At 43.6% G+C, this 230,686-nt stretch carries 200 protein-coding genes, 5 tRNA genes and 2 pseudogenes (1 of these 207 cut by a window edge); 80 read left to right on the top strand and 127 right to left on the bottom strand.

Translation table 11 applies throughout. From position 1 onward, the window contains the following. The 16 genes from VQ048_RS02590 to VQ048_RS02515 form a co-directional block, all read right to left on the bottom strand. Positions 1–487, bottom strand: the start of a protein-coding gene (locus tag VQ048_RS02590; protein ID WP_327610118.1) for a glycosyltransferase family 2 protein. Its footprint begins 530 nt before the window's first position; 487 of the gene's 1,017 nt are visible here — the first part of the coding sequence; it begins with the start codon at positions 485–487; its stop codon lies off the left edge, out of view. 12 nt (positions 488–499) lie between these two features. Then, complete coding sequence (locus VQ048_RS02585; protein WP_161531350.1) at positions 500–1,471, bottom strand: glycosyltransferase family 2 protein; 972 nt, start codon at positions 1,469–1,471, stop codon at positions 500–502. Positions 1,472–1,476: 5 nt separating this feature from the next. Beyond that, positions 1,477–2,043, bottom strand: coding sequence for an acyltransferase (locus VQ048_RS02580; protein ID WP_327610117.1), 567 nt, complete (start codon positions 2,041–2,043; stop codon positions 1,477–1,479). Positions 2,044–2,072: 29 nt separating this feature from the next. Next, positions 2,073–2,771 (bottom strand): NAD-dependent epimerase/dehydratase family protein, encoded by a 699-nt coding sequence (locus VQ048_RS02575; protein ID WP_327610116.1) that lies wholly within the window; start codon positions 2,769–2,771, stop codon positions 2,073–2,075. Positions 2,772–2,837: 66 nt separating this feature from the next. Then, positions 2,838–3,995 carry a glycosyltransferase family 4 protein gene (locus VQ048_RS02570; RefSeq protein WP_327610115.1) on the bottom strand — a complete coding sequence of 386 codons (1,158 nt, stop codon included), beginning with the start codon at positions 3,993–3,995 and terminating at the stop codon, positions 2,838–2,840. Positions 3,996–3,997: 2 nt separating this feature from the next. Then, positions 3,998–4,906, bottom strand: a complete 909-nt coding sequence (locus VQ048_RS02565) for a glycosyltransferase (RefSeq protein WP_327610114.1) — start codon at positions 4,904–4,906, stop codon at positions 3,998–4,000. A 3-nt stretch (positions 4,907–4,909) separates the two neighbouring features. Beyond that, a complete protein-coding gene (locus tag VQ048_RS02560) occupies positions 4,910–6,010 on the bottom strand; it encodes a DegT/DnrJ/EryC1/StrS family aminotransferase (protein WP_327610113.1) in 1,101 nt (366 codons plus the stop codon). Positions 6,011–6,067: 57 nt separating this feature from the next. Continuing rightward, on the bottom strand, positions 6,068–7,024 hold the full coding sequence (locus VQ048_RS02555; RefSeq protein ID WP_327610112.1) for a GNAT family N-acetyltransferase: 957 nt from the start codon (positions 7,022–7,024) through the stop codon (positions 6,068–6,070). 1 nt (position 7,025) lies between these two features. Beyond that, positions 7,026–7,487 carry a GNAT family N-acetyltransferase gene (locus tag VQ048_RS02550; protein ID WP_327610111.1) on the bottom strand — a complete coding sequence of 154 codons (462 nt, stop codon included), beginning with the start codon at positions 7,485–7,487 and terminating at the stop codon, positions 7,026–7,028. After that, positions 7,474–7,878: a sugar 3,4-ketoisomerase gene (locus tag VQ048_RS02545; RefSeq protein ID WP_327610110.1), complete on the bottom strand. Its 405-nt coding sequence runs from the start codon at positions 7,876–7,878 to the stop codon at positions 7,474–7,476. The genes VQ048_RS02550 and VQ048_RS02545 overlap by 14 nt, the downstream gene beginning before the upstream one ends. Continuing rightward, positions 7,850–8,260, bottom strand: coding sequence for a glycerol-3-phosphate cytidylyltransferase (gene tagD / locus VQ048_RS02540; RefSeq protein ID WP_327610109.1), 411 nt, complete (start codon positions 8,258–8,260; stop codon positions 7,850–7,852). The genes VQ048_RS02545 and tagD overlap by 29 nt, the downstream gene beginning before the upstream one ends. Continuing rightward, on the bottom strand, positions 8,260–9,537 hold the full coding sequence (locus tag VQ048_RS02535; protein WP_327610108.1) for a CDP-glycerol glycerophosphotransferase family protein: 1,278 nt from the start codon (positions 9,535–9,537) through the stop codon (positions 8,260–8,262). Before VQ048_RS02535 ends, tagD begins: the two co-directional genes overlap by 1 nt. A gap of 29 nt (positions 9,538–9,566) precedes the next feature. Next, positions 9,567–10,547, bottom strand: coding sequence for a glycosyltransferase family 2 protein (locus VQ048_RS02530; RefSeq protein ID WP_327610107.1), 981 nt, complete (start codon positions 10,545–10,547; stop codon positions 9,567–9,569). Between the two features lie 11 nt (positions 10,548–10,558). After that, the gene (gene glf, locus VQ048_RS02525; protein ID WP_327610106.1) at positions 10,559–11,662 is read right to left on the bottom strand and encodes a UDP-galactopyranose mutase; all 1,104 of its coding nucleotides are present in this window, start codon (positions 11,660–11,662) and stop codon (positions 10,559–10,561) included. A gap of 9 nt (positions 11,663–11,671) precedes the next feature. Beyond that, the gene (locus tag VQ048_RS02520) at positions 11,672–13,462 is read right to left on the bottom strand and encodes an ABC transporter ATP-binding protein (RefSeq protein WP_327610105.1); all 1,791 of its coding nucleotides are present in this window, start codon (positions 13,460–13,462) and stop codon (positions 11,672–11,674) included. Positions 13,463–13,484: 22 nt separating this feature from the next. Beyond that, the gene (locus VQ048_RS02515) at positions 13,485–14,795 is read right to left on the bottom strand and encodes a UDP-glucose dehydrogenase family protein (RefSeq protein ID WP_327610104.1); all 1,311 of its coding nucleotides are present in this window, start codon (positions 14,793–14,795) and stop codon (positions 13,485–13,487) included. Between the two features lie 158 nt (positions 14,796–14,953). Between VQ048_RS02515 and VQ048_RS02510 the strand changes: the two genes are divergently transcribed. The 8 genes from VQ048_RS02510 (at position 14,954) to VQ048_RS02475 (ending at position 21,994) form a co-directional block, all read left to right on the top strand. Then, positions 14,954–16,117, top strand: coding sequence for a glycosyltransferase (locus VQ048_RS02510; RefSeq protein WP_327610103.1), 1,164 nt, complete (start codon positions 14,954–14,956; stop codon positions 16,115–16,117). Positions 16,118–16,139: 22 nt separating this feature from the next. After that, a complete protein-coding gene (locus VQ048_RS02505) occupies positions 16,140–16,715 on the top strand; it encodes a serine O-acetyltransferase (protein ID WP_327610102.1) in 576 nt (191 codons plus the stop codon). Between the two features lie 16 nt (positions 16,716–16,731). Continuing rightward, positions 16,732–17,406 carry a carbonic anhydrase gene (locus tag VQ048_RS02500; RefSeq protein ID WP_327610101.1) on the top strand — a complete coding sequence of 225 codons (675 nt, stop codon included), beginning with the start codon at positions 16,732–16,734 and terminating at the stop codon, positions 17,404–17,406. 123 nt (positions 17,407–17,529) lie between these two features. Beyond that, positions 17,530–17,841 (top strand): hypothetical protein, encoded by a 312-nt coding sequence (locus VQ048_RS02495; protein WP_327610100.1) that lies wholly within the window; start codon positions 17,530–17,532, stop codon positions 17,839–17,841. 150 nt (positions 17,842–17,991) lie between these two features. After that, the gene (locus VQ048_RS02490) at positions 17,992–19,599 is read left to right on the top strand and encodes a SulP family inorganic anion transporter (RefSeq protein ID WP_327610099.1); all 1,608 of its coding nucleotides are present in this window, start codon (positions 17,992–17,994) and stop codon (positions 19,597–19,599) included. A 163-nt stretch (positions 19,600–19,762) separates the two neighbouring features. Next, complete coding sequence (locus VQ048_RS02485; RefSeq protein ID WP_327610098.1) at positions 19,763–20,398, top strand: carbonic anhydrase; 636 nt, start codon at positions 19,763–19,765, stop codon at positions 20,396–20,398. Positions 20,399–20,450: 52 nt separating this feature from the next. Continuing rightward, the gene (locus VQ048_RS02480; RefSeq protein ID WP_327610097.1) at positions 20,451–21,143 is read left to right on the top strand and encodes a DUF2490 domain-containing protein; all 693 of its coding nucleotides are present in this window, start codon (positions 20,451–20,453) and stop codon (positions 21,141–21,143) included. Then, positions 21,140–21,994: an HAEPLYID family protein gene (locus VQ048_RS02475; RefSeq protein WP_327610096.1), complete on the top strand. Its 855-nt coding sequence runs from the start codon at positions 21,140–21,142 to the stop codon at positions 21,992–21,994. Before VQ048_RS02480 ends, VQ048_RS02475 begins: the two co-directional genes overlap by 4 nt. Positions 21,995–22,062: 68 nt before the next feature. Here the strand turns inward: VQ048_RS02475 and pth are convergent, their stop codons facing one another. The 5 genes from pth to VQ048_RS02450 all read right to left on the bottom strand — a co-directional run bounded on the left by pth (position 22,063) and on the right by VQ048_RS02450 (position 31,250). Beyond that, on the bottom strand, positions 22,063–22,626 hold the full coding sequence (gene pth, locus VQ048_RS02470) for an aminoacyl-tRNA hydrolase (RefSeq protein ID WP_327610095.1): 564 nt from the start codon (positions 22,624–22,626) through the stop codon (positions 22,063–22,065). 168 nt (positions 22,627–22,794) lie between these two features. Next, on the bottom strand, positions 22,795–23,721 hold the full coding sequence (locus tag VQ048_RS02465) for a YihY/virulence factor BrkB family protein (RefSeq protein WP_327610094.1): 927 nt from the start codon (positions 23,719–23,721) through the stop codon (positions 22,795–22,797). A 12-nt stretch (positions 23,722–23,733) separates the two neighbouring features. Beyond that, positions 23,734–26,070, bottom strand: a complete 2,337-nt coding sequence (gene tamL / locus VQ048_RS02460; protein WP_327610093.1) for a translocation and assembly module lipoprotein TamL — start codon at positions 26,068–26,070, stop codon at positions 23,734–23,736. A 2-nt stretch (positions 26,071–26,072) separates the two neighbouring features. Further along, positions 26,073–31,055: a translocation/assembly module TamB domain-containing protein gene (locus VQ048_RS02455; RefSeq protein WP_327610092.1), complete on the bottom strand. Its 4,983-nt coding sequence runs from the start codon at positions 31,053–31,055 to the stop codon at positions 26,073–26,075. 18 nt (positions 31,056–31,073) lie between these two features. After that, complete coding sequence (locus VQ048_RS02450) at positions 31,074–31,250, bottom strand: hypothetical protein (RefSeq protein WP_327610091.1); 177 nt, start codon at positions 31,248–31,250, stop codon at positions 31,074–31,076. A 116-nt stretch (positions 31,251–31,366) separates the two neighbouring features. Here VQ048_RS02450 and VQ048_RS02445 point away from each other — a divergent pair, with 116 nt between their 5' ends. Continuing rightward, the gene (locus VQ048_RS02445; RefSeq protein ID WP_327610090.1) at positions 31,367–32,248 is read left to right on the top strand and encodes a cupin-like domain-containing protein; all 882 of its coding nucleotides are present in this window, start codon (positions 31,367–31,369) and stop codon (positions 32,246–32,248) included. 59 nt (positions 32,249–32,307) lie between these two features. On the opposite strand, the gene VQ048_RS02440 is transcribed toward VQ048_RS02445, so the two are convergent. From VQ048_RS02440 to VQ048_RS02430, 3 genes are all read right to left on the bottom strand, one after another. Further along, a complete protein-coding gene (locus tag VQ048_RS02440) occupies positions 32,308–33,330 on the bottom strand; it encodes a quinone-dependent dihydroorotate dehydrogenase (RefSeq protein ID WP_327610089.1) in 1,023 nt (340 codons plus the stop codon). 93 nt (positions 33,331–33,423) lie between these two features. Further along, complete coding sequence (locus tag VQ048_RS02435; protein WP_327610088.1) at positions 33,424–33,804, bottom strand: hypothetical protein; 381 nt, start codon at positions 33,802–33,804, stop codon at positions 33,424–33,426. A 19-nt stretch (positions 33,805–33,823) separates the two neighbouring features. Then, positions 33,824–35,227: a spore maturation protein gene (locus tag VQ048_RS02430; protein WP_327610087.1), complete on the bottom strand. Its 1,404-nt coding sequence runs from the start codon at positions 35,225–35,227 to the stop codon at positions 33,824–33,826. Positions 35,228–35,457: 230 nt separating this feature from the next. On the opposite strand from VQ048_RS02430, the gene VQ048_RS02425 reads away from it, so the two are divergent. Continuing rightward, positions 35,458–37,584, top strand: a complete 2,127-nt coding sequence (locus tag VQ048_RS02425) for an elongation factor G (protein WP_327610086.1) — start codon at positions 35,458–35,460, stop codon at positions 37,582–37,584. 74 nt (positions 37,585–37,658) lie between these two features. Here the strand turns inward: VQ048_RS02425 and VQ048_RS02420 are convergent, their stop codons facing one another. The 6 genes from VQ048_RS02420 to mfd form a co-directional block, all read right to left on the bottom strand. Then, entirely contained in the window at positions 37,659–38,114 is a 456-nt protein-coding gene (locus VQ048_RS02420; RefSeq protein WP_327610085.1) for a DUF6973 domain-containing protein, read from the bottom strand. Between the two features lie 114 nt (positions 38,115–38,228). Next, positions 38,229–39,080 (bottom strand): acetyl-CoA carboxylase, carboxyltransferase subunit beta, encoded by an 852-nt coding sequence (gene accD / locus VQ048_RS02415; RefSeq protein ID WP_327610084.1) that lies wholly within the window; start codon positions 39,078–39,080, stop codon positions 38,229–38,231. A 97-nt stretch (positions 39,081–39,177) separates the two neighbouring features. Next, positions 39,178–40,248 (bottom strand): class II fructose-bisphosphate aldolase, encoded by a 1,071-nt coding sequence (gene fbaA / locus VQ048_RS02410; RefSeq protein WP_327610083.1) that lies wholly within the window; start codon positions 40,246–40,248, stop codon positions 39,178–39,180. A 79-nt stretch (positions 40,249–40,327) separates the two neighbouring features. Next, on the bottom strand, positions 40,328–41,194 hold the full coding sequence (locus VQ048_RS02405; protein ID WP_327610082.1) for an NAD kinase: 867 nt from the start codon (positions 41,192–41,194) through the stop codon (positions 40,328–40,330). A 5-nt stretch (positions 41,195–41,199) separates the two neighbouring features. Beyond that, the gene (locus VQ048_RS02400; protein ID WP_327610081.1) at positions 41,200–41,853 is read right to left on the bottom strand and encodes a CBS domain-containing protein; all 654 of its coding nucleotides are present in this window, start codon (positions 41,851–41,853) and stop codon (positions 41,200–41,202) included. Between the two features lie 67 nt (positions 41,854–41,920). Then, positions 41,921–45,298 carry a transcription-repair coupling factor gene (gene mfd, locus VQ048_RS02395; protein ID WP_327610080.1) on the bottom strand — a complete coding sequence of 1,126 codons (3,378 nt, stop codon included), beginning with the start codon at positions 45,296–45,298 and terminating at the stop codon, positions 41,921–41,923. 176 nt (positions 45,299–45,474) lie between these two features. On the opposite strand from mfd, the gene VQ048_RS02390 reads away from it, so the two are divergent. The 9 genes from VQ048_RS02390 to VQ048_RS02350 all read left to right on the top strand — a co-directional run bounded on the left by VQ048_RS02390 (position 45,475) and on the right by VQ048_RS02350 (position 57,635). Then, positions 45,475–46,974: a GH3 auxin-responsive promoter family protein gene (locus VQ048_RS02390; protein WP_327610079.1), complete on the top strand. Its 1,500-nt coding sequence runs from the start codon at positions 45,475–45,477 to the stop codon at positions 46,972–46,974. Positions 46,975–46,995: 21 nt separating this feature from the next. Next, the gene (locus VQ048_RS02385; protein ID WP_327610078.1) at positions 46,996–48,231 is read left to right on the top strand and encodes an MFS transporter; all 1,236 of its coding nucleotides are present in this window, start codon (positions 46,996–46,998) and stop codon (positions 48,229–48,231) included. A gap of 130 nt (positions 48,232–48,361) precedes the next feature. Continuing rightward, complete coding sequence (gene dnaB / locus VQ048_RS02380; RefSeq protein ID WP_327610077.1) at positions 48,362–49,957, top strand: replicative DNA helicase; 1,596 nt, start codon at positions 48,362–48,364, stop codon at positions 49,955–49,957. Between the two features lie 15 nt (positions 49,958–49,972). Beyond that, entirely contained in the window at positions 49,973–50,449 is a 477-nt protein-coding gene (gene rnhA, locus VQ048_RS02375) for a ribonuclease HI (RefSeq protein WP_327610076.1), read from the top strand. Between the two features lie 164 nt (positions 50,450–50,613). Further along, complete coding sequence (gene nadC / locus VQ048_RS02370; RefSeq protein ID WP_327610075.1) at positions 50,614–51,474, top strand: carboxylating nicotinate-nucleotide diphosphorylase; 861 nt, start codon at positions 50,614–50,616, stop codon at positions 51,472–51,474. A 221-nt stretch (positions 51,475–51,695) separates the two neighbouring features. Then, positions 51,696–55,007 carry a TonB-dependent receptor gene (locus VQ048_RS02365; RefSeq protein ID WP_327610074.1) on the top strand — a complete coding sequence of 1,104 codons (3,312 nt, stop codon included), beginning with the start codon at positions 51,696–51,698 and terminating at the stop codon, positions 55,005–55,007. 86 nt (positions 55,008–55,093) lie between these two features. Next, positions 55,094–55,540, top strand: coding sequence for a hypothetical protein (locus VQ048_RS02360; protein WP_327610073.1), 447 nt, complete (start codon positions 55,094–55,096; stop codon positions 55,538–55,540). A gap of 23 nt (positions 55,541–55,563) precedes the next feature. Then, the gene (locus tag VQ048_RS02355; protein ID WP_327610072.1) at positions 55,564–56,571 is read left to right on the top strand and encodes an aspartate-semialdehyde dehydrogenase; all 1,008 of its coding nucleotides are present in this window, start codon (positions 55,564–55,566) and stop codon (positions 56,569–56,571) included. Between the two features lie 62 nt (positions 56,572–56,633). After that, positions 56,634–57,635, top strand: a complete 1,002-nt coding sequence (locus tag VQ048_RS02350) for a cation diffusion facilitator family transporter (RefSeq protein WP_327610071.1) — start codon at positions 56,634–56,636, stop codon at positions 57,633–57,635. Here VQ048_RS02350 and VQ048_RS02345 read toward each other — a convergent pair. After that, complete coding sequence (locus VQ048_RS02345) at positions 57,632–58,072, bottom strand: exosortase F system-associated membrane protein (protein ID WP_327610070.1); 441 nt, start codon at positions 58,070–58,072, stop codon at positions 57,632–57,634. The two genes, VQ048_RS02350 and VQ048_RS02345, sit on opposite strands and share 4 nt — an antisense overlap. Further along, entirely contained in the window at positions 58,056–58,592 is a 537-nt protein-coding gene (gene xrtF, locus VQ048_RS02340; protein WP_327610069.1) for an exosortase family protein XrtF, read from the bottom strand. Before xrtF ends, VQ048_RS02345 begins: the two co-directional genes overlap by 17 nt. Positions 58,593–58,632: 40 nt before the next feature. Between xrtF and VQ048_RS02335 the strand changes: the two genes are divergently transcribed. From VQ048_RS02335 to VQ048_RS02315, 5 genes are all read left to right on the top strand, one after another. Further along, entirely contained in the window at positions 58,633–59,667 is a 1,035-nt protein-coding gene (locus VQ048_RS02335; protein ID WP_327610068.1) for an aminoglycoside phosphotransferase family protein, read from the top strand. Between the two features lie 12 nt (positions 59,668–59,679). After that, positions 59,680–60,102 carry a RapZ C-terminal domain-containing protein gene (locus VQ048_RS02330; RefSeq protein WP_327610067.1) on the top strand — a complete coding sequence of 141 codons (423 nt, stop codon included), beginning with the start codon at positions 59,680–59,682 and terminating at the stop codon, positions 60,100–60,102. Between the two features lie 15 nt (positions 60,103–60,117). Next, positions 60,118–60,831 (top strand): nucleotidyltransferase family protein, encoded by a 714-nt coding sequence (locus tag VQ048_RS02325; RefSeq protein ID WP_327610066.1) that lies wholly within the window; start codon positions 60,118–60,120, stop codon positions 60,829–60,831. 14 nt (positions 60,832–60,845) lie between these two features. Further along, positions 60,846–61,604: an LOG family protein gene (locus tag VQ048_RS02320; protein WP_327610065.1), complete on the top strand. Its 759-nt coding sequence runs from the start codon at positions 60,846–60,848 to the stop codon at positions 61,602–61,604. A gap of 68 nt (positions 61,605–61,672) precedes the next feature. Beyond that, positions 61,673–62,143: a DUF6702 family protein gene (locus tag VQ048_RS02315; RefSeq protein WP_327610064.1), complete on the top strand. Its 471-nt coding sequence runs from the start codon at positions 61,673–61,675 to the stop codon at positions 62,141–62,143. 58 nt (positions 62,144–62,201) lie between these two features. Here the strand turns inward: VQ048_RS02315 and porW are convergent, their stop codons facing one another. The 5 genes from porW to VQ048_RS02290 form a co-directional block, all read right to left on the bottom strand. Continuing rightward, a complete protein-coding gene (gene porW / locus VQ048_RS02310; protein WP_327610063.1) occupies positions 62,202–64,670 on the bottom strand; it encodes a type IX secretion system periplasmic lipoprotein PorW/SprE in 2,469 nt (822 codons plus the stop codon). A gap of 176 nt (positions 64,671–64,846) precedes the next feature. Further along, entirely contained in the window at positions 64,847–65,410 is a 564-nt protein-coding gene (locus VQ048_RS02305) for a Maf family protein (RefSeq protein WP_327610062.1), read from the bottom strand. A 15-nt stretch (positions 65,411–65,425) separates the two neighbouring features. Next, positions 65,426–65,944, bottom strand: coding sequence for a KdsC family phosphatase (locus VQ048_RS02300; RefSeq protein WP_327610061.1), 519 nt, complete (start codon positions 65,942–65,944; stop codon positions 65,426–65,428). Positions 65,945–66,031: 87 nt separating this feature from the next. Next, positions 66,032–68,707 (bottom strand): carboxypeptidase-like regulatory domain-containing protein, encoded by a 2,676-nt coding sequence (locus VQ048_RS02295; RefSeq protein WP_327610060.1) that lies wholly within the window; start codon positions 68,705–68,707, stop codon positions 66,032–66,034. Positions 68,708–68,805: 98 nt separating this feature from the next. Then, positions 68,806–70,887 (bottom strand): outer membrane beta-barrel protein, encoded by a 2,082-nt coding sequence (locus tag VQ048_RS02290; RefSeq protein WP_327610059.1) that lies wholly within the window; start codon positions 70,885–70,887, stop codon positions 68,806–68,808. Positions 70,888–71,237: 350 nt separating this feature from the next. Here VQ048_RS02290 and VQ048_RS02285 point away from each other — a divergent pair, with 350 nt between their 5' ends. Beyond that, complete coding sequence (locus tag VQ048_RS02285) at positions 71,238–72,947, top strand: helix-turn-helix domain-containing protein (protein WP_327610058.1); 1,710 nt, start codon at positions 71,238–71,240, stop codon at positions 72,945–72,947. 134 nt (positions 72,948–73,081) lie between these two features. Here VQ048_RS02285 and VQ048_RS02280 read toward each other — a convergent pair whose 3' ends face one another. The 5 genes from VQ048_RS02280 to VQ048_RS02260 all read right to left on the bottom strand — a co-directional run bounded on the left by VQ048_RS02280 (position 73,082) and on the right by VQ048_RS02260 (position 77,087). After that, complete coding sequence (locus VQ048_RS02280) at positions 73,082–75,724, bottom strand: hypothetical protein (protein ID WP_327610057.1); 2,643 nt, start codon at positions 75,722–75,724, stop codon at positions 73,082–73,084. Between the two features lie 9 nt (positions 75,725–75,733). Continuing rightward, positions 75,734–76,480, bottom strand: a complete 747-nt coding sequence (locus VQ048_RS02275; RefSeq protein WP_327610056.1) for a GLPGLI family protein — start codon at positions 76,478–76,480, stop codon at positions 75,734–75,736. 322 nt (positions 76,481–76,802) lie between these two features. Next, a tRNA-Leu gene (locus VQ048_RS02270) sits at positions 76,803–76,886 on the bottom strand. Between the two features lie 13 nt (positions 76,887–76,899). Then, positions 76,900–76,972: transfer RNA gene (locus tag VQ048_RS02265), tRNA-Gly, on the bottom strand. A gap of 33 nt (positions 76,973–77,005) precedes the next feature. Further along, positions 77,006–77,087: transfer RNA gene (locus tag VQ048_RS02260), tRNA-Leu, on the bottom strand. A 163-nt stretch (positions 77,088–77,250) separates the two neighbouring features. Here VQ048_RS02260 and VQ048_RS02255 point away from each other — a divergent pair. Beyond that, positions 77,251–77,634, top strand: a complete 384-nt coding sequence (locus VQ048_RS02255) for a DUF3127 domain-containing protein (protein ID WP_327610055.1) — start codon at positions 77,251–77,253, stop codon at positions 77,632–77,634. A gap of 54 nt (positions 77,635–77,688) precedes the next feature. Continuing rightward, positions 77,689–78,333 carry a leucyl/phenylalanyl-tRNA--protein transferase gene (gene aat, locus VQ048_RS02250; RefSeq protein WP_327610054.1) on the top strand — a complete coding sequence of 215 codons (645 nt, stop codon included), beginning with the start codon at positions 77,689–77,691 and terminating at the stop codon, positions 78,331–78,333. 62 nt (positions 78,334–78,395) lie between these two features. Here the strand turns inward: aat and VQ048_RS02245 are convergent, their stop codons facing one another. Beyond that, positions 78,396–80,447: a DUF5689 domain-containing protein gene (locus VQ048_RS02245; RefSeq protein WP_327610053.1), complete on the bottom strand. Its 2,052-nt coding sequence runs from the start codon at positions 80,445–80,447 to the stop codon at positions 78,396–78,398. An 18-nt stretch (positions 80,448–80,465) separates the two neighbouring features. Then, on the bottom strand, positions 80,466–83,225 hold the full coding sequence (locus VQ048_RS02240) for a carboxypeptidase regulatory-like domain-containing protein (RefSeq protein WP_327610052.1): 2,760 nt from the start codon (positions 83,223–83,225) through the stop codon (positions 80,466–80,468). A 197-nt stretch (positions 83,226–83,422) separates the two neighbouring features. Here VQ048_RS02240 and VQ048_RS02235 point away from each other — a divergent pair, with 197 nt between their 5' ends. Next, positions 83,423–84,625 (top strand): endonuclease/exonuclease/phosphatase family protein, encoded by a 1,203-nt coding sequence (locus VQ048_RS02235; RefSeq protein WP_327610051.1) that lies wholly within the window; start codon positions 83,423–83,425, stop codon positions 84,623–84,625. Positions 84,626–84,773: 148 nt separating this feature from the next. Here VQ048_RS02235 and VQ048_RS02230 read toward each other — a convergent pair whose 3' ends face one another. The 4 genes from VQ048_RS02230 to VQ048_RS02215 form a co-directional block, all read right to left on the bottom strand. Then, positions 84,774–85,994, bottom strand: a complete 1,221-nt coding sequence (locus tag VQ048_RS02230; protein WP_327610050.1) for an aminotransferase class V-fold PLP-dependent enzyme — start codon at positions 85,992–85,994, stop codon at positions 84,774–84,776. A gap of 109 nt (positions 85,995–86,103) precedes the next feature. Continuing rightward, positions 86,104–86,178: transfer RNA gene (locus tag VQ048_RS02225), tRNA-Val, on the bottom strand. A 42-nt stretch (positions 86,179–86,220) separates the two neighbouring features. After that, positions 86,221–86,295: transfer RNA gene (locus VQ048_RS02220), tRNA-Val, on the bottom strand. 33 nt (positions 86,296–86,328) lie between these two features. After that, complete coding sequence (locus VQ048_RS02215; protein WP_327610049.1) at positions 86,329–87,567, bottom strand: bifunctional folylpolyglutamate synthase/dihydrofolate synthase; 1,239 nt, start codon at positions 87,565–87,567, stop codon at positions 86,329–86,331. A gap of 228 nt (positions 87,568–87,795) precedes the next feature. Between VQ048_RS02215 and VQ048_RS02210 the strand changes: the two genes are divergently transcribed. Further along, positions 87,796–88,299, top strand: a complete 504-nt coding sequence (locus VQ048_RS02210; RefSeq protein WP_327610048.1) for a superoxide dismutase family protein — start codon at positions 87,796–87,798, stop codon at positions 88,297–88,299. A gap of 93 nt (positions 88,300–88,392) precedes the next feature. Here VQ048_RS02210 and VQ048_RS02205 read toward each other — a convergent pair whose 3' ends face one another. From VQ048_RS02205 to VQ048_RS02185, 5 genes are all read right to left on the bottom strand, one after another. Further along, positions 88,393–88,767 carry a YraN family protein gene (locus VQ048_RS02205; protein ID WP_327610047.1) on the bottom strand — a complete coding sequence of 125 codons (375 nt, stop codon included), beginning with the start codon at positions 88,765–88,767 and terminating at the stop codon, positions 88,393–88,395. Positions 88,768–88,772: 5 nt separating this feature from the next. Further along, complete coding sequence (locus VQ048_RS02200) at positions 88,773–89,711, bottom strand: S66 peptidase family protein (RefSeq protein WP_327610046.1); 939 nt, start codon at positions 89,709–89,711, stop codon at positions 88,773–88,775. After that, positions 89,708–90,400, bottom strand: a complete 693-nt coding sequence (locus VQ048_RS02195) for a LysE family translocator (protein ID WP_327610045.1) — start codon at positions 90,398–90,400, stop codon at positions 89,708–89,710. Before VQ048_RS02195 ends, VQ048_RS02200 begins: the two co-directional genes overlap by 4 nt. Before the next feature lie 44 nt (positions 90,401–90,444). Further along, positions 90,445–92,598: a ribonuclease R gene (gene rnr, locus VQ048_RS02190; protein WP_327610044.1), complete on the bottom strand. Its 2,154-nt coding sequence runs from the start codon at positions 92,596–92,598 to the stop codon at positions 90,445–90,447. Positions 92,599–92,707: 109 nt separating this feature from the next. Next, the gene (locus tag VQ048_RS02185; protein ID WP_327610043.1) at positions 92,708–93,139 is read right to left on the bottom strand and encodes an RpiB/LacA/LacB family sugar-phosphate isomerase; all 432 of its coding nucleotides are present in this window, start codon (positions 93,137–93,139) and stop codon (positions 92,708–92,710) included. 655 nt (positions 93,140–93,794) lie between these two features. Here VQ048_RS02185 and VQ048_RS02180 point away from each other — a divergent pair. Further along, on the top strand, positions 93,795–94,985 hold the full coding sequence (locus VQ048_RS02180) for a phosphoglycerate kinase (protein ID WP_327610042.1): 1,191 nt from the start codon (positions 93,795–93,797) through the stop codon (positions 94,983–94,985). A gap of 156 nt (positions 94,986–95,141) precedes the next feature. On the opposite strand, the gene VQ048_RS02175 is transcribed toward VQ048_RS02180, so the two are convergent. From VQ048_RS02175 to VQ048_RS02150, 6 genes are all read right to left on the bottom strand, one after another. After that, positions 95,142–95,960, bottom strand: coding sequence for a class I SAM-dependent methyltransferase (locus VQ048_RS02175; RefSeq protein ID WP_327610041.1), 819 nt, complete (start codon positions 95,958–95,960; stop codon positions 95,142–95,144). A 48-nt stretch (positions 95,961–96,008) separates the two neighbouring features. Next, complete coding sequence (gene mnmG / locus VQ048_RS02170; protein WP_327610040.1) at positions 96,009–97,871, bottom strand: tRNA uridine-5-carboxymethylaminomethyl(34) synthesis enzyme MnmG; 1,863 nt, start codon at positions 97,869–97,871, stop codon at positions 96,009–96,011. 152 nt (positions 97,872–98,023) lie between these two features. After that, positions 98,024–98,434: an rRNA maturation RNase YbeY gene (gene ybeY, locus VQ048_RS02165; RefSeq protein ID WP_327610039.1), complete on the bottom strand. Its 411-nt coding sequence runs from the start codon at positions 98,432–98,434 to the stop codon at positions 98,024–98,026. Positions 98,435–98,455: 21 nt separating this feature from the next. Then, on the bottom strand, positions 98,456–100,615 hold the full coding sequence (locus tag VQ048_RS02160; RefSeq protein ID WP_327610038.1) for a patatin-like phospholipase family protein: 2,160 nt from the start codon (positions 100,613–100,615) through the stop codon (positions 98,456–98,458). 121 nt (positions 100,616–100,736) lie between these two features. Continuing rightward, positions 100,737–103,187, bottom strand: coding sequence for a bifunctional UDP-N-acetylmuramoyl-tripeptide:D-alanyl-D-alanine ligase/alanine racemase (locus tag VQ048_RS02155; RefSeq protein ID WP_327610037.1), 2,451 nt, complete (start codon positions 103,185–103,187; stop codon positions 100,737–100,739). Between the two features lie 18 nt (positions 103,188–103,205). Beyond that, on the bottom strand, positions 103,206–103,793 hold the full coding sequence (locus VQ048_RS02150; protein ID WP_327610036.1) for a thymidine kinase: 588 nt from the start codon (positions 103,791–103,793) through the stop codon (positions 103,206–103,208). Positions 103,794–103,853: 60 nt separating this feature from the next. Here VQ048_RS02150 and VQ048_RS02145 point away from each other — a divergent pair, with 60 nt between their 5' ends. The 5 genes from VQ048_RS02145 to VQ048_RS02125 all read left to right on the top strand — a co-directional run bounded on the left by VQ048_RS02145 (position 103,854) and on the right by VQ048_RS02125 (position 112,459). Further along, positions 103,854–104,816, top strand: a complete 963-nt coding sequence (locus VQ048_RS02145; RefSeq protein WP_327610035.1) for a DUF8457 domain-containing protein — start codon at positions 103,854–103,856, stop codon at positions 104,814–104,816. Positions 104,817–104,870: 54 nt separating this feature from the next. Then, on the top strand, positions 104,871–106,247 hold the full coding sequence (locus VQ048_RS02140; RefSeq protein ID WP_327610034.1) for a UDP-N-acetylmuramate--L-alanine ligase: 1,377 nt from the start codon (positions 104,871–104,873) through the stop codon (positions 106,245–106,247). Next, positions 106,247–106,921 (top strand): 16S rRNA (cytidine(1402)-2'-O)-methyltransferase, encoded by a 675-nt coding sequence (gene rsmI, locus VQ048_RS02135; RefSeq protein WP_327610033.1) that lies wholly within the window; start codon positions 106,247–106,249, stop codon positions 106,919–106,921. The genes VQ048_RS02140 and rsmI overlap by 1 nt, the downstream gene beginning before the upstream one ends. 16 nt (positions 106,922–106,937) lie before the next feature. Next, a complete protein-coding gene (fabG, locus tag VQ048_RS02130; RefSeq protein ID WP_327610032.1) occupies positions 106,938–107,681 on the top strand; it encodes a 3-oxoacyl-[acyl-carrier-protein] reductase in 744 nt (247 codons plus the stop codon). 428 nt (positions 107,682–108,109) lie between these two features. Beyond that, positions 108,110–112,459, top strand: a complete 4,350-nt coding sequence (locus tag VQ048_RS02125) for a S8 family serine peptidase (protein ID WP_327610031.1) — start codon at positions 108,110–108,112, stop codon at positions 112,457–112,459. Positions 112,460–112,539: 80 nt separating this feature from the next. On the opposite strand, the gene VQ048_RS02120 is transcribed toward VQ048_RS02125, so the two are convergent. Together VQ048_RS02120 and VQ048_RS02115 are read right to left on the bottom strand one after the other, a co-directional pair. Then, positions 112,540–113,163 carry an aminotransferase class IV gene (locus VQ048_RS02120; protein WP_327610030.1) on the bottom strand — a complete coding sequence of 208 codons (624 nt, stop codon included), beginning with the start codon at positions 113,161–113,163 and terminating at the stop codon, positions 112,540–112,542. Beyond that, a complete protein-coding gene (locus VQ048_RS02115; RefSeq protein ID WP_327610150.1) occupies positions 113,147–114,094 on the bottom strand; it encodes an aminodeoxychorismate synthase component I in 948 nt (315 codons plus the stop codon). The genes VQ048_RS02120 and VQ048_RS02115 overlap by 17 nt, the downstream gene beginning before the upstream one ends. 85 nt (positions 114,095–114,179) lie before the next feature. Between VQ048_RS02115 and VQ048_RS02110 the strand changes: the two genes are divergently transcribed. From VQ048_RS02110 to VQ048_RS02100, 3 genes are all read left to right on the top strand, one after another. Beyond that, a complete protein-coding gene (locus VQ048_RS02110; protein WP_327610029.1) occupies positions 114,180–114,899 on the top strand; it encodes a hypothetical protein in 720 nt (239 codons plus the stop codon). Positions 114,900–114,999: 100 nt separating this feature from the next. Next, entirely contained in the window at positions 115,000–116,085 is a 1,086-nt protein-coding gene (locus tag VQ048_RS02105) for an AI-2E family transporter (protein WP_327610028.1), read from the top strand. 8 nt (positions 116,086–116,093) lie between these two features. Beyond that, the gene (locus tag VQ048_RS02100; protein WP_327610149.1) at positions 116,094–116,330 is read left to right on the top strand and encodes a DUF3820 family protein; all 237 of its coding nucleotides are present in this window, start codon (positions 116,094–116,096) and stop codon (positions 116,328–116,330) included. A 41-nt stretch (positions 116,331–116,371) separates the two neighbouring features. Here the strand turns inward: VQ048_RS02100 and uvrB are convergent, their stop codons facing one another. From uvrB to VQ048_RS02080, 4 genes are all read right to left on the bottom strand, one after another. Continuing rightward, positions 116,372–118,363, bottom strand: coding sequence for an excinuclease ABC subunit UvrB (gene uvrB, locus VQ048_RS02095; RefSeq protein WP_327610027.1), 1,992 nt, complete (start codon positions 118,361–118,363; stop codon positions 116,372–116,374). A gap of 75 nt (positions 118,364–118,438) precedes the next feature. Further along, entirely contained in the window at positions 118,439–118,897 is a 459-nt protein-coding gene (locus VQ048_RS02090; protein WP_327610026.1) for a GNAT family N-acetyltransferase, read from the bottom strand. After that, positions 118,890–119,513: a ribosome biogenesis GTP-binding protein YihA/YsxC gene (gene yihA / locus VQ048_RS02085; protein ID WP_327610025.1), complete on the bottom strand. Its 624-nt coding sequence runs from the start codon at positions 119,511–119,513 to the stop codon at positions 118,890–118,892. Before yihA ends, VQ048_RS02090 begins: the two co-directional genes overlap by 8 nt. A gap of 64 nt (positions 119,514–119,577) precedes the next feature. Beyond that, on the bottom strand, positions 119,578–120,348 hold the full coding sequence (locus tag VQ048_RS02080; RefSeq protein WP_327610024.1) for an alpha/beta fold hydrolase: 771 nt from the start codon (positions 120,346–120,348) through the stop codon (positions 119,578–119,580). A 249-nt stretch (positions 120,349–120,597) separates the two neighbouring features. On the opposite strand from VQ048_RS02080, the gene VQ048_RS02075 reads away from it, so the two are divergent. Further along, positions 120,598–122,118 carry a GH3 auxin-responsive promoter family protein gene (locus VQ048_RS02075; RefSeq protein WP_327610023.1) on the top strand — a complete coding sequence of 507 codons (1,521 nt, stop codon included), beginning with the start codon at positions 120,598–120,600 and terminating at the stop codon, positions 122,116–122,118. A 63-nt stretch (positions 122,119–122,181) separates the two neighbouring features. On the opposite strand, the gene VQ048_RS02070 is transcribed toward VQ048_RS02075, so the two are convergent. Both VQ048_RS02070 and rho read right to left on the bottom strand, forming a co-directional pair. Then, positions 122,182–122,778 (bottom strand): superoxide dismutase, encoded by a 597-nt coding sequence (locus tag VQ048_RS02070; RefSeq protein ID WP_327610022.1) that lies wholly within the window; start codon positions 122,776–122,778, stop codon positions 122,182–122,184. A gap of 139 nt (positions 122,779–122,917) precedes the next feature. Continuing rightward, entirely contained in the window at positions 122,918–124,654 is a 1,737-nt protein-coding gene (rho, locus tag VQ048_RS02065; RefSeq protein WP_327610021.1) for a transcription termination factor Rho, read from the bottom strand. A gap of 145 nt (positions 124,655–124,799) precedes the next feature. Between rho and VQ048_RS02060 the strand changes: the two genes are divergently transcribed. Continuing rightward, the gene (locus VQ048_RS02060) at positions 124,800–125,189 is read left to right on the top strand and encodes a DUF4293 domain-containing protein (protein WP_327610020.1); all 390 of its coding nucleotides are present in this window, start codon (positions 124,800–124,802) and stop codon (positions 125,187–125,189) included. Positions 125,190–125,324: 135 nt separating this feature from the next. Then, a complete protein-coding gene (locus tag VQ048_RS02055; protein ID WP_327610019.1) occupies positions 125,325–127,163 on the top strand; it encodes an ABC transporter ATP-binding protein in 1,839 nt (612 codons plus the stop codon). Positions 127,164–127,223: 60 nt separating this feature from the next. On the opposite strand, the gene VQ048_RS02050 is transcribed toward VQ048_RS02055, so the two are convergent. The 7 genes from VQ048_RS02050 to rsfS all read right to left on the bottom strand — a co-directional run bounded on the left by VQ048_RS02050 (position 127,224) and on the right by rsfS (position 134,733). Then, positions 127,224–129,362 carry a cation:proton antiporter gene (locus VQ048_RS02050; RefSeq protein WP_327610018.1) on the bottom strand — a complete coding sequence of 713 codons (2,139 nt, stop codon included), beginning with the start codon at positions 129,360–129,362 and terminating at the stop codon, positions 127,224–127,226. A gap of 6 nt (positions 129,363–129,368) precedes the next feature. Then, entirely contained in the window at positions 129,369–129,935 is a 567-nt protein-coding gene (locus VQ048_RS02045) for a hypothetical protein (protein ID WP_327610017.1), read from the bottom strand. Between the two features lie 112 nt (positions 129,936–130,047). After that, positions 130,048–130,704: a phosphatidylserine decarboxylase family protein gene (locus VQ048_RS02040; protein WP_327610016.1), complete on the bottom strand. Its 657-nt coding sequence runs from the start codon at positions 130,702–130,704 to the stop codon at positions 130,048–130,050. A gap of 1 nt (position 130,705) precedes the next feature. Beyond that, the gene (locus VQ048_RS02035; protein WP_327610015.1) at positions 130,706–131,572 is read right to left on the bottom strand and encodes a phosphatidate cytidylyltransferase; all 867 of its coding nucleotides are present in this window, start codon (positions 131,570–131,572) and stop codon (positions 130,706–130,708) included. A 42-nt stretch (positions 131,573–131,614) separates the two neighbouring features. Next, entirely contained in the window at positions 131,615–132,196 is a 582-nt protein-coding gene (locus VQ048_RS02030) for an LUD domain-containing protein (RefSeq protein WP_327610014.1), read from the bottom strand. Positions 132,197–132,313: 117 nt separating this feature from the next. Beyond that, on the bottom strand, positions 132,314–134,335 hold the full coding sequence (gene ftsH / locus VQ048_RS02025; protein ID WP_327610013.1) for an ATP-dependent zinc metalloprotease FtsH: 2,022 nt from the start codon (positions 134,333–134,335) through the stop codon (positions 132,314–132,316). A gap of 38 nt (positions 134,336–134,373) precedes the next feature. Further along, positions 134,374–134,733, bottom strand: a complete 360-nt coding sequence (rsfS, locus tag VQ048_RS02020; RefSeq protein WP_327610012.1) for a ribosome silencing factor — start codon at positions 134,731–134,733, stop codon at positions 134,374–134,376. Positions 134,734–134,824: 91 nt separating this feature from the next. On the opposite strand from rsfS, the gene VQ048_RS02015 reads away from it, so the two are divergent. Continuing rightward, positions 134,825–135,541, top strand: a complete 717-nt coding sequence (locus VQ048_RS02015) for a biotin--[acetyl-CoA-carboxylase] ligase (RefSeq protein WP_327610011.1) — start codon at positions 134,825–134,827, stop codon at positions 135,539–135,541. Here the strand turns inward: VQ048_RS02015 and VQ048_RS02010 are convergent. From VQ048_RS02010 to VQ048_RS01990, 5 genes are all read right to left on the bottom strand, one after another. Further along, positions 135,535–136,629 (bottom strand): LptF/LptG family permease, encoded by a 1,095-nt coding sequence (locus tag VQ048_RS02010; RefSeq protein WP_327610148.1) that lies wholly within the window; start codon positions 136,627–136,629, stop codon positions 135,535–135,537. The two genes, VQ048_RS02015 and VQ048_RS02010, sit on opposite strands and share 7 nt — an antisense overlap. 11 nt (positions 136,630–136,640) lie before the next feature. Next, complete coding sequence (gene tgt, locus VQ048_RS02005) at positions 136,641–137,780, bottom strand: tRNA guanosine(34) transglycosylase Tgt (protein ID WP_327610010.1); 1,140 nt, start codon at positions 137,778–137,780, stop codon at positions 136,641–136,643. An 82-nt stretch (positions 137,781–137,862) separates the two neighbouring features. After that, complete coding sequence (gene msrA / locus VQ048_RS02000) at positions 137,863–138,525, bottom strand: peptide-methionine (S)-S-oxide reductase MsrA (protein ID WP_327610009.1); 663 nt, start codon at positions 138,523–138,525, stop codon at positions 137,863–137,865. Positions 138,526–138,617: 92 nt separating this feature from the next. Beyond that, complete coding sequence (locus tag VQ048_RS01995; protein WP_327610008.1) at positions 138,618–139,556, bottom strand: DUF3078 domain-containing protein; 939 nt, start codon at positions 139,554–139,556, stop codon at positions 138,618–138,620. 29 nt (positions 139,557–139,585) lie between these two features. After that, positions 139,586–140,701: a DUF3078 domain-containing protein gene (locus VQ048_RS01990; RefSeq protein WP_327610007.1), complete on the bottom strand. Its 1,116-nt coding sequence runs from the start codon at positions 140,699–140,701 to the stop codon at positions 139,586–139,588. Positions 140,702–140,863: 162 nt separating this feature from the next. Between VQ048_RS01990 and VQ048_RS01985 the strand changes: the two genes are divergently transcribed. From VQ048_RS01985 to gdhA, 3 genes are all read left to right on the top strand, one after another. After that, positions 140,864–141,640: a rhomboid family intramembrane serine protease gene (locus VQ048_RS01985; protein WP_327610147.1), complete on the top strand. Its 777-nt coding sequence runs from the start codon at positions 140,864–140,866 to the stop codon at positions 141,638–141,640. 29 nt (positions 141,641–141,669) lie between these two features. After that, positions 141,670–142,782: a DNA-processing protein DprA gene (gene dprA / locus VQ048_RS01980; RefSeq protein ID WP_327610006.1), complete on the top strand. Its 1,113-nt coding sequence runs from the start codon at positions 141,670–141,672 to the stop codon at positions 142,780–142,782. Between the two features lie 185 nt (positions 142,783–142,967). Then, complete coding sequence (gene gdhA / locus VQ048_RS01975; protein WP_327610005.1) at positions 142,968–144,326, top strand: NADP-specific glutamate dehydrogenase; 1,359 nt, start codon at positions 142,968–142,970, stop codon at positions 144,324–144,326. 98 nt (positions 144,327–144,424) lie between these two features. Here gdhA and VQ048_RS01970 read toward each other — a convergent pair whose 3' ends face one another. Then, the gene (locus tag VQ048_RS01970; RefSeq protein WP_327610004.1) at positions 144,425–144,913 is read right to left on the bottom strand and encodes a YkgJ family cysteine cluster protein; all 489 of its coding nucleotides are present in this window, start codon (positions 144,911–144,913) and stop codon (positions 144,425–144,427) included. 86 nt (positions 144,914–144,999) lie between these two features. Between VQ048_RS01970 and VQ048_RS01965 the strand changes: the two genes are divergently transcribed. Genes VQ048_RS01965 through VQ048_RS01955 form a run of 3 tightly spaced genes read left to right on the top strand, consistent with a single transcriptional unit; the run spans position 145,000 to position 149,025 of the window. Then, positions 145,000–145,380, top strand: a complete 381-nt coding sequence (locus VQ048_RS01965) for a group III truncated hemoglobin (RefSeq protein ID WP_327610003.1) — start codon at positions 145,000–145,002, stop codon at positions 145,378–145,380. 21 nt (positions 145,381–145,401) lie between these two features. Continuing rightward, positions 145,402–146,385 carry a hypothetical protein gene (locus VQ048_RS01960; RefSeq protein ID WP_327610002.1) on the top strand — a complete coding sequence of 328 codons (984 nt, stop codon included), beginning with the start codon at positions 145,402–145,404 and terminating at the stop codon, positions 146,383–146,385. Positions 146,386–146,388: 3 nt separating this feature from the next. Beyond that, complete coding sequence (locus tag VQ048_RS01955) at positions 146,389–149,025, top strand: hypothetical protein (RefSeq protein ID WP_327610001.1); 2,637 nt, start codon at positions 146,389–146,391, stop codon at positions 149,023–149,025. 70 nt (positions 149,026–149,095) lie between these two features. Here VQ048_RS01955 and VQ048_RS01950 read toward each other — a convergent pair whose 3' ends face one another. The 18 genes and pseudogenes from VQ048_RS01950 to mutS form a co-directional block, all read right to left on the bottom strand. Next, positions 149,096–149,506, bottom strand: a complete 411-nt coding sequence (locus VQ048_RS01950; RefSeq protein WP_327610000.1) for a BrxA/BrxB family bacilliredoxin — start codon at positions 149,504–149,506, stop codon at positions 149,096–149,098. 222 nt (positions 149,507–149,728) lie between these two features. Continuing rightward, positions 149,729–150,176, bottom strand: a pseudogene (locus VQ048_RS01945) (GatB/YqeY domain-containing protein). A gap of 11 nt (positions 150,177–150,187) precedes the next feature. Then, positions 150,188–152,041, bottom strand: a complete 1,854-nt coding sequence (gene ftsZ, locus VQ048_RS01940; protein WP_327609999.1) for a cell division protein FtsZ — start codon at positions 152,039–152,041, stop codon at positions 150,188–150,190. Between the two features lie 15 nt (positions 152,042–152,056). Further along, a complete protein-coding gene (ftsA, locus tag VQ048_RS01935) occupies positions 152,057–153,433 on the bottom strand; it encodes a cell division protein FtsA (protein WP_327609998.1) in 1,377 nt (458 codons plus the stop codon). 53 nt (positions 153,434–153,486) lie between these two features. Further along, the gene (locus VQ048_RS01930) at positions 153,487–154,224 is read right to left on the bottom strand and encodes a cell division protein FtsQ/DivIB (RefSeq protein ID WP_327609997.1); all 738 of its coding nucleotides are present in this window, start codon (positions 154,222–154,224) and stop codon (positions 153,487–153,489) included. A 121-nt stretch (positions 154,225–154,345) separates the two neighbouring features. Continuing rightward, a complete protein-coding gene (murC, locus tag VQ048_RS01925; RefSeq protein WP_327609996.1) occupies positions 154,346–155,707 on the bottom strand; it encodes a UDP-N-acetylmuramate--L-alanine ligase in 1,362 nt (453 codons plus the stop codon). Further along, positions 155,704–156,849: an undecaprenyldiphospho-muramoylpentapeptide beta-N-acetylglucosaminyltransferase gene (gene murG / locus VQ048_RS01920; RefSeq protein WP_327609995.1), complete on the bottom strand. Its 1,146-nt coding sequence runs from the start codon at positions 156,847–156,849 to the stop codon at positions 155,704–155,706. Before murG ends, murC begins: the two co-directional genes overlap by 4 nt. Before the next feature lie 14 nt (positions 156,850–156,863). Beyond that, positions 156,864–158,102: an FtsW/RodA/SpoVE family cell cycle protein gene (locus VQ048_RS01915; protein WP_327609994.1), complete on the bottom strand. Its 1,239-nt coding sequence runs from the start codon at positions 158,100–158,102 to the stop codon at positions 156,864–156,866. 22 nt (positions 158,103–158,124) lie between these two features. Beyond that, complete coding sequence (gene murD / locus VQ048_RS01910) at positions 158,125–159,459, bottom strand: UDP-N-acetylmuramoyl-L-alanine--D-glutamate ligase (protein WP_327609993.1); 1,335 nt, start codon at positions 159,457–159,459, stop codon at positions 158,125–158,127. 33 nt (positions 159,460–159,492) lie between these two features. Next, complete coding sequence (mraY, locus tag VQ048_RS01905; RefSeq protein WP_327609992.1) at positions 159,493–160,734, bottom strand: phospho-N-acetylmuramoyl-pentapeptide-transferase; 1,242 nt, start codon at positions 160,732–160,734, stop codon at positions 159,493–159,495. Between the two features lies 1 nt (position 160,735). Beyond that, positions 160,736–162,196, bottom strand: a complete 1,461-nt coding sequence (locus VQ048_RS01900; protein WP_327609991.1) for a UDP-N-acetylmuramoyl-L-alanyl-D-glutamate--2,6-diaminopimelate ligase — start codon at positions 162,194–162,196, stop codon at positions 160,736–160,738. Between the two features lie 29 nt (positions 162,197–162,225). Beyond that, positions 162,226–164,217 carry a penicillin-binding transpeptidase domain-containing protein gene (locus VQ048_RS01895; protein ID WP_327609990.1) on the bottom strand — a complete coding sequence of 664 codons (1,992 nt, stop codon included), beginning with the start codon at positions 164,215–164,217 and terminating at the stop codon, positions 162,226–162,228. Continuing rightward, positions 164,201–164,569, bottom strand: coding sequence for an FtsL-like putative cell division protein (locus VQ048_RS01890; RefSeq protein ID WP_327609989.1), 369 nt, complete (start codon positions 164,567–164,569; stop codon positions 164,201–164,203). The genes VQ048_RS01895 and VQ048_RS01890 overlap by 17 nt, the downstream gene beginning before the upstream one ends. A 45-nt stretch (positions 164,570–164,614) precedes the next feature. Further along, positions 164,615–165,568 (bottom strand): 16S rRNA (cytosine(1402)-N(4))-methyltransferase RsmH, encoded by a 954-nt coding sequence (gene rsmH / locus VQ048_RS01885; RefSeq protein WP_327609988.1) that lies wholly within the window; start codon positions 165,566–165,568, stop codon positions 164,615–164,617. 15 nt (positions 165,569–165,583) lie between these two features. Further along, positions 165,584–166,069, bottom strand: coding sequence for a division/cell wall cluster transcriptional repressor MraZ (gene mraZ, locus VQ048_RS01880; RefSeq protein WP_327609987.1), 486 nt, complete (start codon positions 166,067–166,069; stop codon positions 165,584–165,586). 272 nt (positions 166,070–166,341) lie between these two features. Further along, complete coding sequence (locus tag VQ048_RS01875) at positions 166,342–166,977, bottom strand: MliC family protein (protein ID WP_327609986.1); 636 nt, start codon at positions 166,975–166,977, stop codon at positions 166,342–166,344. 77 nt (positions 166,978–167,054) lie between these two features. Next, the gene (locus tag VQ048_RS01870) at positions 167,055–167,429 is read right to left on the bottom strand and encodes a ribosomal maturation YjgA family protein (RefSeq protein ID WP_327609985.1); all 375 of its coding nucleotides are present in this window, start codon (positions 167,427–167,429) and stop codon (positions 167,055–167,057) included. Positions 167,430–167,439: 10 nt separating this feature from the next. Beyond that, positions 167,440–170,025 carry a DNA mismatch repair protein MutS gene (gene mutS, locus VQ048_RS01865; RefSeq protein WP_327609984.1) on the bottom strand — a complete coding sequence of 862 codons (2,586 nt, stop codon included), beginning with the start codon at positions 170,023–170,025 and terminating at the stop codon, positions 167,440–167,442. A gap of 199 nt (positions 170,026–170,224) precedes the next feature. Between mutS and VQ048_RS01860 the strand changes: the two genes are divergently transcribed. Both VQ048_RS01860 and VQ048_RS01855 read left to right on the top strand, forming a co-directional pair. Then, a complete protein-coding gene (locus VQ048_RS01860; RefSeq protein ID WP_327609983.1) occupies positions 170,225–172,360 on the top strand; it encodes a S46 family peptidase in 2,136 nt (711 codons plus the stop codon). 248 nt (positions 172,361–172,608) lie between these two features. Next, the gene (locus tag VQ048_RS01855; protein ID WP_327609982.1) at positions 172,609–173,082 is read left to right on the top strand and encodes a YdeI/OmpD-associated family protein; all 474 of its coding nucleotides are present in this window, start codon (positions 172,609–172,611) and stop codon (positions 173,080–173,082) included. 4 nt (positions 173,083–173,086) lie between these two features. Here the strand turns inward: VQ048_RS01855 and bcp are convergent, their stop codons facing one another. Next, positions 173,087–173,536, bottom strand: coding sequence for a thioredoxin-dependent thiol peroxidase (gene bcp, locus VQ048_RS01850; RefSeq protein ID WP_327609981.1), 450 nt, complete (start codon positions 173,534–173,536; stop codon positions 173,087–173,089). A gap of 33 nt (positions 173,537–173,569) precedes the next feature. Between bcp and nth the strand changes: the two genes are divergently transcribed. Then, positions 173,570–174,199: an endonuclease III gene (nth, locus tag VQ048_RS01845; protein ID WP_327609980.1), complete on the top strand. Its 630-nt coding sequence runs from the start codon at positions 173,570–173,572 to the stop codon at positions 174,197–174,199. Here nth and VQ048_RS01840 read toward each other — a convergent pair. The 3 genes and pseudogenes from VQ048_RS01840 to VQ048_RS01830 form a co-directional block, all read right to left on the bottom strand. Then, the gene (locus VQ048_RS01840) at positions 174,165–174,542 is read right to left on the bottom strand and encodes a response regulator (RefSeq protein WP_327609979.1); all 378 of its coding nucleotides are present in this window, start codon (positions 174,540–174,542) and stop codon (positions 174,165–174,167) included. The genes nth and VQ048_RS01840 overlap by 35 nt on opposite strands. 144 nt (positions 174,543–174,686) lie before the next feature. Further along, positions 174,687–176,480, bottom strand: a complete 1,794-nt coding sequence (locus tag VQ048_RS01835; RefSeq protein WP_327609978.1) for a DUF885 domain-containing protein — start codon at positions 176,478–176,480, stop codon at positions 174,687–174,689. 53 nt (positions 176,481–176,533) lie between these two features. Continuing rightward, a pseudogene (locus VQ048_RS01830) lies at positions 176,534–177,214 on the bottom strand (IS1 family transposase). Positions 177,215–177,400: 186 nt separating this feature from the next. On the opposite strand from VQ048_RS01830, the gene VQ048_RS01825 reads away from it, so the two are divergent. The 4 genes from VQ048_RS01825 (at position 177,401) to VQ048_RS01810 (ending at position 179,880) form a co-directional block, all read left to right on the top strand. Further along, entirely contained in the window at positions 177,401–177,862 is a 462-nt protein-coding gene (locus VQ048_RS01825) for a hypothetical protein (protein ID WP_327609977.1), read from the top strand. A gap of 69 nt (positions 177,863–177,931) precedes the next feature. After that, on the top strand, positions 177,932–178,627 hold the full coding sequence (locus tag VQ048_RS01820) for a MotA/TolQ/ExbB proton channel family protein (RefSeq protein WP_327609976.1): 696 nt from the start codon (positions 177,932–177,934) through the stop codon (positions 178,625–178,627). Positions 178,628–178,633: 6 nt separating this feature from the next. Further along, on the top strand, positions 178,634–179,032 hold the full coding sequence (locus VQ048_RS01815; protein WP_327609975.1) for an ExbD/TolR family protein: 399 nt from the start codon (positions 178,634–178,636) through the stop codon (positions 179,030–179,032). 5 nt (positions 179,033–179,037) lie between these two features. Further along, a complete protein-coding gene (locus VQ048_RS01810; RefSeq protein WP_327609974.1) occupies positions 179,038–179,880 on the top strand; it encodes a ferric siderophore ABC transporter substrate-binding protein in 843 nt (280 codons plus the stop codon). Between the two features lie 72 nt (positions 179,881–179,952). On the opposite strand, the gene VQ048_RS01805 is transcribed toward VQ048_RS01810, so the two are convergent. Continuing rightward, a complete protein-coding gene (locus VQ048_RS01805) occupies positions 179,953–181,494 on the bottom strand; it encodes a glycine--tRNA ligase (RefSeq protein WP_327609973.1) in 1,542 nt (513 codons plus the stop codon). Positions 181,495–181,694: 200 nt separating this feature from the next. Here VQ048_RS01805 and VQ048_RS01800 point away from each other — a divergent pair, with 200 nt between their 5' ends. The 6 genes from VQ048_RS01800 to VQ048_RS01775 all read left to right on the top strand — a co-directional run bounded on the left by VQ048_RS01800 (position 181,695) and on the right by VQ048_RS01775 (position 186,537). Continuing rightward, positions 181,695–182,600 carry a bestrophin family protein gene (locus tag VQ048_RS01800; protein ID WP_327609972.1) on the top strand — a complete coding sequence of 302 codons (906 nt, stop codon included), beginning with the start codon at positions 181,695–181,697 and terminating at the stop codon, positions 182,598–182,600. Then, entirely contained in the window at positions 182,578–183,114 is a 537-nt protein-coding gene (locus tag VQ048_RS01795) for an RNA methyltransferase (protein WP_327609971.1), read from the top strand. The genes VQ048_RS01800 and VQ048_RS01795 overlap by 23 nt, the downstream gene beginning before the upstream one ends. A 6-nt stretch (positions 183,115–183,120) precedes the next feature. Further along, complete coding sequence (locus VQ048_RS01790; protein ID WP_327609970.1) at positions 183,121–183,951, top strand: mechanosensitive ion channel family protein; 831 nt, start codon at positions 183,121–183,123, stop codon at positions 183,949–183,951. Positions 183,952–184,234: 283 nt separating this feature from the next. Next, a complete protein-coding gene (gene hflX / locus VQ048_RS01785; protein WP_327609969.1) occupies positions 184,235–185,446 on the top strand; it encodes a GTPase HflX in 1,212 nt (403 codons plus the stop codon). 58 nt (positions 185,447–185,504) lie between these two features. Next, entirely contained in the window at positions 185,505–186,215 is a 711-nt protein-coding gene (locus VQ048_RS01780) for a DNA alkylation repair protein (protein WP_327609968.1), read from the top strand. A 1-nt stretch (position 186,216) separates the two neighbouring features. Beyond that, positions 186,217–186,537, top strand: a complete 321-nt coding sequence (locus VQ048_RS01775; RefSeq protein ID WP_327609967.1) for a DUF6122 family protein — start codon at positions 186,217–186,219, stop codon at positions 186,535–186,537. A 290-nt stretch (positions 186,538–186,827) separates the two neighbouring features. Here VQ048_RS01775 and VQ048_RS01770 read toward each other — a convergent pair whose 3' ends face one another. After that, positions 186,828–188,348, bottom strand: coding sequence for a S41 family peptidase (locus VQ048_RS01770; RefSeq protein WP_327609966.1), 1,521 nt, complete (start codon positions 188,346–188,348; stop codon positions 186,828–186,830). Between the two features lie 191 nt (positions 188,349–188,539). On the opposite strand from VQ048_RS01770, the gene VQ048_RS01765 reads away from it, so the two are divergent. Further along, entirely contained in the window at positions 188,540–189,046 is a 507-nt protein-coding gene (locus tag VQ048_RS01765) for a DUF6646 family protein (protein ID WP_327609965.1), read from the top strand. Positions 189,047–189,100: 54 nt separating this feature from the next. Here VQ048_RS01765 and tsaB read toward each other — a convergent pair whose 3' ends face one another. The 3 genes from tsaB to VQ048_RS01750 form a co-directional block, all read right to left on the bottom strand. After that, positions 189,101–189,766, bottom strand: a complete 666-nt coding sequence (gene tsaB, locus VQ048_RS01760) for a tRNA (adenosine(37)-N6)-threonylcarbamoyltransferase complex dimerization subunit type 1 TsaB (RefSeq protein ID WP_327609964.1) — start codon at positions 189,764–189,766, stop codon at positions 189,101–189,103. A gap of 10 nt (positions 189,767–189,776) precedes the next feature. Then, positions 189,777–190,529: an SDR family NAD(P)-dependent oxidoreductase gene (locus tag VQ048_RS01755; RefSeq protein ID WP_327609963.1), complete on the bottom strand. Its 753-nt coding sequence runs from the start codon at positions 190,527–190,529 to the stop codon at positions 189,777–189,779. Between the two features lie 94 nt (positions 190,530–190,623). Next, a complete protein-coding gene (locus VQ048_RS01750; RefSeq protein WP_327609962.1) occupies positions 190,624–192,747 on the bottom strand; it encodes a carboxy terminal-processing peptidase in 2,124 nt (707 codons plus the stop codon). Positions 192,748–192,892: 145 nt separating this feature from the next. Here VQ048_RS01750 and surE point away from each other — a divergent pair, with 145 nt between their 5' ends. Further along, positions 192,893–193,663 (top strand): 5'/3'-nucleotidase SurE, encoded by a 771-nt coding sequence (surE, locus tag VQ048_RS01745; protein ID WP_327609961.1) that lies wholly within the window; start codon positions 192,893–192,895, stop codon positions 193,661–193,663. Here surE and menD read toward each other — a convergent pair whose 3' ends face one another. The 4 genes from menD to VQ048_RS01725 all read right to left on the bottom strand — a co-directional run bounded on the left by menD (position 193,664) and on the right by VQ048_RS01725 (position 199,990). Further along, entirely contained in the window at positions 193,664–195,337 is a 1,674-nt protein-coding gene (gene menD, locus VQ048_RS01740) for a 2-succinyl-5-enolpyruvyl-6-hydroxy-3-cyclohexene-1-carboxylic-acid synthase (protein WP_327609960.1), read from the bottom strand. Between the two features lie 60 nt (positions 195,338–195,397). Next, a complete protein-coding gene (locus tag VQ048_RS01735; protein WP_327609959.1) occupies positions 195,398–196,441 on the bottom strand; it encodes a PA0069 family radical SAM protein in 1,044 nt (347 codons plus the stop codon). Positions 196,442–196,513: 72 nt separating this feature from the next. Continuing rightward, the gene (locus VQ048_RS01730; RefSeq protein WP_327609958.1) at positions 196,514–197,479 is read right to left on the bottom strand and encodes a Gfo/Idh/MocA family protein; all 966 of its coding nucleotides are present in this window, start codon (positions 197,477–197,479) and stop codon (positions 196,514–196,516) included. Positions 197,480–197,497: 18 nt separating this feature from the next. After that, the gene (locus VQ048_RS01725; RefSeq protein ID WP_327609957.1) at positions 197,498–199,990 is read right to left on the bottom strand and encodes an ATP-dependent Clp protease ATP-binding subunit; all 2,493 of its coding nucleotides are present in this window, start codon (positions 199,988–199,990) and stop codon (positions 197,498–197,500) included. A 137-nt stretch (positions 199,991–200,127) separates the two neighbouring features. Here VQ048_RS01725 and VQ048_RS01720 point away from each other — a divergent pair, with 137 nt between their 5' ends. From VQ048_RS01720 to VQ048_RS01705, 4 genes are read left to right on the top strand one after another with little or no spacing between them, the layout of a single operon-like run. Beyond that, on the top strand, positions 200,128–200,370 hold the full coding sequence (locus VQ048_RS01720; RefSeq protein WP_327609956.1) for a uroporphyrinogen decarboxylase: 243 nt from the start codon (positions 200,128–200,130) through the stop codon (positions 200,368–200,370). A gap of 1 nt (position 200,371) precedes the next feature. Beyond that, entirely contained in the window at positions 200,372–201,496 is a 1,125-nt protein-coding gene (locus tag VQ048_RS01715; protein ID WP_327609955.1) for a glycosyltransferase, read from the top strand. Between the two features lie 19 nt (positions 201,497–201,515). After that, positions 201,516–201,935, top strand: a complete 420-nt coding sequence (locus tag VQ048_RS01710; protein WP_327609954.1) for a SufE family protein — start codon at positions 201,516–201,518, stop codon at positions 201,933–201,935. 44 nt (positions 201,936–201,979) lie between these two features. Next, on the top strand, positions 201,980–202,897 hold the full coding sequence (locus VQ048_RS01705) for a glycosyltransferase family 9 protein (RefSeq protein ID WP_327610146.1): 918 nt from the start codon (positions 201,980–201,982) through the stop codon (positions 202,895–202,897). A 29-nt stretch (positions 202,898–202,926) separates the two neighbouring features. Here the strand turns inward: VQ048_RS01705 and VQ048_RS01700 are convergent, their stop codons facing one another. Then, positions 202,927–203,127 (bottom strand): hypothetical protein, encoded by a 201-nt coding sequence (locus VQ048_RS01700; protein ID WP_327609953.1) that lies wholly within the window; start codon positions 203,125–203,127, stop codon positions 202,927–202,929. A 54-nt stretch (positions 203,128–203,181) separates the two neighbouring features. Here VQ048_RS01700 and mutL point away from each other — a divergent pair, with 54 nt between their 5' ends. Genes mutL through VQ048_RS01680 form a run of 4 tightly spaced genes read left to right on the top strand, consistent with a single transcriptional unit; the run spans position 203,182 to position 207,003 of the window. Further along, positions 203,182–204,975, top strand: coding sequence for a DNA mismatch repair endonuclease MutL (gene mutL, locus VQ048_RS01695; protein ID WP_327609952.1), 1,794 nt, complete (start codon positions 203,182–203,184; stop codon positions 204,973–204,975). A 5-nt stretch (positions 204,976–204,980) separates the two neighbouring features. Next, positions 204,981–205,739, top strand: a complete 759-nt coding sequence (locus VQ048_RS01690) for a rhomboid family intramembrane serine protease (protein WP_327609951.1) — start codon at positions 204,981–204,983, stop codon at positions 205,737–205,739. Next, on the top strand, positions 205,740–206,723 hold the full coding sequence (locus VQ048_RS01685; protein ID WP_327609950.1) for an endonuclease/exonuclease/phosphatase family protein: 984 nt from the start codon (positions 205,740–205,742) through the stop codon (positions 206,721–206,723). 4 nt (positions 206,724–206,727) lie between these two features. After that, entirely contained in the window at positions 206,728–207,003 is a 276-nt protein-coding gene (locus VQ048_RS01680; protein ID WP_327609949.1) for a hypothetical protein, read from the top strand. Positions 207,004–207,007: 4 nt separating this feature from the next. Here the strand turns inward: VQ048_RS01680 and hemE are convergent, their stop codons facing one another. From hemE to hemA, 4 genes are read right to left on the bottom strand one after another with little or no spacing between them, the layout of a single operon-like run. Next, a complete protein-coding gene (hemE, locus tag VQ048_RS01675; protein WP_327609948.1) occupies positions 207,008–208,036 on the bottom strand; it encodes a uroporphyrinogen decarboxylase in 1,029 nt (342 codons plus the stop codon). A gap of 24 nt (positions 208,037–208,060) precedes the next feature. Beyond that, positions 208,061–208,738 (bottom strand): uroporphyrinogen-III synthase, encoded by a 678-nt coding sequence (locus tag VQ048_RS01670; protein WP_327609947.1) that lies wholly within the window; start codon positions 208,736–208,738, stop codon positions 208,061–208,063. A 9-nt stretch (positions 208,739–208,747) separates the two neighbouring features. Further along, positions 208,748–209,659, bottom strand: a complete 912-nt coding sequence (gene hemC, locus VQ048_RS01665; RefSeq protein WP_327609946.1) for a hydroxymethylbilane synthase — start codon at positions 209,657–209,659, stop codon at positions 208,748–208,750. After that, on the bottom strand, positions 209,646–210,923 hold the full coding sequence (gene hemA, locus VQ048_RS01660; RefSeq protein ID WP_327609945.1) for a glutamyl-tRNA reductase: 1,278 nt from the start codon (positions 210,921–210,923) through the stop codon (positions 209,646–209,648). The genes hemC and hemA overlap by 14 nt, the downstream gene beginning before the upstream one ends. Positions 210,924–211,132: 209 nt before the next feature. Here hemA and VQ048_RS01655 point away from each other — a divergent pair, with 209 nt between their 5' ends. Genes VQ048_RS01655 through rodA form a run of 5 tightly spaced genes read left to right on the top strand, consistent with a single transcriptional unit; the run spans position 211,133 to position 216,773 of the window. Continuing rightward, positions 211,133–212,158, top strand: a complete 1,026-nt coding sequence (locus VQ048_RS01655) for a rod shape-determining protein (protein WP_327609944.1) — start codon at positions 211,133–211,135, stop codon at positions 212,156–212,158. Between the two features lie 29 nt (positions 212,159–212,187). Further along, positions 212,188–213,039, top strand: a complete 852-nt coding sequence (mreC, locus tag VQ048_RS01650) for a rod shape-determining protein MreC (RefSeq protein ID WP_327609943.1) — start codon at positions 212,188–212,190, stop codon at positions 213,037–213,039. Continuing rightward, a complete protein-coding gene (gene mreD, locus VQ048_RS01645) occupies positions 213,032–213,538 on the top strand; it encodes a rod shape-determining protein MreD (RefSeq protein WP_327609942.1) in 507 nt (168 codons plus the stop codon). Before mreC ends, mreD begins: the two co-directional genes overlap by 8 nt. Then, positions 213,535–215,544: a peptidoglycan D,D-transpeptidase FtsI family protein gene (locus VQ048_RS01640; protein ID WP_327609941.1), complete on the top strand. Its 2,010-nt coding sequence runs from the start codon at positions 213,535–213,537 to the stop codon at positions 215,542–215,544. Before mreD ends, VQ048_RS01640 begins: the two co-directional genes overlap by 4 nt. Next, positions 215,544–216,773 carry a rod shape-determining protein RodA gene (gene rodA / locus VQ048_RS01635; protein ID WP_327609940.1) on the top strand — a complete coding sequence of 410 codons (1,230 nt, stop codon included), beginning with the start codon at positions 215,544–215,546 and terminating at the stop codon, positions 216,771–216,773. Before VQ048_RS01640 ends, rodA begins: the two co-directional genes overlap by 1 nt. Positions 216,774–216,811: 38 nt before the next feature. Here the strand turns inward: rodA and VQ048_RS01630 are convergent, their stop codons facing one another. From VQ048_RS01630 to VQ048_RS01605, 6 genes are all read right to left on the bottom strand, one after another. Then, the gene (locus tag VQ048_RS01630) at positions 216,812–217,504 is read right to left on the bottom strand and encodes a response regulator transcription factor (protein WP_327609939.1); all 693 of its coding nucleotides are present in this window, start codon (positions 217,502–217,504) and stop codon (positions 216,812–216,814) included. Positions 217,505–217,548: 44 nt separating this feature from the next. Then, on the bottom strand, positions 217,549–219,099 hold the full coding sequence (locus VQ048_RS01625) for a sensor histidine kinase (RefSeq protein ID WP_327609938.1): 1,551 nt from the start codon (positions 219,097–219,099) through the stop codon (positions 217,549–217,551). A gap of 116 nt (positions 219,100–219,215) precedes the next feature. After that, positions 219,216–219,593, bottom strand: a complete 378-nt coding sequence (locus VQ048_RS01620) for a hypothetical protein (RefSeq protein WP_327609937.1) — start codon at positions 219,591–219,593, stop codon at positions 219,216–219,218. After that, positions 219,568–221,634 carry a S9 family peptidase gene (locus VQ048_RS01615; protein ID WP_327609936.1) on the bottom strand — a complete coding sequence of 689 codons (2,067 nt, stop codon included), beginning with the start codon at positions 221,632–221,634 and terminating at the stop codon, positions 219,568–219,570. The genes VQ048_RS01620 and VQ048_RS01615 overlap by 26 nt, the downstream gene beginning before the upstream one ends. A 93-nt stretch (positions 221,635–221,727) precedes the next feature. Then, complete coding sequence (locus VQ048_RS01610; RefSeq protein ID WP_327610145.1) at positions 221,728–222,465, bottom strand: uroporphyrinogen-III synthase; 738 nt, start codon at positions 222,463–222,465, stop codon at positions 221,728–221,730. A 13-nt stretch (positions 222,466–222,478) separates the two neighbouring features. Beyond that, positions 222,479–223,120: a DUF4271 domain-containing protein gene (locus VQ048_RS01605; RefSeq protein ID WP_327609935.1), complete on the bottom strand. Its 642-nt coding sequence runs from the start codon at positions 223,118–223,120 to the stop codon at positions 222,479–222,481. A 78-nt stretch (positions 223,121–223,198) separates the two neighbouring features. On the opposite strand from VQ048_RS01605, the gene VQ048_RS01600 reads away from it, so the two are divergent. Together VQ048_RS01600 and VQ048_RS01595 are read left to right on the top strand one after the other, a co-directional pair. Next, positions 223,199–223,915 (top strand): polyprenol monophosphomannose synthase, encoded by a 717-nt coding sequence (locus VQ048_RS01600; protein ID WP_327609934.1) that lies wholly within the window; start codon positions 223,199–223,201, stop codon positions 223,913–223,915. Further along, positions 223,912–224,295, top strand: a complete 384-nt coding sequence (locus tag VQ048_RS01595) for a DUF4296 domain-containing protein (protein ID WP_327609933.1) — start codon at positions 223,912–223,914, stop codon at positions 224,293–224,295. Before VQ048_RS01600 ends, VQ048_RS01595 begins: the two co-directional genes overlap by 4 nt. 83 nt (positions 224,296–224,378) lie before the next feature. Here VQ048_RS01595 and VQ048_RS01590 read toward each other — a convergent pair whose 3' ends face one another. From VQ048_RS01590 to VQ048_RS01570, 5 genes are all read right to left on the bottom strand, one after another. Next, positions 224,379–225,842 (bottom strand): DUF8458 domain-containing protein, encoded by a 1,464-nt coding sequence (locus VQ048_RS01590; protein ID WP_327609932.1) that lies wholly within the window; start codon positions 225,840–225,842, stop codon positions 224,379–224,381. Next, positions 225,842–226,390 (bottom strand): LPS assembly lipoprotein LptE, encoded by a 549-nt coding sequence (lptE, locus tag VQ048_RS01585; RefSeq protein ID WP_327609931.1) that lies wholly within the window; start codon positions 226,388–226,390, stop codon positions 225,842–225,844. The genes VQ048_RS01590 and lptE overlap by 1 nt, the downstream gene beginning before the upstream one ends. Before the next feature lie 3 nt (positions 226,391–226,393). Beyond that, complete coding sequence (locus VQ048_RS01580; protein WP_327609930.1) at positions 226,394–227,674, bottom strand: sigma-54 interaction domain-containing protein; 1,281 nt, start codon at positions 227,672–227,674, stop codon at positions 226,394–226,396. A 17-nt stretch (positions 227,675–227,691) separates the two neighbouring features. After that, a complete protein-coding gene (miaB, locus tag VQ048_RS01575; protein ID WP_327609929.1) occupies positions 227,692–229,125 on the bottom strand; it encodes a tRNA (N6-isopentenyl adenosine(37)-C2)-methylthiotransferase MiaB in 1,434 nt (477 codons plus the stop codon). 461 nt (positions 229,126–229,586) lie between these two features. Next, positions 229,587–229,742, bottom strand: coding sequence for a hypothetical protein (locus VQ048_RS01570; protein ID WP_327609928.1), 156 nt, complete (start codon positions 229,740–229,742; stop codon positions 229,587–229,589). 262 nt (positions 229,743–230,004) lie between these two features. Here VQ048_RS01570 and VQ048_RS01565 point away from each other — a divergent pair, with 262 nt between their 5' ends. Together VQ048_RS01565 and VQ048_RS01560 are read left to right on the top strand one after the other, a co-directional pair. Beyond that, a complete protein-coding gene (locus VQ048_RS01565) occupies positions 230,005–230,247 on the top strand; it encodes a hypothetical protein (RefSeq protein ID WP_327609927.1) in 243 nt (80 codons plus the stop codon). A 41-nt stretch (positions 230,248–230,288) separates the two neighbouring features. Continuing rightward, on the top strand, positions 230,289–230,686 hold a 398-nt coding region (locus VQ048_RS01560), incomplete at its 3' end, for a phage tail-like protein (protein WP_503619819.1).

Here is a 230,686-nt window from a genome sequence, read left to right as displayed (position 1 = left end):
CTAAAAACAAATCTTTAGGCCTATTAAAATTGATATTCTCATTAATTTTAACTATTTGGAGATATTCATCCTCTTTAAAGTTACTTAGCCAACCTAATTTTAAAAGATTGATGTTATTTTTCTCTGCTTCTGTTAGTAAATTTTCTACATCAATTGTTTCTGTAAACCACACATCATCTTCTGTAACGATACAGTAATCCGCTCCGTTTTCAACTGCTTCTATCCATAAGTCGGTAGGAATACTAAAACCGTCTATATCCTTCCCCAATAAAATATTATCTTCTACCGCCTTTACTTTTTGAGAATAAGATTTTGAAGTTCTAACATTGATATAAGGATACTTCTCTTTTATTTTATCCAAATATTTTGGAAGAGTACCGTCATCTAGAACCGTAATAGAATAAGTTCCCTTCACATTTCTTGCAATAGACGCTAGACAACGATCTAGATAGTATGCTCTATTGAATGATTTTATATATATATCCATTTTTATTCTATGTTATATCCGATTTAAGATTCTACAACAGAGATTAAATAAATTCGATGGCAGCTTACTTACCAAAGAATAAAATCCAAACTTCTCATTAGGATAAAACTTTTTTTGTTTCTTCACTAGATCTACCAATTCTTCTCTGAATTTATATTTTAAACAAGCTCTCGCAGCTTGTTCCATTTCTTGCATGGAGTTTTTATAATCTATATTATGTATATTCACATAAGCGTGAGGATTAATTTGTTCGTAAGTATCTTTTCCTGTTTTTTGTCTTTCATAATACATTTCAAAGGCTTTAGATAGAAACATGTATTTAATAAACTTACTCCCTTTTCTTGATATAGAACCACCTAAAACCCTATATTTCAATAATTTAATTGGCAAATTAGCCATCTTTTTTTGTTTCGACATCAAACGAAGATACAGCTCATAATCCTCACAATACCAAACCTTGTCCCTATACCTTAAACCTTCATTTCTGAACATAATAACAGGATGAAATAGCTGTATTGTTTTAAGCATTCGCTCTTGAATTTCCTCATTGTAAGTGCTAGCTAACTTTTCTCCTATTATTTCATTTTTCTCGTTTATTAAATCTAATTGAGCGCCTATAATAAAAACATTTGGATTATTATCTAAAAAATCCACTTGCTTTTCAAATCTAGTAGGATGGCTAATATCATCCGCATCCATCCTTGCAATATATTTACCTCTAGCTTCCTCAAGTCCCCAATTCAAATTTTCAATAAATCCCTGAGTCCCCTTATTTTCTTTCTTTTGCAATAATTTTATCCTTGAATCTTTAGCGGCATACTTTTTTAATATAGCAAAAGAGGAGTCTGTAGAACAATCATCAATGATAATAAATTCAAAATCACTATATGTCTGATTAAGAACCGAGTCTATTGCTTCTGCCAAATATTTTTCTGCGTTATACACCGACATTATAACCGATACCATAGGAAATCCCAAACTCATACTGATTACACCGATTTTAGTATTAACTCTTGTTTATTAATCACTATACTATTCGAAGGAATATCTTTATATATGGTACACCCTGCTCCCAAAATCACATTATCTCCTATCGTCACGCCTTTCAATATAATGCAATTCGCTCCTGTCCAAACATTATTACCAATTTTTATAGGTGCTGTATTAAATTCTGTTTTAGATACAGAAAAAGGCTCCTGAGTATAACTGTGATTATGATCAAAAATTTTCAACCCTTCTCCCAAAATACAGTTTTCTCCAATGGTTATCTCTTCCAAACAAGAAATAGTAGCCCTAGTAATGTAAGTCTCTTTTCCTATACTCAATTGAGCCTCTTTCTTTACTGTGATAAAATTATTTTGATTTATCATCACATTTTCTGCTATATTGAAAACAGCCTTAGAATGAATATCCAACGTATTATAGCCCCCCAATCTAAAAGAGGCATGAACCTGGGATTTAGAGTTCGCAAAAAATTTCTTTCTTAGAAAAAAAGTTTCCGAATATTTAAACAAATTAAAAAGTTTATTAACTAAAAACAATATAAATCCTTTCATTTTTATCAAACTAAAACACAAATGTAACTTTAATCCGCTCTACAAGCCAAATAATACTTAGACAAAATCGCTCTGAGATAGTTTTCTTTATCTAGAAAATTGTTTTGTATGTAATAACGATTCACTTCCGCCGAAATGCTAATAGGATAGCCGGACCCTGCTTTGATAAGGTTAAGATTAAGTTTGGTTTTAAAAAAAGACTCCAATACCTCCACTATTTCAACAATCGTATAATTTTCCAAATAAGCCAGATTGATAATGGTGTTTTTATTTGGGGTTTCGAGCAAACTCAATACAATGGCTCTCACATCATCGGCATCTATCAAGTTTCTAGTTGCTTTGGTGTGTACATTTATGACGTCCCCATTCACCACCGATCGCACCAAATAATTCATCAGCAAATTGGGATTCCCCCCTTTGCCTACCACATTGCTTAACCTTAAAATTAAATAGCTGCTACTATTATTCGAGACAATAGTCTCCATTTTCAATTTGTGACGCACATAAGGGCTATCTACCTTAGAAGAATCGTATATGCTACAAGTAGAAAAATATACCATTACCTTATCCGGATGGTTGCTAATGGTCTCTCTAAGAAGTTTTTCCTCGCGCATAAACTCCTCCTCCCTAACTTCTAGCGAATTAGAAACCCCCGAAGCAAAAAAAATGATATCTTCTCTATCTGCATTCGTAAATAATGATGCTATAAGCCCGCTCCCAATAACCATAGTATAGTAATTACAAGTATATCAAATATTTATTAAAATCTTCCATAAGTATATTCATAATAATGTCTATTTCTTCACTAAATTTCTAAACAATCCTTCCCATTTTTTCATAATATTAGGCATTTCGTAGCGTTTTGATACTCTCAATGCCTCTTCTGACATTTCCTTTCTTAAAACCTCGCTTTCCATTAATTCGCTTAATTTTTCTGCAAAAGTTTCTACATTATTGGGCTCTACTAAAAAGTTTTCCAATTTACTCTCTCCCATCATATCTTTAGGTCCATTTTTACAAGCGAAGGCTACAGGAGACAAACCGCAAGATAAAGCTTCACATAAAACTAGACCAAAACCTTCAAATCTAGAACTTAGAGCGTAGACAGAGTGAGAAGCATAGACCTTATTAATTTCTTTATTAGGGGGAAATAGAGTAACTGAATCTACTAAATCTAACTTTTCTATTTGCCGCTGAAGGTCATGTTTTAAATCTCCCCAACCGTATATATATAGACTCCACTTTGGATGTTTTTTTGCTATAATTGCCCAAGCATCAATAAGATAGTCGAATCCCTTTTGTTCAACAAATCTTCCCACCGCAAGCACTCTTTTAGTCTTATAATCTGTGGTAATAGGTTCTATCGTGATCGGATTGGGAATATTGGTTACATTATCAAAATAGTGACTCCACGCTTTTTCGTCTTCTTCCGTAAGCACTACAATTTTATCAAACTTGTTAAGCGTTCTTTGGAACAATTTGGTTAAAATTTTAGCCTTTAAATTTTGCAAAGACCAACCGGATTTTAAAATTTTACTAAACGGTGTAATATCAAAATGAAAATGGTATTCCATTACTTTTTTACTCCCGTCTTTTATCAAGGGTAAAAACTTGTGTTCCGCACCAAAATACATCGAAATCGCAATATCCGTAGGATTATGGTACAGATAATCCTCCACTTTTTTTCGGTAAGTTGCCATAAAGTTTTTATACAACTTTCTTCTCTCTGCACTGGGAAAGTTTTTCAGGTCTCGTGTAGGATCCGGAATATCAAAATGAATCATTTTTATTTTCTCACTAAACTTAAAGAAAATAGGATCATCATACTGCCTATAAGTAATTATCGTTACGTTGTACCCCAGCACATCCGCCAAATAATTTGCTTTAATATTTAGCATTCTTTCGGTGCCCGCAGCATCCTTCAAGTTTGGAAAAAAATAAACAATATTCATTCTTAGTTTTTGATACTTAATTTTTGTTTAACTATTCTATATACTTTAAGGGCAAATTGCATATCATTCTTTATAAAAAAATAGGAAAAATCATCGCAATATTTATATTTTTTATAAACATCAAAAAACTCTCTACTATATCGGTGAGAAGTTCTTAAATAGATATTTTCAATTTCAGTATTTAGAAATAGTTTTCTTGTAGAGTATTTGAAGTTGAGCATAAAAACCTCTTCTTGTAATTTTCCATTGCTTTTAGAAGAAATATTCTCTCCATGAGAACGATAATAGGCTAGCTTTTCTATGACAACACCGAATTCATACCCCATAGTTATTATCCTTAGCCATCTGTCATAATCTTCTACTATTTTGGTAGGATTATATTTACCAGCTTCTGTCCACGCTTTACAAGAGATTAATATAGTAGGTCCACAAATAAAGCATTTATTCATCAATTCATCTTTTAATTGCTCGTAAGGGAGAGAATACAATTCTCTAGAAAATAGATTTCTATCCAATAGATTGGAGTGCTTATCTACAAAATAAGTATCTGAAAACACAAATCCAAGTTTATCGTTTTCATTAAATTTAGCTAAACATTTTTCTATGGATTGTGGATGCAAATAATCATCAGCAGCAATAAGTTTTATATATTTTCCAGTCACCATTTCCATACATTCATTAAGAGTGGTGGCAAGTCCGGTATTTTCTTTATGGAAATTTTTCTTTGCAAAGTAATTATTTTCCGAAAGCCAGTTTTCAAAAATTTCAACAGAATTGTCTTTAGAGGCATCATCTGCTACTATGAGCTCAATATTAGTATGAGTTTGAGATTTTATACTATCTAGACACTCCTTAATATACAGGGAGTGATTGTAGGATACCACGATGATACTAACTAATGCTTGTTCCATTGTCTAAAATTTATTTACAATATCAATGATTTTACTTATTTCTTCATCTGTTAATATAGAAGAAATAGGTAGACTTAATACCTTCTGGCTCATTCGCTCTGTAATGGGGAAAGAGAGGTGGTTGTATTCTTTATAGGCTTCTTGTTTGTGTGGTGGAATAGGATAGTGGATGATGGTCTGTACACCATTCTCTGTGAGGTAATTTTGTAGTTTATCTCTTTGCTGACATTCTATAACGAAAACATGCCATACCATTTCTTTTTCCTCTGTTGGATATTCTGGTAAGATAATCTTAGGGTTTTTTATCTCAGAGATGAAGCGTTTTGCCACTCTTCTTCTCGCTTCATTTTCTTGGTCAATGTATTTTAGTTTTACATCTAATACCGCCGCTTGTAGTTCGTCCAAACGAGAGTTTAAACCTTGGTAAATATTCACATACTTTACGTTAGAACCATAATTGGCTAAAGCTCTGATGGTTTTTGCTAAATCATTGTCTTTTGTCGTTACAGCTCCAGCATCGCCTAAGGCTCCAAGGTTTTTACCAGGATAAAAACTAAACCCTGCTGCATCTCCGAGATGACCTGTTTTGATGTTGTTCCATCTTGCCCCAATAGCTTGTGCATTGTCTTCAATGATTTTTAACTGATGTTTTCTGGCAATGCTTTCCAACTGTTCAGACCAAACGACTCTCCCGTAAAGATGTACGATCATAATGGCTTTGGTCTTTGGTGTGATATGCTCTTCTATTTTATCTATATCAATGTTGAAAGTTTTGGGATTAGGTTCCACTAAAACGGGTTTCAATCCATTGTCGGAAATGGCTAAAATGGAGGCAATATAGGTGTTGGCAGGTACAATTACTTCATCACCCGGTTGCATTATCCCCATGGAGATATAGGCCTTTAAGATGAGGCGGAGGGCATCTAATCCATTAGCAACTCCAATAGCATTGGGTGAACCGATATATTGTGCCAAATGTTGCTCAAAGGTTTTCACTTCGCTACCTAGCAAATACCAACCACTACGGAATGTTTGCAAAAGTCGTTCTTCCATTTCTTGCTGGTATAGTAGGTTAATTTTTTGTAAGTCTAAGAATTTAATCATTTTAATAATAAGGTGATTATTTTTTATCGGATATATTTTTTGTACTACTTTCGGGGATCATTTTTCTTTAGAAGGATAGTTACTTCTTAGAATAAACTGATATTTCAATGAAGTATCACAGCCAATATTGGATTTAAAGTTGCATAGTCCATAACTTGGGATGCTATTCTCGGAGGAAGGACCAATATCTATAACGTTAATCCCAAAATCAGCATAATATTTTAAGATTTTATATGCAAGGACATTCATTGGCCTTAATGTTTCAAAATGAGGAAGGTCTCCCCAATATATGACTTGTACAACACCCTCTGCTACATGAAAAACTTGGGCAGCAGCTACAGCTTCATTATCAACCTTTAGGATGAAAAAATCTGCCTTGATGATTTCTATTGTATTCAAAATTTGCTCTAAAGTCATTCTTAAAGGATAGCCTTTAAAATCTCTATTAGTCTTGATAATAGAATATACTTTTTCTATAAAATCTTTATCATTAGAGGATAAAAGTTCTATTTTTGGGGATTTTAGTCCATTATTCAAGTTTTTTCTTCCTGCACGAGGAATAAGATTCTTATAGTCTTTTTGTAGTTTTTTTACATCTAAATGAAAATTTAAATCCACATTTTTTGCTTGGAACTCTGAGCGAAAAAACGCACTTATACAATGATTATAAAAATCGTTATCATAAATAATAGGTGGTAGTGTAATGCTTATATCTAAAGTTTGTTCCTTAGCATAGTCTTGTAGCAAGGGTAATATTTTGTCTAAACTTTCTAAAGAAGTATCATTGATTTTGTTAAAACCAGAAAAAGGAGCTTTTGTGGGGGCATATAGAGTTGAATCTTTTTTTCCTAAAATAAGTCCAGCTTTGTATTTACCATTTTCAACAAATGCTAAATATCGAATTTCTTCGAAAAAGTGTGCATTTAAATCAGCAAAATCTATACTACAAAAAACATTTGTAAAAGTCTTAAAGATACTTTTGTATGTATTTTTATTAAGGCTTACAATTTCCATTTCAAATCTCGTTTATCATCTCTATTATATTATTATCTCTTCTAAATTCTCTGAATCCCATTTTTTCATAAGCCTTTATTGCTCTTGTATTATCTAAAATAACTTTTAAATATAAAGAATTAAGTCCTAATTTTTCTTTTGCATATTCTTTTATGAAGTTCATCATTTCTTTCCCAATGCCTTTTCCCCAGTATTTTTTCTCTCCAATATAACCAAAATATTCAGCCGTTTTTTCGTCAAGATTTATTTTTTTCAATCCAACTACTCCTATAATCTGCTTTTGAAATAAAACTCCTTTAACAAAGTAATGAGAATTATTATTTAACTGGTTAAACCAAGAAAGTTGTTCTTCTTTAGTAAAATCAGGCGTCATGGTTAAATACTTTACTTCGGGATCATTCAGCCACTCCCAAGATTTCTCTAAAACCTCACGATTGTATACAATAAAACTAATCTCCTTCATATTCTAAAAATTCTCGATAATCCCTAAAATAATCATCTTCTGTATAATATTCTGAAGCAAGACATAGCAAAACTGCATTATGTGTAAAATGTATATCTCTCCAAATAAGTTTTGGAATATAAAGCCCTTTGGAAGGATGGTCTAATACAAAGGTTTCTTTATTCCCTTCTTTATCCTCGGTATTAAATGTAATGGCACCAGAAACAGCAAATATAATTTGCTCTAATGCTTTATGTGCATGCCCACCTCTTACTACATCTTGGGGGGTGTGATAGGTCCAATATACTCGCTTTACCTCAAAAGGTACATTCTTTTGACCTTCTACAATAGTAATGTACCCTAATTGTGAAGAACCTATTTTATTAAAATTGATGATGTGTGGCTTTATCATTTTTTAAATCCCTTTTTATTTTGGTTGTAGAAATGTTTTCTGTACGCGGTAAATATACTATTTCACATAGATCTTTTAAATCGTCAAACTTTCCTTCCCAGTCATTACCCATAACGAAAACATCTATTTCGTGCTCTTTTATATCATTTTTTTTCTGCGCCCAAGAATCTTCTTTTATTACTAAATCTACATAACTGATAGCCTCTAATATATATTTTCTTTCTTCAAAGGTATAATAACTTTTTTTACCTTTCAGGTCATTAAACTCATCCGAAGATAGCCCCACGATGAGATAGTCCCCTAATGCTTTGGCTCTTTTTAATATATTGATATGCCCTCTATGAATCAAATCAAATGTGCCATAAGTCAAAACTTTTTTCATTATTCCAATTGAGATTTAATAAAATTATATATGTTTTCACTTGCAGTTTTGCCGTTTGGAGGAAGGAGAAACTGCTGTTTAAATTCTTTTCTTTTTTCTTTCAAGGTATCTTCTGAGCTATTGATAATCATTCCAATAAACTGTTCAATATCATTTAAGTTTTTCGCTATATAATGAACATTATATGCCATTTTTCCAAAAGAATTAAGCCTATCACAAATACTATCATCTCTGTCTGTTCTTAATACAGGCTTTTCTGTGTATAAATACTCTATTAAAAATGAACCAGAATCGTGTATCATAGCATCAGAGGATAAAAATAAATCTTCATATCTACCCAAACTTAAACCTCCATATGGATGTGTTTCCCAACGAGAAAAATAAGTATCAGTTTTTTCTTTTCCCCAATCAGGGTCATCATAAAGTTTTAACTTTAATAGAGGATGAGGTTTAAATATAATTTCAAGTTTTCCTTTGTATTTTTCTAATAAAGAGAATATCTCTTCGTGGTATGTATTAAATGAAGAGAAACTTATAAAATCCTTATTATCGTCTATCGTGTGGTGAGGAGACCAAAGAATTTTTTTGGTATGAGGATGCTTCCATAAATTTTCAAATGATTTATTTTGTGTTTCTAAAAATACATCAGTACCAGGAAACCCTGTTACAACAACATTATCACCTTTATTCCTTGCTGTTTTTACAGAATATTGTTTATGAATTTCGGTCTCTGCAAAAAGTTTCCAAAGTAGATTATGAAAATCTTGATTATGGAACATATTCAACATATGAGAGTTCCCAAAATTATAAGGGACATAACAACTTAATATATTTTTTAAATAATAGATATAATAATGAGGCTTTGTAATAAAGTGAGGGTTACCAAAAAATATAATATCAGACTGCAATTCTTCCTTTACATCTACCCAAGTGTTATCTTCTTTTAGAGCCTTTTTTACGTTATATCCTTCCTTTTTAAATATTTCATAAGCATTATTCATATCCTTATGCATTACATCACTACTATACATCATATATGGACATACTAAAATAGAAGGGGCAAAACGAGGGTCATTTTCAAATAAATGATATAATTTTTCGTATTTCCATACAGCATGATGTATAAGAAAAAATACTACATTAATTTTTTCTTTTTTTCTTATTCTCTTCAATTCTTTCTGATGAATATATTTTAATTTAATAAGTTTAAGTCTGAAAAAATTGTCCTTTCCTATTATTTTTTCGGAAATATTAATAACAGTTTTAATTAGATTCATATTTATATAAATAATTTAATTATAATTGTCTAATTTCTCCAAAGAAATGAGGAATATCTAAATACAAAATAAGGTAATACACTATAGTACTTCACTAATTTGACATCCGAAAACACCTTATATTCTGGTGTTTTTTTTACAAAAGAATGCCACTCCGCCAATTCTTTTTTTGCACTAGAAAAATCTAAATGAACTAAAATTTTATAGTACATTTGGAAGAAGGTCTTAATAGAAGACAAAATAAATTTCCTCTTTTCTTCAGTCATTTGAGATTTATGCTGCGTATATCTTTGGTAATAATACCTAATAACCGTTTCCACTCCTTTTCTATTTTTTCTTATGGTAGCAGGAGCTACGGTTTGTCCATCTCTTCCTATCAGGTATCTGTATAGAGGACTATCTATGTAATATAAATCTTTAGCGAAAAAAAGGGGTAAAGAAGCAAAAAGAGTATCCGTATAAAATATTTTTTCTGGAAAATCTATCTGTGCCTGTCTCACCACATCTGTTTTATACGCTAATCTATGCATCACAAACGCTCCTTCTAATTCACTAATCTCTTTATCTAAACCATAAACTTTATTAGGTTTTACTTTTGGTAAACTATATAATTCTGACCGATTTTCAAAAACATATTCCCTTACAAAGTCTGTAACCACAACATCTGTATCAATAATTTTTAGTTGCTCTACAAATTTTTCAAATGAGTGATTATCATACCAATCGTCAGAGTCTAGAACTTTACAATACTTGCCTTTTCCCTCCACTATTCCTCTTTTTAATACGGAACCATAGCCTCCATTTTCCTTGTTGATTACCCTAAAAGTTTGAGGGTATTTTTCCTCATACTCTCGCGCTATTTCCAGTGCATTATCCGGGCTTCCGTCTATAATCAGAAGCACTTCCAAAAGCGGCATTAAATTTTCTCTAATTATCAGCGAGTCCAAGCATTTAGGTAAATACTCTTCCGTATTATATATAGGGACTATAAGGGTTAGTAGTTTTTCCATCTTTTATTTTGTTAAATAGATGCGATCATCTCTAGTGCCTTTGCGACCACTTGATGCATATCATAGTATTTATACTCAGCCAACCTTCCGCCAAAAATTACATTTTCACATCCGTCTGCCAAAGCTTTATATTTCTGATAGACTGCTTGATTTCTCTCATCATTGATTGGATAATATGCTTCCTCTCCTTCAGCCATGTCTTGCGGATATTCTCTCGTAATAATGGTTTTAGGCTGTGTGCCAAATTCAAAATGTTTATGTTCTATAATTCTAGTAAATGGTATTTCTCTCTCAGTATAATTTACCACTGCATTCCCCTGATAATTGGCTTCATCTAAAATTTCCGTTTCAAATCTCAAACTACGATAGTCAAGCGCTCCGTATTGAAAATCAAAAAACTCATCTATCTTACCAGTATAAACAATGGTTTCAGCAATGGAATCCCAATGTTCCCGATTGCTAAAATAATCGGTATTGAGCCTTACTTCTATCCCCTCTAACATTTTTTCTACCAGCAATGTATATCCTCCGTTAGGTACTCCTTGGTAAGTATCATTAAAATAATTATTATCAAATGTAAATCTAAAAGGAAGCCTCCTAATAATAAAAGCGGGTATCTCCGTAGCAGGTCTGCCCCATTGCTTCTCAGTATAACCTTTTATTAGTTTTTCATAGATATCTTTCCCTCCCAGCACCAAGGCTTGTTCTTCAAGGTTTTTAGGCTCAACAATATGCTTATATTCTGCTCTTTGTTCCTCTATTTTTGCTTGAGCTTCAGCAGGGGTTTTAACTCCCCATAGCTGATAGAAAGTATTCATGTTAAAGGGAAGATTATACAAATTTCCCTTGTAGTTAGCGATGGGAGAATTAGTGTATCGGTTAAATTCCACAAAAGAATTTACATAATCCCAAACTTCTTTATTACTTGTATGAAAAATATGAGCGCCATATTTATGAACATTAATGCCCTCTATATTTTCTGTATAGATATTTCCCGCAATATGCTCACGACGTTCTATAACAAGGCATTTCTTGCCTTTTTTTGTCATTTCGCAAGCGAATATTGCTCCAAATAAACCACTCCCTACTATTAGATAGTCATATTGTTTGCTCATACTTTGGTTTTAAACTTCTTGCAATTCTACCATTTTTTTAAATCTTTCAGATTTATTCAATAACTCACCAAAAGTCCCATGATTAATAATCTCCCCTTTTTCCATCAGATATACTTGGTCTACATTTTTGACAGTGGATAATCTATGAGCAATAATAATCATTGTAAACTTACCTTGTAGCATATCTATACTTTCCTTAATATGTTTTTCCGTTTCAGAATCCAAGGCAGAGGTCGCCTCATCCATCACCAATAACTCAACCTCTTTATAAAGTTCTCTGGCAATAGAAATCCTCTGTTTTTGTCCTCCTGAGACTAAAATACCATTATTACCCAATCTTGCATTTTCTTTGTTTTCTACACCCTCCACAAAAGTCTTCATAGAAACCATTTCCATGGTATTCCAAAACCGCCCTATGTTCTCAGGTGTTTTCTCTGCCCAAAAAGTTACATTATTAAAAATACTATCATCAAATATCACAGGTTCTTGAGTGATGTAGCCTACCTTATCTCTAAAACTATTTAGATTGCTCTTATATAAAGAAATACCGTCCATAAAAACCTCTCCTTTGTGAGGTGGTAACAGACCACAAAGCACATTAGCTAGAGTTGTTTTACCTGCACCACTCTCTCCCACCAAAGCTATAGACGACTTTGGACTAATACTGATATTAATATTTCTCAAAATAGGAGTTCGCCCATATGTAATGCTAATATCCTTTGTATCAATAGTACTAATATTTTGAATTTCGCCTTGCAATTTTGGCTCTTGATAACGTTTAAATTCAGAAAGAATAAACTCTACCGATTCTAAACCTGCAGAAGTTCGCATAAAATTATTCCAAGAGTTTTGCATACTCACCAAGTGAGCTAAAGCTCTATAAAACAGAAGCAAACTCACTAAAATAGAACCAAAGCTTCCTCCCATAACATTTACCTGAACCAAAATAACCATTGCAATGATAATGATAATCATAGGTTCTCTTAAACTCTCTGCTATCGCTCCTATTTTCCCCATTCTAAAGTTAAGATCTTCCGATACCCAAATATTATCTTTCAATTTTCTCTCGTAAGTTTTAAAATAATTTGTGGCTTTTAAATACTTAAAGTTATTTATTGCCTGAATAAGATTACCATTAAAGTCATGCCCTACAAAAGACTGCTTTCTTGAATATTCTTTGGTTTTCTTGTTGATATATTTATAGAAAATATTGGTTAATCCCCCTCCTATACCTACCATAATAGCAAATTGCCAATTGGATAAAAAGGCTAAAACCACATAGGTAAGTAGCATGACCACATGCTGAATACTTACAAAATAGGTAACCATAGCATTAACCAGTTTATCAACCTCCCCTATCATATTATTTTGAATCCTTCCTGCATCCAGCTTGGTAAACCCCTCATAAGATAAATCCTTAAAGCCTGACAGTAAATTCCATCTTATTTTCCGTATGGCTACTAGGCGTATTTTGGTAAAATAAATTGTCCTTATGTAAAAAAAAATGCCTTTCAGAACGAATAAACTTATCATCAACCCAAGAGCTGTGGCAAGATTAAGTTCAATTCCTAATTGTTTGATTCCTGTAACCAAAAACTCTAATTCTCCTAGAGACTCATTATTAGTCGTACTTCCTGTGGCAATAGACAACAAAGGAACAAACATGGCTAGACCCAAACCGTCAAGCAATCCGACTAAAAAATTAATGATGAGGTAGCCATAAATATGGATTCCCACAATATTCTGAAAATACCTGAAATAGCCTAATGTCGAAATTTTAGCAGCCTCCTTTTTTTCCATGCGTTCCAAATAGTCTTTACCCTTAATTTATCGTTTTTCTTCCGATACTCTTGTAGAAAAAACCGTGTTGCTGAGGGATTTCCAACGGAAACATATTACGCCCGTCAAAGACCACTTTATTTTTCAGTTTTTCGGCCATTTTTTCAAAATTCGGGTTTTTGAACTCGGGCCACTCCGTGGCAATCAAAAGTGCGTCCGCCCCTTCCAATGCGGTATACATATCTGGAGCATAAGTAATCTTATCCCCAATGAGCCGTCGCACATTTTCCTCCGCAATCGCATCATAAGCCACCACGGTCGCTCCCTTTTCCGTAAGCAAACGGATATTATCCAAAGAAGAAGCTTCACGAATATCGTCTGTATTAGCCTTGAAGGCCAGTCCCCAAAGTGCAATTTTTTTCCCTTTCAAATCGCCTCCGAAGTACTGCTCAATCGCCTCCACCAAAACAATTTTCTGCTTTTGGTTAACCTCCTCTGTAGCCTGCAATATCTTAAAATCAAAATCCTCCTGCTTTCCAGATTTAATCAACGCTTTCACATCTTTGGGAAAACAGCTTCCACCATAGCCGATGCCCGGAAAAAGAAACCGATGCCCGATCCGGTCGTCACTTCCCATTCCCAAACGCACCTTGTCCACATCCGCTCCTACCTTCTCGCAATAATTGGCAATTTCGTTCATGAAGGTAATCTTTACCGCGAGGAAAGAATTGGCCGCATATTTCGTAAGTTCCGAAGACTTTTCATCCATGAAGATGATTGGCACACCGGTATTGGTAAACGGTTGGTATATCGTAGCCATGATAGCCTTAGCCTGCTCCGAACGCGTACCCACAACCACTCGGGCAGGATTCATAGAATCCTCCACAGCAAAACCCTCTCTCAAAAACTCGGGATTGGATACCACATCGAAAGGAATTGTCGTCCGGGAGGCAATCACCTCCGTAACCCGTTCGGCCGTCCCTACCGGAACCGTCGATTTGTTTACAATCACTTTATATTCCGTCATAAGGGCTCCAATCTGCGAAGCCACCCCCAAGACGTAAGACAAATCTGCCGAACCGTCTTCTCCCGGCGGCGTAGGTAACGCCAAATAAACCACTTCGCTTTTGTCCAAAGCCTCCTTTAGATCTGTCGTAAAAAACAAACGACCGGCTTGGATGTTGCGCAGAAACATCTCCTCCAAATTCGGCTCATAAATAGGAACTATGCCGTTTTTCATCTTTTCCACTTTTGCGGCATCCACATCCACGCAGTACACCGAGTTTCCAAGTTCCGCCAAAGTTGTTCCTGTTACGAGCCCCACATAGCCCGTTCCTACAATCGTGATATTCATTCGTGTTTTCTTTGTATTTACTCGGTACAAAAGTACTAAAATATCCCCAATACCTACTGATTTATCGCCGTTTTCCTCTTTTTCCGTGCTTACCCTATCCCTCTTTCATTCCTATTGGTTAACTTTGCAACCGATCCTCACGCGGAACCCGAAAAACAATGAATTCTTCCAAAAAGAAAATCCTGATCCGAATAGGCTCTCTTCGGCACGGCGGAGCCGAAAAAGTATTGGTCACATTTCTGAAAAACCTCCCGAAAGACAAATATGAAATCGACCTTTTACTCAACCTTTATTCCGGGAAATACCTCCCCGAGGTTCCTTCATGGATTAACGTGCTATACCTCAACAAAGGGGAAATGATTACCACCAACCGCATTCAGGATCTTCCCATAAAAGCCTTCCGGGTGGTCTACCAAAAAATCCTGAAGCGATTCCCCAAGCTTCTGTACCGCTTTATCCTGAAAAACAAAGTTTACGATATTGAGTTCGCCGCCATTCATGGTCTTCGGGACGACATTCTCCACTCGCCCCTGCATTCTTCGAAAAAAATCGTTTGGATTCATAACGATCTTCGAAAAACCGAATTCCACCACTACACCGATGAGGAAATTCGAAAATTTTTCGGTTTCGACAAAATCATGGTCATTTCGGAACACCTCCGAAGCGACTTCGAAAACCTCGCCAGAACCGATTCCGAGCGCAGCAAAATCGTCCGCATCCACAACCCATTGGATACCGAGGAAATTTTATCCAAAAGCACGGCCTTCAATGCCATTTCCTCGGAAAACGACGCCAACCCCCCAACATTTGTCTCGGTGGGCACCGTCTTTCCCCAAAAGGGATTCGACCGCCTGCTCAAAGTCCATAAAAGACTCTTGGACGACGGCTTCCCGCACCGTGTCAAAATTATAGGCGACGGCTACGATTTCGACCATATCAACCGTCTAAGAAAAGAGCTAAACCTTGAGGACACCACGGAAATGACCGGTTTCACAGAAAACCCCTATCCACATTTCAAAGCCGCAGACTTCTATGTTTTAAGCTCCCGCTACGAGGGCTTTCCGACCGTTCTGTTCGAAGCCCTAACCTTAAAGAAAAATATCATTGCCACCGACGTCTCCGGTGTTAGGGAAATGCTCGAAAACGGGCAACTGGGCCTCATTGTGGAAAACTCGGAAGAAGGCCTCTACCAAGGGATGAAGCAAGCGCTCTCCGCCCCAGAAACCTTTTACCAATACGCCCAAAACCTCCACGGATACACCATGCCCTTCACGCTAAAAAATTCCGTCCAAACCATCATGAACGTTTTGGACCACTTATAATTTTTCTCGCTATCTTTGCGGTATGGCGACAAACTCACCGACCATTATCCAAAAAGATTTTTACCGCGAAAGCGGCCAATGGCTCTCTCCCTTGGGCGTGCTGAAAAAATGCATCAACCCCAATCTGCATTACCTGTACCTGCTACGAAAATGCCAGCAGTCATCCAAACGCTCCATCAGAGGTTTATTTTGGCGGCTTCTCTTACGCCGGTACCAAATCCGCTATGGTTTTCAAATTTATCCCGAAACCCAAATTGGCGAGGGGTTCTACTTAGGCCATTGGGGAGCGGTGGTCATCAATCCCAAAACCAAAATTGGAGCTAACTGCAATGTCGCTCAAGGCGTAACCATTGCCCAAGCCAACCGGGGAAAAAACAAAGGCGTTCCGACCATCGGAAACGAGGTATGGATCGGCCCCAATGCCGTAATCGTAGGTAACATCAAAATAGGCAACGACGTTCTTATCGCGCCTAATGCCTACGTCAATACCGACGTCCCTTCCCATAGCATTGCCATGGGAAACCCTGCTCAAATTATCCCGAAAGAAAACGCCACCCTCGACTACATCAATCACAAAATAAAACCATTAAAACATTAACCAAATTTTTTCACTCATGCCAAAATCCTACGAAACCATCTTTCAAAACAACGAACAGTGGGTACTCCAAAAGCTAAATGAAGACCAAGATTTTTTCAAAAAGTTGGCCGAAGGGCAGTCCCCCGAATTTTTGTACATCGGTTGTAGCGATTCCCGCGTAACCGCCGAAGAACTAATGGGGTTGCAACCCGGTGAAGTTTTCGTCCACCGAAACATTGCCAACGTCGTCAATACTTTGGACATGAGTTCCACCGCCGTCATCCAATACGCCGTGGAACACCTGAGAGTAAAACACATCATCGTATGCGGCCACTACGGCTGCGGAGGGGTAAAAGCCGCCATGACCCCGGAAGACCTCGGCCTTCTGAACCCTTGGCTAAGAACCATTCGGGACGTCTACCGCCTGCACCAAAAAGAACTGGACGACATCAACGATATCAACCAGCGCTACCGAAGGCTAACCGAACTTAACGTACAGGAACAGTGCATCAACGTCATCAAAATGGCGGCCGTCCAAGAGCGTTATATCATCGACCAATTCCCCATCGTGCACGGCTGGGTTTTTGATATCGAAACCGGAAAACTAAAAGACCTCGAAATCGATTATCTAACCATCCTGAAAGACATCCAAAAAATTTACGACCTGACAAACTCCGACTGGCTGCACCTCCACCGGAAAAACCAAAAGTGATTTTTGTCACAATTATAGATTTTCGGTATTAAATTTTGTTAAAATTTAGATTTCATCTATTTTTAGGCTTGGTTTTTGCCAAGCCTTTTTCTATATTTGTGTTTCTTAAACCTTGCGTTTTTTGTGAATCGGATTCTTAACATATTGGTTTTGATGCTATTCTTAAACTCCTTGGCTCTCCCTTCGTTGGCCGGGGTTTTGGATATGGATCTTCGACAAACCAATACCACGGTTTCCGAAGAAGAGATTCATCACGGCTCCTGTGCGGCTTTTTCCGAAAAAACCCTACCGAAAACACTATACATCAAAGATTTTATCGGGTTTTGGGCTATGCTCAGCGTATCTTCCGTCTTTGTTTCCTTAGACGAAAAAATCTTTCATAATCCGTTCTATTTTATCCTCTCCCCTCCTCCGGAGTGGAAAGCTCTTGCTTAAATTTTCAGCTAAGTCTTTAATCATGCTTCTCCCCTCTTTGGGAGAGCGTCCCATACGGGCCTTATCCCTAAAAAGGGTTAGGCAAGTTTCAACACCTTTCCTTTTAGATTGAAAGTCAATATTTTATAGAAACTATTTATAATTACCATAATGAAAAAAGCAACAAATTTAATTGGAGGAATTAAAGAAAATTTTCCTTCCGGTTTAGTCGTATTTTTGGTCGCTCTTCCCCTATGTTTGGGAATTGCACTAGCTTCTGGCGCCCCACCTTTGTCTGGTGTTGTGGCGGGAATCATCGGAGGGATTATCGTTGGATACCTCAGTAACTCCCACATTTCCGTATCGGGTCCCGCAGCCGGATTAACCGCTATTATTTTCGGTGCCATAACCAAACTGGGCTCTTTCGAACTTTTCCTTTGTGCCGGAGTAATTGCCGGAATCATCCAGTTGGTTTTAGGCTTCGTACGAGCCGGTAGTATTTCGAACTATTTTCCCAATAACGTAATCGAAGGAATGTTGGCCGGTATCGGAATCATCATCGTGCTAAAACAAATCCCACACGCTTTGGGCTACGACTCCGATTTTGAAGGCAGCGAAACCCTCTTCAACAACGGTTACAGCATAGAAGCCGTTTCCACCTATCTGAGCAATATTGCCTCCTCCATCCAGCCCGGCGTGGTCATCGTAACCTTAGTCTCCATGGCCATCCTATTGGCTTGGGATCATATTCCGGCATTAAAAAAGCTAAAACTGCTCCCCGGAGCATTAGTGGCCGTTATTGTAGGTATTCTATTGAACGCCTTCTTCATCAGCAGCGGTAGCAGCTTGGCCATCGGGGAAGACCATTTGGTCAAACTCCCTGTACCTACCTCCCTGAATGACCTCGGAGCCATGGTAACGTTTCCTGCTTTTGAAGGATTCTTAAATCCACAAGTGTGGATCGTAGGGGCTACCATCGCTATTGTGGCCTCTATCGAAACGCTACTTTGTATTGAAGCCGCCGACCGCATGGACACCCGCAGAAGAATCACCGACACCAACCTCGAACTTCGCGCGCAGGGCATCGGAAACTTGGTAAGTTCATTTATCGGCGGACTGCCAATGACCTCGGTGGTCGTTCGTTCCTCGGCCAACGCCAACGCCGGAGCCACCAGCAAAGTATCCGCCATCATCCACGGGGTTTTGCTCTTAATCTGTGCCCTAACCATCCCGTTCTTACTCAACAAAATACCACTGGCAACCTTAGCTGCCGTTCTTATTTTGGTAGGTTACAAATTGGCCAAGCCGGCAACCATCATGCACTTCTGGCACAAAGGAAAATACCAGTTTATTCCTTTCATCGCCACCGTGGTCGCCGTAGTCGCTACCGACTTGCTTAAAGGCGTGGGTATCGGTATGGCCATCGCCATCTTCTACATCCTTCAAGGTAATATGAAACGGGCTTACTATTTCAGCCGAGAAGAACTAAAAGAAGCCGACGAGGTCAAACTCAGATTGGCCGAAGAAGTCTCTTTCTTGAATAAAGCAGCCATCAAAAAGACCTTAAAAAACATCAAACCCGACTCCAAAGTCATCATCGATGCCCGCAGCACCTCCTATATCACTTCGGATGTGATTGAACTAATCGAGGACTTTGCCAACATTCGGGCAAAAGAAGAGAACATTACCGTAGAACTCTTGGGCTTCCGAACGTCTTACAAAGACTACGAAAAAGACCAACACTCCCACGTCGTCATCAACCACCGAAGAGCGATGTAAGACCGTGAGGACTGATTAATAAAAATCAAATCTAAATTTTTCAAACAATTCTTCACTTTGCCGGGAATCCTATTGGGTTTCCGGCAAAGTGAGAGTCAAAAAATGAAAAAAGAGAACTAAAAACTTACTTAGGTATCAAAATCACTAAATAATAAAAGAAAACATGAAAGCACACACTTCAGAAACCCAGGCCACCATTACACCGGAAAAAGCCATTCAATTTCTTAAAGAAGGGAATGACCGATTCGTTAACAATCTGAAAATCAACCGAAACCTTTTGGAACAAGTCAACGACACCACGGAAGGTCAATGGCCCTTTGCCGTTATTCTGAGTTGCATCGACAGCCGTACTTCCGCAGAGCTGATTTTCGACCAAGGGTTGGGGGATATTTTCAGCATCCGTATTGCCGGAAACTTTGTCAACCAAGATATTTTGGGCTCCATGGAGTTCGGATGTAATGTAGCAGGCTCCAAACTAATCGTCGTATTGGGACACAGCAAATGCGGGGCCCTGAAAGGAGGATTGGATGCTGCCAAAATTGAGGACTTAGGAATGGATAACCTCAACCACCTCATTTATCATTTCGACCCGTTAATTGAAGACATCCTAAAGGAAGACGAGGAAAGAACCTCCCTAAACGCCGATTTGTTGGAAAGACTCAATGTGCACAACGTGAAAAAAACCATTGAAGATATCCGCCACCAAAGTTCCACCTTAAGAAAATTGGAAAAAGAAGGAAAAATCAAAATCGTAGGCGCAAACTACGATGTGGAAACCGGAGTGGTTACCTGGCTTTAATCTCATCATTCAAAAGGCCGGTAATTGCCGGCCTATTTCAGACTATATAAAAATGAAAAAATTAGCACTGCTTTTGGTTTTTGTCGGAGGCCTTTTTTCTGCCCAGAAAGAAAATTTCGATAACGCTTGGTTTATGTATTTCGGCAATCAGGCTCTCTCTCCGAAATGGAACTGGTGGACGGAAGCCCAATTCCGTAACGAAAATCCCCAAGCCTCCCCCCAACAAATCCTACTAAGAACCGGTGTCGGCCTTAACCTTTCCGAAAACAACGATAACCTGCTTTTGGGCTACGGCTACATTACCAATTACGGAGACGGTGACCTTCGCCGGCAAACCTCTTCCGAACACCGCATCTACCAGCAGTTCATCCATAAATCGAAATGGGGAAAAGCATTAATCCAACACCGCTTCCGTACCGAACAGCGGTTTCTCGACACCAATGACTTCAGACTAAGAGGCCGGTATTTTTTAGCCGCAAACCTCCCCTTGTCCAAACAAGGCATGGAAGCCAAATCCACCTACCTTTCGGCCTATAACGAAATCTTTATCGTACCCGAAAGCCGAGTGTTCGATCGAAATCGGATTTACCTCGCCCTAGGTTACGTCCTTAACAAAAACACCCGGTTTGAAATCGGCTACATGGACCAAACCGTCATCACCAAGGGGCAAAGCCCTTTCTCGCCGAAACAAAACCAAGGTCAAATCCAAATCGCTATATTCAACACCTTGAATCTATCCCGATGAGAACGTTTTTTGTCCTGATTTTTTCTTTTTCCGTACTTTGCCACGCGCAAGAGAAAGACAGTCTTTCCCATGAACGGAAACTGGATTTGGAATACATCCACCAAGTCGAAAACCCCAAAAATCATCCCCCAAAAGTCCTACACGCCGAACCACTTTACATCGACCTGATCCGCGATTTGGGCGCCAGAAAAGGAGAGAAAGAATGGAACGCCGGTTTCGGCATCACCGATAAAAACAATTACGACAAATACGAAGGCCTCGTCGAATACGAATGGGCGCCTATCGACCGTTTGGGTCTGGAGGTGGAAATTCCCTTCTCCATTTACTCCAAAAACAACGATGGCTTCAAACCAGATAACGCCATCAACAGTTTAAAAATGGCCGCTCAATACACTTTCCTGGTAAACGAAGAAAAATCGACTTCGCTGGCGTTGGGCTACATCCACGAATTCGAGCTCAATACCTTTAACAACATGAAGAATGAACGTTTTTTTACGGGAAACGTCTTCAATCCTTTTTTCGTGGCCGCCAAACGCTGGGGAAACAATTTCCACACCCTGCTCTACACCGGACCGGTCATCGAGCAACATTTCTCGGACCAAAGCTGGCATCATACCCTGCAGGTAAACAGCAACGTTCACTACATGATTTCGGGCACCAGAAACTTTATTGGTGTGGAGTTTAACAAAGAATTTTACCGCAATAATTTCGACATGGTCATCCGACCTCAAATGAGATTGGTCGTCAATAACGAAATCATGCTGGGTATTGTCACGGGAATTCCCGTAAGCAAACACAACGAGCGCTTCAGCTCGTTCCTTAGGCTCATTTACGAGCCGCCACACCGTTAGGCTTTTTTCTATTTTTATAAATAGATTCCCGCCGGGGCTTTTCTGTGAAGCCTCGGCTTTTTTTATCTCTATTTTCCGTTGAATCCCGTCATGGCATTCTGAATCCCAGCAAACACAAACGCCAAAGAAGCCTTCGAAAATTGCTCGATTCTCTCTCCCAACTTCTCCTTCTCTTCGTCGGTCCATTCGCCAATCACATAATCCACCTGCCGTCCCTGAGCAAAATTAGCCGAAATGCCAAAACGAAGCCTAGGGTAGTTTTGAGTCTGAAGCTCCCCCTGAACACTCTTCAGTCCGTTATGCCCTGCATCCGAACCTTTCATTTTCATCCTCAACGTCCCGAACGGCAAAGCCAAATCATCCGTAATAACCAAAAGATTTTCCAAAGGAATGTTTTCTTTCTGCATCCAAAATTTAATGGCTTTCCCCGAGAGGTTCATATAAGTATCCGGTTTCAAAAGCAAAACTTTCCGCCCCTTGTATTTGCCCTCCGCCAGCCAACCGAAATTAGCCGTTTTAAAAGGAGCCTCTATCGTTTCCGCCAGCTTTTCCACTACCTTAAAACCAATATTATGACGAGTGTTTTCGTATTCTGCCCCTTTATTTCCTAGTCCTACAATAAGATATTTCACGTGTATGTATTTTCTTTGAGTTTTGGGTTCTAATTCGCTTTCCGTCCGAGAAAACACCGCAAAAGTACTGAAGTTTTCGTAATCTATCCTTCAGAAAATCGTCCGTCGAAATTACTTCCATCGGACGACCAATTCCAATAACAAATTCCTGCCCTTCAAAAAAAAGCGTTATTCTTCCTCCTCGGTTCCTACTTTTGCTTCCAACTGCTTCAGCCTGTTCCAACTGGCAAAACGCGAAGGTTTAATGGCCTGCCCCGATTTAGCGGCAAACACCCGAGTGAACTCCGCACCGAAAAAAACCAACATGCAAGAATAATTAATCCACATCATCACCAAAACAATCGTACCCGCCGTCCCAAATGTAGAAGTAGGCTGAAACGAAGTAAAATAATAACTCAATATAAACTTACCCGCCGTGAAAAGTAAAGAAGTAAGCAACGCTCCTGGCCAAACCAAACGCCACCCCAACTGCACATCCGGCAAAACCTTAAACATAAACGCAAATACCAACGTCGTCAAAATAAACCCCGCCGAAAAGTTAACAATCTGCATGAGATTATACGTTTCAAACCCCAGACTATGAGTAATATACCCATTGAGAAAACTAACAACCGAAGAAAAAATCATGGTAATGGTCATCAGAAACCCGATAATCAGGATCATCCCAAGAGAGTTGGCTCGGCTGAGCACAAAATTAATTAACGCTTTCTTTGGAGCCGGCTCAATGCTCCAAAGGTCATTCAACGATTTCTGCAACTGAAAAAAAAGCGTCGTCGCCCCAAAAACCAATGAAAAAACCCCTACGGTTTTCATCAAAACATTATCTTTATCAATAAGCGACCCGGCCACCATCTGCTCAATACTCTGAGCCGCCTCGTAGCCCACCGCTTCGCTAATTTGATGACTGATTTCCCCACGAATGGCTTCTTCGCCGAAGAAATACCCCGCCAACCAAATAATAATAATCAATAAACCCGGAATCGAAAAAATCGCATAATAAGCAATACTCGCCGAATTACGCATGGCATTGGACGATGCCCAGTCCTGAGCCGCTTTCAATAAAACCTCCCACAAAAATTTCACTCGTTTAGTCATCTGTTTAATTTATTAGAATGGATAGCCTATGGCTATATTTAACATTAAATTATCTCTTCTCCAAGCGGCATTGCCGAAATCAATTTTATCAAACATCCAGCGGTCTTTTTCTTCATAATAAGGAACCCTAAGCGGCACAGCCAAATCCAGCCGAAGAATAAGAATAGAAAAATCCAGTCGGAGCCCCAGCCCTGCCCCCACAGCGATTTCTTTCATAAATCGCCCGGAAAACTTCCCTCCGGGGCGGTTAGGATCTTCATTCACCAGCCAAATATTCCCTGCATCCACAAAAGCAGCAGCATTAAGAAAGCGATACAGATTAGCCCGATATTCGGCATTGATTTCCAGCTTAAGGTCTCCCGCCTGATCAAAAAAGAACGAAGTGGTCTGCGTTCGGGGGTCATAACTTCCTGGCCCCAAGGTTCTGGCACGGAAAGCCCGAACACTATTGCTTCCCCCTACAAAAAACTGTCGGGAAAAAGGCATATACTCAGAATTACCATAAGGCAGAGCGATTCCTAAAACCGTCCTTGCAGCGATGCTTTGCTTCTCCGACAAACGGTGGTAAAGACGCAAGTCGTGTTCCATTTTCGCATATTGACTGAAAGGCAGGCGGAAAATCTCTTTCTGCTTCCCGTTTTTGGCATCGGCTCCCATTAAAAGCCCTGTAAGGTTTCCTGCCAAATCCAACATCCCGCGATAGTAAAGCGTTGTCTTTTTCGGAAGCATGGTGTTGGTGTACGTGTAAGCGTACGTCGGCCCGAAAATAAACTGCTCTTCCACCACCCTGCGCAAAGTCGGATAAACCGCCATTTGCACCTCGTATTCGGGGGTGATCTTTTCCGGATAAACCAAAGTCGCCTGCATCACTTTTAAATCGTGCTCCTTCCTCACGTTTTCTTTCCATAAATACCCAAAGGAAGCATTAAAGTTATGCAGTGAGTAAAGTCTTGTGCGACTGTTGTATTCATACCCCAACGAGGCATTGGTTCTCGGAACAAACCCACTGGAAGAAGAAAATCGAAACGGCGCCACCAAACGCGGAATGGATAGTTGGGCATTAGCACCGGCCCGAAAGATATTGTTCCCGTCCCTCTGTCCACCCATCTGCATATCAAATGCGCCATAAAGTGAAGTTTTGAGCTGCTCGGCTCCTCGGAAAATATTTCGATGCGTCCAATTGAGGTTAAGTTCTCCACCGCCATAATTGGCAGAGTTGGTGCGCCCCGTAGTTTCCACCCGCAAAGATTGAAACTCCCGCGGAGTAAGCATATAATAAACATCGAAACGGTTACGCAAGGAATCCGAAATAACAAATTCGTTTTTTACAAACTTGAAAACCCCCAAACTGATCAAGCGGTTAAGCGTCAGGTTATGGTCGCCCCTATTGTAAATGTCCCCTTTGTTAAAGTAAAGTGCACGATCGAAAATCCTCGGTTTGAATTTGTGCTCCGGATCGGCAATATAAAAATCTTTATAAACCTCCAGCGAATCGATATTTGCCGGTACGCGGTACTTTCCTTCGCTCACATGGCGAATATTATAATCGGGAAAAACAATAACATTACCGATGGTAAATTGACGTTTGGCCAACGAAGGCACATTGTCCTTCAGCTTGACGGTAAGTTCCACCTCAGGGCGTTGGTTAACCGTACTATCCGCCTGCACGATGAGGTTATCGGGATGAAAATAATAAAACCCGTTTTCCTTCAGACGGCTGTCGATTCGTTCCCTTTCGGCAATCACCACGTCCAAATCGAAAGGTTTTCCTTTTTTAAGCAAAGACTTGGAAGCCAGTTTTTGGATTTCAGCATTGATTTTGGTCGAGTCTTTGGGAAAATCCACCTCGGCAATACGGTAACGAGGTCCCGTTTTCACCCGATAGACCACTTTTGCCTTTTTGCCCCGGACAAGCGTATCGTAAGACGCCCGAACATTAAAATAACCTTTGTTCTCGGAGTAATTTTCGATAATTGAAGTATTGAATTCCCGATCCACGGAAGACAAAAGCACCGGTTCTTCTCCGACTTTGTTTTTCAGCCAGTGGCTCAATCCTTTTTCTTTTTTGGTGTCTTTCGTGAGGTTCCAAACATACAATTTGGGACGAAGCCCCAGAAAAGAAGCATTGGGTTTCGGGGTTAGATTTTCCTCCAAACGGCTCTTTAATCCGGCACGCTCGGATTTCCCCATCGTGTCATTCTCAATACGGATTTCGGCGCCCGTGTAAAGCAGCTCGCCATCGTTAAGATAGCGGGTGTTACAAGAAGAAACGAGCGATAGAAGAACCAAAGAAAGTCCTCCAGCACATCCCGAAAAAAAAGATTTATTCCCTATTTTCTGCGTTCGCATAATTATTTTTTTTGTAATCCGGTTTTAAGTTTACTTTTCCGAAAAATCGTTTTGAAATCATCATAATCCAAAGTGATGACGAAACTCAACCCCGTTTCTATGATTTGCCCCTGAAGAGCCACTTGGTATTCGTTCTTACGGTAAGCCCTCAGCAGGTAACGCCCGTCTTTGGAAAGACTATAATCCACCGCAATATCCCCCGCAATGTTCGTCATATTTTCGTTCTGTCTGGCCCCACCTTCCAAGCCGAAACTGCTGCCAATCGACACTTTTAAACGGTCATCCAAAAGCCGCTTGCTCAAAGCCACATTCATGTCCGTTCTTTGATTTCGCGAGCCGGTAGAATACTCTTCATAAGAATCGAAATCAAATGTCAAATCCACACCAGCAATCAGGTCGGAAGCAATATTATTAAGCTGCTGAGAAAGAATTTGGCTGACACTTTGTCTGGCCATGGTCCCCGCCGAAACCCCCGATTCGCTCTGGAAAGGGTTTTCGCCAATAAAACGATTGAGCATCAACAAAGCAAAAACCTGTTTATTCATCTCGTTTTCGTTGGTACGGAGCTGCTCCAATTTCATCTTGGTGTCCTCCATAACAAAAGTAGCCACCGAAGGATTTTCATCGTCCGTGGTAATATCAAAAGTAATGACCGGTTTCAGAAGCTCGCCGTCAAGATGGAGAAGCGTATTGAAAGGGATGCGCTGTTTGTACATATTCATCTCCGCAGAGGAGCGTCCCGTAATCTGCTGCTGAACCAAGTCAATCGGTGCCGCATTGGTTTTGTAAACAGCCGTGATATCCAAATTCGCCGCCGTAGGCTCGCCCGTCCAAGTAATGGTGCTCCCTTTCTGTATTTCAAATTTCCTTTTGACCAAACTGAACGACATTTCATAATCTCCTTTTTCCACCTGGAATACCCCTACCAAAGTGGTTTTCCCCGAAGGATCAATCCCTCCCGTAAGATCGGCCTCCCCCTGAATTTTCACAAAATCACCACTGGCTTTATCAATAATCAGAGAGAATTTAGCCTCCTTGTCCAAGCCGATATTCACACTCACGTCCATCCCTTTTATACGGCTTTGGGTATCCAAACTATCCGTTTTTAAGGTTTGGTTCAGGGCCACCTTGTCCTTATCCACAAATTCAAGAATACCTTCCCTGGTCTGTTTGGCCGGAGTGCTTTGTGGCATAACCAATGTGAAATCCGTTTTGTCGGTTACCGCCAAACGACCATCAACCTCCGGAAGCGCCAAGTCGCCACCGATATGCAACGCCGCATCCAAAACCAACACCCCGTACATCATACGATCGTTATCCTCTTCGGAATCCACCAAACGGAAACCGTCCGCATTAACCCCAAGGTCAAAACGGAAGTCCCTATAGTCTTTCGTGTGGATTTTACCGTCCAATACCAAGCGGTTTCCTTCATTGTCATTAAGTGCAAAACGATCGAAAACCATCCCCTCTCCCGTAAAACGGATTTCATCGTTTATATCGGAAAACACACTCCCCGTTTGGGTAATTTCCAAACCGGCATTATTGAATCCCAATGCCCCTCTAAGATTCGGTTCGTTCGCCGTTCCCGTAATGTTAATTTTCCCGGAAAGATGCCCCGTGGCCTTCTGAATAGCGTTTCCGCTAAGCCCCTGCAATGTTTTCATCTGCAAACGATTAATCTTGAGCTGCAAATCGAAAGCATTGTCGGCCAAAAGGTAATCCCCGTTAATTCTCACGTCATTATCAAAACCACTAAGCACTACATCGGCATAAAGCACCTCGGGCGTTTTGGTTTTTACATCCACTTTAAGATTGCCTACGGGACTTCCGAAGACTTTCAAATCCGTCACATCAAGGTTCGTAGTCAGAGCCAACGGTTTTCCAAAATGCTCCACACGAAGGGTACCGTCAATACCGCCTTGGGCCAAAAGAGAATCTTTTCGGATGATGTCCGTAATGGTTTCGATTCGGAAGTTTTGCACCTCCACCGTTAAAGGGCTGTTGAATTTCTGCGATTCGGAATTTACCGCAATGCGGCTTCCATCATGGCTCAAAGTGAAATTTTGGGCAAAAAAGCCTTTTTCTCCAAAATGGATTGCATTGTCTTCGGCAACCTTCCAGTGATCATAATTAAGCTGCAGTCCGTCCGGATTAAGCGAGAGTTTCATCCCTTCTCCCAAAGATTGCAAACGGCCGGCTACAAGAAATTGACGAACCTGTTTTTCATCTTCTGTCGAAAGAGTATACCTCAGGGTATTATCGGATACATCCCCCTTTAGTGCCAAACGATGAACCGCCATGGAAGCGGTTTCCACCTTCGCAATTTCTAAATCGTAAACCAATGCGTTGTCGTTATTGGCCACGTTAAAAGAGCCGCCGCTAATCGTGTTATCCGCATAAGTCACCGAAGGCACGGCTCCGTTGAAATGAAGCCTCTGCCGATCCGCATCGTAACGCCCCTCAAGCCTAATCTCCTCAAAGCGGGTAAGCTCTGGAACAAAACGCCTTAACAAATCATCGTCTTTAAGCACAGCCTCGAAGGTAAAATACTGATTAGGCGCAATTGGAGTAGAACCATCCGTTTTCTGAAAACGGTAATACCGATGGATTGTATTCTGCAAAGCCCCAAAAATCTGAGTAAGTTTATAATTCCCGTCCAAATCGACATCCGCCACTTGCGAACGAAGACTCAAACGGTTGGCGTATTCTTGCGCTTCCGCCGTAATATGAATATCCTGAACGGGATAAACTTCTTTACCATTCGACAAAGCAAAATGGCTTAGGCTTAATTTTCCGTTGAGAGCATCGGGATCAAGACTGCTAAACGCGCCATCAATAGACCCTGCCAAAAGAAGAGGCTCCTGGTAAAAGCCCAAACGATGCAAATCCAATTTTATGATTTGACCTTCAAGAGCAACCGTGGGGCGGTTGTTCTGGTAACGTCCCGATGCAGTCAAATTAAGGTTTGCATTAGGATCATCCGAATTTACCTTAGCCCAATATTGACCCCGATTGACCTTTGCGGACAAAGCCACATTGCGGTAACGGTAACGGTTATAATCGAAAGCCTCAAGTGTTCCTCTGACTTCCGAAACGCCGTTCATCACATCGAAATTCTGCCCATTGGCAAAAATCCTTCCACTAACCATGCCCAAATCTTTGTTTTGAAGAATCGTCCCCAATTGAAAATTTTGAAAACGCCCTTTCACCGTGTAGAGCTCCCTTCCCTTTTCTGCCATATCCACACGAGCATCCAAAACCGCATTACCCAAATTGCTCAGCAATTTAAGCTGCGTATCCACAAACGAAAGCGAACCCTTCGCCCGTCCCGACAAAACCATTTTGGAAGGTAAAGTAAGGGTAGAAGGCAAAGTATTAGCCGGAAGAAGCCCCCGTAAAGTGGCCGAAGAAGTGGAAATATTGCGAAGATTAAGATCGTAGCGGAGTTTTTCCGGATTCATGGCATTTTTAACCGTTCCCGAAACCGCCACATTCAAATCGCCAAGCCCCGAAACCTGAAACGCAGAAATATTGAGGTCGTTAATCTTTCCCTTAAGCCTCGCATCGATATTAAGAATAGCGTTAGGGTACTTATCGAAAGGAGAGGTATGACGCAAATCCGGCGCAAAATAAAGCAAGTCCCTAAAACCAACCCTCGAATCCCGAACCGAAGCCAAAACCCCAACCGCTCCGGGATTGGAAACCAATTGCTCCACCGAATCGTATGTCAAAGTAACTTCATCCCGCAGAACCGTGTAAGGGGTTTCCAAATATAGCTTTTTGAGATAAGCCTTTCGGTCGGCATAGGCAAATTCCGTCTGCAAACGACGGAGATCCAAACCGCCTCCCTCTTTCACCCGAGCCGAACGGATTTCCCCGGTTACCGCACCCTCCTGCATTTGAAAATCGCGAAGGTCAAGATGAAGGTTCGAAAAATTAAGACGGTTAAAATCCATGCCCCTCGTAGCAGGTTTGGCAGCCGTATTTCGGTAAGAAGCCCTGACATTATCAATAATCATCTCGCCCAAAAGCAACTGCAAAGCATTTTCCTCCTCGGCCATGCTTTTTTTCTCTCCGTCGGAAGATGGTTTTTCAACCAAATGAAGACGGGCGTCAATAACGGCCTCTTTCAGCATCACACGGTCTATGTCGTAACGGTTACGGGGTAAATCCATCCCATTAATCCGCGTACTGAGCTCCCCAAAAACAATTTTAGCAAACGTCTTGGTGTTTTCATCACCATAATCGATATTAAAGTCGGTTAACTTTATCTCGCCCAGCGACAGATTCATCGGGTTTTTACGGTTTAGAGAATCCACCTTTTCTTCCACTTTCTTACCGGCTTCTTCCAATAAATCTTGATGGAGCTTCAGGCGAAGACCATCCATGGCAATCGTATTAAGGGCGTACGAATTCTTATCCAAATCAAACGTTTTGACCCTCGTGTCGAAATGCTTGAAATAAACCCTGGTATGATTTCCGGCCTGACGGTCGACAAAAGAAATCCCGATGTCTTTCAGCCGAATCTTATCCAAGGAAATGACAAAAGGTTTGGATTCCGAAGCTTCTTCCTCCTTGGTGGCAAAAGCGTCAAGAATGTAATCAAAGTTAAATCGCCCGTCCGGATGACGAACAATATTGGCCCGAATCCCCTCCAGTTCAATCGAAGTCAAATCCACCGTGTTACTCAAAAGCTTGGGAATATCAAGCCCCACATCGAATTTTTTGGCATAAAGCAACGTGTCCTCCGACTTTCCCTGAAGGTAGAGATTCTCCATTACCAAACTATTGGGAAAGCCCACATAAAACCGTTGTAATTCTACCTTGGTTTGGATTTTGTCTTCCAAATAAACCACCAAACGGTCTTTTATGGCATTCTGCACCGCAGGCAGCCGGAGACTAAGAACCAAAACCACCAAAAGCACAACAAAAGACAATAAGGCAACCGCGCCGTATTTCAGTATTTTTCTAGCGTTTACTTTCAAAAGTGTTTTTTTCTTTGGTTATACATTTTTGCCCCCATACCGAATACTCGCAACAAAGGCAATATAATCTGCAAAAATAATTTTTTTATGCCCAGTATCGAGGAAAAGATTAAGATTTTGTAACATAAAAACAATATCCATAAACAAACTTTCAGCTTCATTGGCAAAAGCCCCTTTAATCCCTTCGCTTTTCAACACAATTATTTTTCAACAAAAAAGGAACTTTTACCAAAAAATTTACTCAAAAAACCACGAAAAATAAAACCCGATTGCAGTAAATGATTAATTTTGCGGCTTAATATCTAATTCATATGGGTCTCATTCTAAAACCGATTGATATTGTAGAGGATATCACCAAAGAAGAATTTGTCGAAAAATACCTGAAACCAAGAAAACCCGTTGTCATCCGAAATATGGCCCGAAAGTGGCCGGCCTATCAAAAATGGAATTTGGATTATATGAAACAAGCAGTCGGTGATGTGGAGGTTCCGTTGTACGATTCTTCTAAAGCCGATCCCGCGGCCCCAATCAATGCTTCGGCGGCACGAATGAAATTTGCGGATTATATCGATCTAATCAAATCGCAACCCACCGATTTGCGTATTTTTCTTTTTGACCCGATTGTGCACGCCAAAGAACTTTTAAAAGATTACATCTTCCCAAAAGATTTGATGGGAGGTTTTTTGGACAAATACCCCAACCTCTTTTTTGGCGGTAAGGGGTCGGTAACTTTCCTTCACTACGATATCGACATGGCTCACATTTTCCACACCCATTTCAACGGAAGAAAGCACATCCTTTTGTTCGATTATAAATGGAAAGACCGGCTTTACCAGATTCCTTATGCCACTTACGCTTTGGAAGATTATGATATTGAAAATCCCGATTTTGAAAAATTTCCGGCCTTGGACGGCGTAGAGGGCATCGAATGCTTTTTGGAGCACGGCGACACCTTGTTCATGCCTACTGGATGGTGGCATTGGATGAAATACCTGGACGGCAGTTTCTCGATTTCCCTTCGGGCTTGGGACAAGTCTTGGGGAGTGAAAGCCCACTCTCTTTGGAACCTTACCGTTCAGCGGAAATTCGACAATTTCATGAAATCCCGCTTCAAGAAAAAATACATGGACTGGAAAGAGAAAAAAGCCATCGAACGAGCACACAAAGCCCTAAAAAAAGGGTTGCCCAAATAAACACAAAGGCGGTCTTAAAGAGACTGCCTTTTTACTTTTTTCAGGAAAACTACGTTTATCTAGGTCGACTCCAAAAGCCTTTCGTTAATTTCCCTTATCAGTTGTGGTCCCTCGTAAATAAAGCCCGTGTAAAGCTGAACCAAGCAAGCCCCCGCCTCAAATTTCTCCATGGCATCCGCCGCCGAATGAATCCCCCCGACACCAATGATCGGAAACGCCCTATCCGATTTTTCACTGAGATAACGAATAACTTCCGTGCTACGCTCCCGAATAGGCTTTCCGCTAAGCCCTCCATTCCCTATGGCCGAAAGCCTTTCCGAACTGGTTTTTAACCCCGCTCTGTTAACGGACGTGTTGGTTGCAATAACTCCGTCAATACCGGTTTCTTTCACTAAATCGATAATATCATCCAACTGGCGGGTGTTAAGATCCGGAGCAATTTTCAGAAGAACAGGTTTTGGTTTTTCTTTTTTCCGATTAATCTTTTGCACCTCATCAATAAGTTCTTTCAGATAATCGGCGTCTTCCAACTTGGCATGACTGCTTACATTCGGACAGCTTACATTCAGTACGAAATAATCCACCAAGGGATGCAACGCCTCAAAACACAAGACATAGTCCTGCGTATAATCCTCCGGAGCCGTCGCGGTATTTTTACCGATATTCCCCCCAATAATAATCTTGCGCTTATTTTTTTTCAACTGCAACACCGCTGCTTCCACTCCATCGTTATTAAATCCCATGCGGTTAATGATCCCTTCGTCATCCAATAGCCTGAACAAACGTTTCTTAGGGTTTCCAGCCTGGCCTTTCGGTGTAACCGTGCCAATTTCGACAAAGCCAAACCCCAAATCGGCCAGTTCATTATACAAAACTGCATTTTTATCCAAACCAGCGGCCAGCCCTACAGGATTTTTGAATCTGAGACCGAAAACCTCCCTCTCCAACCTTTGATCTTCCAAAGGCTTAGGCAAAAATACTTTAGCTAAAAAACCAAAATGCTTGAGCAGCGAAAAAATAAGATGATGCGCCCGTTCCGGATCCAGTTTGAAAAGCAACGGCCGTATTACTGACTTATACATAATGACAAAGGTTTCACAAATCTAAGAATTTTTTCGTCAAACCTGAAGGAATTCGGACGCCCTAAAAAAATAAGAAGACTTAGTCTAAAACAATCAAGACAATTCGTTCAGTCTCTGAACCACCAAAAGTGAAAAAACACGACCTTTCTCCTGCCACAACCTATAGAAATGCCTGGCCTTTTCGGCAAAATCGGGATTCGGTATTTCCTTGTACTTAAAGTAAAAAACTGTCCCCAAAAGCTCGTAATAAGCCGGACGATTGCCCTCCTCTTGCTGTTCGACCCACAAGGACAATTCCTCCAAAGGAGCCGAAGCCAACTGGTCAAAAGTTTTCCGGAAGATCCCTCTGAGCTGCGTGTCAAAAACCAACTGTTCCTCCTCGGGTTTCCCCTCGTTTTTCCCCAAAAGCATTTTGGACAAAAACTCGGAAAACTGTTTCACTTGACGCATCATGTAATCTTTATCGTGAATCATTCGATCGCTTTAAAAACATTTAACCAAAAAATAAATACGCCAAAGTCACAGAAGTAATGATTCCCACCAAATCAGCCAAAAGCATGGCTCCCACCGTATAGCGGGTATTGCGTATCCCCACCGCACCAAAGTAAACCGCAATGACATAAAACGTAGTATCCGAACTGCCTTGAAGCACCCCCGCCAATCGCGATGGAAAAGAATCCGCTTCGAAAGTGGTCATGGTATCCACCATCATTCCTCGGGCACCGGAACCGGATAACGGCTTGATTAAAGCCGTGGGAAGCCCGTCAACAAAACGCGTATCCATCCGAGCGGCATCGGCCAGCCATTTCATCCCGTCAATAATCACTTCAAAAACCCCCGACGTCCGCAATAAAGAGATGGCGATAAGCATTCCGACCAAATAAGGAATGATTTTCACACACGTCCAAAATCCTTCTTTAGCACCTTCCACAAAGGCATCGAACACGTTTATTTTTTTATAAACTCCCCCTAAAACGATGGCTAAAAAAATGAGCAAAATCAATCCGTTGCTCAAGGCTTGGGAAAAAGAGGAAAGTTCGGCCTGATTCAGACGCACCAAATAAACCACCAATGCCGCAATCACGGCTGAAATTCCACCAATATAAGCCAGTACAACCGGCTGAAAAAGGTTAATCCTTTGCTTTACCGACACAATAATCATCGCAGCCATTGTCGCCGCAAAAGTAGCAATCAGACAAGGGAGAAAAATATCCGTAGGATTGGCCGCCCCCATACTGGAACGAATCGCAATAATGGAAACCGGTATCAAGGTCAGTCCAGACGCATGCAAACACAAAAACATGATTTGAGCATTACTTGCTTTGTCTTTGGAAGGATTCAGGGTTTGGAGACTTTCCATGGCTTTCAAACCAAAAGGGGTTGCCGCATTGTCCAAGCCCAGAAGATTTGCACTGAAATTCAGCATCATATGCCCAAAAGAAGGGTGATTCTTCGGCACTTCCGGAAAAAGTTTAGAGAAAAAAGGTTGAATCAACCGGGAAAGAAGATTAATCCCTCCCGCTTTTTCCGCAATACTCATAAACCCCATAAAAAGCGTCATAATCCCGATAAGCCCCAAGCAAATTTTGACGGCGGTTTCCGACGTTCCGATAACCCCGTCAGTAGATTGAATACGGTAAACCTCAACCGTCTGCCCCAAAGCATCGGCCTGGTATTGGATATGATTATCGGAAAACACCGCACCAGGATTCAAATGCTGACGGATAGGCGCCGGGATTTCGTCTAAAGAACGAGTGGCAATAGCCACGGTATCGCCTCCCTTCCCTACGACCATATCGTTAAATATGGCATTGTAGTTCGGAGAAAACAAGTATTTTATCCCTGCCACCAAAATGGCAATGATAATAAAGGCCGACCAAATTCTGCTTAAAACCATTCCTCGAAAAATTTGAGTAAAAATAGATAAAATACCTTTAAATGCAAGCCGATTTTTAGGAAAGCCTTATTTTCCGAAACGCAAGAATGCTAAAAATCAGTTTTATTTAATTGGAAAAACACCGCATACCGATGCAATCTTTCGTAACTTTAGTTTCCTAAAAATTCAAATGTTTTTATTTCCCTTTTGTACGTCAGACAATAATATCAATACTATAAAACCACATGGATATGAGTGCAAAAACCCAAAACATCAGAAACGTGGTCCTGCTAGGCCACTCGGCCTCAGGTAAAACCACCCTTATAGAAACCATGCTTTACGAGGGCGGAGCGATTGGTCGCCGTGGCAGCATCGAGGGGCATAATACCGTGAGTGACTATACCGATATTGAACACGAAAGAGAAAACACCATTTTCTCCCATCAGATGTTCGTGAATTGGAAGAACAATAAAATCAATGTGATCGACACGCCGGGATTCGATGATTTTGTAGGGGAAGTCATTGCTTCCATGAAAGTGGCGGATACGGCTTTGGTTGTCCTAAATGCAGCCAATGGCGTGGAAGTGGGTACAGAATTGGTTTGGGAATATGTCGAAAAATACGCCACTCCGACTATTTTTGTTATCAACCAAATGGATCATGTCAAAGCAGACTACGAAAACACACTCGCACAAGCGCAGCAACGGCTTGGTAACAAACTGATTCCCACGCAGTATCCGCTCAATTCAGGTGAGGGCTTCAATCGCATTTTGGATGCCTTACGGATGGTCGTTTACGAATTCCCAAACACGGGAGGCAAGCCCGAGAAAAAAGCCATCCCCGAAAGCGAAATGGAAAGAGCGAAAGCCATGCACAACACCTTGGTCGAAATTGCCGCCGAAAACGAAGAAGGCCTGATGGAAAAATATTTTGAAAAAGGAACTCTCAGCGAAGAAGAACTGGCTAAGGGACTGACCATTGCCCTGGCCAATCAGCAATTTTTTCCTGTTTTCGTCGCTTCCGGGTTAAAAGACATGGGCAGCGGGCGGATAATGGGCTTTTTGGACGATATTGCTCCCTCACCGGCCGACCGCCCCAAACGAGTGATGCAGGATGGAAGCGAAGTAGCCTATGATGCCGAGGACAAAACCACAATTTTCATTTATAAAACCGCTTCAGAGCCTCAAGTCGGCATGGTTTCTTATTTCAAAGTGGTTTCCGGTACCTTAAAATCCGGTGACGAATTGGTTAATGCCGAGAACGGCGAAACAGAAAGAATCGCACAGCTTTTTGTGGCAGAAGGCAAAGAGCGGATTCCGGTGCAAGAACTCCAAGCCGGCGACCTTGGGGTAACGGTAAAGTTAAAATCGGCGCACACCAACCATACACTGAATAGCAGAGGAATAGACCGTAAGGTAAGACCCATGGTATTCCCCGAAAGCCGCATACGTAAAGCCGTTTTTGCCGAAAATACCGCCGATACCGAAAAGCTTTTCGCAGCACTGAATAAAATCAAGGAAGAAGACCCCACGCTAAAAATCGAAATCGACCAGGATACCCACGAAGCCATTTTGGGCGGACAAGGCCAACTGCATATCGACTTGGTTCGGCAGCGTTTGCAAAAGGAATTCGGAGTAAAGATGGAAATGAAATCCCCCAAAATTTCTTACCGCGAAACCATTACCGGAAAAGCCGATGCCGATTACCGTCATAAAAAACAATCCGGAGGAGCAGGTCAATTCGGGGAAATCCACATGAGGGTCGAAAATTATTACGACGGTATGGCCGAACCCGAAGGCGTGAGCATTCGTCAAAAAGAAGTGGAAGAACTACCTTGGGGCGGAAAGCTGGCCTTTTACTGGTGCATCGTAGGAGGAGCCATTGATTCAAGGTATATCGGCGCCATCAAAAAAGGCATCATGCAGCAGATGAAAAACGGTCCGCTGACAGGATCCCCTTGCCAAAACATCAGAGTTTCGGTCTATGATGGTAAAATGCATAGCGTTGATTCCAATGATATTTCGTTCCAATTGGCTGCCTCAGGAGCCTTTAAAGAGGCTTTCCATCAAGCTTCACCTCAGCTTCTAGAACCGTTTTACCACGTGGAAATCCTTTGCCCCGACGAGGCTACGGGAGACGTCATGGGCGATTTGCAAACCCGTAGGGCTCTGATCTCCGGAATGGATACCGAGGGGCATTACCAAAAAATCATCGCTGAAGTTCCTTTGGCCGAAATGGACGACTATGGTTCTACCCTGCGCTCGATTACGGGAGGAAAAGCAAAATTCAGCATGACTTTTTCCGACTACCAACTGGTGCCTTCCAACGTTCAACAAGAGCTGATTAAAAAACATGCCGTAGAAACGTCTGAAGCATAAAAACAAACAATCGAAAAATCCCTCTCATATTGCTATAAGAGGGATTTTTATTATTTCATTTTTGAGGTCAAAACCTATTCTTCCAAGTACACCAACTCGCTTCCGAGATTTTGATCCGTGCTTCGAAGTATTTCGGCCGTTTTGACTTTATCCATTAGTTTTTCGATAAAAAACTGCTTCTCAAAAAACTGACGATGCACACCGGAAAGCATGGTCATAAAAAGATCCATCCCTATTTTGTTATTATGCAAATCCATAAGCGTCTCCAAAGGTTCATTGGGGAAAAGCTCTTCGTGCAAATCGGTAATTTTTTTACAGAAAGCCAAAGTCTTACGAGGAGAAGATATTTTGCAACCGTACATCAGAATAAGGCAACACCAAAAAGCATGACGAAAAGCATTGCCCACCCCATTGCTCGAATGCGTGTCGGGAAATTTTTTCCGCGCGATCCTAAAGGCCTTGGCCGTCGCATAAAACGCCATAATGCCCAATAGAGGATGAGGCAACCAAACCCCTAGTAACTTTAACATTTTCGGAAGAGACAACGAACGGAACGTCCTAAAGAATATTTTACCGGTTCTTTTCATCAAAAATAAAATCTCACCCGCATAGGTGAGATTTTTTTATACTTTGTTACACCATTTTCAATTTTTACTTAGCAAGGCCACGGTTTTTGAAACCTTATCCTTGATTTCCGTCCGTTTCACAATGAAATCCACAAAGCCCTTTTCCACCAGGAATTCGGACGTTTGGAACCCTTCGGGCAAATCCTTACCGATGGTCTCGCGAATTACCCTAGGACCGGCAAAACCAATCAAAGCACCAGGTTCGGCCATGATGATGTCCGCCGTCATTGCAAATGAAGCCGTGATTCCGCCGAACGTTGGATCGCAAAGGTAAGCAATGTAAGGTAATTGATGCTCCGACAACTGGGCAAGCTTCGCTTGAACTTTTGCCAACTGCATCAACGAAAAAGCCGCCTCTTGCATCCTAGCCCCTCCGGACTGACAGATAATCATATAAGGCAATTGATGCTGAATGCAATAATCGATCGCCCTCCTGATTTTCTCGCCCATCACCGACCCCAAAGAACCACCGATAAAAGCAAAATCCATACAAGAAATCACCATTTCCTGACCATTAACCTTGCCCACGGCATTACGGATGGAATCATTCAACTTGGTTTTGGCTTTCACCTCTTTCAAACGGTCGGTATAAGCTTTCGTATCCTTAAAGTTGAGCATATCCACGCTCTCCACATCGGCGTTGAGCTCCTTATAGTGGTTCTCGTCAAAGAGAATCTCAAAAAACTCGTTACTGCCAATCCTCACATGGAAATTATCTTCCGGAGAAACGAAATTATTCCGTTTCAGCTCCTCATGCTCCACGATTTTTCCGGACGGCGTCTTGTGCCAAAGCCCTTTAGGAACGTCCTTCTTTTCTTCCGTGGAAGTGGTGATATTTTTACCTTTTCTTTTAAACCAATCGAATGCCATTAAATTGAATTTTTAAATAAAAATTTTAGCCTCTAAATACTGCAAAGCGCAAATTTAGGATATAAATTGTATTTCCGTACAAAATACTTTGCTAAAATTATTTCAGGGTGTTCACATTATTCAGATCTTCAAACGCCTGAACCAAACGTTTTGAGAAGGTCTCTTCCCCTTTTCTGATCCACACCCTTGGGTCGTAGAACTTTTTGTTCGGTTTATCGTCGTCTTCCGGATTTCCGATCTGCGTCTTGAGGTATTCGATATTTCCGGTCATGTAGTCTCGGATGCCTTCGGTATAAGCAAACTGAAGATCGGTATCAATATTCATTTTGATAACGCCGTAGTCAATGGCTTCCCGAATTTCCTCCAAAGTAGACCCCGAACCTCCGTGGAAAACGAAATTAACCGGTTTCTCGGATGTACCAAATTTTTCCTGAACATACTTTTGGGAGTTATCCAAAATTTTCGGTGTCAGCTTCACATTGCCGGGTTTGTAAACCCCATGAACGTTTCCAAACGCCGCTGCCACAGTAAAATTAGGCGAAATGGCTTTCAATCTTTCATACGCATAAGCCACCTCTTCCGGCTGGGTGTATAGCTTGGAAGAATCTACCCCCGTATTGTCCACGCCATCTTCCTCCCCACCGGTAACACCGAGTTCAATCTCCAGGGTCATCCCAATCTTAGCCATCCGTTCAAAATAACGGCAAGAGATTTCCATGTTTTCTTCCAAAGATTCCTCTGAAAGATCAAGCATATGAGAGGAATAAAGCGATTTCCCGTTCTGCTTGTAGAAAGCCTCGTTGGCCTCCATAAGCCCGTCAATCCAAGGAAGAAGTTTTTTCGCACAGTGGTCGGTATGAAGAATCACCGTCGCACCGTAGGCCTCCGCTAACGTATGAATGTGCTTCGCACCCGCAACCGCACCCAAAATCGCAGCTCTTTGACCGTCGTTACTTAGTCCTTTCCCGGCATTGTACGCCGCACCTCCGTTGGAAAACTGGATGATGACAGGAGAATTCAATTTTGCCGCAGTTTCCATTACGGCGTTAACATTGCTCGATCCGATAACGTTAACCGCCGGAAGCGCAAAGCGATTTTCTTTAGCGTACTGAAAAATATCCGTTACCAATTGTCCTGTGGCGACACCTGCCGGAAACATTCTGCTCATAATTGTATTTTTTGAAATTGATTAAAATGAAATGGTTAACTTTTACCTCGTAAAGATACGAAATTTTACGGGATTTTTTTTAATTCCGTTTGTCTTTCCCCCAAAGCAGTTTTTGGCGAATGGTCTCGTAAAAACTAAGGTCGTTGGGCTGCATGAGAGCCACCTTGAAATCGGCCTTGCGAAGACGGATTTCCACGTCGGTATCAATATGAACCAGCCGCGAATCCAACGACAACGAATACTGAGGCACCCGACTTTCGACTTTCAAACGAATTTCGCTATCGTCATCCACCACCAAAGGCCTCACGTTAAGATTATGCGGCGCAATCGGCGTAATAACAAAATTTTTGTTTTCCGGCGAAATAATAGGCCCCCCACAGCTCAGAGAATATGCCGTAGAACCCGTAGGTGTCGAAATAATAAGCCCGTCCCCCCAAAACACATTGAGAAACTCGTCGTTGATATAGGAATCGATCGTAATCATCGAAGTGGTCTCTTTTCTCGAGACCGAAATATCATTAAGCGCATACGGAAAAAAATCACCAAGCTGAGGCGAAACCACCTCAATCACAGAACGGTAAGACATTTTAACATCCCCCTGAATAATACTGTCCAACTGACGAAAAACCTCCTCTTTGGTAAAACTAGCCAAAAAGCCAAGCCGCCCCGTATTAACCCCTACAATCGGGATTCCCGTGTCATGAACGAAAACCAAAGAAGTTACCAATGTTCCGTCTCCGCCAAAGGTAAACAACACATCGGCTTTTCTTTCCTGCAAATCCTTTTTATCGGAAAACGTCTCAAAATCCTTGGAAAACTGCATAGCCTCTGCCATTCCCGAAAACAAAATGGAAGAAACCCCTCGCTTATCCAGCTCGGAAATAAATTTACTCAGGTAGAGAAACGTGTCTAGGTCGTTTTTTTGGGTGTATATTGCCGCTTTCATACGTCTTAAAGTTCTAAATATTTTTGAAAGAAACCGAAACGATCCTTCAAAAGATCCGCCTTCTCGTCCATATACGATTTATGAACGATATGATACCCATAACGCTCAAAAGTCTCATCGATGGAACTAAGATTTTCGCTGCTTATTTTCAAGGTGATCTGTATAGCGTCATCCAAAATAGAACTGACATAGCCGCCATAAATTTTAGCATTATTCCCCTCCACAATCTGCGCCAACTCCGAAAAAGAATAATGCCGCCCTCCGGTTTGCACCGTAAGAACCGCCCCGTTTTCGCTAAACAAAGGGTACTTGGAAAACTCGTTAAAAACATCATCGCAGGAAATATACCCTTTGTATTTCTCGTTTTTGGCAATCACAGGAACCACGTTGGCATTAAAGATATGAAACAACTTCACCGTATCCAAAAGATTCCCGTCTTCCGCTACAGCAAACCGCTCGTAATGAAGTTCCAAGCTATCCAACCGACCTTCCGGACTCTCCTCCAAAAAACTTTGGCTCAACGCTCCCGCATAAAATCCGTTTTTTTTCACAAAAACGTGCGAATACCCAAACTCTCTGGCTATTTCGCACGCCTCCTCAATCGAATCGGTGTGATTAAACGCCGGATAATCCTTCGAAATATAATCCTTGATAAACATCAGGCTAATTTAGGAAAATATTATAAAAAGACCCCTTTTTCAAAAAAAACTATCCAAAAGAAGCCGCCTATCCGACATCTTCCTGCGACAGTTTTTCCAGCACCGCCGTCACCTGATCCACGTCTTTCACATTTTCTTTCCGCATCATCAACTGACTGCCTTCCTTGGTCTGTTTCTCCTTTAGAGAAGCCTCCTGAGGGTTCCGCGTAAGAAAATTCAGAATATGGCGAAACTTCTCACTACGGTAAAACCGATCCTGAGGATTGGACGGAAAATACCCCAAAAAGACCCCGTTTTTCACCACCATTTTCTCGAAACCGATTTGCCCCGCCAGCCATTTCAGCTCCACCGATTTCAAAAGATTTTTGGCTTCCCGAGGCAAAGCACCAAAGCGATCAATCAATTCGTCTTCAAACGTCTTAAGCTCGGCCTTGGTCTGCAACTCCGCCAGCTTCTGATACAGCGACAAACGCTCCTCTACACTCGACACATAATCGTCCGGAAGCATCAGATCCATATCGGTATCAATATTCACTTCTTTTACCGTACGGATCAATTTCTTGCGGTCTTCCTCGTTCTCGAACAATGCCTCAAAACTTTCCTCGTTTTGCAATTCTTCCAAGGCTTCCTGCATGATTTTTTGATACGCCTCAAACCCCATATCATTAATAAAACCACTCTGCTCCGCTCCCAGCAGGTCGCCCGCCCCCCGAATTTCCAAATCCTTCATCGCAATATGAAACCCACTGCCCAAATCCGAAAACTGTTCGATGGCTTCCAAACGCTTCCTCGCATCGGAAGTCATCCCGTCAAAAGGCGGCGTTATCAGATAACAAAAAGCCTTCTTGTTGCTCCGACCGACCCGCCCCCGCATTTGATGCAAATCCGCCATGCCAAAACGATGAGCATCATTAATGAAAATCGTATTGGCATTGGGCACATCCACCCCACTTTCCACAATCGTAGTGGAAACCAACACGTCGTATTTCCCCTCCATAAAATCCAAAACATTCTGTTCCAATTGCTTACCTTCCATCTGCCCATGCCCCGTAATAACCCTCGCATCCGGAACCAAACGCTGAATAAGCCCCGCAATCTCCTTAAGATTTTCAATCCGATTATTGATGAAATAAACCTGCCCGTCCCTCTGCAGCTCGTAAGCTACCGCATCGCGAATCAATTCTTCATCAAAACCAATCAGCTGCGTATCCACCGGCTGACGGTTAGGCGGCGGTGTTTTTATCACCGATAAATCCCGAGCCGCCATCAACGAAAACTGCAAAGTCCGAGGAATCGGCGTAGCTGTAAGCGTCAGGGTATCAATATTACTTTTCAACGTTTTCAGCTTATCCTTAACATTCACCCCGAATTTATGCTCCTCATCAATAATCAAAAGCCCCAAATCCTTGAACTGAACCTCTTTGCCCACCAATTGGTGGGTTCCAATCACAATATCAATCTGCCCGTCTTTTAGTCCCGCCTTGGTTTCGGACTTCTGTTTTGCCGTTCTGAAACGGTTTAGAAAAGAAATCGTAACCGGAAAATCCTTTAAACGTTCCTTAAAACTCCGATAATGCTGAAAAGCCAAAATGGTTGTAGGCACCAATACCGCCACCTGTTTGCCATCCGTAGCCGCCTTAAATGCCGCCCGAATTGCCACTTCCGTCTTCCCAAACCCCACATCGCCACAAACCAAACGATCCATTACCGTCGGTGCCTCCATATCCCTTTTAACGTCCGCCGTCGCTTTTTCCTGATCCGGCGTATCCTCATAAATAAAACTCGCCTCCAATTCGTTCTGAAGGTAAGTATCCGGCGTATAGGCAAAACCTTTGGCAGACTTTCGTTCGGCATAGAGTTTTATCAAGTCGAAAGCTATTTGCTTAACCTTGGCTTTAGTCTTAGTCTTGAGGTTCTTCCAAGCCGGCGATCCCAATTTCGAAAGCACAACCTCCCGGCCTTCGGGCCCGTTATATTTAGCAATTTTGTGCAACGAATGAATCGAAGCGTAAAGCAAATCCTGATTCTTGTAAACCAACTTGAAACATTCCTGAACTTTACCGTCGTTATTCACCTTTACCAACCCCATAAATTTTCCTATCCCATGGTCAATATGCGTAATATAATCCCCCACCTTCAGCGACATAAGATCCTTCAGAGTCAACTGCTCGGACTTGGCAAAGTTGTTTTTGGCCTTAAACCTTTGATAACGGTCAAAAATCTGATGATCCGTATAAACCGAAATTTTTAGTTGAAAATCCACAAACCCTTCGTGAAGCTCAGAAAGAAAAGGCTTGAAGCCAACCGCTCCCCCCAGTTCTTCAAAAATACTCTCCAAGCGTTCTTTCTGTTTTTCAGACGAAAACGAAATCCAGGTCTCAAAGCCCTGCGACTGTTTTTCCGTAATATCCTCGGCAAGCAACTGAAAGTTTTTATGAAACGAAGGCTGAGGTTGTTGATGCAAACTAATTTCTCCCTCAACAAAAGGCAACGACTGGGAAGAAAAGTCCACCAAACACATCCGCCTAAGCGATTGTTCCAAAACCTCCCCCGAAACGAAAAGTTCGTCGGGAGCCTGATGCTTGATCTCCTGACTGAGCTGCCCGAACCGCTCCTGCGCTTTTTCATAAAAGTCCCTGATCTTCTTCACTCCCAAAACCGCATTCTTACTAACAACAATGCTTTCCTCCTCCAATAATTCAAAGAAAGGAACCTTGCTCCCCGACACCGAAAAATTCATATTGGAAACCAACTGAAATGCCTCGACCTTTCCTTTGGACAGCTGTGTTTCGATATCAAACGTCTTGATGCTTTCCACCTCGTTTCCAAAAAACGTAAGGCGATAAGGCTCCTCATTGGAATAAGAAAACACATCAACAATCCCCCCACGAACCGAAAACTCCCCCGGCTCCGAAACAAAATCCGTCAAATGAAAATTAAACCGATGCAACAACTCTTCCGTAAAGTCGAAATCCAAAACATCCCCCACCTTTATCGTATGAGAAATCGCCTTAAAATCCTCCTTTTTCAAAACCTTCTCGCCAAGCGCCGCAAAAGGCGCCACAATAACCTTCGGGTTTTTATCCGAATTCAAACGATTGAGCACCTCCGTCCTCAGCACCAAATTGGCATTCTGAACTTTCTCTACCTGATAAGGTTCCATATGCGAAGGCGGAAAATAAAGCACCCGATCTTTCCCCACCAACTCTTCCAATTCGGAAGACGCATACAAAGCCTCCTCCTTGTCATTCACCAAAAAAAGAACACTTTTTTTCCGAACCAAAAACAACTCGGCCGCCAAAAGAGACGGCGCAGATCCCGAAGCCCCCTTCACGCAAACCGAAGGTTTTTGATCCAACTCTTCAAAAATTGCCCGCCCGAAATTAACCCGCATCAATCTCGGCAGCAAAACCTCATCAATCCTTTTTAGAGAAGTCTGTTCCATAAGCAAAACACGAAAGCGATTCCGAGAGATCTTCGGAACCGTTCGCCGCTACAAAAGTACTGTTTTATAAATTGATTTCCACACCCCAGCCCGTTTCCCTAAAAACCCTAACCCTCATGCTTTTATTTTCGTCTCGAGGATGAAGCCGTCTTTACCAAAAAGTTTAAATTTGCCCCATGATAAAGTTCCTGAAAAAAAACATCGCAAAACTTTGGGCCAAACGCCACGTAAAACAATGCGACACCTATAAAAACAATGCCGTAGAAGACCAACAACAACTCCTTCTCTCCATGGTGCGGCACGCCGAAAAAACCCTTTTTGGAAGAGAACACCTTTTCCAAGAAATCCACTCGGTCAAAGATTACCAAAAAAACGTCCCCGTAAGAGATTACGAAGGACTCAAAAACTATATCGAAAAAATAAAAAAAGGACAAGCCAGCATTCTGTGGCCAGGACAACCCCATTATTTCGCCAAAACATCGGGAACCACCTCCGGAACCAAATACATCCCGCTGACCAAGTCAGGCATGGACCACCAAGTCAAAGCCGCGCAAAGTGCCCTATTCCATTACATCGCCCAAAAAAGCAACGCCGACTTCGTCAACGGAAAAATGATTTTCCTGCAAGGCAGCCCCGAGCTGGAAGACCTCTATGGCATAAAGACCGGACGACTCTCCGGCATCGTCGCCCACCACATTCCGGCTTACCTCCAAAAAAACCGACTCCCTTCTTGGGGAACCAATACCATCGAAGATTGGGAGACCAAAGTGGATGCCATTGTTAAAGAAACCGAAACCCAAAACATGACGCTGATCTCTGGCATCCCGCCCTGGCTGATCATGTATTTTGAAAAACTGAAAGAACGCCACGGAAAGAAAATCACCGAACTCTTTCCCAACCTGCAGCTCATCATTACCGGCGGGGTCAACTACGAACCCTACCGCGAAAAGATGAACGAACTCTTAGGGAAGCCCGTCGATACCCTCCAAACCTTCCCCGCCAGCGAAGGCTTTTTTGCTTTCCAAGACGATTACACCCAGGAAGGGCTCTTACTATTAACCAACCACGGCATCTTCTACGAATTTATCCCTTTGGAACTTTATGGCAAACCGGAAGCCGTGCGATTAACATTGAAAGACATCGAACTTCACAAAGATTACGCCATGATACTCACCACCGATTCCGGACTTTGGGCCTACTCCATCGGGGATGTGGTGCGTTTCATTTCCAAAGCCCCTTACCGCGTGTTGGTTTCCGGCCGAACCAAACACTTCACGTCGGCTTTCGGAGAACACGTTATCGCCTTTGAAGTTGAAGAGGCCATAAAGTCCGCCGTGGAAAAATACCCCACCCAAATCACGGAGTTTCACCTCGCACCCCAAGTCACCCCCGAAGAAGGTCTGCCCTATCACGAATGGTTCATCGAATTCGAGAAAGAACCCGAAAACATCGAAGGCTTCAGAAAACATTTGGACGAAGAAATGAGGCAATTAAACCCTTACTACAACGATTTGATCTCGGGCAACATCCTCCAACCGCTTGTCATCACCCGACTGAAAAAAAATGCGTTCCAAGATTACGCCAAATCGGTCGGCAAACTGGGCGGCCAAAACAAAATCCCCCGACTGGCCAACGATAGGAAAATTGCCGAAATATTGGAAAAATCAAAATACTAAAAAATACGCCCTGCCCACCATATGGCCAAAAATCCCATTTTTACTTTAAAAATCCCCGAATTCCGAAACCTCATCACGGGACGTTTTTTCCTTGTTCTTTCCTTCAGGATGCTGGCCACGCTTTTGGGATGGTGGGTTTACGACCTTACCAAAGAACCTTTCGCAATAGGACTTATCGGTCTCTCCGAAGTTATCCCAGCCGTAAGCTCCGCACTTTATGCCGGGCACGTCATCGACAACACCGAAAAAAAACGTCTGTTGTTAACAATGAACTACGCCTACGTCGGACTCATCGGATTTTTAACCCTTTTGGCCTTTTACGAAAAAGACCTCCACCATTTTAGCAATAAGCAAATCACCTATTTCATCTACGCAACGGTGTTCTTCACGGGTTTGTGCCGTGCTTTTTTGGGACCTTTAGCTCCTTCCATGATTCCCAAAATTGTAGGAAGAGCCAATCTTCCCGCAGCCATCACCGTCAATCAGGCTACTTTCCTAAGTGCCTCGGTCTCCGGCCATGCCTTAGGAGGTTTTTTCATCCATTGGTTCGGCATTTCGGGCACCTTAACCATTATCGTAAGCCTGATGCTTTTGGCCTCAATCTTCTTTTGGCAGATCCAGTCCCACCCTTCCGAAAACCAAACCAAACCTCTGAAGATAACGGAAAGTATGAAAGAAGGCATCGACTACATCCTCAAAACCCGTGAAATTCTCGGAGCCCTACTCCTCGATATGTTCGCCGTGCTGTTTGGAGGTGCCGTTGCCATGATTCCTGTTTTCGCCAAAGACATCCTCCATGTCGGGGCTCAAAGATTCGGCCTGCTCAATGCTGCCTCCGACATCGGCGCCATTCTGATTATCATCACCCTGAGCTTTATCCCACTGAAAAAAAATCAAGGCAAAATACTGATTGCCTCCGTAGCAGGCTTCGGAGTCTGCATTATCGGCTTCGGACTTTCCCAATGGTACTGGCTGTCGTTTTTCCTCTTGCTGCTCAGCGGCATCTTGGATGGCATTTCCGTAGTCATCCGAGGCACCGTGGTTCAGCTGAAAACCCCCGAACACATCCGTGGGCGCGTCTTAAGCGTAAATTCCATTTTCATTATGTCCAGCAACGAATTAGGACAGTTCGAAAGTGGACTTGCCGCCAAACTCTTGGGCGTAACTCGCTCCGTGGTTTTCGGCGGTTCCATGACCCTACTGGTTGCTCTTTTCGTCAACAAAAAATTCCCAAAACTCAGAAACATGAACTACTAATCCCTCCTGAGATTTTATCAACAAAACAAAAACATCTAACAAATTGATTCACAATCGATTACCACCACATCCATTCCTTTTGTGAATTAAAACCTCCGGCACAATCTTTAAAAACGACTATCTTTGCCGCATGGCACAGAAGGAAACCTTATCTTCACTCACTCACGGCAATTTCGCGAAAGAGCTTTCCATCTCGGAAGGCAAAATGCCCCCGAATGCCGTAGAATTCGAAAAATTAGTCATCGGAACCTTCCTCATTGACAAAAAAGGGTTGGATTACTCCATCGACCTGCTGAAGCCGGAAATCTTTTACGACCCCCGGCACCAAGTCATTTTCGAAGCCATTCTCAAACTCTACGAAGGGAACCATCCCGTGGATTTGATGACCGTTATTCAGGAGTTGAAGAAAGAAGGAAAACTCTCCTTAGCCGGCGGCGACCAATACATCATTGAACTCACCCTCGGGGTAAGCTCTTCCGCACACATCGAGTACCATGTGCGCATTATTTTGGAAAAATACATTCTCCGAAGTCTCATCAACGTTTCGGCCAATGTCATCGACAGTTCCTACAAGGAATCCACCGACGTCTTCGAACTACTGGATAAAGCCGAACAATCGTTTTTTGAAATTACCAACGGAACCATCAAAAAAGGATTCGATACCGCCAACTCTCTCGTAAAACAAGCCATCGAAACCATCAAGTCCCTCCGGGACAAAGAGGGCCTTTCGGGGGTTCCGTCCGGATTCACGCTTTTGGATAAAGAAACCGGCGGATGGCAAAATTCCGACCTGATTATCATAGCCGCCAGACCGGCGATGGGTAAAACCGCATTCCTGCTTTCCATGGCAAGAAACATCGCCGTACAGCACAAAGTCCCTTTAGCCTTGTTCTCTTTGGAGATGGCCTCCGTCCAACTTATTACCAGGATGATTTCCTCGGAAACCGGCATCACCTCCGACAAACTGAGAAAAGGGCAAATGTCTGACGAAGAGTGGCAACGCCTATTTACAAATGTTTCGGAACTGGAAAACGCTCCTCTGTATATTGACGAAACCCCCTCACTTTCTGTTTTCGACTTTAGAGCCAAATGCCGCCGCTTGGTTATGCAACACGGAGTAAAAATCATCATGGTGGATTACCTCCAGCTGATGACCGCCAACAACGGAGGAAAAAACGGAGGAAACAGAGAACAAGAAATCTCCACAATTTCCCGATCCCTGAAAGCCATTGCAAAAGAATTAAATGTTCCCGTCATTGCACTCTCTCAGCTTTCGCGAAGCGTGGAAAACCGCCCGGGAAAAAGACCCCAACTCTCCGATTTGAGGGAATCCGGAGCCATCGAACAAGATGCCGACATCGTCTCCTTTATCTTCCGTCCCGAATACTATAAAATAAACACGTGGGACAACGATCCCGAAGGCGAAGAAACCAGCACGGAAAATCAAGCCGAAATCATTATTGCCAAGCACAGAAACGGAGCAACCGCCGATGTCCGACTGGCTTTTATCAAAAATTTAGGGCGCTTCGCCGATCTGGAAGCCACCCAACAAAATTTCGGCTACCAACCTTCCAATTTCGGACAATTGGATCAACCCAGCGGACTGGACCGATTGAAAGTAACCATCGATCCGAGCTCTGCTTTCGATCTTCCCAACGAATCCTTTTCGGGACTCTCGGGATCCTCAATGAATGATTTTGACGAAGACGAAGAAATGCCTTTTTAATCTCCCTCTCCCATTTTGAAAGTAGAAATCTACACAGACGGCGCTTGCAGCGGAAACCCCGGAAAAGGAGGGTACGGCATCCTTATGCGGGTGCCCGAAAAAAAATACCAAAAAGCTTTTGCCCAAGGTTTCCGAAAAACCACCAACAACCGAATGGAGCTTTTGGCCGTGATTACCGCATTAGAGCAATTAAAATCCGAAGGGCACGACGTTCATATCTTTACGGACAGCAAATACGTTTCGGAAGCCGTTAACCAAAAATGGCTCTTCGGTTGGGTTAAAAAAGGGTTTGCAAAAGTAAAAAACCCCGACCTTTGGAAGCGATTTTATCCCCTTTACGTGCTTCACAAACCTAAAATCCACTGGATTAAAGGCCACGCCGGACATCCCGGAAACGAATTCTGCGACCAACTGGCAGTAAAAGCCGCCCAATCCCCCAATCTATCAACAGATTACTATTTTGAAAATCCGGAGAAGGAAGGGCTATTCTAATTTCCCCACGACGCTTTTATCCCTTTTTTTCTTTAAATTTGTGAAGTAGAGCTTATTCCAGGGTAAGTCTATCATTCGTCGAAGCATCTTTCCGAGCGTCCGAAGTTCGGTAGATGGCTCTAACCTCATCACAAACCCTCCTTTGTCCACAAAAACAAATCCTCATGAAAAAACCCGCTTACCTCACCGAAGAAACCCTAAAAACATTCATCCTCTCCGCCCTAAACGAAGACCTTCAAGGAGGAGACCATTCCACACTTGCCACCATTCCAGAAAATTTGATTCAAAAAAAACAATGCCTCCTCAAAGAGGATTGCGTAGTGGCCGGCATCGAACTGGCCGAAATGATTTTCAAGACATTGGATCCGTCCATAAAAGTGGATGTCCTCATCCCCGACGGCAAAACCGCAAAAGCCGGAGACATTGCCTTCATCGTGAGGGGAAAAGCCCAATCCATCATGCAAGCCGAACGCCTCGTACTCAACTGCATGCAACGCATGAGCGGCATCGCCACCCTAACCCAAGAATGGGACAGCCGCCTGGTGGGTACCAAAACCCGCCTATTGGATACGCGGAAAACCACACCGAACTTCCGTGTCTGCGAAAAATGGGCCGTAGCCATAGGAGGAGGCACCAACCATCGCAACGGACTTTCCGACATGATCGTTCTGGAAGACCTCCACATCGACCACAATGGAAGCCTTACCAAGGCCGTAAAGAAAGCCAAAGATTATCTCAAAAAGAACAAACTGAATTTAAAAATCAGCGTTAAAACCCGAAATCTATCCGAAGTCGAAGAAGCATTAAAAGCAAAAGTAGACCGAATAACATTAAACCACACAGACCTCTCCTTCATAAAAAAAGCCGTAACCCTAATCAACGGAAAAATCGAAACCGAAGCCTCCGGCGACCTCACCCGAGACCAATTGAAAGACCTCGCCGCCACAGGGGTTGGCTTTATCTCCGCAGGAGGCCTCACTCAATGCGCCAAAACTATCGCTATTGACCTGGAGTCCATCGAGTGATTTTGGGAATTGTTTGAGGTTAATTTTTTGTTAATTAAGAGGTGTTTTCAGCCTAAAAAAAAAGAGAAAACCCTCAACAAAAACAACACAAAAAACTGAAAAACAAAAACTTAAAACCAAAAAACTTGCGGTTAAAAATTGTTAACAATTTATTAATATTGCTTCCGATTTTTAAGGTTACTTTTGCACAAAACCAAAATTAGTAATTTATATTCATTCTCATGAAAAAACTATTAATCTCGGCAATTGTCCTGGCCAGCTATATGCCAATCCATGCCCAGGTAACAACGAGTAGTATGCAAGGGGTCGTAACCCAATCGACAGGAAGCATTTCCGCCGGAGCCAGCATCCGTGCCACACACCTTCCTTCCGGTACCGTTTACAGCAGCACCGCCAACAGCAGCGGCAGCTTCACCCTTAGCAACATGCGTGTGGGTGGTCCTTACAAAATCGAAGTATCCAAAGCGGGAGAAAAACCCGTAATCTACGAAGATGTTTACTTGGAACTAGGACAGCCTTTCGTGCTGAACCCCGTATTCGGAGAAAAAACAGCCAGCATCACGGAAGTTGTAATTACCGGCGGTAAAAAAATCAACCGCACCGGCGCAGGAACCAATGTGGGATTAAAACAAATTCAGGAGCTCCCGCAAACCTCCAGAAGTATTTCCGAATTTACGCGTCTCACACCGCAGGCTAACGGAAGCTCTTTTGCAGGAAGAGATGCAAGATTCAACAATCTTCAAATTGACGGAGCAAACTTTAATAATGGTTTTGGATTGAGCGGAAACCCGCTTCCCGGAGGGAATGCCCAACCAATATCCCTTGATGCCATCGAAGAAATTTCCGTAAACATCGCCCCGTTTGATGTAACCCAATCGGGCTTCACAGGAGCAGGAATCAATGCGGTAACCAAATCCGGTACCAATAAATTCCACGGCTCTCTCTATGGTTATTTCAACGGAAAAGAACTCAACGGATGGAAAATCAACGGAGATCGTTTGGATCGTGTAACCGGAGCCAAAATGAACAACGGTCTTACATTCGGAGGACCTATCGTAAAAAATAAACTCTTCTTCTTCATCAGTGCAGAAAGGGAGCAGTCTACCGGAGCAAACGCTTCAGGATCAAACCTTTGGAAAGCTTCTCAAGACGGAAATTCCAACACGGCAGCCAACATCTCCAGAGTAAAAGAATCCGACCTGATCGCCGTAAGAAACCACCTCATCAATCAATGGGGCTACGATCCGGGAAGATACCAAGGTTATGCCAACGAAGCTTTTCAAAAAGGAGATAAACTCCTTGCAAGAATCGACTGGAACATCAACGATAAACACAAACTTGCCGTTAGGTATAATATCTTAGACGGTCAATCCATGGCAGTAGCCAACGCAACCTCCGGCCCTTCGCCAAGATCCTCTTGGGGAAGAGTCAGTGAAAATGCCATGACTTTTGAAAACGGAAACTTTGCATTCCAAAACAGGGTACAATCCCTTACTGCAGAATTAAACTCAACGTTCAATTCTTCGCTTTCAAACAAGTTCTTGTTCACTTACTCCAAAATTCAGGATACCAGAACCTCTCCTAGCAACCGTCTATTCCCATTCGTTGACATTTGGGACGGATCGGCTTCAGGAGGAAACTACATTTCATTCGGTACGGAGCTTTTCTCCTATCTTAACGATGTAGTTAACAACAACTACTCCTTCATCAATAACCTGACCTATAACGTAGGTCGCCACACTTTAACCGGAGGGGTTGCTTTTGAACTTCAAAAGTTCGGAAACTCTTTCACCCGTATGGGAACCGGGTACTACCGTTATGCATCCGTAGCCGACTTCCTAACAACGGGAACGGCTAACGAAGTGGCTCCGATCATGTTCGGTTTGACTTACCCTTATGCAGGGCAAGATACTTACTCTAGAATTAATTTCGGTTTAGGTTCGGCCTACATTCAAGATCGCTTCACGGTATCCGAAAAGCTGAACTTCACGCTTGGACTACGTGCAGAGCTTCCGATGTACCTCAATTCCCTTACGGCCAACCCTGCCATCGACAATTTGGAATTGCTTGACATCAACGGAAAACCAACCCATTACTCCTCGGGAGAATGGCCGAAATCCAGAGTCATGCTTTCTCCTCGATTCGGCTTTAATTATGACGCTATGGGCGATCGCTCCTTGGTGTTCCGCGGAGGAACCGGTATATTCACCGGAAGAGTTCCTTTCGTATGGTTGACCAATATGCCAACCAACGCCGGTGTTCTTCAGAATACCATCGAACCTGGAAACTACGCTGCGGTTGCTCCTTGGATCAATCAGATTACATTCCAACCAAACGATATTTACCACTACGTGAAAAATCCGGTGTACTACACCGATGCTAACGGTAACCAAGTTACGCCTTTCATCTCCAGCCCGGCAGGTGGAACGCCTTCTTCTTTCGCTTTGGTGGATCGAAACTTCAGAATGCCGTCCGTATGGCGTTCCAACTTCGGTATCGACTTCAGAATACCTGAAAGCCCGATTACCCTTACCACAGACATCCTTTATACCAGAGACATCAATGCCGTATTCCAATACGGAGCCAACCGCAAAGAGTCTACAGAAAGGATGACCTATGCCGACCGAACTTTCTATCCTAACACGGCTTCATACCAATATAATTCGGCAATCGGAGCTAACAACGCAATGGTTCTGACCAACACTCCGACCAAAGGTTATTCGTTCTCCGCTACCGTTGGAGCCACGCTAAGACCTTGGAACGGATTGTCCGGATCGGTATTCTATACCTATTCCGAAGCGAAGGAAGTTTCTGCTAATGCCGGATCCAGCGCCGTATCGGCTTGGGGAGGTTCCCCTACGGTGGACTCGCCAAACCAGCAGTTCCTGAGTATTTCCAACTTTGCTTTGCCTCACCGCGTCGTAGCCAACGTTTCTTACGAGGTTAAAGCAACCGGAACCACCATCGGAATGTATTATACCGGTGCTCATCAAGGAAGATTCTCTTACTACTATTCTAATGACGTCAATGGAGATGGAATCGCTAACGACCTGATTTACATCCCTAAAGCAGGCGAAACAGTGAAGTTCGTGGATATTAGAAGCGGAGGGCAAGTGACTTTCTCGGCTGCCGATCAGCAGGCTGCATTCGATGCTTTCATCGCCAATAACGGATTGGAAAAGTACAGAGGCCAAATCGTACCAAGAAACGCCTTCCTATTACCTTGGTTGAATCGTTTTGACGTAAGACTTACTCAAAACTTGTTCAAAAACTTTGCTCAAAAAGGCGATAAAGTTCAAATCACTTTGGACGTAGTAAACTTCGGAAACATGCTGAACTCTAAGTGGGGCATCCAGGATACTACCGTAAGCTCTTACGGTGCTGCGATTCTCTCTCGTTCAGGCGGTGTATCAGCCGATCCTTCGTTTACGATGTTGCGTGTAAATAACCAACTGGCGACCTCTCCTTACAGAGCCGTTAGCACCACTGCGACGACTTGGACCGCCATGTTAGGCTTCAGATATTCTTTCTAACCCAAAGAAATCGAACCTTTAACCCAAAATCCCGGCTTATGTCGGGATTTTTTTTATATTTGTTGCTTCAAAAAACTTAATCAGAAATGGATTTTGCTAAAATTTTGCTTAATGCTCACCGAGGGTTTGCTTACCTCGAATTGACCCTTGTCGGTGTTTTTGTTCTTATGCTTTTACTGGCTATGTTTGGTTATTCCGGAAAAATCAATAAAGGACTACGAAAGGTTACACTTTTCACAATGATTTTCTTCCATCTTCAGTTTTTGGTGGGAATAGTCCTGCTTTTCGGTACTTCCGGATTTTTAAATAGTATCGAACAACTCGGAATGGGCGGGCTGATGAAAAATTCGGCATTACGTTTCTCCTACATCGAGCATCCTTTCTCCATGTTGGCGGCCGCCGTTTTAATGACCATCGTCAACAAAAAAGTAAAATCCAACGAAAAGCTGAACTTCGGCATCGTTATCCCGGGACTTATTGCCGTGGCTTTATTTCTCTTTGCTTTTCCGTTTTCCAAACTTTTCGGAGCCTAAACTAACCCCTTGATTACTACCACATGAAAGTTGCAGTTGTAGGAGCCACCGGAATGGTCGGCCAAATCATGTTGAAAATACTTGAAGAGCGTAATTTCCCCGTTACGGAACTCATTCCCGTAGCCTCGGAAAAATCCGTCGGAAAAACAGTGGAATACAAAGGAAAACCTTACCCCATTGTCTCCATGCAGGATGCCGTAAACCGACGGCCGGATCTCGCTCTATTTTCTGCCGGAGGAAGCACCTCCTTGGAATGGGCTCCAAAATTTGAGCAGGTAGGAACCTTTGTCGTTGACAATTCTTCAGCATGGCGGATGGATCCGAGTAAAAAACTCGTCGTACCGGAAATCAATGCCCATGTATTGACGGCGGAAGACAAAATCATTGCCAACCCTAATTGCTCGACCATACAGTTGGTAATGGTGCTCAACCCGCTTCATCAAAAATACAAAATCAAGCGAGTCATCGTATCCACCTACCAATCCGTAACGGGCACAGGCAAAGCCGCCGTGGATCAGCTAAACGATGAAATTCGCTCCTCCGTCGATGGAAACCCTTGCACCGTCGCCAAAGTCTACCCTTACGAGATTTTCAAAAATGCACTGCCGCATTGCGACGTATTTGACGAAGGCGGATACACGAAGGAAGAATTAAAACTAATGAGGGAGCCTAAAAAAATCATGGGAGACGACAGCTTCCAGCTGACAGCCACAGCGGTAAGAGTTCCCGTCCAAGGCGGCCATTCTGAAAGCGTGAATATCGAATTCGAAAACGAATTCGATTTGGATGAAGTTAAATCCATCCTCTCCCAAACCAGCGGTGTGTCTCTTCAGGACGATGTTGCCCAAAATATCTACCCTATGGCAAAATACGCCGAAGGCAAAGACGAAGTCTTCGTGGGAAGACTTCGAAAAGACCCTTCCCAACCCCATGCACTCAACTGCTGGATTGTGGCCGATAACCTGAGAAAAGGGGCCGCCACCAACGCCGTGCAAATTGCCGAGTACCTCGTAGAGAAAAAATTCATCTAATTCCAATCCCGCTCAAAGCGGGATTTTTTTGTTAGCCTCATCAAACAAAAACATTCATCCCCTTGAAGTCCCAAATCCCTTCCGGCACGGTAAATTTCCGTTTCCAAAGAATCGTAGCCTTTATCAGTCTTATCCTTTTCGCTGGTAAACTCCTCGCTTGGCAAATCACCAATTCCGACGCTGTTTTTTCCGACGCCATGGAAAGCATCGTCAATATTATTGCCGCATTCATGGGGTTATATTCCTTACATTTGGCGGCTAAACCCAAAGATCACGATCACCCTTACGGCCACGGAAAAATAGAGTTCATCACTTCCGGAATCGAAGGAGCCCTTATCATTTTTGCCGGACTTATGATCATCATCGAGTCCGCAGATTCCATGTTCCAAGGCAATGCCCTAAAACAACTGGATCACGGCATCTTCATTATTGCCTTTACAGCTCTAATCAACTACTTCCTCGGCTATCTTTCCATTAAAAAAGGAAAAAAAGAAAACTCCGCCGTACTCGTTTCTTCAGGAAAACACCTCCAAAGCGACACCATGACCACCATCGGAGTCGTCGGAAGTTTGATTTTGGTCTATTTCACCCAAATAAACTGGCTGGATGCCTTATTTGCTCTTCTTTTCGGCGGCTACATCATTATCGTAGGCTACCGCATCATCAGAAAATCGCTAGGCGGCATTATGGACGAAACCGATACAGAATTGATAAAACGTCTAGCCGATACGCTTTCCCAACACCGAAAGGCCACCTGGGTGGATGTTCACAATGTAAGAATACAACAGCACGGCAGTAAACTCCACATCGACGGACACATCACCCTGCCCTACTATCTCGAACTAAGAGCTGCCCACGAAGAAATGACCGAAATGATTAAGTTAATCGCCCAAAATACCGATCGTCAGGTGGAGTTTAATTTTCATATGGACGACTGCAAACCCTTCTCTTGCGAAATATGCAAAAATGCCGATTGCCCCGTCCGAAAAAAAGAATTTGTCCAAAACATTCCTTGGAACGTCCAAAACATTACCCAACCCGATAAACACCGAAAAGAAGGCTAGCCTTTCTTTTTTTCAAGCTCCCGGCGGTAATAAAACATCGGCACAAGAAGAAGCAAAAAAAGCGGCTGGATGACAAAACGCCTCACATAAAAGGAAAAAAGCTGCCCCACCGCAAATTGCGAACCAACACAATACAAATACAATGGAAACGTAACCCCAAATACAATGCCTAACAGCAAAGCCGCTTGCTTCGTCCACCGTGGATTTCCAAACATGAAATGAATGACAATCAGCGAGAAGAAAAGATTAAGAAAAAAACGAAAAAAATGCCCCACAATAAGCCTTAGCCAATCCACCGAAGGGAAAGCCTCCGAACTGGCGGAAGAATGAAAATATTCCAAAAAAGGATCATAAAAAAGACGATCCTCCATGACCCTCACCAAGATAAGGCCCGAAATTCCGACCAATACCATCAGCCCATTAACGACGCGTTTCATTCGATTTCAAAGCAAAAAATTTAACCCATACCAGCCACAAAACCACTACCGTTCCGTAAATGACCGCAGGAAACAAATAATCGTGCCCCATTTTCGTGTATTCGGGCCGCTCCACCATCAAAATATTTAGTCCCGCTATGCGCAGTACGTTCATGCCGTGAAGCATCAAAAGCCCTATACCCGTAAAAGCAAACGTCTTCAATCCCTTGTAAAAAGCAAAAACGAAAGCCAAAAATAAAATCATGATGGAAACACTATTGCACCCTTCCACCATCATCGTCCGATAGTCTCCCGATACATAAAAATAGGTGGCGTCGTATTTCCGAGAAGGCACAAACCAAGAAGGATACCCCAACCAAGACTGCAGCTTTACCACTTGCTCGCCCACCCACGTGGAAAAAGGATCCAAACCCGTTCCTTCAAAAAAATGAAGGTAATACTGATACCCTCCCAATAAAATCAGGTAGATTAAAAGAAAGCGGAGCAAAATCCACAAAACGGGTTTAAAATCCTCAAGCATAAGACAAAGATATGAAATTCGATCTCATTTTATTATATTTGTGCTTTGCACGATTATTTTGGAACGAGCTTCTTCATTTTTCAACCGTCATTTTGGCCGTTCGGCCGAGTGTTTTTCGGCTTTGCCTCAAAGCGGGTCTTCAAGGGTGAACTATATTGCCTCTCTTGACGGCAAAAACTATGTCGTTACCTTTAATGAAAATTTACGAGAGAACCGAAGTTTTATTTATTTTTCCAATCTTTTTGAAAAATTAGGCCTTAATACGCCGAGTATTCTAGCGGTTTCCGACGATCAGACGCTTTACATTCAATCGTTTTTAGGGTCTCAAACCCTCTCCGAATACCTCTCGGAAAAAGGACTGACCCCGGAAACAAAAATGCTCGTAAAGGAAGTTTTGGAAAAACTTTATATTTTTCAGCAAACGACCGAGGGCAAGGTTGATTACGCCCAGACTTTCGAGTACGAACGCTACGACCGGATTCCCATTCTCCACGATTTGAATTATTTTAAATTTATGTTTGTGGACGTTTTGGAGCTTCCTTACCACAAAACCACCTTGCTGAAAGAGTTTGAAACTCTAGCACAACACATCGAAGGGTTAAAACCTCAAACGCTGATGATTAGGGACTTTCAATCCCGAAACATCCTAATCGACCCTAATGCCCGCCTTTCGTTTATCGATTACCAATCGGCCATGCAGGGGCCTGCCATGTACGATGTGGTTTCTTTTCTTTATCAGGCCAAAGCCAACTTTCCGGAAGACTTTCGTAAAGCCATGATTGATTTCTACGTGAATTTGCATCCCGACTCTCAAAAAAGAGCCTTTCTCTACGAATCGGTAGGAGCCGTCCGACTGATCCGAAATCTTCAGGTATTAGGCGCTTACGGCTTTCGAGGGCTTGTACAAAGAAAGACGCATTTTACGGCCAGTATCGCTCAAGGATTAAAAAACTTGGAAGAAACCGCCACCGAATGGAAAAACCTTAGTGCCTTCCCGGAACTCCAAAATCTTATCGCGACTTTAAAAACGCCTGCCGTAGCACAAAAAATAGAAAAAATCATTCACTTTCAATAAAATACAGACACAATGCCTACATTGCATATCGACATCCATAGTTTTTCTTATAAAAAAGGGGGAATCCCAAAAGATCCTTCGGGTAACGGCGGCGGCTACGCCTTCGACTGTCGGGGCATTCTGAACCCCGGACGTTTAGAACCCTACAAAACCCTAACCGGAAAAGACGCCAGCGTGCAGGCGTTTTTGGAGACCCAAACCCGGATGCCCGAATTTTTAGAACATCTTAAAAAACTCATTAGCATCACTATCGAAGATTATTTGAGTCGGGGATTTGAAAACCTTCAGATCAATTTCGGCTGTACCGGCGGACAACACCGCTCGGTTTATTCTGCGGAAAAAATAGGAGCCTTCATACGGGAGAACTATCCTCAAACCCTCGTAACCATTCACCATGACGAACAGCCTCAACTCAACGTTTCTAATCCGTCCTAAAACCAACCGACTGCCATGAAAGCCCTTATTTTCGCCGCAGGCAAAGGCACCCGCCTCAAACCGTTTACCGATCGGCATCCCAAAGCTCTGGCTCCAGTCAACGGGGTTGCGTTATTGGAACGAAACCTTCGGTATCTGAAATCCTTCGGCATTACGGATTTTGTCATCAACATCCACCATTTCGGAGAACAAATCATAGATTTTCTTAAGCAGAAAGACCATTTTCAATGCCGCATCGAAATATCCGACGAGCGAAACCAACTGCTGGAAACCGGTGGCGGCTTGGTTTTTGCAAGGTCTTTTTTGGATCATGGCGAAGACTTCCTCATTATGAACGCCGATATCCTTACCGACCTTGACCTTAACCTGTTGGTAAAAGAACACCAAAAACATAAACCTTTGGCGACCTTGGCGGTATCGGATCGTTCCAGCTCGAGAAAGCTGCTCTTTGATGAGACCATGCGTTTGAAAGGATGGACCAACCTCCAAACGGGAGAAAAACGTTTGGCGTCGGAGGAAAAAGACTATTCCTTATTTTCCTTCAGTGGAATTCACTGCATCAGCCCGGCCATTTTCCAAAAAATAAAAAGAACCGGCGTGTTTTCCATTATGGACGAATATCTGGATTTGATGGCGGAAGAGAAAATCCGAGGTTTTCTCCACCAATCGCGACTGATTGACGTCGGACGCCCCGAATCGGTACTGGAAGCCGAAAAATATTTCAACTAAAAAAATCTAAAACAATGAGCAAGATAAAAAGAAGTAAAGGACTAACCAAAAAAATCGCAGGAAACGAAAACGAAATAGACCAAAGGGTGCAAAGTCATTTTCAGGAAAAAACATGGGACGAAACCATCACCAAAGACAGTTGGATGATTTTTAAAATCATGTCCGAGTTTGTCGACGGTTACGAAAAACTTGCCAAAATAGGGCCTTGCGTTTCCATTTTTGGTTCGGCCAGGCTAAAAGAAGACGACCCTTACTACCAAATGGCCGTGGATATTGCCGAAAGAATTACACAATTAGGTTTCGGAATCATTACCGGAGGAGGCCCCGGCATCATGGAGGCAGGGAACAAGGGCGCAAGAAAAGCCGGAGGGAAATCCATCGGACTGAATATCGAACTTCCTTTCGAACAGCACTTTAACCCGTACATCGACAAAAACTACTCGATGGACTTCAACTACTTCTTTGTAAGAAAAGTGATGTTCGTCAAGTATTCTCAAGGCTTCATCGTCATGCCCGGAGGCTTTGGCACCTTGGACGAACTCTCCGAAGCCCTTACGCTAATCCAAACGTATAAAATCGCAAAATTTCCAATCATACTGGTTGGCTCTGAGTTTTGGGAAGGGCTTTTGGACTGGTTCAAATCGACATTGGTGAAAAAAGGCATGATTGCAGAAGAGGACCTCAACCTCTTCCGCGTGGTGGATACTGCAGAAGAAGCCGCAGCACATATCAAAGCATTTTACGACAAGTACTCCATTAACGTCAATTTCTAATTGGCATATTATTTGACCTTTTATCGGGACGGTTGTTGGCAGCCATCTAAATTACAAAAGCCCAAAAAATGAAAAAATTAATCTACATACTTCCCTTGCTAATGGTTCTCTCGGTGATGAGTTTTACCGTGGCGGATTTTTTCTCGTCCATGACCAAAGTGGACTACGTTAGCGGAAATAAAACGTTAAAATTCACCACCAAAATGAACACCGGGCACATCTCGGATGCGATAAAAATCGACCGCAATACCGCCGGTTTTGAAGCCGAGGTCAAAAAGTATGTCAACAAAAATTTTGACGTTTTTGTAAATGGCGCCCCAAAAACATTAACCTTCACGGGAAGCCAAGTTAACGGGGAAAGCGTATGGGTCTATTTCGAGACCGGCGGAGTAGAAGAAATCAACACGCTTAAAATACGCAATACCATACTACTCGATACTTACCCCCGCCAATTCAACGTGGTAAATGTCGCCTACAAAGGGCGACAACAAACCATGAATTTCGTTCGGGGAAGAGAGGTCAACGAAGTCAGCTTTTAGATGACGACATGGCATAAATAAAAAAGCTGTACACTTTGTGTACAGCCTTTTTTTATTTCTATCGGACAGGGACGGACTGAGGCCTAGGCCGTTTATTTGCTTTTTCAAATTCTTCCTCTGCCTGGCGTATTTCCTCCTCGGTCATCGGCGTATCTCCAGGAAATAGAGACTGCCCCAATATTTTGGTTTCTGTCGGTGTTTCCACCTTTTTCTCAGGTTGTTTCAAAGTCGTTTTTCCACCGTCGGAAACCTCATCCAAATCGCTTTTCATATAACGCAAAATTTCCGTGGCTTTTACCCCTTCCGGCGTCTTGGGATAGTTCAGTGCAATCTGTTGCAATTGCAAAATCATAATCTCCTTGCCCGCCGTTTTTCCCGCATTAAAAGCATTGAGAAGATAAAACTTCGGCACCAAAGCATCCTGGGAAAAATCTTCCAAAGCCTTAGCCACCACCGCCTTAGACTCTTCGTAGTTCTCTTCCGAATAAAGACGAAAAGCCTCCTGATAACGCTCCTCGGCCCGAGGATCGAAAGAAGAAAATCCCGACTGCTTAGGATTTTTAACAAACTCGGCGTACGGCGTGTACGGAAACTCGCTCAGGATTAAAGCCTTAGCTTTTTCCGCATCCGACGGCGATTTTTCGTAATTCATGGAAAAAATCTGATACAATGCCTGAAGTTTCACTTCATCCTCCGGACGGTTATCCACCAAATCGTAAAGGGTTTTCGTAGCTAGTTTCGTATCCGAAAAATACTGTTCATACATCCTTCCTAGCCCTAAAGAAGCCGTATCCCGCTCTTTTTTCAAAGCCGAAATAACCTCGGCATCCGTAGGAATTTTTTCAATGTAAAACGAAGGCTCAAAACGACGGGGATTCTGAACCGCATCCAACCCCAAAGCCTCTTTTTTGACGTCATCCAACGATGCCGAACGGGTAGAAACCCGCCAGTTGTCTACCAACGAACGATTCCCCCAAAGCCGCTTGAAGTCGGCCTGCCCCTTACTTACCGTGTTTTGGTTGGCAAAATAAAACGTACTCTTATTTCCCGTACCCGCCGTAAAATCCTGAAACACGCTTCCAGTATTATTCGCAAAAATCGAATTGGCATTATAATCGCCCGTATCAAACCCCTCGGTGCGTTCTTTTTTCTTCTTTTCCGCTTCCTCCTTAGCCTCTTTAGCCTTCAATTTATCAATATACTGGGTAAAATAAGCCACCCGCTGAGGCTCGGACATTCGGGTAAGAGCAAGGATGCTGTCATTCTTCCGGACGAGATAATAATTGGAAGAGAGTTTTTTGATGTTTTTGGCAAGAAGCGTCAAATCCTCCTTCATCGGAGCATAAGTCATTACCGCCAAAGCCGAATCGTAATAAGCCCCCGCAGAAATGTAATCCTTTCTATCCGCATGGTACTTCCCAATTTCGTAGTACGTAAGCCCCCGAACTTGAGGATCCGACATCTTCAAACGCTTGGCTTGGTCAAAATAAACCTTCGCTTCCTCCGGCCTACCAGCTTTCGCCGCCATACGCCCCAAAGCATAGTAAAATTCGTTTTTACGGCTGGCATACGTCCCTTTTTTGGCAATCCCCTCCATGTATTTCTTCGCTGCATCGTAGTCCGCCTCGTTTCCTTCAAACGTATCGCCCGCCGCCAACTGAGCCTTAACTTCAAACTCAAAATCGTTGGCATATTTATAAGCCGTTACAAAACTCTCCCTCGCCTCTTCTCCCCGACCCAAATTTGCCAAAATCTGCCCCCGCAAAAATGCAATCCGACTCCGGAGTTCTCTGTTTTTATTTAAAGTGAACGCCTGACTCAACTGCTCCACCGCCGCTTCCTTTTTTCCCGAAGCCAATAAAGCTTCCGAAAAATAAACCGAGTGAAGCCTCGCATAAGCCTTCGGAAGAGGCGCATTATTCAGGTCGGAGAAAATTCCTTCCGCCTGATGAAAATCGCCCAATTTGGCATAAGCGTAAGCCTGATAAATTCTAGCCAATGCCACCCGCTTATCCTTCTTCATATGAAGAAAAATATACCCCAACGCATCCAGTGCCTCCAAAGCACGCCCCTGATAAAGTCGGGATTGTGCCAAAAGAAGATGCGCCTCAAACATTCTTTTATTCTTCTCTTCCCCCGATTTCTGAACCGAATATTTCGAGATCGCCTTCAGGGCCTTATTTTCCGCAATTTGCAAAGAAGACGCTCCACGCGTCCCCTGACGCGAACCGCCAACAGAAGAAAAAAAGCCACCTCCGCTTTCCGCAAAAGCCGAAGAACGGGAAATTTCGCCCCCTAAAGGCTCCTGCTCAAATTGCATGAGCGGAATGTACGGCGCATAAAAATCGTCCTTATGCGAAGCCTTGCGGTTTTGCAATTCGGCATGCAACGCCTCCTTACTGTTAAAAAGCGTATTATAGTAAGCAAAAAAACCAGCCGAAGCTCCGCTTCTTTTCTCAGGATTTCTAGATTTGCAGGCCACGGCAAAAATCAACACGCCAAAAGCCCAAAACAACGTTTTCTTCATCGTAAATTCATAACTAACTAACGGTTCTTTTTATTGTCTCTCTACCTCCGTTTTCCGCAAAAAAAACCACCGTAAAGTTATAAAAAGCAAACGGTTTCCACCTTAAAAAATAAGACGACCTGCTTTTTTCCTACCGAAATCCCCAAAAAACAGAAAATCCCCCCAAACCAAAAAGCCTAAACCCATCGCCGTAAAACATCGTAAACCCTATGCGTAGGCAAGCCCATAATCGTATAAAAACTCCCTTTGATTTCCCTAATTTTGGCCATCCCCAGCCATTCCTGAATGCCATAACTCCCCGCCTTATCCATCGGCTGGTAGCGCGAAACATAGTAGTCTATTTCGTCCGCCGAAAGCTCCCCAAAAGTTACTTCCGCCTTATCGGTAAACCGAATTTTCTCCGCTCCGAAGCGCAAAGTTACCCCCGTATAAACCTGATGCGTACGTCCCGACAAACGACCGAGCATCGCCTTGGCCTCTGACTCGTCTTTGGGTTTCCCCAAAACCTCATCGTCAAATGCCACAACCGTATCCGCCGCAATCAAGATTTCGTCCTCCGACAAATCCCCGTAAGCCGAAGCCTTCAAATCCGAAAGGTATTCCGCAATGGACGACACCGCCAAATCCGAAGGATAAACCTCTTCGCAATCCAAAGAAACCACCCTGAAATTCCCATAACCCAACCCCTCCAAAAGCTCTTTGCGTCTGGGCGAACGGGACGCCAATACTATTTTTTTCATTTTTTTCTTTCCAATTTAAACCGAACGGGTATCGTCCTCCGACCAAGTCCCCTGCACTTTCATCACCTGCTCAATAACATCCCGAACCGCACCACGCCCCCCCGGAACCGGAGAAACATAATCCGAAACCGCCTTGACTTCTGCCACCGCATTCGGAGGACAAGATGCAATTGCCGCACAGCGAAGCACCGGTAAATCCGGCAAATCGTCCCCCATCATCAAAACAGATTCGTCCCCCAAACCATAAGCCGATTTAAAATGCTCGTAATCCGAACGTTTATCTTTCGATTTAGGGTAATAATCCTTCACCCCCAAGTAAGCCAAACGGTGACGAACCATCGGATCGTCCCCGCCCGTAATCACTCCGATTTTATACCCCTGCTTCAGCGCTTTGACCACAGCATAGCCGTCCAAAACATTCATCACACGACACATGGCCCCGTCCGGCATCAGGTAAACACTACCGTCGGTAAACACCCCGTCCACATCAAAAACAAACGCCTTGATGTCCTTTAATCTGGTTTTATAAGACATTATTATGTTCCTTAAGTTTTACGGATTTAAAGGTAGTATTATTTCGCTTTAAATCAAACCTAAAACCACACACTTATCCAAGCCAAATTATTTAAAGTTAAACTTCACATTGACCATAATCTGGGACGGACGAAGCTGCATCCGGGTAAAACTCTCGGAGAACGACCCTATCGAATACGTCTCGAACAACTTACGGTTGGCAATATTAAGCCACTTCACCTCAAAATCAATCTTCTTCTTCGCCCAAGTATATTGGTAAGAAAGATCGAAAAATGCATTGCGGTAATTAAACTCCTGATTCCTGGTGTTAATCTGATCCCAGAAAAAACCAACCGTATGATTTTCCATCGGATACGCATAAACCGCCAAGTTATGATTGTACCCGTTATAAGTAATAGCAGAACCCGAAATGACGTTCTGTCGGTTCCAAGAGTGAGTCAAATTATAATCCGCACTCAACCAACTGAAAAACGTATTGTTAAACTTAAAGCCCATACGCTGCGAATGGCTTCGGCTGAAAAAATCCACCCCGTTTTGCGACACCTCAGACCCCGATGCCGTCATACCATAAGTTACCGAAGCATTCGTCTTAAACGAAGGAAAATATTTCCCCACCTCCGCCGTATAGCTATTGCTCTCCGTAAAGTTATCCCGAAGCACGAAATTCATCACTCCAAACCCCAACTCATTCACACTCGGAGAAGAAAGCAAATTCCGTTTCACATGATTATAACCGTACCTCACATTAAAAAACAAATTGTTGAGCGGATTGCGGTACTCCAAACGAGTCCCCGCATAACGCGTTGCCGTTTCGGGAATTGGATTGGAAGGATTCATCCCCCCAATGTTTCTAGGAGAACGCATGAGGTAGCCCGCATAAGCATAATCAATCTCACCAAAATTATAACTGTACCCCGCATTGGCATTCGCCTTCCAAAAAGAAGCAAAAGAATATTGGGCAAAAGCACTGGGCTCAAACGTCGTCTTACGAACCGATTTGTTCACCCCACGGACCTCATCCTCGCCCCTGACACTATTAAAATTAACCGGAATATTCGCCGTAAACAACCAAGCCTCGTTTTTATAATTTACCCGAAGACTTCCGTAAGGCACCACCACCCGGTATCGCAAATCGTTGGCGTAACGCTCGTCAAAACGGTAAGCATCCGCATAAAAATCAGAAACCAAATGGTTATCCTTATAAGTAAGCCCCGCCTCCGGAGTCAGCGTCCAAAACTTTTTCGTAAAACTGACATTAGCCGAATGAACCGCTTCAAAAGTCTTCATCCCAAAATATTGGTGCAAAACGCTCCGCCCCGAAATCTGACGGTCAAAATCCGTCCCGTTACCGCTGTCAACATAAACCGCCGGCGAAAGCGACAACCGCTGACGATCATTCTGATAACTGACAAAAGATTGTAAATTAATCATTTTTTCCTTCCAAGGCACAATGGAACTCAACGCATTCTGAAAAGAAGACGTAGGCGACTCCAACGACTGGCGAGAAAAGCGGGAAGAAAGCGGATCGTTAAGCTCCACCGCCCCACGATCCCCATTCCAAAATTGGGAAAACGTCGTGGTATTCTTAAAAAAACCTTTCTTCGCATTCTTGGTAAAAACCACCTCCCCTTTAACCTTATCGGTATAAAATGAATTGGCAACCCCCGAACGGTAAGTGCTCCCCGTCTCAAACCAACGCACCTCCCTCTGCGACTCCCTTTCCACCACATTATTCGCATAACTTCCGTTGACCTTCATTTCCCATTCCTTATCCTTGAACGGCGTGGTCAGCAAATTCGCCGAAAGGTAATGCACATTATTGAAAAGATAGCGTTTCTCCGGCAAACCGGGCACCGCCGCATTCTCCACCGACAGCCACTGCGTTTGGGAAACATTGCGCCGAACCCCTTCCCAACGGCTTCCAAAAGCCAAAAGCTGCCCTTCATTTTCCACCGACTCTCCCGTATTGTTGGATTTATAATTAACCATCCACTGGTTTTTCTGTCCGAAAAACATCGGCGTCAGCTTCACATTCCACAACCAAGGATCCATGAAGCCGGAAGCCACTTCCCCGCGCCCCGTCATCGTCACCTTGTTTTTCAACTTGATATTGATCGCCGCCCGATCGGAAGGCACCTTATCCTTCAACACCTTAATAGGCTGGTGGTTTTCCATCACCTCCATCTTCTGAATCGCACTGGTCGGCAGCGCATTGACCAACGTACCGTAGCCGCCCTCCATTAAGTCTTTCCCATTAACGGTAAATTTGTTAATCGGCTCCCCCTGATAAAGAATCTGACCGCTGCTGCTTACCTCAATCCCCGGAATCTTCTTCAGCACATCCGAAAGCGTCCGATCCGCCTTGTTCTCAAAAGCCTTCAAATCATACGAAATCGTATCCCCTCTCTTGGTGATTATTTTCGTGGTGAGTTTCACCTCCTTAATCTCCGTCGCCTCCGGCTGGAGATTAAAGTTAAGATTCTGATTCTCATTACGAACCCGACTCACCAAAGCCTTATGGTTAAACGCCTTAATCTTGAGATTAACCTCGCCCGATTCCGTAGTGAACGTTACCTTATACTCGCCCTTAGCATTGGATATCCCATAGGCAATAATCGCCTCTTTTCCCAGTTCCTCCACCGTAACCGAAGCACTGGGAACAGGCTGACCATCGTTGTCCAAAATCTTACCCGTGATGGTCTTCTGAGCAAAAACCACCCCGAAAAGCAATAAAAAAGCCAGTAAAAAAAAGTTATTCTTCATGTTTAGTTTTATTAAGAGTCAGGTAATTAGTTGATTAAAATCGGGGGTTGTTACACTACCCCCTTAAAACACTCCAAAAATAACTTTTCCTTATCTTTTTAAAAACGAGCCGCTTCAGCCGTTTCGTTTTCTAATTTTTTGTCTATCTCCACATTCTTCCCCCGAGTGAAGTTATAGCTAACCCCCAAGAAAATCATATTTTTATTATTCAAAATTTGAGTATTTCCCGTAAAGTTTACCAAACTTTCTTTTTGACTCTTGGTTTTATATTCCGATGGCATTCCCATCCAATACATACCGCCCTTCAAAACCCAATTTCCAAGCGTGTAACCCATGGCTAAGTGACTTTTATTTTCCTCCGTAAATAAAAAAGCGCCCCCCATAAAATAAGTTGGAATATTAAACTGGTATTGCAAAAACCACTTTTTATACTGAGAAGTAATATTGAAGTAATTCTTAAGATAGGTATTCTTCAGCTTTCGCCCGTCCTCTAATTTTATCATCTCAGAGGTAGGTCTCAAGTAGGTTTTTATCACCAAGGTTCTATTTCCGAAAGGCTTAATACTGCCGCTAAACTCCCAACGGTAGCTCTGATAGAAGTCCGCATTCTGATACGTCAAAGCATAGCCTCCAAAATCCTGATCCAAAACATAATAACTGTTCGCCATCCGATCGATATGAATATAACCTAAAGTCGTATTAAAATCAAAATACTTTGAATTAATCGAGTAAATCAAGCTATTCGTCCATGACTTTTGAGATTTCAAAAAGGGATTCCCCCTTCTGATAATATTAGGTGCAATATTAACCACATTTGGACTCAGTTGCGAACTGCTCGGGCTGCTCGGCTTATAAGAACTGGTGAACCGAAGGCTCTGATTGTTTTTAAACGTATAGCCCACAAGCAAACGCGGGGTAAAAGTCCACTCATCAAAAACCGATTCGGCACTCTTATTATGAATGTTCGTTAATCCCGCCCCAAAACGGTACATGAACTTCTCTTTCCTTCCCGAAATCTCAGAATAAAAATACTGCTCCAAATAATTGACACTAAACTGTCTTTGCCCCGATAAATTAGTGAGATCGTTGGAAATCGTGTTATTGCTAATCCGATACCCCGAATTCCATTTGGCCTTGCCTAAATTATGATAATGCGCCACTTCTCCCACAAAGGCTTTTTGCTTGGCAATTAGAGACATCTCATTATTAAATAGATCTACTCCCGTAGAGGCAACCCACTCTCTATCATTCTGATAGGTTTGATTATCATACACCGACCCAATAAAATTAACGACCAATTCGTCTTTTTTACCAATCTGTCTGGAATAATACAAATCCAAAGTTGGCTTTAGATATTTACCAGATTTATAGTCTTTAGTGTTGTTCAACGAGCTTACCTTTCCTTGTTCAAAAATACTACGCCCGTTTCCTTTACTAAAATCGTTCATCAGATTAAGATTGAATTTGGCTTGGAACGTTTCTTTCTCCGGCTTAGCGTAGGTATACCTTAAAGCAACATCTTGAATGGTATAACCAAAATGGTCTCTTCGTTTCTCTTCAGATTTATATCTCGTCCCATTTAACGAATACTCATAAGAATTAAGGTACTCTCTATTATCGTAATCCCTAAGAGAAAAAGCATACTCTAAACCAAAATCGTGATTTCCACGAGTATGGCTGGCATAAACTTGTGCATCTAAAAAACCCGTAGAAAACGCGCCTATCGCTTCTGCTCCGTAAGTCAACCCATTTTCAGGATTACGCGTAATCATATTGACAACGACATCTGCTTTCCCCTCCCACCGGGTAGGGACAATATCAAAATATTCCACACGAACCACATTTTCCGGCGCCACGGCACCAAACTGCATATCTGTAGCTTCAATACCGTTAATGAGAAATAATATCTTTCCACCTTTAACACTGGACATCCTATTGGAAACAAGATCAAGCTGAACCTCCGGTAAAGAAACCAATAAATCCTTTGAATGCCGAGCTGCAGCAATTGCCTCTTTATCAAAAGTATAAACCGATTTATCCGAAAACTGCTTTTTACGCTGAGACTTAATGATAACTTCCTGAATTTCTTTGACCTTGGCAGTAGAATCAGTCTTCACCTCTTGAGAAAAACCAACAATAGACAAACAGATGGCAGCTCCCGTAATAATTTGCTTTTTCATTTTCAAAATCATTTATTAGTTCATGGTTAGGACAGTTAACCGGTAAAAAATATTACATCTTTATCGGAATAAATTCCGTATACCTGCAATCCTAATTGCAGAAAAACGCCAATTGTAAAACCTCTTCTCATTCTTATTTTCCACAACACCAAAACTCGGTTCTACTTTCATTTGCAAAACTAAACTGCTTCTTTCGTCCAATAAAATTATTGTGGTCACAATTCAAGGAAAAATCCGTCCTAATTCACGAATTAGGACAAATATTTTAAACAATTAAGATCTGATTTACAATACATTTATAATTAATTTTTCTTTTCCTTATATTTGAGGGTTATTTATACCCAATTCTTGTGTTTTTAAATAAAGAAAACCTTCTTTTTAAGTTCTTTTTAATCTTTTTTTTACAGATATACTACGGTTTTATATCTGCCCAATCTTATGCGTCTATTCGTTCAAAATACGACTATAAAAATGAAAATGACACTACTGCTCTAATCCATATAAAAAGATACATTGCTAAAGCAAAGCATGAGAAAGATTATGACCATCTTACCCAGGGGTACTTCGACGCCGGGTTCTATAATTCCAATGAAAAAATAAAACTAAAGTATGCCGATAGTGCCATCATAACCGCAGAACTATCGCATAATATCGATAAAAAGACTACCGCCTACATGATGCGTGGAAGTCTTTTCTACTTCTATCGTAGAGACTTCAAAAAAGCGTTAGAAGACTATATAAAAGCGTTTAACATTTCTAAAAAACAACAACATAGTAACCTTTTTCGCACACATTCCATATCCTATCACATTGGGGTTGTAAAGAGCTATTTGGGATATCATACGGAAGCATTAGAGCATTTTAAAGAAGGGATTGCCTTTTTTGAACCCATAGCTCGTAACAAAAAGTTAGATGCTAATAGTCTATACGATAACCGAAAAGGGTATTACAATAGTATGCATCAAGCGGTGGTTTGTTACCTAAACATGGAAAACCACCAAAAAGCAGACTCCTTAATAGCAATTGGATTGTTTGAGACCGACCAGTTTCGTGAGTTTTCTTTGGAACATTCTTACTTTTTAAAATCTCAATCTATATCAAATTACAACAAAAAATCCTTTAGCGAAGCTATCAATGGGCTTAACAAAGCTTTGCCTAACATCATAAAAAATAAAGACATCGCCTGGGAATCCATCAGCTATATGTATTTAGGAAAAGCACATATAGACCTCCATCAACAAGATAGAGGTATTTTATATCTTAAAAAAGTGGATTCTATTTTCAACAAGACCAGCTTTGTAATTCCAGAACTAAGAAAAAACTATGAACTTTTAATAAAACACGCAAAGCAAAATAATGATAAGGAACAAGAATTGTACTTCATCAATCAACTTTTGAAAATAGACCAAATCTTGTCCAAAGACTTTAATGAACTTTCTTCCAAAATACACAAAGACTATGATACGGCTAAACTTTTAGAGGAAAAAGCAAGGTTGGAAAACGAAAATAATTGGATCATCATTGCAAGTATTATCCTTACTCTGGTATTATGTCTTCTGATATATTTCCATTACAAAAAAGTAAGACACATTAGAAAAACATATTCTGCGTTAGAAGAAAAGCTGAAAACCAATCCTTCCATTGTCCCAGTGCAAACCTTAGAAGTTCTACCACCCCCTACCCCCATTCCTGATAAGAAAATCTATAATGAGATTTTACAAAAATTAGAAACTTTTGAAAACGAATTAGGTTTTACAGAAAAAGGGCTAACCTTAAAAAAACTTTCTGAAAAATTAGAGACGAACTCCAAATATCTCTCCCAAGTAATTAATGAAAATAAGAACAATAGTTTCTCCAAGTACATCGCTGAACTGCGTATTAACTATATTACCCAGCAAATGTATAATGATAAAAAAATCCTTAACCTAACCGTAGAATCATTAGCAGAAAAATGCGGCATTCCGTCCCGTCAAAACTTTTCAGACTTATTCTTAGAAATCAACGGGATACGCCCTACTGATTTCATAAAGGAGCGGAAAAAAGAGAACAACAAGTTCTGAACGTATGCCGATCACAGAGTAGCCTTTTTGGAGGCATAAAGAAAACACCCCTACGGGCATTTGACAAAAGAAACTTTATTGAAGCGAAAGAAAAAGAGAAAATAAATTAAATTCCCAAAAAAGAAAGACTGAAATTAAAAGCTCTTATTAATTCCCAACGCAACATATCTTGGCAAAAGTTTCTGATTATAAATGCTTTCGCTGATATTGGTAATGGAATACCTTTGCATCTCGTTGTTATTTAAAATATTAATCCCCATCATAAATAAGTTGGCTTTGTGCTTTTTCAGCTGATAGTTTAGTTTTACATCCCAAAAATAAATGGAATTCTGAGGCGTGTTGCCCAGTTTATACATCTCTTTATACGATTCCAACCTAAGTAAAGAGGTAATTCTGAAATAAATATTAAGGAAGCCGGTTTGGTCGATATACTTATTTTGATTCATCGGAGAATCGATGGTGTTAAACCGCCATTCGTAACCCATTTCATAGTTTAAATTTTTAGTCCAACCCGATTTCAGTCCTACTCCCGTTTTGAAGTTGGAAAACCGGGTATGAATAAGCGAGCCATTATTTACGCTATTCTCATAGTTTGAAGTGAAAAATGCGTTAGAAAGACTCAATTTTGACTTTATAAATCTCAGGTATTTTTTGGCTTCTACATTTACAGAGAAATTGGCATTGTTTTTTACTAAAATATTTTGATAAATCGTATAATTAGGATTTACAATCATATTATTAGAGATATAGTCTTCATTCTTATGATAAAAGGCAAGAACATGGAGGCTATTTGACAATTCGTTACCAATATTATAAGAAAAATTCATGGTATATTGTGGCAATTGAGTTATTTCCATTTCGTTTTTAATAAAGCTTCTATCTCCTTGGTAGATGTAATTTTGATAGACATCGGTAATTTCCATTGTGCTTATTTTTCGGCTTATCGAAAAGTTAAAAACCCCTATTTTTCGATTTTGATAGCCGATATTGAGGTTCGGTGTCCAATAAAACCCTGCGTTACTGGCGTTATTATAGTCCGTGTAGATCAGCTGGCTTGTAAGCTGTAGGCCATAATTCCATCTTCCCTTTTTGTTGGAGAATTTAAACTGTGCATACGCATTGTTTTGCAAAAAACTAAGATTATTTCTGAAATCGGAAGTATCGGCATTAATGCTTTCATTGGCCATACCGTAAAAATTAACATCGGTATTTAAAAAGTCTTTTTTGATCTCATTCCCTGCTTGCAATTCTAATTTTTTGTGTTCGGAATACGTTTTAAGAAATGAAAATTTGGCGCCTACAAACTGTTTTTTAGAGTCTATATTTTGTTTTATTTTATGAATATCCGGATGGTTCAAAACGTATTGAAATACATCGTTTTCGGTAAAAAACGTGTAGGGACGATGCTGGTATACATATTTTGCCACCGCTACTATCGCCGTATTTTCGTCTTTTTTCCGGGTATAGACTAATCTATTTTCATTGGTGAATAATTGATTATTGCCATTTTGAAAATTAATTTGTTGATTGAAAACAAAACGGTTATCGTTTATTTCATCAAGCTGAGCCAGCTTATTATAGAAAAGCAAAGACGATGAGGGGCGTTCCTTCAGCAGTTCTATTTTCCCGATGATGTTTTGTTTATTTTGTTTCCAGGCTTTGCTTTCAATATTGGTAAACTGAAGTCCGTCATAATGCACGGTGCGGCGGCTATCGATATAGTTTCTGTTTTCTATGGCATTAAAAAGCGTTACTATTTTCAGTTTCCAATCTTGCTGAAAATTATAGATAGTGTTGATAGAAGCCAATTTATCATTATTAAAATTGGTTCTTTTGTCTTCAAAAAATTGATTTTTAGAATGCAAATGGACGATGGACAACGGGGGCAAATTTTCACCCACGTTTTCCACCTCATTGGCAGAAGAAGGATTTAGAAGATAACCTACGCCTTTCATCTCATCCACTCCTAAATTATTGTAATTTACTAGGCCATAGATTTTTCGTTTTTTTGAAAAATTCATCAGGTTAAACTTAGCCTGATGCCTGTTTTCAATATAGCTGGACGAAACCAAATGCGCGCTTCCGAACCATTGGCTTTTCATTTTTTCTTTTATCGTAAGATTTATTGCTACTCTTTCGGAGTCCTCTATCCCTTTCAAAAGCTTATTCTTAGAATAGTTTTTGAGAACCTGAATCTTATCCAGTGAAGCGGAAGGCATATTTTGAGTAAGCGTTTGGTAGCCTTGTTCAAACAAGTCGTCGTTTTCCACCATCACCCGCTCTACTTCTTTTTTACCAAATTTTATTTTACCGTCACTTCCCACGGTTATCCCGGGGATTTTCCGCAGCAGATCTTCTACCGTCAGTTCTGTATCGGAGGAGAAACTCTGAGCGTTAAACTCGATGGTGTCTTTTTTTATTTTAATCGGATTAGCACGGGTAATTACAACTTCTTTTATTTCGCTAACTTTTTCAATATCAATTGTTTTTAAATCTAAAACCTGATTTTCTTTTGTAATATCGACGGCGATTTCCTTTGTAATGAAGTTCAGTGCTTTTATTTGTAATCTGAACGCCCCTTTCTTCCCAACACGCAGGGAAAAACTTCCCGTTTTATCGCTAAAACCGAAAGTTTCCGTCTCATTATTGGCATTAAGTAAAATGAGGTTGGCTTTTGCTGTGCTTCCATCAGGAAATACGACCCGTCCCCGAATCTCCGATTGTGCAGAAATCCTCACAAATAGAAAAAGAAGCAACAAGGCCCACAACCCTCTCATCACAAGACTTTAGTTTTTCTCCCACTCAAAAGAAGTTTCCATCTCGCCGTTCCTACTCGGGGAACTATCGCTGACCGGAACATAATCCTTCGGCAGGCTGGCTATTTGTTGAGCTACAATTTCTTGTAATTTTATTTTCTCGTCCAAAATTTGTTCTTGGTACGAAATAACATCCGTGGAAGCATAAATCGTTTTGAATTTTTCCGGCACAGAAAGCGGCGAGCTAAGTTTTATATTAACCGCTTCAAAAGAAAAAATTCCGTCATCGGTTTTAGCCGCCAGTATCAATCCCGGCAACCCCCGCAACTTCCAAGGCCCTTGCGATACCGCAATATCCTCCGTATACCAAGCGGTATAGTTTCGTCCGCGGAATTCAGCGGTTGCCTTCTTGCATTGAAAGCCCAAGATTGTTTTTACCTCATTGCTCGTTTTCCAGCCAATGGGCGGCGGAGTGTCTTTATAGACTTTCCTTCCTTTGTTATGATATCTTACTCCGTAGATGGCCTCGCCTTCTTTCTTCAAACTATTGATGTAAATACGCGACTTTAAAAATGCGTCATCCTTTAAAAGGTCTGAATAATCCGGATATTTGGCATGAAAAATATTAATATCGTACGTCCCCTCAGCACCATCTATCAGATAGAGACTGTAATGTTGCTCTGCACTCTTATTTTCAGCCAAATACTCTACAATGAGATTTTGCCCGCTTAGTTTTGTCGTTAACAAGCAAACAATGATAAAAATAAAATTCTTCATGCCAAATTTTTAACACGTTCATTCCGATTAGTTCCCGCAATACGCCTCTAACCTGATAGCCCTGACACTATATTTCTAATCATTTAATTTTAAATTCCCTTACAAATATATAATAAATACATAAATGTCAAAATTATTTGATTTTTTTTAAAAAAAAAATATTAATATAAACAAATGTTTAACAAATTGTAATTTTTACACTATCAAAACCATTCTTCCTTGCTTTCGGTTTTAACAGCAACTTAAATCGTTGTTTTTTCAGTCATTCGCAGTAAAGCAATAAAAAAAACGCTGAAAATCGAATGATTTTCAGCGTTGTAAGTACCCCAGACGGGACTTGAACCCGTACGTCCTTGCGGACACAGGATTTTAAGTCCTGCGTGTCTACCAATTCCACCACCAGGGCAAGGTAGAAATAGAGCGAAAAACGGGACTCGAACCCGCGACCCCAACCTTGGCAAGGTTGTGCTCTACCAGCTGAGCTATTTTCGCAAATATCCCCTAACCGAGATTAGGGGATGAAAGTGCGGATGAAGGGACTCGAACCCCCACGCCTCACGGCACCAGATCCTAAGTCTGGCGTGGCTACCAATTACACCACATCCGCTTTGTTAATAAAGAACGTTACTCTTTTTTTGTGGTTGCAAATATAGCACTATTTATTTTACAAAAACAAATTTTTCCTAAACTTTTTTCTAAAAATTTCATTTCCCCGATTCGGCATTTTTTATTTGGATTTTCCTAATTTTACAACCTAAGCTATTTGAATTATGGAATTACAAGGTACAGTTAAAAGACTCTCTGAAACTCAAACATTTGCAAGCGGATTTCAAAAAAGGGAAATGGTTCTTCTCACGCAGGAGCAATACCCTCAGCCGATAAATATCGAATTTTTATCGGAAAAAGCGCTGCTTTTAGACGGTGTTTCGGAAGGGGATGAAGTGAAAGTGGGGATCAATATCCGAGGAAGAGAGTGGACCAGCCCGCAAGGCGAAGTAAAATATTTCAACTCTATCGTCGGATGGCGATTGGAAAAAACAGGAAGAGGATTCGATAACGAGCCTATCCATGCGCAACCCAACGCAAACACTCCCGCTGTGGATACCAATAGCAATCCGTTTGACGACGAGGAAGACGATGATTTACCTTTCTAAAACCCAACCCTCCAATAATCATCCTGCCTCCGCGGCGGGATTTTTTATCCCGAAATGTTCTTTATCGACCCTTCCCAAATGATTTTCCCCGATCCGAGAAATTACCATCCCGTAGGAGGTCTTATGGCCTGCGGAGGCGATTTATCACCCGAAAGACTATGGCTGGCTTACCGCTTGGGGCTTTTCCCTTGGTTTAATCCTGGCGAAGAGATTATGTGGTGGTGTCCGGACCCGCGCTTTGTGCTTTTTCCCTCGGAGTTGAAAGTATCTAAATCCATGCGAAAAATCCTTAGGAACGATGAATTTACGGTGACCGAAAACCAATGTTTCGAGCAGGTCATGCGCTGCTGCATGACGGCTCCCAGAAAAGACCAAGACGGAACATGGATTTCAGAAGAATTGATCGAATCTTTTGTAACTCTTCATCGGGAAGGCAAGGCTTTGAGCGTCGAGGTTTGGAAAGCAGGCGAATTGGTCGGCGGATTTTACGGGGTAATCGTTAACCGCATCTTTTGTGGCGAAAGTATGTTTTCTAAAGTCAGTAACGCTTCAAAAGCGGGATTCATCACTTTTGTGGCAAAAAATTTTGCCCGGTTCGATCTGATTGATTGCCAAATCCATTCGGAACATCTTGAAAGTTTAGGGGCAAGGATGATTTCCAAAAAAGATTATTTGGAAAGACTCTACCAAGAAAGCTAAAATAAAAACAGAGTGGAAATAAACCACTCTGTTTTTTTATGCAATAATTAAATTGACAAACGCTATTTTGTTGCCCGAATTTGAACGTTATCAATGGTCCATATCGTCGATGCTCCAGCACTTGAAGCATACTTGAACCCTACATAGATATTTTGTCCACTGAAGTTCTTAAGGCTGATTTTGCCCGACGGCGTATAGTCGTCCCAAGCATTGAGATTGGTATCAAATACCGCATCGAGTTTCGTCCACGACGTCGTAGCAGGATTTCCCGTATAATTGGTAGTTACATATACTTCCAAAGAATTTCCATTGTTGCGTCCATCGGACTCAAAAGAAAGGTACGCATCGGAATACCCCGCTAAAGACACCGCATTTTTTGTAACCAACCAAGCTTCCGTATTCTCTCGGTTTCCGTCCATACGGGCTGCTGGCGTAGGATTCCCTCGGTTAATGGAAAACCAAGTACGGGTTCCCACAACGGCAGGCGTAGTCCAATTATCCAAATTGGTAAAGCCTTCCTGAAGAAGCGCAGTCGTTTTTGCCGGAAGTGAACCGTCGCATCGAGGATTATCCAAATCGATATCTCTTAGTTTAGTAATCCAAAGCTGGTACGTTCCGTTGAAAATACTAAGCACCCCGTAGACATCCCCTTTCCCAGAATCTATTTCGGTCGAATTTGCAGGGAAAGGATCGTTTCGTGTTCCGAAATTGGCGTAACCACTCGTTCTCAAAAGAATGGTATTTCCGCTACAATCCATCAAAGTTCGGTTTGTTACGGCATTGCCTTCGGCATAGTTTTTCCCTAAATCGCTGTCGATAAATTGAAGATTTTTAATTTTCACCCATTTACCCACATCTTCAGGGGTTAACTCCGAAAGGGTTCTCTCCGTAGCCACAATACCGACTACAGGCGTTTCATTGCGGTAAAAATGCTTGTAAACATCTCCGGTTTCCACTTGCCCCAAACGGTTTTGGAACAAACCACCGATTTGAAGTTCGCCGTTTACACTATCAAGGTAAAGATCCTTAAGATTCACCGTCAAAAGCCTTCCCACTTGGAATCTCCGATCCAAGTAAAGCGAAGTCATATTGATGTTAATCTTTATTCCTCCCGTCGCATCTTGCAAATAAATGTATTTGAAAAGATTGCCAGTTTCATCATTCGCAATAACCCGTCCCGTAAGGGTAATGTTATCTGAAATTTGCTTCAGGCTTCCACTATAAAGTTTTTTCACTTCCGCCACTGTTTTAGCCGCCGCAGAGGCATCCGCAGCACAAGGAGCTTCCAATCCGTCGCTTCTTTTTTTCGTCATATCCAAATCCGTATCACGAACAATATAAAGCTGATAAGTCGTCCCGAATTTACTCAATATCCCTACAAAATCCCCTTGGCCCGAAGGAATCGTTTTTGTGGCAAACGAGGCATAACCACTGGTACGAACCACTCTCGATACCCCCGTAAAAGTGGGATCAATCAAGCTCCGGTTAACCGTATTGCCCTCCGAAGCATACTGCGTACACAACGCATTGGCATGAAAACCGGCATCCTTAACTTTAATTAACGTCCCGACATATTGGTCGTTAGCCGTTCTCATATCGCTGAGCGTCATTTCGTGAGGGACAATCGTTGCTTTTTCTGTGCAGGAACGAATCATGTTCGTGTAAAGCATCTTCTCGGAAATTCTTCCAAACGTTCCCGTAGCATCCATTGCCCCAAGCTGGACAAAACTACCATACTGCCCCATAGCCAAACCTTTCAGCTTGATGTACACCTTGGCCCCCTGCGGGTACTTCGTGTACATACTAACCGCATCGGCGCTGATAACCAAACCTTCCGTTGGGTTGGACGGACTATCCTGAATAAAAATATATTTGTAAATATTTCCCGTCTCGTCGGATGAAGAAACATACCCTTCCACCACATCGTCTTCGGTGAAGGTTTCGTTTTGGGCTTTTGCCTTCAGTTCTTTCAGCGTCATGGTTGCCTTAAGCTCTCCGCATTGATACTCGGAAAGATCCGGCGTATTATACTTGTCATCGTGAACGCAGCTCCCAAGCATCAAAGCAAAAACCACGAACAGAACACTGTTAATATATGAATAAACTGTTTTCATTGCTGTCTGTTTGTTTTTTTAGAATCTTAAATAAACGTTTGCGAAATAGGTTCTTCCGCGGTCATACCATAATCTTGGTCCGAAATAAGGGGTCTCTCTTTGGCTTTCCAAATAAAACTCCCTGAAGTTGGATTTTCTTCCTTGCTCAAAACCTCCGGTAACATAATTACGGTTATTCAACACGTTGTTAACGCTAAGGCTCACACCCATCCGGTATTTTCCGAATCGGAACGATTTACCTACGTTGGCATTAATCATAAACTGATCGTCAAACTTGGTTTGTTTCACGAGTGCAGCCACATTCTCCGGTGTTGCCTCTGGGATAGCCGTTCCGGAAAAAGGATCCGCGTAAGCGGCATAAGGGTCTCCGGTAAGCGGATTGGTGTAAAAACTCGCTGAACGGATGATTGAAGAGAAGCTAAGAAACTGATCTGCCAAATAGTTCGCCGAAGCCCCAAACCACCAAAATTTAGGACTGTTATAACGGAAGCCCAAAGACGCCGCCTTTTGAGGCGTACCGGCCACTTTATACCCTTTGATATTTGCCTGACCCAAGCTCTCAAACCCTCTGGCATAAAGGTCAGAATCCAAAGTAAGATAAAGATTCGGATTGTTTTCGTAAGTGTACTCGCCATAGCTTCCCGCAGCGATAATGTTAAGCGTAGGGGAAACTTTAAGATCCGCACCAAGCTCCAACCCCTTATGTCTCTTGCGAATGCCCGTAAGAGCCTCGGTAACAAAAGCGTTGCTGGCCACGGCATTATCGCCCAACTGCAAGCCCTCTCCGTAATAACGGGTAATTTCCGTAGCATTGTCGATATCCGTCCAGTAAGCGGATAGTCGGAGTTTGAGGATTTGACCACGATGAATGTAGCTCAATTCGTTGGAATTGATGATTTGGTTAGCCACACCAGGGGTTACAAAATCGCTAACCCTCGGGTTGATGAAAATCTCGTTAAGGGTAGGGGCAAGGCTAAAGAACGTTCCGCTGTAGGTCACGAAATTACGACCATCCAATTTGTACGTCACTCGGGCCTTCAAACCTGCTTCCAAAGCATCATAAACAGCACTTTTCCCTTTGGAATTATCCTGGTAAAAATGGTTTCGGAAATGCCCGTTTCTTTGGGACTCGGAATAAGCAACAAAAGCAGAAGCCGCCACACTCCATTTTCTCAAATCCAACTCGGTTTCCGCATGAAGGGAAAGGTGATCCCGAAGCAAATCAAAAGAATACTGGGTTCGGTCGCCAACTCCCACTTTGGTGTTCGGATCATCCATATTGTAAGGACGATCGCTTCCAAAAGCATCCAAATTATTAGCATAGCTCGCACCCAAAAGATCCTCTATTCTTCTGAAATTATCGGACTTTAATTTTTGGTAAGCCAGGTTAAGGTTCAATTTCCAGTTGTCGTAGAGTTTCGTATCGAAATGGGAAATAAAGTTGAATGTTTTATCTCTACTCACGTCTTCCACTAGGGAATATCTGGCCCCCTCCTCTCTGTTATTGAAGTTCGCAAGGTAAAGGCTTTCCCAGTTGATCTGACTGTTGGCTATAAATTCATCCCTGCTCGAGATACCATAACTAGGCAATCTGCGGTAATACGTAGGATGGGGATCCTGAGCATGGAACCAATCTAAGCGGCTTCTGGCATCTTCGCCTGTTTGATAAGAAATGGTATTGTTCCAATTGCTGTTTTTCCCTAGTTTATTAAAAGTCTGAAGCATGAACACCGGCTCGAAAGTTCTCCGCATTCTCGAATTCCGCTTCACACCATCCTGCCAACCCCAAAAAGAGTTGTAATTTTTGCCCAAAATATCGTAGGCCTCCTGCGTGCTCGGGCTATTGGTTCCTCTACGTGTAGGCGTACCAAAAGCCGTAAGGTTAATGGAAAACCTTTCCGAGAATTTTTTCTCTACCGCCGCAAAATAAGCGTAAGAATTTTGAACGGTTCCCTCAATAATACCTTCCTCTGCCCATCGACGGCTTCCCGATACGGTAAAAGCCCATCCGTTGGCCATCATTCCGCTGGAGTAAGTCCCCATCAGACGGTTCCGGTAACTACGGTTGGTAAGGGAATACGCCAACGAAGCCCCTTTTCTAAAACTGGACGCCCTTGTGTTGTAATAAACCACACCACCCAAGTTTCCAAAAGTATATTCGGAAGGAGTCAAATTATCCGCATTCTCCTGAGGGTAACGGGTTACGTCGTTAAGTCCCGCCCAATTACTGAAATCGATGCGACCGTTATCGTTCTTGGACATGGATACCCCGTTGAAAAGAACATCTTCAAAACGGTTATCAATCCCTCTCGGGCGGAACCAATAAGCCCCCAGCTCGAAAGCCGCCGCATTTTGAAAAGCATCCCTTCCCGAACTCAAAAGCCCTACCGTAGGCTGCATGGAACTTCCATCCGCGTCCGCAACCGCATCATCAATGAGAAGAATACCCATATCTTGCGTATTGGCCGAAGGAAGAAGGCTGATAACACCCAAATCTTTTCTCTTCTCGTCAGAAGCTACCTGAAAATCGATTATTCTTTGCTCAAATCCTTGCTTGGTAACCACGATTTGGTAGGTTCCCGGCTTAAGATCCACAAACTGAAAGTAACCAATCTTATCGGCTGTCACATCATTAGCCGATTGCACCAAATCCACTTCTGCTCGTTCCACAGGGTTGCCCTGAGCGTCTTTTACATAAGCATAAACCGTGGTCTGCGCATAATAAAAAGATGCCGGAAGCATAGTGAATAACGAGACTAAAGATAATTTTTTTATCATGATTTAAAAAATTGTATTCTAAAATGTCCTGATAAAATACCAGACTACAAAATTAACTTAATTTTAGTAAAGTTATGAGGTTTTTAACATTATCTTATCGTTAAAAAAGATGATATATATTACGTCAAAAGCTATTTTTTTTCAACGGGCTTTTATCTAAGTCAGAAAATAGTAACTTTGCATGAGAAATCATTAAAATGAGAAAATTCCTTATCCTTATTGCCGTATTTAGCTTGGTGCTAACGGAGGCTCAGAGGCGCCAGGTGCAGCGTGCCACCGTGGCTTTTATGAACGTGGAAAATTTATGGGATACCATTGCTTCGGCCGATTATATCGACGGAACGCTTCCCATAGGACACCGGAATTTCCACCGCAGTGTCCCCATCGATTCGCTCAAGTATTTGGAGGTTACCGAAGATTACGCCGGCCCTTGGAACGACTCGCTCTTGGTTGGCAAAAAAGTGATTCGTCATCAGGTTCTTGCCGACGATTTCACTCCAAAAAGCGCTAAAAACTACAGCGGAAAAGTCTATAACCATAAATTGGAAACCCTCTCCAAAGTCATTTCGGAACTGGGCAGACAATACACCAACAGCCTTCCGACAATCGTAGGGCTTATTGAGGTGGAAAACCGCCAAGTCATCGAGGATCTAATCAAGAAATCTGCTCTTGCCAACGGGAATTATGGCATTATTCACTACAATTCCTACGATGCCCGGGGAATTGACGTAGCGCTGATTTATCAAAAACACCGTTTTTTGCCTACCCATTCGTACAAAAAAGAAATCGTAATGTTCGATGACGAAGGCAAACGCTCCTACACTCGGGACATTTTAATCGCAGAAGGACTTTTGGACGGCGAAAAAATTGCGGTTTTCATGAACCACTGGCCTTCCCGAAGTGGAGGCGAAGCCCGTTCGGCCGCTCGTCGTAATGCGGCTGCCGTAGCCCTGAAGCAAGAAATGGATAAAATAAGAGAAAAAGACCCCTCGGTTAAACTTTTTGCCATGGGCGACTTCAACGACGATCCCGTAAGCCCCAGTTTAAGACGTCATTTAGGCGCTGTAGGAACCGAAAAGGAACTCTCTGACCAATCGCCCTATTTGAACCTAATGACCAAATTATACCGCGCCGGTATCGCTTCTTTGGCCTATCGGGACGCTCCGAACCTTTTCGACCAAATCATCGTATCGAAAAACCTGATTTCTTCCGAACCGCTTTCCAAACAATACAGCATTTACAAAGCGGAAATTTATGCCCCCGATTATATGATAAACCGCGAAGGGCAGTTCAAAGGGTATCCCAAGCGTTCATGGAACTTTGATTCCTACACCGGAGGATACAGCGACCACTTTCCTGCAGTATCCGTGATTCAAAGGGAAGCTCCTTCAAGAAATTAATTTTCATTCAATAAAAACAAAAAGAGACCGAAATTTCGGTCTCTTTTTTATGCTCTATGCATTCATTCTGTCGGGATAGTTTCCCAAATCTGCATCAACAACCTGAATCAACAAACCCTAATAATCTCTCGCCATTTAAAAAAATCTTTTACAGAAGCATCCGTTTGGCTTTTCTGACCCCCTCGGTCAAAACATCAATCTCCTCCAACGTATTGTAAACCGCAAAGCTGGCCCGTACCGTACCCGCAATATTGAAAAAGTCCATAATCGGCTGCGTACAATGGTGCCCCGTTCTGACCGCGATCCCCATTTTGTCCAAAATCATGCCGGCATCGGAAGCAATTCCCGCCCCCTCAATGGTAAAAGACACTACGCCGGTTCTCGGGGCTTTTTCGGCATAAATCTTCAGTCCCCCAATTTCCGAAAGTTGCTTTTGAGCTTTAGCAAGCAAGGCTTCTTCATGTTCCTGAATAAAGGAATGACCAACCGATTCAATAAAGTCCACTGCCGCCCCTAAAGCAATGTTTCCGCCCACATTCGGAGTCCCTGCCTCCAAGCGGAAGGGAAGAGCAGCATAAGTCGTTTTCTCAAAAGAACAAGTATGAATCATTTCTCCACCACCATGAAACGGATGAATCTTTTCCAAAACCGCTTCCTTCCCATACAATATCCCCGTTCCCATAGGAGCGTACATCTTATGCCCCGAGAACACGAAAAAATCGCAATCCATGGACTGAACATCGATTTTGAAATGAGGAACCGACTGAGCCCCGTCAATCACAACCCAAGCCGAGGAAAGCCGGCGCGTCATGGCTATAATCTCCTCAATAGGATTAATCACCCCCAAAGCATTAGAAACCTGATTGACAGACACTATTTTGGTTTTTTCATTCAGAATCTTCTCCAAAAAATCCAATTGCAACACCCCGTTTCCGTCCATCGGAATCACCCGAAGCACTGCACCAGTTCTCTCGCAAAGCATCTGCCAAGGCACAATGTTGGAATGATGTTCCAAGTGAGAAACAATAATCTCGTCCCCCTCGCTAATGAGAGGCGTTAAAGCATAAGCAATAAGATTAATCCCCTCTGTCGTTCCCTTCGTAAAAATAACCTCATGATCGTGTCGAGCACCAATGAACCGCTGCACCTTCTTCCGGGCAGCCTCCATCTGTTCGGTAGCAATTTGGCTAAGTGTATGAATCCCCCGATGGACATTCGCATTGCTCTCCAAATAATAATTCCGGAGCGCATCAATCACGCCTAGCGGTTTTTGGGAGGTCGCCGCATTATCCAAATACACCAAAGGATGCCCGTTCACTTTTTGATCCAAAATGGGAAACTGGCTGCGGATTGCTTTTATATCGATCATGATTTTGCCTTTAGAAAAAGGCAAATTTACGGAAATATTTTTGGTGCTTTCCTCACTCCCTGCCAATAAAAAAACGCCCCGCTTCAGGCAGGACGTTTACTTGGTGAAGTGGGTGGTACAGGATTCGAACCAGTGACCTCTGCGATGTCAACGCAACGCTCTAAACCAACTGAGCTAACCACCCCCAAGGAAAATAAAAAAAATCTCAGAATTTTCTGAGATTTTGTGGGTCCTGAGGGATTCGAACCCCCGACCCTCTGGGTGTAAACCAGATGCTCTGAACCAACTGAGCTAAGAACCCTTGTTTTTGGTGTTGCAAATATACGACGATTTTTTATTCCTGCAAATTTTTTTCTAAAAATTTTCCTACAACAAAGTTACTTCCGCCCACAAAAATCATTTCTTTTTTTGTAACAATCTGTTTTACATATAAATACGCTGATTGCTCATCTTCAAAAATTTTATAATTAATTTTCATTTTTTTCAGCTCCTCTTCATACTCCGAAGGATGCCGGCCACGTTCAACCGATGGTTTTACAAAATAATAAGCCGCATTTTTCGGCAATAAAGGTAAAATAGACCCCACATCCTTATCATTGACAAACCCCAAAATCATATGTTTGAATAAATCCATCGACTCGAGTTGAGAAAAAACTTCCTCCAAACCAGCCCGGTTATGCCCCGTATCGCAAATCACCAAAGGATCCTCCGAAAAACGATACCACCGGCCTATAAATCCCGTATTTCGTCCCACGTTTTTCAGGCCTTCTTCAATATTTTGATTTGAAATGCCTACCCCTTGATTCTTCAGTTCTTCAACGAGCCCCAAAACCACTTTGATATTGTTAATTTGGTAACGACCTTCAAGATCAGAAGAGTAGGAGGGAGCCCCTATGGAAGCGTCCACATATTTCGTTTCTTTGGATTGTGCCACTTCTTTAATGATTTCTTTTACCCTTTCGTTTTGATCACCACACACCACCGGTACCCCTGGTTTGATAATTCCTGCCTTTTCCCGAGCAATGGCCTCAACGGTATCCCCCAAAATGGACGTATGATCTAAAGACACGTTGGTAATGGCACTAACTCTCGGTAAAATGATATTGGTGGAATCCAACCGCCCGCCTAATCCCACTTCGATAATGGCAAAATCCACCTGCTGCCGAAAGAAATAGTCAAACGCCATGATCGTAGTGTATTCAAAAAAAGAAGGTCGGATAGTCTCGGGAAGCGTCTTGAGCTTTCGGATAAAATCGTAAACGAAAACCTTATCGGCTTTCTTGCCATTCACTTTGACTCTTTCGGTAAAATCGACTAAATGGGGCGAGTTATAAACCCCAACTTTATAGCCCGCTTCCTGAAGCACGGAAGCCAACATATTACTGGTTGAACCCTTGCCGTTGGTCCCTGCAATATGAATGGTCTGAATTTGCTCCTGGGGATTGCCAAAATGCTTGCATAATGCACGGATGTTATCCAACCCCGGTTTATAAGCTTTCTGCCCTTGAATTTGATAATTCGGTGCTTGAACAAAGAGCCAATCCAAAGCTTCTTGATAGTCTTTCTCGGTCATGATGCAAAATTGGATAAAAGATTGGAGATTCCGAAGAAAAAACAATCAAAATCCAACTTTAATCCTTAAAAACTTAAACAAAACACAAAAGTAAACAATACAAAATATTATAAATCAAATAATTAAAACAAATGTTTCACGTGAAAAATAAAAATAAATTCTTTTCCTGCCCGTTTATTTTCAAATATTTATTACCTTTAAAGTAGCTAATTATTTTAATCCAAAAAAATGAAAACATCTGTAATTTCGGCAATTGCGCTTACGCTGGCCTTAGCTTCCTGCACCACCACAAAAACTTATACCATTGCTGCTAAAAGCGGAACCCAAACCCAAGGGACGGCCAAGTTCACCCAAAAAGGTAATACCGTCGAATTGGATATGAACGTTTATAACCTTACTCCCAACAGCCTTCATGCCTCGCACATCCACGAATTTGGCGATTGTTCTTCAGCAGACGGAACCTCCGCCGGCGGCCATTGGAATCCCACCAACGAAAAACATGGAAAATGGGCTTCCCACGAACATCACGCCGGTGACTTGGGTAACCTGAAAGCCGATGAAAAAGGAACCGCAAGAATGGTCATGAAAACCGATAAATGGTGCATTGGCTGTAAAGATGAAACTAAAAACATCATCGGAAAATCCATCATCATCCATGCCAAAGCAGACGATTTCAAAACCCAACCCACCGGTAATGCAGGCGGAAGAATCGGTTGCGTGGAAATCAAATAAAATTTTGCATCCGCTATGAGAAAATAAACTCCGAATTCATTTTCGGAGTTTTCCTATTGAAAAAAATTAAATTTTATATTGCCCGTACCCAAACTAAAGGCCAGCATCGAAACTCTCGAAAGCATCCTCCAAATGAGTAATGGTATACTTTCCTTCCGACTCCAAAATTACCGATACAATATCGAATCGCACTTCTTTGTCCATTTGATGGGCCGCCATAAAAGCATCGGCAGCACCCACCAGGCGTTTTATTTTTTTCCGATTCACCGCCTCTTCCGGTCGGGTAGGAGTCTTTGAAGCTCTCGCCTTGACCTCAATCACAACAACCAAATCTTTGAATTCGGCTATCAAATCGATTTCTGCTTTTTGGTATCTGTAATTTCGGGCCAGTATCCGATACCCTTTCGACTCCAAAAATACAACGGTCGTTTCTTCCGCCCAACGCCCGAAATCGTTATGTTCCGCCATCAGATTTAATTTTCAAAGGACAAAATAGACTCTCCATCCACTTTTAGGCGAGTTTTAGCCCCGATGACCAACGGACGGTTATCGAAAATATGCCCATTGGGAAAACCAAATAGCACAGGAAAATCATACTGTTTAATGCGTTCGGCAATGATTTGGTAAGCAAAATCGTCAAAACTAGCCTCGTACTGTTCGTTATCGCCTTCTTTACCCATGTTGGTCATTCCGCCGATCACCAATCCTTTGATTTTTCGGAATACTCCGGCCAGTTCTAAAGCCATGAGCATCCGATCCAAAGCATAAAAAGGCTCTCCTATCTCCTCAATGAACAAAATTTTATCCTTGAAATCGAACGAATAAGCCGTTCCGAGCAACGCATAAATCAAAGCCAAGTTACCGCCCACCAAAATGCCCTCAGCTTGCCCCTTGCGATTCAGCGGATGCGCCTGCAAAGTATAGATTGGGCGTCCGCCCTCCAATACCTCAAAAATCCCCTCGTAAGCCTGAGAACAAACCCCAAATGAAGCCGTTTTTAGTGTTTGGCCATGAATCGACGAAAATCCTCTCTTCAAAAGAAGAGCCTGTATGACAGTATTATCCGAATACCCGATATACCATTTCGGTTTTTTGCGGTAGCCACCAAGACGCAAATGTTTTAGAAGATGCTGGCAGCCATACCCCCCTCTGGAAGCCCAAACCGCCGAAATTTCCTCGTCGTTGAGCGCCCAGTTCATATCACTCAACCGCTGTTTTTCCGTACCCGCATAGTTATAACCGTTGGCATAACGCGTATAAAGATGTTTTCCCAACACCGGAACATAACCCCGAGCTTCTATTTGGGCAATACCTCTATCCAAATCCCCTTCGGACAAAGCTCCTGCAGGCGATACGATTGCGATTTTATCGCCTTTTTTTAATTTTTCGGGATGGGTTATATGTTTTGTCATTGATTTTGTTTTTTGGGGATTTTTACCTCTTGTTTTTCGGCCTCTTCCAACCGTTTGTCAAACTGATTAAATTTCTTGAAACTTTGGGAAAATATGAAAAAACTGAACAAAATAAGAACCACCCCCACCGAACGCCGAATGAAATTAGCCACATTCTGAGTGATTCGCTTATGAAACTGCTTTGCCAAAATGATTTTAAGCAAATCCACACCCAAATACGTTAGAATTACCACCCCGATATACAACAGAAAGTCTTCCGTCTCAGGGTATTGGTTCCGAACGGAAATCACCGTTACCAACCAAAATAAAATAACCCCCACATTAAGCAAATTGAAAAGAAACCCGTTAACAAACGTTTTAAAGTAACTCTGAGAAAACAATTTTTGCTCCTTGGGAAGGTTCATCTTGGTTTTGGTAAGCATCATAAAAATACCGTACATAAAGACAATAAAAGCCGTTATGCGATAAAAACCAGGGTATTGGTCAATAAGATGAACAATATCGCCACTGGCAAAATAAGCCGCCGCAATGCACAGCACGTCCGCCATAATCACTCCCAAATCCAAAGCAAGAGCATGCCGCGAACCCCGAATAAAACTGGTTTCTATCAGAAGGAAAAAAATCGGCCCGATAAACACCAAACTCAACATCAATCCCAAAGCAACGGCAGAAAGGATAAGTTCTATCATTTAATTCAAAATAAATAATCCCCCACAAAGTTAAAAGAAAAGCATTATTCCACAATCTTGAAGTCCAACTGCTTCTGAATAAGATTGGCCTTCATTACTTTGATTTTTACGGTATCCCCCAACTGAAACTGCTTTCCGTGACGTGTTCCGAATACCGCATGATTTTTAGCATCGTAAAGGTAACTGTCATCGGTAAGATCCCGAAGTTTAATGAGTCCCTCGGCACCGTTTTCGGGAATTTCCACCCAAAAACCAAATTCGGCCACGCCGGAAATTACTCCTTCAAAGATTTCACCAATATGCTTATCCATAAATTTAACCTGCATATACTTGATACTGTCCCTCTCCGCATCGGAAGCCAGCCTCTCCATCGCCGAGCAATGTTTGGATTGTTCTTCCACTTCCGCCTTATTGGGAGATTTTCCCCCGTCAAGGTAGTGCTGAAGCAAACGGTGGGCTATCAAGTCGGGATACCTTCGTATAGGCGAGGTAAAATGCGAATAATATTCAAACCCCAATCCGTAATGCCCGATAGGATCCGTGGAATACACCGCCTTACTCATCGAACGCATCGCAAGGGTTTCAATCATGTTTTCTTCCCCTTTCCCCTTTACATCTTTCAATAATTTATTGATGCTTTGGGTGGTATTTTTGGTATTGGAAATGTTCATTTTATAACCAAAAGTGCCTACGAATTCTTTGAGAGACTCCAATTTTGCCGGATCGGGATCGTCGTGCACCCGATAGATAAACGTATTTTGAGTCGGCTCCGACTTGCGTCCCAAAGACACATATTCCGACACTTTACGGTTGGCCAAAAGCATGAATTCTTCAATCAAGTGATTCGAATCCTTACTGATTTTGAAATAAACCCCTATAGGGTCATTATTTTCGTCCAAATTAAAACGCACCTCGCTACGGTCAAACGTAATTGCTCCATTTTTTATCCGTTCGTCCCTGAGAATTTTTGCCAAACGATCCAATACCAAAATTTCCTCGGCCAAATCGCCTTCACCGCTTTCAATGCGTTCTTGGGCTTCCTCATAGGTAAATCGTCTGTCCGAATGGGTTACCGTACGGCCAAACCATTGTTTCAGAATACGGGCTTTTTCGTCCATTTCGAAAACAGCCGAAAAAGTGTATTTGTCTTCGTTCGGCCTGAGCGAACAAACCCCGTTACTAAGCACCTCGGGCAGCATCGGAACCACGCGGTCTACCAAATAAACCGACGTAGCACGCTGATAAGCCTCCTCATCCAGAAGCGTCCCCGGCCGCACATAGTGCGAAACATCGGCAATGTGCACCCCGATTTCCCAGTTTCCGTTATCCAATTTCCGTAAAGAGAGGGCATCGTCGAAATCTTTAGCGTCTTTAGGGTCGATGGTGAAGGTAAGCGTTTGGCGCATATCCCAACGCTTGGCAACTTCTTCCTCTCTTATTTCGCGGTCAATGGCATCGGCTTCTTTTTCCACCTCTTCAGGAAAATGGTAAGGCAGGCCGTATTCGGCAAGAATCGAATGAATTTCGGTTTCGTGCTCTCCCGGAGTTCCCAAAACCTGGAGAATTTCGCCTTCCGGATTTTTCTCGCCGGCTTTCCAATCCTGCATCTTAACCACCACTTTATCACCGTGTGTCGCACCGTTAAAATTCTCCTTCCTAACAAAAATGTCGGTATTAATCACTTTACGGTCGCAAACCACAAAACCGAAATCCTTGTGACGGATATAATCCAAAGTGCCCACAAATTCGGTTTTGTTTCTTTCGATCACTTCCAAAACGGAACCTTCCATCCGTCTTCCCTTATAGTGGTATGTAACGATAAGAACCTTATCGCCCTGCAAAGCATCCTTCACGTTTTTGGAATGAATGAAGATATCTTCTTCCAGCCCTTCCACATCCACATAAGCGTTTCCGTTTTGGCTGAAGTCAATAATTCCCGTAAGAGTGCCCTTGATCTCCAAATTAATAATGTATTTGCCCTTTTCCACCTCCTTGATGCGGTCTTCGGCCAAAAGACGATGAATCGACTGGATTACCAACTCCCTCTGTCTGGGATTCTTATGATCGACACCGTCCGCAATTTGTTTGTAATTGTAGATTTTATCCGATTGGCCATTCATGAAAGCCAGAATTTTCCTTCCTAACTCTTGCAGTTTATGGTTGTTTTTTTGGGATATAAATTTTGATTTTTTTGCCATAATAATAAGTTATAAATAATAATAAGTTACAGAGAACCCGCTTTCGTTCCGCTTGTTAAAACGAACCATAGAGAAAACGCCCCTGCAGAGAGAAGTAAAATCCGAAAGACTAAATGCAGGAAATTTTACGAACACGGTTCTCGTGTCTACCTCCTTCAAAATCCGTGCTAAGAAATTTTTTGACGATGTCCAAAGCCAATTCCTTCGAAATAAAACGAGCCGGAATAGCCACCATATTACAATCGTTGTGCGCCCTTGCCAAAACCGCCAATTCGGGCATCCAGCATAATGCACAGCGCACGCCTTGGTGTTTATTGGCCGAAAGTTGTACGCCTTGGCCACTGCCACAGATCAACAAGCCTTTTTCATTTTCTCCTTTTTCCACGGATGCCGCGGCGGGATGAACGAAATCGGGATAATCCACCGAATCCAGCGAATGCGTCCCATAGTCGGTAATTTCGTAATAGGGAGAAAGCTGTTCCTTCAGAAATTCTTTGTACTCGAAGCCGGCATGGTCGCAGGCAATAGCCAGTTTTTTCATAAGATTTAGAGCTAGTATTTCCACAAAAATAGCATTATTACGCATAGAAACCGAATTATCCCCAATGGAATTCCGTGGAAATAAAATTTTAGGACAAGGTAATCCTCTGAAAATGAAAGCTAAAACTTATGTGTTAAATTTTTATTATTCTATTTATCAGTTACTTGCATTTACCAACACCCTGATGTGAATAATAATCATAATCCCTGTGGAAAACTTTAAGAAAAATAAACTTTCCCGATTGAAATAAAATTCATAATACACAATCACCAAGAAAATGCCATCTTGTATTTCAACTTTCTTTTAGGGTTAAAATCCTTAGTTTCTCCATAAAGAAATTATCCCTAAACTAGCGGTAATATTAATTATCCACAAATGTGAATAAAAAGTGTTTTATAATGATTAATAGAAAATTATACTGTGTATAACTCTCTTGATAACCTCCCTATAAACCGGTAAGAATATCCCCCGAAAAGTTATCCCCAAAATTCACAATACATAACAACAACCTACATTTATTTTTTATTTAAAAAACAAAAAGATGTTAATGAGTATTGTTAGGAGGCGGTGTGGAAATTTGCCGGAAAAAGTTCATAGGAATCCCACGCGAAAATGCTAAATTTGTGTCAGGATCTAACAAACTCAGAATAGTATTATGAAAACAATCAAAGATTTTGATTTCAAGGACAAAAAAGCGTTGGTCAGAGTGGATTTTAACGTCCCTCAAAGTGCCGACTTCAAAGTAACGGATAATACGAGAATTGTGGCAGCCAAACCCACAATTGATAAAATACTCGGAGACGGGGGTTCGGTGATTCTCATGACGCATTTGGGACGACCAAAAGGAAAGGTAAGTGAAGAGTTTTCGCTGAAAAATATTGTTCCGGAGATTGAAAAAGTACTTGGAAAGGAAGTGAAGTTTTGTGCCGACTGCATTGGGGAAGAGGCTTCCAAAATGGCTTCCGAGTTGAAACCCGGTGAAATTCTTCTCTTGGAGAATCTTAGGTTCTATGAGCAGGAAGAAAAAGGGGATGAGGCTTTTGCGGAAAAACTGGCTGCTCATGGGGACGCCTATGTGAATGATGCTTTTGGTACAGCCCATCGTAAGCATGCTTCCACGGCGGTTATTGCTCAATTTTTTCCTTCAACTAAATTTTTCGGTCTTTTGATGGCCAAAGAGTTGGAAGCGATTGATAAAGTGCTTCATTCGGGGGAAAAACCGGTATTGGCTATTTTAGGAGGATCTAAAGTTTCGACTAAGATTACCATTATAGAGAATATTTTGCCTGCGGTGGATCATCTCATCATTGGCGGAGGGATGTCTTTTACTTTCATTAAGGCTCTTGGTGGAAATGTTGGAAATTCCATCGTAGAAGAAGATAAGATGGATCTTGCTTTAGACATACTGCAGAAAGCCAAGGAGAAAAACGTGAAAGTTTACCTTCCCGTGGATGCCGTAGCAGCGGATAATTTCAGCAATGATGCCGAAAAGCAGGTGGTGGATATTTATGATATTCCGGAAGGTTGGATGGGGCTGGATGCAGGCGAACGCTCCCGCAAGATTTTTAACGATGTGATTATGAATTCTCGTACGATTTTGTGGAATGGTCCTATCGGCGTGTTTGAGATGCCTTCGTTTGCTGATGGAACGAAAGCTCTTGGAGACAGTATTGCCGAGGCGACAAAATTAGGAGCTTTTTCTCTTGTAGGGGGAGGCGACAGTGTGGCATTCGTGAAACAAAACGATTATACGGATAAGGTCTCTTATGTTTCTACGGGAGGCGGAGCGATGCTGGAAAGTTTGGAAGGTTTAGAACTTCCAGGTGTAGCGGCAATCAATAAATAACATTTTTTGCAAGTAGAAATTAAAAATCGACCTTTGAATTTTCAAAGGTCGATTTTTTTATTGGAAAGAAGAAGAACCTTATTTTTGCTCCAAATTCATTTTTTCCTGAAAAAAGTCAAAAAAATGGCTTTCAGAAATGGCTTAAAAATCGAATAACTATTTTTTTTCGATAATATATATCAAACTTGAAAATTCTCCGTTTTTTGATGCTTTAAAATTAGAAATTGCTCCAATGATCCCTCCTTTGAGCCAAAAAAGAGGATTTTTTTTGTATTTTTCGCTGAGAATGGAAATATAAAACGAATCGAGTAGGAGAGGTTTTATTTTTTTGAGCGTCCAGTTTTTTTCTTCTAAAAATCGTTGCATTCCTTTTTTTGAAAAGTGATACAAATGACGGGGAACATCGTAGGCTGCCCAATGGGATTGGTAATGACGGGCATCAAAGGACGTGTAATTGGGAACTGCTATGATTAGTATCCCTTTGTCTACGAGTTTGTTACGAAATTTATCAAGTATATCATCTTGATTTTCAATATGTTCAAAAACGTGCCATAGGGTAATGACTTCCAAACTTTGATCTTTGATTTGATCAATATTTTCTATTATTTTTGTTTTTTCTGTCTTTTTTGCAGCAGCTGCTCGTGCCTTTTCGTTGGGTTCAAAACCATAGGTTTCAAAATCATTCTCAATGAATTTGACAAATTCGCCCGCACCACATCCGTAATCGAGGACTCTTGCGTTTTTGAAGGTTATTGCTGAGACGATGTTTCGTTTGTAATTCAGATTAAAAGATTGGGCAAATTTGTATAGTTTTTCTTTCCATCCTCCGTTATCTTGATGATGCGAGATATAGGCTTTGCTTTCATAATACGAAGCCAGATTCTCGGGAATGGGATGAGTTTTTAGAACCCCCGAAATAGAGGTTTCTTGAAGTTCAAACGTTTCTTGAGATAAAAAATGATCTTTTATTTTCATGCAGTTTACGGATTATAAATCCATTGTTTCACGTGAAACAATTTGAAATTATCGACCTAAATAAATTAACAATACATTGATGTCGGCAGGCGATACCCCGCTGATTCTTGAGGCTTGGGCTATGGTTTTCGGTTTGATTTGATTGAATTTTTGTTTGGCTTCTGCTGATAGTGAAGACACTTGGCTGAAATCAAAATCCTCAGGAATACGGATGTTTTCCATACGTTGAAGTTTTGCGACGTTTTCTCTTTCTTTGTCGATATAGCCTTTGTATTTTATATTGATTTCGGCTTGTTCTCTAACTTCTTCGCTATAATTTGAACTGGTATTTCGTATTTCTTCGATGTTTTCTAAAAGCTCCAATTTCATATTGGGTCGAGTAAGAATTTGGGAAGCACGGTAAGCTTGATCCACCGGAGAAGAATTAATGCTTTCCAGTATTGGATTGATTTGCTTAGGTTTAAGCGAGGTTTCCCGAAGGAAAGCTTCCAGTTTGCTGCTTTGTTCGATTTTATCTTCTACTTTTCTTAAACGGTCTTCTTTAGCCAGTCCTAGATGATAGGATTTTTCGGTCAAACGAATATCGGCATTATCCTGACGAAGTAGAAGTCGGTATTCGGCTCTGGAGGTAAACATACGGTAAGGTTCTTCTGTACCTTTTGTAATCAGGTCGTCGATGAGTACGCCGATATAGGCTTCGTCTCTTTTTAGGATGAATTCTTCTTTACTGTGAACCTTATTATGTGCATTAATCCCTGCAATAAGACCTTGTCCGGCAGCTTCTTCATAGCCTGTGGTACCGTTAATTTGCCCCGCAAAATAGAGGTTTTCGATCAATTTGGTTTCCAAGGTATGATGGAGTTGGGTGGGCGGGAAATAATCGTATTCTATGGCGTATCCGGGACGGAAAACTTTTACCTTTTCAAAGCCGGGAATATGTCTCATAGCCTTGATTTGAATTTCTTCCGGAAGAGAAGAACTAAAACCGTTAACGTAGATTTCGACGGTATGCCATCCTTCGGGTTCAACAAAAAGTTGATGCCTGGTTCGTTCAGCAAAACGATTGATTTTATCCTCAATGCTCGGGCAGTAACGAGGACCCAAACTTTGGATTGTTCCGTTGAACATTGGGCTTCGGTCGAAACCTTCACGAAGAATTTCATGCACGGTTTCGTTGGTGTAAACAATATGACAACTCCTTTGTTTTGTGAGTTTGGAACTGCTCATATAAGAAAAAGTACCCGGATTTTCATCGCCTTTTTGTTCTTCCATCTTACTGTAATCCAAGCTTCTTCCATCTACACGTGGTGGGGTACCTGTTTTCATTCGTCCCGACTGAAAACCTAATTCTTCCAATTGTTCGGTGATGCCGAAAGCTCGGGGTTCTCCCATTCGTCCTCCGCCGAGTTGTTTTTCGCCCACGTGGATTAATCCGTTGAGGAAGGTTCCGTTGGTTAAAACGACGGATTTACCTTTTATTTTAATGCCTAAAGAGGTGATAACTCCTACGGCTTTTCCATTCTCGATGATTAATTGTTTTACCATGTCTTGGAAAAAATCCAAGTTTGGTGTTTGTTCCAAAGCCAGGCGCCATTGTTCGGCAAAGAGCATGCGGTCATTTTGGGTTCTTGGCGACCACATTGCAGGACCTTTCGAGAGATTGAGCATTTTGAATTGAATGGCAGATTTATCGGCAATAATTCCCGAATAACCGCCCATGGCATCTATTTCTCTTACTATTTGCCCTTTGGCAATACCACCCATAGCTGGATTACAGCTCATCTGTCCGATGGTTTGCATATTCATGGTAATCAAGAGGGTTTTTGAACCCAAATTAGCAGCGGCAGCGGCGGCTTCACAACCGGCGTGTCCGGCACCTACCACGATTACATCGTATATTTCGTCAATCATTATTTTTTATTTTTTTTCTATGTTTCACGTGAAACATAGGTGTAGTTATTCGTATAATTCCATTCACCCCGATTAGAAATTTTATTTCCGAAGTAAGCTTAAAGCGGTTTTAAAGTCTTCCTTCTGCAAAAGGTATGGATGCAAATTGAAAATCAGTGGTTAATGCTCAAGTAAAAATCTTCTTTGCCTCGCATTTCTTTTTGCTCGTCCTCGGTTTTGTCTTTATAGCCGCAAAGGTGAAGAATGCCATGAGCCAAGACCCGTCTCAATTCCTGATCAAAGGTTTCCGATAGGGTGGTGGCATTGTCCGAAATGCGGGGCAAAGATACGAAAATATCACCGCTGATCGTCTTTCCTTTACTGTAATCAAAGGTGATAATATCGGTGTAATAATCGTGTTGGAGGTACGTCCTATTGACTTGCAAAAGGTAATCGTCATCGCAAAAGATATAGTTGATTTTACCGGGTTTTTTATTCTCCGAAAAAATGATGTTTTCCAACCAGCTCGTCGTATTCTCGGCAAGAGGGATTTGATCAATTGCTTCAAAAAAATAATTTATCATGAGATAGAGTTTACTTTTAGTTTAGAACCAATGCCCAAGAATAACGTTGAACATTCCTTTATTACGATTAATAGGATTACTATAATTGATTTTTATTTGTCCGAAAGGGGATTTGTAACCTAGTGTAATACCTAATGATTTATCGGTTATTTTAACGATTTGGTTGAAATTTACCTGATCGAACAAATTGGCCAAAGCGAAATGTGCGATAACGAAATAATTTTTCTTTAAGCGAAACTGAAAATTATTGGAAACCGCCAAAAGATTAGGAGAGGAGCGGTCGCCAAAATAATAACCCGGCATTTGAACAAAATTGCCTAAGCGTTGTTCAAAAATACCACCGATGCGGTAATGGTAATAATGCGAAAGATGGTCGTAGTTAGCCGTAAAACCACCAAATAGGTTAGCGTTGTATGTAAACCACGAAGCAAAAGGAAAATACATTCTTATATCGCCTTTGGCTTGTATCGGGGTAAGTTCGGAGTCGCTGTTGAATAGCTCAAGGATTTTTCCTTCGGCTTCTAAAAAAAATCCTCGCGTTGGAAAGTTTTTATCGTCTTGGGTATCGCTTTTGATAAAAAGATAAGGGTTAAAAAAATGTTTGGCTTTGGTGCCATCAACCGAAACGGTTGATTCAAAATAATTGTGGCTCATTCCGCCGCCTATTGCGTAGCGATCTTTCCATATGGAGTGGATGAATGCTTCGTTTCGGAACCATAGCCATTGTTCGGTGGATGCGCCTTTGTTGTCTCTGAGATAGAGTTTCATTCCCGAGGTATAAATGCCCAATCCCGGAATGTAGCCGTTATCCATAAAATAGTTGAAATAATACCGAGGACGGTCGCCTATGACGGCATCCAACGAAATGGTTGAGTTGCGCAGGATTAATCTTTTCGTGGTGGCATTAATGACTAGTCCGGTTTTGAATTGTTCGTCGTAGTGCAGCCCGAATTTCAGAAAAAAACGGGTGTCGTCTTCATCCACATCCAATTGGAGAATATTGCGATTGTTTTTTTGAACAATATCGTAAGAGATAAGGTGGTAATTGTTTGTGGCGTAAAGTTTGTCCACCATTTTGTTGATGGATCCGTAAGTTTGCATGGAGGGCAACTTTAAATTCATTTTTCCCAGGATGTAATTTCGTCCGAAAATATTGTTGTTTTCCACTTGCAAACTATCAATTTTATAGACGTTGGAATAAATGGGGTTAATAGGCGCGCGGAGCAGGCTTGTGGCTCTTTTTGGGAGTTTATTTAGCACTTCGACGTATTTTTCTGCTTCCGTGCGTCCTGCGGTAAGGATGCGTTCTTTATCGCCGTAGCTGGTAGCGGTAAGACCGGTTAAATCGGGATGGATGTTAATGTCGGTGTAATTGAGTTGATTTTTGGTTTCTTTTTGAATACCGAAATCAATAACCTGGTTCAGGATGGAAACCAAGGAGTTAAGTTCTTCTCGCGTGGCTAATCCTTGGCTTAGATCTACGCCGATAACGATATCGATACCTTTGTCTTTCAATGGTTTGGAAGGGTAATTAACGGTCATAGCTCCGTCGATGTAGAGGCTGTCTCCTATTTTTACCGGATCCATGAGTGAGGGAAAAGCCGAACTGGCCATGATGGCACTGATGAGATCTCCTTTCTCAAAAAGTTCCATTTTTCCGCTTTCTAAGTTTGTTGCCACGCACATGAATGGGATTGGGAGTTGGGAAAAATCCTGAATGGAAGAAACATTCTTAAAGAGTTCCTTTAGCATATAGATGTTCTTTTGTCCCGTGGAAATGGCTTTGGGAAGAACGTTGATTTTACCATTTTTTATCGGAACGGTAAGTAAGTATTTATCGGTGGTTTTATTGAAAAACGAGGTTTCTTGTCTTGTTTTTTCGTTGGCGATAAGACTATAAAAATCGGTTTCTAAAACGATTTTTTCAATATCCTTTGCGGTGTATCCCGAGGCGTAAAGTCCACCCACGATTGCTCCCATACTGGTTCCGGAGATGTAGTCGATTTTTACGCCCAAAGAATCGATGACTTTCAGCGCGCCTATATGGGCAAAACCTTTGGCACCGCCACCGGCTAAAGAAAGCCCTATTTTCGGTTTTTTTGGTGGTTTAAGGTCATTGTTTACTTGCGTAAAAAAAGACGAAAAAACAAATAAAAACGCCAAAAAAATCAATTTTTTCATAGTTGAAAACAAATAAAGCAAATGTAAACAATATTTTCGGTAGGGAGAGAAGGGGAATTCTGGTGACAGATTTTTTACTTTTTGGTTGGATTTTAACTAAAATATAGACAAAAGCGGAGGATTAATTTTTTACATAGACCCTTTTAACTCGTCTGGAAATGGAGGTTAGTACTTCGTAAGGAATGGTTTCGCAATAGGAGGCGAAGGTTTCCAAACTGGGGTTGCCGTTAAAGAGGATGACTTCGTCACCTTCATGGGCTTGTCTATCGCCGATATCCACCATCAGCATATCCATGCATACGTTTCCGACAATGGGCACCAAATGGCCGTGAAGGCCAACGTATCCTTTTTCGTTACCGATGCGTCTGGGAATGCCATCGGCGTAGCCGACGGGGATGGTGGCTATTCGGGTATCTTTTTCGGCTTTGTATCTTCGGCTGTACCCTATGGAATCGCCTTTTTTTATTTCGGAAATTTGGGAGATTACTGTTTTAAAGACTACGGCACTTTGCAGTTGCCTTTGGGTTTCGGGATCGGGTGAAATACCGACCATGCCGATGCCTATCCGTACCATGTCGAACTGGTAATCGCTGTAATTGACGATACCGGCCGAATTGAGAATGTGTCTCAGAGGGGCGTAACCGAGTTCTCGGATGAGAAAATCCGTGTTTTTTTTGAAAACGTCGAATTGTTGCAGGTTGTAGTTTTTTTCATCGGGGAGATCGGAGGAGGAGAGGTGGCTGAAGATACTGGCTACTTTCAGCTCTGACGATTTTAACTGATGGACGAGTTCTTCCAGTTCAAGAGTCTTAAAACCAAGACGGTGCATTCCGGTTTCCAATTTGATATGCACAGGGTAGTGTCCTTCGTATCCTTTGCTTTTTAGGACCGAATGAAACTGCTTCAGAACGCGGAAACTGTAGATTTCGGGTTCCAAATTATAATCGATGATGGTACCGTAGCTGTGCTGTTCGGGATTCATGACGATAATGGGCGTGGTAATCCCGTTTCGTCTTAAATCTACACCTTCGTCTGCGTAAGCAACCCCTAGATAATCAATGTGGTGATGTTGTAGAAACTCGGCTATTTCATGACCACCAAGTCCGTAAGAATAGGCTTTGACCATGGCCATCATTTTGGTTTGGGGGTTTAGGAAGGATTTATGAACCTTGAGGTTATGAAGGATGGCATTGAGGTTTACTTCCAGTACGGTGTCGTGTTTTTGGAGCTCGAGCTCGTAGGTGATTTTTTCGGTCTCGAATTTTCTTGCTCCTTTAATCAGAACGAGGCTGTTTTCGATAGAGTTAAGTATTTTACTTTCAATCAGTTGTTCTGTGGTATCAAAAGTATGGGTTTCGGTATTTAGAAACGGTTGAAATTCGGCTATTTCCTTCCCGATGAGAAGGATTTTATCAAATTGTTTTGCGTTGATTAGCCGAACGACTTCGTTGTAAAGTTCTTTTTTGTTTTTTCCTTCCACGATGTCGGTAAGGAGGAGTGTTTTTTTCGGTTTATTGTATTCTCCGACGCATTGGAGGGCGATGGAGAGGGAATCCAAATCGAGATTAAACGAATCGTTGATGATGAGATTACCGCGTACGCCGTTTACACTTTCCAGACGCATTTCCACTGCTTTTAGGGCATTGAGTTTAGACACGATTTTTTCGTTGCTGAATCCCATTGTTTTAAGGACAGCGCTTAGACACAAGGCATTGCTTAGTGTGGCTTCGTCCCTTTGTTGGGCGGGAAAGGAAAAATGCTCCGAAGAAGAAGAAAAGACTTGGATGGGTTCGGATCGGTTTTTCCAATTCGGACCAATGAAGAGGTCGTTGTGTGGCGCAAAGCCGTAAGAACATAAAGTTCGATCCGAATAGATCTTCTTTATTTTTTTGGCTACCAGAGGATTATCACCATTAAAAATAATAATTTCTGAAGAGGCAAAGAGTTTTAATTTTTCGTCAATAAGGTGTTCTTCGTCTTTGAAATGAGCCAAGTGGGCCGATCCGATATGGGTGAGTATTCCGATTCGGGGCTGAAGCACGGAATAGAGTTTTTGCATTTCGCCGGGCTGGGATATTCCGGCTTCGAAAATTCCTATTTGGTGTTTTTCGGCCGTTTGGAGTACAGAGAGGGGAAGTCCGAGCTGGGAATTGAAACTTTTGGGGCTTTTTACGGTTTTATATTCGTCCGAAAGACTTTGGTAAAGCCATTCTTTGAGGATGGTTTTACCGTTGCTTCCGGTGATGCCTATGCTAAGCAGGTTGGGAAATTGAGCGAGATGGTAGCGGGCCAGTTTTTGGAGAAAGGCGATGCTGTTTTCTGTCAAAAGCCAAGTGATTTCGGGGTTGGTGTTGGTTTGGTTTTCGCTGATAATGGTTTTCACTCCTTTATCAATGGCTGCATCAATGTATTTTTCACCCGAATTTTTTGAAGTATTAATCGCAATGAAGGCGGTTTCGTTCGGGGCGTATAAGTTTCGGCTGTCGAAGGCGATGCTTTTCACGTGAAGTTCACCATTGCCCACGAGGGTTGCTCCGGTGATGGATGCGAGTTGATTGGCTGTGTAATTCATTGTAAAAGAATGAATAATCTATTTTTTTTTGCTGAGGACTTCTTCCACGAAAATTTTACGGCTTACGGCTTCGTAGCTTTCGGTTTCGCCTAGTTCCACTAGGTTTTTTCCTTCGGTGATTCGCATGGAATAATTGGCGAGGTTGCCTGTTTTTTTACAAATGGCGTGCACTTTGGTCACGTATTCGGCAGTGGCCATAAGATAGGGCATTGGGCCGAAGGGGCGACCGAGAAAATCCATATCCAATCCTGCAATAACGACGCGTACGCCGTTGTTGGCCAATTTGTTAGCAACTTCAACGATGCCGTCATCGAAAAACTGGGCTTCGTCAATTCCGATGACTTCGCAGGTGGAGCCAAGAAGTAGGATTTCATTGGAGCTTTCCACGGGGGTGCTTCGGATTTTATTTTGATTGTGGGATACCACTTCTTCTTCATCGTAACGGGTGTCGATTTTTGGTTTGAAGATTTCGACATTTTGCCCTGCCATTTCTGCACGTCTCAGCCTTCGGATGAGTTCTTCGGTCTTTCCCGAGAACATCGATCCGCAAATAACTTCCATCCATCCGCTTTGTTTGGCGTGATTAATTGTATTTTCTAAAAACATTTGTTATTTTAGCCGTAAGTTTCAAACTTCAAAAATAAGGAAAAATTAATAAGATTGATTATGCAAAATGTTCAGGAAATTAGGCAGAAATTTTTTATGGAGTCCCGCGAAATAATTTCCGAAATGGCCCTTTTGGAGGATGTCGAGCAGCTTGTTTCCCGTAAAGAAAACATCGAACGACTATTGGAGAAGGTAAGTTTTTTGAAGTTTTTAAAGGAGCATTCGGTTCTTTTTGAGTCGGGTGTCGAACCTTATGCTTCGGTTTTGGACGATCAGGATTTGGCCGTTGCCAAAGAAGAGGTGTTGGAAAAAGTAGAGGAATCTTCGGTAGATTTTTTGGATGAAGCCGTGCCTGAAATGTTTACTTCGGAGGAGGATTTGGAAGAGGATTTTACTTCGGAAAGGGAAGATTTGGACATACAAGCCGAACCGATTCAGAGAGTGGAAAGCAATAGAGAAGTTGGGGATGCTCCGGTTCTAGAACCGGTGGAACCGACGGAAACGGAGACCGGAAGGTTTTCAGAGAATCAGGAAGAAGTTGTTGTTTCGGAATCTTTACAATCCAATGATAAAGAATTAATTAATGAATCTGAGGTAAAGTCTTACTTTAACGAGGACGCTTTAGAGAAAAGGGAAGAGCAGCCGACCCACGAGCAGAAGATACGTTTGGCTAACATTAAAGGGCTTAAGACGGTTCAATCGCTTTTCGATGAAGAATTGTTGGAGCAATTGGAAGTCTCGGAGACGAAGCAGGAAACTTCCCTATTGACTGAGGCTCCTGTGTTGCCGCAAAAGGAAAAGCAGATTTTCAAATTGGATTTGAACGACCGAATAGCCTTTACCAAAATTCTTTTCGGAGGGAGCCAGACGGAGCTTAATGAAACCATACAGGTGCTTAATCAATTTCAAACTCTGGATGAAGCGAAGGAATACCTTAGCGATATTTACTACGAACGGAATTGGAAAAAAGTGGATGAATACGCCCAAAGGCTTTGGATGTTGGTGGAGAATAAATTTTTGTAACAAGAACTCGGGGAATTTTGGGATTCCTTTTTTCTCCGATTTCGAAAAAGCGATATGATTAAAACTATTTCAGAATTTAAAACCGTTTTTTTTATCGGCATTGCGGGCGTGGGTATGAGTGCGATTGCGCAGTACCTTCGGGGGATCGGAAAGGACGTTTCGGGAAGCGATCGTTATTTCCATCCGCAGCAGTACAATAAAACGAAAGCGCAGTTGGAGGCGGAGGGCATCCGTTGTTTTGTTCAGGACGGGAGCGGTTTGACCCCTGCTGTTGATTTGGTGGTGGTTTCCACGGCGATTGAAGATACGGTGTACGAAGTTAAGAAGGCCAAGGAATTGGGGATTCCGATCATCCGTAGGAGTGAACTTTTGGCGCTGATTGCTAAGAGTAAAAAAACGATAGCGGTTGCAGGAACTTCCGGTAAATCAACAACATCGGCGATGTTATTTCAGATTTTGGTTGATGCGGGGATGGACCCCAGTATTATTTCCGGTGCGGGGCTTACGCGTTTGATTCGGCAGGGGAAAATTGGCAATGCGGCGGTCGGAAAAGGCGAGTGGTTAATTATCGAGGCGGATGAAAGTGACGGGTCGGTGGTGCTTTATGAGCCGGAAGTCGGCGTACTTTTGAATGTGGATAAAGACCATCAGGAAATTTCCGAATTGATGGGATTGTTTACCGCTTTTAAGGGGAATACGAAAAGTTTTTTTGTGGTTAACCGCTCTAATGAATTGGCTTTGAGTCTTTCAGAGGATTCGGATAACGATTTCGGTTTCGAAGCGCAAGAGGCTAATTACGATATAAAACATTTTCATCAGGATGCTTTTGCTTTGTCGTTTGAGATTTTGGGTCAACCCTTCAAGATGAAAGCAATCGGTCGGCATAGTGCCGAAAATGCGGCGGCGGCTGTGGCGGTTGCTCACCACATCGGGGTAGGGTTAGAGGTTTGTGCTGAGAGCTTGCAAGGCTACGAAGGTATTTACAGAAGGCATCAGATTTTGGGACAGAAGAATGGGGTTTGGGTGATTGACGATTATGCCCACAATCCTGCAAAATGCGCGGCTTCCATTAGGGCTTGCCAACCTTTGGCGTCGAAAGTGGTGGCTTGGTTTCAGCCGCATGGCTATGGACCGACTCGTTTTCTGAAAAATGATTTTGTGGAGGAGATTTCCAAGGTTTTGCGACCTGAGGACGAAATTTGGATGAGCGAAATTTTTTATGCAGGAGGTACGGCGGTAAAGGATATTTCGGCAAACGATTTGGTGGAAGCGATTTCGGCGGAGGGTAAGAAGGCTTATTTCGTGGAGAATAGAGAAGATCTGTTGGAAAAGATGCGTCCGCACTTGGACGGAGATACGGTTTTGTTGCTGATGGGGGCGAGGGATCCGGGATTGGAAACATTTGGTAAAACCTTGTTTGAAAATTTGTGATGAGTGGTATTCTTTATTTTGTGCCTACACCGATTGGGAATTTGGAAGATATGACTTTTCGGGCGGTTTCCACGCTCAAGGCGGTGGATTATATTCTTTGTGAAGACACCCGTACGTCGGGGGTTCTTTTGAAACATTTTGAAATAGCCAAACCCCTGAGATCGTACCATTTGCACAATGAACATCAAACAACGGAAAAGATAATCAAGGATTTGCAGCAGGGGCAGAATGTAGCATTGATTACCGATGCGGGAACGCCCGGGATTTCTGATCCGGGGTATCTTTTGGCAAAAGCGGCTTCGGACAGCGGTATCGAAATGATTTGCCTTCCTGGTGCGACGGCTTTTGTTCCGGCTTTGGTGGTTTCGGGGTTGCCTAATAATGAATTTTTATTTGTTGGATTTTTGCCTCAGAAGAAGGGTCGGCAAACCAAGCTCATGCAGTTGGCGGAAGAAAAGAAAACCATTGTGCTTTACGAAAGTCCGCACAAAATCAACACGACATTAGAGCAGATAAAAACCTTTTTTGGCGAACATACCCGGGGGAGTCTCAGTCGGGAAATATCTAAAAAATTTGAAGAAACCAAACGGGGGACAATCAATGAGTTAATAGAGTTTTCAAAAAGTAAAACTTTAAAAGGAGAGATTGTTCTCGTTATTAATAATTCGATTTAAAATAAAGTATAGCGATATGAAATTATTGGAAGGAAAAGTAGCCTTAATTACGGGCGGAACAAGAGGAATCGGCAAAGGGATTGTGGAAGTTTTTGCCTCACAAGGGGCGAAAGTGGCTTTTACTTATGCAGGCTCTGTAGAAAAAGCCAAGGCGCTTGAAAATGATTTAAGTGGAATAACGCAAATAAAAGCTTATCAGAGTGATGCTTCCGATTTTCAGGCGGCACAGCAATTGGTTGATGAGGTTCTTGCGGAATTTGGGCAGATTGATATTTTGGTTAATAATGCGGGGATTACGAGGGATAATTTGATGCTTCGTATGTCGAAAGAAGATTGGGATACGATTATCAAGGTGAATTTGGATTCGGTATTTAATTTGACCAAAGCGGTGATTAAGCCGATGATGAAAGCTAAAAGCGGTTCGATTATCAATATGACTTCGGTGGTGGGTGTGAAAGGAAATGCAGGTCAGGCCAACTATGCGGCTTCTAAGGCTGGAGTGATTGGTTTTTCGAAATCGATAGCGTTGGAATTGGGTTCCCGCAATATCCGTTGCAATGCCATTGCGCCAGGGTTTATCGAAACGGAAATGACGGCGGCTTTGGACGAAAAGACGGTTCAGGGGTGGCGCGAGGCTATTCCGTTGAAGCGTGGAGGGCAGCCTGAAGACGTTGCCAATGCCTGCGTCTTTTTAGGAAGCGATATGTCGGCGTACGTTACGGGTCAGGTGCTTAACGTGGATGGAGGAATGTTGACCTAATCTTTCGATTTTTCCTGAATAGAGATTGGAGAGGCGGCCTTGTTTGGGGCGGCCTCTTTTTATTTTCCTTGTTTGGGCTTTATGTTTCCCGAAATAAAAATGCGTTTTTGTTTCGATTTGTTTATGGGCTTTGTTTTCGGTTCTTTTGGGGAATCCATGGTTTTTGGGGATTTGTTTTTTATCTAAATCATTGTAAATTAATTATTTGTGTTTTATTTTAAATATTTTTAATTTAATTATTAAATTGATGTTTAATTAGTGGTTGTTTTGTTTATTTTAAAATTTTAATTTATTGATATTTGTTTTATTTTTTTCTTTTTATATCGATTTATTTTTAATTTTCAGGCTTGTTTTTTAATTAATTTTATTTAAATGTGTTTATATTTTAAAAAATGTTTATATATTTATCGGGTCAAAAAAATTAATATATGAATAAACTTAACTATTCGAAGAAGATCGGTGTTGCGTTATGTGCTTTTCTCGGTGTGGGGATTTTTGCTCAAACGCAGCAGGATGTTCGTGAGATTCAAAAGAAATCCAATCTTTCGGAATTGGACAAAGTCAAGAAAGAATTGCTTCGTTCCCGACCGACTCAGGCGAAGATTGAATCTTTGGCGAAAGAGTACAATCTGAAGAAGCGGTTTGAATTTGAAGGAAAGATTTATGAGTTGCAGGACGTTAATAAAAAGACGGGGCATCCGCTTTATTATGTTACGGCAAATTCCGGAGCGGCTCAAGGGACGGAAACCGATAAGTTATACGAGTCGGCAGGAATTTTCAATTTGGAAGGTCAGGATCTTACACTTTATGAGTGGGACGGGGGAGCTGTTCTTCTTACCCATCAGGAGTTGCAAGGACGTGTTGTTCAGGCGGATGGTGCAACTGTAGTGAGTGATCACGCAACCCACGTGGCCGGAACGATGATAGGAGCCGGGGTTAATGCTGCTGCTAAGGGAATGGCTTTCCGAGGCAAATTGCAGGCTAATGATTGGAATATGGATGCTACGGAGGTAACGACAGCAGCAGCAGCGGGTGCTTTGGTTTCCAATCATTCTTATGGATACAATAGCGGATTTACTTGGAACAATGCATCTGGAAATACCGGATGGCATTGGTATGGAAGTGATGAGGATACGGAGTTTAAATACTACGGAAAATACACCACTTACGACAGAGATTGGGATAGAATTGCGTATAATGCTCCTTATTACCTCTTGGTTAAGGCAGCGGGAAACCCTCGTGGGGAGGGACCTGCACCTGGAGGGCTTCATTATGTAAGGGTTTTTAATGGTACGTCTTGGGTTTGGCAGACTTCCAGCAAGACCCGTCAAGTGAACGGAGGGGAGTTTGGTTTCGATTCCATTAACCATAGTTCTTTGGGTAAAAATATCCTTACGGTGGGGGCTGTTAAAAAACTGAATCAGTACAATGGCCCTTCGGATGTAGAGATGTCTTCATTTAGTGGCTTCGGTCCTGTAGACGATGGTCGTGTGAAGCCTGACATTGTTGGGGTTGGAGTGGACGTTTATTCTTCGGTAGGTACGGGAAATGTGGCTTATGACAGCTATGATGGCACCTCCATGGCCTCGCCGAATGTATCGGGAAGTATAGGGTTATTGCAACAGCATTATAGAAATGTTAACGGCTCTTATATGAGATCTGCCACACTTAAGGCCTTGGTTCTCAACACGGCTAAGGAGGCGGGGAATATTGGTCCCGATTATGCTTATGGTTGGGGATTGCTGGATGCTTTTAAGGCGGCTCAGACTATTTCCACCCATGGGAAGCTGTCGCTGGTGGATGAACATACTTTAAATCCGGGCGAAACACAAACGATCGATCTAACGGCTGATGGCAAAGTACCGTTAAAGGCCATGATTGTTTGGACAGATCCAGCGCCCACCACATTGCCTAATGAGGCGGTGCTTAATGACCGTACGAAGACATTGGTCAACGACTTGGACATTAAGATTTTGAAAAACGGAAATGAGTTTAAGCCTTGGGTACTTGACCCCGAGCATCCTAATAATCCGGCAACCAAGGGAGATAATGTCGTGGATAATGTGGAGCAAGTGGTTATCGATACTCCTGAGGCGGGTGCGGTTTACCAATTGGTGGTTTCCCACAAGGGGGAATTGAAAGGAGATCAGGCACAGGCTTTTTCATTGGTTGTTACGGGAATTAACCAAAATTTGGCGCATGATTTGGCTTTAAATAAGATTTATACCAATCAGACGGTTGAAAACTACACCGACAGTACGCCTGTTATATTTAATTATGAAAATAAAGGGGCTGAGGTAATTAACGGAGCGAAAATCAATTACAAATTGATTAATAAAGACGATGGCAATAGCGTCGTTTCAGAAGGAACGATTGATATTGATAATTTGGCACCCGGAACAGCGGTTGATAAGGAGGTTCTAATGGACTTCAGTCGTTCGTTTGTGAATTATGAGATTATGGCCGAGGTGGCTTATGCTCAGGATGAAATTTCGGTTAATAACAGAGCGTCATTTAGAACGTTTGGTACGGTGGCTAATTTGACCGTTCCTAATAGTAAACATGGTTTTGGTTTTGAGAAGGATTTTGCGACCTACGGATGGGCATCTGAAGATGTGGATGGAGATGGAAGAACTTGGCGGAAGTATGATGATACACGCTTTTCAAGAACAGGGGCGAGTTTTGCGATCAACTGGCCTAACCAAGGGGAGGGGACGAACGACTGGCTTTTCTCCAATCCTTTGAAATTGAAGGGAGGAAAGCCTTACCGTGTGGTTTTCTTCGATCGGAAATTGCAACCTTTTGACGAAAAACTAAATGTGGCTTTCGGAACTTCGCCGAAAGCAGTCGATATGACGAAGCCGATTACTTCGGAGAGTGTGGTTGCAGGGCCTAATTACACCAAAAGGTCTTATATCTTTACGCCGGACAGTGATGGAATTTATTATGTAGGTTTCCAAAACAAGGCAGAGGCAGATCAAAAATCTTATGCATTTCTTTTGGATGATGTGTCGTTCTACTATGTGGAAGAATCGGCTCCTGCGGTGGAATTTTCAGCAAATAAAACCACTACGCACAAGTATGGCGATACGGTAACCTTTAGTCAGCAGGTTGAAGGACCTTCGGGAGTTCCTTCGACATACAAGTGGAGCTTTACGCCTTCGACGTATCAATTCGTTAACGGAACGAATGATTCTTCGGAAAATCCGCAGGTTCAATTTAGCGAAAACGGAACTTATACGGCTCGTTTGGAGGCTTCCAACTCGTTTGGATCGAATGTATTGGAGAAAGCCAACCACATTAATGTAACTAGTACGAACGCTACGGCTGCGTTTACATTGAACACATATAACATTTACAAGGGTCAGTCGGTAACGGCATCTAATACTTCGGTAGGTTATCCTGCACCAGCCTTCCAATGGACGGTGACCCCTTCGGATCAAGTAGAATTCATCAATGGTACATCGGCCACTTCGACTAATCCTCAAATTAAATTCGGAAAGGTAGGGGCCTACAAAGTTACGCTTACTTCGACCTCGCCGGTAAATTCGGTAGTGAAAACGGTGGATGTTAATGTGGAGGAAACGCATAAGCCGGTTAAGGATTTAACTTACGATTTGAATCAGGACACTAAAGAGTTGAAACTGAAATGGGTGAGGCCTCAAATGGTACCGGCTTATATCCAGGGATTTGAAGCAGGAGAAACGTTATCGTCTGTGTTAGGCAATTATGATGTGGATGGAGATAACGAAAAATGGTATGTTAATAAGGTGGCAGGAAATACCCGTTCGGGGCTTTATTCTGCAAAATCAGACTCTTGGACGATTGCAAGGCGTGCGTTCACTGCAAATAACTGGTTGGTTACAGAGAAGATTAAATCCGGAGCCGAACAGTTAAGTTTCTGGGTGAAGCATATGTTCCCTGAAAGATATTCCGTTTACCTTGTTGAAGCGAAAGCCGATGGTACAATGCCTACTAAAGAGGAGGTGCAGCAAGGAACCAAAATCTACGACTTCCCGGCCTCTGGTGAGAGAAAGGCATTCACCAATGTAATAGTGGATTTATCGGGATACAATCAAAAAGAGATGCATTTGGCTTTTGTTCATAATACGAAGAAAGAGGACAATGGGTTCTATCTGATTTTGGATGATATTGAGATAGGTTATAAAGATCCGTATTCCAATACATCCAAGGTTGCTAAGGAAGTTAGAGAACCCGAAGGACCGCAGGAATTGAGGCCGGATAATCCTAAAGAGCTGGTCTATGTTGCTCCGGAAGAGCCGGTGGTGGCTTCTGAAGGATATGTTACCACAGCGGTAAACGATTTGCCTTCTCTTATCGGTTTCGAGGTTTCTAAAGACGGTACTTTGGTTCAGGAACTGCAAGGAATTGCTAAGACGGCTTATAATGAGACGCTTCAGAATAAAGGCGTTTACCAATATGGTGTGAAAGCGGTTTATTCGGATGGTGCTCGTTCTGAGGAAGTTGTGATTACGGTGGATGCGTCAACGCTTTCCGTATCCGATGTTTCGGGATTCGGTAAAGGCTTGAAGGTTTATCCTAATCCTTCGGACGGCTTGTTCGTTGTGGAGAATGTAGGGGTAAGCGGTAAGCAGCAGTTTACGGTTTACGATATGTCGGGTAAACTAGTGGAGAGCAAGTCTTCGGATGAAGCTAAGACATCGCTGGATCTTCGTAAATACCCTAAAGGGGTTTATATTCTGAACGTTGTCGATTCTTCCAATGGAAAACAATCGGTTAAACTGATGGTTAAGTAATCTGACTTAAATCTTAACTTTAAATTTTCGGCTGCTCTTTTTAGGGCAGCCGATTTATTTTTTAAAGAGAGGAAAGGTATTCAAACTATCTGTTGTCTGAAACCAGGTAAGTTCATAATGGCTTCTAAGGGATAAATAGAGGAGGGGTTTAATCCATTCATTGAATTAATGATTTGGAAATGAGAAAATTCATTAATGTTATCTAAAGTGATTTCTTCTTCTTTTATTTTGTTGGTATTCAAAAGATGTTGACGTTGGACGCCATTCAGGAGGAAAGACGCAGGGGTGAACCAAGTTTGTTTTTTTAAAAAAATAAGGTTGGAGAAAGTAGTGTCGGTAACGGTTCCGTTTTTTACAATGATGGCTTCTTGGGCCGGGCATTGTGTTTTGATTTCGTTTAGCAGTGTCCGGTCTTCATTTTTGTAGGGGTAGGATATTTCATCGTTTACCACCAGCGCGAAATTTTTGAGATTAGGCAGAGTGTAGGGCAGAATTTGACTCTGAACGTTTCCTTGCAAGTCGTATGCGATACGCCATTTGTACAGGCCTTTTTCTAGGCAAGGCAAGGCAAGGAAAAGTTCGGTTAGGTTTAGCATTTGGGGACGGCCGAAATGCAGAAAAGTTTGGTTGACTCTTTTTTGGTGAAGGTCGAGCAGGAATACTTTTCCGTCTTTAATTTGGATGCTTTCAATAAACCGGGACATAGATTTTGTTTTTCATTTCTTCGTATTCTTCCTGAAGTTGGCTTTGATGGGTGAGTCCGCCGCCGCTTTTGAAAAAGAACCGGTTATTTTCTTTTTCGATGAATCGGATCATGACGCAGCTGTCGAGGTTTTTTCCGTCGAACCATCCGCTCACGCCGCTGTACCATCCGCGATTGTATTTTTCGGCTTCCAATACAATTTGCAGGGTTTTGGGTTTTGGCGCGCCTAAAATTGAACCAGCGGGAAGAAGGTTTCGCATGAGGCTTCCTATTTTGTTTTGGTATTCGGGCTTTATAACGCCTTTGATTTCGGAACTCATGGCGAAAAGGTTTTTCCGGTTGGTTTCCAGATAGTCTATTCTTTGAAAATCGACCACCTGCACATGGTCAGCCACCGTGCTTAAATCGTTCCGAAGAAGATCGACGACGGTGTAGTGTTCGGCTTTTTCTTTGGGATTATTTTTCAATTGCTGGGCAGCATCGGGCTTTGCGGCGTCAATGGTGCCTTTCATGGGGTGAGTAGAGATGACGTCGTTGTTTATTTCCACGAAGGTTTCGGGGGAGAAGCATACAAAACGGTCTTTATAGTAAATTTTGTATTTCGCCTTGGCGCGAAGATGGATTTCTTCGAGGGAAAGGTTCAGTTCGATCGGTGTTTTTCTCGTGTAGTTCACCAAATAGGAGTTGCCTTGTTTTAAATGATTTTGGACGATTTCGAAGCCTTTTTGGTAAGCGGCTAAATCTTCGGGAAAGGCTTTGATTTCCAGTGTTTTTTTTGATGAAGTATCTTTGGTTTTTGTGTTTGTAAAATTCGGAAAATCAATGAATAAGCCTTTTTCTTCAAGGCTGTCTTCGGGGCATACGATGCTTTGCTGCATCAAAAAATCAAACATAAAAAAGAACGGGACGCGCGCAAGGGCGAGCTGATCCATTTGTTCAAAAGCATTTTTAATTTCCGGTTTCACCCCGCAAATGTAATTTTTTTAATGTTACTTTTGCAGAAAATTAACGGACGAAATGCAAACAAACCATTCCCAAGGCGGCGGTATCGGTGAGATTTTGACTCAGGCTTTTAGATATTGGAGCCGGACGCTGTTTTATCAACTGTTTTTTACCTTAATCTATGGCTCGATTCTTCTGCTGGTGGTGCTGTATTTTTCGGAGCGGTTAGGCATTATGGCTCAGTATGAGGCGTTGTCGCTTAAAATGAAACAAGGGATGGAGGCTTATATGGAAGGCGTTAAAGTCTTATCCAAAGACCCTAACTATATTCGTTTCAATTGGATTGTGCTCGGAACGATGGTTTTCCTTCACCCGCTCAACATGGGGCTTCTGAAGATTTATCGGAAGATGGATGAGGGGGAGCGTCCGGAATTGGCCGATCTTTTTGCGGGGTATTCGGGGGCTAATTTTTTTATCTATCTGGGGTTTTATTTGCTTTGGTTTATGGTTTATACCAATGTTTTGCCGACGTTGTTTTTGGGGGGGCTTTGGGTTTTGGCGACGTTGTTTTGCGCGCCTTTGATGTTTTTTATGGACAAGCGGCTATTAGAGGCTTTGAAATTGAGTTATAAAGGGGTGGTTCGGTTTCCTTTGGAAGTTTTGGTTTGCAGTTTTGTGGCATTTGCATTCAAGTATTTTGGAGTGATGACGTTAGTGGGCGGTCTCTTTACTTTTCCTTTTTGGAATGCGGTGATTTATGCGCTTTACCGTAAGATTTATAACGAGGTGCGATGATGTAAAAAAAACGGGAATAGATATAAAAAACCGTTGGTTCAAATTTGTACTTTTGGGTGCGTTTAGAAAGGCTTTTTTTTAGATTTAATTCATTTTTCTTATGAAATACAACAACAAATCGATTAGTGAAACCAAGATTAAGCAGGTGTTTCTCATTCTTCTCATCACGGTTTTGCTGGGGCTGATGGCATACCATTTGTCTTTGTTTATTCCTTCGCTTTTGGGGGCGCTTACGCTTTACATTGTTTCCAGGGATTTTAATTTTTATCTTCAGGAGAAGAAAAATTGGTCTCCGTTTTGGGCGTCTATTTTCATTATTGTGGTTTCCGTTGTGGTTCTTATTATTCCGGTTTACCTATTGGTGGATATGTTGGTGGCGAAACTGGGGGATAGTCAGGCTTATATGGATAAATTCAATGCGTTTTTGGAGAAAATCCGTTCGTTCATACTCGGTGAGACCGGGTTTGACGTGCTGAGTCAGGAAAATTTGGATAAGTTGAAGGATTCGGCGGCTAAAATTTCCACCACCGCAGTGAGTGGAACTCTTAATACCCTTACGATTGTCCTTTCTATGTTTTTCATGTTATTCTTCATGTTGGAGAAACCCCGTTTTTTTGAGCAATTGGTCAAAAGTGCCATGCCTTTGAAGAGGGCGAACATCAACAAGATTGGAGATAAATTCCGTAAGTTGGTGGTTGCTAATGCGGTGGGGATTCCTGTGGTGGCTTTGGGCCAAGGATTGGTTGGCTTGATAGGCTATCTTATTTTTGGGGCTCCGAGCCCGGTGCTTTTATTTGCGCTTACTTCGGTAACGTCCATGATTCCGATTGTGGGAGCGGCGATTGTTTACGTTCCGGTTGCTATTTTCATGATTGCCGAGGGAAATATGTTCGGTGGGATAGGAGTGCTTATTTATAGCCTTGTGATTGTGGGGGTTACGGATAATGTTTTAAGGTTTACTTTACTTAAAAAGTTGGAGGATATTCATCCTTTGAATACGGTTTTCGGGATTATCATGGGGATGAATCTTTTTGGGTTTATGGGGTTGGTTTTCGGGCCGATTTTGGTTTCGATGACGGTGTTGCTCATTCAGGTTTACCGGGATGAATTTAGCGACGATGACAGTAATGAATTGATTATGCCCGAGCCAAAAGAAATCGAGAAAAAAATAGATTTAACGATATGATGGAAGGCATGGCTCCTGAAATTCTTGAGGAGATAAACGTGGTCAAAATGCCTTTTGGCAAATTTAAGGGAGTGGTTTTGGCGGATTTACCGGTGTCTTATTTGGAGTGGTTTTCGAGGCAGGGTGGTTTTCCGCAGGGGCGATTGGGGATGCAGATGGCTACGGTTTACGAGATAAAAATCAATGGGTTAACATCGATTTTGGAGCCGATTAGGAAAAATCTTAAGTCCCGTGGACAACTTTAAGAGCCGTTAAATTTTTAACGGCTCTTTTTTGTGCTTTTGTTTTAGCCTTTTAGTGCGGCGATTTCGTCTCTTAGTTTAGCGGCTTTTATGAAGTCCAAATTTTTAGCGGCGGCTTCCATTGCTTTTTGTTTTTCGGTAATTTGTTTTTCGAGGTCTTCAGGGGAGTATTGAGTGGAGGATTTGGTTTCTTTTTGTAAGATTTCTTTTTGGGTGTATTTTTCGTCTGGAAAATCTTTGGCTCTTCCCACCAAGGTTTCGGATATTTTTTTGCTGACTTGTTTTGGGGTAATGCCGTTTACTTCGTTGTATTGTTGTTGTTTTTTTCGGCGGTATTCGGTTTCGTCTAATGTGGCTTGCATGGATTTGGTGATTTTATCGGCATACATGATGGCTTTTCCGTTGAGGTTTCTTGCGGCTCGCCCAACAGTTTGTATCATGGAGCGTCGAGAGCGTAGCATGCCTTCTTTATCGGCATCCAGAATGGCCACCAGCGAAACTTCGGGGAGATCGAGTCCTTCTCTTAAGAGATTAACCCCGATGAGAACGTCGAAGAGGCCTGTTCTTAAATCCTGCATGATTTGGATTCTTTCCAAAGTTTCCACGTCGGAGTGGATGTAGCGGCAGCGTATGGCGAATTTGGTGAAGTATTTGGTAAGTTCTTCCGCCATTTTTTTGGTTAAGGTGGTGACTAGGACTCTTTCGTCCAGTTCGGCTCTTTTTTGGATTTCCTCCATCAAATCGTCGATTTGGTTATGGGTGGGTCTTACCTCGATGATGGGGTCTAATAGACCCGTGGGGCGGATGATTTGTTCGATGTATTCGCCGCCGGTTTTTTCCAGTTCGTAATCTGCGGGTGTGGCCGAAACATAAATCACCTGATTTTGCATTTCCTCGAATTCCGAGAATTTTAGCGGTCGGTTGTCCATGGCTGCCGGTAGACGGAATCCGTATTCCACGAGGGCTTCTTTTCGGCTACGGTCGCCGCCGTACATGGCGTGCACTTGCGGGATGGTAACATGAGATTCGTCGATGACCATCAGGTAATCTTTCGGAAAATAGTCCAAAAGACAGAAAGGTCGGGAGCCGGGGAGCCTTCCGTCCATGTAGCGGGAGTAGTTTTCGATGCCGGAACAGTATCCTAATTCTTTTATCATTTCCAAATCCAGTTCGGTTCTTTCCTGCAATCGTTTGGCTTCCAACGGCTTGTCGTTTTTTTGGAAAAAGTCCACTTGCCGAACCAAATCGTCCTGAATTTCCCTTATGGCGCTGTTTAGGGTTTCTTTGGAGGTTACGAAGAGGTTAGCGGGGTAAATTTGTATTTTGTCGAAATTACTTTCCACGTTGCCGGAAATCGGATCGAATGTTTGGATTTTTTCGATCTCGTCACCGAAAAACTGCACTCGGATGGCGTTATCTGCATAGGCGGGAAAGACGTCGATAACGTCGCCTTTTACCCGAAAGGTTCCGCGTTGAAATTCGTTTAATGTTCTGGAATATAGGGCATTAACTAACAAGTGAAGAAAAGCGGTTCGGGTGGTTTTGCTGCCGGTTTCTAGTGAGATGAGGGTTTTGTGAAATTCGGTGGGATTACCGATACCGTAAATGCAAGATACGGAAGCGACAATCAGAACGTCCCGCCTTCCGGAAAGAAGGCTTGCGGTGGCGGAAAGACGTAGTTTTTCCACCTCTTCGTTAATGGAGAGGTCTTTTTCGATATAGGTTCCTGTGGTGGCGATATAGGCTTCTGGCTGGTAGTAGTCGTAGTAGGAGACGAAGTACTCCACGGCGTTATCGGGAAAGAATTCTTTGAACTCCATGAAGAGCTGTGCGGCCAGGGTTTTATTATGAGCCAGTATGATGGTGGGGCGTTGGATGTTCTTTACCACATTAGCTATTGTAAAGGTTTTTCCAGAGCCGGTAACGCCTAAGAGGGTTTGGTATTTTTCGCCGTTTTCGATGCCGTTGGTCAATTTTTCGATGGCTTGGGGCTGGTCGCCTGTGGGTTGAAATTCCGAGGAAAGATTAAATTTCATTTTTTGCGAAACTAAAAAGTAAAGATGAGAAGAATTTCTTGGTTCGTGAGGAATATAAGGACGATAGGACGGGTTTTAAAATTTTCGGAGCATTTCGGTGTGAGGAATGCCGTCTTCAAGGTAATGATGTCCCGTGGGGTGAAATCCTAAGCTGCGGTAGAAATCCAAAAGATAATCTTGGGCGGAAATTCTTACGGAAGACGTTTGGAAACGGGTTTCGATGACTTGCAGGGCCAAAGAAATCAGGGCTTTTCCAAGCCCGTACTTCCGGTATTCGGACTGGCTTAATACTCGACCTATGGAGGCTTCGAAGTATTTGATTCCAGGAGCGAATATCCGGCAATAGGCCACGGGTTTTTTGTCTTTTTCGGCCCAAAGATGCCACGCTTCCGAATCGTAACCGTCGCATTCGGGGTAAGGGCATTGTTGCTCTACCACGAAAACATCGGTTCGAACTCGTAATAGTTCGTAGAGTTCGGTGGTAGAGAGTTGCTCGAAAGATTTTATTTTCCAGACAAGCGTAGTTTTATCCATGGAAGTCGATTTTGTTTTCCTTTAAGAATTCATTGGTTTGGGCTATCATTTGAAGGAGGTTTTCCGTGCCTTCCTTTTTTTCGGCAGAGGTCAGGTAGATTTCGGGCAGGTTTTCCCACTTTTTCAGTAGTTCGGTTTTGTAATGTTCGATGTTTTTCAGGGCGGCATTGGGCTTTAACTTGTCGGCTTTGGTGAATACGATAGAGAACGGGATGCCGTTTTCTCCGCACCATTCGATAAAGTCTACATCTACTTTTTGGGGACTGTGCCTTACATCAATCAAAACGAAAAGATTGACGAGGTTTTTACGGTTAAGAATATAGTTGGTGATGAGTTTTTCGAAATCTTTACGTTGGACTTTGGATACTCGGGCATAGCCGTAGCCGGGCAAATCGGTAAGGTACCAGGAGTCGTTCACGAGAAAGTGGTTGATAAGCTGGGTTTTTCCTGGTGTTTGGGAGGTTTTGGCTAAATCCTTTCGATTCATCAATGCGTTGATTAGCGAAGATTTACCGACGTTAGAACGCCCTATGAAAGCGTATTCGGGAAGCTCTGGTGCGGGGCAATCTTGCCATTTTTGAGAACTTTTGACAAAAGACACAGATTTAATCATCATAGCAGGTTCGGGTATTGTTCTTTTTAAATAAAAAATGGAAGCATTGGGGCTTCCAAGGGAATTTTTACTGCGGTTGTTTTTTAGACTCTAGCCAACGGTAAAGAATTTCGTTGAATTCGTCGGGTTTTTCCATCATGGCTGCGTGGCCGCATTGGTCAATCCAGTAGAGGTCGGAATCAGGAATTAGACGATCCATCTCGACGGCCACCTCGGGAGGGGTAACGTTATCTTGCTTTCCCCAAATGATGCATGTAGGCACACTAATTTTATGAAGCTCTTTTTCCATGTTGTGTTTGATTGCGCTTCGGGCGAGCATTACGGTCTTAATGCCCTTGCCTCGGTCATTTACAATGGAAAACACTTCGTCGACTAATTCTTCCGTAGCAACTTGTGGGTCGTAAAAGACTTCTTGGGCTTTCTTTTTGATGTACTCTCTATCGCTTTTTCTGGGGAAGCTGTCGCCAAAACTCCGTTCGTATAAGCCAGAACTTCCGGTCAGCACCAAACGTTTTACCAATTCGGGGCGAGATAGGGTCAGAATCAACCCGATATGGCCGCCCATTGAGTTGCCCACAAGGGTCACCGGTGCTTTGATTTCGTCTTCGATAAAACGAGCCACAAATTTGGCAATACTGGTCAGGTTGGTATTGAGCACGGATAAATCGTAGATAGGCAATACCGGGAAATAAACTTTATAGCCTCTTTCGGAAAAGAAGCGGATTAGCGACGTAAAGTTACTCAATCCTCCCATCAGGCCTTGCAAGAGCACAATAGGCTCTCCCTCACCCTCTGAAATGAAGTTGTAAGTACGTTCTTTTTTCGTTTTGAAAATCATAAAAAAGCTCTAAGCAATCACAAAGATACAAATTTAACATAAAAACCAAGGCTATATCGAACGCCTTGCTCGGTTTGGTTATAAAAACCAAAACAGAACTCAAAATTAAGATAAAATTTGGCAATGCGATTTACATTTTTTCTGATATTTTTTCTTTTTTTGGAGGTTTTAATGGAGGGATAAGGGTTGTGTTTTTTGTCGTTTTTTCGGGAAATCACATTGTGAAAATAAATCGTTATATTTGCGATTATGGCTACCAAAGCACTTTTCAATTCCGTTGTGAACTGGTTTATCAAACAGCGGATGGATCAGATTCAGAATTTCATCAATCACCCTATAGAAACGCAGCGGGGGGTTTTGTTTTCCCAGTTGTTCCACGCCGAAGGGACCTGCTACGGAAAAGCTTACGGATTCAAAGACATTTCCAATATTAAGGATTTCCAGACTCAGGTTCCAATCGTTACCTACGAACAATTCGAACCTTTTATTGAAAGGGCAAGGAAGGGCGAGAAGGACGTGATTTGGCCCGGAGCCATCCGTCAGTTTGCTAAATCTTCGGGAACCACCAATGCCAAAAGCAAATTTATTCCCATCACTGCGGATAGTTTGGAGGACTGTCATTACAAGGCAGGCAAGGATTTGATTTCCATATATGCTAATAATCATCCTGAGAATCAGCTTTTTACCAATAAGAATTTGCGTTTGGGAGGGAGCGCGGAGATGTACGCCGATTACAATACCAAATACGGCGATCTCTCGGCGATCTTAATTGAGAATCTTCCATTTTGGGTGGAAATCACAACTGTACCGAGCAAGAAAGTTTCCTTAATGAGCGAATGGGAATCCAAGCTCAAAGCGATTGTTTCCGAGGTAAAGCATCAGGAAGTGGGAAGCCTAACGGGAGTGCCGAGCTGGATGATGGTTCTTTTGCAGCGGGTTTTAAAAGAAACAGGTCGTGAAACCATTGCTGAACTTTGGCCTAATTTGGAAGTGTTCTTTCATGGAGGAATCAGTTTCAAGCCTTACCGCCAGCAGTATCGTCAATTGATAGGAAAGGAGATTCAATACTACGAAATTTATAATGCATCGGAGGGCTTTTTTGGGATTCAGGATCGTTCGGGGAGCGATGAGATGCTTTTGATGCTGGATTATGGTATTTTTTATGAGTTTATTCCCATGGAGGATTTCGGTCGTGAAAACCCTCGGGTTTGCACTTTGGAGGACGTTGAAACGGGGAAAAACTATGCGGTTGTAATAACCACGAACGGAGGGCTTTGGCGCTATCTTATCGGCGATACGGTTCAATTTACTTCATTGGATCCTTTCCGAATTAAAATTTCCGGACGGACGAAACACTACATCAATGCCTTTGGTGAAGAACTTATGGTGGATAATGTGGAGACGGCGCTTTCCAAAGCTTGCGAATCCACCGGGGCTTTGGTGAAGGATTATACGGGCGCTCCGGTTTTTATGAAAGACGGCGAGAGTGGCTCTCACGAATGGTTGTTTGAGTTTGACCGCTTGCCAGAAGATTTGGAGGGCTTTTGCACTGTTTTCGATTCAGAACTTAAGGCTCTTAATTCCGATTACGAAGCCAAGCGTTATAATGATATGACTCTGAAACGCCCTGTGATTCACGTGGCAAGAGAAGGGCTTTTCTACGATTGGATGTCCAGTCGGGGAAAATTGGGGGGGCAAAATAAAGTCCCAAGATTAAGTAACGACAGAGAATACATTGACCCTCTGTTGAGAATGAATGGAAAAAAATAAAAATAAAATAAGGGCATTATTCAATGCCCTTATTTTATGATTTCTTAAATGGTAACAACCGATTTATTTGTTGTAGAGTTCCTCCACTTTATCCCAATTAATAGCCTCGAAAAAGGAAGAAACATAATCGGGTCTGCGGTTTTGATAATTCAGATAATAGGCGTGCTCCCATACATCAAGCCCTAAGATTGGCGTTCCTTTGCAGTCTGCCACGGGCATTAGGGGATTATCCTGATTAGGGGTAGAACATACAGCGAGCGACCCGTCTTCTTTTTTGCACAACCAAGCCCATCCTGAACCGAATCTTGTTTTAGCCGCCTCGGAAAATTCGGTTTTAAATTTATCGAACCCTCCAAAATCTTCAAGGGCTTTAGCTACATTTCCTACAGGTGTTTTGCTTCCTCCAGGAGTTAGGATTTCCCAAAAAAGAGTATGATTGTAGTGTCCGCCTCCATTGTTTCTTACGGCCGGTTTATCGCTTCCTTCACGGCAAACATCTTCGATGGATTTTCCTTCCAGTTCGGTTCCTTCGATGGCTTTGTTGAGGTTGTCCACGTAAGCCTGATGATGTTTTGTATGGTGGATTTCCATGGTTTTGGCATCAATAATTGGCTCCAATGCGTCGTAGGCGTATCCTAATTTTGGTAATTCAAAAGACATAATTTTTTATTTTTAGCGTTAGATTTTTTCAAAGATAGTATTTCTCTTTTATTTTGCTTTATATTTTTTATTGAAAAAGTTATAAAGGGCTATAGATTAAAACAAAAACCGCCTTTAGGGGCGATTTCTGTTGATTCTTTTATTTGTTCATGCTCATGAGGAACTCTTCGTTGTTTTGGGTTACCTTCATGTTTTTCTCCACGAATTCCATGGCTTCGATGGGGTTCATGTCCGAGAGGTATTTTCTCAGAATCCACATTCTCTGCTGGGTGATGTCGTTGTGAAGCAAATCGTCCCGTCGGGTGCTGGATGCGATGAGATCAATAGCGGGATATACCCTTTTGTTGGCGATTTTTCGGTCGAGTTGGAGTTCCATATTGCCGGTTCCTTTGAATTCTTCAAAGATCACTTCGTCCATTTTGGATCCGGTGTCAATCAGCGCGGTAGCAATGATGGTAAGGGAGCCTCCGCCTTCGATTTTCCTTGCGGAACCAAAGAAGCGTTTCGGACGGTGGAGCGCATTGGCATCCACCCCACCGGAAAGTATTTTTCCGGAAGCCGGTGTAACGGTATTGTAGGCTCTTGCCAATCTGGTAATGGAATCGAGAAGGATAACCACATCGTGTCCGCATTCCACCATTCTTTGGGCTTTGGCTAAAACCAAATTAGCGACTTTGACATGCTTTTCGGCGGCTTCGTCAAAAGTAGAAGCGATGACCTCGGCATTGACGCTGCGCTCCATATCGGTTACTTCTTCGGGACGTTCGTCGATAAGAAGGACCATCATATAGGCTTCGGGATGATTGGCCGCGATGGCGTTAGCGATGTCCTTCAAAAGCATCGTTTTACCGGTTTTGGGCTGTGCCACAATCATGGCTCTTTGGCCTTTTCCTATGGGAGCGAATAAATCCACAATTCGGGTGGACAAGGTGGCTCCTTTTTCCGCAAGGTTGAATTTCTCCTGAGGAAAAAGCGGCGTAAGGTACTCGAATGCCACACGGTCCTTGATAAAAGCCAAATCCCTTCCATTGACTTCCAATGGTTTTTGAAGGGAGAAATATTTTTCGCCTTCTTTGGGGATGCGTACAATGCCTTTTACGGTATCTCCGGTTTTCAAACCGTAGTTGCGTATTTGCGCCGTGGAGACGTAAACGTCATCAGGCGAGGAAATGTACGAAAAGTCTGGGGAACGAAGAAAGCCGTAATTATCGGGAAGAATCTCCAAAACCCCTTCAATCGTCACCAAACCATCGAAGTTGTATTCTTTTTTGGTTTCGGCGTCTTCTTGTTGTTGGTGTTTTTTGGAGGTATACGGCTGATTATGGTGCTGGCCGTTATGATTTTTCTTATGTTGTGGCTGAGGTTTAACCTCTTGTTTTTTTTCTTGCTTTTCCGCAGAGGGCTGGTCGGTAGCCGCTTCTTGCTGATTGGTGTTTACGGCTTCGTTTGCGGTTTCTGTAGGCGTTTCGTTAGAGGTTTTGGACGCTCTTTTTCTTTTGGTTCTTTTAGGTTTCTCGCTTACTTCCGAAGAGGTTTCTTCTGCTTCCGCTTTGGCTTGGGTTTCGCCTTGAGGCTCGTTTGTTTTTTCTTTTGCCGACTCTTTTTCTACAGAGGCTGCTTCGGTTTTGTTTTTTGCGGGTCTTCCGCGTCTTCTTGTCGGTTTTTCTTCTGTGGTTGGATTTTCTTCTTCCGTAGAAGGACCTTTTGTTTCGCTGTAAATTTCTTTTGCAATTTTAGGATTGGAAGCCTGAAAGTCTAGTATTGCAAAAATTTTTTCGTTATCGGTAGTGTTTTTGGCTACTTTTAAGCCCAGTTTTTTTAAAATTGAGGTCAACTCCGCTTCGGATTTAGACCTAAGCATTTCAATGGTAAACATAAATAATGTATGTGAAAAGTATTTGTTTAAATAAGTGTAAGTGAGGAGATTGTATGCCGGCTGGCATCACTTTCTAGGTCAAATAGCTTTGCAAAGCTACATTAATTTTTGATAAATGCAAAAAAATATGGTAATTTTGCAGGATATGATACAGAGAATTCAAACCGTGTTTTTGGGGTTGGTGGCGCTTTGTTCAGTAGCGCTTTATTACACGTCTGGCGATGTGGTTCTTTTTCGTACCACTGGGGTAATGGCCTTTATGTCAGGATTGGTGTTTTCGTTTTCGGTTGTATCGATTTTTAGCTATCGTAATAGAAAAAAACAACTTTTGTTCAATAACGTGAACTTGGTTATAAACGTTTTGTTGATTGCTTTACTGACGTATTGGTTGCAAACTTTATCCGGAGGAATTTCTTTTCCTGAGAAGGGTATTGAGCCTGTCTTTCCCGCGGTGGCAGTTTTCTGCTTGATTATGGCGAATATTAATATTCGCAGGGACGAGAGGCTTGTAAAATCTGTTGACCGTCTTCGGTAAGCCCTACAACGATTTTTTTGAGTGTGAACAGTCCTGCAAAAAAGCAGGACTGTTTTTGTATGGGCTTTCGGGATGGCGTGGGGCGTATGGGCTACCAAATAAAATCCTTACTTTTGCGTACAATTAGTTTATCAAATGAAACCTTTACAGCGTATCCTTTATTTTGCGAAACCGCATCGTAAATACCTTTACCTTAGTGTTTTTTTTAATATTTTGTATTCGGTTCTTAATATTTTTTCGGTGGCGACGATGCTTCCGATTTTGGGGATGCTGTTCGGTACCATCGAGCGGATAGATACTTCTGTGAAGCCTCAGTACAGTGGGAGGTTGGTGGATTTTTTGGGGTATGCTAAAGATTTGGCTTATTACAACATTCAGCTTTCCATTGATCAGTATGGGGCGGTTCAAGTTCTTGCGGTGCTTTGTTCGGTGACGGCTTTTGCTTTTTTGTTGCGCAATCTTTTTCGTTATTTGGGGGCTTTTCTCTTGGTAAATTATCGGGTGGGAATCACCAAGGATTTGCGGACGGCGATGTACGACAAATTTTTACGACTTCCGGTTTCTTTTTTCACAGAGAAGCGGAAAGGAGATATGATGTCGCGAATATCCAACGATATTGGGATGGTGGAAGGAGGTATTATGGGGAGCTTGGTGGATATTGTTAATGCGCCGTTTATGATTATTTCCTCTTTGGTTACTTTGTTTATTCTTTCGCCAAAGCTTACTTTGTTTTCGCTTTTGGTTTTTCCGGTCATGGGCTGGATTATTTCTTCGGTGGGCAAGAGTCTTAAGCGTCAGGCTACTCATGCTCAGGAGGAGTTGGGTAATCTTTTTTCGTTGGTGGACGAAACTTTGAAATCGTCTAAGGTGATTAAAATATTTAACGCGGATAAAATCTTGAAGAAGCGGTTTCATACTACGACGGATTTGTGGCAGAGCTATGCGATTGGTATGAGCCGTCGTCGGGAGATGGCTTCGCCGTCCAGTGAGTTTTTGGGCTCGGTGACGATTCTTCTGATCACTTGGTTTGCCGGGGTTCAGATTCTCAATGAAAAGACGATGGAACCGGAGACGTTTTTGGTTTTTATTGCCATGTTTTTTCAGATACTGGAGCCGGCGAAAAAACTTTCTTCATCCATTTCCAATATCCAAGGCGGGATGGCCAGTTTGGATCGAGTTTCGGAGGTCTTGGATTACGATTTGAGGGTGGAGGAAATAGAAAATCCTTTGGCCATTAAAGATCTGAACGAGAAAATTGAATTTAAGAATGTCGGTTTTTTCTACGATAAGGATAATGTGATTTTGAAGGATTTTTCTTTGACGATTCCTAAGGGGAAGACGGTGGCATTGGTTGGGCAGTCGGGTTCGGGAAAGACGACGATTGCCAATTTGCTTACCCGATTCTACGATGTGGTGGAAGGCGAAATTCTGATTGACGGAAAAAACATAAAGGATTTGAAAATCAGCGATTACCGGGGCCTTTTGGGAATGGTGACACAGGAGTCGGTTTTGTTTAATGATACGGTGTATAATAACATTTTGATGGGGAACTCCGAGGCTTCAACGGCTCAGGTGGAAGAGGCGGCTAAAATTGCCAATGCGGATCAGTTCATCCGTCATTTACCGGAAGGGTATGGCACAAATATCGGCGATGACGGAAATAAACTTTCGGGGGGACAAAAACAAAGGGTGTCGATTGCAAGGGCAGTGCTGAAAAATCCGCCGATTATGATTTTGGACGAGGCGACTTCGGCTTTGGACACGGAGAGCGAGCGTATGGTTCAGGAGGCTTTGGAAAAAATGATGGAAAATCGGACGTCTTTAGTCATTGCGCACCGTTTATCCACGATACAGAAAGCCGATGTGATTGTGGTTATGGAGCGAGGAAAAATTGTGGAACAGGGAAGCCATCAGGAGCTTTTTGAACGAAACGGAGTCTATCGTAAACTGGTGGAGCTCCAAAACTTCGGATAGAATTTTAGGATTATAACAACGCCGGAACCTATGGTTCCGGCGTTGTTAATTAAATTAAAACTATTTAAAGAGATTTCCGATGTAATTTCCGATGTCGGCAAAATCGGAAGGGTTGTTGACGTCTCTTTTGTAGCGTTTCACGTTTTCGTTTTCGGCTGAAGCTTCGTGGTTAGGGTAGATCAGCAGGTAGTTCCGATCTGTGAAATACGTGCTCAGATACTCGGGAATTTTTTGCATTTCGGGAATGTAAGCCTTACTGCCTCGCTGAACCATCATTAGGATTAACGCTTCGTCGGGCTTCATTTTTTGTCCGATGGTGGGAAGTTCTTTCCAGTCGCTTAGGATAATGAACTCGGCCTCCAGGGTTGCTTTATTTTGGATTTTTTCGAGCATTTTAATGCCTTCTTCACTGCTGTAAAAAATCACTTTTGAACCAGAGTTTCGGGCGATGTTCCAAATTCGCAACAAAGCGTGGAAGAATCCCGGTTCGCGATGGGCGTTTTCGGGAATCAACGTGTGATAAACTTCGACGGTGGCCAAAGGTTGCGCCGAATGGTACACTAGGGTATTGGCAAAAGAATTTTTAAGGTAGCCGTTGTAAAGGTTGTAGATTAGGCTGTGGGAGAACCCTTTATCAGGATCGATACCGATAAAGAGATCGGTTATTTTATGTTCTTTTATTTCGTTGTTTATTCCGTTGGTGAGGTCGGTGTCGTAGCGTTTTCTCACGTGGAGTTTTGTATCGGCGGCAGCGGCGATGTCTGTGGCGGTGTGGAGCAGTTTTTCCGCGGTCTTTTCCGAGCTTTCGCGGTCTTCTTCGTTAATAACGTTGAGGGCGAAAATATTTTGAGTATTCTTTTTCGATTTAGCCAAAAGGGCCAGGTTGGTAAGTGGTTCCACGGTAGATTGATAGCGTAAGGCCAATAAAATTTTCTCCTGATCGCCCTGATCTTCGCTCAATTGCTCTTCGTTTTCTTGCGTAGCGATTTTATCGGCGTTTTTTTGTGATACGAAGGACGATACCGTACAAGACACCAAAATCATCAGGATGCTTCCGTTCAGGACGCTTTCGTTCAGTAATCTGATAGGTTCTCCGTTTTGGGTTTCGCCGATGATGATGTTGTAGCCCACCATAACGGCAGCCAGGGTTGCGGCGGCAGATGCGCTGCTGAGTCCGAAAATTAATAGGCCTTCTTCCTTTTTCAGGCGGAAGGTTTTCTGGGTAATGACGGCGGCCAGGTACTTCGATCCTATGGCAATTAGGGTCATTACCAAGGCGACTTTGATGGTTTCAAAATCTTTGATGAAAGCTCTGAAGTCAATAATCATACCGACACTAATGAGAAAGAAGGGAATGAATATGGCATTGCCGATAAAATCGATTCGGTTCATCAGGGCGGAGGTATGGGGAATTAACCGGTTGAGGGCAAGTCCGGCAAGGAAAGCGCCGATGATGGATTCTACTCCGGCTAATTCGGCCAACAGCCCGGCCAAATAAATCATAACCAAGACAAAAATGAAGTGGGAAACCTTATCGTTAACGGTTTTGAAAAACCATCGCCCTATGAGAGGGAAAACGACAAGAACGACCGCTCCGAAGGCTATGACAGAGAGGGAAAGTTTAATCCAAAAAGCGGAGGTTACGGTACCTTGAGACATCCCTACGCAGACTGCCAAAACCAATAGAGCCAGCACATCGGTAATCATGGTTCCGCCTACGGTAATGTTTACGGCTTTATTTTTGGTAATTCCTAACTTACTCACCAAAGGATAGGCGATTAGGGTATGGGAGGAAAAAAGGCTGGCAAAAAGGACGGCTGTGAGCAGCGAAAATCCCAAAAGATAGTATCCGGCGATGATTCCCAATGCCAAAGGAATGGAGAACGTGAATAATCCGAAGCCAAGACTTTTCCATTTGTTTTTCTTGAATTCGGTAAGGTCAATTTCCAAGCCGGCCAAAAACATGATGTAAAGAAGTCCTGTGGTTCCGATCACCACGATGCTGGCATCTCTGGGTAGGACGTTGAGTCCGTTGGGGCCGATCAGGGCTCCGGCGATGATAAGGCCGATCAAATGAGGCACTTTTATTTTGTTGAGCAGCAGCGGTGCAAAAAGAATGATGATAAGAACGACTAAAAACTTTAGTAACGGATCTTCTAATGGCAGCGTGAAATGTGCGGCACTGAGTAAAGTTAGCATAAAAAATTATCTGGTAAGTTCAATGGAAAATTTAGCGGTACAAGCCTCATCAACTTTGGCTTCCCTAACTCCTGAAAGGCGGTTGGGTTGGAGGTTGGAGAGGTCGATTTTCAGATCTAGTTTTTTTTGTGCATCGGGCTCGTTGGAGTATTTTACACGGATGGACTGGCCGTCAAAATCTCCTGTATAGCTTCGGACGACACCCGATTTGTTGTAATTGAGCAGGGTGATGACTCCGTTAGTTTCTTTCAGTTCCCATCGGTCTACTCGGACGTCGCCTACTACGTATTCTTGGCAATTGGATTCGGTGCATACGATTTTGCCATTCCATGAGCCGGTCATGTCGAAAGGTAACGGAGTGCTCATAAGGCTGTCTTGAGGTTGGGAGGCTCTCAGAGAATCCCTCATCTGAACTAATTTTTGGTAATCCCTATCCTTGTTTGCCCATTCGGTTTCTCTTTGTTGAAGCGATTGCTCCCATTGCTGGAGTTTGGCTTCTTTTGTTTTGTCATGGCAGGATGTGGCGCCCAAAAGCAGCCCTGTGGCCATGGCGCAGAGGAGTATTTGTTTCATAGTTTGCGAATGTTTGTGCAAAATATACAAAAAAATCCGAATCTGTTTTGTACAAATTCGGATGAAAGTTACATTTTTCCCTTCTTTTCTCAGGGGTGGAAAAGGAAGGTTTTTATGCTTGTTTAAGTTTTGCGATGACGTCGATTCCACCAACGGTTTTATCGCCTATTTTACATAAAATTTCGGTGTTTAGGGGAACGAAAATGTCCATGCGCGATCCGAATTTTATAAAGCCGAATTCGTGTCCGGCTTTGGCGGTATCGCCTTCGTTGCAATAAAATACAATCCGTCGGGCCACATAGCCTGCAATTTGGCGAAAGACGATGTTTTGTTTGGTAGGGCTTTCCACGGCCACTGTGGTACGCTCGTTTTCGGTGGATGATTTTTCGTGCCAAGCAACCAAGTATTTCCCGGGATGGTACTTTTTATAGACAACCTTGCCCGAAACGGGATAGCGGCAGATGTGTACATTGAGCGGGGACATGAAAATGGAAATCTGGAGGCATTTGCTTTTCAGAAATTCGTTTTCTTCTACCTCTTTTATCATAACCACTTTTCCGTCCACTGGAGCCACAATGTTTTCGCGGTGTTCCAAAATGGTGCGGTTGGGCACTCTGAAAAACCAAAAGACCAAACCGTAAACCACCAAAAGCGGAATTAGGAGGGCTAACGCCCAAAATTTAAGGAAATAGATGGATAAAAATGCCGCCAAAGCAAATACGGTGCTCGCGACCAAGAGGGTTCCTTTCGATTCTTTATGAAGTCTCATTTTATATTAATTTTTCTAGTAAAAAGTATAGATAGATCACCGGAGCGCAGAGGATAAAGCTATCAAGCCGATCCAATACGCCACCATGGCCGGGGATAATATTGCCACTGTCTTTTACGCCAAAGGTTCTTTTCAGTTGGCTTTCCACCAAATCGCCGATAGGAGCGAATACGGCGGTTAGTAAACCCACCATCATCCAGTTGCCTCTCAGCTCGGGGTACTGCCTTTCGACAAAGAAACCTAAGAGAAGCGTGAGTATAACCCCTCCGGCAAAACCTTCCCAAGTTTTTTTGGGAGAGATGGTAGGGGCCATTTTGTGTTTGCCAAAGAGTCTTCCGCTAAAATAAGCAAAAGAATCGCTGGACCAAATCAGGACAAACAGCATGAAGGCTTCTAAGGAGAACTCTCCGCCAGAGGTATATTGGGGAATAGCGAGGGCGAAGCCGAACGTCAAAGCCGAATAGATGACGGTAAAAATAAGTTTTCCTCCGTCGTTATAAAGCTCTTCTTTGAAGCGGAATACTGTGAGCACAGCAATAAGGATTAGAGAAAGAGCCAATCCTTCGGAGAGGGTAAGATCGTAGTAAAAACCGTGATTAAAATAGCGTTTGGCGTAAATGTAAAAAACGTAGATGGCTAAAGGAACCACGGCGAATCTTTCCCAGCTTTTTCCGAATTTCATTAGCTTGACGCATTCGTAAACGCCTACGGCCATAAAGAAAGCCATTAATCCGAAATACAGACGGTGCTGTTGAAACCAAGGGGAAATTTTCCCTAAAAAGGTCTCGCCCAACGGGGTGGTGCATAGAAGAATGACCAAACCGTAGAAGAAACCGGAAATTAACCGCTGTAATAGATTTTTGTCCAAAATGTGATAATTTATAATTGAATTTTAAAACCTTTTACCCAACTAGTCCTCCAAAAGGAGCAGGAAAATTTTGGTATTGTCTTTATTGGGCGTATCCAGTTTGGATTGGCTTCCGCTGATGGAGGTTAGGTTCCTTAGTGTTCCTCTTCGTTTGACTTTCATCATGGCGTCGTTAAGGTTCACCACGATTTGGGAGACGTTTGCCATAAGGATGATTTTATCGGGCAAACGGGAAGAGTGATAGTGTTTGATATTGTTGTGCGAAAGCATAATTCGCCCGTCATAGGCGATAAGGTACTCGCAGGTAATGAAGGCTGCATCGTTGAAGAGTTCCAAATCTTCGGTATAGGATGTATTTAAGACGTTAAGAAAGTTTTTTAGATCGTCATCCCAGCAGAAAGCGGAGCGGATGCCTTCGAGTTTAATAATTTTATTCAGGGTTTGGAGAGCCTCGGCCTCGTCCTGGCAATAGTTGAAAAAACCGCCGGAGTGGGTGAAGAGTTGGGCGAACTTGTAGTCTAAATCCGCATTTTTCAACTGATCTCCCAATTTTACGAGATCATTCTCCTCATCCATTTCGGGTTGGTTAAGTATTTTGCTGACCAATTTCTTAAATAGGCTCAATGGTGAAAGCAGTTTTATGGTTTATTAACACAAAAGTATAAAATATATTTTATTTTGAAGCGAAAAAAAATCCCGATACTTTTAGGAAAGTATCGGGAGTCTTTATTTGGTTGTTATTTATTCGTTATGTTGGGCTTCATGCGGCTCTTCGGAAGGCGGATTTTGCTCGGGATCTGCATCGAGAGCATTACCTTGCTCGGTGGGATTGCCTGCGGTTGAGGCCGGATGCTCCGTAAGTTCGGGATCCCAGGCTCTCTTTCCGAAGATCTCCTCCAAATCTTCGCGGAAGATGACTTCTTTTTCAAGAAGTTTTCCGGCTAAAGCATCAAGCTTATCTCGGTTTTCCGAAAGAATAGCTAACGCTCTTTGGTATTGGCCCTCGATGATTTTAGAAATTTCTTCGTCGATCATTTTTGCCGTTTCTTCGGAGTAGGGTTTCCCGAAGCTGTATTCGCTTTGTCCGGAACTGTCGTAGTAGGAGATGTTTCCTACTTTATCGTTAAGACCATAGATGGTTACCATGGATTGGGCTTGTTTGGTTACCCTTTCCAAATCGGACAATGCGCCGGTGGAGATGTTACCGAAGACGGTTTGTTCCGCAGCCCTTCCTCCCAATGTCGCACAGATTTCGTCGAGCATTTGTTCGGTGGTGGTTAAGGAACGCTCCTCGGGCAGATACCAGGCTGCTCCTAATGAACGACCTCTGGGCACGATGGTAACTTTCAACAGAGGTGCGGCGTGTTCCACCAACCAAGAGATGGAGGCGTGCCCGGCTTCATGGTAGGCCACCCTTCTTTTTTCGGAGGGCTTAATGGCTTTATTCTTTTTCTCAAGACCTCCGATGATACGATCCACGGCATCCAGAAAATCCTGTTTGGTTACCATTTCGTGGTTGTTTCTGGCAGCGATCAAAGCGGCTTCGTTGCAGACATTTGCAATATCGGCTCCGCTGAATCCAGGCGTTTGCTTGGCCAAGAAATCCCGATCGACATTGGGGTCGAGTTTTATCTTTGCAAGGTGAACGTCGAAGATTTGTCGCCGTTCATGCAACTCGGGAAGATCCACGTAGATGGAGCGGTCGAAACGCCCGGCACGCATCAAAGCCTTATCCAAAATATCGGCTCGGTTAGTGGCGGCCATTACAATCACATTGGTATCGGTGCCGAAACCGTCCATTTCGGTAAGAAGCTGATTTAGGGTGTTTTCTCTCTCGTCGTTGCCACCGGTGATGTTTCCTTTTCCTCTGGCACGTCCGATGGCATCAATCTCGTCGATGAAAATAATGGCGGGAGATTTAGCTTTGGCTTGGGCGAATAAATCCCTTACTCTAGAAGCTCCCACGCCGACAAACATTTCGACGAAATCGGAACCCGATAGCGAGAAGAAAGGAACTTTAGCTTCGCCGGCTACGGCTTTGGCTAAAAGGGTTTTTCCGGTTCCCGGAGGCCCTACTAACAGTACGCCTTTAGGGATTTTACCTCCGAGTTTGGTGTATTTTTCAGAATTTTTAAGGAAGTCCACGACCTCCTGAACCTCTTCTTTGGCTCCTTCCAAACCGGCCACGTCTTTAAACGTGACATTTACTTTTTCTTTCTCGTCAAAGAGTTTGGCGCGGGATTTTCCGATGGAAAAAATCTGTCCGCCAGGACCGCTTGATCCGCTCATTCTGCGGAAAAGGAAAAAGTAGAAAAGCCCCAATACAGCCACCCAAATCAGGATCGAAAATAACATCTCCGAAATTGGGTTTTTGGCATTGGCATAATCCATGGAGGTGGTGATCGCAGGGTTTTCTTTCTTCAAATTTCGATAGGCTTCGATTAGAAGGGTTTTGTCGCCGTAAGAAAACGAATAATCTGGGCCTCCTTGGTTAAAGTTGAAAGGAGAGGTGAAGGTCTCGGAGTTGCTTTTGCCGGCGTTTTTGGCCAGTTCGTTTTTGGCTTCTTTGGTAAGAAACACGTCGGCTTTGTTCACGTCGTTATAGACGATAACTTCTTTTACTTTACCACTCTTTATCAGTTGAAAAAAACGTTCTTCGTCAATTTTAGGTCCTTCGGATTCCGATAGCATGGGCTGTAGAAAGAAGAAAAGAACGACAGCTATAGCGATGGGAAAGAACCAGTTGAATCCTTTATTGTTCATGTATGATTGGTTTGGTATTTTTTCGGTGAGAAAACAAGTTAATCTTCAATGGCTGTGATTTTAGCATCGCCCCAAAGTTCCTCGATTTCGTAATAATCCCGAATATGTTTCTGAAAAATATGAACCACCACAGAGACGTAATCCACCAGTACCCATAGGGCATTATCGGCGCCTTCCACGTGCCAAGGGCGTTCCTTTAATTCGTTGCGGACTTTTTTCTCGATATTACCTGCGATGGCACTCACCTGAGTGTTGGAGTTGGCGCTGCAAATCACAAAAGTTTCTGCGACGGAGTTCTCTATGCCGGAGAGGTCAAAGATTTTAATGTCCTCACCTTTGGTGTCTTGTATCGCTTCAACGATTTTGTCTATAAGTTGTTGTTTTTGTGTACTGCTCATTCAAAAAATATTGTCTAATGTGTGCAAATTTATTGTTTTTTGTTTATTTTTCGCCTTTATTTTTAGGCGTATTAATCATAAAATTTTCTTAATGTTCCCACTTTTGTATGTTCCGGTGGTTGAAGGTTCCACCAATGACGAGGTGTTAAAAGCTGCCGAAAAAATAGACGGGCATGTGGCTCTTTATACCTATCGGCAATTGGCCGGAAGAGGACAATATGGTAACATTTGGCAATCTTCTCGGGACGAGAATTTGGCGTATAGCTTGGCTTTACGTCCGGAAGGGTATGCCTTGTCTGCGAGATTATTCAATTTTTATACCGCATTGGTGGTGCGGGATTTTGTTGCCAATTTGACCGCTTCGGTGGTCAAGGTCAAATGGCCTAACGACATCCTTGTTAGTGGAAAAAAAATCAGCGGGATGTTGGTGGAGCAAAGACGGGTGAACGGAGTGACGTATTGGGTTTCAGGAGTCGGGATTAATGTAAAACAAAAGCATTTTGAAGGATTACCAAAGGCGGGGTCGATATTGAGCCAAACAGGGCTGGCTATTGACTTGGATGATTTTACGCAGCGTTTTCATGCGTACTATAGCGAGGCTTTGGTTCGGGTGCCTGGGGAGGCGGAGGTTCTTAGTCGTTTTAACGAGTGGCTTTTCCGTCGGGATGAAGTTTCATTTTTTGCGCTTGGCGGAATAAGACAAAATGGCATCATTCGTAAGGTGGATGAGGAAGGAGCGCTTCATGTGGAATTGGAAAAAGACGGTCTTCGCTGTTTTAGGACCAAGGAAATCGAATTGCTTTACTGATTGGCTCTTCGCAAGTACAGAAACGCCGCTAAAGGCCCAAAAACAAGATTGGGCAGCCACATGGCTAATGCGGGAGGAAGAGTGTTGTTTTCTGCAACCACTTTGAGGGCTTCGAAAGAAAATACAAAGACGAAGGCCAAAGCGATTCCGATGGCCAAATTCAGTCCCAATCCGCCTCTTTTTTTCTGCGAAGAGAGGGATAAGGCCAAAAGGGTTAGGATGATGATGGAAACGGGCATCGAGGTTCTCTGATGCAACTCGTTGAGGAAGGTGTTAAGGTTTTTATTTCCTTTGGCTTTCTCTTGTTGGATGAGTTTGGTGAGTTCGGGGGTGGTTTTGGTTTGCCCTAAAAGACCGTCGGGAAATAATTCTTCTGGGGGAAGCCCGAAATTTAGTTCTTTACGGTCGCCGTTGGATAATATTTCGGTGTCGTTTTTTGCTGCTTTGCGTTCGAGGTATCCGGTGGCGGCGAAGACTTTCTTTTTTTCGTCCCATGCGATTTCGTTGGCGATGATTTCTTCGATTAGCTTTCGATTTTTGTCGAATTTTTGAAACATGAAGCTGGAGCCTCTTTTCTCTTTACGGTTGTAGTTGTTAATGAAGATGTATTCGGTTGGGGAGAGTCTGGTGGCAATTTCCACGTTGCCTAAAACTTTTTCCCGGTCGACCTCGTTGTAGGTGTACACTTCGAGTTTGTTTTTTTGAACATTGGCCCAAGGCAGGAGGTAGTGGTTGGTTGCCAAAGAAAAAAGGGCGATAATGGCTGAAGCGATGAAGTAAGGCCTTGCAAAGCGGTGGAAACTCGCTCCGCTGCTTATCACGGCAACGATTTCCGTATTGTTGGCCATTCTTGAGGTGAAGTAGATGACCGAAATGAAAACCAAAATCGACATGAAGGTGATGACCAGATAAATCATCCAAAAAGGGTAAAAATGAATCAGGAAGTACCCTACGGTAAATCCGTTACCTTCAATTCTTGGGGATTTGGATTGCACGTCAATCACCACGACAATGATCGAGAGCAGAAGGAGCATGAACCCTAGGGTTCCCAAAAATTTTTTGATGATGTATCGGTCGATGATGGGCATGGTCGGAGGATTTAGAGGCGTTGTCGGAGAATAGGCAATACGGAGTCTTTCCATTGGTAGAAATCGCCTTCCATAATGTGTTTTCTGGCGGTTCGGACTAAATCGAGGTAAAAAGCCAAGTTGTGGATGGAAGCGATTTGCTTGCCCAAATATTCCTTGGCGACGAATAGGTGGCGGACGTAGGCTTTCGAGTATTCGTGGTCGACAAAAGACGTACCGAATTCATCCAGTGGGGAGAAGTCGTTTTTCCATTTTTCGTTTTTTAGATTAACGACACCTTTCCAGGTGAAAATCATTCCGTTACGGGCGTTTCTTGTTGGCATAACGCAGTCCATCATGTCCACGCCGAGGCCGATGCTTTCCAGGATATTCCAAGGGGTTCCCACGCCCATAAGGTAGCGGGGTTTTTCTTTCGGCAGGATGTCGGTAACTTCGTTGGTAATGCGGTACATTTCCTCCTCGGGTTCTCCGACGGATAGTCCCCCGATGGCGTTTCCTTCGGCATTTTGTTCGGCGATGAATTCGGCCGAGCGTTTTCTAAGGTCAGAATAGGTGGAACCTTGAACAATCGGGAAAAGCCTTTGCTTGTGCGAGTAGATTTCCGGATTTTCGTTGCACCAGTCGATGCAACGTTTTAGCCAGCGATGGGTCATTTCCATAGAGGCCTTGGCTTGGTTGTATTCGCAGGGGTAGGGGGTGCATTCGTCAAACGCCATAAAAATATCGGCTCCGATTTGACGCTGGATTTCCATGGATTTTTCGGGCGAAATAAAATGCAGGCTTCCGTCGATATGGGATTTGAATTTCACGCCTTCTTCGGACATTTTTCGCGTGTCGGACAGCGAAAAAACCTGATACCCTCCGGAGTCGGTCAGGATGGGGCGATCCCAGTTCATGAAACGATGAAGTCCGCCGGCTTGCTGCATGACGTCCATCTTTGGGCGAAGATACAGGTGATAGGTATTTCCCAGGATGATTTGGGCTTTGATGTCCTCTTTCAGTTCCCTTTGGTGAACGGTTTTAACGGAGGCCACCGTGCCTACGGGCATGAAAATCGGTGTTTCGATGGTGCCGTGGTCGGTGGTGATTAATCCGGCTCTGGCTTTGCTTTCGGAGGTTTGTTTTATTTCGAAAAAAGGGAGGTTCGTCATTTTATTTTGTTTTTTTCAGAAAACGAAATTTGATTTTAAACCTGCAAAGATAACCATTTTAAAACTTGGTTGTGGCTTTTGGTTAAGGTTGATAGGCTTTTTTTAACCAGCCTTTGGCTTCGAAATGACGGATGAATTTTTGGATTTTGGGACCTACGACGGCAGAGCAATAAGGGGTATCAGGGTTTTCCCAATAATACCCTTGGTGGTATTCTTCGGCCGGCCAAAAAACTTCGAAAGGGGCAATTTCGGTAACCACTCTGGTCGGATAACGTCCGGATTGGTCAAGGGCATTAATGGCTTCTTGTGCTTCTTTTTTTTCGGTTTCGTTTTGATAGAAGATGACGGAGCGGTATTGGGTTCCGATGTCGTCGCCTTGTCGGTTGAGTTGGGTGGGGTCGTGCAGAAAGAAAAACACCTCCAAGAGTTGTTTGTAGCTTATCAGGTCAGGATGATAGGTGATTTGCACCACTTCGGCATGGCCGGTTTCTCCGGTGCAGACTTCTTGGTAGGTGGGATGAGGCTGGTGGCCGCCGGAATACCCCGATACGGCTTTTTCAACGCCGTTGAGTTGGTTAAAGCAGCTTTCGACGCACCAAAAGCATCCGCCACCGAACACGATTTGTTTTAGATTTTGATCAGGAGTCATTTTGGTATTAGAGGTTTTTATTGTTGCATTGTTTTTGGAGGGATGACAGGAAAATCCACTTAAAAACAAAATCAAAAGTAGGAAAAAGTTTTTCATTTTTTGATGAAAAAACAGAGAAGCCGGTTTTGTGAGCGGCTTCTCTTTATATTGAATGGTTTTCAAAGAATACCCGAAGAGGGGTCAGGAGGTTATTTCCAAGTTTGATTGTTTTTGTTTTCACTGCGCTTAACCCCGTTGTCTATGTTGTAGGCAAAACCTACTCCAAGGGTTTGTTTTAACTGGGTTTTTCGGACTTGGTTGTGGTCGTAGAACAGGTCGAGGGTTAAGACGGTCGAAATGTATTTGTTGACTATCATGTTTAGGATTCCACCGTAGGATAGAACCAATCTTTCAGGGTGATCCAAATAGTTGGAGAAAACAGAAGCGGTGTTGATGAGGCTCATGTTTTCCATGAGTTGAACTTTATAGAGGGCGGTTCCAAGAAAACCGAATTGGAACAGCGAAGAATCACCATCGTTTTTGAGGCCGTAGTTTCCGGCGTATTGGAGGTCTTTGTCCAATACGAAGGTCCATCTGGCGTTGGTGGGTCTCAGCGTCATGGTGAACCGGTCATTTGGTCGGTAAGTGAATCCTGCTCCCAGATTAACATATCCGGGGGCCATAAAGCTTGATATTTTTTTATGCCCTTCGTTGTCGGTGCCCTTGCTTGCAATAGAGCTGGATGTGGCATAATCGTACCCTGGAGCGAATTGGGTCAATAAACTGGCTCCTGCGGAAAGGTACCAATTCTCGGAAATTTTTCGACCGTAGTTGGAGGAAAGATTGATGAGGTCTTGGGTTTTTCGGGTTCCGATACCTTTGGTGTTGGTTTGGCCGTAACCTAAAATAACGATGTTTTCCAAGAGGTCGTGGCCTTTTTCGTAGGTGATGTTGTAATTACTTCCTGCAATCCACCCGATGTTGTTGGCGCCTCCTCCTACCCAGTTGGAAAAAGCGGCTTGGTTTAGCATGAGGGTGTTTTGTCCTTTAACGGACCAGTGCTTTACAGTATCGGATACTGCAGAATGATCTTGAGCTGATGCAAAAATGCCAAAAACGAGGGCTGCGGAGCATAAAAATTTTTTCATAAATGATTTTTAATGTTTTATTTTTGAAATTACCGGTTGATAAACGGTTTTAGGTTTCTTTTATTTTCTTTCTTTGCTTGGGTTTCGGTTCCCATAGTGTAGGTGAATCCAATGCCCAAGGTTTGTTTGAATTGTGTTTTTTGGATTTGGTCGTGGTCGTAGAGGACGTCCAGCCCGACAATGGCGGAAACGAATTTGTTGAACTTCATATTAAGAACCCCCGAGTAGTTGATGTCGACGCGTTCGGGATGGTAGATGTAATTGGTGAAGAAATTCAGTTGGTTGACCAAATGGATGTCTTTGTAGAGTTTTAGACGGTACAGGAGGTTCAGCATGGCTCCCAGCTCGGTTCTTATGCTTTGGCCGTCTCTTTCCAAACCGTAGCGTTTGGCTTGTTGGAGGTGGGGGTCCAAAACAAAAGTGAATTTTCCATTGGCCGGGCGGAAGATGGCTTGAAAATTTTCGTTGGGATTGTAAGAGATACCTAAACCGAGGTTGAGGTAGCCCGGGGCCATGAATCTCGAAATACGGTCTTTGAATTCGGGGTCGGGAGTTTGAGCGTAGTTGTATCCGGGGGTAAATTGGGATAAAAACTGATACCCTGTGGAAAGGTAATAGTTTCGTCCTAACTCGTAGCCGTAATTGGACGAAATATTGATGTAGTCTTCTGTTTTTCGGGCACTTTGGCCTTCGGTGGAAACCAGCCCGTAGCCGAACTGGAAAATATTTTCGAGGTAGTGGCGGTCTTTTTTGTAGCTCAGGTTGTAATTTATTTTTCCCAGGATTCCCAGGTTGTTATTCCCACCGGCATTCCATTGGGAAAAGGAAGCCTGGTTGAAATGCAGATTGTTTTGGCCGAAGAAGAACCATTTTTTTTCGGATTGGTTTTTCATTAGGTTAAATGGGGTTACGGGAACTTCTTCCGGTGCTTGAGGGACGACCACGATGTTTTTTAGAACGAGGCTGTCTTCGTGAGGGAGTTCTAATCGGTTGAAGGTGGGGTTGGCTAAGCTATCCAAATTGGGTTGCAGGCGCTGCCATTGGGCTTGGGAAGCCGAATCGATTCTTTTCTGAATCTCACTGCGTTGCGCCGAAAGCGAAGGGCATAGCAAACAAAATAGAAGAAGGCTTATTATTCTTTTCAAAACCAATAGATTAAATTACGATGCAAAATTATGGATTACGATTTACATGGGGGACATCGGGACCGAAAAAACTTTTTTGGGGTCGAAAGAAGGAAAATCGAATATAATGTGCCATAATTGCAGAATTTTATAAATGGCAGTTTATTTGTTTTCTTCTTCGAAATGCTAAAAAAATATACTCTTTCCTCTCGGGCGCTTGTCTTTCCCTTTTTGATGTTAGTGGGGATGTGGGGCGGTTTTTTACTTCAACACTTGGGGGTATTGACGTATTGCGATGGGGCGATTATTCCGCTTTCTCCCGAAGGGCTCAAAGGGGTATTGTTCAGCCCTTTTTTGCATGGTAATATGGAGCATCTTCTTAGTAATACTTTGCCGATGGCGGTTTTGCTGTTTTTGCTTTATCAATTTTACGGAACCATTGCTCATAGGATTTTGCTTTACGGTTGGATGGCTGCGGGGCTTTTGGTTTGGTCGTTTCCTCCGGTGGATGTGGGGACGGGGGCTTTTTATTACAGTTGTATTGTAGGAGCTAGTGGGCTGATTTATGTTCTTGCTTTTTTTCTTTTTTTTAGTGGGGTTTTTCGGTGGGATGTCCGTCTTTTGGCGGTAACGCTTGTAGTAGGGTTGTATTATGGCGGATTGGTTTGGGGTGTTTTTCCGGAAGAGTTTTTTTATCGTTTGGACAGCCCTAGCCGGGTGTCTTGGCAATCGCACCTTTCTGGGGCAGTGGTCGGGGTGATTTTGGCTTTTTTGTTTAGGAAGAGTGGAGCGAAAAGAAAGAAGTTTATTTGGGAGTTTCCGGAGTATTACAGCGAAAAGGACGATCGTTTGTGGCAGAGGTATAAAGAGATGCACCCCGATGATTTTCAAGAGCTCCCCCAGAAGAGAAAAGAAGGGGTTTGGGAACACTTGGAAGAACTTCGGCGTAAGGACGGGTAATTTTTCTATCTTTGGGGAAAACGCGGGTTATGTTTTCAGACGAACATTTATATGCCATTGCTTTGCGGCGTTGTCGCTTTATAGGGGATGTTACCTTTAACAAATTGGTGGTGGCGCATGGCGGTGCCGAGAACGTGTGGAAACTTCCGAAACGGGAGCTTGATTCGCTGTTTGGGATTGGGCATAGGGTGGTTCGTGAAATAGGTTCCAAGGCGCATTTGGAGTTTGCGGAGAACGAGCTTGAATTTTGTTTCCGCAATGGTATTTTGGTAAGGCTTCGTCATGCGGAGGATTATCCTTCTTTACTTGGCGAATGTGTTGATGCCCCGGCGGTTCTTTACCAAAAGGGGACGTATCATTCGGATAAAATAGCGGTAAGCATTGTGGGGACGCGAAGCATGACTGCTTATGGGGAGCAGTTTGTTGATGATTTTTTATCGGAATTGGGAAAGGCTAAGGTTCAGACGGTTAGCGGACTGGCTTTGGGGGTGGATACCCGGGTGCATAGCCGTTCGGTTGAAGTCGGGGTTTCTACGGTGGCGGTTTTGGCGCATGGCTTTCACACGATTTATCCGGCTAAAAACAGACTTTTGTCAGAGGAAATTCTTTCCAATGGGGGAGCGTTATTCACGGAATTTAACAGTTCCCATCGTCCCGATCGGGAACATTTTATTCAACGGAACAGGGTCATCGCAGGGCTTTCTAAGGCTACCATTGTTTGCGAAACGGCATTTGGTGGGGGTTCGGTCAGTACCGCTAACTTTGCTAATCAGTACGATAGGGATGTGTATGCTTTACCCGGAAGGATAACCGATAAATACAGTCAGGGGTGTAATCTTTTGATTGCTTCTCACAAGGCGGCTGCGATTTCGACGGTGGGCGATTTGGTGAAGGATTTGGGGCTTTCTTTTTACGGGGAAGGTCGGACGGCGGAACTTTTTCCTTTGGAAGAACAACTGCCGGCGATGACGCCTGAGCAAACCGAAGTTTATGCGGTGATAAAAAGCCGGCCGATGATAGGGTTGGACGAGATTGCCGAGAGAACGTCCCGGCCCACTCATGCGCTTCTTTCTATTTTATTGGAGATGGAGATTTCGGGGTATATCCGTTCGTTTTCGGGGAGACAATATCGGGCTTTGTGAAAAAAAGGTGTTTTTGAAAATGCACAAAAAATAAAAGAATAACGTTTTTTTTATAAAACAATATTGTTAATTGTGGATTTAATAAAAATTAAAGCCAAAACTAATTAATTTTTGTTAATTAATAAAAGAACGCTTGTAAGATTTAAAAATAATTTTATATTTGTTCATATAATTTTCACAATTTTATGGAACACTATAATGTAGATCAGAAAATACAAGAGTTTATTGCGAAGATCGAGGCTAAGAATCCGAACGAGCCGGAGTTCTTGCAAGCAGTAAAAGAAGTTGCTGTAACCGTGATTCCTTTTATTTCGACGAAGAAGGAGTACAACGGCATGAAGCTATTAGAGCGTATGGCGGAGGCGGAGCGCATTGTTATTTTCCGTGTTCCATGGGTGGATGACAAGGGAGAGATTCAGGTGAACCGAGGGTTCCGTATTCAGATGAATTCGGCGATTGGTCCTTATAAGGGAGGGATTCGTTTCCACCCTTCGGTAAACCTTTCTGTTTTGAAGTTTTTGGCATTCGAGCAGGTTTTCAAAAATTCACTTACTACGCTTCCGATGGGAGGAGGGAAAGGTGGAGCGGATTTTGACCCACAAGGTAAATCCGATATGGAGATTATGAGATTTTGCCAGGCCTTTATGACGGAACTTTGCAAGCATATCGGTCCCGAAACCGATGTTCCTGCCGGAGATATCGGTGTAGGAGCAAGAGAAATCGGTTACCTTTTCGGGCAGTACAAAAAAATCCGCAATGAATTTACGGGGGTACTTACCGGTAAAGGGCTTGCTTACGGAGGGTCCCTTATCCGTCCTGAAGCAACGGGGTACGGTGTGGTTTACTTCGCAGAGCAGATGCTGAAGACCATTGGTCAGGAAATTAAAGGTAAAACGGCTACGGTTTCCGGGTTCGGAAATGTGGCTTGGGGGGTTGTGAAGAAGTTTACCGAACTGGGAGGTAAGGTGCTTACGATCTCTGGTCCGGACGGTTATATTTATGACGAGGAAGGTATTTCTGGCGATAAGATTGATTATTTGTTGGAGCTTCGTGCTTCCGGCAATAACCGTGCGGAGGATTATGTGACCCGATACCCTAATGCCAAGTTCATTGCAGGCAAGCGTCCTTGGGAGGTGAAGTGTGATGTGGCATTCCCTTGTGCGACACAAAATGAACTTCATTTGGAAGATGCCCAAAAATTGGTGGAAAATGGAGTGATCTGTGTGACAGAAGCGGCGAATATGCCTTCAACGTTAGATGCAATTAACTATTTCTTGGATAATAAAGTGTTGTTTAGTCCGGGTAAAGCTTCCAATGCAGGAGGTGTGGCTACCTCGGGATTGGAAATGACGCAAAACTCCATTCGTCTGAATTGGACTTCTGAAGAGGTGGATGCTCGTTTGAAGGAAATCATGATTGGGATTCATAAAGCTTGCCGGGATTATGGTTTAGAAGAGGACGGATATGTGAACTACGTGAAGGGGGCTAATATCGCGGGCTTCGTAAAAGTTGCGGAAGCGATGCTGGCTCAGGGAGTGGTATAAATTCCTCATGCATAAGCAGATAAAGCTAAAGCCGCCCCGGCGATTTAGGGGATAAAAGTAAAGTGAAAGGAGTAGAAAGCATTGGTTACCAATGCTTTCTATTTTTGTATTTTTTCTTGAAGTTTTTCAACGAAAAGGAAGGCTGCCGGGCAGATTAGAGTGTTTTTTAGCGTTAAGGCATTGATTTGATAGATTTTTTTTCGGTCGGTGTGCGGGTATTCGCGGCAGGCTTTTGGGCGCACGTCGTAGATGCTGCAAGTATGATCCTCATTAAGGAAAAAACAAGGCAGGGATTGGAGCACTTTATCTTGATCTTCATCGGTTTTCAAGAATTTAGCCTCGAATTCTGCTGGCTTCATCCGTAGGAATTTGGCGATTCTTTCGATGTCTTTTTCGGTGTATAGGGGGCCGGTGGTTTTACAGCAGTTGGCGCATTGGAGGCAGCTGATGCTATCAAAAACTTCTTCATGGGTATCTTGGGTAAGATAATCCAGGTTTTTGGGCGGCTTTTTCTTCAGGCCTTCAAGAAATTTTTTGTGCTCTTTTTGCTTTTGGATGGCTTGGGATTTGTAGAAGTCAATATCCATTTTCTCGGCATTATTAAAAGATGTTGCAAAAGTAAACGAAAAAATCAAAGTGCGGGGAATCTCATAATTATGTATATTTGTTTGGAATGAAAACGTTAGAAACAAGACAGGATATTGAATTTTTGGTGAACACTTTTTACCGTAAAGTGGAGCGGGATGCCACCATTGGTTTTTTCTTTACCGAAATTGCCAAGGTGGATTGGGAGCATCATCTTCCGAAGATGTATGATTTTTGGGAAACGCTTCTTTTTGGGCGTACGGCTTACAAGGGGAATCCCATGGCGGCACACTTTCCGCTTAATGAACAGCGGGCGATGGAAAAAGCTCATTTTGAACATTGGCTTTACCTTTGGACGCAAACGGTTCGGGAAAATTTTACGGGAGAGGTGGCGGAAATGGCCGTGTATAAAGCCAAGAATATTTCCTCACTCATGGCGCATAAGATGGCTGTGGCGAGAAGATTTTAGTTTTTTTAAGAAGTGGATAGGATGAGAAAGTGTCTGCATATTTTATGGCTGGTTGGGTTGTTTGGTTTATTGGGGTGCGGGAATCGAGAAAACCCTCCGTACACGTATTATTATTGGCGTACGGTGTTTCGTTTGGACGAAACCGAGAAGAAAGCGCTGGAGGCAGCTCCTTTGGAACCTTTTTATGTTCGTTATTTCGATGTGGATAAGGTGGACGGTCAGGCGCAGGCTTTGGCTCCGATTATTGTTAAAGAAAATAAAGTGCCGAACGGGAAGATTGTTGTACCTACGGTATTCATTACGAACCGTACTTTTTTTGGGGTGTCTGAGGGAGAGGCGGCTTCTCTTGCTGCATGGACGTTTCAGCAAATTAAACAGCGGCAGGTTTCTTTTGGAGGCGGGGCATTTCCTGAAATCCAAATTGATTGCGACTGGACGGCTTCGACCCGGGATAATTTTTTCTTTTTTCTGAAAGAGCTTAAACGAATTTCTTCGGTGAAGGTGAGTTCTACATTGAGGCTTCATCAGGTTCGAGATCGTAAGGTGATGGGGGTTCCTCCGGTGGATAAGGTTTATTTGATGTGTTATTCCACGTCATCGCCTTTGGAGGCTACGGAACGAAATTCCATTTTGGATGTGGCTTTGCTCAAAAATTACCTGGCCTCGGTCGACCGTTATCCTGTTAAGAATATGGATATTGCTCTTCCCATCTACTCTTGGGGAATCGTGACCAATCACCTTGGTCGTCATAAGCTTATTAATGCCCTTAAGGTTAACGATTTGTATGCCGAGGGGCTGAGGAAAACCTCGGCGGATGAGGCGGTGGTAACGAGAGACGGTTTTTATTTCGGCTATTTTCTTAATAAAGGGTTTAAAATCAAGGTGGAAGAAGTTTCCGAGGAACAATTGGCAGAGGTAACCGCTTTTTTAAACCGGAAACTGGGATCCTACCGGGTGGTTTACTACCATTTGGATCATGAATTTATAAACAACAGAATCAAATAAAAGATGAAAAAAATTATTGTTTCCTTGGGGATGTGGTGTTTTTTGGGGTTTCAAGGGGCTAAAGCTTGCGCGTGGTACGAGCCGGATGAGGGGTATTTTAACCTTTTTACCCAAACCATTGTGGCCGACAAGTCGTTTACGCCCTTTCTTTTGTCTTATTCTTCGGCGTTTTACGAGGATCCTGCCGTCGTTTTGCCGGACGATAATCTCGAATTGTGGTGTCGTTTTTTTCAAAATAAGCTGAGCGGGGATGAAGTCAAACGTTTGGTCTATGAACTTCCCATGGCGGATTTGGAGGCTTTTAAACAGGCTAATCGAAGCGGAGACAAGACTCTTCGTAAATTGGGCAATTACGACACCTACAGAGAAGGTTTGGATTATCTGATCGAGGCTAAAAAGATGGAAAACCTCAGGATCAATAAGATTTCGGAAGAGGAGGACTCTTATTTTCTGTACGAGGAACCAAAGTACCGCTTGGCTTCGGTATTGGATTATTCGGCAACGCTTTCGAATCTAAAGGCACTTTATGCAGCTACGCAGAACAAGGACATCCGTCTGAGGTATGCTTATCAGATGGTTCGTTTCGAACATTATAACCGGAATTACGAGCAAGCGGTAGAGGCTTTCCGAACCTATGTGGAACCTGTGGGATTGAAGAATGCCGTGTATTACATGGCGTTGGAACAAATGGCTGGAGCGCAGCGGGGATTGGGGCAAAAGCAGGAGGCTAACTGGAATTTCTTTCAGGTCTTCATCCATACCAAGTCTAGAAAACAGACGGCTTATGTTTCGATAAAGCTTTCCGACGAAAAAGCGTTTGAGGATTTACTTTCTCGGGCTCAAAACGACGAGGAAAAGGTTATGGCCTATTTCCTTTTGGGGTATCAGGGGTTTAATAATCCGTTTTCGATGATGGAAAAAATTTACGCCATCAATCCCAATGCGGAAGTTCTTAAAGTGCTTCAAGCCAGAGCGATTAACGAGTTGGAACGCCTTTATTTACCTTACGATTACTATGCCGATACCGATGGTGAGGCGGCTAAGACGGCTCCCGATGTTCCGAAAGCTCCGTCAGGTGTTCGAAAGTCCGCAGTGAAAAAAGAGTTGTCGTTTTGGGATAAGGTGGTTGCTTTTTTCAAGTCTATTTTTGGTGGCAGCGATTCGGTGGAGAGCGTGGTTTCTGCGGAGGAGGGAGAGGCTTTGTCGGACAAGACGCTTTTAAATCATCCCAATCGGTTGCCTTTGTCGGTTTCCACCGAGCAACAGCGGTCTCTTTTGGGGGAGCAAATTGAGGCGTTGGAACGCTTTGCCGAGAAGGTGGCCGATCAGTCCGAGGATCCTTACTGGCGAATTTCGCAATCGTACCTTAAGTTTTTGCAAAAGGATTACCAAGGCAGTGAAGCCGTCTTGAAAACCATACAAACACAGGATCGGGCTTATTTGGCTCAAATCAGCCGTATGAATTTGCTTAATGCTATTCTTTCCCGCCCAAGAATTGACGAGGCATTCGAAAATCATATGATTAAAACGTATCCGGAGTTGGTAGAAGAGTTATCGGGAAAGAATAAAACCTCAACCGTATCGGATTTTATTGTTGATATTTTGGCCAACCGTTATTTCCTTCAAGGTGAACACGGCAAATCTTTCCTTATGAACAATCGTTTGTCCGACTTGCAATACAGTTTGGATATGGATTTGGTAAGCGCGGTAGAATCGTTTTACCTTCGGAAGGATAAAACCCTTTTCGAGCGCAAGGTAGTGGCCAAAAATATTGATACGGGAGGCGATACGGCTAACTTTTTCAATGTTCTTTACGGGGATCACCAAATGCGATTGGCTCATTTTGATAAAGCGTTGGCCTATTATAATAAAGTGAATAATTTCCAAGGCATACCTCGCTACGACTACGAGCAAAACCGTTTGGTTGTGGAGGGGTATAACGGTTATCGGGGGATTTCGCCATTGGTATTCGGGCATAATGTTTGGGAAAGCTTCCAAAGTCCTGAAAGCGAGTCGATGAGAGCCGAATCTTTTATTAAGGATTATCCGTTCATCAAACCCAATATGAACAAAAAGGAGCTGGCAGAAGCGGCTTTGGAGCTTGAAAAGACAGGTCGTGGAAATACTGCGAAAGCGGCGCAGGCCAATCAGCTCATCGGAAATTTATTGTATAATACATCTATTTTGGGGTATTACCGCCATTATTTTGTGGCAGATATCGATAACTCTAACGGAGGGAAATACGATTTTTCGGAGCTGAATATCTTTTCCTCGGAGCTTTATTACAAGTCTTTTCCGATTCGTATAGCCTCTAACGATTTCGACAAAATTATCGGGTATTATAAAAAAGCATTGGATAATACAACCGATAGAGAAGTTAAAGCGAGGCTTCTTTTCCAAATGGCAAGTGCGGAACAGGGTAAATATTATCAATGGGAAGCAAGCCAACCTCAGGAATACGATTACAGTGCTTCGGATTGGGAAGAAAAGCAGTCGAAGTTCGAGCAAAAACTGGCGGCCGCCAAAAACGGTAACTACCGAACCTATTTTACCGAGCTAAAGCAAAATTATGCCGATACCGAAACGAGCAGAAAGCTGATGGGACAATGTTCTTACTATAATTATTTTATGCAGAAATAATCTCGGTTTGGTAGAAATGAAAACGCCCCGTTCATTTGAACGGGGCGTTTTTGGTGTATAATATTCAATTTTAGCAATATTCGTCGTAGGCGGCCTGGAGGTTGGCGGCAATGGCTCCCGCAGGATTTCCTTCGATGTGGTGTCTTTCGAGCATGTGCACCAATTCGCCGTCTTTAAACAAAGCCACGCAAGGCGAACTCGGTGGGAATGGTGCCATGTGTTTCCTTGCTTCGGCAACGGCGTCCATATCGAAACCGGCAAATACGGTTACGAGATGATCCGGTTTTTTATCGCCCGTAAGGGAATAAACCACACCGGGTCTGGCGGCTCCTGCGGCACAACCGCAAACGGAATTTACCATGACCAGTGTAGTTCCGGGTTGTTTTAATGCTTGGTTAACGGCTTCTGCTGTGGTCAAATCCTGAAAACCTTTATCGGTAAGTTCAGCCTTCATCGGCAAGACTAATTCTGCTGGATACATATCAATTTTTTTTTAAGTTGGAAATTAAAGTTTCAAATTTAATCAATTATTTTAATCTTCAGGAAAAGAGTAAAAAGTGTTCCAAACCAAGATAACGGACAAAATGACGGAAAAAGAAAAACCCGACGCCAACGAGGGCATCAGGTTTTCAATCAAATCGATATGCAAAGGTTGAATATCCTTTTATTCATGGGGTTGGGATGTCCTAACCCCTGAGAGCAATTAGGCCAATAGTTTTTTAGCCATTTCGGAGATGCTTTTGCCATCGGATTGGCCTGCCAATGCTTTGGAAGCAACCCCCCATGACTTTTCCGATTTCTTTAAGGCCTTGAGCCCCCGTTTGTTCGATGATTTTTTTTATCTCGGCTTCCAGTTCCTCACTGCTTAATTGTTTCGGAAGGAAACGTTCGATGACTTTCATCTGGGCTTCTTCCACTTCGGCCAAATCGTCTCGACCTTGGGCGGAAAACTGTGCCATGGAATCCTTTCTTTGTTTGATCATTCTTTGCAGAATGGCCATCTCTTGCTCCGCAGAAACCTCCGCTTCTCGGGCTTCGGTTTTAAGGAGAAGAATTTGGGACTTTACGGCACGCAATGCATCGAGTGCCACTTTGTCTTTTTCGCGCATGGCACTTTTTATCGCTTCGTTGATGGTGTTTTCTAAGCTCATTTTAATTGGATTTAGTCTACGTCTTTATTCAGAAAACGGTTTTCCTTTAATTCCATCCGTCCTTCTTTTTCGGAGAGAAAACTGCTGATGTTCTGCTCGGAAGCCGTATAGTCGTTGATGGCGATATTTTTTCTTCGGAAAGCAGGAACGTTTTCGAAATCGTCGGCTTCATCGAAGACTTGGTAACGCGAGTTGAACTCTTTTAGTTTGTTTCTTCTTTCGTTTACTTTTTCGCTGTTGGAGGGTTTACTCACGTAAGTAAACGTCTCTTCCTCTTTGGTGGTACCGGCCGTTTCGGTCAAGGCACTTTCCTGCGTTTGGAAGAGGGAAGGTCTCACTTCCTCCACGGTATTTACGGGAGTATCGGCAACGAATTTTTCAACGGGTTCTTCCTTGGGAAGTGTTTGAAGGTCTTCCTTAGGTTTTTCGTTGAGAACGAAGTTGAATTCAACAGGTTTTTCTTCCGAAAAATAGGATTTTTCTTCGTTTTTTTCTTCGGCTAAGGGCTCAATCGCTTCAGTCTCAAAACTGAAAGATTGGGCTTCTAAGTCGTCCTCAAAATCTCCGTAAGAAAACAAATCGGGCTCCTGAGAAGAATAGTCCGCAAAGGCTGTTTCTTCGGTATTCGGTGCAAAACTTTCTGCCGCGATGGCGGTTTCGGCTTTGATCGATTTTTCGGTTGTTTTTACGGCAAACTGAGGGGTAGGATCGTTCAAATCCTCGTCGTCATCCAATCGGAATACGTTTTTTCCCGAGGCGGCTTGGTTGATTTCTTCTCTTTCTGCTTTGGTCTTAAAAGGCGATTCTTTGGTCTCGTTGAGAGGCTGGTCCAGCGTGTATTTTATCTTCTCGGTAATGCCGGTGTGTATTTTATCCTCCTTGGCAAAGCCCGTAGCAATAACCAAAACTTTGATGGCATCGCCCAATTCGTCATCGGTACCAACCCCGAAGATAATGTTGGCGGTATTGCCAGCTTCTTGCTGAATGTAGTCGTTAATCAGACCAATTTCATCCATGGTAGCTTCGGCTTTTTCATCGCTTCCAGACTGGATGAGAAGAAGCACGTCTTTAGCTCCCGTGATTTTATTGTCGTTCAGTAGAGGGGAATCCAAAGCCCGCTTCACGGCTTCTTCGGCTCGTTTTTCTCCGGTAGCAATTCCGGTGGACATCAAGGCGGTTCCGGAGTTTTGGAGAACGGACTTGGCGTCACGGAAGTCGATGTTAATCGTGAAAGGAGCGGTAATGACCTCGGCCATTCCTTTGGCGGCATTGGTCAATACTTCGTCGGCTTTGGCAAAGCCCTGCTTGAACCCGAGGTTTCCGAATTGTTGACGAAGTTTGTCGTTGTTGATGACAATCAGCGAGTCAACGTTGTTTCTTAGTTTTTCCAATCCCGCGTCCGCTTGATCCAGCCTCCGTCGACCTTCAAAACTGAAAGGAACCGTAACGATACCCACCGTAAGAATTCCCATTTCCTTGGCGATTTTGGCAATTACAGGAGCCGCACCGGTTCCCGTACCACCACCCATCCCGGCAGTGATGAAAACCATTTTGGTGTTTTGCCCCAAAGAGGCTTTAATGTCGTCAATACTTTCGATAGCCGCTTTTTCACCAACTTCAGGATCGGCTCCCGCCCCTAAGCCTTCGGTGGTCGAGACTCCTAGTTGCACCTTGTTGGCGACGGGGTTGTTATCCAATGTTTGAGCATCGGTATTGCAGATAATGAAGTCCACCCCGTGGATTCCTTTTTCGTACATATGCATCAGGGCGTTGTTACCGCCACCACCGACACCAATTACTTTTATAATGGAGGAGTTGCCTTTAGGTAAATCGAAGGTAAACCCCTGTGAACTTGTATTTTCCATATCTATTGTATTTTTTTAGTTTTCTTCTTCTGATTCTTCAAAAAATTTCTTTAAGCTTTCCATAATTTTTTGGCCAAGGGTCAGCTTGTTCTTTGGCTTGTTGGCTTCTTCCGATACCGAAACGCGATTCTCAATCGTGTCCTCTTGTGTCTTCTCCACCAAAGGTTGTTCGTCGGCGGTATTGGTTGGTGTTTCGATCGGTTTGGGTTCTTCAGCCAGCGGTTTCTTGTCCCTGATTTTCAAACTTTCCATCAAAAGCCCTATGGATGTCGCGTATTCGGGGCCTTTCAGAAACTGGTTTTTGTCGTTGGAGACGTATTCATTGGCGTACCCCAAACGGCTGTCGAAACCGGTATGATAATTGGCCAATTGACGAATATGCTTCAGGTTGGAACCTCCTCCGGTAAGCACCATGCCCGCAATGAGTTTCTTTTTTTGCTCGAAAGCACCGTAGGCTTTTAATTCCGTATTGACCATGTCGAGAATTTCCTCTATCCGGGCATTGATAATCTGAGCAAGCATTTTAACGGAAATCTCTTTATCCGGCCGGTTGTGAAGGCCGGGGATGGTTACAAAGGCACTGTCTTTTTCCATTTCGGGCACTGCCGAACCAAATTTTACCTTAAGTTGTTCGGCGTGTTTTTCGATAATGGAGCACCCTTCTTTGATGTCCTCGGTAATAATCCCTCCGCCATAAGGAATGACGCAGGTATGACGGATGATATTGTCCTTGAAGATGGCAATGTCGGTCGTACCGCCTCCGATGTCTACGATAGCCACGCCGGCTTCTTTCTCTTCTTTGGTAAGAACAGCTTCGGATGACGCTAAGGGCTCAAGAGTGAGGGCCTCCATTTCAAGACCGGCCTCCCGAACGCATCGGGCAATGTTGCGAATACTGGCCATCTGACCCACCACCACGTGAAAATTGGCCTCCAGCCTTTTGCCGTGCATGCCTTTAGGTTCTTGTATTTCGCCTTCAGAATCCACTTTGTATTCCTGAGGCAAAACGTGTATAATCTCTTCTCCGGGAAGCATTACCAGCTTTTTCACTTGGTCTTTTAACAATTCGATGTCTTCCTCGGTGATGTATTGGTCGGGATTGTTCCGCATGATGTAGTCGGAATGTTGCAACGACCGGATATGCTTGCCCGCTATCCCCACGGTAACTTTCCGTATAGGAACCCCTGCACTTTTTTGGGCTTCCTCTACGGCTGTCTTTATGGAGGTGATGGTTTGGGCGATGTTATTGACAATCCCTTTGTGAACGCCAAGACTTTTGGCTCTCCCTACCCCCATCACATCAATTTTACCATGAGAATTACGGCGGCCGACAATGGCGACAATTTTGGTTGTCCCGATGTCCAGTCCTACTGAATACTCTTGATTTTGCATTTTATTTTGATTTGATTGTTATTTAAATATAATTATTTTTTTTCGTTTATTCGTTATCGTTCCGTTTTTGGTGGAGTGGAAACCGCTTGGGCCTCGAGGGTTTCCTTATTTTTCTCCAAGTCTTTTTTCCTTGAAGAAAGGATGCTGTCGTTGGCCTTGTAGTGAGGATTGAGTGTGGTAACGATTTGGTTATCGAACCGCACGGAGATTTTGTTGTATTTCTCGGGGTTTTGATAAGCCAAAAAGCGTTTGACGAACTCTTTGAATCCTTTGAGCTTAAAATCTATTTTTTCCAATTTTCCGATTTCCACCTTGAAATGACCGTCGTTGGTAAGCAGATGATAGCTTCCTTTTTCTTTGGAAATACCGATGAAATAATTTTTGTAAAAATCGTCTTTCTTGATTCGGTTGACCAATTCGATCAAAGGGAGGTATTCGTCTCTGGGAATCTCTCCCGAAACCAGCATAACCGGATGGGAATAGATTTTGGAGATGGGGAATTCTTCGCCTTTGGTGTCAACGTAGAAATTTTCTCCGTTTTTGTGCAATCGAAAAGCGGGAATCCGTTGAACGATGTTGATATTAAGATCGCCATTGAGATTAAGAAAAACATTGGCGCTGTCTACCGAAGGAAAACGATGGATTTCTCTTTCCAGATTGGGAATATCGATGTCGCCAATGCGTCCGGACGGATTGGCTTTTTTAACAAAATCGATAACGTTTTTTTCGTCAATAAAGTAGACCTTTTCCTCGTTTTCGGGGTCAATCATCCGTACGGAGATTTTATCCATTCGGCTATTGCTGAATCGTTTTAACGAAAAATTCAACAAAAACCCGAAAAGGATTAGCGTTATCAGTATTTTAAGTATTCTCCACTTGTTCTTCATCTGAAAGATCGTTCCTATTGCATTTTTATTCGTTTTCAAGCCAAGCCTTAATCGGGTCGTAGAGAGTGTCTATATTCCCGGCTCCTACGGTGAGGAGAATGTCGAAGGTTTGGTTTTTAATCTGTTCTAAAGCCTGCTCCAAAGAGCATACGGTTTTGTTTTCGAGATTTATTTTTTCCGACAGCCATTCGGAGGTTACCTCGGGGAAATGCTCTTGAAGTTCTCTTGCAGGGTAAATATTCAACAAAATAAGATGGTCTGCTTTTTCCAAGCTTTGGGCAAATCCTTGAGCAAAATCCCTTGTCCGGCTGAACAAATGGGGCTGGAAAGCCACAAGGAGCTTTCGGTCGGGATAAAATGTCCTAATCGATCCGATGACGGCGTCCAGTTCGGTCGGGTGATGGGCGTAGTCGTCGATATAAATCTTACCGCTACGGAAACGGTGCTTCGTGTACCGTCTTTTAATGCCCTTGAAAGAGGCTATACCTTCTTTTAGACGGTTGTAATCCACACCTAAATTATGAAGCAAAGCAATGGCAGCCGTGGCATTTTCCACGTTATGGATGCCGGGAATTTCCCATTGGAAGCCAATGGGTTCGTTTTCCGAAGAATCATGAAAATCAAACCGTATGGTATCGCCTTCCATGCGGATATTGTCCGAAAAATAGTCGGCTTTCTCATTGACGGCGTAGGTTTTGCAAGGGCGTCCGATGTCGATGCCTTTTCTCACGAAAATCTGGCGGTCGTCATTAACCAAACCTGCAAATTCGTTAAAGCCTTCTTTGATAGTGGCTACATCACCATAGATGTCCAAATGGTCGGCATCGTTAGACGTGATGATGGCCCAGTCGGGAGAAAGATTAAGAAAACTACGGTCGTATTCATCAGCCTCCAGAACGGAATAGTGTTCTCCGTTATAGAGAAAATTGGATTTGAAGTTCTCCGACAGTCCTCCTAAAAAACAAGAAAAAGGAAGGTCGGCTTCTTTGCAGAGGTGGGCAACCAATGTGGAGGTTGTGGTTTTTCCGTGCGTTCCCGCAATAGCCAAACAAACGGTATTTTCTGTAATCAAACCGAGCACTTTAGCCCGTTTAAGGACGGTAAATCCGTTTTGATGGAAATAGTCCAAAAGCGAGAGCGTTTTGATGGCTGGGGTGTAAACCACCAAAGTGTCCTCGGCGGATAGACGGGAAATACGCTCATCAATACGGTCTTCAAAAGTAATTTCAATCCCTTCGCTTTGCAGGGCTTGCGTGAGTTTGGTCGGCGTTTTATCATAACCGGAAACTTTTTTGCCGGAAGCATGAAAGTATCGAGCCAAAGCACTCATTCCAATGCCGCCGATGCCTACGAAGAAAAAGCTTTTGTAAGTGGTTATGTTATTCATTTCAGATTCGTTTTTATATTATCGGATGGGATTCCTATCGTTTTTAACAGTTCGTCAACGATGTGTTTGGCCGCTTCGGGTTTGGCAAAAAAAGCGATGTTTTGCGACATTTCCTCCCGTAGTTCAGGACGAAGACCCAACTCCGAAAGAACTTCCCAAAAACGGTCTTTCATTTCGTGGTCTTTTACCATTTTGGCGGCATTCCGCTCCACCAGCCTTTGGGCATTGACACTCTGATGGTCTTCGGCCGCGAAAGGAAACGGAACCAAAATCACCGGCTTTTGTGCTACGGCAAGCTCCGAAATGGCAATGGCCCCTGCCCGGGAGACGATGAGATCCGCGGCGGAATAGTACAACGGCATATCCGCGATGAATTCCTTAATTTGTATGGTTTCCGGAAGAGGTTCGGCTCGTTGTTTAGCCCATTGGGTGGTGATTTCTTCGTAATCGTTTTTTCCGGTTTGCCAAATCAGTTGGTAGTCTTTCGCAATGAGACGGTCGATGTTTTCTTTCCAGCTGTTGTTAAGCGTTCTGGATCCCAATGAACCTCCCACCGAAAGGATGGTGAGTTTGTCTCGGTTAAGTCCGAGTTGTGCTTTGGCAGATGCGGTTTCTTGTCGTCCTTCAATCATGGCTTGCCGTATGGGATTCCCCAAGAATTTTATCTTTGTTTTTTCGAACCCGGCTACATCGGGATAAGCCGTAAATACCGCTTTGGCTTTTCGACCCAAAATTTTATTGGTCATGCCGGCATGAGCGTTTTGCTCTTGTATGAAGGTAGGAACCCCCAATTGCGCTGCTGCATACAAAGCGGGTCCGCTGGCAAAGCCTCCGGTTCCGACGGCAAAATCAGGCTTGAAAGCCTTGATAAGTTTTTGGGCTCTGCGCAAGCTGCCAATCAGTTTGAAAGGCAACTTGAGGTTTGCCAAAAGCCTGCCCCGGTCAAATCCGGAAATCGACAAACCTTCAATGGGGTATCCCGATTGCGGCACTTTTTCCATTTCCATTTTTCCGTTGGCTCCGATGAATAAAAATTCTGCATCGGGAAACCGTCTGCGGATTTCGTCGGCAATGGCAATGGCCGGAAAGATATGCCCTCCCGTACCGCCGCCGCTCATCAAAACTTTAAGTTTTTTATTCATCTTTTTGTGTTTTTTTAGGCAATATCGTTTATTTCATCAATGCTTTGTTTTTTACCAATGCCTTCCTCGTCATAGATCTGGATTTGGGAACTCACGCTTAGGATCAGTCCCAACTGGATGTAGGTAACCAGCATAGATGTTCCCCCGTAACTAATCAACGGAAGCGGTTGCCCGGTAACGGGAATGAGATTAACGGCTACGGCTATATTGACCGCCAATTGCACAAAAATCATTACTCCCATGGCAAGCACCAGCAAAGAACCGAAAAAGTGAGGAATTTTATTAGCAATGATAATGGTTCGGTAAAGAATGAGAAGGTAGAAAAAAAGAAGAAACCCTGCCCCTAATAATCCGTACTCCTCGATGATAATGGCAAAAATAAAATCCGATGCCGATTGGGGAAGCATTTGCTTCAATGCACTTTTCCCAGGTCCTTGACCGCTTAGCCCGCCGTGAACGATGGCCGCTTTGGCCTGCATGACTTGATAGTTTTTGGTTTTCATGGCTTCGCTGTCAATATCGCTGGCATTGGTTTTCGCTGCCGTAAAGGTTTCCATCCGGCTCATCCAAGTATGCACCCTGTTGCCTCCGATGAGGTTGGTGTTAAGAGCAATTAAAATAAATAAAACCCCTGCCACCAAGGAGGTGGAGATAAAACCTGCAATATACCGCCAATCCAACTGTCCGATGACCAAAACAATGATGGACACGATTAAGATCATCAGAGCCGTAGATCCGTTATCTTTGGCCACCAGCATAAAAACCACCAAAATAGGAACAAAAATGAAAAAAATATTTTCCAATGGCGTTTTCCTTTTTTTTATGGTTTTTTGCAGATAACGACACAGATAAATGATCAGCGTAAGGAAGGCAAAGGTCGAGGGCTGGAACGAAATGGGCGTTCCGGGGATTTTCATCCATCGTGAGGCGCTGGCTCCGTCGATGGTTTGGCCGGTAAAAGCCGTGTAGACCAACAGAGCAATGCAAACCAAAAGCAAAATACTGCTTAGTTTACCGATGGCGTGGTATTTTATGAAGCTGACGCTTCGCATGACGGTAAGACCGATGATGACAAAAAAAGAATGTTTCAGCAGGTGGCTGGTGGTGGTTCCCGTATTGACGATGTACTCCAAATTGGAACTCGCCGAATAGACGGGAAAGATGGAAAATATCGAGATGGTGATAATCGCGATCCATAGGACGTTATCTCCTTTTAGATATTCAAATTTATGTTCTTTGTTTTGTTCGTTCATTTTTACACCGGCTTTCCTTGGTTTATGGCTTGAGTTTGTTTACTTCCGCCTTGAATTTTTCTCCACGGTCTTCGTAATTTTTGAATAAGTCGAAACTTGCGCAACAAGGAGACAACAAAACCGTGTCGCCTGTTTCGGCCAAATCGCTGCATTGTCTTACGGCTTCCTCCATGCTGGAAGCTTCATAGAGGAGTTCTTTCTTATCCTTGAAATAATCGACGATTTTTTGATTATCCAAACCTAAGCAGACAATGGCTTTGACTTTCCGCTTGACCAAATTTTCAATTTCCGAATAATCGTTGCCTTTATCTACACCTCCGACAATCCATACCGTGGGGGTAGTCATGCTTTCCAATGCATAATAGGTGGCATTGACGTTGGTGGCTTTACTGTCGTTGATGTAACGCACACCGTTAATCTGAGCCACTTCTTCCAAACGGTGTTCTACCGCCTGAAAGGTCATAAGGGAATTTCTTATGCTTTCGTTGCTGATGTTGAGTATTTTACCAGCGATGGAAGCGGCAAGACTGTTGGCGACATTGTGTTTGCCGATGAGAGAGAGGTCTTCAATCTTCATTGAGAATTCTTCTTTCAATTTGACGAAGATTTTTTCTTCGTCAGCGTACCCGCCTTGTGCCGGACGCTCCTTTAGGGAAAAAGGAAGGGTGGTAGCCCGTACAGACAGTCGTTTTAGAAGGTGCCGGCTCATTTCGTCGTCTTTGTTGTAGATGAAGAAATTATCGTTTTCCTGATTTTCGGTAATTCGGAATTTAGCCAAAGCATACGCTTCGTAGTCGTAGTTGTACTGATCCAAATGGTCTTGGCTGAGGTTAAGCAGCAAGGAAATGTACGGACGAAAGTTTTGAATGTCATCCAGTTGGAATGAGCTAACCTCCAGGACATAGTAATCGTAATGATGATCGGCGACTTGTTTGGCGAAACTTTTTCCGATGTTGCCTCCCAAGCCGACATTAAGCCCGTCATTTTTCAAAATATGGTAAATCAGGGAAGTCGTGGTCGTCTTTCCGTTGCTTCCCGTAATGGCGATGATTTTAGCCTCGGTAAATTCCGAAGCGAATTCGATTTCCGAAGATAGACGGATGCCTTTCGCTTGGATTTTTTGGATGATATCCGCTTTTTTTGGGATTCCCGGGCTTTTTACCACCCAATCGGCTTCAAGAATTTCAGCTTCGCTGTGGCAACCTTCTTCGAAAGCAATGCCGTACTCAATAAGTTGATTTTTATAGTTTTCACGGATGGCCCCACGGTCGGAAAGAAACACGTCCATTCCTTTGGCTTTTGCCAAATAGGCAGCACCTACACCGCTTTCTCCTCCTCCTAAAACTACGATTTTCATAATTCTTTATTTTTTTTTGAATGGGCTTCTAAACTATCTTATTTTCAAGGTGATCAGACAAACGATGGCCAGCATGACTCCGATAATGATCATCCGATTTACAATTTTACTTTCGTGGTAACCGCTTTTTTGGTAGTGGTGATGAAGCGGCGACATCTTGAAAAGCCTGTGGGTTTGGGCGTATTCGAGACCGAACCGTTTTTTCCGGTATTTAAAAACCGCCACCTGAAGCATGACCGAAATGTTTTCGATCAGGAAAATACCGCAAAGCAGAGGGATTAATAATTCTTTACGAAGGATAATCGCCAATACGGCAATAACGCCTCCCAACATCAAACTCCCCGTATCCCCCATGAAAACTTGGGCAGGGTAGGTGTTGTACCAAAAGAAACCGATAACGGCTCCCACCATTGCGACGGCAAAAATGGTGGTTTCTCCCATATTGGGAAGGAACATGATGTTGAGGTAGTCCGCAAAAATCATATTACCGGAAACGTAGGCAAAGAAAGCAAGCGTCAATAGGATAACGGCACTGGTTCCGGCGGCAAGGCCATCGATACCGTCGGTGATATTCGCACCGTTAGAAACGGCCGTTACAATGAAAATAACAATAGGGATAAAAACCAACCAGGCCCATTCTTCGGCTTGGACGTCTTCCATCCAAAACAACAAACCGCCGTAATCGAATTCGTTGTTTTTTACGAAGGGAACGGTCGAAACTGTTGATTTTTCCGTCGGCATGAAGTTTTGCTCCACGTTGTTTCGGTTTACCACATTGGCGTCCGCATACTTTCTTTTAACCACAATATCGGAGTGAAAAAACATTGTAACTCCCACGATAAGTCCTAAACCGACTTGACCGATAACTTTAAACTTTCCGCTTAATCCGTCTTTGTTTTTCTTTATTTTTTTTAGATAATCGTCAATAAAGCCGATGGCTCCCATCCATACCACCGAAATGATGAGCAGAAGGATATACACATTGAATACCTGAGTAAAAAGCAGTACGGGAATAAGAGTGGCCAAAATGATAATCAGTCCTCCCATGGTAGGGGTGCCTTCTTTTTGTTTCTGCCCGTCCAAGCCCAAATCCCGAACCAGTTCACCCATTTGCCTGCGACGAAGCAAATTGATGATTTTTTTTCCGTACACAAGGGCGATGGTCAGCGACATAAGCACGGCGATGGCTGCCCTGAAAGAAATGTACCTCAAAAGATTGAGCCCCGGTATGTCGATGCCTTGAGAAGTAAGGTATTGATAAAGATAGTAAAGCATATTATTTTCCCATTAATGTTAAAAGTTCCTGAATGACCTCTCGGTCGTCAAAATGGTGGCGCTGTCCCTCGATTTCCTGATAGGTTTCGTGTCCTTTTCCTGCCACCAGTATAATGTCTTTGGGTTCGGCGAACTTAATGGCCATTTTAATGGCTTCTTTTCGGTCGGGAATGGCGGTGTATTTGCTGAAATACTGAGGTTCGATTCCCTGTTCGATTTCTTTGATGATGGCCGAAGGATTTTCGCTCCGAGGATTGTCGGAGGTAAGGACGGCCAACGTGGATTTTCGGGTCGCAATCTTGCCCATTTCGGGTCGTTTGGCGTGGTCCCGGTCGCCACCACATCCAAATACGGTGATGAGTCTTTCGTTTTTGGTTCGGATTTCGTTAATGCTGTCCAAAACGTTCTCTAATGCGTCCGGGGTATGGGCGTAATCGACGACGAAGAAAATTCCGCCGGGAGATTTAAGGGTTTCAAATCTTCCGTTTACCCGTCGGAGCCTCGATAGGGCGCAGATTACCTCACTTTCGTCGAAGCCCAGTTGGGAAGCGATGGCGAAAACCAGCAAAAGGTTAGAGGCATTAAATTTTCCGGTGAGGGTTGTCCAAAATTCTTTTCCGTTAAAATTCAGTAACATTCCGTTGAAATCGGCTTCCAAAACTTTTCCGTGGTAGTCCGCCAAAGCTTTCATGGCATACGAAACTTTGCGGGCTTTGGTGTTTTGGAGCATGATAGAGCCGTTTTTGTCGTCGGTATTGGTAACGGCCACCGCGGAAGCATCTAAGGTGTCAAAAAAACGTTTTTTGGTTTTAAGGTAATGCTCGAACGACTGATGATAGTCCAAATGATCGTGCGTAATATTGGTAAACCCGGCAACACGGAAGCAGAGCCCTTCCGTGCGATTTTGGTCAATGCCGTGCGAGCTGACTTCCATGAAGGCGTAGTCGCAGCCTTGCTCGAGGGCTTCGGCGAGAATTTCGTTGATTCTCACCACGTCGGGCGTGGTATGTGTTGATGGAAATACTTGATCCGCAATGCGGTATTCCACCGTGGAAATTAAAGCGCAACGAAATCCCATTTCTTGGAAAACATCAAAAAGAAGAGTGCAAACAGAGGTCTTTCCGTTGGTACCAGTCACCCCGACTAAGGCCAGTTTTTCCGAAGGGTTGTGGTAAAAATTGGAAGCCAGTTGCCCCAGCGCTTTAGAGGCATCTTTTACCTGGATGTAGGTTACACTGTCCTTCCGATGTTCCGGAAGAGTTTCGCAGATCACGGCAACGGCTCCTTTTTCGATAGCGGCATCGATGAAAGTATGCCCGTCGGCCTTAGTTCCCCTTACAGCAACATAGGCTTCCCCTCCGCTCACGCGTCGGCTGTCGAAAACCAAACCACTCACGTCCAAATCCATTCGGCCGAGGGTTTGCAGTGTGGGAATCCGTTGAAAAAGTTCTGTAAGATTCATTTTTTTTCTATTTTTTCTTCGTTTGAAATTTAATTTTGCAGTTTCAGGTAAATTTTTTGCCTTTTTCCTATCGGGGTGCCTTCCAAAGGGAATTGTTCTTTTATTTTACCGACGCCTTGGTACTCTACCCGATAGCCTGCGTTTTCAAATTGGGGAATTACGCTTTTGCCGGTGAGCCCTATTACACCGGGCATTACCCCGCGGCTTAAAGGAATTTTAACTTCGGTTTTTGTCATTTTGGCCCAGTCGGTTTTCTTCTCGGCCAGCATTTGTTTTTCGATGTTTTGTGGGGTTTTCAGAAAGGTTTTTCCTGCAATTTCCTTGAATACGGGAGCTGCCACCGTTCCCCCGTAAAAACCCAAGTTTACATCGGGTTCGCTGACCATGACGTAACAAGTATACTTCGGTTGGTCGGAAGGATAGAATCCCGCAAAGGAGGCGCGGTATTTCATCGGACCGGGAAGCCAGTATTCGAAACGTGCCGTACCGGTTTTTCCCGCCATTTTGAGGTTGGGGGTAAAGATGCTTTTGGCGGTTCCTTTTTCCACGGCTTTAGTTAAGGCGCTGGTCATCATTTTAATGGCATTGTCCGAAGCCATTTTTTTAATCATAATCTCTGGCTGAGCCTCGTACAAAGTTTTTCCGTCTTTCATTATTTTTTCGATGAAAAGAGGCTTGAGCATGGTTCCGTTATTGGCTATGGCGTTGTAAAACGTAGTCAGTTGCAAAAGACTGAATTCGTTGGAATAACCGTAAGAAATGGAAGCGAGGGTAGCGGTATTCCATTTTTTGCTTTTAGGGGTGTAGATAAACGGTGCAGCAATGCCGGAAAGCTCGATGTCCATTTTGTCCATCATTTTCCACCGTCTGAGATGGTCGAGGAAAACTTCGGGTTTCTTACCGTAATGCTGGGTGATGATTTTGGCTGTGCCCACGTTACTGGACTTTGCCAAGACATCGCTGATGTCGTAGGTTCCTCCGCCATGCCCGTCCGTGATTTTTTGTCCGCCGTAAGACCATGTTCCGTTTCCGACGTCTACGGTTGAGTTTTCGTCAATAAATCCGTCGTCCATTGCCGCCAAAAGCGAAACGGTTTTAAAGGTTGATCCAGGCTCTATACGGTCTCTTAGAATGTAGTTGTACACGTCGGTGTAAGTACCGGGAGCTGTTCTTTTCAGGTTAACCATCGCGCGCACCTTTCCGGTGGCAACCTCCATGACCAAAACACATCCGTGCTCCGCGTTGAACTTGATTAGTTGTTTTTCCAATGCCGAATGAGCAATGTCTTGGATGCGAAGATCCAGTGTCGTATAGACATCTTGTCCGTCGACGGGTTCTTTAGACTTCCAATAATCAATGGGTTTCCACTGACTGGAGTTTACCCTTTGTTCCAGCCGTTTACCGTCTTTTCCCGTGAGGTATTTGGAAAAGGCTAGTTCCAGACCTGATTTTCCGCGGTGGTCGTCCATGCCGATTGTCCCGGCTCCGATTTCGGTGGTGGCCAACTCCCTTTTGTAATTTCTTTCGACGATGAAACCGCCCCTGTTTTTGCCTTTTTTGAAAAGCGGAAATTTTCGGATACGGTCGTATTGGTCGAAATCCAATCCCTTCATAAAAGAGTAATACTGGTTTTTCTTGGCTCTTTGAGCATCGAATTTGGCTCTGTAGTAACTTCGTGGTTTACCGAACATTAAGCTTAGTGAATCCGTAAGAGCCCCGATGTTATTGCTGTAGGCGCTGTCTTTTATGGTTTTGAAATCCAAATAGATGTCATACCGCATGACCGTGGTAGCCAAGATGGAGCCATCGGAGGCAAAAAGATTGCCCCGAGCGGCTTTTAATGTGGCTTCCCGGTAGTTTTTGCTGATGTAACTCTGGCGTATTTCCTCAACGTTGTTGTGCTGGACATAGTAGATGCGTGCCAAGAAAACGATAAACGTCAAGGGAATGACCGCTGCCAGTACGTAGCTCCAAACCAGTACTCTCTTCCGTTTTACAGTATAATCATTTTGCTTCTGCATCAGTACTATCGAGTTTTATCAGTAGTTTGTGAGGATGGCTTTCTAAAGGAAGTAACGAGTCGGAAACCATTTCTTTTCCGAGTTCGGATTCCATTTTGACCTTAATGAGGCGACTTTGGGCAAAGGCATTCCTCGATTTGTATTCTTCCGTTTGTTCTTTCAGTTCGTTAATCTGTTCGATTTTTCGATTGACCAAGTGGTTGTTGGAGATCAGCAGAATTAAAAGGAACGCCAACAAAAGAAAATATTTGTAATGCGCCTTCCACTCGTCCCTGTTCAGGAAGTTTCCTTTGATGATGTCTTTAAACGTAAGACTTTTTGAGGGTTGGTATGTTTTCTTTGATTTTGCCACTTGGGGTTATTTTTTCAATCGGTTGTTTTTCTGTGTTTTTAGGGGTTAAAGTTTTATTCCTGTTCTCATTTTGGCGCTTCTTGCACGGGAGTTGATTTCTATTTCTTGTGCGTCGGGGATGGTGGCTTTGGATTTTAAAAGATCGAAAGCTTTGTGATAGTTTCCGTAGACGTCTCTTTGAGGTTCGCCTTCAAACATTCCGTTTTTCAGGAAGCGTTTGACGAGACGGTCTTCCAAAGAGTGGTACGAAATGACCACCAATCGGCCACCGGGCTTTAGGATTTTATAAGCTTGCAGAAGCATCTCTTTCAGAACATCCAGTTCTTCGTTGACCTCGATTCTTATGGCTTGGAACACCTGAGCAAAAAACTTGTTTTGTTTATGGGCAGGGATGAAGCTGAAGAGGTTTTTTAAGTCTTCTGTGGTATTGATGGGTTTGTTTTTACGCTCATGAACGATGGTTCTGGCGAGTTTTCTTGCCTCCCGGAGTTCTCCATAATGGTAAAAAAGATCCGCCAACTGCTCTTCTTCGTATTCGTTGACGACCTTTTTGGCGTCAAGCCCTTGCATGACGTTCATTCTCATGTCCAAAGGGGCATTGCTTCGGATGGAAAACCCTCTTTCGGCTTCGTCAAACTGGTGGGAGGAAACCCCTAGGTCGGCCAAAATACCGTCCACTTGAGTAAGACCGTACATGAGCAAAGCGTTTTCCAAAAATCGGAAGTTTTGATTAATCAGGGTGAAGCGAGGGTCTTCGATGCGATTGGCCAGGGCATCGCTGTCTTGGTCGAACGAGTAGAGGGTTCCTTTCTCGGACAAGCGGGATAGTATTTCGCGGGAGTGTCCGCCACCGCCGAACGTGCAATCCACATAAACGCCGTCGGGGTTGGTGATTAACTCGTCCACGCTTTGCCGAAGCAAAACAGGATTGTGATAACCCGCCGAATGACCAGCAGAATAACCGAGGTTTTGTTGATCTGTATTTTCAGGTGTTTTCAAAATAATTTTTCGGGTTTAAGGGTTGGTTGGGGCTTCAGGATTTGGCGCGAAGGAGAGGTTGCCCATGACTTCTTCGGCTATTTTGGCAAAATCGTCTTCGGAAGTAGCGACTACGTCTTCGTAGGCTTCTTTGTCCCATACTTCGAAGAGTTCTCCGGCGCTGGTGATTACGATTTCTTTTTTTAGATTAGCGAAAAGCATTAAATCTTTAGAAATTTGAATTCTGCCGGACGTATCCAGCTCGACCGTTTTGACGCCTGCAGTAAACATCCGTATAAAATCGGCGTTTTTCTTTACAAACCGGTTGAGCCGGTTAATCTTCTCCATCAGTTTTTCCCAATGTTTCATCGGATAGATTTCCAAACAATTTTGAAAAACGGAACGTTTGACCACAAAAGGAGCTTCCCCAAAGTCCTCCATTTGCTTTACTAAAGCGGACGGAACTTTTAGGCGTCCTTTGTCGTCTATTTTACATCCGTATGTGCCGATGAAACTCTTCATTTGGGACAAAATTAGATAAATAATTCCAAATTTTCCCACTTTTTCCCACTTTTTAGCTTAATGTTTGTAACTTTTTGGATTTGGTTTTAATTATTTGGTTTGTAGGGGGTTAATACTTTGCCTTGGTCGGCGGGCGAAAACGGGAACGATGGATGGAAACGAACATTTGGGGTTTAGCTAATTCAAGGTGTTTTTGCGGCGATTTGAAGGGCGAAAAACAGAAAACCCACCGGTAATGCGGTGGGCGGGTGTTGGAAAAAATAATAAGCAACTTATCGGACTTCTTTTAATTCGAATGTTTTCCCATCCATTTTCAAAGTGGCAGACTGTATCTGTCCCTTGAAATTAAATTCTATATTCCCATCGGAGTATATACCTCCCTTTGCCCATGCTTCTTTTTGGGGAAGAATGTAGTCTTTGTTATCCACGGTAAATTTTACTCTTCTGTCACTATTTTTATCGTTTCCTAAAAATGAAACGGCAATTTCCTTGCCCTCACCGACAAATTTGCTTGAAGCTATTTCTTCGAATTCAACTCCCTCAATTTCATTGTCTTCTCCTTTACCAAAGGAGAATGTTCTTTGATGAGTCCAAAAGAATCGCCCTTCAGCATCTTCGTATTTGGCACCGCTGGCACTCATGGTGCTTTTCATTTGGTATTCTTGTCCTGTGGTTTCGTTTTTCAGCGTTGCTTGCTCTCCGGTGGTGGAAAGGGTGAAAACGGTTTTGCCATCGTTGCTGGCATAAGAGGTAACCGAAACTTCAGGGGCATTTTCTTGAATTTTGGTCGAATCGGAAGTGGCCACAACGGTTGTGCTATCAACGTTCACTTCGTTGTGTTGAACTTCTTTTTTACAGGAAACGGTTAATGCCGCCAAAGCAGCTAAAGCGAAAAGGTTCTTTTTCATGTTTTAAATTTTTTAGGTTTTTTTCACTTTTTTTTATTCAAAAAGAATGCCACAATAAGCGAACGAACGGGCGTTTTTTATTTGGATAATCTTGTTTTTTCCACTGCAAGGATTAAAAAGAAGCCTAAAGCGTAACAGACGATATCGCCCCAAGAAAAAGTATTTCCCAATACGATGTAGGGGAGGCTGTTTTCCGAAAAACCTAATTTTTCGGCGGTCTTAAAGTATTGGAGTATTTCGATGAATACCGCAAGGAAGAAGGTTCCCATCGCGAATTTCCAAATCGACGGTGTTGTTAAAAAGGAACGCCCCAAGGCGTAGACAAAAGGGACGGCTAAAACGTCTCCGCCGTAAACCCTTAGCCAGTATACCGACTGAAACCGCGTGGCAATTACGACTTCGATGATCAGCAGTAATAGAGCTATCACAAAATATCGGAAATCAAATTTCATCGGTCGGATTTTAGCTTCCAATCATCTTTTTTATGGCGTTTAATTTCATTAATGCCTCAATGGGGGTGAGGGTATTGATGTCAATTTGGGTTAGTTCTTCCCGGATGTTTTCCAAAACCGGGTCGTCCAGTTGGAAGAAAGAGAGTTGGAGGTTGCTTTCGTCCTCTTTCTGTGTTTTTTTTGGGGTGTTTTTTTGTGTTCGGTTCTTTTCTAATGTTTTAAGAATTTCGTCGGCTCTTTGAACGACCCGCGAAGGCATCCCGGCTAATTTGGCAACGTGGATACCGAAGCTGTGCTCACTTCCTCCAGGCACTAGGGTTCTGAGAAATACGATATGACCTTTGTTTTCCTGAATCGAAACGTGAAAGTTTTTAATCCGTTCGAATTCGAGAGTCATCTCATTAAGTTCATGGTAATGCGTGGCAAAAAGGGTTTTGGGTTGTGTTGGATGCTGATGGAGGTATTCTGCGATTGCCCAAGCAATGGAAACCCCGTCGTAGGTGGAGGTACCACGCCCGATTTCATCCAACAAAATGAGGCTTCGCTCGGTAACGTTGTTTAGGATGCTGGCGGCCTCGTTCATCTCCACCATGAAGGTGGATTCTCCTGCCGAGATATTGTCGGAAGCCCCCACGCGGGTGAATATTCGATCCAGTACTCCGATTTCGGCATGTTTGGCGGGAACAAAACTTCCCATTTGGGCCATTAAGCAGATCAGTGCGGTTTGGCGGAGAATGGCGGATTTACCCGACATGTTGGGACCGGTAACCATGATGATTTGTTGGGAATCCTTGTCCAAAAAGGTATCATTGGCGATGTATTTTTCGCCTAGGGGAAGAGCGTTTTCGATGATGGGGTGTCTTGCTTGTTTTAGGTCGATGGTGTGCCCTTCGTGCAGAATAGGTTTGGTGTAACTTTCGGAAATGGCCAATTCGGAAAGCCCCACGGCGACATCCAATTGAGCGATAAGGTGGGAGTCGGATTGGATGACGTCCATATAATCCATTAGGTTGGAACAAAGGGTTCGGTAAAGCGAATGCTCCAAGGCGGCAATTTTTTCTTCCGCTCCCAGGATTTGGGATTCGTACTCTTTCAGCTCTTCGGTGATGTAGCGTTCGGCATTGACCAGGGTTTGTTTTCTGATCCAGTCTTGGGGCACCTTGTCTTTATGGGTGTTGCGTACCTCAATATAGTAGCCGAAGACGTTGTTGAAATCGATTTTAAGGGAAGTAATGCCTGTGTTTTCGATTTCTCTCCGGCACATTTCCTCCAGATAGCCTTTACCGTTTTTTTGAAGGGCGCGCAATCGATCCAGCTCCTCGGATACTCCGTCTCGGATGACATGACCTTTGGCGATATTGACAGGAAGTTCGTCGTTGAGGTAGTCGTTGAGCAGGCTCAGCAAATCGGAAGGATCGCTCAAAGGATTCAACCAAGCACCCAGGTCGTGATAAACGGATAGTTTTTCTCGGATGTCCTTCATGCTGCGGATGCTTTGGCGAAGATAGCCGAGCTCTTTCGGTGAAATTTTTTCGGCGGCCAATTTTCCCATCAGACGATCCAAATCGGAGATGGATTTCAAAAGGTTTTGGAGGTCGTATTTAAGTTGGTCTTCACGGTTAAAAAATTCGACCAACGAAAGTCTTCGGTTAATTTCTTGCACGCATTTTAGCGGCAGGATGATTCTTCTTCGAAGGAGACGTCCGCCCATTGGGGTGGAGGTTCGGTCGATAATCGACAAAAGACTTTGCCCGTCTTTAGAAGAGGGATGGATGATTTCCAAATTACGCAAAGTGAAATGATCTATTAGGAGATAGTCGTCCTGTGGGATTTTTTGGATTCGGGTGATGTGGTTGAGCAGGTCGTGGTGGGTGTCTTCCACTAAATAGGCGAAAATGGCTCCTGCAGCGGTAATGCCAAGCGTCATTCCGTCAACCCCGAACCCTTTGAGGGAATTTGTCTTGAAATGGGCGGTGAGTTTTTCTTCGGCATAGCGGGCTTGGAAAGCCCAGTCTTCTAATCGGAAACTGCTCCGTCCTTTTAGCTGGGGAGGGAGCTCTTTGCCTCGTTGGTAGATGACTTCGCTGGGATCGAAGGTATGCACGACATGGAGAAGTTTTTCGATATTGCCTTCGGAAATCAAAAATTCACCGGTAGAAATATCGACCAAGGCGAGGCCGTATTTTTCTTTTTCCTTATGAATGGAAAGAAGAAAGTTATTCTGTTTGGAGCTGAGTACCTGATCGTTAAAAGTAACACCCGGTGTAACAAGTTCTGTAACCCCTCGCTTTACGATTCCTTTAACCATTTTAGGGTCTTCCAGTTGGTCGCAAATTGCCACCCGAAGACCGGCCCTAACTAGTTTGGGGAGGTAGGAGTCGATGGAATGATGGGGAAAGCCGGCCAGTTCGGTATGAGAATCCCCGTTATTTCTTTTGGTTAAGACGATGCCTAGGACTTGGGAGGTTTTTACGGCATCTTGTCCAAAGGTTTCATAAAAATCTCCTACCCGGAAGAGCAGTACGGCATCAGGGTATTTGGCTTTGATACTGTTGTATTGTGCCATTAGGGGAGTTTCTTTTTTTGCTTTGGCCATAGGATGTAAAAACTTTAAAAAATGAGACCCCAAAAATACGAAAGTCTTTGCGAATGGAATTATCGGAAGGCTTTATAATTTTGATTTTGAAATCTTGTATGGAGACCGCTTGGGAGCTCCGAAATGAGAGGAAAGCATTTAGCCAGTATGATAAATCCTAAAAAATGAGTAAATTGCGGCAATTTTAATTTAGTTTTTTATGAAAAGGATATTCTTATTATGCAGTTTCCTTCTGAGTTTTGTGCAAATGCGTGCCGACGAAGGAATGTGGCTCATGATGCTGATCAAGCGTTTAAACGGGCAGGACCTTCAGAAAAAGGGTCTGAAGCTTACCGCGGAGGAAATTTATTCGGCTAACCACTCTAGTCTGAAGGACGCCATCGTTCAATTTGGCGGCGGGTGTACGGGAGAGATTGTATCGCCGGAAGGGTTGTTGTTCACTAATCACCACTGTGGTTATGGTCAAATTGCGGCACTTTCCACGCCGGAGAAGGACCATTTGACTAACGGTTTTTGGGCGATGAAAAGATCGGAGGAACTTCCTGCAAAAGGACTTTCCGTAAGGTTTTTGGTCAGAATGGACGATGCGACGGCTCGAATTAACGCGAAGCTTAACAACGGGATGAGTGCCAAAGAAAGAAGAGACGTGATTGATGCCGAGTACAAGGCCATTCAAAAAGAAAATTCCGAAAACGGCAAATATACCGTTGTGGTCAAAGATTTCTTCAACGGGAATGAGTTTTATTACTTTGTTTATCAGGATTTTAAAGATGTTCGTTTGGTGGGTACGCCGCCTAACTCCATCGGAAAATTTGGTGGGGATACCGATAACTGGGAGTGGCCAAGACATACGGGAGACTTTTCGGTGTTCCGTGTCTATGCGGATGCCAATGGTAACCCTGCGGAATATTCTCCGAATAACGTTCCTTTAAAACCGAAACATCACCTTCCTGTGTCTTTGAAACCTATCAAGCCAGGGGATTACACGATGATTGTCGGTTATCCGGGAAGAACCAATCGCTACATGACTTCTTATGGCATCGACCAGTTGATTAACCGGGATTATCCGGCATGGGTAGAGGCTTCCAAGACGGCGATGGACGTGATGAAAAAATACATGGATCGCGATCAGGCGACACGACTTAACTATGCTTCCCAGTATGCTTCAGTGGCAAATTACTGGAAAAACAGACAAGGAACGATTGAATCCGTGAAGAAAAACGGAACCATTCAAGACAAGCAAAAAGTGGAAGCCACGTTCCAAGCATGGGCTCAAAAGCCTGAAAACAAAGCGTTGTATGGTAATGTTTTAGCCGAAATGCAACAGTACTATCAAGCGACTTCGCCTAGAGGGGTAGAACGGAATTATGCGGCTCAACTAGGGCGCAATGCTAAGTATATTCCTTATGCGTTTAATCTTGGCGCAATGTTCCGCAGTTATATCGAGGAGAACGACGCGGCTAAAAAGGCTGAACAAAAGAAAGTGATTGCAGAACGTATCGAAGCGATGTATGAGAAATTCAATCCGGCTTTGGAGCAAGAAATGCTTAGTGCTATGGTTCAGCTTTACAGAGATCGGGTTAGAAGTGCAGCGGCAAATACCAGCCTTCAGACGGTAAATCCTTCGTTGTTAGGCGAGGTGGCTAAACATTCTATTTTTGCGGATCGGGCTTCGGCTTTGAGCTTTTTGAACAATCCGAGTGCGAAGGTTTTGGAGCAGGATGCTTTGCTGAAGTTGGCGACGGCTTATTTCAACGAAACCAAAACCATAGGCGATCGGTATGCAGCTCAGGACGATGCTTTTAGCAACAACAACAGACTGTTTTTCGATGGGCTTAGAAAATCGCATCCTAATCAGGCGTTTTATCCCGATGCGAACTCTACGATGAGGATGACTTACGGTAAAGTTTCGACGCTTCCTTTCCGTGAGGATCGAAAATACTATGGTGTAACCAATAACTACTATACCGATATTGACGGCATGGTGGCCAAGTACAAGAAAGGAGATGAAGAGTTTGATCTTCCTCAGCGTCTTTTGGATTTGGCTGCGGCAAAAGATTACGGTCAATATGCGGATCCTGCGGGGTATCTTCCGGTGAATTTCCTTTCGGATAATGACATTACGGGAGGGAACTCCGGTTCGCCGATTATGAATGGTAAAGGCGAATTGATTGGCTTGGCTTTTGACGGAAATTCCGAAGCGCTTTCTGGGGACATTGTCTTTGAAAAAGAATGGCAAAAGACTATTAATGTGGATGCGAGATTTGTTCTTTGGGTTATTGATAAGTTTTCCGGAGCAGGCCATCTTATCGAAGAGATGACTATTGTGAAGTAATAAAGTTATTTCGAAATAATTATTCAAATCCTTCCTAATTAATTAGGAGGGATTTTTTATTTGGGTTTCTTTTCGGGACGGTTCTTTATTGTCTTAATGTTTGGTGGCGCGATGATGGTTTAAGAAGGAACGTCAGGTTCTTAATTAGTGGGATGAGGTGTTTTCGATGGGAACGGTTGGTTGAGGGCGACCTCGTTATTTTCGGGAGATATTTCCTACATTTGCTTTGATGAAAACACAGTTAGTTTATGCCCGAAAGTGTAAAATTTAAAGCCGAGTTATTAAGGCATGGTACGGCCGATGCCTCTTATTTGGAATTTCCTTTCTCCACCGAAGTCTTATTCGGAAAAAAGGGGCAGGTCCGGGTTCTTGCGATTTTTGAAGGTGAAGTTTCTTACCGTGGTAGTCTGGCGCCGATGGGAGCAGGAGGGCATAAGTTGGGCGTTACTCAGGAAATCCGAAAAAAAACTGGTAAAACTTTTGGGGACGTTGTGTCGGTAGAATTATGGGAAGACACGGAAGAACGTACGGTGGAGATTCCTGAAGACGTCATGCTGCTTTTTTCGTTACACCCTGAGGCTTACGAAATGTATACGCTTATGAGTTACACTCACCGAAAAGAATACATGCGTTGGATTAACGAGGCTAAAAAACCGGAAACGCGGGAAAGGCGTAAGGTAAGGATGATTGAAATGATTTTAGCGGGACAAAAGGGGATTTAGTGGTTTAGCCTTCTAAAATTTGGGCGGCGGCTTCTTTGGTTTTTACTTTTTCGATGACTCTGGTGCAGACGCTTTGTTCGTCGAAGATGAACGTGGTTCGGACAATGCCCATAAATTCTTTTCCCATGAATTTTTTCAGTTGCCAAACGCCGAAGGCTTCGCATAATTTTCTTTCTTCATCGGCGATAAGGTCGTAAGGGAAGGCGTATTTGTTATGGAATTTCTTTTGTTTTTCGATCGAATCGGCGCTGACACCCAAAAGGAAATAGCCTTGGGCTTGGAGTTCTGTAAAGCGGTTGGCTAAGTCGCACGCTTCGGCGGTGCATCCGGGGGTGCTGGCTTTGGGGTAGAAGAAAATCACGAGTTTTTTTCCTTTTAAATCTTTGGATTTTATCGTTTTTCCGTCTTGATTTAGACCCTCGAATGAAGGAAGGGCATCACCGATTTTAAGCATAAATTTTTATTTTTGTTCAAATTTAATACTAAAATGACTAAAAAACAAAGAGCGGCCATTATTGTGGAGGAACTTGAAAAATGCTATCCGGAGACGCCTATTCCATTGGATCATAAAGACCCCTATACGCTCTTGGTTGCGGTGGCTTTATCGGCGCAGACTACCGATAAAAAGGTGAACGAAGTAACGCCTCATCTCTTTGCCGTAGCCGATACTCCCGAAAAGATGGCGGCTTTGAGCGCGGAAGAAATAAAAACGCTGATTAAAGAAATTGGATTGGCCAATACCAAAGCCAAAAATCTAAAGGCTATGGCCGAGCTTTTGGTGGAACGGCACCAGTCGGTGGTTCCTCAAAGTTTTGAGGCTTTGGAGGCGCTTCCTGGGGTGGGACATAAAACAGCTTCGGTGGTAATGAGTCAGGCGTTTGGCGTTCCTGCTTTTCCTGTCGATACGCATATTCATCGGTTGCTTACGCAGTGGAAAATTACCTCCGGCAAGAATGTGGTTCAAACGGAAAAAGACGCAAAGAGCATTTTTCCGAAAGAAAAATGGAATAAGCTTCACCTTCAAATCATCATGTACGGCAGGGAATATTCTCCGGCGCGGGGAGATAAAAGCAGGGATTATCTTACGCCTTTGGTGCTTGGAGAGGCTTCTGCATAAGGTTTCGGACGCTGTTTACGAGCGTTTCCACGTCGAAAGGTTTGGAAATATAGGCTTCTGTACCAAGCGATTCGGCAATATTGACAGAATCGGGGTGGGCTGAAACCAAAATGGTAAGAATATCGGCCGTGGAATGATCGTTTTTCAGTTTTGAAAGCAAATCTCTTCCGTCAAGGCCGGTCATCAGCAGGTCGGTAATCAGAACCTTTGGTTTGCGTTGGCGTATCATTTCAAAAACAATCATCGGGTTGGTGCAGCAACGGACTTTCCATCCTTCCATTTCCAGCAGGCTTCCCATCAGTTCGCAAACCTCCCGATTGTCATCCACTATAAGAATGCTCATTGTCTAACGATCTCTTTTTTCATCGGAGCAAAGCTACATCTTTCCCCGAGAAATAAAAATAGTAACGAACAAAAAAAACAAATCCTACGCGTTCTTAAACGAAAACTTCCAAACGGCGGAATATCTTTAGGATAAAGTGGGTTTTTACTTTTGTTTTTTCGCCCAAAGTTCCATTTTTCTTTCCAAAACATTTAGAGGCAGGCAGCCCTGGCTCAGAACGGCATCGTGAAATGCAGCCAGTTTGAACTTGGCTCCCAGTTGATTTTCGTAACGGGTTCGGAGTTCGCGGATTTTCATGGCTCCGGTTTTGTAGCTCAAGGCTTGTCCCGGCATGGCCATATAGCGTTCGATTTCTGCAACGGCTCCGGCTTCATCGTAGGCTACATTGTTCAAGAAATAACGGATGGCTTGCTCCCGATTCATTTGCCCGGTGTGCAAACCGGTGTCAATCACGAGGCGGACGGCTCTTAGCATTTCGTCACTCAGGGCCCCCATTTTCTGGTAAGGGTCGGTGTAGAGCCCTAACTCTGGCCCTAAGGATTCGGTGTAAAGCGCCCAGCCTTCTCCATAAGCCCCCAACCATCCGAATCGCATAAACTTCGGGAGAGATTCGTTCTCCTGCTGCAAGGCGATTTGGTAATGATGACCAGGGATGGCTTCGTGGAGGAACAAGGATTCCATGCCGGAGGTTACGTTAAAGTGTTTGGGATCGGGTAGGGGAATGTAGAAAATACCGGGACGCTTTCCGTCGGGGGTTCCGGGTTTGTATTCTGCACTGGCAGAGGCTTCCCGGAATTTTTCGGTTTGTCTTATTTCAAAAGGTGTTTTCGGGGTGGTCGAAAACATGGTTTTCAATTTCGGGGTAATTTTGGTCAAAACGGACTGAAAGGCGTCAATAACCTCTTTTTCGGTATGGTAAGGCATGGCTTTGGTGTCCGATTTTACAAACGAAAGAAATTCCTCCAGCGTACCGCTGAAGCCCACCGTTTGTTTTACCTTTTCCATTTCGGAACGGATTCGGGCGACCTCTTCCAATCCTGTTTGGTGGATGGCTTCGGGCGAAAGGTCGGTTGTCGTCCAGCTTTTTACGTAATACGCGTAGATTTCATTGCCTTTGGGAAGAGCGTTGTAGCCGTCTGTATCCCGTGCGGCAGGCAGATAAACGTCTTCTAAAAAGCGGCCCATTTTGGTGTAAGCCGGGATGATTTTTTCCGTAACAGTCTTTTGGTATTCTTTAATCAGGCGGTTTTTGGACGATTCGGAAAACGTTTTTGGAAAGGAACGCACAGGGCCGTAGAAAATATTGCGGTTAAAGTCCGTAGAAATAATTTCCTCCGCCTGCATTTGGGGGATCATTTTTCGGACCAAGACCTTAGGCAGCACCACGCCTTCTTTTACCCCTTCCCGGAAGTTTTCCATGGCGGTTTCCATCCACAAGGGAAATTGGTTCATTCTTTTCAGCCAGTTTTCGTAGTCTTTTTCGGTTTGGAAAGGTTGTGCGCCCGAACCGCTTCCCAAGAGCGGAAACTCCAGCGGAAGCCCTCCGAACTGAGTGAAAGGAATGTATTCCGGATGGTAGGCGTACCGTTCGATTTTATCCTGAAGGGTTGATTCTAAGACATCGTAAACGATTTTTTTGTCGTCGCTCAGGCTTTCGTAGTCGATGTTTTTCATCTGTTCCTTGACCTCGGTATAAAAAGCGATTTCCCCAGAAATGAAATCTTTGTCAATATCCACCGGCAGAAGGTCGTTATAACGATTGTCCCCTTGAGCCGTGGCTTCCAAAGGGTACATTTTAAGATATTGTTCGTAATAGTTGGCCGCGATGGAATCTATTTCCACAGGGGTTGCTTTGGTAAGCGGTGAATCACTTTTTTTACACGAATAAACGGTAAACGCTACCATTGAAATAACAAGAAAAAGGGTGGTCCATTTCATTTCGGAGTGAATTTTTTTTTCGAGAGGCTAAAATAGTAATAATTTTGGTATTGTTAATTTAAAATACATAATTGTTTATTTAATTTCAAGAATAACAATTTTAAAGAATTTTCCAACATAAACTGTTTTTTGGAATAGCACTTTCCTTTCTTTTAAATCTTGCCAAATAGTGCCTTATCCTGCTGTTGTATCCTTCCACTGTAAAGGTTTCCGCTTCTGACTCGAAATGCTTTTAGGGAGAATCAATTCCGAGTAACTCTTCCAATAATCGCTACAGAATCCGTTAATCTCCTGCTCTTTCAGCCTGTTCCAAAGTCTTTGAAATGTCGGCGTGTCTCTTTTTCCAGAAACAATGTCGAGGTAGCGTTTTCCAAATCTATCAACAGCAATCCAGGTCCGGCAATAGTTTTTTTATTCTGTACATAACTGTGGATTTCATCTAACTCCATGATTTCCACTGGATCTTTACTCTGCGGAAGCTCTACCTCCTCTCCCCATTTCTTTACCCACTGGTACACTGTGCCGTAGCTTATTTTCAAAACCCTCCCTATCGCTCGGAACCCCAAACCTTCCAAATACATCTCTAATGCAAGCCTTTTTTGTTCGTCTGTCTTGACATCTGATTTCTTTTCTACACTAAAAAAACACCCGCAGCTCTTGCATTTGTATCGTTGCAAACCTCTGATGAAACCTGCCTTTACTTTTTCTTCTGATTGACATCTGTAACATTTCATCCTGCTAAATTAGAAAATATATCTTAATTTAACAATAGTATAATTTTATTTCCATTCCTTTAGCTGTGGGATCCAATTTCATTTATTCCTTTAAAAAAGCCTCTCTTCTATTGAGCATTTTATTTATATTTGTGCCCTATAATAATTCGTTTTAATCTTGTTTTTAAACAGTTTTATCCTTAGAAAATGAAAGGGATTTTAAAAATTTATCACCCGGAAGAGACCCTCAAATACCAAATTAAACATACCTATTGCAAGGCAATATATAGTCATAATCAACATTTTTTGGAAGTGGAAATTATTACAGACGATAGTCTGGATCATGTGGAAGACGACTCGCTTCAATATAGATTTCCTCAGATAGCCTTTCGGGTGTCGGATTTTCCCATTGTCTCGGCTCAGCTATCGGAAAAGACCTTGGAAATTGATGATTCAGAGGAGGAAAGCTATACGGAGGTGGATCTTTTTGATGATGAAGAAGCCTTTCTCTACGGAAATCACCTCCGCTTTAGTGAGGATGAAGAAGGGGTGCTCCAGCTAACGTGGCAAGGCGAAATTGATGATTTCTATTCCGGTGCATCGGAGCCGATACCATTCAAGCTTAAGTGTCATTTTAAACCCGATCAAATCGAGGTGGACGAGGATTAATCTCCGCTCCGGTTCCTTTTGATACTAAATTTGCGGTCTTTCCGTTACATTTGAAAACCATTTATATTTATGCAGGATAGCACACAACTTATATCGACCGTCGGGGTAGACGGAGCCCAAGCCTCTCAGGTACAGGTTTTTTCCTTGTGGGAAATTTTAACCGGCGGAGGACTTGTCAGTAATATTATTATGCTTTTGATTTTCCTTCTCGGGGTTTTGGCTTTGTATGTTTTTTTGGAGCGGTATTTTGCTCTTAAGAGGGCTGCAAAGCTAACGCCTAATTTTTTGGAAAATATTAAAGATTTCGTTCAGGAAGGAAAAATTCAAACCGCCGAAGATTATTGCAAAACCATTGATTCACCCGAGGCTCGGATGATCGAAAAGGGATTAGCAAGAATCGGACGACCTATTTCGGACATTTCCAATGCCATGCAGAACCAGGGGCAATTGGAGGTCTCAAAACTCGAAAAAAACCTGAATCTCTTGGCTTCGGCTTCGGGAGCAGCACCGATGCTCGGCTTTTTAGGGACGGTGGTCGGGATGATTATGGCCTTTTTTGAGATTTCTAATGTTACGGGGGCGGTAAGTCCCAAATTATTGGCTTCGGGGATTTATACGGCAATGGCTACTACGGCAGCCGGTTTGTTTGTAGGAATTCCGGCTTATTTCTTTTACAATATTTTGGTGACGAAAGTCGATCGTTTGGTTCTGAAAATACAGACGCACGTCAATGAGTTTTTGGACACGTTGAATAAACCCATCTAACCGCCTATGGAACTGAAACGACGAAACCGTGTAAGTGCCGAGTTCAGCATGGCTTCCATGACGGACATTATTTTCCTTTTGCTTATTTTTTTCATGATTACCAGTTCGGCGATTAGCCAAAGTGCAATTGAGGTGAAATTGCCTCAGGCTTCAAGCGAGACGCCGGCGGCACAAGATCCTACCACGGTAACCATTACCCAGGAGGGGAATTATTTTGTGGCCGATCAGGCAATTCCCAAAACACAATTGGAACAGCATTTGGTTAAAGCCCTTCAGGGGAAGTCCAACCCTTTATTTACGCTTCGTGCGGATGAAAACACGAAGCATAAAGACGTGGTTTTTGTGATGGAAATTGCAGAGAGACATAAATTTAATTTGGCTATAGCCACGCTTTCCAAAGAATAAAACAGATGAATGCCATAGCAGAACAACGGAGAAACGAACGGAGCGACCGCCGAAAAAGTGGGATAATCACTTTGTTGGTGTCTTTGCTGGTTTTGTTGGGCTTGTATTTTTATAAATTTTCCCGAGAGCTTCCTGAACCGAAAGAGGAAGTAACTACCATGCTTGTTAATTTTGGGGATTTACAAGATGGTCAGGGGGAGGAAGAACCTGCGCCCCAGGAGCCTTCGATGGTATCTGTTTCGGAGGAAGTTCCTCTACAGCAGCCGGAGATTGAACCGGTATCGGCACCTGAAAAAACGATTACCGGAACCAATAATAAAGTGGCGGCTCCCAAAGTCGAAAAAAGCGAAAAGAAGCCTGAAAAAAAAGAGGATAAGAAAAAAGAACCGGCATCGAAACCCTCACCGCTTCCGGCTAAGAAAAATCCGATTAATCAAGCGCAAGCACAGGGCGATGCTAAGGGCACTACGGCGGTGGGTAACTTGATACGGGGGAGAGGGGCGTCCAATGGCAGCCAAGGAACGGGAGGAACCTCAGGTAATGTGGGAGACCCTTTAGGAGGCGAAGGACAAGGCGATAGCAAAATAGGGATAGACCGTAAGTTGGTGGCGTTTATTCCGGGGACCATGGGACGGGGAGGTGCTCAGCCTTCACATAATTGCTCGGCTTCGGGAACCATTACGATTGCCTATACGGTGGACAAAGCTGGCAATGTGGTTTCGGCAAGGCGGAGCGGAGGGCTTTCAGACCCTTGTGTGACTTCTACTACGATTGCTTGGGTAAAACAGTACGTAAAGGCCGAAAAAGCCAGTACGTCATCCACGGGAACCTATCGTATAACCTTTTAATTTTTTTAAGGATAAAAAATGAAAAAACCTCTGTATTGACAGAGGTTTTTTTGATTTAATAATGACTTTCGTTTAGATTTTTTCCAGTAGCGTGCGGAAGTTCACTTTCTCGTCAATGATTCTTCTGAGGTTTTCCACGGGAACCCGTTCTTGCGTCATGGAATCTCTTTCCCGTAAGGTTACGGTAAAATCGGTGAGCGAATCATGATCTACGGTAATACAGAAAGGCGTACCGATGGCATCTTGTCGGCGGTAACGTTTGCCGATGCTGTCTTTTTCCTCGAAGATAACATTGAAGTCAAACTTGAGGTCGTTGAATATTTTTTCTGCAAACTCGGGCAGACCGTCTTTTTTGACCAAAGGAAGAATGGCGGCCTTTACCGGAGCCAAAGCCGGCGGAAGGGATAGAACGGTGCGTTCTGAACCGTCTTCCAAGGTTTCGTTTTTAAGACAGTGCGACATCAAAGCGAGGAACATCCGATCCAACCCGATGGAGGTTTCCACGACGTAAGGCACGTAGTTTTCGTTTCTTTCGGGGTCGAAATACTGAAGTTTTCTTCCGGAGTGGCTTTCGTGGGCGCTAAGGTCGAAATTTGTTCGCGAATGGATGCCTTCCAATTCTTTGAACCCAAAGGGGAATTTGAATTCGATGTCGGCTGCCGCGTTGGCGTAATGGGCCAGTTTTTCGTGGTCGTGGAATTTGTAGTTTTCCTGCCCTAGGCCAAGAGCCAAATGCCAGTTGAGTCGTTTTTGTTTCCATTCTTCATAGAAGCGGAGTTCGGTTCCGGGAGGAACGAAGAATTGCATTTCCATTTGTTCGAATTCGCGCATACGGAAGATGAATTGGCGGGCGACGATTTCGTTACGGAAGGCTTTTCCGATTTGGGCAATGCCAAAAGGCAGCTTATGGCGGGAGGTTTTTTGGACGTTAAGGAAATTAACGAAAATCCCCTGAGCCGTTTCAGGACGGAGGTACAGATCCGTTGCGTTTTCGGCTGATGCTCCAAGTTTGGTCCCGAACATTAGGTTAAACTGTCTTACGTCCGTCCAGTTTTTGGAGCCGGTATCGGGGTCGGCAATTTCTAATTCTTCAATTAGGGCTTTTACGTCGGCCAAGTCGTTGTTTTCTAGTGAGCGAGCCATCCGTTCCAAAATGGTTTTTTGTCGGGCTCTGTAATCCATCACTCGGGCATTGGTGTTTTCAAACTGGGCTCGGTCGAACGCGTCTCCGAAACGCTTGGCGGCTTTGTCGATTTCCTTTTGGGCTTTGTCCTCCAGTTTGGCACAATAGTCTTCAATTAGGACGTCGGCACGGAATCTTTTCTTGGAATCCTTATTGTCGATTAAGGGATCGTTGAAGGCGTCTACGTGCCCGGAAGCCTTCCACGTGGTCGGATGCATCAGGATGGCGGAATCAATGCCGACGATGTTTTCGTTGAGCTGGACCATGGCTTTCCACCAGTATTGCTTAATGTTGTTTTTTAGTTCGGCTCCGTTTTGACCGTAATCGTATACGGCGGAAAGTCCGTCGTAAATTTCGGAACTGGGAAATATAAAGCCGTATTCTTTTGCGTGGGAAACCACATTTTTAAAAACATCTTCCTGCTTTGCCATATCTGTATCGTATTTGATTGCAAAAATATGGATTTTTATGATTGTAGAAGAAAGGCTGGGGCAAGAGTTTTTGTTTTTGAAAGAAGGTTCTCTCTTGCGTGGAAGAAAAAGACGCAGGGCTTTAAGTCTTTGAAAGTACGGGGTGAAATCGTAAAAAACGGGAAACTCGAAAAAATGACTATTTTTGCACAAAATAAGGCGTGAAATACTATAATACTAAACATTTTTTCAAAATTCTTTTCAGTCTTCACAAGAGTGATACGCTGAAGATCTTGGGGCCTTCTCTGCTGGGGATGACTCTGTATTCCTATTCGATATATTATTTGGAGATTGAGTATTTGAAGCTTACCGAACGTTCTGTGATTAAGAATTTGGGGCTTTTCAACACGCTGTTGGGTTTTGTGCTTTCGCTTTTGCTGGTGTTTCGTACCAATACGGCATACGACCGTTGGTGGGAGGGGCGCAAATTATGGGGAAAGCTGGTGAACGATTCCAGAAATTTTGCGGTGAAGATGAACGGTATCCTTGGGGAAGACGAGCTCGAAAATCGGTTGTTTTTCCAGCGGCATTTGGCATATTTTCCGCATTCGCTTAGTCGCCATCTTACCAAGGAATGGACGAAAATGGCTTTGGATAGGGACTATTCTTCGGTGGAGCGTGTTTTTCGTCATCATGCGCCTTTGGAGATTGTCAATGCCATGGGGCGACGTTTGTCCCGAATGCATCGGGAGGGTAAAATAAGCGGGGAAGAGCTGGTTTATTTGGATCGCCAACTTTCGGGATTTATGGATGTTTGTGGGGGGTGCGAGCGGATTAAGAATACACCGATTCCTTATTCGTATTCTTCTTTTGTTAAAAAATTCATCATTATTTACGTTTTGATGCTTCCGATTGCTTATGTGGTAAGTATTGGATGGCTAATGATTCCTCTTACCGTTTTTGTGTTCTTTGTGTTGATGAGTTTGGAAGTGATTGCGGAGGAAATAGAAGACCCATTCAATAACGATGAAAACGATTTGCCTACCGAGCAATTGGCGCAGAATATTGAAAAAAACATCGATTTAATTTTTAAAAACATAGAATTTGACGAGGAAACTGAAGCTTGAAGAACTGGGAAGAATTGATATCGAGGCCTTTAAGGCTGCGGAGAAAATTCCTCTCGTTGTGGTTTTGGACAATGTCCGGAGTATGCATAATGTCGGAGCGGTTTTCCGTACGGCGGACGCTTTCGTGGTGGAACGGGTGGTTTTGTGCGGGATTACGCCTCGGCCTCCTCACCGCGAAATTCATAAGGCGGCGTTGGGAGCTACGGAGAGCGTGGACTGGGTGTATGAAGAAACGATCGATCGGGCTCTAACGGTCTTGAAGCAGGAAGGGTATACCGTTTTGGGGATCGAACAGACGAGCGAGAGCAAGCAGATTGATCGTTATGCGATTCAGCCGGGGAAGAAGTATGCCGTTGTGATGGGGAATGAGGTGGACGGGCTTTCCGAATCGGCTTTGCCTTTGTATGATGCTTTTTTGGAAATTCCCCAGCGGGGGACTAAACATTCCCTTAACGTGTCGGTTTGTGCCGGTATTGTCCTATGGGATTTTTTTAAAATTCTTTCTCAAAAATAATAATTTATGGAACTGAACGAACTGAGTCTTAATAACATTAGTGCCGATTTATTGTTTGAAAAAGCTACGACCTATGGGATGAAGCTTTTAACGGCTATTGTTATCATTTTAGTGGGATTTTGGATAACCACGAGAATTGCCCGACTGATTAAGAACTCTTTGGAGAAGACCAATTTGGGAATGGCGATTCGTAAAGTGCTGGCGGATATTATTTCTGTTCTGCTTAAGTTTTTGGTGGTTCTTGTCGCTATGAATACGGCGGGGATTGAGATTACCTCTTTGGTGGCGCTTATGGGAGGTTTGGCGGTTGGTGTCGGGATGGCTTTGCAGGGGAGTTTGGCGAATTTTGCAGGAGGACTTTTGGTGCTAACTTTTAAGCCTTATACGATTGGCGATACGGTGGAGACGATGGGAAAGATTGGGACGGTTCAGGAGATCACGCTTTTGCAGACCATTTTATTGACACCGGATTTAAAAACGGTGATTTTGCCTAATGGAAGTGTGTTTAACAATCCGATTACCAATTATTCCAAAAACGGAATCCGGCGGGTGGAGATTGCGGTGGGCATCAGCTATGATGATGATTTTGATGAAGTTAAAAAAGTGTTGATGGAGGTGTTCGAGAACGAACCTTTGATTCTCAAAGATCGTGATTGTATATTGGAAATCAACGATTTTGGGGATAATAGTGTGAATTTAGCGATGTATGGTTTTGCTAAAACGGCCGATTTTATGCGGGCGAAATGGAATCTTAACCGCGCGGTGAAAATGGTGATGGATCGTAATGGGTTCAGTATGCCTTACCCTCAGAGGGATGTGCATTTGATTAAGAAATAAAAAAACTGCAATGTCTTGAGAGGCAATGCAGTTTGAAATAAATCTAATAAAAGTAAAAATGAAAGGGTGCAAATATAACACAAATTGATGATACTGTGCAATAGTTTTTTGTAAAAAATAGAAAAAAATAAGAAAGAAAAAGGCGTTCTTTTTCTATATTTTGGGAGAACTTATCGAAGCGTTGCATTTTGGCAGGCGTTTTGGTGTTGGAAAACCGGCTTTAATGGCAGGGAAATCAGCGGGAATTAGAGGATGGAAAGCTATTGCCATTTAAAATAAGAGTATGTTAGAGAAAAAAGAACATTTATACGAGAAGGTGGTTTTGGTGGGATTGATCACCAAGGATCAGGACGAAGAAAAGCTCCGTGAATATATGGACGAGTTGGAGTTTTTGGCTTATACGGCAGGGGCTACGGTCGCTCGTCGTTTTACGCAGAAAATGACTCAGCCGGACTCCAAGACCTTTGTGGGCAAGGGTAAGGCGGAAGAAATAAAGGCTTACGTTAAGGAAAACGAAATCGGGACGGTTATTTTTGACGACGAACTTTCGCCCTCGCAACTGAAGAATTTGGAGCGGGAAATGGAGGTTAAGATTTTGGATCGGACCAATCTTATTCTTGATATTTTTGCCCAAAGGGCGCAGACGTCTTATGCGAGAACCCAGGTGGAATTGGCGCAGTACGAGTACCTTTTGCCAAGGCTTACGCGGATGTGGACGCACTTGGAGCGGCAGCGGGGAGGGATCGGGATGCGTGGTCCCGGAGAGACGGAAATCGAGACGGACCGACGGATTATCCGCGATCGAATAGCCTTACTGAAGGATAAACTAAAAACCATCGACCGGCAGATGGCGACCCAGAGAAACAACCGTGGAAAGATGGTTCGGGTGGCATTGGTGGGGTACACCAACGTGGGGAAATCGACGTTGATGAACGCCTTGTCCAAGTCTGAGGTTTTTGCGGAGAATAAGTTGTTTGCGACATTAGATACTACGGTTCGTAAGGTGGTGATCGGCAATCTTCCTTTTCTTTTGACCGATACGGTTGGTTTTATACGGAAATTGCCCACGCAGTTGGTGGAATCGTTCAAATCCACTTTGGATGAGGTTCGTGAGGCGGATTTGCTGATTCATGTGGTGGATATTTCGCATGAGAGTTTTGAGGATCATATTGATTCGGTCAATCAGATTTTGATGGAAATCGAAGCGCATCAAAAGCCGATGATTATGGTTTTTAATAAGATTGATGCTTTTGCTTACGAGAAGAAGGACGAAGATGATTTGACGCCTTCCACGCGGAAAAATATTTCTTTGGAAGAATGGAAGCGGACTTGGATGGCAAAGAGCAAACACCCGACGGTGTTCATTTCGGCGCTTACCAAGGCGAATTTTCCTGAGATGAAGAAGCAGATTTATGACGAGGTGCACAAGATTCATATTTCGAGGTTTCCTTATAATGATTTTCTTTTCGAGTATTTCGAGGAGGAAGAAGATTAATGACTAATAAACACGGGGAAATCTCTATTTTGAGGGTTTTCTCTAAAAATGAACCATCATGGTAGAGGAAATAAAGTCGGCTTTGCAAGCTTTGGCGATTGCTGAAAAGAGGGATTTTTTTCCTCGTTTTTTTAAGACGGGGAAGGGCGAGTATGGGGAAGGCGATCGCTTTATTGGGGTAACGGTTCCGGACCAGAGAAAGGTGGCAAAAGCTTACCAAGACCGCATAAGTCTTGACGAATTGGGCGAGTTGCTTTCTTCGGAGGTTCATGAGCACCGCCATTGCGCGCTTATTTTATTGGTTGGAAAATTTGAAAAATCGAGATCTTCACAGCAGAAAAAGGAGATGGTGGATTTTTATCTCTCGAACCTTGCTTATATTAACAACTGGGATTTGGTGGATGCCTCCTGCTATAAGCTGTTGGGACGTTATTGTTTTGAAAACGATGAGGAGGAGGTTTTGATGACGTTGTCGGCATCGGACGAGATGTGGCATAAAAGGATGGCGGTGGTTTCCACGATGTACCACGTTAAAAAAGGCAGGACCGATTTAACACGGCGTTTGGTGCTTAGTAACATGAATCATCCGCACGATCTTATGCATAAGGCTAACGGCTGGCTGCTTCGCGAAATGGGTAAGGCGAATCCAGCGGAATTGCGTTCTTTTTTGGAGCAATACGCGGCGGTGATGCCACGGACGACGCTGCGCTATGCGGTGGAAAAGTTAGACGTGGAGGAACGCCGTCGTTACATGGAAAAAAACAAATAGTATGGAGTTGAAAATCGGAGTTCACTACGGTCTTCACTTTGTTTTTCCTTTGGTTTTGGCGTTGGTTTTTTTTCGTGGCAACTGGAAAAGAGCTTATGGGATAATGTTGGCGACGATGTTGGTGGATTTGGATCATGTTTTGGCCGACCCTTTGTTCGATCCCGACCGGAACAGTATTGGGTTTCATCCTTTGCATACTTATCCCATGATAGCGGTTTATTTCTTGGGAGTGTTGTTTACTCGTGGGACTTTTAGGGTGATTTTCGTGGGGCTTTTGTTTCATATGTTTACGGACTGGCAGGACTATTACCTTTGGAGGTGAATTTCTTCGGAGAGGCCAATTGTTATGGCTAAGGAAAATTAAATTTTGCGGATTGGGGAGGGGAAAAATAACGAGGAAGGAAGCGCTTTTGTTTTTAGATTGGAGCGAGGGCGATGAGGAATAAAGGCTGCTGTCCAAGCTGTAGAAATCACATTGAATGAGCTTGATGCAGCAATTAAAGATGCTGAAAAATTATAAGAACGGCAGAGAACTTTCGGGAGGCTTGGGATTCCCTCGATTTGAATGAAGTTAAAAACAAGACGCTCGAACCAAGTTCGAGCGTCTTGTTTTTAAGGTTTTCCGAATTTCGCGGCGAACCTTTTTCCGTCATCAATGTTGAGCTTGGTAGCCAATTGGTTGAGGGTTCTTTTGTCTTTAATTTGTTTCGGGTTACCGGGAACAAACGACGTGGAAGCAGATTTTCCGGTGATGGCTACGCCGCTTATGGTTTCCAGGGCGAGTTTCAAATCGGGATCGGAGGTGTTTCCGAATTCTTTAATGTTCCCCAGCATGCTATACGGATTTGTCGGCATGGTGGGAGTGATTCCTCCGGAAGCGGGATGGGGGAGTTTGTTTTTGTTGTAGTAAGCGAACGTGATGGGTTGAAGCATCCATTGGTGTTCGGTGCTTCGGTTGTCTCGGGAGAGATAGTTGTCGCCCGGCGAATCCCATAGGGAGATGGAACCTACAAATTTTCCGTAAGTGGTGTATCCGATGGTTTGCACGGGAATGTATTGGCTTAGGGCGTCGATGGTAAGTTCGCTGGCCGATGCCGTTCCGATAAAGGTTAAAACGTGTAATCGGGACAGATGCAGGCTGTTGATTTCTTCTTGGTGTTGAAATTTCGGATAGTTATCAACCAAATTGTAAATATTGACCTTTGAACTCAGGTATTCGAAGCTGTCCCAGTCGTTATGTTTGTCATTCCAGTCCATATAGATGTAGGGCTGTCCTGTGTAGCTTCCGGTCAGCATCTGGGCTAAAGCCAAAGCGGTGTCTAAGGAGCCGCCACCGTTGTAGCGGAGGTCCAAAACGAGTTCACTGATTTGGTCGTTTTTCATTTGTCCGAAAATGGCGTTTAGTTCGTCATTGTAATCGGATTTAAAGGCGTTAAGGACGAGGTAGCCTATGTTTTTTCCTCCGAGGGTGTATTTTTTATAGAAAGCGATGGGGTTTTCGTCCATGGAAGCTTGGTGGATTTGGGCTTGCAGCCGGACGCCGGAGGTTACAACGCCGGAGGTGGTAACACTCACGGATTCGGCTACCGTTACCGCGTAAGATTCGGAAAAAAGAGCATCGGCATTGCTATTGGTTAGTAGGGCGCCGTTCACGTGGGTGATGACATCGCCTCTTTTCAGACCGGCTTGGTCGGCGGGAGAGTTGGGCACGACGTAGTTTACCAAAGCAACGAAATTGACCCCGCCATTATCTTTTGGGAAAAGCGTGTAGTCTACGCCGCTTATTTTTTCTACTTCGGCGATTTTTGCTGTGTGGGCCACCAAGGTTCCGTCGTTTTCGATCCAGGAAAACTTGTCGGTGGTTCCGTAGTTGTATAATAGGCCGTAGAAGAGCTTATCCGGGGTTTTACCGTTGATGAAATTGGCGTATTCGGTTTGGTTTTTGAAGTAGTTGTCGCCCAATAGCGGGACTTGTTTTTGCCAGTAATACCAAGAGTTCATGGCTTTCCATACAAAGTCGTTGGGGGCTTTTGGGGTGGTGGTGGGATTTTCGACGGTTGGTTCGTCCCTTGAGCATGCGGTTGCAACAAAGGTAAGACCCAATAGGAATGCGGTGTATTTTAGTATTTTCATTTTGATAGTTTTAGGATTTTTGTTTTGGATTTGAAAGGATAAAATTAGGAAAAGAAAATAAACGTGCAACTTTTTTATGGTGTTTATTTTTGAGAATAGGGGAACGTGGCGGGTGGGACTTGGTGTGCTCTTCTATCCAACTTTATTTCTATCTTTGCAGGATAGAAAGATTTAGAAAATAAAAACCGATTATGAAAAAATTATTTTTTACGGCGATGCTTGCCGTATGCGGCTTGGTTAGTGCTCAATCCGATGCTTTTGAGGGAAAAGGCGATGTGAGGCTTAATGTAGGGGCGAATTTCCAGAATGGAGGAACAGGAATTCAGTCGTCTTTGGATTATGGTTTGGGAGAGAGTTTTTCGGCGGGGGTTCAGGCCGGTTACCTTTTGGGCGTGAAAGAATACAGTGGAGAGAAACCTTCGGCTACACACCGTTTTGATGTTAAGGCGAGAGTCAGTGCTCATTTGGGGGATGTTTTGAGACTTCCTTCCAATGTGGATGTTTATCCGGGGCTTAACTTGGGGCTCAAGAATTTTGGAGCGCATGTGGGGGCTCGTATGTTTTTTGACAAAGGCTTTGGGGTTTTCGCGGAGGCTCAGTTTCCTATGGCGAGATATAATACGGAGGCTTCCAGCTACCGTTTATTGAATAACCAGTTTGCGTTTGTGGTCGGAGCTTCTTTCGATCTTACGAAATAAGTGAACGAATAGTCATGGATTGAGAAGGCTCCCGCTTCAATAAAGCGGGAGCCTTTATTTTTTTTTGATTCCGTGAAAATCCTTTAGGTAGAAGGGTTCGAAGTATGCGACATCTTCGGTTTGTTGATTTCGGATTTTTTCGGTTGCTTTTTTTAGGAGGAAGCGAGCCGAGGGGTAGACTTCACTTAGAAATTGGGCTTTTGGGGTTTTGAGAATTTCGGAGGCTTTTTTTGCGCCGTCGCCAACAAAAAGTGTTTCGCCATTCAGTTCCGAAAAACTGTCTTCGGATAATATTTTAGCTTCGGTTTCGGAGAGGAGTTGCCCTGAAGTTCCGTCGAATACGGCCGAATAAACCTCCATCCGTCGGGCGTCCACCATTGGGACGATATAGCGGTAACCCTGATTTAGAAAGGGCTCAACCATGGTTTCCAAAGAATTTATGGCGACTAAGGGAACATTTAGGCCGAAGCAGAAGCCCTTTGCTGCTGAGGCTCCGATGCGGAGTCCGGTATAGGACCCCGGTCCTTTGCCTAAGCTTACGGCTTGGATGTCCTGAAGGGAGAGCTCTGCGCCTTCCAAGGCCCACTTCACGAAGGTGTGCAAAGATTCGGACTGCTTGTAGTTTTCCGAAACTTCTTCGCATAGGCTAATCAGTTGGTCGTTTTCCGATAGGGCAACCGAGCAATTCTTTGATGAGGTTTCGAGATGGAGAATTTTCATGGAGGCAAATTTACGCTTTTCGGTGGATAGTACGGGGCTCGCTTTGGGCTGCAGGGTAGATGGTCATGTCGGAAATCGTCACATGGGCTGGGGCGTGGATGCAATAGGCGATGGCATCGGCAATGTCTTCGGCTTTTAGGGCTTCGTATCCAGCATAGACGCTTGCGGCACGTTCTTTATCACCTTTAAAGCGTACTTCGGAGAATTCCGTAGCAACGGCTCCGGGCTGGATGTTGGCCACTTTTATGCCGAAAGAGGTAAGTTCAATCCTCATCCCTTCCGAGATGACGTCGACGGCTCTTTTGGAAGCGCAATAAACCACTCCTCCGGCATAGGTTTGTCTTGCAGCGACAGAACTTATATTAACGATGTGTCCGTTTTGTTTGGTTTTCATCCCGGGAAGAACGGCTTTGGAGACGTAGAGCAGCCCTTTGACGTTACCGTCCATCATGGCGTCCCAATCTTCGGTGTGGCCTTCGGTGAGAGGGTCTAATCCATGGGCGTTTCCAGCGTTGTTAATCAGTACGTCAATATCCCGAAAAAGCTCTGGGAGGCTTTTCACGGCTTTTTGGACGTCTTGGTTCTTTCGTACGTCAAAGCAAAGCGTGTGGATTTGCGCTTTGGTGGAAAGTTTTTGTTTAAGTTCGTTCAGTTTTGCTTCGCGGCGTCCGCAGAGAATCAGGCGGTGGCCTTCTTGGGCAAACCTTTCGGCGCAGGCTTTTCCTATGCCTGATGTTGCTCCGGTAATCATGATGGTTTTCATTGAAATAAAGCGTTAAGGGATGGAACCGAAAATCGCTAAATTTTCAAGGAGAGCCGAGAAAATTTAGCGATGCAAATCGGGTGAATTTTAAGGGTTATTTTATCTCGGCGATAATATTGACCGCTTCTTTCAGATAAACGTCTTTTTGGAGGTTTTTAATCCAGTTTTCGGATTTCTTTTTGAAGACCTCGTCGGTTTTTTCACGGGCTAAGTCTTCTTGGTATCTTGAAAATTTAAGACCGTTTTCGAGTTTGTCCAATGCTTCAAATTTCTTTACTTGTTCTTTTCTTTGTTTCATTATCTCGCTGAATTTCGCTTGGTTCAGCGTGATGGATTCTTCTTTGTCCAATTCTTCTTTCCACTTTGCCGACTGTTGAAGCAATAGGTAGGCTTCGTTTTTGGAAAGCCTTTCGGTGCTGTTTTTTTGAAGTTTGGCAATATCGAACGTGTTTAGTTTCTTGAACGTTCCTGCTGGGGTTATTTTATCCCAAGCCAATGCATAATCGTCGTAGCGTTCTCCGATTTCGGCATGGGTGAAGAAATCGTTCATTTTGATGTCGGATTCTATTCCTTTCTTTTGGGTGGACTCTCCGGTGATGCGATAGAACTTCTGGATGGTAAGCTTTAACGATCCGAAATCGTCGTTGCTGCTAAGGAAACGGTTGAGGTCGACAAAAGTCTGCACGGTGCCTTTTCCAAAACTCTGAGGGGAGCCTACCACCACGCCGCGCCCGTAATCCTGAACCACACCCGCCAAGATTTCGGAGGCCGAAGCCGAGAGTTCGTTTTGTAGGATAACCAAAGGACCGCTCCATAGTGGAGAGTTGGTTTTGCTGCGTAGGGTTTGGGTTTTTCCACTGCCGTCTTTGACCTGAACGTACGGCCCTTCGTTCATGAAAAGCCCCATGATGTCGCCTACTTCGGTGAGCGAACCTCCGCCGTTGTTTCTCAGGTCAAGAATGATACCGCTGATGCCCTGGGCTTTCAGTTTAATGATTTCGTTTTTGATGTCGTCGGAAGCATTGCGTCCTTTGGCGTCTTCAAAATCGGCATTGAAGTTCGGGAGATTGATAAATCCGTACTTTTTTCCGTCCGGGGCATTTACAATGATGCTTCGGGCAAAGGTGTCTTCAATGGCCACTTCTTCGCGAACCATGGTGACTTCACGAATGGTTTTGTCTTTCTTTTCAACGGTCAGGGTCACTTTGGTTCCTTTTTCGCCGCGGATTAATCTTACGGCTTCTTCCACAAGCATGCCGGCCACGTTAACGGGTTCTTCGTTTGGTTTGGCTTGGACTTTTAGAATTTTGTCTCCTTCGTTCAGTTGTTTGGATTTCCATGCCGGAGCGCCAATCGTGAGGGCGCCCAAGTACAGATACCCTTTTTTTTCTTGAATCACGGCGCCGATGCCGATGACTTTTCCCGAGAAACTGGTGTCGAAATCTTCCTTGTCCTTAGGGGAAAAATAATTGGTGTGCGGGTCGAAAACTTCCGTATAAGCATTCATGTACAGACGGAACCAGTCCATTTTTTTTCTTTTCTTGAAACGGCGGAAGGAATCCGTAACCAAGTCTTTAACTTCGTCGGTGGCTTTGATTCTTTTTTGTTCCGGAGATAGGATTTCGACCTTTATGGTGTCTTTCAGGTTATTTTTAATCACGGAATCCTTTTTCTTCTTTTGAGACTCTTCTTTGGCATTGAGGGTCTCGATTTCCTGAAGGATGTTGTATTTGATGAACTTTTTCCATTCGTTGTATTGCTCCTCTTTATTGACCGGGAATTTTTTCTTTTCGGGATCCAAGATGATGGTTTCGTCTTCGTCCAGGTTGATGGGTTTGCTCAGAATGTCCTGAGTCATTTTATCGATTTCGTCTACCCTTTGGAAGAGCCGCTCGTAGGTAAGGTTGTAAAAGACGATATTCCCTTGGTTAAGGTAGTCGTCCAGTTTGGTGCGGTGTTTGGCGAATTCGTCCAAATCGGATTGGAGGAAATAGCGTTTGGCCGGGTCAATCATCTCGATGTATTTGTCGTAAACCTCTTGGGAATAGGCATCGTTGATGGGTTTCGGGCTGTAATGAAGGTAAGAGAGGGTGTTTTTTACGCTGACCATGATGGTTTGCATTTTCTCGTCGTCGTTTTTCGGCGAGTTGAAGCAGAATATAAGGGTCGATAGCGGAATGAACAATAAAAGGGTATTCAGCTTAAATTTCTTAAACATTTTTTTATGTGAATTTTTTTAATGATTTGTTGAGGTCCTCCGGCGTTTGTTACAGTGCAGGCAGATTAAAAGCTATCAAATTTAATACCTTATTTTCAAATAAGGGGCTTTTTTTGATTAATTTTGTTGAAAAAGATTAATGAGTATGCAAAAGCCTTTAATTCTCGTTACTAATGACGATGGTATTACGGCACCGGGAATAAGAAAACTGGTGGAATTTATGAACGAATTGGGTGAAGTGGTGGTGGTGGCACCGAACTCTCCGCAGAGTGGGAAGGGTCATGCGATTACGATTAATTCGACGCTAACGTTTGAGGCGATTTCTTTGGAAGGGCCTCAGTCGGATTATGCCTTGAGCGGTACGCCGGTAGACTGCGTGAAGTTTGCTTTGGATAAGATTCTTAAAAGACGGCCGGATATTGTGGTTTCGGGAATCAATCATGGGGCTAATTCTTCGATTAACGTGATTTATTCGGGGACGATGTCTGCGGCGGTGGAGGCCGGAGTGGAAGGCTTGCAGGCCATAGGGTTTTCCCTTTTGGATTTTAGCTGGGAGGCGGATTTTGATCAGGCGAAGCCTTTCATACAGCAGATTGTCCGTAAAACCTTAGATAATCCAATGCCTAAAGGCGTGGTACTGAACGTTAATATCCCGAAACTTTCCCAGTCGGAAATCAAAGGCATTAAGGTTTGCCGCCAAGCTCAGGCTAAGTGGGAGGAGAGTTTCGATGAGCGCATCAATCCTCATGGAAAGAAATACTACTGGCTTACGGGGTACTTCAATAATATGGATTCGGGCAGCGATGCGGACGAGACTGCCCTTTCAGAAGGGTATATTTCGGTGGTTCCCGTCAAATTTGACCTTACGGCGCATGAGCACCTTGAGCATTTGCGAGGGGTATTCCATGAAGAGTGATTAATCTTTTAGGGTTTGGAAATAACGTTTCAGTATCTCGGCATTATCGGCTTGTTTAGTTATGATTTCCAGTATTTTAGGCTGGTTGTCGGGTTTGAAAAAATGATCCAGTACCCGGTTGAGCGTAAGATCGTCGTCAACTTTGACGTAACCGAACCCAAAATGCTTGGCGAGATGTTCGGCGGTTTTTTGGTGTTTGGTCGCGATGAATTCGTCTAGGATATTCCCGTTGGCCTTGCTTGGGCCGGGGATGATTCTAAAGATATTGCCTTCCCCGTTGTTTACCACAACAATTCTGGTGTAGGGCGGGATGTATTGGTTCCATAGCCCGTTGATATCGTAGAAGAAGCTCAAATCTCCGGTAACCAAAACGGTAGGGTTGGTTGCTTTAATGGCGAAGCCCATGGCGGTGGAGGTGGAGCCGTCGATGCCGCTGGTGCCTCGGTTGCAGTAGATTCTTCGGTTTCTGAACTCGAAAAGCTGGGCGTAGCGTATGGCTGAACTATTGGAAAAATGAACATTAAAGCCTTCAGGAATTTTTAGACTTAGAAGTTTGAATATCAATAGATCAGAGAACCCAATTTGCTGAATGTACTCTTGGTGTTTTGTTTCTTTTTTGTGGCGAAGGACGTCCCAAAGATTGTAATAGGAGCTGGGTTCCAAATTGACGAAATTAAGAAGTTTTCCCAGAAAATTTTCAGGGGATGTGCGGATGGTTTCGGTCAAGGCAAAATAGGTGTCGGGCTGCCAATGTTCGTCCACGTGCCAATGGTTTTTGGGCTTCGCTTTCCGAAGGAATTCTTTTACTTTTTTGGAGACGACATTTTGTCCCAAGGTAATCAACAGATCCGGGGCATACGTTTGGTAGTCGTCTTCGGTGAAGTTGTAAATGTACCGGTCGATATGCCCGAAGAATTTTTCATGATAGAGGTTGGCATTGGTTTCGCACAGAACCACCACCGAGTGGTTTTTTACCAGTTGGGAAAGTTGGCTTTCCAGTTCTTTACTGTAGCTTCGGGTGCCTGTGAGGATGAGAATTCTTTTGGCGGTATTCCACTCGGCAATCAGGTTGGAGGGGATTTCGTAGGAGCGGGTTTTTAGTGTTTTTTCGATGCTTGGAAACTCCGGGAGTTCGGTGACCAAATCGTACAAGGGCTCGGCAAGAGGGATGTTGATGTGGACGGGACCTTGTTTTTCGATGCATAACTCGACGGCTTTTTTGATAAGCTGGAAATTATGATCCTCTGCATCCTCTTCTCCGTCTTCCAAAAGTTGGAAATCGCCGTAGGAGTGCTGTTGAAAAAGAGCATTCTGACGAATGGTTTGACCATCGAAGAGATCGACATAGTCCGAGGGGCGATCGGCCGATAGAATAAGTAAGGGGATGTTTTGGTAGAAGGCTTCCGTTACGGCGGGGTAGTAGTTGGCGGCGGCCGAACCGCTGGTGCAGGTAACGGCGACAGGTTTTTTTTCGCATTGCGCCATGCCAAGGGCTACGAAGCCTGCGCTTCTTTCGTCGACGATGCTGTAGGTGTTGAATTCATCCATTTCACCGAAATGAATGGCCAAGGGAGCATTTCGTGATCCCGGGGAAACAACGATGTCTACAATGCCGTAGGATTTTAAAACGTGTGCTAATATCTGGACGCTTCGTTTGGACGAGAACTTTTTCATGCCACAAAGGTAGCGCATTTCGGTGGTTTTCGGAACGGGATTTTTATCGGGGTTTGTTTTTTAGAAAAGTCTTAGTTGCTGTGACTTGCTTCCCGTGAAATGCTGAGTGGAAAGTTCAGGAATAGTGGCTTTGCCGAAATATTTTTTACGGGCCAGTCGGTAGGTGGTGTGAATAAGCTCGGCGATTGGTCCTTGGCCTTTATAGCGGAGGAAGGCTTTTTTTTCGCCTAAATGACCTCCGTGGAGGGCTCGGATTTGGTTGAGGACTTTTTCTGCTCGGTCGGGGAAATGGGCTTCCAACCAGCGGGTGAATATGGGTTGTACGGTGTCATTTAGGCGGATTAGGAGATGTCGGGCATCCATGGCGCCTTTTTCGGCGGCGGTTTTGTAAAGAAGGAGACCTTCCTCCGCATTGAGTCCGGGGATGACCGGGGCACAGAGAATTTTGACGGGTATGCCGGCTTCGCTTAGTTTTTCGATGGTTTTGAGCTTTTGCTCCACGGTGGAAGTTCGGGGTTCCATGACTTTTCTTAAGTCTTCATTGATGGTGGGAAGACTAAGGTTGACCTGCACAAGATTTTGCTCGGCCAGGGGAGCTAAAATATCCAAATCCCTTAAAATTAAGGCGTTTTTGGTGATGATGGACACGGGATGGCGGTAATCTCGAAATAAAGTAAGTAGTTTTCGGGTGATTTCTAATTTTCTCTCGATGGGCTGGTAGGGGTCGGTATTGCCGGAGAGGATAATGGGGCTCGGAGCGTAGCCTTTCTTTCGGAAAAATTTTTCCAAAAGTGCGGGCGCCGAGGATTTGACCATGATTTTTCGCTCGAAATCGAGTCCTGCTGAATAGCCCAAGTATTCGTGAGTGGGGCGGGCATAACAGTAGGAGCAGCCGTGCTCGCACCCCTGATAGGGATTTAAGGAATAGTCCATGGGAAGGTCGGTGCTTTTGACGGTATTGACGATGGTCTTTGGGAAAACCTCGGTAAAGGTGGTTTTTTCGCGAGGGACAGGTTCGTCTTCGGGGGAATAATGGTACCGGTCGAAACGGTTGATTTCGTTTTGTTGGGCTCCTTGGCCTTTGGGAGGTTGTTTTTTGTCCATGATTTACGTTGCAAAAGTAAAATGCAGAAAGGAAATAATTTTTCCCAATCGGTTTGAGTTTTCAACAATTGCTTACGAGAGGCAGGCGTAGATGGCTTCGATTTTTTTTACGACATTCAGTCCCTTTCGGGCTTCCGCGTAGTTTGGTGCGGTTTGTAGGGCTTTGCAAATTTCCTGAACAGAAGCAACCAGGTTGTTGGGATTGCCTTGGAGTTCAAAGAGTGGAGCTGAGTCCTCCAAACCTTCAATATCGCAAAACTCGATGCGATCGAAATACTGTCCCGAAATTTTCAAGGTGCCTTTTTCGGCGATGATGGTCATGGAGCTTTCCAAATTTTTCCGACAGACGGCGGTGGAGAAATTAACTACGCCGAGACCTTCGGTTTCGGTAAGGGTGTAGGTGAATGTTCCTGTGTCTTCAATTTCTACCAAGTGGTTGTGGCGCAGGGTTTTGGCTGTGGCGTTTTGAACTTCAATTTCTCCGAAGAGCCAAAGGATGAGATCGATGAAGTGAAAAAACTGCGTGTATAAGGTACCGCCATCTTGAGTTTTAGTGCCTTTCCAAGACCCTTTTTGGTAGTATTTTTCGTCTCTGGACCATAAAAGATTGGTTTGGACGAAGTAAATTTTACCCAGTTGGTTTTCTGATAAAATATTTTTCAGAAATTTTGAGATAGGGGAATGCCGGTTTTGGTGGGCTAAAAAAAGGTTTTTATTCTGTTTTTCAGCGGTTTGTATCAGTCGGTCGGCCTCTTGGGAAGAAAGGCAATAAGGTTTTTCGACCAATACGTTATAGCCACGGTTAAGGAGGATTTCCGCCTCCGAACAATGTCGGGCGTTTGGGGTGGCAATAATGACAACATCGGCAAGGGGGCTGTCGTGCAAAAAAGCGTCCAGACCTTGGTAGTGGCCAAGGTCCGGACGGTGTTGAAGGTTAAGGTCAATCAATGCGCTGACCTCGGCATCGGGATGCTGGGCAATGGCGTCAAAATGTTTTTTGCCCATGAAGCCGTAGCCGAGAATCGCAAATTTGGTCATGATTTGTTTTTTCTTCGGTTACTCTTTGATTAAGGCGTCTTTGGTTTCGTTCAGGGTTAGGGTGATGGTTTCGCCTTCTTCCATTTGTTTGTTCACTAACATTTCGGCCAAAGTATCTTCGATGTACTTTTGTATGGCTCTCTTCAATGGTCTGGCTCCAAAATCCTTGTCCCAGCCTTTTTCGGCGATGAAATTTTTAGCCTCCTCGGTGAGTTCGACTCTGTACCCTAATTTCTCCAGTCTTCCGTAGAGTTTGGAAAGTTCCAAATCGATGATTTTTCGGATGTCTTCTTGCTCTAGAGCGTTGAAGATGATAATGTCGTCGATTCGGTTCAGGAATTCGGGGGCAAAAGCTTTTTTAAGAGCGTTTTCTATGGTGGCTCTGGCTCTGGCATCGCTGCTGGATTTTTTAGCCGATGTACCGAATCCTACGCCGTCTCCGAAGTCTTTCAGATCTCGGGTTCCAATATTGGATGTCAGGATGATAATGGTGTTTCTGAAGTCGATTTTTCGGCCCAAAGAGTCGGTTACGTGCCCCTCGTCCAAAATTTGGAGAAGGATGTTGAATACGTCCGGATGCGCTTTTTCGATTTCGTCGAGCAAAACCACGGCGTACGGCTTCCGACGTACGGCTTCGGTCAGCTGGCCGCCTTCTTCGTAACCCACGTACCCCGGAGGCGCCCCGACCAATCTGGAAACCGCAAATTTTTCCATGTATTCACTCATGTCGATTCGGATAAGAGCTTCATCGGAATCGAAGAGTTCCCGAGCCATGACCTTTGCCAATTCGGTTTTACCCACGCCGGTAGTTCCTAAGAATACAAATGTACCGATCGGACGGTTGGGATCTTTCAAGCCGGCACGGTTTCTTTGGATGGCTTTCACGACTTTTTTCACGGCCTCTTCCTGACCGATGACTTTACCGTTAAGATGGTTATCCATTTGAGCCAGTTTGTCCAACTCGTTTTTGCCGACTTTGGTTACAGGGACGCCGCTCATCATGGAAACCACTTCGGCTACGTTTTCTTCGGTAACGGTTTCTTTTTTCTCTTTGGCTTCTTTATCCCATTGTTCCTGAGCCGCAGAAAGTTCCCGTTGAAGGCGCTCTTCTTCGTCTTTTAAACGGCGGGCTTCCAAGTAGTCTTGGGCTTTTACGGCTTCTTGCTTTAAGGCTTTGGTTTCTTCTATTTTCTTTTCGTGGTCCACGATTTCCGACGGCACCTTCATGTTTTTGATGTAGACGCGGGAGCCGGCTTCATCCATGGCATCAATCGCTTTATCGGGTAGGAAGCGATCGGTGATATAGCGCGAAGTGAGGTTAACGCAGGCCGCAATGGCTTCCTCGGTATAGGTGACGTTGTGGTGGTCTTCGTATTTATCCTTAATCTGATTGAGGATTTGGATGGTTTCTTCCACAGAGGTCGGTTCCACCATTACTTTTTGGAATCGCCTTTCCAAGGCGCCGTCTTTTTCGATGTACTGGCGGTATTCGTCCAAAGTCGTAGCGCCTATGCACTGGATCTCGCCCCTCGCCAAAGCGGGTTTGAACATGTTGGAGGCATCCAAACTCCCGGTAGAACTGCCTGCTCCGACAATGGTATGCAATTCGTCGATGAACAAAATGACGTCTTTGTTTTTTTCCAATTCGGTCATAATGGCTTTCATTCGCTCTTCGAATTGACCGCGGTATTTGGTGCCTGCCACCAAGCTGGCCAAATCCAAAGTGATGACCCGCTTATTATAAAGCACTCGCGAAACTTTTTTCTGATGGATTCTAAGGGCTAAACCTTCGGCAATAGCCGATTTTCCTACGCCGGGTTCTCCGATTAGAAGAGGGTTATTCTTTTTTCGTCTGGAAAGAATTTGAGAAACTCTTTCGATCTCTTTTTCTCTGCCAATCACTGGATCCAGCTTGCCATCCTTGGCAAAGGCGGTTAAGTCCCGTCCAAAATTGTCCAGTGTGGGGGTTTTGCTTCTTCCGGTACCGAGGTTTCCCGTCGGTTTTTTCATTTGGCCGTATTCCTCGCGTTCCTCATCGTCGTCGTAAGCACTCATGCGGGGAGACTCTCCGGTGTTTTTCAAAAGGGTTTGGTATTCTTTGGAGGCTCTTTCGTAGTCAATGTCGTAGGCATTGAGAATGTTGGACGTCGGATCCTCAAATTTGTACAATATCCCGAGAAGCAGGTGCACGGTGTTGATTTCGCTGCTGCGGTATTGGCGGCATTCCAACTCGGCCCGTTTTATGGCTTGATCGGCCATTTTTGTTAGGGATATTTGGGGAGCTTCCTCGGTCAAAGGATTTACGGAAGAAGCGTTGAGGGTTTCAATCTTTCTACGGATTTGGGTGAGGTCTGCACTAAGCGTCTGCAAAATATCCCTTGCGGAATTTTCCGTTTTGATGATACCCAACAAAAGGTGCTCGGTATTGAGAAATTCGCTTTTGAGTCTTTTTGCCTCGCTTTTGCTTTGCCTGAACACTTTGTTCAGACCTTGGGAAAATTTATAGTCCATACGTGTTGTTCTAAGATAAATCAAAGTTCGGAATGGCCGAGCTTTGGATAATCAAAGTTACAAATACTTTACCAAATTGTAAATAATGACTTTATGTCAGTTTTTGGGGTAGGGTTAACCATGAAAAAACTATCTTTGTGGAAAAGACAGAAAAGGCTATGGATACAGCGTTTGTGGATTACATCGGTTATGCCGCTTCGACGGTGATTATCGTGAGTTTTTTATTGAAGAACCTCCGGCATCTGAGGGTGGTTAATTTAGTGGGGTGTATTCTTTTTATTCTTTACGGTTCGTTAGGGGCTAAGGTGCTTTGGCCGGTGGTGATTCCTAATGCGGTGATATGTTTGGTGCAGGTTTATCATTTAATCAAGAGAACTTAGGGTGGCTAAAATTTTAGTTTCGGCATTCAGTAATTTGTATACGGATCAGCGGATAGAGAAGGTTTGTGCGACGCTTCATGGTCAGGGTTATGAGGTGGAACTTATAGGAAACGATTGGGGAGGTGCGGAAGCGATGCAGAGGCCGTATTCTTTTTCGAGAATTGCTTTGCGTTCCAAGTCGCTTCGGTTTGCTTATTTGGAGTTCAACTATAAACTTTATAAGGTGTTGAAACAAAAGGCGGACGGCAATACGATTCTCTTGGCGAACGATTTGGATGCGCTTTGGCCGAATGTGCGTGTGGCAAAGGAAAAAGCCATTCCGTTGGTGTTTGATAGTCATGAAATTTTCACTGAAATGCCGGCGATTAACGGTCGGTGGACGCAGAAAGTCTGGCGGTGGCTGGAAAAAAGGCTTCTGCCGGGGATGAAATACATGATGACCGAAAGTTTTAGTTATGCGGAGTGGTTTAAGGCTAAGTACGCGGTGGATCCGGTCGTGGTGCGCAATATACCAAGGCGCATTTCGGAGGCGATTTCGATTCAAGGGAATACGGCTCCGAAAGTGGTGCTTTACCAAGGGGTTATTAATCAGTCTCGGGGGCTTGCGCAGGCGATTTTGGCGATGCGTTTCGTGCCGGATGCGGTGTTTAAAATTGCGGGAGATGGTCCGATGAGAAAAACGTACGAAGCTTTGGTGGATCGCGAAGGGCTTCGGGATAAGGTGCGTTTTGTGGGGAAACTAACCCCGGAGAATCTAAGAGCATTGACTAAAACGGCAGATGTAGGACTTAGTCTTGAGGAGAACGGTGGGGTGAGTTACTTGTATTCGCTGCCCAACAAGGTGGCGGATTATATTCAGTCCAAAGTGCCGTTGGTGATGATTAATTTTCCCGAGATGCTTAGGGTTTATAAGGATTATAAAGTTGGGGAAGTGGTGACGGATCACCGTCCTGAGACCATCGCTTTGGCGATTAATAAGGTTTTGGAAAAGGGACGGGCGCATTATGCCGAGGAATTGGATCGTGCGGCGGCGGTGCTTTGTTGGGAAATGGAGGAGCCGAAGATTTTGGATCTTTTTGCCAAGGTCGAGCGGGAGAATTTTGGAGGAATTGGCAGAACCGTGTAACTTTAATTATCTTTGCGGCATGACCATTAAAGAAAAACAGCGAGCTATCGTAGAAGACTTCGAGTTTTTGGAAGACTGGGAGCAGAAGTACGAGTATATCATTGATTTGGGAAAATCTTTGGAGGGGCTTTCCGAGGCTGAAAAAAAAGATGAAAATCTCATCAAGGGCTGTCAGTCCAAGGTTTGGATTGAGGTGGAATTCAGGGATGGGCGATTGTATTTCAAGGCGGACTCCGATGGGATATTGCCTAAGGGGATTGTTGCTTTGTTGGTTTCCATTTACAGTGGGCATACGCCTCAGGAAATTCTTGATTCCGATTTTGAATTTATTTCCGAGATTGGGCTTCAGGAGTTTTTGTCTCCTTCCCGGGCGAATGGTCTGATGGCTATGACCAAGCAGATTAAGTTTTATGCCGTTGCTTTTCAAGTTAAATCGTGAGAAGGGTTTTAGCATACCGTTTTTCTGCATTTGGGGACGTGGCGATGACGGTGCCTGTCCTTAGGGTGTTTTTGGAACAAAATCCGGACGTGGAAGTGGTGATGGTGTCTCGGAAGTCGTTTTCGGGTTTGTTTGAGGGGGTGGATCGTTTGGTTTTTCACGGGGTTGATTTGAATGATTACAAAGGGCTTTTGGGGATGCGCAGGCTGTTCGGAGAATTGGCTAAAGCGTACGCGCCCGAATGTGTGGCGGATCTTCATGATGTGATACGGAGTAAAATTTTGACGTTTTGCTTTCGATGGCAGGGGTTTAAAACGTCCAAAATCAATAAAGGGAAAAAAGAGAAAAAGAAGCTTACCGATGTTTGGAATTTAGATAAAAAACAGCTGAAAACAACGGTAGAGCGTTATGCGGATGTTTTTAGAACGCTGGGGTTTTCGGTAGAGCTTTCCCACGAGCTTCGGGGAGGCAAAGCGGATAAAAAAGGGATTGGTTTTGCTCCTTTTGCCCAGCATAAGGGGAAAAGGCTTCCTTTGGAAAAATCCTATGAGCTGGCTAAGGCTTTGGCGCAGAAGGCGCCGGTTTTTTTCTTTGGTGGCGGTGCGGAGGAAACCGCGCTGCTTGAGCGTTGGGCGAGAGAAATTCCTAATACGCAGAGTTATGCGGGTAAACTGACACTGGTGGAAGAGCTGGCTAAAATAGCGGAATTGTCCGTTATGGTTTCGATGGATTCGGCTAATATGCACTTGGCGAGCTTGGTGGGAACGCGTTGTGTTTCGGTTTGGGGAGCGACGCATCCTTATGCGGGATTTTTGGGGTATGGGCAGCGTTTGGAGGACGTGGTTCAGGTTTCGGATTTGACTTGCCGCCCTTGTTCGGTTTTTGGGAATAAAGCTTGTTTTCGGGGAGATTATGCTTGTTTGAACGAATTGGATATTTCGTCTGTTTTGGCGAAAATTTAATTTGTTCTTATGTTTTGATTTTCAGTTTTTTATTTTATTGTTTTTCTTGTTCGCTGCTTTGAGGGGCGGTGTTTTTTTCTGGGATGAAAAAAAAGCTCATTTTTTTTGCTTTTATTTTGTCTTAGTAGCTTTGTTTTCAGTGATTTATTGGGGTTTTGTTCTTGCTTGCGAGGAGGATTTGGGTAGGCGGAGAGCAAGGTTGTTTTTTTTGACTTTTTTATTTTCTCCACATTAAGGGACTTTAAAGTTTGGAATCCTTATTTTTGCAGTTTCAATCGTTTAGTATGTCTGATATAATCCAGCTTTTGCCTGATCATGTTGCCAACCAAATTGCTGCGGGGGAAGTGGTGCAACGCCCGGCTTCCGTAGTGAAGGAGTTATTAGAAAATGCCATTGATGCAGGTGCGAGTAAAGTGGAACTCATTGTCCGCGAAGCAGGTAAGAACTTGATTCAGGTGGTGGATGATGGGGTTGGGATGTCCGAAGGGGATGCTCGAATGGCGTTTGAACGTCATGCAACCTCGAAAATAAGAACGACGGAGGATATCTTCCAGATTTCGTCCAAAGGGTTTCGCGGGGAGGCTTTGGCTTCCATAGCGGCCGTGGCACAGGTGGAGTTGAAAACCAAGCAGAGGGAGGCTTTGGCCGGAACCAACCTTTACATTGAAGGCGGGGCGCTTCAGTTTCAGGAGCCTATTCAGACGGCGGAGGGTTCTAATTTTTCGGTTAAAAATTTGTTCTATAATATTCCTGCGAGGCGTAAGTTTTTGAAAAATAATAATGTGGAATTTCGTCACATTTTGGATGAATTTCAAAGGGTGGCGTTGGCGCATGAACAGATTGAATTCGATTTGTTTCATAATGACGAAATTATCTTTCGTCTTCGTAAAGGGACCCAGGTTCAGCGTATTGTGGAGATTTTCGGGCGCAAATTGCAACCGATTTTGGTTCCGATTAAGGAAGATTTGGATTGGATCAAGCTTCAGGGGTATGTGGCAAAGCCCGAAGGGGCCAAGAAAACCCGCGGCGAACAGTTTTTTTTCGTTAATCAGCGGTTTTTTAAGAGTCCTTACCTTAATCGGGCGGTTCAGGAGGCGTTTGAGGGGCTTTTGGCTCCGGGGTATCTTCCGTCTTTCTTTCTGTTTTTGGAAATTGAACCCGATAAGATTGATGTAAATATCCATCCTCAGAAAACCGAGGTGAAATTTGAGGACGAGGCGCTTATTTTTGCTTTGGTTCGTTCGACCATCAAAAAAGCATTGGGGATTTATAATATTGCACCGAGTTTGGATTTTGAACGCGATCCGCAGATGGACGAGTTTTTTAGTCCGTCTCGCACGCAGGAAAGTAAACTCAACCAGTCGGAAAACTGGGGGCGAGGGTCATCGGTTTCGGTGGCGCGGGACTTTAATCCTTTTGTTGAAGAAAAAAACGTTTCGGCTTCGGCGGTGGTTAATCTTCAGGAGATGTACGAACAGTCTGGTTTGGGGACGGCCGAACCCTCGAAGATTAATCTTTTCGAGGAGGAGGCGTTCGAGGAGGATTTGATGCGGCTTCCGAACGGGTACTGGCTGTTTAACAAAGGAGATAAAACCCTGATGATCGACCCCGGCCGTATGCATCGTTTGGTTCTTGCGGAGAGCGGGAAGGACAAAAAAAGAAGCACTGAACGGCAGGCTTTGCTTTTCTCTTTGGAGTATCATCTGAATGAAATAGAAAAAAACAAGTACCGTTCCATTAAGAAATTTTTACCGGGATTGGGGTTTGAGATGACTTTGGCTCAGGATAATGTCTTGAGGATTGATGCGGTGCCCGAAGGGCTGAAAGAGACTCAGGTGATTAAGTTTTTAGAGACGGTTTTTGAGGTGTTGGATTACCGTACCGAAGAGGATTTCATGCAGTTTTACGAAGCGCAATGGAATAAACTCAAAGCTAAATCCCGTTTCGATTTTATCTACAAATACGAAGTGGAATCCCTTTTGAAGGATTTTACCCGCTTGGGCTTTCCGGCGTATCTTCCCGACGGAAAAAAATGTTTTATCGAGTTACCATTAGATGAATTGAAAAATAAATTTTAGAAAAAATGTTCAGAAACCTTACGCCTATTACCAAGAATATCATTTTGCTGAATGTTTTGGTCTATTTGGCAGCCAACTTTTTGATGAACGGTTATCTTTATCAAATTTTGTCGGCCTACTATCCTTTTTCGCCGAATTTTCATTCTTGGCAGATTTTGACGCATATGTTTATGCATGCTCCTTTGGGAAGTGGATCGGGGGTCACGCATATTCTTTTTAATATGTTCACGCTTTGGAGTTTTGGTCCTGTGTTGGAGCAGACTTTGGGGGATCGAAAATTTTTGGTACTTTACTTTGCGAGCGGGCTGGGGGCGTTTTTGCTTTTTAATCTTTGGAATATTTACGAGGTGACCACGCTTACCAATCAGCTTCAGGCTATGGGAGTGGAAGTGTCCGAAATTTTCAGAAAATCGGATTACGGGTATCGTGGGGATCTTTCCATCTCGCTGGAGTCGAAGGAAGGTGTGGCGCTTTCTCAGGCTTTGTTTAATGCGCTTCGTACGCCTATGCTTGGGGCTTCGGGGGCTATTTTTGGTGTAGTGGCGGCTTTTTCCACTTTGTTTCCGAATGCGAAGCTGATGTTTCTTTTTGTTCCTTTTCCGGTGAAGGCTAAATATATTCTTCCTTTTATTATTGCGGTTTCGCTTTATCTCGGCTTTAGCGGACAGATGTCGGGGATTGCTCATTTTGCACATATTGGAGGGGCTTTGGTAGGGTTTCTTTTGGCATTATATTGGAAGAGGAACCGATTTAGATACCGTTAAATGGCATTGTTTCGTATTGTATTGTTTGGGGTTCATCTTTTGGTGGCGTTTCTCCTTTTGGCAACGCTCCTGAATGCTTATGTGCCTCCGAGAGTTTTTGGCTACCTTAATTTGCTTTCTTTGGCGTTTCCGATTTTGTTTGCGGGGTATGTGGGGTTGTGTTTGTTTTGGATTTTCAGTTGGCGGAAACGTGCCTTTTTTTTCATTGCGCTGGGGGTGTTTTTTATGCGGCCTGTGCAGCGCTGGGTAAATTATTCGGAAGATTCCGGACGGCAGGGCAATTTGAAAATTATTACGTTTAATACTAAAAATGGAGCTTATTCTTCCGACGAAGCGGAACGACAAACACTGGCTTTTTTAGAAAAAGAGGCGGCAGACATTGTACTGTTGCAAGAGAATACGTTCGATCAGGTGGGGGCCAACGATTTGCAGTATCCTGTAGTGGGGCTTAGGACGAAGCACCGTATTCTCCACCATGAAAAACTTACGGATGATCAGACTAACGGTCATGCATTTTATGCGGATATTGATCTTGGCAGGACGGTGGTAAGGGTGGTGAATGTTTATTTGGAGCCTTACTACATGACCAAAGCCATGATTAAGCCGGAGGGAGATGCCCAAACGAATAAAACCAAAGCGGAAGCGTTGGTTGGACGTTTGGTTCCGACGTATAAGATTCATCAGGATCAAGTGCTTCGGATCCGAAGGGCGATTGAGGAATCGCCTTATCCGGTAATTTTGGGTGGCGATTTCAACTCGGTGCCGAATTCATGGGAGTATTACCATTTGGGCAAAGGGTTGAAGGATGCTTTTCAAGCCGTCGGGAACGGAAGTGGGACTTCGTTTCACGATTATAAGATTCCGCTTAGGATTGATTATCTTTTTGCCTCCGAAGCCATTTGTCCGGTATCTTATAAGGTGGATCGAACGGTTACCAGTTCGGATCATTATCCTGTGATTGCTACGTTTACTTTAGAAAAATAATGCGATGAAAAGAAATGGATGGATTTTGGCATGGGGGCTGTTTTTGTTGGTGTCCTGCCAAAAAGAAAAACCGGAAGCGGTTAGGACTTCCGGTGAGGGTGAAATTTCACAATTGCCTTACGATACTGCGGCGGTCGATTCTTTTGCTCCGGGGGCGACGCCTCGCAACGTTCTTTTTGGACGTTCTGAAGCGATTGTTTCGGATTCCTCTGTAGGGCGTAGAGAAACGACTTCGGTTCCGAAAACGGCCACAGGGAAGAAGGACAGCCTAAGGCGTTGAGGTATTATCGGGCTTCCCACTCCACTACGGCGCGGACAAATGCTTCTGCATTTTCCACCGGAACGTTAGGAAGAATACCGTGGCCTAAATTAACGATATAACGGTCTTTACCGAAGCGGTCAATCATCTCGTGAACCATGGTTCGGATGGTGGAGGGATCGGAATGCAATCTTGCGGGGTCGAAGTTGCCTTGAAGTGTGATTTTATTTTGGGTGAATTTTCTGGCATTTTCCGGGGTAATGGTCCAGTCCACTCCCAAAGCCGAAACATTGGATTGAGCCATTTCTTCCAAGGCGAACCAGCATCCTTTTCCGAAAACCACAACGTGGGTCATTGGCGAGAGGGCTTCGACAATTTGGCGGATGTATTGCCATGAAAAGGTTTGATAGTCGGAGGGCGACAACATTCCGCCCCAAGAATCAAAAATCTGTACGGCGGAGACGCCTTTTTCGACTTTGCGTTTAAGGTAGGCAATGGTGGTGTCCGTTATTTTTTGGAGCAGCAGGTGAGCGGCTTCGGGCTTTTGAAAACAGAAAGATTTCGCAATATCGAAGGCTTTACTGCCTTTGCCTTCCACGCAGTAGCAGAGAATGGTCCAAGGCGATCCGGCAAAGCCAATCAAGGGAACGGTGTTTTCCAATTTTTCCAATGTCATTTCAATTGCATCGAAAACGTATCCCAAAGTATCGTTCACGTCGGGTACCGGAACTTCGAGAACTTGCTCAAGGGTTCGTAGAGGCTGCTCCAGCCAAGGGCCTACGCTTTCTTTCATCTTAAAATCGATGCCCATAGCCTGTGGAACCACCAAAATATCCGAAAATAAAATGGCAGCATCCAATGGGAAGCGGCGGAGAGGTTGAACCGTGATCTCGGAAGCCAGTTCAGGGGTTTGGCAACGGGTGAAAAAATCGTATTTGTGACGAAGTTCCATGAACTCGGGAAGGTATCTTCCGGCTTGGCGCATCATCCATACCGGCGGGCGGTTTACGGTTTCTCCACGAAGGGCTCTAAGATATAAATCGTTTTTTATCATAATATTTGGGCCTTTTCGGCGTATTTATTTGAGATGTTTAAGGATGGTTTTTAATAAATCTTCCAAATTGCTTTCGCTACTGCTGTAGACTTTGGTTTTGGTGTGTTTTTTTATTTCTTTTTCGGTGGTTTGTCCGATGGAAAAAAGAAGTTTGTTTTCCAGCGAATTGTTTTTGAGGTAGCTTCTCACTCCGCTGGGGCTGAAAAAGACGACGGCGTCGTACGAATCCTTGATTTCGGGATAGAGAAGGATGGTTTCGTAGACGGGAATTTTTTTATAGCTTATGTTTTGCAGGGGAAGGGCTTTGTCTAGTACGTCCAAGGCCAAATTGCCGCAAAAATGGAGGAACCGTTCGCCCTGACTGTTTTTTAGGATAAATTCGGCAAGATCCCGAGCGTGCTTTTTTACTTTGTAAGTGCCGTAGCCGTACTTTCGGACTTCTTTTTTGGTTTTTTTTCCCACGCAATAGATGCGGTTGTAGTTTTTTTCGGTAAAGACCTCGCAAGGGGTGAATCCGTTTTTAAAGAAAGACTCGACGCCTTTGACACTGGTAAAGATAATGGATTTGTCTTTTAGATGAAAGGGCTCTATATCGATTCTGCGGGTCTTAATTACATCCACCAAATCGTAAATAATCGGCTGCCCTAAGGCTTCGGCCAAGAGTTTTTTGTCTAAGTTTTTTTTGGTGAAAAGAATCCGCACGATGACTTTTTACAGTTTTTGCTTGATTTCTTCCATGATGAGGTGCCCTCCGTCGGTCAGCATTTTGCGGGCTATCGTTTTTCCTGCGGACGCATGGTCTTTACTTTCTACGATCTGTTCGATTTCGAGGCAGCGCTTGCCGTCTAAACTACACAATCGCCCCAAAAACCGGATTTTTCCGTTGTCGATAGTTTCAGCGTAGGCGCCTATCGGAGCGGTACATCCGCCTTCCAGTGTGTTGAGAAAATCCCTTTCCAAGGTTACGCATTGTTCGGTGGGAAGGTGGTTGATTTGGGAGAGGATGGCGTTGATTTCTTTATGGTCTTCATGACCAGCAACGACAACAACGCCCTGTGCTGGTGCTGGGAGCATTTGGGGGAGTTCCTCGTACTCAATGTCCAGGTGGAGACGCTCGATGGCGGCTTGGGAAAAAAGCGTGGCGTCGGCCAGTCCTTCGCTTATTTTTCGCAGTCGGGTCTGGACGTTTCCCCGAATGTCTGTAAATGTCGTTTGCGGGAACTGTTTGCTCCAAAATGCGCGGCGTCTTAGGCTGCTGGTTGCAATCGTAAGTTGATCTAAAGGTTTGTCTTTTGCGTTAGAGCTTCGGACGAGAATGTCTTTGGGGTAATCCCTTTGGAGAAATGCGACGAGTCTCAGTTTTTCGGGCATCAGGGTAGGGACGTCTTTCAAAGAATGCACGGCAATGTCGATTTCGCCATTTAGAAGGGCGAGGTCCAAATCGCGGGTGAAAACGCCGGTGATGCCCATGGCATAGAGCGGAAGATCCAGCTGTTTATCTCCGGAGGAGACAATGGGAGTGATTTCCGTTTTATAGTTGAGGTTTTGCAGATGTCTTGCGACTTCTCTGGCCTGCCATAAAGCGAGAGGCGAGTTTCTGGTGCCGATTTTAATGCTTCTCATTAAATTCTTTGTTTGGAAGTTCAACTAAAATTTCATGCATTAGCTTGCTTATTTCATCGGCTTTCCAAGGATGATCAATGATGTATTTGGCAAACCGGTTGGTGATTTTTTGGATGAGTTTGTCGGAAAGTTCCATGTCGTCGACTTGGATGTACCGGTGTTTTTTGTGGATATTGTGCATTTCGTTGCGCTCCATTTTTTTCAACGTAGCCTTGAAATGGTGAATATTGGGGGCTAATTTCCGTTTCTTTTCCCATTCGGAAAAATCTTTGGACATTTCCTTGATGATGCGTTCGGCTTTGGGAATTTCTTTTCTTCGTTCGGCCATGGTTTCGCTGATGTGCTTGGAAAGCATATCCACATCCACGAGTTCTATCAGCGGTTGGTCGAGGGTAATGGCCTTATCCACGTTGTTGGGGATGGATAGGTCGATGACCAAAATTTCCTTTCCGGGAGGGAAGTGTTCTTTTCGGACAATGGGGGTGGAGGCTCCGGTAGCCACAATTAGGATGTCCGTATGGGCCAACTCAGCCTGGAAGTCTTCAAAGGGAATATGCGGAATTTGATATTTTTCAGCGATTTTTTCGGCGGCCTCGGCAGTTCGGTTGGCTATTTTTACTTTGGGTTGATAGATGTGCTTCACCAAATTTTCCACGGTGTTTTGGCCGATTTCGCCTACTCCCAAAAGCAAGATGTTTTTCTCGGAGAGTTGTTTGCTCCGGTTCAGGATGTATTGCACAGCGGCATAGGATACCGAGGCGGCACCGTTGGATATTCCTGTTTCGGTTTTTATTTTTTTGGAAATCTGTATGGCGGAGTTAATGGCTCGCTCCAAATAAGGGTTAGAATTTTTCTTTTCTCTCTTAAATCGGCTGTAAGCGTTTTTAATCTGCCCGATGATTTCGAAGTCGCCCAAAATTTGACTTTCCAACCCTGCGGCAACCCTGAATAAATGGTTCAGAGCATCCTCTCTTTTCAGAATATTGGCGTATTGCATGAAGTCCATTAGGCTGACGCCGACGGTTTTACAGAATTGTTCTGCGATGAGGAGGTAGTTGGGCGTAGTGGTGTAGATTTCCGTACGATTGCAGGTGGAAACGACAAAAGCATCGCCTAAATTTTCCTCATGAATTTGGTTGACAAAACTCTTGATATGCTCATCGAAGAAAGCGAATTTGCCGCGAGTTTGGGCATCGGCTTTTTCGTAGCTGATACTCAAAACGGCAAAATTGGCTGTCTGGTGTATGTTGGAATTTTGAGGCATATTCGAATGCAAATTTACTATTTTTAAAATTAATTTTTATGACGTTTGTCATCGGTTTTGTGAGCGGGTGTTTTTGGGGATGTGTTGCGGAGGTAAGGTGATGGAAAGCATTATTTTTAATAAAATTTTAACCAAATAATTTGTGTCGTGGTTTTTACCCGTAGGGGTATTTTTATATCTTTGTACATTGTAAAAAATAGAGTTAAAACATGGGTTTATTTGATATGTTCACGCAGGAGATTGCGATTGACCTCGGAACAGCCAATACATTGATTATACATAATAATAAGATTGTGATAGACCAGCCTTCCATCGTGGCTATTGAACGCACTTCGGGCAAGCCGATTGCGGTGGGGGAGCAGGCGAAACATATGCAGGGGAAAACCCATGAGGATATCCGTACCATTCGTCCTTTGAAGGATGGGGTGATTGCGGATTTTCATGCTTCGGAACACATGATTAAAGAGTTTATCAAGCAAATCCCGGGGATTAAGGGCAAGCTGATTCAGCCTGCTTTGAGAATCGTAATTTGCATCCCTTCGGGAATTACCGAAGTGGAAAAAAGAGCAGTACGGGATTCGGCTCAAAAAGTAAACGCTAAGGAAGTGCGTCTTATTTACGAACCGATGGCGGCGGCAATCGGGGTTGGGATTGACGTGCAAAAGCCTGAAGGAAACATGATTATCGATATTGGTGGCGGTACGACGGAAATTGCGGTGGTTGCTTTGGGAGGTATTGTTTGCGATAAATCGGTTAAGATTGCGGGCGATGTCTTTACCAATGATATTGCCTATTATCTGCGTACGCATCATAACCTTTATATTGGAGAGCGAACTGCAGAACGTGTGAAAATTGAAGTTGGATCGGCGGTGGAAGAATTGGATGTGGATATTGAGGATATTCCGGTTCAGGGTCGTGATTTGATTACGGGTAAGCCGAAGGAAATCATGGTGGGGTACAAGGAGATAGCCCGTGCTTTGGATAAATCAATTATCCGTATTGAGGATGCGGTAATGGAGACTTTGTCTCTTACGCCACCGGAATTGGCGGCAGATATTTACAAGACAGGGATTTACCTTGCCGGCGGAGGGGCTTTGCTTCGTGGTTTGGCGGATCGTCTTCACAAGAAAACGGGGCTTCCGGTCTTTGTGGCCGAAGATCCTTTGAGAGCGGTGGTTCGTGGTACGGGTATCGCTTTGAAAAATATGGATAAGTTCAATTTCCTGATTAAGTAAGGGGATTTTAATTTTTTACGTCGCTTCGGATGGGGTTTTTGCTGAGACTGTTCTCGAAGAACGGGCTGTTCTTCTTCTTTATGTTCCTGCAAGTCGTGGCTTTGGTATTGGTTTTCGGGAGAAATTCGATGCAGCAGAGTTGGATTGCGGCTCAGGCGGCTGCTTTCAATTCCCGGGTTTCGGGGTATATTGACGAAGGCGCTTCTTACTTGAAACTCAAGCAGATTAACGAGGAGTTGGTGGGTCAGAATAAACAACTCATGCAGGAGCTTTACGGGAGTGAAAAACGGGGCATTCCTTCCTTCAGAAGGGTGCATGATACGATTGGCGGAGGGCAGCTTTATACCATTGTGGACGGGGATATTGTGTTTAACAGTATTAACCGGAAGGATAATTATTTTACGATTAACCGAGGACGTTTGCATGGGGTTGCTCCTCAGATGGGGGTGATAGCCCCCAAAGGCATTGCTGGGATTGTGGTCAATACCACGGACCATTATGCTTTGGTTCAATCCGTTTTGAGTGTTAATAAGATAAAAATCAATGCGGCTCTGAAGAAAAATGGGTACTTCGGTACTTTGAGTTGGCGGGGAGAGGATTCCCGTTTGATGCACCTTTCGGATGTGCCCAAATACGTACCTCTTCAGGTGGGCGATACGGTAGTGACGGGCGGGAAATCTGCTATTTTCCCTCAAGGGGTGATGGTGGGTAAAGTGGCTGGTTTTGAAGTGGATAGCAAGACGGGGTTTTGGGATATTTCGGTTGAATTGAGCGAAACAATGGGAAACCTCAGCAAGATTTATGTGGTTAAAAATTTAAAAAAGGCAGAAGTACAAAAAATACAGGATACGCTGAAATCAGCGATGAAGAAAGATGATTAGTAGAAGTGTGGTAACCGATATACTGATGATTGCATTGCTGGTGGCGTTGCAAATTTTCGTATTGAACCGAATTACTTTATTCGGACGGTTTACGCCGGTACTTTATCCGGTTTTTGTGATTTTTTATCCTTTTTTCAGGAACAGGTATGTTTTTTTGGGGCTGAGTTTTTTTCTTGGTTTAGGGATTGATGCTTTTTTGGGAACGTGGGGGATTAATGCGATGGCTACTACGATTATTGCTTATTTCAGGACGCTTATCTTTCGGACCTCGACCGAATCTTCGACGGATTTTTTTTCGTTTCAGTCGTTGGTTTGGTCTCAGTTTTTGTTTTTTGTGTTTTCCAGTATTTTTGTTCATCAGTTCATCGTTCAGTACGTGGAATTTTTCAAGCTAAGCCGCTTTTTCGAAATATTTTTGAACATATTGGCGACTAGTGTCGTATCGTTCGTGTTTATTTTGATTTATGCTTTGGCGTTCAAAATCAAGCAAAAAGTGTGAAGCCTCAATATTTTAAAATTACTGTTATTCTTTCTGTTATTGCCGTTATTTTTGTAGCACGGTTGGCTTATTTGCAGTTGTTTACGGATCGTTATGCTCTTAATGCGGCCAATACGTCTATCAAGACGGAATATACCATTCCTCAGCGGGGAATTATTTTTGACCGTAACGGAAAAATCCTGGTAGGGAATGTTCCTTCGTATGAAATTTCTTTTACTCAGGCTTTGATGAAGCCTGATTTTGATACTCTTGGGTTTTGCCATTTGATGAAAATCTCCAAGGCGGACTTCATCCGTCGCATTGAAGGCATTAAGAAAGAGGAATACTATTCTCGCGTGACGCCGATGACGTTTATGAAGAACCTTACGAGGGAGGATATTGCGAGGGTGCAGGAGATTATATTTAAGTATCCGGCGTTTAGTATTATTCAGAGGCCTCAGCGGCAGTATGAGGTTTCCACGTCGGGGAACCTTTTGGGGTACACCAATGAGGTAAATCAGAGGGAAATCAAGAAGGATTCTCTGTATTACCTTCCTGGGGACAATATTGGGAAATCTGGGGTGGAGAAGTCTTATGAGAAAGAACTTCGTGGCATTAAGGGGGTGAGTTACATCCAGAAGGATATTCGGCTTCGCAGCATCGGCTCTTACAAAAATGGAGAGTTGGATAAAGAAGTGGTTACGGGGAAAGACATCACGCTTACGATTGATTACGACTTGCAGCGTATTGCTCAGGAGATGTTGGTTAACAAAAAGGGAGCGATTGTGGCATTGGATCCCAATAATGGGGAGATTTTGGTGATGGCTACGGGGCCGGATATTGATCCGAATCTTTTTACGGGGCCAGAAAAAACCAAAAACCTTTACAAGCTTCAGATGGATACGGCTTACGATTGGCGTCCGACGTTTGACCGTTCGGTGCAGGCGGCGTATCCTCCGGGGTCCACTTTTAAGTTGCTGACGGCTTTGGCGGCTATGCAGATGGGGGTGATGAACGAAAAAACGATTTTTCCTTGTGGGGGAGGGTTTTCCTATCGGGGGCTTAGGATTAAGGGGCATGGTGGTGCTGATCCTTTGGTGCCGGCGATACAGGTTTCCAGCAACTGTTATTTTTCCTATGCTTTTATTGCCATGATGAACAAATATCCGGGGGATCCGGGACGCGGGGTGGACGAATGGAAAAAAATCATGGAGAGCTTTGGGCTTAATAATTTCCTCAATAACGATTTGGCCAGCGGTGTTCGGGGGTTCATTCCTGACGGCGAGTTTTACCGTAAGCGGAGCGGTGGCAAGAAGGATTGGTCATCCGCTTATACGATGAACGGCTCTATTTTCAATGGAATGGGGCAGGGAGCGGTTTCGTTGACGCCTCTTCAAATGGCTAATTTCGTGGCGGCTATCGTCAACAGAGGGTGGTATTATACGCCGCATATCGTAAAGGCGGTGGATGGCAAACCGAATCCCGATCCGCGATTTAAGGTTAAACACAAGACGTTGGTGGACGAAAAGTATTTTCAGCCCGTAATAGACGGTATGGAAGCGGTGGTGCTGAAAGGAACAGCTAGGGGATTGAAGTCCAATGATTTTACCCAGTTAGCTAAGACGGGGACGGCTCAGGTTCCTCAGGGCAAGGATAATTCCATCTTTGTTTTGGCTGCTCCGGCGGATAAGCCTAAAATTGTAGTGGCTGCGGTGATGGAGCATGCGGGGTTCGGAGCGACTTGGGCTGGACCTGCCAGTACGATTATTGCCGAAAAATACCTTACGGGAACCATTAAAAGGGAACATTTGTACAAAAAAATGGTTACGTCCAGTTTCCTTCCCGAGTACAAACGGCAATGGGTGGCGGATTTGAAACGAAGAGGACTTTATAAGGAGCCCAATAAAGATTCCGTCCGACTTTCGGAGATGGAGAATTATTTAAAGAAAATCGCGGCTCCGGCAGAGCGGGATAGTTTGCAACGCCAAATCGATTTGCTGAAACAAAAACTACAAAAAACGAAATAATGAACTGGGCACAAGGGATAGATAAGTTGGGGATAGGGCTTTATTTGTTGCTGTGCATGTTTGCGATTGCGAATATTTACAGTGTGAAACCGGATTTGGGTGAGAAGCAACTTCTGTTTTTTGCGATTTCGCTTGTGGTGGGCTTTTTTATTTTTGTGACCAGGGCGAAGTTTTTCGAAAATTTGGCGGGGGTATTTTATATTGGCGGGGTATTGTTGCTTATTGGTCTTTTTCCTTTTGGGACGGAAATTTTGGGGCAGAAAAACTGGTACAAATTTGGCGGACTTACAATGCAACCGGTGGAGTTTGCTAAAATTGGGACGGCACTTATGTTGGCGAATTATGTAGCCGGACCGGATTTTAATTTGAGGTATCGCAAATCTCTATTAACTTCGTTGGTCATCATTGGTATTCCTGCGGTGGTGGTTTTGGCGATTCCGGATGTGGGGTCGCTGTTGGTTTTTGGGGCGTTTGTCATTGCGCTTTATCGGGAAGGCTTAAGTGGTTGGTTTTTTATTGTGGTAGGTATTTTTGCTTTGGTTTTTCTTACGGCGATTGCGGTTAATCCTTTTTATGTTTTGCTTGGCATCATTGCGGTTGTGGGAGGTGTTATTTTTTTCAATTATTCCAGAATCAGTTGGAACGTGATTTCGGTATCTTCCATTATCGGAACGGTGGTGCTCTTGGGCGGATTGGCTTTTGCTACGCCTACCATTATTGAGAAACTTCCCAAGCACCAGCGCGAAAGAATTGAGGTGTTGTATAAGGGAGAAAAGGCTTTTCGGGATACTTCGGGGTATAATTTGCTTTATTCCAAGACGGCGATCGGATCGGGTGGTTTTTTCGGAAAGGGGTATCGCCAAGGTTCGGTAACGCAGGGAAGTTTTGTTCCGGAGCAACAGACGGATTATATTTTTTGCACGGTAGGGGAAGAATGGGGTTTTTTCGGTAGTACGCTTTTAATTTTGATTTATGCCCTTTATATCGGCCGAATTTATTATTTGGCAGAAAGGCAAAAATCCCATTTCAATAGGGTGTTTGGTTACAGCTTTGCTTCGATTCTTTTCATTCATTTTGGGATTAATATCGGTATGGTGATGGGATTGTTTCCTACGGTAGGGATTCCGCTGCCTTATTTCAGTTATGGAGGGAGTTCTTTGTTGGCTTTTTCCATCATGACGGCTATCTTTTTCAAACTGAACTATGCCGATCGAAATAGTTTGGTGTAAAAAATAAAAACCTGCTTAATAAGAGCAGGTTTTTATTTTTAATTATTGTTTTTCACCAACAATCGGAAGCCTTCGCCGTGAACGTTGATGATTTCGATACCGTCGTCGTCTTTCAACAATTTACGAAGTTTAGCAATGTACACGTCCATGCTTCGGGCGGTGAAGTAGTTTTCTTTTTTCCAAATTTTTCTAAGAGCCAAATCTCTGGGCATGAAGTCATTGCGGTGGATGCAGAGCAGTTTTAGGAGTTCGTTTTCTTTTGGAGAGAGTTTGTATTCCTGATCTCCCACCCTTAGTTGCCGCAGCATCGAGTCGAAAAAGATATTACTGATTTTGAACTGCTCCTGCTCCTCATTTTCCAGGGTGGTACTGCGTTGCAGAATGGCTTTAATTTTATAGAGTAGCAGTTCGGTATCGAAAGGCTTGGTAATGTAGTCGTCGGCCCCCAGTTGGTAGCCTTTCAGGATGTCTTCGCGCATGTTTCGAGCGGTGAGAAAGATAATCGGCGTATTCTTGTCGATTTTTTTCACGTCCTCGGCCAGGCTGAACCCGTCTTTCTTTGGCATCATGACGTCGAAAATGCAAATATCGAAGTCGTTTTCGGTAAATTCTTTCAATCCTTGTTCTCCGTCGGTGGCCAGGGTCACCTCGAAGTTGTTGATGGTCAGGTAATCCTTGAGCACGGCTCCAAAACTTTGGTCGTCTTCTACTAATAAGATTCTGTTGCTCATTTTATTTTATTTTTTGGTTTAACATTACTGTGGTTTTTCAAAAACTATTGGCCTAGAGGCAGCTTGATGGTGAAGGTGGATCCTTTTCCCTTTTGGGAGTCTACGACGATCACTCCTTTATGCAGTTCGATGATTTTTTTTACGTAGGATAGTCCTAGGCCTTGCCCTTTGACATTGTGGATGTTACCGGTTTCTTCCCGGAAGAATTTCTCGAAAATTTTTCCTTTGTTTTGGGGTTCCATGCCGATTCCTTTATCGGAAATTTCAATTACATACCAAGGGCCTTCATTGCGGGTTTTGATTTTGATTTCGGGTTTTTCGGGGGAATATTTATTGGCGTTGTCCAAAAGGTTGACCAGGGTATTGGAGATATGAAATTCGTCCAGTTTAACCATGTAACGGGTGGCGGAAAAATCCGTAGCGAGGGTTCCGCCTCTTTCTTTGACGATAAGTTGGAAGGAAGAGGTGATTTGCTGGATTAGTTCGCGAACGTTGGTTTCTTTCAGGAAGAGTTGAACTTCGTTTCGTTCCAGTTTGGACATGTTCAGGACGTTTTCCACTTGTTTTTTCATCCGAAGGTTCTCCTGTTTTATCAGTTGGGAGTAGTATTTTACTTTTTCGGGGTTGGTGGCGATGCGGTCGTTTGCCAAAGAATCCGTGGCTACGGAGATGGTGGCCAGCGGGGTCTTGAATTCGTGCGACATGTTGTTGATGAAATCCGTTTTGATGTCGGCAATCTTCTTTTGTCTCATCATGTAGTTAATGGAAGTCACGTAAATTCCAAGTATCGTCAAAAGTGAGAGGAAAGTTCCCAAAAGCATCGGGAGATTGTTTTTAATCAAAGAAAAATTCTTTCTCGGGAAGACCAACGAGAGCGTATAAAGGGTTTTTCCTCCATCGTCTTTAAACAGGGGATAGCTGTATCGGCTGTTTTTTTCTTGCGTTGCGTAGTCGGTGTCGGTAATTGGGGTTAGTTTATTATTCTTGTCGAAAATGCCAAAACCAAAACCACCGGAAATACCGTGGGCTTTCAGTTCTCTGGATACTACCGAATCCACGGTGGCTACATCCACTCTTTTGTCGATCGGGCGATTGTTTCCGACGATGCGGGCAAACTCTTTTAAATTGTATTCTCCCGAGGCGATGGAAGTGTTTAGTGCGGCGGTCAGAGGCTTAGGGGAGGTGCTGTCTCTGCGGATGTTTAGCAGGCTTTCGTCCGTCCATAGCTTAATGCGGTTTAGGCTGTCTCCGGTATTGGCAATTGGCAGATTTTCCCTTTCGATGATGCTGTTTTGGTAGGCAATCATTCGCTTGGAGGCCGAATCTTCGACTTGTTGGATGACGGTTGAGGTAGGTTGTCCGTTGCTGGCGATAACGGTTTTTCCGAAATTCTTATAGCTTTCGTTGAGGAAACGATCGATTTCGATGGCGGCAATTTTTTCGACGGAAGATTCCAATGCCGTTTGAACTTTATTGGAAAAATCCTGATCCAAAGCACCATAATATTCCTTCAGCCACTTGATTTGAAGCGTGACGAACACCACCACGGAGATGGACATTAATATCCCGATAATGGGAATAAACCGTTGATTCATCAAATGATATTTAATTTTGAAATGTTAAAATTACTGTTTTTAACAATATGAAAACAAAAAAAGCACAAAAAAATTGTGCTTTGCTTCTTAAAAGTCTTTTTTTTAACAAAATCTTTTTAATTTTTTTCGTTTAAAGCTTTCATGGTTTCGGCATCGAAAAGAGTCTCGTCGATGAAGTACTGGATAACGGCTTTTTTCATCAGTAGCGTTTGTTCGTTAGGTTGGAGGTCGGGCAAGGGCTCGGTTTCCTCGAAATGCGGGTAGCCTTGGTCATCGTAATGAGAAAAGCGGAAGTACCCGAAAGGCTCCAGCAGTCGGCATACTGCAATATGGATGAGATTGACTTTGTCGTCTTTGGAGTAATTCTGTTTGCCGCTTCCCAGCTCTTGAACGCCGATAAGGAAAAGAATGGTTTCGATGGAGACGTTTCTTTCGGCTCCGAAATGCTCTTGGAAAAAAGTTTCGACTTTAGTCCAAAGTATTGCTTCTGTCATGAATTTTATTTTCTAATTTGAGTAAAAAGGCGTATTCCAAGACGTCTTCTTTCAGGGACTCGAAGCGTCCGCTTGCCCCGCCGTGTCCGCTGCTGAAGTCCGTACGGAAGAGAATAATGCGTTCGGATGTATTTTGGTCTCTTAATTTGGCAATCCATTTGGCGGGTTCCCAATACTGAACTTGAGAGTCGTGATAGCCTGTGGTAACCAGCATATGGGGATAAGCTTGTGGGGTAACGTTGTCATAGGGCGAATAGGACTTCATGTAGTGGTAGTCCTCTTCTTCGTTGGGGTTGCCCCATTCGTCGTATTCTCCGGTGGTTAAAGGGATGGTTTCGTCCAACATGGTGGTAACGACGTCCACAAAAGGCACCTGAGCCACTACGCCGTTGAAGAGGGCGGGTTCCATATTGACCACGGCACCTACAAGAAGACCGCCTGCGCTGCCACCCATGGCGTAAAGGTGGGCGCTTGAGGTGTAGCTTTCGGTAATGAGGAATCGGGCGGCATCGATGAAATCGTAAAAAGAATTTTTCTTATTCTGCATTTTTCCGTCTTCGTACCACTCTCTTCCGAGGTATTCTCCTCCTCTAATGTGGGCGATAGCATAGATAAAGCCCCGATTCAGCAGAGAAAGGCGAACGCTGGAGAAGCTGGCGTCCACGGTGTGTCCGTAGCTGCCATACCCGTAGAGCAACAGAGGGGTTTGAGGGGATTTAGGAGTTTTTTTATGATAAACCAAGGAGATGGGGATTTTCTTACCGTCTCTGGCGGGAGCCCAGATTCTTTCGGAAATATAGTCTTCCGAGCGGAAGGGATCGCCTAAGATTTCTTGGGTTTTCAGCATTTTGGTTTCCCTGGTATCCATGCGGTATTCCAGGGTGGAACTCGGTGAGGTAAGCGAGGTATATCCGTAGCGGAGGACTTCGGTATCGAATTCCAAATTAAGCCCGATATAAGCCGTATAACAAGGTTCTTGAAAGTGGAGGTAATGGCTTTCTTCCGTGCGTTGGTCGATGATTTTAATTCGGAGTAGGCCTTCTTGCCTTTCCTCCAACACCAAGTAATGCTTGAAGATTTCAAACCCTTCCAAAAGAACCTTTTCGCGGTGTGGGACGACTTCCTGCCAATGCGTCATGGTAGGGGAATTCACTTTGGTTTTTACGAGTTTGAAATTGGTTGCTTCTTCGGCGTTGGTAATGATGTAAAATTCGTCTTGGTAATGTTCCACGGCATACTCCAGTCCGTCTTTTCTTTTTTGAACGACTTTCCAAGGTGCGAAAACATCGTCTGCGGGGATAAAGCGGTGCTCGTCCGAAATTGTACTGGAACTTGCGATGAAAATGTATTCCAAAGATTTGGTTTTGTATACATTAACATCAAAAGCCTCGTCTTTTTCGTGGAAAATCAAAACGTCCTGTGAGGCCTCCGTGCCTATTTCGTGGCGGTAAACCTGAAAGGCCCGGAGGCTTTGGTCTTTTCGGATGTAAAAGATATGACGGTTGTCGTTGGCCCAAACCACTTTTCCCGTGGTATTGGCTATTTGGTCTTCGAGAAGAGAACCGTCTTTTAGGTTTTTAAATCCTATAGTGTAAATCCGTCGGCCTTTGGTGTCCGAGCTAAAGCTGGCCCATTGGTTATCGGGGCTTACGGCCACGCTTCCCATTTCGAAAAAAGCATGACCTTCTGCCATGGCATTGGCATCGAAGAGGAGTTCTTCGGGGGCGTCCAAGGTTTGGAAATGACGGCAGAAAAAAGGATATTCTTTCCCGGCTTCGTAGCGAATGACGTACCAGTACCCGTTGAAAAAATAAGGTAGAGAGGTGTCGTCCTTTTTATAGCGGGCCTTCATTTCCTCAAAAAGATTTTGTTGGAAAGCTTCGGTGTCTTTCAGTACGGCTTCGCAGTAAGCGTTTTCGGCCTCTAAGTACGCCAACACTTCGGGATGATCCCTTTCGTTGAGCCAAAAATAAGGGTCGGTGCGGACATCGCCGTGGGTTTTCAAAATTTGGTCTTTTTTGGGGGCTTTAGGTGGCTGCATAAAGGGCGAAATTTGGTGTGAATGGAGCTTTTCTAATAAAAAACCATCTTTCCTCGATTGAAAAGACGGTTAGTTTGGTGAAGCGGTAGGGTTTTATTTTCCGCTTTTGATGTATTTTTCAATCGCCATGGTCATGGACGGGGTTTCTTTGGTTGGAGCCATCACGTCCACTTTCAGTCCGCTGTCTTCCGCGGCTTGGTGTGTGGTTTGGCCAAAAACCGCAATTTTAGTTTCCCCCTGAGCGAAATCTTTGAAATTCTCGTGGAGGGATTTAATTCCTTGAGGGCTGAAGAACACCAACATATCGTATTCGGAAATGTTGAGATCCGAGAGGTCCGAACATACGGTACGGTACATGATGGCACGCGTCCAATCCACACCGGCCTTGTCCAAGGTGGAAGGGATGTCGGCATTAAGCACGTCCGAAGAAGGAAGAAGAAACTTCTCGTTCGGGTATTTTTTAAACAAAGGCACCAGGTCCGAAAAGGTTTTTTCGCCGAAGCTGATTTTTCTTTTTCGGTAAACGATGTGCTTTTGAAGGTAGTTGGCAATGGCTTCGGATTGGCAAATGTAGCGCATGGAGTCGGGAACCGAAAAACGCATTTCCTCAGCCAGCCTAAAATAGTGGTCTATGGCATTTTTGCTGGTAAAGATGATTCCCGTGTATTGGGATAAATCTATTTTTTGGGTTCTTAGCTCTTTTCCGTCCGCCCCTTCGACATGAATGAAAGGCCTGAAATCAATCCGTATTTTTTCTTTTCTGGCGATTTCCATGTAGGGTGAGGATTCGCTGGGCGCCGGCTGTGAAACCAAAATCGACTTAACTTTCATCATCAATCACTTTTTAATAAAACAGTAGTTTGCCCAATGCAAGCAATGGTGCAAATTGGAGCGTGCAAATATACAAAATTTTATAATACCACTCTTTGGGAAGAACCCGGTTCTTGTTGAAATAAAAGAATAAAATCTTGAAGACGAAGACGGCTAAAGACGAGATTATCAAGGCTCTTAAAAAAAAGAGTTGGTCGACCGGCAAATAATAACTGGTAAAGACCACTGCCATCAAAATAAATGACAGAGCCAGGTAAAATTTAGAACTTACAAAATAAAATTTTCCCCATTTGGTGTCTTGTCCGATGGACGAATAGAATACGAAGGAGAAAAAGAATTTCACCAGATAAAATGCCAAAACCGCAAGGAAGGTAAATCCGAATTTATTTAGCGAGTAACCGCTTACGGAAAAGGCCTCTACCCATTGGGGGAGAATGGGGATGTACTTTGAAAGCAGGGTGGTTAACAGCAGCATGTAACAGCCGGAAATCAGCAGATAGGTCGGAAAAATATTTCCCGAATCAATAAAGTTTTGTGTGAAAAATTCCCGCAATCCGGCTTCCCGTTGGAGGTATTGCAAAACCACAATAAAAACCACAATAACGCCCAGCAGAACCCAAACTACCCAGTCGTTATTCTCCGTAAGTCTTACCACTTTTCTTTTTTTGCAAAAGTAAGAATTATTTAAATCGGAGAGGAGGCAATTCAAAATAGATTATCTTTGCAATCAGAAATGAAAAAGTTAGTTATTATCCCCACTTACAACGAAAAGGAAAACATCGCGGCCATTATTGCGGCGGTTTTTGCTCTTGAGCAGGATTTTCATGTTTTGGTGGTGGACGATTCTTCGCCGGATGGTACGGCTCGGATTGTAGAAACCCTTCAGGAGACGTATGAGGGTTTTTTGCATCTCACGGTTCGTAAGACCAAAGACGGTTTGGGGAAGGCTTACCTTCACGGTTTCCGCTGGGCGATAGAAAAAGGGTTTGATTACATCTTTGAAATGGATGCCGATTTTTCCCATAACCCTAAGGATTTGCCTCGTCTTTATTCGGCTTGTCTTCAGGCGGATATGGCGGTAGGCTCCAGGTATTCTCAGGGGGTTAACGTGGTGAATTGGCCTATGGGGCGGGTGTTGTTGTCTTATTTTGCTTCTAAGTACGTGCGTACGGTTTTGGGAATTCCTATTCATGACACGACAGCAGGTTTCGTTTGTTTTAAAAGGGAAACGCTGGAGAAGATCGGTCTTAATCGGGTGAAACTGAAAGGGTATGGTTTTCAGGTGGAAATGAAGTACCGAGCCTTTAAAAAAGGATTAAAAATCGTGGAAGTCCCTATTATTTTCACTAACCGGGTTAAGGGAGAAAGTAAAATGAACGGCGGGATTATTGGCGAAGCGGTTTTAGGGATATTAAATCTCCGTTGGAAGGCTTTAATCGGGAAATTATGAAAAAGTGGTTTTTTCTTTTCGTGATGGCGGGGCTGTTGGGATGCACCCAGTCCAACACCGTGGAGGAACCGAAGGACTTGATTCCTCCGAAGAAAATGGCGGAGCTGATTGCCGACTTTGCGATCAATAACCAGATGGGGTATCTTAATCCGCAGGGGGATATGGAGGCGCATACAAGGTATATTTTGGATCGGCATAAAGTTACGGCTACGCGTTTTTCCGAGAGTTACAAATATTACCTTTCCATGCCTAACACTTTGGAGGGAATTTTGGAGGAGGCGCAAGATTTGATTAAGGATCGCGATCCTGATGCTGATGCGTATATTGATAAGAAAAAGAAAGAAAACCCTTCGGCAATGCAAGGTTTTGAAGGACGCTGAAAGCGCATGGAAAATTTCTGAAAAGAGGAAAGAGAGCGTATCTTTTTGAATACAAAAAACAACCCCGATTCGGGGTTGTTTTTTTATTTGTTTTGCCTTAAGGCTTTGATTTCTTCTATTCTCTCACCAAATTCGGCGGCGCGGTCGGGGTGTTTTTCTTGAAGCACCTCAAAGGCTTTAACGGCCTTGGTGTAAAGTTTCTGCGAAAGGTAGAGATTGGCCAAAGTTTCGGTCATGAGGTGGGAAATGTCGTCGGTTTTTTCTTTGACGACAAAAGTGCTTTCTTCCTCTTTTCGTTTGGTGATTTTGGGTTCGTTTTCGATGAATTTTTCGATAATGGTTTCTTTACGAACGCTAACCGGTGGCTCTTCTTTTGGGGCATTTTCTTGGCGTAGCCATTTTTGCCATGTATTGATGAAGTGAGGAATATTGCTTTTGGGCTTTGGTTTAGCATCGGGAAGCGCCTTTTCCGAAGAGATTTGGGGTTCCTCGGGTTCTATTTTGACCACTTGCTCGCTAAAGAAAGAAACGTTGAAAACGGGGCGGTCGTCTTTTTCGGTGGCTGCCGTTGTTTCTTTTGGAGTGTTTTTTTCTGTTTTTTCGATGGCGGTGCCGGGTACAGGTTCTTTAACGACGGGCAGTTCAATCTTACTGTCGGGCTTGACCGAAGCAATACGCATGGGCTTCCAGGAGGATGGCGTTGGCGTATCGGGAGAAGACTGCACGTTAGAGGCCTCGGAGGAGGTTGGGCGTGGTTTTTCTTCTTCCGGGGTTGGGGTTACCACGAACGCTTGGGTTTGTGCGAAGCTGATTTCCGAAGATTCGTCGGTCTTATCTTCGTTAGTGGCCGAGGCGTTAGAGGTGGTTTTTTCCTTTTCTTTCTCTTTTCGGGCTTTTATTTTGGCTTCCACTTCGGCAATCAGGCGCTTCATTTCTTCTTCGTGCCGGTTGCTGGTATTTTGTTTGGGGACGTAGTTCTCTTGGGGGAATTTGGTAGAGGGCACTACTTTGGGTAAAAAGTCGGTGGATTGATGGAAGTTCAATCCTGCGGGGCTTTCCTTTTCGGAAAGGGCTTCGGGGGCAGGTTTTTCTTCCTTTTTGGGGGGGGGCGCAGTTTCCTCGGCAACGGATTCGAGAGGACGGTCTTCCAGCTTTGGCTTTACTTCTTCTTTTTCTTCTGTTTTTTCGGTATCGGAAGGAATCTTTACTTCGTTAAGAGGGATGTTCTCGGTTGCGATGGGGGTGTTTTCGGAGGCTTGGGTTTCGTTTTCGGCGATACTTGGGCTTTCCGTTACGGTATGGGCGCTTTCCTTTTCTTTATTGAGAAAGAGGTAGAGTATTTTTTTATCCGTGGTATAGGCTGCGGTTTCGGTTAATTTCTTTTGGTATTCTTCCGAAGAGCCAAACCGTTTGACGGCCAATAGATGCAGGGCTCTTAGGCTTTGGGCGTAAGGGTACTGCCTGATTTGGGTTTCCAATAGGCTGAGATCTTCTTTCAGGATCTGTTCGGGGTGCTGTATCAGCGCCAAGATTCGGTTGTCTGTCATTACCAGTCGGCTACAATGTCGTTAAAAATTTTGTTGATGATTCGTTCGGTTACGATGCGCACTTGGGAAGCCTCGATTTGATTGATGTCCAAATCGCTGCTGAAGGCCGCTTCGTCGCTGTACGTTCGGTCAAAGCCTTTTTCGGGCTCTATGGCGTTTTCGTAATGGACTTTTACGGTGATGGTCAGTTTGTTCTGGGCAGCCTGAATTTGGGCGCCCGAGGAGGTGGATACCGAGGAGGAGATGGTGGTGGGGGTGATGCTGTAATCGGTGATTTCGCCTTCGATGAGCAGGTGGGGGCTTTCCGTGGTTCCTTTTAGCGGGGTTCTTTGCAGGAAGCGGTTGTTGATGTCGATGGTGAATTGCTGTGCCAATGTAGGGTTTACCAATGCCGAGTTGTTGATGAACTCTTTAATTTGGATGGTTTTGGCCTCAGGGCTTAGGGACGATCCTGTAAAGGAGTAGCACCCTTGCAGAATCCAAAGGATTCCGATGGCGAAAAGAAGGCGCAAGGCGTTTCGGTGGGGCAACGTATTTTGGGGCATCATGGGTTATTCTTCCAGGTTGTATTGTTTAATTTTTCGGTAGAGGGTTCGTTGGGAGATTCCTAATTCGTCGGCGGCTCGGTTTCTTCTTCCTTTGTGTTTTTCGAGGGCTTTTACGATGAGGTCTCTTTCGTTGCTTTGGAGGGAGAGGGAAGAGGGGGAAGTTTCTTCTGCTTCTACGTCTTCCACGTCTTGGTATTCCTCGCTGGGCGAAGCAATGATGGTGGGATTAACAGGGGGGCGGTCGCTTTCAAAATAGAGAAGCGAACTGGGGTTGGGAATGGCCGATTCGGGGGTGTAAACCCGATTGATGAGTTCCTTTTCTTGTGTGCTGAAATGGGTGTTGCCTCGGTTTTTGATGAGTTCGGAGGTCAGGGATTTCAGGTCGTTGAGGTCATTGCGCATATCGAAAAGGATTTTGTACATGATTTCCCTTTCGGAGTGGAATTCGGAGTTGGTCACGTTTCCTGCTGTTTTTTTCTGCACTATGGCGGGGAGATGAGTTTCTTGGGGGATGTATTCGGCCAGCTTGGCGGAATGGATGACGCGTTCTTGCTCCACGACGGTCATTTGTTCCACCAGGTTACGAAGCTGGCGGACGTTTCCGGGGAAGGTGTAGTTTTCCAAGTAGTGTACGGCGTCTTCGGTGAGCTGAAGTTCTGGCATGCGGTATTTTTCGGCAAAGTCGATGGCGAATTTGCGGAAAAGGAGGTGAATGTCGCCTTTGCGTTCGCGCAGGGGGGGCATATCGATTTGCACGGTGTTTAGACGGTAGTAGAGGTCTTCCCGAAAGCGGCCGTCTTGGATGGCGTTCATCATGTTGACGTTGGTGGCGGCTACGATTCTCACGTTGGTTTTTTGGATTTGGGAGGAGCCGACTTTCATAAACTCTCCGCTTTCCAGAACGCGCAGAAGCCTTACTTGGGTTTGCAGGGGGAGTTCGCCGACTTCGTCGAGGAAGATGGTTCCGCCGTCGGCCACTTCAAAATAACCTTTTCGGGTGGAGGTGGCTCCGGTGAACGCTCCTTTTTCGTGTCCGAAGAGTTCGGAGTCGATGGTGCCTTCGGGGATGGCTCCGCAGTTAACGACGATATAGGGTTGGTGCTTTCGTTTGGATTCGGCGTGGATGATTTTGGGGATAAATTCTTTTCCGACGCCGGATTCTCCGATGACCAAAACCGAGATATCGGTGGGGGCTACTTGTACGGCTTTTTCCAATGCGCGGTTTAGTGCGGGGAAGTTACCGATGATGCCGAAACGGTTTTTTAGGTTCTGAAGTAGATTCATGAGGTGGTTTTGGGGGATTATACGGTTTTTCCTAACAGGGTTCCTTGGGTGCAGTCGTACACGTGAACGGTAACCAGATCGCCGATGTTTTGACCTTCCATTTTATCGAAGACGACTACGGCATTTTGGGTGTTTCTTGCTTTCCATTGGTTTTCGTTCTTTTTGGAGGTTCCTTCGATGAGGACTTCGTGGTTTTTCCCGACGTAGGTTTTCATTCGTTTCAGGGAGAGTTCGTTTTGCAACTCGATGATTTCCTGGAGGCGTCTTTTTTTGACTTCGGGGGGGACGTTGTCTTCCATTTTTTTATGGGCGGGGGTTCCGGGTCTTTCCGAGTAGGCGAACATATAGCCGTAGTCGTACTCCACTTCGCGCATTAGCGAGAGGGTATCTTGGTGGTCTTCCTCGGTTTCGCCGCAGAAGCCGGCGATAAGGTCTTGGGAGAATGCGATTTCGGGAACGATGGCTTTGGCTTGCTTTACCAGTTCCAGATATTCTTCCCGGGTGTGTTGGCGGTTCATGGCTTTCAGCATGTTGTTGCTTCCACTTTGGACGGGGAGGTGGACGTATTTACAAATATTGGGGTATTTGGTCATCATTCGGAAGACGTCCAAACTCATGTCTTGGGGGTTGGAGGTGGCGAAGCGTATGCGGAGGCCGGGCAGTTCTTTGGCTACCATTTCCAAAAGTTGGGCGAAGCGCAGAGCGGTGGCTTTTTGAAGGTCGGAGGCTTTGTCGAAATCTTTTTTGGGGCCGCCGCCGTACCAAAGGTAGGAGTCTACGTTTTGACCGAGGAGGGTAACTTCTTTGTAGCCGTTATTCCATAGTTCTTTGCATTCTTCGAGGATGGAATGAGGGTCTCGGCTTCGTTCTCTTCCTCGGGTGAAGGGGACCACGCAGAAGGTGCACATATTATCGCAACCTCTTGTAATGGTAACGAAGGCGGTAACGCCGTTGCCGCCTAATCGCACGGGGGAGATGTCGGCATAGGTTTCCTCTTTGGAGAGGATGACGTTGATGGCGTCTTTGCCGTCTTCAATTTCTTTCAGGAGGTTGGGCAGGTCGCGATAGGCGTCAGGGCCTACCACCAGGTCCACGAGGTGTTCTTCCTCTAAGAATTTAGTTTTTAGGCGTTCGGCCATGCAGCCTAAGACGCCGACGGTTAGCGACGGTTTGTTTTTCTTCAGGTGATTGAAGGACGAGAGTCGGTTTCGGACGGTTTGTTCGGCTTTTTCTCGGATGGAGCAGGTGTTTAGCAGGATCAGGTCGGCTTCTTCCACGTTTAGGGTGGTGTTGTAGCCTTCGTCGTTTAGGATGGAGGCTACGATTTCCGAATCTGAAAAATTCATTTGGCAGCCGTAGCTTTCCAAAAACAATTTTTTGGTGTTTTCGGGTTTTTCGGCGGAGGCATAGGCTTCGCCTTGTTTGGTTTCGTCGATATATTTTTCTTGCACGATGCTCTTCTTTTTTAGGTTAATGATTTTCCTTTCCGTTTTGGGGAGGGTTTACGGTGTTAGGATTAAAATAGCGTACAAAGATAGTGATTTTTAAGACAAAATGGCAGTAAGGAGGGAGGGGGTGTTTTTTTCTTTGATTGGTTTATAGGGCTTTTCGCTTGCGGGAAGACTTTTTTACGCAATGGGCTCCTTTATTTTTTAGGTTTTTGGTGTTTTGGAGCGACAAAATGCAATAAATCAGGTAAAAGCTATTGTGCAAGTCCTTGCAATTTTCTACATTTGGCTCCGTTATGCTTTTGAAACCCAAAGACATCCGAAAAAACGAAAAAAAACGGCCGAAAAATTTGGTGGTTTCGGATAATCGTGTAAACACACACACACACACACACACACACACACACACACACACAACACTTACGTCCCCTAAATTCTTATAGAACCGCGCGGGCACGCGTAGCTTATAAAAAATTTTCGGAAAAACCAACCCCGCTCTCTTTTTTTACGGTTTTGGTTTTGGGCGTCGTTTCAGGGAGTCTTATTTCCCGAAACGACGCTTTTTTGTTTTCCGTGCCTGCGGTCGTTATTCTTTTTTCTTTTTCGGAAAGTTTATTCATCACGCTAAACCCCAGGCTAAAATCCCGTTTTTGTTTTCATAAGTTAAAGTTTAAGTGTATCGGGGCTTTTAGCCGCCGGAAAATCCCCCCATGGCTTTCCGGCTTTCTCTCAAAACGATTTCAACCCCGCAATAAAACCCCGCGGCCGATTATGACCAAGGCGCTCTTTGGTCTCCCGTCCGAGACAAAGGCCGCGCCACAAGCTAAAGCGGTCTTTTCCGACCCCTCAAAAACGGGCGCGTTTAGCCGGGTTTTCAGGGGCTTGAACGCTTGGTTCCTTGGTTTCGAGACCAAGGCGCTTCCGACGATAGTCAAAAAAGCAAAGCGGCGGCTTCGTCGGAAAATGGAGAAAAGGAAAAGCATTAAAAAAGTGCGGAAGCACGGCGCAGGCGTCCATTGTTTTTTGCATCGGGAGTACGGGCATGGGATGGCGGCCTTCATAACCAATCCAACACCTAACGCCTTCCCCACCCGATGCTTTTACCCCTTAACCATTAACAACTAAGCATTAAAACATTAACAACTAACCATTAAAACCGATTTTTGATGAAAAAAACGACATCCTACGCCGTTTGGGCTTTTTTGGGCCTCGGCGTGCAGGCCTTCGGGCAGAGCGATCAGTACAATGGACGGGTGGGGATTAACACCACCACGCCCAAAGCCACTTTGGAGGTGGCCCCCAATGAGAGCCTTCCCCAAGGGCGGGCGAAGGGGCTTCTCATTCCCCGGTTGACTTTGGAGGCCGTGTCCCACATGACCTTGACGCCCGACCAGCACTCGATGCTGGTGTTTGTGAGGGACGTGAACCCCACTGGCGGTATGGGAGGTGGCAAGATTACGGGGATTACCGATGTGGGGTATTATTACTACAGCCAAGAAACTTCTTCGGATCCCGGCACTTGGGTCAAGCTGAATGCAGGCGTGCCTTTCAGCCTTCCTACCGG

This window comes from Bergeyella anatis (assembly GCF_036016955.1).
Taxonomy (GTDB): domain Bacteria; phylum Bacteroidota; class Bacteroidia; order Flavobacteriales; family Weeksellaceae; genus JAYWXI01.
The sequence above is the reverse complement of the archived record's forward strand: the minus strand, read 5'-3'. Positions and strand labels throughout refer to the sequence as shown.

Coding starts and splice junctions, on each gene's coding strand:
- VQ048_RS02510 (WP_327610103.1), top strand. CDS start 14,954: ATGAATTCTTCCAAAAAGAAAATCCTGATCCGAATAGGCTCTCTTCGG.
- mreD (WP_327609942.1), top strand. CDS start 213,032: ATGATTAGTAGAAGTGTGGTAACCGATATACTGATGATTGCATTGCTG.
- hemA (WP_327609945.1), bottom strand. CDS start 210,923: ATGCCTCAAAATTCCAACATACACCAGACAGCCAATTTTGCCGTTTTG.
- VQ048_RS02155 (WP_327610037.1), bottom strand. CDS start 103,187: ATGAATTACACAGCCAATCAACTCGCATCCATCACCGGAGCAACCCTC.
- VQ048_RS02320 (WP_327610065.1), top strand. CDS start 60,846: ATGAGCAAGATAAAAAGAAGTAAAGGACTAACCAAAAAAATCGCAGGA.
- mraY (WP_327609992.1), bottom strand. CDS start 160,734: ATGCTTTACTATCTTTATCAATACCTTACTTCTCAAGGCATCGACATA.
- VQ048_RS02575 (WP_327610116.1), bottom strand. CDS start 2,771: ATGGTTATTGGGAGCGGGCTTATAGCATCATTATTTACGAATGCAGAT.
- tgt (WP_327610010.1), bottom strand. CDS start 137,780: ATGACGAACCTCCCTTTTTTCGAAATAAAACAAACCTCCGAAAGCAAA.
- VQ048_RS02345 (WP_327610070.1), bottom strand. CDS start 58,072: ATGAAACGCGTCGTTAATGGGCTGATGGTATTGGTCGGAATTTCGGGC.
- VQ048_RS02275 (WP_327610056.1), bottom strand. CDS start 76,480: ATGAAGAATTTTATTTTTATCATTGTTTGCTTGTTAACGACAAAACTA.
- VQ048_RS01595 (WP_327609933.1), top strand. CDS start 223,912: ATGAAAAAGTGGTTTTTTCTTTTCGTGATGGCGGGGCTGTTGGGATGC.
- VQ048_RS02500 (WP_327610101.1), top strand. CDS start 16,732: ATGCCAAAATCCTACGAAACCATCTTTCAAAACAACGAACAGTGGGTA.
- VQ048_RS02520 (WP_327610105.1), bottom strand. CDS start 13,462: ATGGAAAAAAAGGAGGCTGCTAAAATTTCGACATTAGGCTATTTCAGG.
- VQ048_RS01680 (WP_327609949.1), top strand. CDS start 206,728: ATGAAAAGAAATGGATGGATTTTGGCATGGGGGCTGTTTTTGTTGGTG.
- ftsZ (WP_327609999.1), bottom strand. CDS start 152,041: ATGGAAAATACAAGTTCACAGGGGTTTACCTTCGATTTACCTAAAGGC.
- VQ048_RS02530 (WP_327610107.1), bottom strand. CDS start 10,547: ATGGAAAAACTACTAACCCTTATAGTCCCTATATATAATACGGAAGAG.
- VQ048_RS02405 (WP_327610082.1), bottom strand. CDS start 41,194: ATGAAAGCGGCAATATACACCCAAAAAAACGACCTAGACACGTTTCTC.
- tsaB (WP_327609964.1), bottom strand. CDS start 189,766: ATGAAAATTCTCCATCTCGAAACCTCATCAAAGAATTGCTCGGTTGCC.
- hemC (WP_327609946.1), bottom strand. CDS start 209,659: ATGAGAAGCATTAAAATCGGCACCAGAAACTCGCCTCTCGCTTTATGG.
- VQ048_RS02080 (WP_327610024.1), bottom strand. CDS start 120,348: ATGATTTTCAAAACGAAAAAAGAACGTACTTACAACTTCATTTCAGAG.
- VQ048_RS01985 (WP_327610147.1), top strand. CDS start 140,864: ATGCTAAAAAAATATACTCTTTCCTCTCGGGCGCTTGTCTTTCCCTTT.
- VQ048_RS02420 (WP_327610085.1), bottom strand. CDS start 38,114: ATGTTAAAGTTACTAGGGGTTTGGTTGCCTCATCCTCTATTGGGCATT.
- VQ048_RS01840 (WP_327609979.1), bottom strand. CDS start 174,542: ATGAGCATTCTTATAGTGGATGACAATCGGGAGGTTTGCGAACTGATG.
- lptE (WP_327609931.1), bottom strand. CDS start 226,390: ATGATGCCCCAAAATACGTTGCCCCACCGAAACGCCTTGCGCCTTCTT.
- VQ048_RS02140 (WP_327610034.1), top strand. CDS start 104,871: ATGATTAAAACTATTTCAGAATTTAAAACCGTTTTTTTTATCGGCATT.
- VQ048_RS02145 (WP_327610035.1), top strand. CDS start 103,854: ATGCAAAATGTTCAGGAAATTAGGCAGAAATTTTTTATGGAGTCCCGC.
- VQ048_RS02050 (WP_327610018.1), bottom strand. CDS start 129,362: ATGCTAACTTTACTCAGTGCCGCACATTTCACGCTGCCATTAGAAGAT.
- mnmG (WP_327610040.1), bottom strand. CDS start 97,871: ATGATTGACGAAATATACGATGTAATCGTGGTAGGTGCCGGACACGCC.
- mraZ (WP_327609987.1), bottom strand. CDS start 166,069: ATGAAGAGTTTCATCGGCACATACGGATGTAAAATAGACGACAAAGGA.
- VQ048_RS01620 (WP_327609937.1), bottom strand. CDS start 219,593: ATGACAGAAGCAATACTTTGGACTAAAGTCGAAACTTTTTTCCAAGAG.
- VQ048_RS02325 (WP_327610066.1), top strand. CDS start 60,118: ATGAAAGCCCTTATTTTCGCCGCAGGCAAAGGCACCCGCCTCAAACCG.
- VQ048_RS02160 (WP_327610038.1), bottom strand. CDS start 100,615: ATGAAAAAATTGATTTTTTTGGCGTTTTTATTTGTTTTTTCGTCTTTT.
- VQ048_RS01875 (WP_327609986.1), bottom strand. CDS start 166,977: ATGAAAAAGAACCTTTTCGCTTTAGCTGCTTTGGCGGCATTAACCGTT.
- VQ048_RS02090 (WP_327610026.1), bottom strand. CDS start 118,897: ATGGATAAAACTACGCTTGTCTGGAAAATAAAATCTTTCGAGCAACTC.
- VQ048_RS02330 (WP_327610067.1), top strand. CDS start 59,680: ATGCCTACATTGCATATCGACATCCATAGTTTTTCTTATAAAAAAGGG.
- VQ048_RS02550 (WP_327610111.1), bottom strand. CDS start 7,487: ATGAAGGAGATTAGTTTTATTGTATACAATCGTGAGGTTTTAGAGAAA.
- msrA (WP_327610009.1), bottom strand. CDS start 138,525: ATGAAAAACTTTTTCCTACTTTTGATTTTGTTTTTAAGTGGATTTTCC.
- VQ048_RS02045 (WP_327610017.1), bottom strand. CDS start 129,935: ATGAAACAAATACTCCTCTGCGCCATGGCCACAGGGCTGCTTTTGGGC.
- VQ048_RS02175 (WP_327610041.1), bottom strand. CDS start 95,960: ATGAAAATAAAAGATCATTTTTTATCTCAAGAAACGTTTGAACTTCAA.
- VQ048_RS01625 (WP_327609938.1), bottom strand. CDS start 219,099: ATGAATCAACGGTTTATTCCCATTATCGGGATATTAATGTCCATCTCC.
- VQ048_RS02100 (WP_327610149.1), top strand. CDS start 116,094: ATGGCTCCTGAAATTCTTGAGGAGATAAACGTGGTCAAAATGCCTTTT.
- VQ048_RS02150 (WP_327610036.1), bottom strand. CDS start 103,793: ATGTTTTTAGAAAATACAATTAATCACGCCAAACAAAGCGGATGGATG.
- fbaA (WP_327610083.1), bottom strand. CDS start 40,248: ATGAGCAGAATGTTTCCGGCAGGTGTCGCCACAGGACAATTGGTAACG.
- VQ048_RS02430 (WP_327610087.1), bottom strand. CDS start 35,227: ATGGTTTTAAGCAGAATTTGGTCGGCCTTTATTATCATTGCCATTTTG.
- VQ048_RS01755 (WP_327609963.1), bottom strand. CDS start 190,529: ATGAAAACCATCATGATTACCGGAGCAACATCAGGCATAGGAAAAGCC.
- rsfS (WP_327610012.1), bottom strand. CDS start 134,733: ATGAGCAGTACACAAAAACAACAACTTATAGACAAAATCGTTGAAGCG.
- rsmI (WP_327610033.1), top strand. CDS start 106,247: ATGAGTGGTATTCTTTATTTTGTGCCTACACCGATTGGGAATTTGGAA.
- VQ048_RS02280 (WP_327610057.1), bottom strand. CDS start 75,724: ATGAGAGGGTTGTGGGCCTTGTTGCTTCTTTTTCTATTTGTGAGGATT.
- VQ048_RS01610 (WP_327610145.1), bottom strand. CDS start 222,465: ATGAAAGTTAAGTCGATTTTGGTTTCACAGCCGGCGCCCAGCGAATCC.
- VQ048_RS02360 (WP_327610073.1), top strand. CDS start 55,094: ATGGATTTTGCTAAAATTTTGCTTAATGCTCACCGAGGGTTTGCTTAC.
- mutL (WP_327609952.1), top strand. CDS start 203,182: ATGTCTGATATAATCCAGCTTTTGCCTGATCATGTTGCCAACCAAATT.
- VQ048_RS01855 (WP_327609982.1), top strand. CDS start 172,609: ATGCCCGAAAGTGTAAAATTTAAAGCCGAGTTATTAAGGCATGGTACG.
- VQ048_RS01690 (WP_327609951.1), top strand. CDS start 204,981: ATGTTCAGAAACCTTACGCCTATTACCAAGAATATCATTTTGCTGAAT.
- VQ048_RS02215 (WP_327610049.1), bottom strand. CDS start 87,567: ATGACCGAGAAAGACTATCAAGAAGCTTTGGATTGGCTCTTTGTTCAA.
- VQ048_RS02205 (WP_327610047.1), bottom strand. CDS start 88,767: ATGGCGGAACATAACGATTTCGGGCGTTGGGCGGAAGAAACGACCGTT.
- VQ048_RS02390 (WP_327610079.1), top strand. CDS start 45,475: ATGATAAAGTTCCTGAAAAAAAACATCGCAAAACTTTGGGCCAAACGC.
- menD (WP_327609960.1), bottom strand. CDS start 195,337: ATGAAAAAGTTCTCGTCCAAACGAAGCGTCCAGATATTAGCACACGTT.
- VQ048_RS02560 (WP_327610113.1), bottom strand. CDS start 6,010: ATGATTAAATTCTTAGACTTACAAAAAATTAACCTACTATACCAGCAA.
- VQ048_RS01600 (WP_327609934.1), top strand. CDS start 223,199: ATGAAAAAGTTAGTTATTATCCCCACTTACAACGAAAAGGAAAACATC.
- VQ048_RS01765 (WP_327609965.1), top strand. CDS start 188,540: ATGAAAAAATTATTTTTTACGGCGATGCTTGCCGTATGCGGCTTGGTT.
- VQ048_RS01735 (WP_327609959.1), bottom strand. CDS start 196,441: ATGGACAAAAAACAACCTCCCAAAGGCCAAGGAGCCCAACAAAACGAA.
- nadC (WP_327610075.1), top strand. CDS start 50,614: ATGAAAAAACCCGCTTACCTCACCGAAGAAACCCTAAAAACATTCATC.
- VQ048_RS02385 (WP_327610078.1), top strand. CDS start 46,996: ATGGCCAAAAATCCCATTTTTACTTTAAAAATCCCCGAATTCCGAAAC.
- rho (WP_327610021.1), bottom strand. CDS start 124,654: ATGTTTACCATTGAAATGCTTAGGTCTAAATCCGAAGCGGAGTTGACC.
- VQ048_RS02445 (WP_327610090.1), top strand. CDS start 31,367: ATGGGTCTCATTCTAAAACCGATTGATATTGTAGAGGATATCACCAAA.
- VQ048_RS01870 (WP_327609985.1), bottom strand. CDS start 167,429: ATGAAATTTGATTTCCGATATTTTGTGATAGCTCTATTACTGCTGATC.
- VQ048_RS02230 (WP_327610050.1), bottom strand. CDS start 85,994: ATGATCGATATAAAAGCAATCCGCAGCCAGTTTCCCATTTTGGATCAA.
- VQ048_RS01580 (WP_327609930.1), bottom strand. CDS start 227,674: ATGAATCTACTTCAGAACCTAAAAAACCGTTTCGGCATCATCGGTAAC.
- VQ048_RS02315 (WP_327610064.1), top strand. CDS start 61,673: ATGAAAAAATTAATCTACATACTTCCCTTGCTAATGGTTCTCTCGGTG.
- VQ048_RS02465 (WP_327610094.1), bottom strand. CDS start 23,721: ATGACTAAACGAGTGAAATTTTTGTGGGAGGTTTTATTGAAAGCGGCT.
- VQ048_RS02010 (WP_327610148.1), bottom strand. CDS start 136,629: ATGCCCATCATCGACCGATACATCATCAAAAAATTTTTGGGAACCCTA.
- VQ048_RS02015 (WP_327610011.1), top strand. CDS start 134,825: ATGTTCCCACTTTTGTATGTTCCGGTGGTTGAAGGTTCCACCAATGAC.
- aat (WP_327610054.1), top strand. CDS start 77,689: ATGTTCTTTATCGACCCTTCCCAAATGATTTTCCCCGATCCGAGAAAT.
- VQ048_RS02115 (WP_327610150.1), bottom strand. CDS start 114,094: ATGGATCAGCTCGCCCTTGCGCGCGTCCCGTTCTTTTTTATGTTTGAT.
- VQ048_RS02235 (WP_327610051.1), top strand. CDS start 83,423: ATGAGAAAATTCCTTATCCTTATTGCCGTATTTAGCTTGGTGCTAACG.
- VQ048_RS01900 (WP_327609991.1), bottom strand. CDS start 162,196: ATGAATCTTACAGAACTTTTTCAACGGATTCCCACACTGCAAACCCTC.
- VQ048_RS01820 (WP_327609976.1), top strand. CDS start 177,932: ATGCAGGATAGCACACAACTTATATCGACCGTCGGGGTAGACGGAGCC.
- VQ048_RS02305 (WP_327610062.1), bottom strand. CDS start 65,410: ATGAAAAAAATAGTATTGGCGTCCCGTTCGCCCAGACGCAAAGAGCTT.
- yihA (WP_327610025.1), bottom strand. CDS start 119,513: ATGATGATTAAATCTGTGTCTTTTGTCAAAAGTTCTCAAAAATGGCAA.
- VQ048_RS01775 (WP_327609967.1), top strand. CDS start 186,217: ATGGAGTTGAAAATCGGAGTTCACTACGGTCTTCACTTTGTTTTTCCT.
- VQ048_RS01930 (WP_327609997.1), bottom strand. CDS start 154,224: ATGGATAAAATCTCCGTACGGATGATTGACCCCGAAAACGAGGAAAAG.
- VQ048_RS02365 (WP_327610074.1), top strand. CDS start 51,696: ATGAAAAAACTATTAATCTCGGCAATTGTCCTGGCCAGCTATATGCCA.
- VQ048_RS02475 (WP_327610096.1), top strand. CDS start 21,140: ATGAGAACGTTTTTTGTCCTGATTTTTTCTTTTTCCGTACTTTGCCAC.
- ftsH (WP_327610013.1), bottom strand. CDS start 134,335: ATGAACAATAAAGGATTCAACTGGTTCTTTCCCATCGCTATAGCTGTC.
- VQ048_RS02055 (WP_327610019.1), top strand. CDS start 125,325: ATGAAACCTTTACAGCGTATCCTTTATTTTGCGAAACCGCATCGTAAA.
- VQ048_RS02585 (WP_161531350.1), bottom strand. CDS start 1,471: ATGAGTTTGGGATTTCCTATGGTATCGGTTATAATGTCGGTGTATAAC.
- VQ048_RS02180 (WP_327610042.1), top strand. CDS start 93,795: ATGAAAACAATCAAAGATTTTGATTTCAAGGACAAAAAAGCGTTGGTC.
- rnr (WP_327610044.1), bottom strand. CDS start 92,598: ATGGCAAAAAAATCAAAATTTATATCCCAAAAAAACAACCATAAACTG.
- VQ048_RS01590 (WP_327609932.1), bottom strand. CDS start 225,842: ATGACAGACAACCGAATCTTGGCGCTGATACAGCACCCCGAACAGATC.
- VQ048_RS01730 (WP_327609958.1), bottom strand. CDS start 197,479: ATGACCAAATTTGCGATTCTCGGCTACGGCTTCATGGGCAAAAAACAT.
- tagD (WP_327610109.1), bottom strand. CDS start 8,260: ATGAAAAAAGTTTTGACTTATGGCACATTTGATTTGATTCATAGAGGG.
- VQ048_RS01965 (WP_327610003.1), top strand. CDS start 145,000: ATGAAAACGTTAGAAACAAGACAGGATATTGAATTTTTGGTGAACACT.
- VQ048_RS02125 (WP_327610031.1), top strand. CDS start 108,110: ATGAATAAACTTAACTATTCGAAGAAGATCGGTGTTGCGTTATGTGCT.
- VQ048_RS02110 (WP_327610029.1), top strand. CDS start 114,180: ATGCAAACAAACCATTCCCAAGGCGGCGGTATCGGTGAGATTTTGACT.
- VQ048_RS02075 (WP_327610023.1), top strand. CDS start 120,598: ATGGCTACCAAAGCACTTTTCAATTCCGTTGTGAACTGGTTTATCAAA.
- surE (WP_327609961.1), top strand. CDS start 192,893: ATGCAAAAGCCTTTAATTCTCGTTACTAATGACGATGGTATTACGGCA.
- VQ048_RS02570 (WP_327610115.1), bottom strand. CDS start 3,995: ATGAATATTGTTTATTTTTTTCCAAACTTGAAGGATGCTGCGGGCACC.
- VQ048_RS02240 (WP_327610052.1), bottom strand. CDS start 83,225: ATGATAAAAAAATTATCTTTAGTCTCGTTATTCACTATGCTTCCGGCA.
- rodA (WP_327609940.1), top strand. CDS start 215,544: ATGAACTGGGCACAAGGGATAGATAAGTTGGGGATAGGGCTTTATTTG.
- VQ048_RS02210 (WP_327610048.1), top strand. CDS start 87,796: ATGAAAACATCTGTAATTTCGGCAATTGCGCTTACGCTGGCCTTAGCT.
- VQ048_RS01790 (WP_327609970.1), top strand. CDS start 183,121: ATGGAACTGAACGAACTGAGTCTTAATAACATTAGTGCCGATTTATTG.
- VQ048_RS01630 (WP_327609939.1), bottom strand. CDS start 217,504: ATGAGCAACAGAATCTTATTAGTAGAAGACGACCAAAGTTTTGGAGCC.
- VQ048_RS01710 (WP_327609954.1), top strand. CDS start 201,516: ATGACCATTAAAGAAAAACAGCGAGCTATCGTAGAAGACTTCGAGTTT.
- hflX (WP_327609969.1), top strand. CDS start 184,235: ATGTTAGAGAAAAAAGAACATTTATACGAGAAGGTGGTTTTGGTGGGA.
- VQ048_RS02425 (WP_327610086.1), top strand. CDS start 35,458: ATGAGTGCAAAAACCCAAAACATCAGAAACGTGGTCCTGCTAGGCCAC.
- VQ048_RS02255 (WP_327610055.1), top strand. CDS start 77,251: ATGGAATTACAAGGTACAGTTAAAAGACTCTCTGAAACTCAAACATTT.
- VQ048_RS01915 (WP_327609994.1), bottom strand. CDS start 158,102: ATGAACGAACAAAACAAAGAACATAAATTTGAATATCTAAAAGGAGAT.
- VQ048_RS01860 (WP_327609983.1), top strand. CDS start 170,225: ATGAAAAGGATATTCTTATTATGCAGTTTCCTTCTGAGTTTTGTGCAA.
- VQ048_RS01685 (WP_327609950.1), top strand. CDS start 205,740: ATGGCATTGTTTCGTATTGTATTGTTTGGGGTTCATCTTTTGGTGGCG.
- VQ048_RS01615 (WP_327609936.1), bottom strand. CDS start 221,634: ATGCAGCCACCTAAAGCCCCCAAAAAAGACCAAATTTTGAAAACCCAC.
- VQ048_RS02485 (WP_327610098.1), top strand. CDS start 19,763: ATGAAAGCACACACTTCAGAAACCCAGGCCACCATTACACCGGAAAAA.
- VQ048_RS01570 (WP_327609928.1), bottom strand. CDS start 229,742: ATGAATAAACTTTCCGAAAAAGAAAAAAGAATAACGACCGCAGGCACG.
- bcp (WP_327609981.1), bottom strand. CDS start 173,536: ATGCTTAAAATCGGTGATGCCCTTCCTTCATTCGAGGGTCTAAATCAA.
- VQ048_RS01805 (WP_327609973.1), bottom strand. CDS start 181,494: ATGGCAAAGCAGGAAGATGTTTTTAAAAATGTGGTTTCCCACGCAAAA.
- VQ048_RS01960 (WP_327610002.1), top strand. CDS start 145,402: ATGAGAAAGTGTCTGCATATTTTATGGCTGGTTGGGTTGTTTGGTTTA.
- VQ048_RS02480 (WP_327610097.1), top strand. CDS start 20,451: ATGAAAAAATTAGCACTGCTTTTGGTTTTTGTCGGAGGCCTTTTTTCT.
- VQ048_RS02060 (WP_327610020.1), top strand. CDS start 124,800: ATGATACAGAGAATTCAAACCGTGTTTTTGGGGTTGGTGGCGCTTTGT.
- VQ048_RS01955 (WP_327610001.1), top strand. CDS start 146,389: ATGAAAAAAATTATTGTTTCCTTGGGGATGTGGTGTTTTTTGGGGTTT.
- VQ048_RS02545 (WP_327610110.1), bottom strand. CDS start 7,878: ATGATAAAGCCACACATCATCAATTTTAATAAAATAGGTTCTTCACAA.
- glf (WP_327610106.1), bottom strand. CDS start 11,662: ATGAGCAAACAATATGACTATCTAATAGTAGGGAGTGGTTTATTTGGA.
- VQ048_RS01770 (WP_327609966.1), bottom strand. CDS start 188,348: ATGAAAATACTAAAATACACCGCATTCCTATTGGGTCTTACCTTTGTT.
- VQ048_RS01705 (WP_327610146.1), top strand. CDS start 201,980: ATGACGGTGCCTGTCCTTAGGGTGTTTTTGGAACAAAATCCGGACGTG.
- VQ048_RS02580 (WP_327610117.1), bottom strand. CDS start 2,043: ATGAAAGGATTTATATTGTTTTTAGTTAATAAACTTTTTAATTTGTTT.
- ybeY (WP_327610039.1), bottom strand. CDS start 98,434: ATGATAAATTATTTTTTTGAAGCAATTGATCAAATCCCTCTTGCCGAG.
- VQ048_RS02515 (WP_327610104.1), bottom strand. CDS start 14,795: ATGAATATCACGATTGTAGGAACGGGCTATGTGGGGCTCGTAACAGGA.
- accD (WP_327610084.1), bottom strand. CDS start 39,080: ATGGCATTCGATTGGTTTAAAAGAAAAGGTAAAAATATCACCACTTCC.
- VQ048_RS02040 (WP_327610016.1), bottom strand. CDS start 130,704: ATGAGACTTCATAAAGAATCGAAAGGAACCCTCTTGGTCGCGAGCACC.
- mutS (WP_327609984.1), bottom strand. CDS start 170,025: ATGGCCAAAGCAAAAAAAGAAACTCCCCTAATGGCACAATACAACAGT.
- VQ048_RS02290 (WP_327610059.1), bottom strand. CDS start 70,887: ATGAAAAAGCAAATTATTACGGGAGCTGCCATCTGTTTGTCTATTGTT.
- nth (WP_327609980.1), top strand. CDS start 173,570: ATGACTAAAAAACAAAGAGCGGCCATTATTGTGGAGGAACTTGAAAAA.
- VQ048_RS02355 (WP_327610072.1), top strand. CDS start 55,564: ATGAAAGTTGCAGTTGTAGGAGCCACCGGAATGGTCGGCCAAATCATG.
- xrtF (WP_327610069.1), bottom strand. CDS start 58,592: ATGCTTGAGGATTTTAAACCCGTTTTGTGGATTTTGCTCCGCTTTCTT.
- VQ048_RS01725 (WP_327609957.1), bottom strand. CDS start 199,990: ATGGACTATAAATTTTCCCAAGGTCTGAACAAAGTGTTCAGGCAAAGC.
- ftsA (WP_327609998.1), bottom strand. CDS start 153,433: ATGCAAAATCAAGAGTATTCAGTAGGACTGGACATCGGGACAACCAAA.
- VQ048_RS02070 (WP_327610022.1), bottom strand. CDS start 122,778: ATGTCTTTTGAATTACCAAAATTAGGATACGCCTACGACGCATTGGAG.
- porW (WP_327610063.1), bottom strand. CDS start 64,670: ATGAAGAAAACGTTGTTTTGGGCTTTTGGCGTGTTGATTTTTGCCGTG.
- dnaB (WP_327610077.1), top strand. CDS start 48,362: ATGGCACAGAAGGAAACCTTATCTTCACTCACTCACGGCAATTTCGCG.
- murC (WP_327609996.1), bottom strand. CDS start 155,707: ATGAATAACATAACCACTTACAAAAGCTTTTTCTTCGTAGGCATCGGC.
- VQ048_RS02535 (WP_327610108.1), bottom strand. CDS start 9,537: ATGAATCTAATTAAAACTGTTATTAATATTTCCGAAAAAATAATAGGA.
- VQ048_RS02505 (WP_327610102.1), top strand. CDS start 16,140: ATGGCGACAAACTCACCGACCATTATCCAAAAAGATTTTTACCGCGAA.
- fabG (WP_327610032.1), top strand. CDS start 106,938: ATGAAATTATTGGAAGGAAAAGTAGCCTTAATTACGGGCGGAACAAGA.
- VQ048_RS02435 (WP_327610088.1), bottom strand. CDS start 33,804: ATGATTCACGATAAAGATTACATGATGCGTCAAGTGAAACAGTTTTCC.
- VQ048_RS02400 (WP_327610081.1), bottom strand. CDS start 41,853: ATGTTTATCAAGGATTATATTTCGAAGGATTATCCGGCGTTTAATCAC.
- VQ048_RS02200 (WP_327610046.1), bottom strand. CDS start 89,711: ATGACAAAACATATAACCCATCCCGAAAAATTAAAAAAAGGCGATAAA.
- VQ048_RS02555 (WP_327610112.1), bottom strand. CDS start 7,024: ATGGAAATTGTAAGCCTTAATAAAAATACATACAAAAGTATCTTTAAG.
- VQ048_RS01810 (WP_327609974.1), top strand. CDS start 179,038: ATGAATGCCATAGCAGAACAACGGAGAAACGAACGGAGCGACCGCCGA.
- VQ048_RS02105 (WP_327610028.1), top strand. CDS start 115,000: ATGAAATACAACAACAAATCGATTAGTGAAACCAAGATTAAGCAGGTG.
- mreC (WP_327609943.1), top strand. CDS start 212,188: ATGGGGTTTTTGCTGAGACTGTTCTCGAAGAACGGGCTGTTCTTCTTC.
- VQ048_RS01815 (WP_327609975.1), top strand. CDS start 178,634: ATGGAACTGAAACGACGAAACCGTGTAAGTGCCGAGTTCAGCATGGCT.
- uvrB (WP_327610027.1), bottom strand. CDS start 118,363: ATGAAATTTAATCTTTCCTCGGAATTTCAACCCACAGGCGACCAGCCC.
- VQ048_RS02185 (WP_327610043.1), bottom strand. CDS start 93,139: ATGAAAAAACTGGCTATTGCCTGCGACCATGCCGGCTTCGAGTACAAA.
- tamL (WP_327610093.1), bottom strand. CDS start 26,070: ATGCGAACGCAGAAAATAGGGAATAAATCTTTTTTTTCGGGATGTGCT.
- VQ048_RS01970 (WP_327610004.1), bottom strand. CDS start 144,913: ATGGATATTGACTTCTACAAATCCCAAGCCATCCAAAAGCAAAAAGAG.
- VQ048_RS01655 (WP_327609944.1), top strand. CDS start 211,133: ATGGGTTTATTTGATATGTTCACGCAGGAGATTGCGATTGACCTCGGA.
- VQ048_RS02195 (WP_327610045.1), bottom strand. CDS start 90,400: ATGATAGAACTTATCCTTTCTGCCGTTGCTTTGGGATTGATGTTGAGT.
- VQ048_RS02565 (WP_327610114.1), bottom strand. CDS start 4,906: ATGGAACAAGCATTAGTTAGTATCATCGTGGTATCCTACAATCACTCC.
- murG (WP_327609995.1), bottom strand. CDS start 156,849: ATGAATAAAAAACTTAAAGTTTTGATGAGCGGCGGCGGTACGGGAGGG.
- VQ048_RS01950 (WP_327610000.1), bottom strand. CDS start 149,506: ATGTATCCAGCAGAATTAGTCTTGCCGATGAAGGCTGAACTTACCGAT.
- VQ048_RS01995 (WP_327610008.1), bottom strand. CDS start 139,556: ATGAAAAAATTTTTATGCTCCGCAGCCCTCGTTTTTGGCATTTTTGCA.
- murD (WP_327609993.1), bottom strand. CDS start 159,459: ATGAAAATCGTAGTTTTAGGAGGAGGAGAAAGCGGTGTAGGTGCTGCC.
- VQ048_RS02300 (WP_327610061.1), bottom strand. CDS start 65,944: ATGTCTTATAAAACCAGATTAAAGGACATCAAGGCGTTTGTTTTTGAT.
- VQ048_RS01895 (WP_327609990.1), bottom strand. CDS start 164,217: ATGCAGAAGCAAAATGATTATACTGTAAAACGGAAGAGAGTACTGGTT.
- VQ048_RS02440 (WP_327610089.1), bottom strand. CDS start 33,330: ATGTATAAGTCAGTAATACGGCCGTTGCTTTTCAAACTGGATCCGGAA.
- VQ048_RS01825 (WP_327609977.1), top strand. CDS start 177,401: ATGAAAGGGATTTTAAAAATTTATCACCCGGAAGAGACCCTCAAATAC.
- gdhA (WP_327610005.1), top strand. CDS start 142,968: ATGGAACACTATAATGTAGATCAGAAAATACAAGAGTTTATTGCGAAG.
- dprA (WP_327610006.1), top strand. CDS start 141,670: ATGTTTTCAGACGAACATTTATATGCCATTGCTTTGCGGCGTTGTCGC.
- VQ048_RS02245 (WP_327610053.1), bottom strand. CDS start 80,447: ATGAAAACAGTTTATTCATATATTAACAGTGTTCTGTTCGTGGTTTTT.
- VQ048_RS01835 (WP_327609978.1), bottom strand. CDS start 176,480: ATGAAATGGACCACCCTTTTTCTTGTTATTTCAATGGTAGCGTTTACC.
- VQ048_RS02490 (WP_327610099.1), top strand. CDS start 17,992: ATGAAAAAAGCAACAAATTTAATTGGAGGAATTAAAGAAAATTTTCCT.
- VQ048_RS02120 (WP_327610030.1), bottom strand. CDS start 113,163: ATGTCCCGGTTTATTGAAAGCATCCAAATTAAAGACGGAAAAGTATTC.
- VQ048_RS01780 (WP_327609968.1), top strand. CDS start 185,505: ATGGTAGAGGAAATAAAGTCGGCTTTGCAAGCTTTGGCGATTGCTGAA.
- mfd (WP_327610080.1), bottom strand. CDS start 45,298: ATGGAACAGACTTCTCTAAAAAGGATTGATGAGGTTTTGCTGCCGAGA.
- VQ048_RS02295 (WP_327610060.1), bottom strand. CDS start 68,707: ATGAAGAATAACTTTTTTTTACTGGCTTTTTTATTGCTTTTCGGGGTG.
- hemE (WP_327609948.1), bottom strand. CDS start 208,036: ATGATAAAAAACGATTTATATCTTAGAGCCCTTCGTGGAGAAACCGTA.
- VQ048_RS01750 (WP_327609962.1), bottom strand. CDS start 192,747: ATGTTTAAGAAATTTAAGCTGAATACCCTTTTATTGTTCATTCCGCTA.